Here is a 227,738-nt window from a genome sequence, read left to right as displayed (position 1 = left end):
AGCCTTTTTGGTTACTTTTGGGGCTCTTTTCCAAAAGTGACCCGCTGTAAAAGCGGAACCCATAGCAGCCGTTACCGCAGAAACGGATATGTACCCGGTCCAATCCAACATCCTGGTCGGCCCAGAGGCCGCCATCGGGAGCAAGCCCCCTCCCACAGGGGATCTGCGCTAACTGATCGGCATCAGGGCAAGCCCCCTCCCACATTTGGACCGAGGTGTACCAGGTGGATAACCGTCGATTCAGCTCTGTACCACCCCCGTCCCAAACCGCCGAATCGCCAGGCAGTACCCCACCAACGCCAGCGCCGCCAGCAACCCGCCCGCCGCGCCGATCCAGGCGAAGCCAAAGTGGCTGCCGACCCAACTGCCCATCAACGCACCACCGCCGATGCCGATGTTGTAGATACCGGAGAACATCGCCATGGCCACGTCGGTGGCGTCGGGTGCCAGCACCAGCACTTTGGACTGCATCGCCAGGCCGAAGCCCATGATCGCCATGCCCCAGAACACACTCAGGACCACCAGGTAGGACTCCGCGCCGCTCAACGGCAACATCAGCGCCAGGCAGGCCGCAAGCAGGAACACGCTGCTGATCACGAAGACGTGCGGGTTGAAGCGATGCACCAGGCTGAACAGCAGCGAGCCGATGATACCGGCACCGCCGAATACCAGCAGGATCAGGGTGACTGCGCTGCCACCCAAACCGGCGACGCCTTCGACGAAGGGTTCGATGTAGCTGTAGGCGGTGAACTGGGCGGTGACGGTCATTGCGGTCAGCACGTAGAGCGCCACCAAGGCCGGGCGCTTGAACAGCAGCGGCAGGCTGCGCAGGGAGCCGGAGTTCTGGCTCGGCAACGGCGGCAAGGTGCGCCCCAGCCAGAACACCAGCGCGGCGGCGAACGCGGCAATCACCAGGAAGGTGGTGCGCCAGCCCATGGCCTCGCCCAGCAGGCGGCCCAGCGGAATGCCCAGCACCATCGCCAGGGACGTGCCGGTGGCGAGCAGCCCCAGGGCCTGCACTTGCTTGCCCTGCGGCGCCAGGCGCACCGCCAGGGACGCGGTGATCGACCAGAACAGCGCATGGGCCAGGGCGATGCCGACTCGGCTGACCATCAGCAGGCCGAAGCTGGTGGCCACGCTGGACAGGATATGGCTGACGATAAACAGGCCGAACAGCACGATAAGCAATTTGCGCCGTTCGACGTTACGCGTGAGCAGCATCACCGGCAGCGACGTCAGCGACACGATCCACGCATAGATAGTGAGCATCAGGCCGACGCTGGCCACGGGCATGTCAAAGCTGGCGCCGATGGCGCTGAGCAGGCCGACCGGCACGAATTCGGTGGTGTTGAACACAAAGGCGGCCAGCGCCAGGGCGATGACCGGTTGCCAATTGGCTTGGGGAGTTGCGGCTGAAAGGCTCATTGAGGGGCGAGGTACTCTGACAGTGATCAAACGGCCGCGCAGGACACGCGGGGCCGTTGAGCATTCTATAGGTTTCTCGCGGCGCTGTTGGCCCTGATCCTGCCCGGTTATCGCGTGACGGGTCAGCGCGACTGCCTGAGCGCCGGGCGAAATCGGCCTGATCGGCCCCGGCTCACGGATCCACCTGCGTCATCAACTCGGGAATGCTTTCCGGGCGCCTGGCATAGCGCTGGGCCAAGGCCGCACACACCATCAACTGGATCTGATGAAACAGCATCAACGGCAGGATCAGCACGCCCATGGTCGCGCCGGCAAACAATACCTGGGCCATCGGCACACCGGTGGCCAGGCTTTTCTTCGAGCCGCAGAACACAATGGTGATGCGGTCTTCCAGGTTAAAGCCAAACGCCTTGCCCAGCAGCGCAGAGGCCACCAGCACCAGCGCCAGCAAGATGCAGCACGCCAGCACCAGACCGCCCAGTTCCCACAGCGGAATCTGGTGCCAGATGCCTTCGTTGACCGCCTCGCTGAAAGCGCCGTAGACCACCAGCAGGATCGAGCCCTGGTCGACGAATTTGAGCCAGGACTTGTTGCGCCCGACCCAGTCACCGATCCAGCGTCGGGCAATCTGGCCGGCGACGAACGGCAGCAGCAACTGCACGCTGATCTTCAGGATCGCGTCGATGGTGGAGCCGCCATCGCCGTGCACATTGAGCAGCAGGGTCACCAGCAAGGGCGTGAGGAAGATACCGAACAGGCTCGAGGCCGCCGCGCTGCAGATGGCCGCCGGAATATTGCCGCGCGCCAGGGAAGTGAAGGCAATCGCCGATTGCACGGTGGCCGGCAGCGCGCAGAGGTAGAGCATGCCCATGTACAGGTCGTTGCCGATCAGCGGCGACAGCACGGGCTTGAGCGCCAGGCCCAGCAGCGGGAACAGCACGAAGGTCAGGCTGAACACCAGCAGATGCAAACGCCAGTGCCCCGCCCCGGCGACGATGGCCTGGCGCGACAGCTTGGCGCCGTGCAGGAAAAACAGCAGCGCGATGGCAAGGTTGGTGACCCAGCCGAAGGCCACGGCGGTCTGGCCGCTGGCCGGCAGCAGGGAGGCGAGGATCACCGTGGCGATCAGGGTCAGGGTGAAGTTATCGGGCAGGAAACGCGGACGGGTCATAAGCAAGTCTTCCAGGGGTTGCCAAGCGCATGGGGCGACTCTAACGTAACGATCTGTTACCGACTAACGCCAATGAGCCAGTAAATGCCGCCTAAAGGACAGGATAAAACCGTCCGACGCACGGTGCCCGGGCTGTCCAGCCTGCCGCGACCGGTATATGGACGCACCGAATCGCTGCCCAATCGAGCACTGACGCGCCGACACAGCCATCCGTGGGTGCAGTTGTCCTATGCCATTTCCGGGGTGCTGGAGATCCAGACCAGTGCCGGCCGCTTCGTCGCGCCGCCCCAGCGTGCGGTGTGGATTCCGGCGGGCATGCCGCACCGGGTCTACAGCGCGCCCCACACCGAAATGCGCAGCCTCTACCTGGATTGCAGCGTCACTGCGTGGGCGGCCGGGCACTGTCACGTGCTGGAGGTGAGCAGCCTGTTGCGCGAGTTGATCCGCAGCTTCAGCGAACGGCCGGTGGAATATGCCGAGGATGGCCCCGATGGCCGCCTGGCCCAGGTGATACTGGACCAGCTCGCCGCCGCGCCCCCGGTAGACTTGATGCTGCCCCTGCCCCATGACGCCCGCTTGCGGCAGATCTACCGCAGCCTGAACCTGCATCCCGAGCAGCAGACCACGCTGGGGGATTGGAGCCGGAAGCTGGGGATCAGCGAAAAAACCCTCAGTCGCTTGTTTCTGAGTGACACCGGGCTGACCTTTCGCGCGTGGCGCCAGCGCCTGCGCCTGCTGAGCGCCCTGCCCGCCCTGGAGCAAGGCGAGCGGGTAACGGACGTGGCGCTGGGCTGTGGTTATGAATCGACGTCGGCGTTCATCAACGCGTTTCGCCAGCAATTCGACGCCACGCCGGGGGAATTTTTCCGTTGAGGATGGCCCGCCAACTGCAAAAAATCCCCAAACACGCGCTCGGCTGGTATTGTGCCGCGCTTTGGAACACCGCTACCGACTTGCGAGGAATGGACGTTGGACACTGACGAAAAAATGACTGGAGACCTGTTCGAGGTCGATAAGCGCCTGTCACTCAAACCCGTGGTGGACTTCAACACCTACCTGCGCGACGCGTTTGGCAACGGCCCGTGCACCTGCATACGCTGCACTGCCAGCGGTGGCGATGAAACCGGCTACGGGTTCCAGCACACGTTCAATGTCGACGGCAAACCCACGCACCGCCGCTTTGCCACCACGGCAGGCAGTGACGTGCTGATGGCGCTGAAAAAGGCCTGGCTGTCGTACATCAAGGCCGAGCTGCCGCTCAGCGGTGTATTGGCGCTGGAGACGGTGAAGGAGTTTGTCGAGCCGCAGTTGCACAAGCGCGTAGCGCCACTGCTGTTGGCCAGCGGGTTGGTCAAGGACGTGGATGGCCAATTGCACATTCAGCCGCAAGCCTTGACTTGAACGCACTTCAAATGTGGCAGGGGGCTTGCCCCCGATGGCGGTGAGCCAGCTAAGCATTGGTTGGCTGACACACCGCTATCGGGGGCAAGCCCCCTCCCACACTGGTTTTGTATCAGCAGGTTAAAAGCCTGGGACACCTTGCATCCGGAGCTCGGGAGACAGTTCTTCCAGCGGCTCGGTCAGCGGCCGTTCGCTCATCCCCGGCAGCAGAATCACTTTGCGGCACTCCTCCTCGCACTTGTCGAACATCTCATACCCGCGCGCCGCCTGTTCCAGCGACAGCCGGTGGGTGATGATCGCGTCCGGGTTCAGGTGGCCCAGTTCGATATGCTCCAACAGCTCCGGCAGATAGCGCTGCACGTGGGTCTGGCCCATCTTGAAGGTCAGGCCCTTGTCGAACGCATCGCCAAACATGAAGCCATGGATAAAGCCGGCATACACCCCAGCCACACTGACCACCCCGCCACGGCGCACGGCCGCGATGCACTGGCGCAGGGCCTTGCCGCTGCTGCCTTCGATCTTCAAGGTGGTGAGGATAGTTTCGGTGGTGCTGCCCTTGGCTTCAAAACCCACCGCATCCACCACGCCGTCGACGCCGCGCATGCCGGCGGTCTGGCGGATGATGGTGTCGGCCGGGTCATCGTCCTCTTCAAAGTTGATCGGGATCACGCCATACATCTTTTGTGCGTAGGCCAGGCGATAGGGATGATCGTCGACCATGAAAATCCGTTCGGCACCGAGCATCTGCGCGCACGCCGCGCTGAGCAAGCCCACTGGGCCGGCGCCATAGATCGCCACGCTGGAGCCTTTGCCGATACCGGCGTTGGTCACCGCCTGCCAGGCCGTGGGCAGGATGTCGGAGAGGAACAACACTTTTTCATCCGCCAGCAACCCAGGCACCTTGAACGGCCCGGCGTTGGCCTTGGGCACCCGCACCAGCTCCGCTTGACCACCGGGGATGCCGCCGTACAGGCGGCTGTAGCCGAACAACGCGGCACCCGGCGGGATCGCCTTTTTATTCAGGATTGCGCCACGCCCGTCGTTGGTGGTTTCGCAGGCGGCGTACTGCTGCAACTGACAAAAGAAACAATCGCCGCAGGCGATCACGAAGGGGATCACCACGCGGTCACCGCGCTGCACCGCCGTGACTGCCGGACCGGTTTCCTCGACGATGCCCATGAACTCATGCCCGAAGATATCGCCGTGCTCCACCGTGGGGATTTTGCCCCGGTACAGGTGCAGGTCCGAGCCACAGATCGCGGTGGCGGTGACGCGCAGAATGATGTCGTCGGGTTGCTCAATGATCGGGTCAGGTACGGTATCGACCTGGACTTTATGGGCGCCTTGGTAGGTCATCGCGCGCATGGGCTGCACTCCTGTGATGGGGACTTACTAGTTAAGGGCACGCCCAGCGCAGGGCGTTCCCTCACCTTGCGGCGGTAAGCGATAAATGGTCGTTCAGCGCAACCGCGTGACCGTAAGCGCCACCACGGCGATCCGCTCGACGCGTTCATACCCGGGCTTGTCGAGTTCTTCGCCGAAGACGTCCGGGTCCAGTTCACGGTAGGTCCAGCCATAGGCGTCACTGGCCAGCAACGGCTTGACCGCTTCCAGGAAGGGATCGCCGCCGGCCACCATCGCCACGCCGGTATACAGCAGCAGGCTACCGCCAACGGCCAGGCGTGCGAGGGATTCGCCGGCGATTCGCACCGACAACTGCTCGCCCAACGCACCACCGCCATGGCGATAGGCGCGTTGGCGGTCGTCATTCATGTACGGCGGGTTGGCGACGATCAGATCGAATTCGCCCTCGACGCTGGTCAGCACGTCACTCTGGTAAACGCTCACATTCGTCAGGCCCGCCAGCTCGGCATTCACCGCAGTCAGGCGCAGGGCGCGCGGGTTGATGTCCACCGCGAGCACCTCGGCGTCGTGCCGTGCATGGGCGACGACCAGCGCACCGACACCCGCTCCGCAGCCGATGTCTACCGCGCGTTTGAGCGGTTCGACGCGCTGCTGCAGATAGGCTTCGATCACCTGGGCGAATCGATAGCTGTCGGGGCCGAAAAACACCGCATCCGCCTCGACGGTGGGATAAGGCGAATGGGCAAACAGCAAGTCGCCCAGGCTCGACCAGCGCACGGTGCTGCGCCACAGCGCGTCATGTTTTTCAATCACTCCAGCTTGCTGCAGCTCTTCACGAAAGGCCTCTGGCAGCAGGTCGTTGTCGAACGGCATGGACCAGCCGAACACATCGCGCAGGTTCATCGCCAGCGGGGTCGACAGGCGTTGGTACATGCGCTCGTGGGTCAACGGGGTCGGGGTGATAAAACGGTAGCCGCTCTCCTTCAAGCCTCGGCCAAGATTCAGCAGGGCACGATCGGCCAGTTGTTGTGCAGACATGGACACATTTCCTTAGCGCAGACGCGCGCGCAGTTGGATAAAGCGGCGGGTGGCATACAACCCGGCGGGGCTGCAGTGGCGCCGCGCCGACATCCACGGAATCAGCGCGCCCAGTTGCTGCCCATCGGGCAGGCTCCACAGTGATTCGACGAGGGCCTGGGTATCCGGGTCAGCCGGACGGTGCTGCTCGCGGCTGAAACGGCTGCCGCGCCCAGGTCTTACCGGCGCCACGCGCTGGGTGCCGATCCAGTCACCGGCGATCCAGTCATGCAGCACCTGTTTTTCATAACCGCTGAACACACCGAACATCGCAGCGCCCGCGCCTTCGATCAACTGCCAGAAACGGCTCTCGGCGGGGTCCTGGTTGCGTTTGATCCAACCCTTTTCTTCCATCGCCCTGAGGAAATCACCCATCTGCCCCGGCTTGGCCAGCCACTGATTGACAGTCTTGCCTTCGAAGCGGCAGTAGTCCGAATGCATATGCTGGCCAAAGCTGCGCTTGCGTTCGAGCATGGCCATCACTTCATCCTGCAGATCAAAACCCTCGATAACCGCGGTGGTGCCTGGGCCGAGGTCGTTGAGGCGATACCCGGCGGCGACGCGACGGTAGAACTCTTGCCTGCCCTCACCCAGCGGCAGCAGGTTCAATACCGACTGCGCGGCTTTGCTGGCGTGGCCGCTGCTGGCGTTGTCGATGGTCACGTGAAGGGTGAAGTAATAGGGGTCGATGCCCAGCTCGCTCAGTTCGTAGGCAGTGATCAGCAGGTGCAGCGGCAACTGCTCGTAGCCCAGGTTGTAGCCGATGATTTCCGGCAGGAACTCTTCGGCGCACAGGCCCAGGGCCAGTTGCAACGCGCCTTGCAGATAGTGGCCGTCATCAAGCCCCGCCTCGCTATCGGCATCGTGCTCGCTGAGCAGCTTGCGATAGATCACCACATGGTTCTGAGCGGCTTCGCCGTCGCCCAACTCTTCGAGGTAGGTGGTCAGCAGGCCGTCGAAGCGCTGATCCTGCCAATAGCGCAGCAGGCCGTAGAGCCATGCGCCGTCGACCTGTTTGGTCGGGGCCACGCGTTGCAGCACATACAGCGCGTGCGCCTTGTTCTGGAAGTAGCGGCGCGGCCGGCCTTGCTGGCGTTGCTCCAGATATTCGGCGTAAGCCTGGGCCACGGCGGCGCAGCGCTGTTCCACCCAGGCCGGCAACTGCTCGGGCACATCCGGCAGGTCGCTGACGGTCTCCTCCACCTGCGCCAATTGATCCTGCAGGTAATCACGCGCCACTTGCGTGGCATCCGCAGATTCACCGTACAGCTGTTGGTAGACCCGTTGATGGCGGCCCTGGGCCGAGTCTGTGACAGAGGCCGGTTGGCCTGACAGCGCTGTGAGGAGTGTCATGGTGGCAGTTTCCGCAAAGTCCGTTACAACGGGCCATCCTGCAAGGCGGCCCCGCAAAAGCGCTTGAACCACGCGCTTACACAATGCAGAGCATCGGGAGGTGCGGAAAATTCAAATGAGGTTGTTAAAGGGGGGATAAGCGGTCGCTGGGCAAAATGAAAATGTGGGAGGGGGCTTGCTCCCGATAGCGGTGTGTCAGTGACGAATTCATTGACTGATCCACTGCTATCGGGGGCAAGCCCCCTCCCACATTTTTTACATCCTGGGTTGCTGCGTTGTTATTTACGCGCAGCCTCCCACTGCTTGAGCAGGTCGTTGTAGTTCACGGTCTCGCCTTTGGGCTTCTCGTTGGCCAGTTTCGGTTTCGGCGCGCCAGGCTGGTCGAACCAGTATTGCGCGTCACGCTCGGGGTTCATTCTCGGGCCGCACACCGGTTGCACCTTGGAGCGTTCCAGGCGCGTCATGATCGCGTCCTGCTCCTTGGCCAGGTTGTCCAGGGCCTGTTGCGGGGTTTTCTCGCCGCTGGCGGCGGCGGCGATGTTGCTCCACCACAGTTGTGCCAGGCGCGGGTAGTCCGGCACGTTGGTGCCGGTGGGCGACCATTCGGTGCGCGCCGGGCTGCGGTAGAACTCTACCAGGCCACCGAGTTTGGGCGCCATGTCGGTCATGGCCTGGGAGTTGATATCGGACTCACGAATCGGCGTAAGACCGACGATGGTCTTCTTCAAGGACACGGTTTTGGAAGTGACGAACTGCGCGTAGAGCCAGGCCGCGAGTTTCTGCTTCTCCGGCGTGGACTTGAGGAAGGTCCAGGAACCCACGTCCTGATAGCCCTTCTTCATGCCCTTCTCCCAATACGGCCCGACCGGCGACGGCGCCATGCGCCATTTCGGCGTACCGTCGGCGTTCACCACCGGCAGGCCCGGCTTGACCATGTCGGCGGTAAACGCGGTGTACCAGAAGATCTGCTGGGCGATATTGCCCTGGGACGGCACCGGGCCGGATTCGGAGAAGGTCATGCCCGCCGCTTCCGGTGGCGCGTAGGCCTTCATCCAGTCCACGTATTTCTGCGTGGCGAACACCGCCGCCGGGCCGTTGGTGTCGCCGCCACGGGTCACGCTGGAGCCCACCGGGTGGCAGTCCTCCACGCGAATGCCCCACTCGTCCACCGGCAGGCCGTTGGGCAAACCCTTGTCGCCGCCACCGGCCATGGAGAACCAGGCATCGGTGAAGCGCCAGCCCAGGGACGGGTCCTTCTTGCCGTAGTCCATGTGCCCATAGACGCGCTTGCCGTCGATTTCCTTGACGTCTTCGCTGAAGAATTTGGCGATGTCTTCATAGGCCGACCAGTTTACCGGTACGCCGAGCTCGTAACCGTACTTTTCCTTGAACTTGGCTTTCAGCTCCGGACGCTCGAACCAGTCGGCGCGGAACCAGTAAAGGTTGGCGAACTGCTGGTCGGGCAACTGGTAGATCTTGCCGTCCGGCGCAGTGGTGAAAGACAGGCCAATGAAGTCTTTGAGGTCCAGGGTTGGCGAGGTGAAGTCCTTGCCTTCGTTGGCCATCAGGTCGGTGATGGATTCGGTCTTGCCGTAGCGAAAGTGCGTACCGATCAGGTCCGAGTCGTTGACCCAGCCGTCATAGATATTCTTGTCCGATTGCATCTGGGTTTGCAGCTTCTCCACCACGTCGCCTTCCTGCAGCAGGTCGTGGGTCAGCTTGATGCCGGTGATTTCGCTGAAGGCCTTGGCCAGCACCTTGGATTCGTACTCGTGGGTGGTAAGGGTTTCCGACACCACGTTGATCTTCATCCCACGGAAGGGTTCGGCGGCCTTGATAAACCACTTCAACTCCTCAAGCTGTTGGGCTTCGGTGAGCGTGGACGGTTTGAACTCGCTGCCGATCCATTTTTTCGCGGCATCTTCATACGCATCAGCCCAGGCCGAAGCGCTCAAACCGCTGAGGGCCAGTACGGCGGCCAATGAAATGCTATGTCGCAGCTTATTGTTTTTATTCAACATAGAGACCTCCTGGTTAATTTCAGACGGGACTCGCAGACACCCCTTCTCTTGTAGGAGCGAGCTTGCTCGCGAAAAACTCAAGGACACCGCGGGCTACCAGGAGCACTGCGTTATCGTTGACGATTTTCGCGAGCAAGCTCGCTCCTACAGGGGTGTGCATACCTAGCCCCAACGCATCACACTCAACAGCCATACCAGGGAGAGCGCGGACGCCACCCAGATGCTCCAGTCGGTAACGCCGATGACCAGCAAATGCAGGTAGGCGCTACCGAGAAGACCGATAAACAAGCGATCACCCCGGGTGGTGCTGATCGGCAGAAAACCCCGCCGAGGGATACTCGGCGAGCGCAGCTCCCAGGTGGTCATGCCCGCCAGGATCAGCGCGATGCCGCCAAAGAACAGGGCTGTGGGGGTGGTCCAGGCCATCCATTCCATCATCGACTCCTCTAGACCCGGCCCAGGGCAAAGCCCTTGGCCACGTGGTTACGAACAAACCAGATCACCAGCATGCCCGGCAGGATGGTCAACACCCCCGCCGCCGCCAGCACGCCCCAATCGATACCCGAAGCCGATACCGTGCGGGTCATCACCGCCGCGATGGGTTTGGCATTGACCGAGGTCAGCGTACGCGCCAGCAACAGTTCGACCCAGGAAAACATGAAGCAGAAAAACGCCGTCACCCCGATGCCGGAGCCAATCAGCGGGATGAAGATCTTCACGAAGAACTTGGGAAATGAGTAGCCGTCGATGTAAGCGGTTTCGTCGATTTCCTTGGGCACGCCGGACATGAACCCTTCCAGAATCCACACCGCCAACGGCACGTTGAACAAACAGTGCGCCAGCGCCACTGCAATATGGGTATCGAACAGGCCGATGGACGAATACAGCTGGAAAAACGGCAGCAGAAACACCGCCGGCGGCGCCATGCGGTTGGTCAGCAGCCAGAAGAACAGGTGCTTGTCGCCCAGGAAACGGTAGCGCGAAAACGCGTAGGCTGCCGGCAACGCCACGCTCAGGGAGATCACCGTGTTCAGGCTCACGTAGTACAGCGAGTTGAGGTAGCCGGTGTACCAGCTGGGGTCGGTGAAGATCACCTTGTAGTTGGCCAGGGTAAAATCCTGCGGAAACAGGGTCAGCCCGCCGAGGATTTCGGTGTTGCTCTTGAAGGACATGTTCAGTAGCCAGTAGATCGGCACCAGCAGGAACAGGATGTAGATCAGCAGCGGAATAACCTTGCGCTTGCTCATGTCGGCGGCCTCAGCGGTTGGCGTCGGAGTGGGTCATGGCGGTGTAGAACAGCCAGGACACCAACAGGATGATCAGGAAGTACACCAGGGAAAACGCCGCCGCCGGGCCCAGGTCAAATTGACCCACGGCCATCTGGGTCAAGGTCTGACTCAAAAACGTGGTGGCATTACCCGGCCCGCCACCGGTGAGGACGAACGGCTCGGTGTAGATCATGAAGCTGTCCATGAAACGCAACATCACCGCAATCAACAGCACGCTTTTCATCTTCGGCAACTGGATATGTCGGAACACCGCCCAGGCCGAGGCACGATCGATCCGCGCCGCCTGGTAGTACACATCCGGAATCGCGCGCAGCCCCGAGTAGCACAGCAGCGCCACCAGGGATGTCCAGTGCCACACGTCCATCACCAGCACGGTGACCCAGGCATCCGCGGTGTTGGCCGCGTAGTTGTAGCTGATGCCCAGGGCGTTGAGGCTGTAACCGAGCAGGCCGATATCGGCGCGCCCGAAAATCTGCCAGATGGTGCCCACCACGTTCCACGGGATCAGCAAGGGGATCGCCAGCACGATCAGCACCAGCGACGACCAGCGCCCCTTGGTCGGCATGGTCAGGGCGATGGCGATGCCCAGGGGGATTTCGATCAGCAACACACAGGCCGAATAGATGAACTGGCGCAGCAGCGAGTCGTGCAGGCGTGGGTCGAGCAGCACCTGTTTGTACCAGTCGGCGCCGACGAAGTAGCGGCTGGACTGGTCAAAAATATCCTGCACCGAGTAGTTGACCACGGTCATCATCGGGATCACGGCACTGAACGCCACCAGCAGGAACACCGGCAGCACCAGCCACCAGGCCTTGTTGTTCTGCACCTTGTTCATGGCAGTACCTCCAGCAGGTAATCATCGGCGTAGAGCATCAGCCATTGCGCGGGGAAGCTGATGCAGGCGCGGCCTTCGGGCACCGGTTTGTCTTCGGCCAGGCGCACTTTGAGCGTGGCGCCGTCGAGGTTGAGGGTCATGATCTTGTAGGTGCCCAGGTCTTCCACGTGGGTGACGTCGGCCTGCAGGGCGTCAGGGTTGGGCTCGTCCCACACGTGGATGAACTCCGGACGAATACCCACCTGGAGCTTTTTGTAATCGGTGGCCTCGAGGCGTCGCTGCAACGCCTCGGACAATGGCAGGTGGGTGCCGGCAAACCGCACCCCGCCCGCCTCGGCCTGCACTTGGATCAGATTCATCCCGGGGCTGCCGATGAAATAACCGACAAAGGTGTGGCTCGGGCGCTCGAACAATTCGCGCGGCGTGCCGAACTGCACGATCTGCCCGCCGTACATCACCGCGATCTTGTCAGCGAAGGTGGAGGCCTCCAACTGGTCGTGGGTGACGTAGACCATGGTGATATTGAACTGCTCATGGATCTGCTTGAGCTTGCGCCGCAGTTTCCACTTCAGGTGCGGGTCGATCACCGTCAGCGGTTCGTCGAACAGGATCGCCGAGACGTCGTCGCGCACCAGGCCACGGCCCATGGAGACTTTCTGTTTTTCGTCAGCCGTCAGGTTGCGGGCTTTTTTGCTCAGCAGGTTCTGCAGGTCGAGGACTTCAGCGATTTCCTGCACCTTGCTGTGAATTTTCGCCTCGGCCATGCCTTGGTTGCGCAGGGGAAACGCCAGGTTGTCGAACACCGTCATGGTGTCGTACACCACCGGGAACTGAAACACCTGGGCGATGTTGCGCTTCTCCGGGGTGAGGTCGTTGACCACCTGGGTGTCGAACAACACCTGGCCCTCGGACGGGCTGAGCAGGCCGGAGATGATATTGAGCAAGGTCGACTTGCCGCAGCCCGACGGCCCGAGCAAGGCGTAGGCACCCCCCTGCTCCCACACGTGGTTCATTTCCCGAATGGCGTAGTCTTCCGGACCATTCGGCGTCGGACTGTAGCTGTGCGCCAGGTTGCGCAAATGGATCTCGGCCATCAGGCAACCCTCGCAACACGGCGCCCGGGGGCCTGGACCAAGCGGCCCTGACCATCGAACACAAACAGTTTATGGGTGGGGATATACACGCGGATCGGCGCATCGACGTCGTACTCATGCACCCCCGGCAAGTGCAGCACCAGCAGGAAATGTTCGCTGCGCACGTGCAGGAAGGTTTCCGAACCGCTGATTTCGGCCACCTCCACGGTCACCGCCAGTTCCAGGTCATCGTCGTTGCTCGGCACCAGGCTGATATGGCTGGGGCGCACGCCGAAACGGAACTCGCCTTCGCCGATGGGACGCAGGTCGACATTGAGGGGAAAGTGCACGAAGTTGGCGAAGCTGACTTCATTGCCACTGATGCGCCCCGGCATCAGGTTGATCGGCGGCTCGGAAAACAGCTCGGCCGCCAGCACCGTCTGCGGCTGGTGGTAGACCTCGGCGGCCTTGCCGCTCTGGATCACCCGGCCTTCGTGAAGAATGGTGGTGGTGCCACCCAGCGCCAGGGCTTCGTTCGGCTCAGTGGTGGCGTAAATGGCGATGGTGTGGCGCGCCTTGAACAGTTCGCGCATTTCCTGGCGCAGTTCTTCGCGCAACTTGTAGTCCAGGTTGACCAACGGCTCATCGAACAGAATCAACTCGGCGTCCTTGACCAACGCCCGGGCCATGGCCGTACGCTGCTGCTGGCCACCGGACAGTTCCAGCGGATGGCGTTGCAGGAATTTCTCGATGCGCAGCATCCGCGCCGTTTCCAGCACTTTGCTCTGGATCAGCTCATTGGACACACCGGCCTGGCGCAAGGGCGAGGCGATGTTCTCGAACACGGTCATGGTCGGGTAGTTGATGAACTGCTGATACACCATCGACACATTGCGCAAACGCACCGGTTTTTGCGTGACATCCACACCGTTCATCAGGATGCGGCCGCTGTCGGGTTTGTCCAGCCCGGCCATCAGGCGCATCAGGCTGGTCTTGCCGGACAGGGTGCGGCCGAGCAATACATTGAAGGAGCCGGGCTCGAAACGCAGGGTGGCGTCGTCGATCCAGGTTTGACCTTCGACAACGCGGGAGACATGTTCCAGGGTCAATGACATGACACGACCTTTTTATTATTGGAATGAATCTGGCCAGTTGTCAGAGCGAGTTTCGTGCCAAAGATGACAGGTGATTGATTCACAAGGGAATGGGCTCAGAGGCATGTTCAAGCTTGAATAAAATGAACAGTTCAGGCTGAACAATTGAACAGATTTGCAGTTGACAATGAACAGTTGTGAACAACACTTTATGGGCGATGAAGATCCAATGTGGGAGGGGGCTTGCCCCCGATGGCGGCACATCAGTAACAGCAATGCTGACTGACCCACCGCTATCGGGGGCAAGCCCCCTCCCACACTTGAACCCATTCCAATAGTTTGAATTGTGTAAGCCCAATAACAATAAAAAGAAGGTCACCCCATGGCCGAACCACTGGCTCACGACACCATCATCCAGGACTCCTGGCGCCGTTGCCGCGCGTTCGGGCTGGATCACCAAAGCGTCCCCAGCTTCGATCAATTGCCCGCCGAGGGCATTCGGCAGTTGCTGGAGAGCCAGCATTCACTGGTGCAGACCACCCATCAGGAAGTACTGCCCTACTACGAGAACATCCTGAGCAATTCCAACTGCCTGATCATGCTCGCCGACAACCAGGGCCAGGTCCTGACGTCGTGGGGCACCCAGCGCTTTATCGAGCCCGGGCTGGCCCGTGGTTTCAGCGCGGGCGCCAGCTGGATGGAACGCGCCAGCGGCACCAATGCCATCGGCACCGCCCTGGCCTGCGCCCAGGCGGTGCATATCGAACACGACGAACATTTCCTCAAGGCCAACCGCTTCATGACCGGTTCGGCGGCGCCGATTTTCGACGCCCAACGCGAGATCATTGCGGTACTGGATGTGTCCAGCGACAGCTACCTGCCGCCCTCTCACACCCTGGGCATGGTCAAGATGATGAGCCAGACCGTGGAGAATCGGCTGATCCTCAACCTGTTTCGCGGCGAGCATTTCCAGCTGACGTTCAACACCGGCCTGAGCAACCTCGACAGCCAGTGGGCGGGACTGCTGATCTTCGATGAAAGCGGCCAGGTGCTGTCGGCCAACCGCCGCGCAGACAACCTGCTGGGTATCAGTTTGTCGCGGGTGATGATCGACAGCTTGTTCAAGGTGTCGCTGCTGGAGTTGTTGAATCAGCCTGAGGGACTGCCGTTTTCCCTGCAAGCGCCGGGACGCAATCGCTTCCAGTGCCTGCTCAAGCGGCCCAGGCAGATGCCGGTACAGGCGCGGGTGTTCAATCAGCCTGCGCCGTCGAAGCCGACCGCGGTCAGTCTCGCCGCCCTGCATTTTGGCGATGCGCGCGTGGAGAAAGCCGTGCGCCAGGCCGAGCGCCTGCTGGAAAAGGACATTCCGTTGTTGATCCACGGTGAAACCGGCGTGGGCAAAGAGGTGTTCGTCAAAGCCCTGCACCAGGCCAGTTCCCGCAGCCGGCAGGCATTGATCGCGGTGAACTGTGCGGCCATTCCGGCTGAGCTGGTGGAATCGGAACTGTTTGGCTATGAAAAAGGCGCGTTCACCGGTGCCAATCAAAAAGGCAGCATCGGCCTGATCCGCAAAGCCGACAAGGGCACACTGTTTCTTGATGAAATCGGCGATATGCCTTTACCCACCCAGGCCCGCCTGCTGCGGGTGCTGCAGGAGCGGTGCGTCCAGCCGGTGGGCAGCAGTGAGGTGTTCCCGGTGGACTTGCGCATCATTTCGGCGACCAACCGAGCGCTACGGGAGCTGGTGCAAACCGGGCGCTTTCGTGAGGATTTGTATTACCGCATCGGCGGCCTGACCCTGGAGCTGCCGCCGTTGCGCGAACGCAGCGACAAGCAGGCGCTGTTCCAGCAACTGTGGCAGCAACACCGCGAGCCCACCCAGTGGGCCGGGCTGAGTGCCGAGGTGCTCAAGCTGTTCGACCAGCACCCGTGGCCGGGCAATGTGCGTCAGGTGAGCAGTGTGCTGCAGGTGGCGTTGGCGATGGCCGAAGAACAGCCGATCCGCCCGGAGCACCTGCCCGATGACTTTTTTACCGACTTGAAACAGGCGGCGTTGCTGTCCAGCCATGAACGTCTGGATGACCACCTTGACCTCAACCAACGCCTGGCAGCCGCGGGCGGGAACATTTCCCAACTGGCGCGGGAGCTGGGGGTGAGCCGAAATACCCTGTACAAGCGCCTGCGCCAGCACGAAGGTTGATTTAGCGCCAACGCCACGACACGCCGGTGTAGATACCACGCCCGTCGGCGGGTGTGGAACGGGCTGCGTCCATGCCTTTGTCGTCGTAACCCGGCGTAACGGTGTTGGCATAACGCCGGTTGGTCAGGTTGCGCAGATCGACCCAGGCTTGCCAGTCCTGCCTGGGCGCGTCATAGCCGAACGTGGCGCCAAGGGTGGTGTAGGCCGCGGCGTAATAGGAGTTGGCGTAGTCCACCGCCACCCGCGAGGCATGCTCGGTGTTGAGGCTGGTGTAGAAACCGCTCGGATGGCTGTAGCGCAGTTGCGCCTGATAATAGTGCTTGGGGATGCCGGGCAAGGTGTTGTCGCCGAAACGATCATCGTCGCGGTAGTGGAAGTCACTGAAGGTATAGGCCTGGCGCAGCGCAAGCCGGCCATTGCGGCCGCCGTCCCACAGTGGGCTGAGCAGGCTCAGTTCCACGCCTTGATGCACGGTGGGGCTGGCATTGGCTTCGGCGATGACGGCATTGGCGGTCGCGGTCTGGGCCTGGGTTTCCACGGTCAACAGTTCGTGGCGCACTTCGGAGCGATAGAGGGCCAGGTCCCACTGGCCGAGCCAGGCCTCGCCGCGCCCGCCGACCTCCAGGGTGGTTGCGGTCTGATTGCGCAACTTCACGCCTTCGCGCTGCAAGCCGGTGGCCGCACCGCTGCCGGCGCCGAAATATGTGTTGGAACCCCAGATCATCGACCAGGCGTGCGGCGGCTCGACCGAGCGGCTCAGGTTGCCGTACACCTGCAATTGCGGGGTGAAGTCATAGCGCAGGCCGATGCGTGGCGCGTAGTCCCAATCGTGCTGACGCGTCGGTGCCTGGCCATCCGGATAGGTGACCTGGGTTTCGCGGCGCGTATGAATCGCGGCCACGCCGGTGGTCAGCCACAGGTCGGGGACCAGCTCCAGCTCGTTGCCGATATGCAGCACCGTGTCGGACCCCAAGTAGGTGTAGTCACGGGTCTTGGTGCCGGGCGCGTAGTCCTTCGTGTTGCCGGCCGGGACGCGTACATACTCCGAGGCGCCATTGTTCGGCATCGCCTGGGTGGTGCGCAGGCCGAGGGTGGTGGTGCTGTCACGGCCGAACAGGCTGTCCTGGCGGATGTAATTGAGCGTGCCACTGATGTCGGTGTAGGCAACTTTCAGGCGATTGGTGCCTTCGCGCAGGTCCATCGGGTAGTCGTGATAGGCCAGCCCGACCTCGACGCGCGAAGCGTCATCCAACTGCAAGGTGGTCTTGTTGGCAAGCCAGGTGGAACCCGGTTGCAAGCGTTTGGAGTCGCGGGCGGCGTTGAGGCTGTTGGCGGCACGCGGGTCATGGCTGATCTGCTCGCGGGTGAGCTTGCCCGGCGTGTCATTGGTGGTTTCGCGGTAGCGCAGATAAAAGCGCGTCTCCAGGTTCGGGTTGAAGCGATAGCCGACGTTGGCCGCGATGCCCTTGCCCGTCCCGGCACTCTGGTGCTGGTAACCGTCGGACTGCGAATCGGTGAGGCTGATGTAGTAATCGGCATCACCGAGCACCTGGCCGGAACTGATTTCGCGCTGGGCGTAACCATGGCTGCCCGCCTCATAGCGCACTTGCAATGTGGGCGCATCATAACCGGTGCGGGTGACGTAGTTGACGGCGCCGCCCAGGGCCAGCGCGCCCTGATCGAAACCGTTGGCGCCGCGCAGCACTTCCACCCGGCTCTGCCATAACGGGTCCTTGAGTTCATAGGGCGTGCCGCCGGGGCCGGTCAGCGGCAGGCCGTCGAACATTTCATACAGCCCGGAGGCATGGGAACCCGGGCTGCGGTTCAAGCCCGAACCGCGAATGGACAACTTGACCCCTTCGTTATTCGCTGCCTTGGCGTACACCCCGGCCTGATACTTGAAGACATCCTCGTTGGTGCTCACCCGCCCCTGCTGCACGCTGTCCATGTCGATGAAGTTAGTGCCGCCGGGCACGCTGTTGAGCTGTGCCTGGGCGATCTCGCCGGCGCTGGCTTCAGACGTAGTGACTTCGACCGGCGCCAACTGCAGGTCTTCGGCCTGTACCAGCGAAGTGAGGGTCAGGGCGGCGAACAGCAGCGGTGGTTGGCGCAACAGCATGGACAGGTCCTTGAAATACGGGGGCATGCACGGCAATGCCGGCAGGCGAGCAGTCATGGGAAGGCTCCCACACCCGCCAGGTCACGCGCGATTCAAGTCACGGACTTCCCACAACCGTATCGGACCAAAATTATTTAAATGAAAACCCAGTGATCAATTGCTGCCCTGCTTGCCCGACCACTCCAGCGTCTGCATCAGATCGTCAGCATCGGAGCCGACGGGAAACCTGAAACCGTACATCTCCTCGGTGGCCAGGATGTCGGCAAGCGTATCGCATAGCTGCGCCTCCGTCGGCGCGTCGCGCAGCAGTTTGTGCGCGGGTATCAACACCTCCGAAGCGACCCCTTGGGCACTCGCGGCGTCGATGACGGCGAACAGGATAAACCGCAGGCGGATTTCGCGATCAGTAGGCCAAACCGTTTTTCGCTTACCCAAGGTAGGCACTCATGTTTAAGAAAAGTCCGAGGCTAGGGCTGACCGGGGGCGTGTTTCAAGCGGTCGAGGGCATCATAGGCAACTTCCTACAGAGGAAAGGGAAACACCGCACCGATTAGCCGTGCGCTGGAGCCAGCGTGTCACTGCACAGGCAAAAAATTCATCAGCAGCAGACTCTGCGCATAGTTGAGGCCGATGCGTCGGTAGCGCTCATCGAGTATCTGGGTCAGCAGGTCCAGGCGCGCGACAATCTTGCCGAACTCGACTGCAAAGCTCAGGTTACTGCCCTCCTCCGATATCTCATTGGAAAACAGCAACAACACACCATTGGCGTCCTGACGCTGGCCGAGCAGCCAGGTGGCTTTCTCGATATTACGGGCGGCATTGCTGACAAACTGCGGGTTGATGGAGTCAGTCACGTAAAACTGCGTGCGCCCACCGTGTGCGGTCACGAGCATGCTGCCGATCGCATAGATGAACGCCCCCACCCGATCACCGCGAAACTCCGGGCTCAAGGAATAACTCAGGGCCGCCAGGTCACGACGCTCCCCCAGCGCAGGCAATGGCTGACGATTTTCGATCGCCTGGCGAATAGTCCGCGCAGCAGTCACCGCATCCGGATAACCGGACTGGCGCCACTGGCTGGGGTTGCGCAGGTACAGCTTGCTCATCAGCAGATAAAGGCTCTGCAGGTTGTCGCGCATGCCCAGGGTGGCCATGCGATCGACGCTGGTTTGAAAAAACTCATCAGGCTTGCCTTCGCTGAACTGCCTGGCGACGTCACGCCCCTGTTGCTGGCTGCAGCCAGTGGTCCACAACGCTAACAGCGCAGCCAGCAACAGCGGCCAGCGGGTGATAAAAACAATTGACGTTCGATCCATCGGCACCGGGTCTGTGGCTGTTGGCCACCCGCAGGAATCGGGTGGCTGGGACAGAGGTAGATCAGGAGAATGGAAAAAAGTGCAGCCCCGCCGGTTCAGATAAGCAATGGACTACAGGGCGTTGCGACGATGGCTTTCACAACGCATCAATCGCCGCTGTAGAAAATTTGAATTAGCGAGTTGCCCTCTCGGTCAAGAATTATGAACGCAGTCAATCTGACGAGGTAAGCGAAATGACTATCCAGGCAGAAACACTCGTACAACTGACCCAAGCCCTGAAAGAGCGTGGCCTGAATCTGGTTTCCGATGTGCACTTCACCCGCGCGCCCTATCGGCACAATCACCGCTGGATCTGCACGGTAGAGTGATGACTCATGCCGTCAACTAATGTTCGTCGCGCGCAAAGCGCCTATGCGCGCGGATGTGTTTTTTCAGCCACGCAATCAAAAAAGCCCCCACGCCTATTGAAGATGTGGGGGCCCCTCTCTACAGATTGGTGCACTGCCCTGTAGTCTTGCTCCGCCAAGACTTACCGCCGGACAACTTGCAGTTATGTGCATCTTTATTGTTCAGGATCTTTCCAGAGCAATTCTTGGCGGACCAACATTGATTGCGGTCAACCTCAACCTCTTTTTGTTCCTGCTCTTGGGCCGTCTGTATCAGCGGTGGCTTGTCGTTGGAAAACAAGGTTTGAGTATTGGACTTCTGTGTATCAGCGAAGACCATGCCTTGACATACAAACGCAATACTCATCAGTAAGACGCTGGACATTTTCATTTCGATATTCCTGTTCAGGACATTTTTAATTGGGTATGTACGCGATAACTTTTGAAGAACTGCATCTGCGCCCATTCAGACACCGCTACCAGGCTGACCTTGCCCTTCTTGGTTCGCCGGTAAACGATAACCGCCGTGCTGAATACCCAAGGCACGATCAATACATCACTGTCGTCCGGCGCCTTGAACTCCTGCTCCACAATCGATTCGGTAACCGACTCCCGGCTCACCTCCAGCACGTCGGTTACACCGAACTCCATATCCAGTGTGGAGGCCACTTCAGAACCGGACACCGGTTCAACCGCCTTCTCCGAAAGTGATGTCTTGAGCGACCAACTGACGGTCAATACATTCTTTATTGCCGACGTGACTGTGATCTTCTCGCTGGTCTTGCGTGAAGAACCTGCCGGGATATTGATGAAGCTTCTGGGATCGGTCCCGACGCTGTAGATCGCAACAGCAAAATATTCGTCGAGGAACAAATCCTGAGCATAAGGTGTTGGATAGTCCACATCGCCAATGCCATCCCAGAGTTCCGGCTCGATGACTAGCGGCTCGGAACGGGCCAGCAGCCGCCGGCTCAGGGTCGGGCCGTCCGGGATATACTGTAATGGATTGAAATCATCTACCTGCGTCAGCTCTTTCTCAACCTGATCCCAATCGCGTACATCAGGGTTCCTTGCCGCAAACTCCAGTAAATAGTCACGGTATTCTTGCTCGACCGGATCAAGCGCTTCTTCTTCCAGTATCAGCTTCTTGTCTCGCCCTGCACGAATAGTGATTGAACGGTTGAAATCATGCCCACCCGACGGCAGGTTTTGCCAACCATAACATGTGAGAGCACCGCCACTGGTGAGGCTTGAATCATTAGAGCCAGAAAACGGAACATCAATCATCAAAGTGACTGCCCCGTAACCTTTCTCTCCCGGGGGCACCTGATCTTTCCACTGCGCGTGACACTCATAGCCCGTCCACGTTCCTCGCGCTGCGCGGATACCCAGTGCTTGAATGGTGGTATTTGGCGCAATACTGCACGGGCCGTTATCATCTTGAGAGTCACGGTACCAAGTGCCCCACTCGATTGACTTGCTAGTTACTTCCAGTGTTCGGTCCGTACCATTGGTAATTGTTAGATAGAAAGTCCATGACATTTTTTCATCTCCTTGTTGAACATCCTGCCAAGGAGAAATTAGACGCGAACCGGACAGCGTGCTGGCAATCTGACAGACGGTAAGGTTAAAAGGTGGTGCAGTTCAAAGTCCACCCTATCCAGGCACTTGCAAGACTCCACAAACACCCACACAAAGCCGGTTATTTACTTATATAAATCATCGACCTGGTTTAACCGCCCGGCCCTACTAGAACTGTCTTCGTGTTCGACTCGGAGACCGCTGCGTCGCTCTTCTCCATCTGCTTCATCCAGCCCGGTGACGCCGCAAGGCTGAGTCAATCGAACAGGTGGGTACCGAGAATGCCGGTGCGCAGTGTGTCCCAGGCGGCACTGGACTTCGGATTCTCCCACTTCTCCCATTTCAGCCATGCGTTGCGCAAGGCATTTTGTGTGGCGCCCTTGCGCTTGGATCAACCGCCCCTGCGTGCCCCGCCAACATACGCCGCGCAATTATTTAGCGCGCCTATTATCTCGATTCATTCTTTTGTATTCCTGAATGTACACCTGCCCCCCAAGCTGCGAGTGAGCGTCACTGCGCCGCGCGGACGGTTTGTCCGCGCTCCACAAACGGACGTGGAGAAGCCACGCCACTGAATCCCGGCCCCCGGAGGCCTTTATGAAATTAAGATCCTTGAATATCGCGCGCAGGGCCTTCGTCTGCTTTGGGCTGATCACACTGCTGCTGATCAGCCTGGCAGGTTTCTCCTATGTACAGATAGATCACCTGCGTAGCGCAGAGCAGGACATCGAGCAAAACTCACTGCCCAGTGTCCAGGTCATTGACGATATTCAAATCGCCCTGCTCCACGCTCGCCTTGAAAGCATCCGCATGCTTTCGAGTACGACCCGGGAGGTGCATGACAAATCGCAATCGTTGGTCGAAGACGCCATACAGGCACTTCAGTCGAAGACCGCGTTTTACCGTGAACACCTCATATCCGGCCAGCAGGATGAAATCCAGTTCGCGAAGACCAGCCAGGCGATGGATGTATACATCGACGGCCTCAAGCAAGTGCTTGCCCTCGATATTTCCGATCATGACCAGGCAGTCGTTTTTGCGAACACCGAGCAGGCGCAGCGAGCAAACGTCTATCAAGAGCAGCTCACCATTTTGCGTGAGCAGAATGCGCGTCAGGCGGTGGAGTCCGGCGAGGAGGCGACAGCGGTATACACCCATAGCGTGAGCGTCCTGATCTCGGTACTGGTCGTCGCATTCATCCTGACGATCGTCTTGGCAAGCTTGTTTACCAGAAGCATTGTCAGCCCCATCAACTCCTCGCTTGAGTTGGCGGAGAATATAGCGTCAGGCGACCTCACCCACGACCTTGAAGTGACAGGTTCGGATGAAGCCTCGCGCTTGATGCAGGCACTCAATCTGATGCAGAAAAACCTCAGGAGTACTATTTCAGAAATCTCGGGAGCGTCTGCTCAACTGAGTACCGCAGCCGTTGAAATGACCTCGATCACCGAGAGTGCCGATCGCACCCTGCAACAGCAGAACAGCGAAATAGAGCAAGCGGCCACCGCCGTCACCGAAATGAGCGCGGCGGTTGAAGAGGTCGCCAGGAATGCCAACTCCACCTCTGAAGCGGCCATGCAGTCCAGCCTCTCGGCTGATCTGGGCAATCAGAAAGTGACTGAAACGCTGACGGCAATGCGTGGACTGACGGAACTGGTAGAAGTCTCGTCAGGCCAGGTAAAAGAACTGGCAGGCCAGGCTCAAGACATCTCCAAAGTACTGAGCGTGATCAGGGCGATTGCCGAGCAAACGAACCTGTTGGCGTTGAATGCTGCCATTGAAGCGGCACGTGCAGGCGAGCAAGGTCGTGGCTTTGCGGTGGTCGCCGATGAGGTTCGGGCCCTGGCGCACCGCACCCAGACGTCGACCCAGGAAATCGAACAGATGATATCCACGATTCAGGCCGGTTCTTCAGCCGCAGTCGAGTTGATGCACAAGAGCACCTCTGAGGTCTACACCACCCGAGATACCGCAGAGCAAGCTGGCCACTCACTGCGCCAGATTATTGATTCCGTCCTGGAAATCAACGACCGCAATATCCAGATTGCGACCGCTTCCGAGGAGCAGGCTCACGTGGCGCGTGACGTGGATCGCAGCCTTATCAGCATTCGCGACCTGGCCATCCAGAGCACTGAGGGTACCCGCCAGACCTTGACGGCAAGCAACGAGTTATCACGCTTGGCCGTCAACTTGAACGACTTGGTGCTGCGGTTCAGGACTTGAAGTTGGATCAAACACCGATCACAGGCAAAAAAAATCCCGCAGAGCAGATGGCTCGCGGGATTTCTCTTGGATGTTTTGGCGTGCAACCCGGGATTTATTTGGCTTGGCGAAGCACAAGCTCCGACAGACGGGTCTTAACGCGGAAGCAGAACTCACGAATTTGAAATTGATAAGCAGGCATAACCATATAGTTCAAATCGGCACCCAGTGAATCTTTAACTTCCATGTATTTAGCGGTCTTACTGGCAATGGCCTGGTATTCGACCTCGTATTTGTCGTAAGACGCCTTGTTGTAAACCTTAAGAACATCCAGCTCTTTACGGCATTGCTCAGCGCGATTCTGGTTGAGTTTTGTCTCTGATTCTGGCTCTTGCTCTGGCTCTGCCGCCTGCGGTGAGTAAGGCACTGCAGCGTAAGCACTGGCGTTCGCAGGTGCAGCCTCATACCGCGCAGGCGATTGTGCGGGTGCCGGAGTTACGGCTTCAGGCGCTTCTTGCTGGACGACGGCAGGAGGTGGTGTCACTTCAGGTTTTTCTTGATTTTTTGTAGCGCATCCCGAGAGGGCAATCCCTAGCACTGCAACGATGCCACACATTTTATTCATCAGTTCCACCAAACAGGTCATTTCGGTTAGCTGAGTCGTTAGGTTCTGGGTAAAAGCCATGACTCATTCAATGATCGAGTATGAATTTCTACCAGACTCAAGGCGCTCAGCCGCTCTTCCTTGAGTACGCAGATTAACGATGGTAGTAAAAAAACAGCGAGGTGACGAGTAAAAGCTCGTCAGAAAGACCACGGATTTTATGGGGCAATGGCACTGGCCGTCGTGGCACTGCGCAATCGCGGGCAAAAAAAATCCCGCTGGGCGTTTAGCTCGCGGGACTTTCTTATGTGTTTGGCGGGAAACCAGGGATTCGAACCCTGGGAACGCTATTAACGTTCGCCGGTTTTCAAGACCGGTGCATTCAACCACTCTGCCAATTTCCCTTGTGCATCACGGGATTATAGTCGCTCATCCCGTCTCAGCGGGCGCCATAATACCCGAATGAAACACACTGTCAAACTCTCTGCATAGCTTGTTACAGAGCGTCTGTTATGATCTTTGCGACTGAACGTTTCAAAACTGAAGGAGTGTCGCCATGCGCGAACAGAATTACGCAGTGAATGGCAACGCGCAGGCTGAGCAGCTTGAAGTCAGCCGCGTGTTGCGCAATACGTACGGCCTGCTCGCCCTTACCCTCGCATTCAGCGGCGTGATGGCTTACGTGGCCCAGCAGATGCGCGTCGGCTATCCGAATATCTTTGTCGTGCTGATCGGCTTCTATGGTCTGTTCTTCCTGACCAACAAGCTGCGCGACTCGGCCTGGGGCCTGGTGTCGGCGTTCGCCTTGACCGGTTTCATGGGTTTTATCCTCGGCCCGATCCTTAACCGTTACCTCGGCATGGCCGGCGGTGCGGAGGTGGTCAGTTCGGCATTTGCCATGACCGCGCTGGTGTTTGGTGGCCTGTCGGCGTACGTGCTGATCAGCCGCAAGGACATGAGTTTCCTGGGTGGCTTCATCACCGCGGGCTTCTTCGTGTTGCTGGCGGCAGTGGTAGCCGGCATGTTCTTCCAGATCAGCGGTTTGCAACTGGCGATCAGCGCAGGTTTCGTGCTGTTCTCCTCGGTGTGCATCCTGTTCCAGACCAGCGCCATCATCCATGGCGGTGAGCGTAACTACATCATGGCGACCATCAGCCTGTATGTGTCGATCTACAACCTGTTTATCAGCCTGTTGCAGATCTTCGGCATCATGAGCCGTGACGACTGAGTGTCAGCGCTATAAAAAATGCCCCGTATCGTGAGATGCGGGGCATTTTCATTTGTGGGGCGGTGGACGCTCAGTACCTGTTAGGTTCCATCTCAAGCTCGACCCCGAAGCGCTCGGCAATGTCCTGCTGGATACGCAGCGCCAGGTTGGCAATATCCCGCCCGGTGGCTGAGCCATAGTTCACCAGCACCAGCGCTTGCATTTTATGCACGCCGGCATCGCCGTCACGAAAGCCCTTCCAACCCGCCTTGTCGATCAGCCAACCGGCGGCGAGCTTTACTTGCCCGTCGGCCTGAGGGTAAGCCACCAGGTCCGGATACTGGCTCTTCAGCTCGGCGGCCAGAGCCTGGTGCACCAACGGGTTTTTGAAAAAACTACCGGCATTGCCCAGCTCTGCCGGGTCCGGCAATTTTTCGCGGCGAATACTGCAGATCGCCTGGCTCACATCCTTCGGCGTGGCCTCGGTGATGCCCTGCGCAGCCAGGCGCTGCTGCACCGGGCCGTAGTCGAGTTTCAGGTGACTGGCGCGACTCAGGGCAAAGCGTACCCGCAGGATCAACCAACGCCCGACTTCATGCTTGAACAGGCTGTCGCGGTAAGCAAACTTGCATTCGTCCAGGCTGAAATCCCGCAGCTCGCCCGTCTGGCGATCCAGGGCCGTGAGGCCGGCAAACACGTCCTTGATCTCAACACCGTAGGCGCCGATGTTTTGCATCGGCGCCGCGCCGACCGTGCCGGGGATCAGGCTGAGGTTTTCCAGGCCGCAAAAACCCTGTTCCAGGGTCCACGATACAAAGGGGTGCCAGGCTTCGCCCGCCTCGCCTTCAACCACCACGTGCACGCCATCATCGTGCAGCACGCGAATACCCTGGGTCGCCATGCGCAACACCAGGGCAGGCACGTCCCGGGTCAGCAGCAGGTTGCTGCCGCCGCCGATCACCAGCAGCGGCACACTGTGCGCGTCGGCGTAGGTCAGGGCTTGATGCACATCGGCATCACTGTGAGCCTCGGCAAACAGCTGGGCGCGTACGTCGATGCCGAAGCTGTTGAAGGGCTTGAGCGATACCTGCGCACGTACTTGCAAAGTCATAGCCGGCCCTTCAATTCGATCACCAATGAATCACAGGCGCGCTCGATCAGGTCCAGCACCCGGTCAAAGCCTTGTTCGCCTTCGTAATACGGGTCTGGCACCTCGTCCACTTCGCCGTCGAAGCGGCGCAGGAACAAATCCAGCTGCGCCTTACCCTGCGCAGGCTGCATGGCTTTGAGGTTGCGCAGGTTGCTGTGGTCCATGGCCAGGATCAGGTCATAGCGCGCAAAATCGGCGCGACAGACCTGCTGGGCACGCTGGGCTGACAAGTCATAGCCCCGCGCCAGCGCCGCACGCTGGCTGCGCAGGTCCGGTGGGTTGCCGATATGCCACTCCCCCGTCCCCGCCGACGCCACCTCAACCTGATCGGCCAGGCCGGCTTCGCGCAACTTATGGCGCAAGACGCCTTCGGCGGTAGGCGAGCGGCAGATATTGCCCAGGCAGACAAACAGGACTTCCATCAAGCCCCCAGCAGGCGACGGACGCGCTCAAGGTCTTCCTGGGTATCGACGCCTGCAGGCGGTGCTTCCAGCGCATCGCCCACGTGGATACGCACGCCGTGCCACAGGGCCCGCAGTTGCTCCAGGGATTCGGTGTTTTCCAACCAGCACGGGCCCCAGCTGACGAAGTCATGCAGGAAACCGGCGCGATAGGCGTAGATGCCGATGTGGCGGCGGTACGGCACGCCTGGCGGCAGTACGCCGGGGTTGCTGGCGAAGGCATCCCGCGCCCAGGGCAGGGTCGAACGGCTGAACGTCAGGGCCAGGCCGTTGATATCGCTGACCACCTTCACCACGTTCGGGTTGAACAAGGTTTCACTGTCTTCGATCGGTTCGGCCAGGGTCGCCATGCGCGCTTCGCCATGGGCCGCCAGATTGGCGGCGACCTGGTCGATGACGCTCGGCGGGATCAACGGCTCGTCACCTTGCACGTTCACCACGATGGCGTCGGGCGCCAGGCCCAGTTGCGTAGCCACTTCGGCCAGGCGATCGGTACCGGAATTATGGTCTTCGCGGGTCAGCACCGCCTCGGCGCCAAAACCTTTGCAGGCTTCGATGATACGCGGATCGTCAGTCGCCACCACCACCCGCTCGGCGCTGCTTTTGCAGGCCTGTTCCCATACCAGCTGGATCATCGGCTTGGCGCCGATCATTTGCAGCGGCTTGCCCGGCAGACGGGTCGATGCATAACGCGAGGGAATCACCACGGTAAAGGCGGTAGTCATTTATCCAGGCGCTCATCGGTCGTCAAGGTGCGGGCTTCGCTCTCGAGCATTACCGGAATCCCGTCACGGATCGGGTAAGCCAGGCCGGCACCTTTGCTGATCAGCTCGGTTTTATCGGCGCTGAGCTTGAGCGGGCCTTTGCAGATCGGGCAAGCAAGGATGTCGAGCAATTTGGTGTCCATGAGTATTTCCTGGAAATAAACGGTTTAAGGCAAAAGACGGTTGGGCAGCAGGCGCATCAGTTGTGTGTCGAACCAGGCGACAAACGCCGGCGACGGCCGCGCATCCACCGCAAGGTACCACCAGTCGGACCGGGCGAAGGCGCGGCACTTCACCGCGTCCTTTTCAGTCATGACCAGCGGCCAATGCGGTGTGAAATCCAACACCTGGGCACTGTAGGGCGCGTGGTCGGCAAACGCATGGGGGATCGGCTGCCAGTGTAGCGTTTCAAGGGTATTGAAGAAACGTTGCGGGTTGCCGATACCGGCAACCGCATGTACTTGCTGGCCTGGCGGAAAATAGGTAACCGGCTGCCGCTCGCCGCTGTGCAGGTTGATCAGCGCCGCAGGCGCAAGGCCAAAGGCAAAGCCGTCTTCGCGGTCCTCGGCGGCACCGTTATAGAGCAGCGCATCCACGCTGTGCAGGCGCTCGACCGGCTCGCGCAACGGCCCGGCCGGCAGGCAACGGCGATTGCCCAGGCCGCGGGCGGCATCGATCAGTACCAGTTCGAGATCGCGGGCCAGACGATAGTGTTGAAGACCGTCGTCGGAAAGAATCAGGTCCAGGGTTTCGCTGGCCAACAGCGCTTTCACCGCGCGGCTGCGGTCCGGATCAATCATCAACGGGACACCGCAGCGCTGCACGATCAGCAAGGGTTCGTCGCCGGCCACATCGGCACTCTGATCGGCTTCGACTCGCCACGGCAACTGTGGCGGCTTGGCCCCATACCCGCGACTGACCACGCCCACGCGCAGGCCACTGCGGCGGCAGTGCTCGATCATCCACAGGATCAGCGGCGTCTTGCCCGTGCCCCCGACGGTGATATTCCCCACGACCACAACGGGCACCGGGGACCGATAGACAGCGCCCTCGCCCGCCAGGAAACGCGCGCGCTTGCGCTGCACGACCCGGCGATACAACGACTCCAGCGGCCGTAACAGCACGAGCGCCGGATGGCCCGCGTACCAGGCCTTGAGCAAACGATCGGACATGGTCATCAGGGTGGACTCGCCGCCTCGACGGTGGTCATGCGCAGATGACTGAAACCGAGCTTGCCGGCGGCGTCCATCGCGGTAATCACAGCCTGGTGCTGGGTCTTGCCGTCGGCACTGATCGACAGTGGCAGGCTGGTATCGCCGCCGGATTCCTTCTGCAAGGCGTCCATCAGGCTGGTCAGGTCGTTTTTCTCCAGCAACTGGTTGTTCACCGAAAACACGCCATCGGCGCTGATGGCAATGTCCAGTTGCTTGACCTGCTGATCTTCGGCCGGCGAGCCGCTGACGGCTTCGGGCAAGTCGACGCGCAGCTGGGTTTCCCGGGTAAACGTGGTGGTGACGACAAAGAACAGCAGCAGGATAAACACCACGTCAATCAGTGACGCGAGGTTGATATCGACATTTTCCCGTTGCTTGCGGCGAAATTTCACGCGTTGCCCTCGACCAGGTCCACATCACGGTCGCCCTGCACCACTTCCACCAGCTTGATGGCTTCCTGTTCCATGCCGACCACCAGCTCATCGATGCGCCGTTGCAGGAAGCGGTGGAAGAACACCGAAGGGATACCCACCATCAGGCCCGCGGCCGTGGTGATCAATGCTTTGGAAATACCACCGGCCAGCACCGCGGCGTTGGTGGTCATGCCCGAGCCCATGAACGAGCTGAAAATATCGATCATACCCAGCACCGTGCCCAGCAAACCGAGCAGCGGTGCCATGGCGGCGATGGTGCCGAGGGCGTTGATGTAGCGCTCCAGTTCATGGATCACCCGCGCGGCGGCTTCCTCGATGCACTCTTTCATGATCTCGCGACCATGCTTGGAGTTGGCCAGGCCAGCGGCAAGGATTTCACCCAACGGCGAATTGGCGCGCAGTTCCTTGAGCTTCTGCTTGTCGAGCTGTTTGTTCTTGATCCAGCCCCAGACTTGCCCCAGCAGGTGCTCGGGGGTGACGCGACTGGCGCGCAGGGTCCACAGGCGTTCGGCGACGATGCCGAGTGCGGCGATGGAACTCATGATGATCGGCAACATCATCCAGCCGCCGGATTTGACCAATTCCCACACAGTGAATGCCCCCTCGAAAAAGTGCGCCACTTTATCATATAGGTTCGGCAGCGGGGTTCGTTGGCCGCAGACCGGCCTGTCGCAGCCTTCGGTGTTTGGTAACGCCGGATTACGGCAACGGTTCGCGCCAGAACCGGCGTTGACTGCGCGCAACCATGGCGGGCTGGAAGGCACCCAACTGAAAGCGCACGGCCCCGTGTTCGGCGCTGTCGTATAGTCGGCTGCCCTGGGCCTGATAGCGCGCTACCACTTGCGCATGAGGATGACCGAAGGCGTTGCCCCGGCCTCGGGAAATCAGCACCGTCTTGGGGGCAAGCCGCTGCACAAAGGATCTGGAGGACGAGCTGCGGCTACCATGATGGGGCGCTTGCAGCCAATCGGTCGGCACCGCCAGTGGCGTGTCAAGCAAGGCGCGCTCCGCCGCGCTGTCGATATCGCCGGTGAGCAGCAGCCGTTCACCATTGGCCTGCACCTGCAACACGCAGGATTTTGGATTGCCACTCAGGGCGTCAGGCCACTGCCACAACGCGAAAGACACACCATCCCACTCCCACCGCTCGCCACTGATACAGGGTTCAGTCCCCAGAAAAGCCGGCAAGCCCTCGGTTTCGCCGCCTACCACGCGCCTGATCGGCAAACCACGGGCTACAGCTGCCGCGCCACCGGCGTGATCGGCGTCGGCATGGCTCAGCAGCAGCATGTCGAGCCGCGCTATCCCGAACGTTTTCAGCGCCGGCACGACCACACGCGCGCCCAGATCGACCGAACCGGAACGCGGTCCGGCATCGTAAAGCAACGCATGATTGCGGGTGCGCAGGATCAGCGCCTGCCCCTGGCCGACATCCAACTGCACCACCATCACCTGCCCGTGGGGCACCGACTCCCTGGGAGGAAACACCGCCAGCAACAGCATGGGCCAGCCCAGCAACCGAAACGGCACCCCCTTGGGCAGTAGCAGCAGCACCGCGCCCACCAGGCTGACCAGCCAATACGCCCACGGCACCTGGGCCGGCGTCCAGGCCGGCAACTGCCCGGCCAGCAGCGTCAGCACCTTGAACCACCCCTCCAACGCCCCGCCGGCCAACCAAAGCAGGCCGTCACCGATCGAGGGCACCCACAGCAGCACCGTACCGAGCAGCGCCAGAGGCAACACCACCAGACTGATCCAGGGCACGGCGAACAAATTGGCCACAGGCGCAGTGAGGCTGATGGGTAAACCCAGCACCAGCAAAAGTGGAAACAATCCGACGGCAATCAGCCACTGGGGACGCGTCCATGCCTGCCAGATGCTCCATGGCCCCAGCCGTCCACCGAACGTCAGGAGCAGCACCGCAACCGCCGCAAAGGACAACCAGAAGCCCGGCTGCAGACTGGCCAGCGGCTCTAGCAGCAGTACGCCGTTGAATGCCAGCAACAACGCCCACCACGCGCCCAGATGCCGAAAGCGCAGGCGCCATAGCAACACCAGACCGACCATCACGCAGGCCCGCTGCACCGGCACGCCAAACCCCGCCAGCAGGCCATAACCCAGCGCTGCGGCAAAGGCCAGGCCGCAGGCCCATGGCAGCCATGGCAGGTGGCGCGGCCAGCAACCGTAACGGGCCATCCCGGCCACCAGTGCGTAGATCAACCCGGCCAGCAAGCCGATGTGTTGACCGGAAATGACTAACAAGTGCACGGTGCCGGTGTCTTGCAACACCTGCCATTGCTCCGCGCTCAGCCCGGAACCGTCACCCAGCACCAACGCTGCCAGGGCGGCCTCATGGGTTTGCGCATCGGCGGCCTTCAGGCGTTGACGCAGGCTGTCGCGCAAGGCGTTGCGGGCCGGCGCCAAGCGCTCGCCGTGTTTCACCGAGCCCGTGGCCCCAATGCGTTGCGCCAGCAGCCAGGCCTCTTGGTCGAAGCCATGAAAATTGAGCAGGCCGGACGGCCGCTTGAGCGTGACAGCCAAGCGCCAGCGTTCCCCACTGCGCACCGGCGGCCCGCCGCGCCAGGACACACGGATGCGCTTGGGCAGCCGGGCTTTGCGCGACCGGCTGTCGGCCAGTTCAAAGCGCACGCCGGTGTCCGTCTGTTGCGGCAACCCGACCACACGCCCCTCCACCCAACGCGTCTCGCCGTCCAGCGCCGGGCGCAATCGATCATCCAGTGCCCACTGCGCGCTGATGCAAGCCCAGCTCAAGCCCAGCAGGAAAAACGCCAGCGGATAGGTGCGAAACGGCAGCAGCATCAAGGCCAACACCAGCATGGCCAACAGCCATCCGGTGGGCGGCAACGCCGGAAGAAAGCGCAGGGTCAGCAACCCCAGCGCGAGCGCGAACATCCCTGTCCTCATGAATCATTCCTTTCAATGATTCATTCAGTCTTAGCCGGAGTTCCCAGGGGCGCCTTTGATGTTTTGTCACAAAGTCTGAATTTTCTGTTTATAGAATACGCGCATACTTGCCCCTCGAACTGACCTGGACCCCATATGCCCCGGCGCTTATTCAAACGGTACATGCCCGACCCCAGCAGTATCAGGGAACACAAGTCATTACAGTTTCTTGGCACCCTGCTGCATGATCCGAACCTCTGGCACCTGAACCGACACTCGGTGGCCCGGGCAATGGCCGTGGGCTTGTTTGCCGCGTTCATCCCCATCCCGTTGCAGATGTTGCTGGCCGCGATCCTGGCGATCGTGGTGCGCGGCAACATGCCGATTGCCGTCAGCCTGGTGTGGCTGACCAACCCGGTGACGATGCCGGTGGTGTTTGTCTGCACCTACATGACCGGCGCCTGGTTGATGAACGTGCCGCCACGCAGCCTGCCCGATAACCTCACCTGGGAATGGATCAGCGGCGAGTTGAGCACGATGTGGCAACCCTTCCTGCTGGGCTCGGTGGTCTGCGGGTTGGTATTGGGAGCCCTGGCCTACTGCCTGACCATGGGATATTGGCGCTGGTGGGTCGCGCACCAGTGGAAGAAACGCAAACTGCGCCGCCGCTGAGGGCTAACGGGCAGGCAGGTGCAGATGTACGCGCAGCAGGCCCTGCCCGGAATTTGCGCCCAGATACGGCCACTCCGCCGCTGCACGGCGTTGCGCGCAATGCGCAAGCCCGGGCCGTGAACCGTCCAACCGGATAATGGGCGCGAAGATACGTTTCACCTCAGCCTCATCGATGCCTCCCCCCTGATCCTCCCGCCAGATATGCCAGTGATCGCCCTCTCGCACGCGGTCCAGTGCCGCCCATACAGGCAATCGCCGGCCGGCGCCGAATGACCCGAAGATTGCGACGTGTCATTAATTTACGAGATTCCCAAGGGCGCAAATGGCTACACTGCACACGTGGCGTGGGCCGGATGCCTGCGTGGATGATTGATATCAATGTGGTAGCAGGAGAGTGGCGTGCTTAGAAGAATGGGGATAAAAGGCCGCGTACTGTTGCTGACTTTATTGCCGACCAGCCTGATGGCCCTGCTGTTGGGAGGCTACTTCACCTGGATGCAGCTCTCCGAACTGCAGACTCAGTTGCTGCAACGCGGCGAAATGATCGCCGAGCAGTTGGCGCCGCTGGTCGCGCCCGCCCTGAGCAGCAGAAACACGGATCTGCTGGAACGCATCGCGACCCAATCCCTGGAACAACCGGACGTGCGTACGGTGTCGATCCTGGCGCCGGACCGCTCGTCCCTGGCCCATGCCGGTCCGACCATGCTCAATCAACCGCCCACCGGCAACAGTTCGCACCTGCTGCAGCGCAGCGGCAATGATGCCACCCGCTACCTCATGCCCGTGTTTGGCCGCCATCGCAACCTGGCGGGCGAGCTGATTCCGGATGAGTCCGACCGCCTGTTGGGCTGGGTCGAGGTGGAACTGTCCCACAACGGCATGCTGCTGCGCGGCTATCGCAGCCTGTTCGCCAGCCTGCTGCTGATCGCCATCGGCTTGATCTGCACCGCGGCGCTGGCCCTGCGTATCAGCCGCACCATCAATTCACCGATCGGCCAGATCAAGCAAGCCGTGGCCCAGCTCAAGGACGGCAACCTGGAAACCCGCCTGCCGCCGTTGGGCAGCCAGGAGCTGGATCAGTTGGCATCGGGCATCAACCGCATGGCCGAAACCCTGCAAAACGCCCAGGAGGAATTGCAACACAGCATCGACCAGGCCACCGAGGATGTGCGCCAGAACCTGGAGACCATCGAGATCCAGAACATCGAGCTGGACCTGGCCCGCAAGGAAGCCCTGGAAGCCAGCCGGATCAAATCGGAATTCCTGGCCAATATGAGCCATGAGATCCGCACCCCGCTCAACGGCATCCTGGGCTTCACCCACTTGCTGCAAAAAAGCGAATTGTCGCCACGTCAGCTGGATTACCTGGGCACCATCGAAAAATCCGCCGACAACCTGTTGGGCATCATCAACGAAATCCTCGACTTCTCGAAGATCGAAGCCGGCAAACTGGTGCTCGACAGCGTGCCCTTCAACCTGCGCGACCTGCTGCAGGACACCCTGACCATCCTCGCTCCCGCCGCCCACGCCAAACAGCTCGAACTGGTCAGCCTGGTCTACCGTGACACGCCGCTGTCACTGGTGGGCGACCCGCTACGCCTCAAGCAGATCCTGACCAACCTGATCAGCAACGCGATCAAGTTCACCCGCGAAGGCACCATTGTTGCCCGGGCGATGATCGAGGACGAACAGGAAGACAGCGTGCAACTGCGCATCAGCGTGCAGGACACCGGCATCGGCCTGTCCAACCAGGACGTGCGTGCGCTGTTCCAAGCCTTCAGCCAGGCGGACAATTCGCTGTCGCGCCAGCCGGGTGGCACCGGCCTGGGCCTGGTGATCTCCAAGCGCCTGATCGAACAGATGGGCGGCGAAATCGGCGTCGACAGCACACCGGGCGAAGGCTCGGAGTTCTGGATCAGCCTGAACCTGCCCAAGACCCGCGACGACGTCGAAGACTTGCCCAGCGCGCCGCTGCTCGGGCGCCGCGTGGCCGTGCTGGAGAACCACGAACTGGCGCGCCAGGCCCTGCAACATCAGTTGGAAGACTGCGGCCTGGAAGTGACCCCGTTCAATACCCTGGAAAGCCTGACCAACGGCATTACCAGCGCGCACCAGACCGATCAGGCGATTGACCTGGCGGTGCTCGGCGTCACCGCCAACGACATTCCGCCCGAGCGCCTCAACCAGCACTTGTGGGACCTCGAACACCTGGGCTGCAAGGTGCTGGTGCTGTGCCCGACGACCGAGCAGATGCTATTCAACCAATCGGTGCCCAACCCCAACAGCCAGTTGCAGGCCAAGCCCGCGTGTACGCGCAAGCTGCGCCGATCCCTGGCCGACCTGATCAGCCCGCGGCCCTCACGCAGCGAGCCGGGCGAGCCGTTGTCCAGCCGTGCGCCGCGTGTGCTGTGCGTGGACGATAACCCGGCGAACCTGTTGCTGGTGCAAACCCTGCTTGAAGACATGGGCGCCAAGGTGCAGGCCGTGGAAAGCGGCTACGCGGCGATTGACGCGGTGAAGCAGGAAACCTTCGATCTGGTGTTGATGGACGTGCAGATGCCCGGCATGGACGGGCGCCAGAGTACCGAAGCGATTCGCCAATGGGAAAGCGAACGCCATGGCACGCCGCTGCCGGTGGTCGCCCTCACCGCCCATGCGATGGCCAACGAAAAACGCGCCCTGCTGCAAAGCGGCATGGACGATTACCTGACCAAACCCATCAGCGAGCGGCAGTTGGCCCAGGTGGTGTTGAAATGGACCGGCCTGGCCCTGCGCAACCAAGGGCCGGAGCGCCTTCCCGAGGGCCTCGGCCCAGGCGTGCAATTGCTGGTGCTGGACCATGAAGAAGGCCTGCGCCTGGCCGCCAACAAGGCAGACCTGGCAGCCGACATGCTCGCCATGCTGCTGGCCTCCCTGGAAGCCGACCGCCTGGCGATCACGGTCGCGCGTGAAGCCAATGACAATCATGCCTTGATCGAACGCGTCCATCGCCTGCATGGCGCCACGCGCTACTGCGGCGTGCCGCAATTGCGCGCGGCCTGTCAACGCGCCGAAACCCTGCTCAAGCAGGACGACGCCAAGGCCATGGCCGCACTGGATGAACTGGACATGGCGATTGCGCGGTTGGCCAGTGAAGCGCGGGTCAGCGCCTGAGCCAATTTCCATGTGGGAGGGGGCAAGCCCCCTCCCACATTTGGTCAGCATTTCTCATTTGTAAATTGCAGGGAGCCTCTCTTCAATGCGCGTCATTCTTTTCAGCAGCCAAACCTACGACCGCGACAGTTTTAGCGCTGAGCCATGCCCCCAGGGCATCGAGCTGCAATTCCAGCCCGCCCGCCTCAACCTCGACACCGTGGCCCTGGCCGAACACCACGAGGTAGTCTGCGCCTTTATCAACGATGACCTCAGCGCCCCGGTGCTCGAGCATCTGGCCAGAGGCGGCACGCGCCTGATTGCGTTGCGCTCGGCCGGCTACAACCATGTCGACCTGCGCGCCGCCAAGCGCCTGGGCCTGAGCGTTGTGCGCGTACCGGCCTACTCGCCCCACGCCGTGGCCGAGCATGCCGTGGCGCTGGTCCTGGCCCTGAACCGTCGCCTGCACCGCGCCTACAACCGCACCCGCGATGGCGACTTCAGCCTGCATGGGCTCACCGGGTTCGACCTGGTCGGCAAAACCGTCGGCGTGGTCGGTACCGGACAGATCGGCGCCACCTTCGCCAGGATCATGAGCGGTTTCGGCTGCCGGCTGCTGGCCCACGACCCCTTCCCCAACCCTGAGGTCCAAGCCTTGGGCGCGCGCTACGTGAGCCTGCCCGAACTGCTCGCCGAGGCGCAGGTCATCAGCCTGCATTGCCCGCTGACGGCCGACAGCAGGCACCTGATCAACGCCGGCACCCTGGCCCACATGCAACCGGGCGCCATGCTGATCAATACCGGCCGCGGAGGCCTGGTCGACACGCCGGCGCTGGTGGAGGCGCTCAAGAACGGCCAACTCGGTTACCTGGGGCTGGATGTCTATGAAGAAGAGGCCCAGCTGTTTTTCGAGGACCGCTCGGACCTGCCCCTGCAAGACGACGTGCTCGCCCGCCTGCTGACCTTCCCCAATGTGATCATCACCGCCCACCAGGCCTTCCTGACCCGCGAGGCGCTGGCGGCGATTGCCGGCACTACACTGGCCAATATCGCGGCGTGGGCCGACGGTCGCGCGCAGAACCTCGTCGAGTGATGATCAGCGGTCACATACCGGGCTCATGATAGTCCGGCACCCGTGATAGGATGCCGCGCCTATTTGGAGGATCCATGGCCGAACACGATTTCCGCTTCAGCTTGCTGAGCCCGCAACACACCCTGATCGAATGCCGCGCCCTGGTGCCGGGCCGTTATCAAGTCACCGGCAACGGTGGTTCGATCAAGCATGGCGACGTGCTGATCGTTACCCTGCGCGGCAGCAAAACCCTGTCGATGCGCCTGACCGTGGAAGGTGACGCGCGCTACTCCATCCGCCCGGCGGGCCAATGGGTCGCCATGGCCCAGGGGCCGAAATTCGGCGAGTTGGAGATTCACACCTGGAAGGTCAATTGCGACAGCTGCGCCAGCGTGCTGGAGTTTGAATTCGCGGTGGAAACCAAGCTCACCCAAGAACCGCTGCAACCGGCCGCCAATGCCCGGATCAAAGAACTCGGCTGGGCCAGCGAAGGCGACAGGCACCGCTGCCCGAAATGCCAGCAGGCCGCACAATGAAGCGCCTGCTGCTGCTCGCCGCGATGGGTACGGCCCTGAGTGGCTGCGCCGGCGATGCGGTCAAGCTCAAGCAGGATCACAGCTATGTGGTGGAGTGGATCGGCGAGCGGCCGTTGATGGACTACGCGCACCTGACCGTAACCCTCGGTGCCGATGGTCGCGCCTATGGCAATGGCGGCTGCAACCACTGGTTTGCGCCGTACACCCTTGAAGGCGACAAGCTCAGCTTCGGCGCCATCGGCAGCACCCGCAAACTGTGCGCCGAGGCGCTGATGGAGCAGGAGCACCGCTTCTTCCAGGCCCTGCAAGGCGTCCAGCGCTGGGATATCTCGCCGATCGAGCAGACGCGGTTCTGGCCCGCCGAAGGCAAGCCGATTCGCTTGTGGCTTGAAGAAGGCTGACGCCGCCGATCTTGGGCCATGCGCGATCAAAATGTGGGAGGGGGCTTGCCCCCGATGGCGCTGTGTCAGCCAGCACATACAGTGACTGACACACTGCTATCGGGGGCAAGCCCCCTCCCACATTTGATTTGAGGTCTTGCTTTAACCGCGCAGCGCCTTGAGCTTGGCCAACACCCCTTGCGCCGTCTGCTCACCCATCAGTTGCTCGCGCACCTTGCCCTGGTCATCGATGATGTAGGTCACCGGCAGCGCCTCGCTGCGCGGAATATCAAAGATCCCCTCCGGGTTCTGCGCCAGCACGGTGAACTTGATGCCCAGCTTGTCACTGGCAGCCTTGAGCTCCTCACCCTGCACATTGTCGAAGTTGACCCCGAACACGCCCACGTTCTGCGCCTTGAGCTGCTCGGCCAGGGCATTGAGCTCGGGGATTTCGGTGCGGCACGGGCCACACCATTCGGCCCAGTAATTGACCACCAGCCACTGCTTGTCCAGGCGCTCGGCCGGCACCTTCTGGCCGTACTGATCAACGCCGTAATCGTTACCGCAGCCGCTGAGCAGCAGGGTTGTGATGATCGCCAATGCACCGATCAGTCGCCTTGTCATGGGGTAATCCTTCGCAAAAATGAACGTTGGCTGCGGCCTATCGCCTCTTACGGTTTAAGGACAGGCGCCAGCGCAGGTAGAATACCTGCCACCTTACGCAAGATGCGACCCGCACATGACCGATCTGACGCTTTATCACAACCCGCGCTGCTCGAAATCCCGCGGTGCGCTCGAACTGCTGCAAGACCGCGGCCTCACGCCAACCGTGGTGCGCTATCTGGAAACGCCGCTGAACGCGGCGCAATTAAAGGCCCTGCTGGCCAAACTTGGCCTCAGTGCCCGGCAATTGTTGCGCACCGGCGAAGATGAATATAAAAGCCTCAACCTGGCCGACGCCAGCCTCAGCGAAGCGCAACTGATCGCCGCCATCGCCGCACACCCCTCGTTGATGGAACGCCCGATCCTGGAAACCGCCGATAAAGCCATCATTGGCCGCCCGCCGGAAAACGTGCTGGAGATCCTGCCGTGACGACGCCTTATGTGCTGGTGTTGTATTACAGCCGCAATGGCTCGGTCAGCGAAATGGCCCGGCAGATTGCCAGGGGCATCGAGCAAGGCGGCATGGAAGCCCGGCTGCGCACCGTGCCGGCGATCTCCACCGAGTGCGAAGCCGTGGCACCGAGTATCCCGGACGAGGGCGCGCTGTATGCCAGCCTGGATGACCTGAAACACTGCTCGGCCCTGGCCCTGGGCAGCCCGACGCGTTTCGGCAACATGGCCGCGCCGCTCAAGTACTTCCTCGACGGTACCAGCAACCTGTGGCTCACCGGCGCCCTGGTCGGCAAGCCCGCCGGCGTCTTCACCTCCACCGCCAGCCTGCACGGCGGCCAGGAAACCACGCTGATGTCGATGCTGTTGCCATTGCTGCACCACGGCATGCTGATCACCGGCCTGCCCTATAGCGAACAGGCGCTGCTCGACACCCAGGGCGGTGGCACGCCCTATGGCGCCAGCCACCACGCCGGGCCTGACGGCAAGCGTCTGCTCGACCCGCATGAAATCGCCCTGTGCCGAGCCCTGGGCCTGCGCCTGGCCAAGACCGCCACACTGCTGGAGAACGGCGTTGGCCAGAAAGCCTAAGGTTCTACCGTCCCAGGCGTGGCTGGAACCACGGGTCAAGCTGGCGCGCGCCCTGAGTCTTCTGGCGTTTTTCGGCCTGGCGGGCTTGTTGTGCGCGTATTACCTGTTCGTCGCCGACCTGCACGGGGCACGCCCGTGGGTCATCCTGCTGATCGAACTGGTGCCGCTGCTGGTGCTGGCGCCAGGGATGATCACGGGCAGCGCGCGCGGGCATTCGTGGATGTGCTTTGTGGTGAACCTGTATTTCATCAAGGGCGCACTGGCGGCGTATGACCCGAACCGGCAAGGGTTCGGGGTGCTTGAGATGCTGGCGAGCCTGGCGGTGTTTTGCACAGCGCTGTTGTATGTGCGCTGGCGGCATCAGTTGAACCGCCGGATGGCGGCGGCCTGATGATCAATGGTTGACGGTGTACGCCAACATCATCGACAACTGACACATCGGCCGCCCACTTTGCGCATGCCACTGGTTAAAGGCACCCTGCACGGCCGCCAGGTCGCGCAGGCTGGTGGGTGCCTTGTCGACGATCTTCTGCGCATTCAACGCCGCCACCACGTCATAGCTCGGCACAAACGTATCCTTGCCCACCATGCGCAGGAAACGCGGGGCCGACAGCCCGCCCAACTGGTGACCGTGTTTGCTCAGGTATTTCCATAACCCGACGATATCGGTCACCGGCCACTCGGCGACAAACGCACCGAAGCTACCCTTTTCCTGCTCGATATCCAGGATCATCTGCGCATTGCGCGGCACACTCTTGAGTTTGCCCAGGTGGCGGATGATGCGCGTGTCCTGCATCAGGCGCTCCAGGTGCTCGGCGCCCATCAGCACGACTTTTTCCGGGTCGAAACCGAAAAACACTTGCTCGAATGCCGGCCACTTGGCATCGACCACACTGTGCTTCAAGCCCGCACGAAACACCCGCAGCGCCAAGGTCGACAGGTAACGGTCATCGGGGATCTTGCGCAGTTGCGCCGGGGTCTTGGGCACAGGCAGATGGGCTTCCAGCTTGGCCGCCGAACCGAAGCGATTCAGACAATATTCGTGCAGCCACTTGTAATCGCGCATGCCCTCTCCTGGCAGTTGAATGGAAAACGGCGCCCGCAAGCGCCGTGTACTAGAGCCTCGATAAGGCTCAGAGGTTCACTACATTGACGAAACGCGAAGCTGCCGTCTCATCGATTTTCAAGCTGGCGAAGTCGAACAGGTTGCGATCGGCCAATTGCGACGGAATCACATTCTGCAGGCTGCGGAAAATACTCTCGGTACGCCCAGGGGTCTTGCGCTCCCAGTCCACCAGCATTTCCTTGACCACCTGGCGTTGCAGGTTTTCCTGGGAGCCGCACAGGTTGCACGGGATGATCGGGAATTGCTTGAAGTCGGAATAAGCCTGGATGTCCTTCTCGTTGCAATACGCCAGCGGGCGGATCACCACGTTGCGTCCGTCATCGGCGCGCAGCTTGGGCGGCATGGCCTTGAGCGAACCGTTGAAGAACATATTCAGGAAGAAGGTTTCGACGATGTCGTCGCGATGATGCCCCAGGGCCATCTTGGTCGCGCCGATCTCATCGGCGAAGGTATAGAGCGTGCCACGCCGCAGGCGCGAACACAGCGAGCAGGTGGTCTTGCCTTCCGGGATCAGCTCCTTGACCACCGAGTAAGTGTCTTTCTCGACGATGTGGTACTCGACGCCCAATTCCTTCAGATAGGCCGGCAGCACATGCTCGGGAAAGCCCGGCTGCTTCTGGTCCATGTTGACGGCAACGATCTCGAACTTGATCGGCGCGACCTTTTGCAGGTGCAGCAGCACGTCGAGCAGGGTGTAGCTGTCTTTGCCGCCGGAGAGGCAGACCATGACCTTGTCGCCCTCCTCGATCATGTTGAAATCAGCGACCGCTTCACCGGCCAGGCGACGCAGGCGTTTTTGCAGTTTGTTCTGGTTGACCGTAAGAGTGCCCATGGCGCTTGGATCCGCTAGAGGTGTGTGACGAAAAGCCGGGCATTTTACCGGTATGGACGACCAAGTTCCAATGTGGGAGGGGGCTTGCCGCCGATTGCGGTGTATCAGTAGCAACTACCTCGACTGACACACTGCCATCGGGGGCAAGCCCCCTCCCACATTGGATCGAATTGCCATCCACAGACCCAGCGGCGATTACGCCCCGTGTTTACAGCGCGATTTACTCTAAAGGCCCTACAGTTTTACCGGACATCACTTCCTATACTGCGACGTGAGGTCGCACAACTATCCAGACCTTGCAGGCCAGTTGGCCGGTGGGCGCTCCGATGGGGGCGATAGTAATAACGACAGGAGTGACTGGCATGATCCATCACGTCGTGGGGCTGTTTACCCATCCCGATCAGGAATGGCGGGAAATTCGTGGCGATAAGGAAGAAAGCATCAGCCACATGTACCTCACTCACACGCTGGTTCTCGCAGCGATCCCCGCCGTAGCCGCATTTATCGGCACCACCCGGGTCGGTTGGGTCATCGGCAACCGTGCCCCGGTGATGCTCACCCAGGAAAGCGCGCTATGGATGACCCTGATGTCGTACGCCGCGATGCTGGGCGGTGTGGCGGTGATGGGCGCGTTCATTCACTGGATGGCCCGCACCTATGATGCCAACCCCAGCATGGCGCGTTGCGTGGCCTTTGCCACCTACACCGCGACGCCCCTGTTCATCGGCGGGTTGGCGGCACTCTATCCGCACATGTGGCTGGGTATGGTGGTGGGGACCGCAGCGATCTGCTACACGGTGTATCTGCTGTACGTAGGCTTGCCGACGTTCATGGGTATCGACCCGGATGAAGGCTTTCTGTTTTCCAGCTCGGTATTGGCTGTAGGCCTGGTGGTGCTGGTGGCAATCATGGCGTTTACCGTGATCGTCTGGGGCCTGGGCGTCGGGCCCATCTACACCAGTTGAGCCCCTGGAATGCAGACAAAGCCACCGAGAAGGTGGCTTTGTACGTTATGCACGACCATTCGGCGCCTGACAGATTCGAAAACACCCTGCTTTGCGGCATACTGGGCGTCTCTGGAGATATGTACAGCATGCCCGAGCAACTCAATACCCGCGTCGAAGATTGTTTCCTGCAAGCCGAATCCTTTTTCAAACGAAGCTTCAAACGCCCCACGGTCAGCCTCAAGCTGCGGGGCCAGAAAGCCGGTGTCGCGCATTTGCACGAAAACCTGCTGCGCTTCAACCCTCAGCTCTATCAAGAAAACAGCCAGCACTTCCTGAAACAGACCGTGGCCCACGAAGTGGCGCATCTGATTGCCCACCAACTGTTTGGCGAGCGCATCCAGCCCCATGGGGAGGAATGGCAGTTGATCATGCGTGGGGTTTACGAACTGCCGCCGGACCGTTGTCACACCTACGCAGTCAAGCGTCGCCAGGTGACTCGCTATATCTACCGGTGCCCGTGTGCCGACAGCGACTTTGCGTTTTCGGCCCAGCGTCATGGGCTGGTCGGCCAGGGGCGGCGGTACTTGTGTCGGCGGTGCCGACATACTCTTGTGTTCACTGGGGAGACTCGGGTGGAATGAGGGCCTTATCGGGGGCAAGCCCCCTCCCACCTTAACGCTGTGAACACGGGCGAATGTGGGAGGGGGCTTGCCCCCGATAGCGCCAGAGCAGTCACCCAATGACCTTGGCCTGCCGCAAATCCGCAATCCGCTGAGCACTCAACCCCAACTCCGCCAACACTTCATCACTGTGCGCGCCGACCTCAGCCCCGATATGCCGTGGCGCCGGCAAACCCTCGGAGAACTTCAGCGGGCAGGCCATCTGCGCCTGGGTCGAACCATCGCCCCTCGGCACCTGGCTGATCAACCCGCGCGCCTGCAACTGCGGATGCGCCAGCGCTTCGCTCAAGCTCAACACCGGTTCCACACACGCATCCACTTGCGCAAATAACGCGCACAGCTCGTCAAAACTGCGTTTTTCAAACTCCACCTGCAACGCCCGCTTGAGTGCCGGCTGCTGCTCGGGCTTCACGCCGTGCAGCGCCAGCTCCGGTCGCCCCAGGGTTTCACACAGCCGCTGCATGAACGCCGGTTCCAGGCTGCCCACCGACATCCAGCGTCCGTCCCGGGTGCGGTAGTAATCGTAAAAACTGCCGCCATTGAGCACATGGTTTTCCCGCTCCGGCTCTACCCCGCAGGCCAGGTAACCCGCGCCGGCCATGGCGTTCAGGCTGAACGAGCAGTCGGTCATGCTCACATCCAGGTATTGACCGACGCCGCTGTGCTGCCGTGCAACCACCGCCGCGAGCACGCCCACCACTGCATGCAGGGACCCGCCCCCCACATCCGCCAGTTGCACGCCCAGCGGCAACGGCCCACTGTCCCGTCGCCCGGTGTGGCTGGCTAAGCCTGCGACTGCGAGATAGTTGATGTCGTGACCGGCGCGATCCCTGTAGGGACCGGTCTGGCCGTAGCCGGTGATCGACACATAGATCAGCCTGGGGTTGATCGCCTGCAGTGCGGCGTACCCCAGGCCCAGACGGTCCATGACCCCGGGGCGGAACTGCTCGATGAGAATATCGGTGCCCTTGACCAGCTCAAGGACGATCTGTAGCGCCTCGGCCCGCTTGAGGTCCAGTGCCAGGCTGCGCTTGTTGCGATTGAGGTAGGCATGGCTCGCCGACGTGCCGTGATCATGGGGCGGCCACACGCGCAACAGGTCCGGCCGCGTCGGCGATTCGATGCGCAATACATCGGCGCCCATATCCGCCAGCATCAGCGAGGCGAACGGGCCGGGCAGCAGGGTGGAAAAATCCAGCACTTTGAGAGACGCCAAGGGACCTGACATACAAACTCCGTTTGCAATTGGACTGGCCACAGCGTAGTCAGCCTTCGGCGCTGACGGCAATCGTCAGAACAATCAACCGCAGTGACCGTTTTGATCACGGCGGGCTTTTTCGTCGCGGCGGCTTTATCATTGGCCCACGTTTGTTGGCAGAGTGTTCCATGAAGTTCGCGATTGCACTGTATAGCGCCGCCCACGCGCCCGCCTCGCGCCGCGCCCTGTTGTTCGCCCAGGCGGCCCTGGCCGGCGGGCATGAGATTGTGCGGCTGTTTTTTTATCAGGATGGCGTGTACAGCGCCTCCACTAACATCGTCGCGCCCCAGGACGAGCAGGACATCGCGCGCCAATGGCGCGAATTTGTCCGTACTCACCAACTGGACGGCGTCGTGTGCATCGCCGCCGCCTTGCGCCGCGGCGTGCTCAATGCCGAGGAAGCCACGCGCTATCAACGCAGCGCGGTGAACCTGGACGCGCCCTGGGCCTTGTCGGGCCTGGGGCAATTGCATGACGCGATCCAGGACGCCGACCGCCTGATCTGTTTTGGAGGCTCGTGATGGCCCAATCATTGCTGATCATCAGCCGCCAGGCGCCGTGGTCCGGCCCCAGTGCGCGCGAAGCGCTGGATATCGTGCTGGCCGGCGGCGCGTTCGACCTGCCCATCGGCCTGCTGTTTCTGGACGACGGTGTGTTCCAGCTGGCGCCGCACCAGGACGCCAAGGCCGTGCAACAAAAGGATTTGAGCGCCAACCTGCAGGCGCTGGGCCTGTTCGGCATCGATGACGTGTTCGCCTGCAGCCACAGCCTGTCCGCGCGCGGGCTGCCGCCACCGCACACTGCGCAGGCGCTGGACAGCCAAGCCATTACCCAGCTGATTGACCGTTACGACCAGGTGATTACCCTCTGATGTCGACTCTACATGTGGTGACCCACTCCCCCTTTACCGACAGCCGTCTGGACAGTTGCCTGCGTGTGTGCGGCAGCGCGGATGCCATCCTGCTGTGCGGCGACGGCGCCTACGGCCTGCACAACGCAGCGCTGCAAACCAAGGGGGTGAAAGTGTTTGTGCTGGCTGAAGACCTGCAGGCACGCAACCTGCCGCTCCCGGACTGGGCCGACAGCGTGGACTATCCGGGCTTCGTGCAGTTGTCGATCGACTATGACAAGGTCAATACTTGGCTATGAACACGCTGACCGTAGGCACGCGCACCCTCGAGCTGGACAAGGACGGCTACCTCGTCGACCTGGATGACTGGTCCGATGAGGTGGCGCACGCCCTGGCCACCGCCGAAGCCGTGGAGCTGACCCCGGACCACTGGGAAATCCTCCTGTTGCTGCGCCAGTTCTATGCCGAATTCCAGCTGTCCCCCGCCACGCGCCCGCTGATCAAGTACACCGCCTTGAAGCTCGGCCCGCAAAAGGGCAACAGCCTGCACCTCAACAAACTGTTCAACGGCACTCCCGCCAAACTCGCCGCCAAGCTGGCGGGCCTGCCCAGGCCGACGAATTGCTTATGACCGACTTTGCCCCCCTGACCCTCTCGACGCCTGAAGAACATCCGTTTGCGCCGTTCGTGCGCATCCTTGGCAAAGGCAAGCGCGGCGCACGCAACCTCACCCGTGAGGAAGCGCGGCAAGCCATGGGCATGCTGCTCGACGAAAAAGTCGAAGACACCCAACTGGGCGCCTTCCTGATGCTGCTGCGGCACAAGGAAGAAAGCCCGGAAGAGCTCGCCGGCTTCACCGAAGCGGTACGCGAGCGGTTGAACCCGCCCGCATTGAATGTCGATATCGACTGGCCGACCTATGCGGGCAAAAAGCGCCACTTGCCCTGGTTCCTGTTGGCGGCCAAATGCCTGGCGCAACAGGGCGTGCGCATCCTCATGCACGGCGGCGGCGCGCATACGGCGGGGCGCTTGTACACCGAGCAACTGCTGGAGCGCTTGCACATACCGCTGTGCCGCAATTGGCAACAGGTCGAGGCGGCGTATGCACACGGCAACCTGGCGTTTATCCCGCTGGGTGACTGGGCACCCCAGTTGCAGCGCATGATCGACCTGCGCAACACCCTGGGCCTGCGCTCGCCGATCCACTCCCTGGCACGCCTGCTCAACCCGCTGAATGCCCGTTGCGGCCTGCAAAGCATTTTCCACCCGGGTTACCAGGGCGTGCACCGCGATGCCAGTGGCCTGCTGGGCGACAACGTGATTGTGGTCAAGGGCGACGGCGGCGAGATCGAGATCAACCCCGACACCCTCAGCCACTTGTATGGCACCACCGGCGGCCAGAGCTGGGACGAAGAATGGCCTGCCCTCTCCGCCCAGCGCCACGTCAAACCGGCGAGCCTGGAGCCCGAGCACCTGAACGCCGTGTGGCGTGGCGACGTCGAAGACAGCTACCCGCAACTGGCATTGATCGCGACCATGGCCCTGGCCTTGCGCGGCCTTGGACGCACCCGCGAGCAAGCGTTCGAACTGGCCCGGCAGTACTGGGAGGCGCGAGACAAATCGATTTAATCGATCATTGAGCTCCGGTCTTTGCGCTTTTAGTTCGAACTCATCCCTTTAAACTGGGCTCCAACGCTTATTAGCCAAGGAGCCAGTCATGGGTTTGCTGATCGAAGGACACTGGAAAGACCAGTGGTACGAAAGTAGCGCAGATGGCGCTTTCCAGCGTGAACAGGCGCAACGCCGTCACTGGGTCACCGCCGACGGCCAGCCCGGCCCGAGCGGCGAAGGCAGCTTCAAGGCCGAGGCCGGGCGCTATCACCTCTACGTCTCCCTGGCCTGTCCCTGGGCCCACCGCACCCTGATCCTGCGCAAACTCAAGGGCCTGGAAAGCCTGATCGACGTCTCGATAGTCAGTTGGCTGATGCTGGAAAACGGCTGGACCTTCGACAAGGCCCACGGCTCAAGCGGCGATGCACTGGACGGTTTTGACTTCATGCACCAGCGTTACACCGCCGACACCGCTGACTACACCGGGCGCGTCACGGTGCCGGTGTTATGGGACAAGAAGCTCAAGCGCATCGTCAGCAACGAATCGGCGGAGATCATCCGCATGTTCAACAGCGCCTTCAATGAACTGACCGGCAATACCCTGGATTTCTACCCGCAGGCACTGCGTTCGACCATCGACACCCTGAACGAACGCATCTACCCCGCCGTAAACAACGGCGTATACCGCGCCGGGTTCGCTACCTCGCAGCAGGCTTATGAAAGCGCGTTTGATGATGTGTTTGCCGAGCTCGACCACCTGGAACGCCACCTGGGCGAGCACCGTTACCTGGCCGGCGAATACCTTACCGAAGCGGATGTTCGGCTGTTCACCACACTGATTCGTTTTGATGCGGTGTATTACAGCCACTTCAAGTGCAACCTGCGGCGGATTGCCGACTACACGAACCTGTCGAACTGGCTAAGGGAGATGTATCAGTGGCCGGGGGTGGCCGAGACGGTGGATTTCGAGCATATCAAGGGGCATTACTATGCCAGCCATCGGACGATCAATCCGACGGGGATTGTGCCGAAGGGGCCTGCCCAGCGCTTTGATGTTGGGCATGATCGGGAGCGGTTGAGTGGTAAGGGTGTCTTTGGCTGATCCGGATGATGGGTTGAAGCTGATGGCCTCATCGGGGGCAAGCCCCCTCCCGCACTTGGATCTGTGAATACAGTCAAAATGTGGGAGGGGGCTTGCCCCCGATGCTTTTGAGGCTTACACCTGAGACTGAGCGCCTTCAAACCACTTGAGTTTCTCGCGCAACACCACCACCTCGCCCACGATCACCAGCGTCGGCGCATGCACTTCATGCTCCGCCACCATGCGCGGCAAATCGGCCAGGGTGCCGGTGAACACGCGCTGGTTGGAGGTGGTGCCCTGCTGGATCAACGCTGCCGGCGTATCGGCGGCGCGGCCATGCAGGATCAACTGTTGGCAGATAATCGGCAAACCGATCAAGCCCATGTAGAACACCAGGGTCTGTGACGGCCCCACCAGATCCTGCCAGGGTAGATCCGACGTACCGTTTTTCAGGTGCCCGGTGATAAAGCGCACCGACTGCGCATAGTCACGGTGCGTCAGCGGAATGCCCGCATACGCCGCGCAACCACTGGCCGCCGTGATGCCCGGCACCACCTGGAACGGGATGCCATGGGCCGCCAGTTCCTCGATCTCTTCGCCGCCACGCCCGAAAATGAACGGATCGCCGCCCTTGAGACGCAGCACGCGCTTGCCTTGCTTGGCCAGGTCCACCAGTTGCTGGTTGATCTGGTCCTGCGGCACGGCATGCTCGGCGCGACGCTTGCCAACATACACGCGCTCGGCATCACGACGGCACAGCTCCAGAATCGCCGGGGCCACCAGACGGTCATACAACACCACGTCGGCTTGCTGCATCAGGCGCAAGGCGCGGAAGGTCAGCAGGTCCGGATCACCGGGGCCTGCGCCCACCAGGTACACCTCACCCGGTGCATAAGGCGGCGCGCCATTGACCTTTTCGATCAACAGGCGCTCGGCCTCATCGCCCTGCCCGGCCAATTGGCGGTCGGCAATCGGGCCCTGGAACACCTCTTCCCAGAACGCCCGGCGCTGCTGCACATCCGGGTACAAGCCTTTGACCTGGGCGCGAAAACGCGCCGCCAACCCGGCCAATTGGCCATAGGTGGACGGAATCCAGGTTTCCAGCTTGGCGCGGATCAGGCGCGCCAGCACCGGCGCATCGCCGCCACTGGACACCGCAATCACCAACGGCGAACGGTCGACGATCGCCGGGAAGATCACGCTGCACAAGGCTGGCGCGTCCACCACATTGACCGGAACACAGCGACGCTTGGCATCACTGGACACTTGCGCGTTCAGTGGCTCGTCGTCCGTGGCCGCGATGATCAGCACGCAACCGTCGAGGTCGGCCTCCTGATAACCGCGCAACATCAGTTCCCCGCCACTGCCCAGTACCAATTCACGCAACTGGTCTTCGATCTGGGGAGCAACCACCCGCAGCACTGCGCCGGCGTCAGCCAGCAGGCGGGATTTGCGCAAGGCGATCTCCCCCCCACCGACGACCAGCACACGACTGCCGCGCAGGTTATGAAACAGCGGCAGAAATTCCATTTAGCCGATGACCTCGACGCCGCCCATGTACGGCTTGAGCACCTCAGGCACGCGGATCGACCCGTCGGCCTGCTGGTAGTTTTCCAGTACGGCCACCAGCGTACGGCCTACGGCCAGGCCCGAACCGTTAAGGGTGTGTACCAACTCCGGCTTGCCGGTTTCCGGATTACGGAAACGCGCCTGCATGCGACGCGCCTGGAAATCACCGCAGTTGGAGCACGACGAAATCTCGCGGTATTTGTCCTGGCTCGGCACCCACACTTCAAGGTCGTAGGTCTTCACGGCGCTGAACCCCATGTCGCCGGTGCACAGCGCCAGGACGCGGTACGGCAGCTCCAGCAGTTGCAGCACGCGTTCGGCGTTGGCAGTCAGGCCCTCCAGCGCTTCCATCGACATCGAAGGCTCGACCACCTGCACCATCTCGACCTTGTCGAACTGGTGCTGGCGGATCATGCCGCGCGTATCGCGACCCGATGCACCGGCTTCACTGCGAAAGCACGGGCTGTGAGCCACGAACTTCAACGGCAGTTGCTTGGCATCGAGGATTTCGCCGGCAACGATATTGGTCAGCGACACTTCGGCGGTGGGGATCAGGTACAGGTCGGCTTCGCCGTCGCGGCTGATCTTGAACAGGTCTTCCTCGAATTTCGGCAGCTGGCTGGTACCCATCAACGCCGGCGCCTGCACCAGGTAAGGCGTGTAGGCTTCTTCGTAACCGTGCTCGGCGGTGTGCAGGTTGATCATGAACTGCGCCAGGGCGCGGTGCATGCGTGCGATCGGGCCACGCAACAACGCGAAACGCGCGCCGGACATTTTCGCGGCGGTTTCGAAATCCAGGCCGCCGGTCAACTCGCCGAGGGCCACGTGGTCCTTGATTTGGAAATCGAAGGCTTTCGGCGTGCCCCAGCGGCGCACTTCGACGTTGCCGTCTTCGTCTTCGCCAATCGGTACCGATTCATGGGGAATATTGGGGATACCCAGCAGGATCGAATCCAGTTCGGACTGGATCTTGTCCAGCTCGACTTTGCCGTCGGACAGCTCGGTGCCCATACGCTCGACGTCCGCCATCAACGGCGCGATGTCTTCGCCGCGCTGCTTGGCCTGACCGATGGATTTGGAACGCGCATTCCGCTCAGCCTGCAGTGCTTCGGTGCGGGTCTGGACGGTCTTGCGCTGTTCTTCCAGCGCTTCGATGCGCGCAACATCCAAGGCAAAGCCACGGGATGCCAGGCGGTCCGCTACGTCCTGAAGGTTGCTACGTAACAGTTTGGAATCGAGCATGTCGGTCTCTCGTTTATCAAAGTTTGGTCAGGGACAGGCCGGCCCAGGTGGCGAGCAGCCCGCCGAACACGCTGATACCCAGGTACCCGAAGGCGACCAGGGCCTGCCCGCTTTCCAGCAGGCGCAGTGTATCCAGTGAAAAGGATGAAAAGGTCGTCAGACCGCCTACAAAGCCGACAATCAAGCCGGCGCGAATTTCAATCGGCACTTCCGGGCGCAACAGGAACCAGCCGTACAACAGCCCGATGATCAAGCAGCCCACCAGATTGACCGCCAGGGTCGCCGCATAAAAATGCTTCGGCCAGTTGGCGCTGACCCAGGTGCTAGTGGCGAAACGCAATAATGTACCAGCGATGCCGGCTGCGGACACGGCAAGAATCGTCTTGAGCACTACTTTCTCCGCTGTTTTGGGCTGAGTCGATCGAGTTGGGCGAGGTGATTGAGCTTTTCACCGATCTTCAGCTCCAGGCCACGGGGCACCGGCTGATAGAACGGTTGTGGCTCAAGGTCGTCGGGGAAGTAATCTTCACCGGCAGCATAGGCGTCCGGTTCATCGTGGGCATAACGGTATTCATCGCCGTAACCCAGTTGTTTCATCAGCTTGGTCGGCGCGTTGCGCAGGTGCAGCGGCACTTCCAGGGAGCCGTGTTCGGCAGCGGCGCGCAGCGCGGACTTGAAGCCCATGTACACCGCGTTGCTTTTAGGTGCGCAGGCCAAATAGGTAATGGCCTGGGCCACTGCCAATTCGCCTTCCGGGCTGCCCAGGCGCTCCTGAACTTCCCACGCCGCCAGGCACAGGCTCAGCGCACGAGGGTCGGCGTTGCCGATGTCTTCGCTGGCCATGCGCACCACGCGGCGGGCAAGGTAAAGCGGGTCGCAGCCGCCGTCGATCATGCGCGCGAACCAGTACAGCGCGCCGTCCGGGTTGGAACCGCGTACGGATTTGTGCAGCGCCGATATCTGGTCGTAGAAGGCTTCGCCGCCCTTGTCAAAGCGCCGACGCGTATCGCCGAGCAGGCTTTGCAGGAGGTCGACGCCAATTTCATTGCCGTCTTCGGCGAGGTCCGAGGCGTTTTCCAGCAGGTTGAGAAAGCGGCGCCCGTCACCGTCGGCGGCGCTCATCAGTATCTTGAAGCCTTCATCGCTGAGACTCAGCTGGCGCTTGCCCAGGCCCTTGTCTTCGCTTAACGCACGCTGCAACAGCTTTCGCATCGCCGCTTCGTCCAGGCTTTTCAGCACATAGACGCGCGCCCGCGAAAGCAAGGCGTTGTTCAATTCAAAAGAAGGGTTCTCGGTGGTGGCACCGATAAAGATCAACGTGCCGTCTTCCACATAGGGCAGGAACGCATCCTGCTGCGACTTGTTGAAGCGATGCACTTCATCGACAAACAGGATGGTGCGCTTGCCGTATTGCCCGGCCTGCTGCTTGGCGACTTCCACCGCCTGGCGGATCTCCTTGACCCCGGCCAGCACGGCGGAGACCGTTTCGAAGTGCGCATCCGAGACCTTCGCCAGCAGCCGCGCCAGGGTGGTTTTACCCACCCCCGGCGGCCCCCAGAAAATCATCGAGTGCAGCGCACCCTGCTCCAGGGCTTCACGCAAGGGCTTGCCGCGAGCGAGCAGGTGTTCCTGACCGACGTACTCATCCAGGTTGGTCGAGCGCAGGCGCGCGGCCAGGGGCTGGGCAATCGGGTCACTTCGAAACAGATCCATGGGCAGCGTTTGAAACCTCTGGGGAGTTTATTCCTGGATCACGTCGGCACCCTTGGGGATGTCGAACTTGAACTTGGACGCGGGCACAGGCTGGTTGGCCTTGACCCCGGAGAACAGGATATCGGTGCGCTGGCCAACGCTGTCGACCAGGCGCATGTTGTTGATCACGCCGTTGCCGAACGACAACGACAGCGTGTCGAACAGTGTGTCCCTGGATTTGGGCTTGAGCGTAAATTCGATCACGTTGCTGGTTTGCTTGGAGGTGATATCAAAGCTGTCGTTGATCTTAGACACGTCCCCCGACAGCAACAGCGCCGGCGTCTGGTTCAGGCGCGGGTCGAGCTTCTTGATGGTCGCCTGTTCCAGGTCCGGGTCCCACAGCGTGACTTTCTGGCCGTCGGACACGATGGTCTGCTCGGCCTTGCCTTCGGTGTGCCAGTAGAACAGGCCGGGACGCTGCACGGCCATTTCGCCTGCGGTTTCCTGCAACTGGGTGCCACCGGCGTCCAGGGTCAGCTGGGAAAAGCGCGCGGTCAGGGTCTGGGATTTGTCCAGCAGGTTCTTCAGACTGGCCACGGAAGCCGGGTCAGCGTGGGCCGAAACGGCGGTCAGGGCCAGTGCCGGCAACAACAGCATGCGGATAATGCGCATGGGAGTCCTCATTGAGTAGTCAGGGCGCGCCGCGTGCTGCCACGCGGCGCGGAATCAGTCGCGCATCTGCCCGGGGGCGATGATTTCGCGCGAGCCGTTGGTGTTCATTGCGGTGACGACGCCGGCGTGCTCCATGGCTTCGATCATGCGGGCGGCGCGGTTATAGCCGATCTTCAGCTTGCGTTGCACGGCGGAGATCGAGGCTCGGCGGCTTTCCAGCACGAACGCCACGGCTTCGTCGTAGAGCGCGTCGGTTTCAGCGTCATCGTCGCCACCTCCACTGCCGCCGTCGAAGCCGCTGCCGGCCTCTTCCACGCCCGCGAGAATGTCGTCGTTGTATTCCGGTGCGCCACGCAGTTTCCAGGCTTCCACCACGCGATGCACTTCATCGTCGGAAACGAACGCACCGTGGACACGGATCGGCAGGCTGGTGCCGGGCGGCATATAGAGCATGTCACCGTGGCCCAGCAGTTGCTCGGCGCCGCCCTGGTCGATGATGGTCCGCGAGTCGATCTTGCTCGAAACCTGGAACGCCATACGCGTAGGAATGTTGGCCTTGATCAGGCCGGTGATCACATCCACCGACGGCCGCTGGGTGGCGAGGATCAGGTGGATCCCGGCCGCACGGGCCTTCTGGGCGATACGTGCGATCAGTTCTTCTACCTTCTTGCCGACGATCATCATCATGTCGGCGAATTCGTCGACCACCACCACGATGGTCGGCAGCTTGGTCAGCAGCGGCGCTTCGTCGTGAATGTTCTCGCGCTTGTACAGCGGGTCGGTCAGCGGCGTACCGGCGTCCTGGGCTTCCTTGACCTTGGCGTTGAAGCCGGACAGGTTACGCACGCCCATCTTCGCCATCAGCTTGTAGCGACGCTCCATCTCGGCGACGCTCCAGCGCAGGGCGTTGGCGGCGTCCTTCATGTCGGTCACTACCGGGCACAGCAGGTGCGGAATGCCTTCGTAGATCGACAGCTCAAGCATTTTCGGGTCGATCATGATCAGCTTGGCGTCGTCCGGGCCGGACTTGAACAGGATCGACAGGATCATCGCGTTCACACCCACCGACTTACCGGAACCGGTGGTACCGGCCACCAGCAGGTGCGGCATTTTCGCCAGGTCGGTGATGACCGGCTTGCCGCCGATATCATGGCCGAGGGCCAGGGTGACCGGCGATTTGAAGTTGTCGTATTCCGGAGTCGACAGCACTTCGGAGAAGCGCACGATCTGGCGGTCTTCGTTGGGAATCTCGATACCGACGGTGGTCTTGCCGGGAATCACTTCCACCACGCGCACGCTGGTCACGGCCAGGGAACGGGCCAGGTCCTTGGCCAGGTTGGAAATGCGGCTGACCTTGACGCCCGCGGCCGGCTGAATTTCGTAACGGGTAATCACAGGGCCAGGGTGAATCGAGTCCACCGACACTTCGACGCCGAACTCCTTGAGCTTGATTTCCAGCAAGTGGCCGACGGCCGCCAGGGATTCGGGCGAGTAGTTGAGCTGTTTCTTTTCCGCCGGGTCGAGAATCGAGATCGGCGGCAAGGTGCCTTCGACGGCGCTGTCGATGAACAGCGGCGCCTGTTTCTCTTTCTGCACGCGGTGGCTGGGCTCGGGCGCCTTGGGCGGCGCAGGGGCGATCACCGGCGGCACCTGCTTCTCGCGATCCGACATGTGCTTGCTCAGGGCCTGTTCGCGCTCGATCAGGCGTTCCTTGACCTTGGCCTGCTCGCGGCGGTCCGGCGTGCTTGGCGCCACCACTTCGTTGACGCGGGTGTCCACTTCGCGCAGTTGCGCAACCATCTGCTTACGCTCCACGCGGGCGGCCCACCAGCGGTTGGCGGCGCCCTGGAACAACTCGAACAGGTCAAGGGTGATCTTGCCGGTCACGTCCATCACCTTGAACCACGACAGGTCGGTGAACACCGTAAGACCGAAGAGAAACAGCGCGATGAACATCAGGGTGCTGCCCTGGATATTCAGGGTGCGGCGCGCCAGGTCGCCCAGGCTTTCGCCCAATGCCCCGCCCGCACCTGCCGGCAGACCGGTGGGCGCATGGAAATGGATATGCGCCAGAGCGGCGCCGGACAACACCAGGAAGACCAGCCCGATCAGGCGCCAGGAGAACAACCAGCCGCTCCACTGCCACGGCTCGTGACGCTGGCGGAAAATCTGCCAGGTCTTGATCGCCAGTAACAGCGGAAAGATGTACGCGAAATAACCGAGAATCATGAACAGGATATCGGCGCTGTAGGAACCCACCGGGCCACCGAAATTCTGCACGTCGTCGATTTTGCTGTTATGGCTCCAGCCGGGATCGTCCTTGCCATAGGTGAGCAAGGCCATCATCAGGAACAGGCACAGCGCGCCGATCGCGATCAGCGCACCTTCCTTGAGTCGATAATGCAGGTGCTGACGCCAGGCCGGCACGACTGCTGCTTTGGGTGTTGCGGCGGATTTCTTCAAAACGGGTCTTTTCCTGCGCCTGTTAGCGCGTCCATCTGTTGAATGACTGCACACGACTGCTCTATCCGAGCAGCTGAAAAATGACAAATGTTGCTGAATCTACTTTTTAACACTGCATAACCCATGGATGAAATGGCGATAACGCCATAATCGCCGCATTGTACGGGTTTGCGTGCGTGATGCCACGCACTTGCCCACCACCCGGCAGCCAGAGCCCTGCACGCATTGCAGCCTGTTCAATTTGAGCATGCATTGTCTTTGCTGACAAAGGCTTATGCGCTGTATTTACCAATCCAGGCAAGCTTGGCAAATGGCCTGCATTGGCCAGACCCGATTACGACCGCACCTTATGAGCAGAGTTGCAGAAACACCCTTTCACGCTAAACCAGCCCGAGCAGCCATTTGCGCTGGCCCCGAGGCGCTGTGTCGACAATAATCAGGTCCCGGGGCAGGCGCCCAACCTGCCACTCCCCTCCCCTTCCGTAAGCCTGGATACCATGCTGACCTGGTTACAACGCGACACCCTGACATTCCCGCCACTGGCCAAGGCCATGCGCGAACCCAACGGCCTGCTTGCCGCCGGCGGCGACCTGTCGGCCGAACGATTGATCCAGGCCTATCGCCACGGCTGCTTCCCATGGTTCTCCGAAGGCCAGCCGATTCTCTGGTGGTCACCCGACCCACGCACGGTGATATTCCCCGACGAGCTGCACGTCTCGCGCAGCCTTGGCAAATTATTGCGCCAACAGCGCTATAGCGTGACGTTCGACCAGGATTTCGCCGCGGTCATCCAGGCCTGCGCAGCGCCTCGGGCATATGCGGACGGCACATGGATCACCGAAAGCATCCAGAGCGCCTACCTGGAGCTGCATCAGCGTGGTTACGCGCACTCCGTGGAGGTCTGGGACCAGGGCGAATTGGTCGGCGGCCTGTACGGCCTGGCGATGGGCCAATTGTTTTTTGGCGAATCCATGTTCAGCCGCGCCGATAACGCCTCGAAATTCGGCTTCGCCACGCTGACCCGGCAATTGCAGGCCTGGGGTTTTGTGCTGATTGACTGCCAGATGCCCAATGATCACCTGCACAGCCTGGGCGCACGCGGCATACCGCGCAACGAGTTCGCCGGGTACCTGCGCGATTATCTGGACCAGCCCAACGCTGGGCCGTGGGTTTCTTAGGCGACATCCGCCTACCTGGCTTACACTTATTTCAAAGCTTATCCCGAGGGTTGATCATGACCGAGCTGGCACGCTTGAAGTTTTATGCCACTCAAGCCCACTCTTGCAGCTATCTGCCCGACGAGCAGGCCACCACGCTGTTCCTCGACCCCAGCCAGCCGATGGATGTGCACGTGTACGCCGACCTGTCCGAGATGGGCTTTCGGCGCAGCGGCGATCATCTGTACCGACCTCATTGCCAACACTGCAATGCCTGTGTCCCGGCGCGCATCCCGGTGGCGCAATTTTTACCGGATCGCAACCAGAAACGCATTCTCAAGCGCAATGCGGACCTGACGGTAGACGCGGTCAAGCCGCAGTACAGCGAAGAATATTTCGATCTCTATCAACGCTACATCGAACAACGTCATGCCGACGGCGATATGTTCCCGCCCAGCCGCGACCAATTTTCCACGTTCCTGGTACGTGACCTGCCTTTTTCACGCTTCTACGAATTTCGCCTCGACGGACGGTTGCTGGCGGTGGCGGTGACCGACCTGCTGCCCAATGGCTTGTCGGCGGTGTACACCTTCTATGAACCCGGCGAAGAACGCCGCAGCCTGGGGCGCTTTGCGATTCTCTGGCAAATAGGTGAAGCGCTGCGCCTGGAACTGGAGGCGGTGTACCTCGGCTACTGGATCAAAAACTGCAAAAAGATGAATTACAAGACCCAATATCGGCCCATTGAGCTACTGATTAATCAAAGATGGGTAACGCTTAACTAGAACCCCTTGGCTTGAACACCCTTTTTCGGGCACAATGCACGCCGCTTTTGCCTGGCGCAGTTGCACCGGGCCATTCACTGGATACCGAGGGCTTTACTGCATGTCGAAAGAAGACAGCTTCGAAATGGAAGGCACTGTCGTCGACACCCTGCCCAACACCATGTTTCGTGTGGAGTTGGAAAATGGGCACGTCGTAACCGCGCATATCTCCGGCAAGATGCGCAAGAACTACATTCGTATTCTTACCGGTGACAAAGTGCGCGTCGAGCTGACGCCCTATGACTTGAGCAAAGGGCGCATCACTTACCGCGCTCGCTAAGCAAGTCAATACAAGACGCCCGGTTATGCCGGGCGTTTTTGTGTGGGTGTGTTATTTACCTGACACCCAAAACCAATGTGGGAGGGGGCTTGCCCCCGATAGCGGTGGTTCAGTAGCAGATTAGTTGCCTGACACACTGCTATCGGGGGCAAGCCCCCTCCCACATTTGATCTGCATTATCTTGAAGAGTGTATTTCAGCCAGCAAAAAGGCGCCTTTCGGCGCCTTTTGTACTGCGGTAGAACGATCAGGCCATTTCCGCCGTGGTTTCGAACTCGAAGGTCAGCTCGCCGTCCTTCAGATCGATATGCACCACGCCACCATGGTCGGAAAGCTCGCCAAACAGGATCTCTTCGGCCAGCGGCCGCTTGATCTTGTCCTGGATCAGACGCGCCATCGGGCGTGCGCCCATTGCCGCGTCGTAGCCGCCTTCCGCAATCCAGCTGCGCGCCGCTTCCGACACCTCCAACTGCACGCGCTTGTCTTCCAACTGCGCCTGAAGCTCGGTGAGGAACTTGTCCACCACGCTCTTGATGACCTCATGGCTGAGGCGACCAAACTGGATAATGGTGTCCAGGCGGTTGCGGAACTCCGGCGTGAAGCTTTTCTTGATCACTTCCATCGCATCCGAGGAATGATCCTGATGCGTAAAGCCAATCGAGGCCCGCGCAGCGGTCTCGGCACCGGCGTTGGTGGTCATGATCACGATTACGTTGCGAAAATCCGCCTTGCGCCCGTTGTTGTCGGTCAAGGTGCCGTGGTCCATGACCTGCAGCAGCAGGTTGAAGACTTCCGGGTGAGCCTTTTCGATTTCATCGAGCAGCAACACGCAGTGCGGCTGCTTGGTAATGGCCTCGGTCAACAGGCCGCCCTGGTCGAAACCGACATAGCCCGGAGGGGCACCGATCAGGCGCGACACAGTGTGACGCTCCATATATTCGGACATGTCGAAGCGTACCAGTTCGATTCCCATGGCCTTGGCCAACTGGCGCGCCGCCTCGGTTTTGCCGACACCGGTCGGCCCGGCGAACAGGAACGAACCCACTGGCTTGTCCGGCGACTTGAGGCCCGCACGCGACAGCTTGATCGCGGTGGACAGCGCGTCGATCGCCGCATCCTGGCCGAAGACGGTCAATTTAAGGTCACGCTCCAGGTTACGCAGCAGCTCCTTATCGGAACTGTTGACGTGTTTTGGCGGAATCCGCGCGATTTTCGCCACGATGTCCTCGACCTGGGGCACGTCGATGCGTTTCACGCGCTTCTCGACCGGCTGCAGGCGCTGGTAGGCACCCGCCTCGTCGATCACATCGATCGCCTTGTCCGGCATATGCCGGTCGTTGATGTAGCGCGCCGCCAGCTCAGCGGCTGAACGCAACGCCTCATCAGTGTACTCGATGCCATGGTGCGCTTCGAAACGCCCCTTGAGCCCACGCAGAATACCGATGGTGTCCTCAACCGAAGGCTCGGACACATCGACTTTCTGGAAGCGGCGCGCCAGGGCACGGTCTTTTTCGAAAATCCCGCGAAATTCCTGGAACGTGGTCGAGCCAATGCAGCGAATATCACCCGATGACAGCAGCGGCTTGAGCAGGTTGGACGCATCCATCACCCCGCCAGACGCAGCCCCCGCACCAATAATGGTGTGGATCTCGTCGATGAACAGGATTGCCTGCGGGCGTTTTTTCAGTTCGCCGAGCAGCGCCTTGAAGCGCTTCTCGAAATCGCCACGGTACTTGGTCCCGGCGAGCAACGCGCCCAGGTCCAGGGAGTAGACGACACTGTTGGCCAGCAGATCCGGCACCTGGTTGTCGACGATACGCTTGGCCAGGCCCTCGGCAATCGCGGTTTTACCCACGCCCGCTTCACCGACCAGCAGCGGGTTGTTCTTGCGACGACGCGCGAGGATCTGCGCTACACGCTCAACCTCAAGCTCACGCCCCACCAGCGGATCGATCCGCCCCTGGCGCGCCAGCTCGTTGAGGTTGCTGGCATAGGCATCCAGCGGGTTGCTTGAAGAAGAAGACTCACCGCCCTCGTCGTCCTGCATATCCTGCTCACCCTCGGAATGATCGCCGTGCCCAGGCACCTTGGAGATACCGTGGGCGATGTAGTTGACGACATCGATACGGGCAACGCTCTGCTGCTTGAGCAGAAACACGGCCTGGCTTTCCTGTTCGCTGAAAATCGCCACCAGCACATTGGCGCCCGTGACCTCACGCTTACCGGAGCTCTGTACGTGGAACACAGCACGCTGCAATACCCGCTGGAAGCCCAGGGTTGGCTGGGTCTCACGGTCCTCGTCATGCACGGGGATCAGTGGCGTGGTGGAGTCGATAAACTCCTGCAGGTCATGCTTGAGTTTGTCGAGGTTGGCGCCGCACGCACGTAGAACGGTGGCGGCAGCTTCGTTATCCAAAAGTGCCAGCAGCAGGTGTTCGACGGTCATGAATTCATGACGCTTCGAACGAGCCTCCTTGAAGGCAAGATTGAGGGTGACTTCGAGCTCGCGGTTTAACATAGCTTCACCTCATACCCAAGTGGTCGGCGTTAACCGTCCTTCTCGATTTCACAGAGTAGCGGATGCTGGCTTTCCCTGGCGTACTGGTTGACCTGCATGGCCTTTGTCTCGGCGATGTCGCGGGTAAACACTCCACATACTGCCCGTCCTTCTGTGTGAACGGCCAGCATTACCTTGGTCGCCAACTCGCGGTTCAGGTTAAAAAACACCTCGAGCACTTCGACCACGAAATCCATCGGTGTGTAGTCATCATTGAACAAAACCACCTTGTACATCGGCGGCGCCTGTAAAGCAGGCTTGGCCTCCTGAACAGCAATGCCTGCAGAACCGTCGTCGTCATGTTCCTGATCCGGGCGATCCTGATTGAATGTTAGTCGAATCTGGCTATTTGCATGCATGGAAAGAAAGGTTCGTCAGTGGTTCAAATACAGTGGTGGGGGCGACCTGTCAGATTTTCAACTCCGACCCTTTGGTCGCCTTGACTATCGGCAAATCGGTGTTACAACCAATAGAGCCCACAGTGGGTAAAAAAGGTCCGCGCAGTCAACCTTATTTATTCGGGTTAGGACGGATAGACGGGATGATACTCCAGTGATGGAGTCTGGTGCAGAGGGATAAGGGAATGGCTAGCGGTAAGGTCAATTGGTTCAACAACGCCAAGGGGTTTGGGTTTCTTCGAGTGGAGGGCTACGAAGAGGACATTTTCGTGCATTACTCACAAATAGAAATGGAAGGGTATAAAACGCTGAAAGCGGGCCAGCTCGTGCAGTTCGAAAAAATTGTCGAAGGACCAAAAGGAAAACAAGCCGAAGGCGTTTCTGTGCCTACGAACCTTGCGACCGACACGCCTTTGGCACTGGCCGCTCACAACGAAAGGAAAGAAACAGCCTGATCCTGCGCAGGGCGAAAAGACCGGCCACCCCACTTATCGGATGGCCGGTTTTTCATGCAGCGGTTTTACATATGTGAAATCAACGCGTCACCAAAGCCCGACGACGACACCAATGTCGCCCCCTCCATCAGCCGCTCGAAGTCATACGTCACAGTCTTGGCCGAGATGGCGCCATTGGTGCCCTTGATGATCAGATCTGCCGCTTCGACCCAGCCCATGTGTCGCAGCATCATTTCTGCCGACAGAATCAATGAACCCGGGTTGACTTGATCCTTGCCCGCGTACTTCGGTGCCGTGCCGTGGGTGGCTTCGAACATGGCCACGGTGTCCGACAGGTTGGCACCCGGCGCGATACCGATGCCGCCTACTTCTGCAGCCAAGGCGTCAGACAGATAGTCGCCGTTGAGGTTGAGCGTCGCAATCACGTCATATTCAGCCGGGCGCAGCAGGATCTGCTGGAGCATCGCGTCGGCAATGGCGTCCTTGACCACCACATTCTTGCCAGTCCTGGGGTTCTTGAACTGCATCCACGGCCCGCCATCAAGCAGGGTCGCGCCGAATTCCTCGGCTGCCACTTCATAGGCCCACTCCTTGAAGGCACCCTCGGTGAACTTCATGATGTTGCCTTTGTGCACGATGGTCAGCGAGTCGCGGTCGTTATCCACCACATATTGCAGGGCCTTGCGCGCCAGGCGCTTGGTGCCCTCCTTCGACACCGGCTTGACGCCAATCCCGCAATCCTGGTCGAAACGGATCTTGGTAACCCCCATTTCCTCCTTGAGGAACTTGATCACCTTGATCGCCTCGGGCGAACCGGCCTTCCACTCGATGCCGGCGTAAATGTCCTCGGAGTTTTCGCGAAAGATGGTCATGTCCACGTCCCCGGGCTTCTTGACCGGGCTGGGTACGCCTTCGAACCAGCGCACCGGGCGCAGGCACACATACAGGTCGAGTTGCTGGCGCAGCGCCACGTTCAGGGAACGGATGCCGCCGCCGACCGGGGTGGTCAGCGGGCCCTTGATGGACACCACGTAATCCTTGACCGCGTCCAGGGTCTCCTGAGGCAGCCAGGTGTCCTGGTCGTAGACTTGAGTCGCCTTCTCGCCGGCATACACCTCCATCCACGAGATCTTGCGCTTGCCGCCGTAGGCCTTTTCAACAGCAGCGTCGACCACCTTGATCATCACCGGACTGATGTCGACGCCGATACCGTCACCTTCGATATACGGGATGATCGGTTGGTCAGGAACATTGAGAGAATGGTCTGCATTGACGGTGATTTTGTCGCCGACTGCCGGAACCTGAATCTTCTTGTATCCCATGCTGAACTCCATCTATGGATTGAACATCTGGCTGCGTTCGAGCCTACTCCAGATATATGGCGACCGAAACCTCACGCCATGGTCACTTGCGTCGAAAACAGCATAATTTGTCGCCTACAAGCCTGAAACCAAAGGGAAAACCGCCAATCTTGAGCACAACATGCGACGTTGGTCGCACCCGGCCCGCCTGCGACCTTTAGACCAATGGACGACACACCTTTTGTATGAAGGCTCAGCGTAAGCATAGCGACCTATGTATAATGCCGCCGCTGACCCAAGAGTCACGACGGTTGACCGCTCTAGACAGTAGCCTTCAGCCAGAAAGCAGGACTATTACAATAGTCCAAACGCTTGACGCTCGACTGATGCAACCCAACATCACCGCGAAGAACACTCGACATTTCGCTCATGGATGACTTTGAACGAACGCGCTCCACCCGGCGCATCTCGAGTTTCTGCGCACGCTTTCAGCAAAGAAGAGAGTTAATCCGAATATGCCCACCCGCTCGAAGATCATCTACACCTTCACCGACGAAGCCCCGGCCCTCGCCACCTATTCACTGCTGCCTATCGTAGAGGCCTTCACCGCTTCCGCTGATATTGCCGTGGAAACCCGCGACATCTCCCTCGCCGCGCGCATCCTCGCAAGCTTCCCCGAGCAACTGGGCGCCAAGGCTATCCCGGACCACCTCGCCGAACTGGGCGACCTGGCCGTTACGCCTGAAGCCAACATCATCAAGCTGCCTAACATCAGCGCCTCGACTCCGCAGCTGCAAGCCGCGATCAAGGAACTGCAGGCCCAGGGCTACGCCCTGCCGGACTACCCGGAAACCGTAACCACCGACGCGGAAAAAGAAACCCGTGCACGTTACGACAAGGTCAAGGGCAGCGCCGTGAACCCGGTACTGCGCGAAGGCAACTCCGACCGCCGCGCACCGCTGTCGGTCAAGAACTACGCACGCAAGCACCCGCACAAAATGGGCGCCTGGGCTGCAGACTCCAAGTCGCACATCGCTCACATGAGCAACGGCGACTTCTACGGCAGCGAAAAAGCCGTACAGATCGAAGCGGCTGATGCCGTGAAGATCGAGCTGATCGCTCAAGACGGCACCGCGACCGTTCTGAAAGAAAAGACCTCGGTACAGGCTGGCGAAATCATCGACACCGCCGTACTGAGCAAAAAAGCCCTGCGCAGCTTCATCGCCGCTGAAATCGAAGACGCCAAGAAACAAGGCGTGCTGCTGTCGGTTCACCTGAAAGCCACCATGATGAAGGTCTCCGACCCGATCATGTTCGGCCAGATCGTTGCCGAGTTCTATAAGGACGCCCTGGCCAAGCACGCCACCGTGCTCGAGCAGATCGGCTTCAACCTGAACAACGGCATCGGCGACCTGTATGCGCGCATCAAGGCGCTGCCGGCTGACCAGCAAGCGCAGATCGAAGCTGATATCCAGGCGGTCTACGCCGCTCGCCCATCGCTGGCGATGGTCAACTCCGACAAAGGCATCACCAACCTGCACGTGCCGAGCGACGTGATCGTCGACGCCTCGATGCCGGCCATGATCCGTGACTCCGGCAAGATGTGGGGCACCGACGGCCAGTTGCACGACACCAAGGCGGTGATCCCGGATCGCTGCTACGCCACCATCTACCAGGCGGTCATCGAAGACTGCAAGGCCAATGGCGCCTTCGACCCAACCACCATGGGCAGCGTTCCGAACGTCGGCCTGATGGCGAAGAAAGCCGAAGAGTACGGTTCTCACGACAAGACCTTCCAGATCAAGGCTGACGGCGTGGTCCGCGTCACCGACAGCCAGGGCAACCTGCTGATGGAACAGAACGTCGAAGCCGGCGACATCTTCCGCATGTGCCAGACCAAAGACGCGCCGATCCAGGACTGGGTCAAGCTCGCCGTCAACCGTGCCCGCGCCAGCAACACCCCGGCCATCTTCTGGCTGGACCCCAAGCGTGCCCACGATGGCGTAGTGGTCGAGAAAGTTCAGGCTTACCTGAAAGACCACAACACCGAAGGCCTGGACATCCGCATCATGGCCCCGGTCGACGCGATGAAGTTCACCCTGGAGCGCACCCGCAAGGGCCTGGACACCATCTCGGTGACCGGCAACGTACTGCGCGACTACCTGACCGACCTGTTCCCGATCATGGAACTGGGCACCAGCGCCAAGATGCTCTCGATCGTGCCGCTGATGAACGGCGGCGGCCTGTTCGAAACCGGTGCCGGCGGTTCGGCTCCGAAACACGTGCAGCAACTGGTCGAAGAGAACTTCCTGCGCTGGGACTCCCTGGGCGAGTTCCTGGCCCTGGCCGCCTCCCTTGAGCATTTGGGTGTGACGTACAACAACCCGAAAGCCTTGGTACTGTCCAAGACCCTGGACCAGGCCACCGGCCAGTTCCTCGACAACAACAAGTCGCCATCGCGCAAAGTCGGCAACATCGACAACCGCGGCAGCCACTTCTACCTGGCACTGTATTGGGCCCAGGCCCTGGCCGCCCAGACCGAAGACACTGCCCTGCAAGCGCAGTTCGGCGAACTGGCCCAGACCCTGGCCGCGAACGAAGCAACCATCGTTGCCGAGCTCAACGCCGTACAGGGCAAGCCAGTGGACATCGGCGGCTACTACGCGCCGAACCCTGAGCTGACCAGCCAGGCCATGCGTCCAAGCAACACCCTCAATGCGGCGATTGCCAAGTTGAAGTAAGGTTGTAACGATGCAGGGAAGCCCCGGCCGAGTGCCGGGGTTTCTATTTCCACTGTTCAACTGAAGAAACCGGATCAAATGTGGGAGGGGGCTTGCCCCCGATAGCAGTGGGTGAGCCCCGGATGTATGCACTGACACGCCCTCATCGGGGGCAAGCCCCCTCCCACATTGACTGTATTCGCGCTGCAAGACCGCACTGCGCCCTGAACCGAGGCATCCCATGACCTGGCTCCCCCACATCACCGTCGCCACCCTCGTCGAAGACAACGGCCGCTTCCTGATGGTCGAAGAACTCAAGGGTGGCCGTGCCGTGCTCAACCAGCCCGCCGGGCATCTGGACCCGAACGAAACCCTGACCGAAGCCGCCGTGCGCGAAACCCTCGAAGAAACCGGTTGGGACGTCGAAGCCACCGGCATCGTCGGCATCTACCTCTACACCGCACCGAGCAATGGCGTGACCTATCAACGGGTCTGCTTTATAGCCAAGGCGTTGAAACACCACCCGGACTATCAACTCGACGAAGGCATCCTCCGTGCCCGCTGGCTGACCCGGGACGAACTGATGGACCTGCGCGACGACTGGCGCAGCGAGCTGATCATCCGCTGTATCGATGATTATCTGGCCGGCCAGCGTCACAGCCTGGAATTGATCCGCCCTTCTCTTTAGCCTTGCGGGCCCAGGCCTGCTAGAATCGCGTCCTTTTTCAAGACACCCGTTGAAACCCTATGCGTGATCCAGCCCCTTCTGACACACAAAAGAAGCGCGTCATCGTCGGCATGTCCGGCGGCGTGGATTCTTCCGTTTCCGCCGTTCTGCTCATGGAGCAGGGTTATGAGGTGGAAGGCCTGTTCATGAAGAACTGGGAAGAAGACGATGGAACGGAATATTGCACCGCCATGGACGACCTGGCGGACGCCCAGGCCGTGTGCGACAAGATCGGTATCAAGCTGCACACCGCCAACTTCGCCGCCGAGTACTGGGACAATGTGTTCGAGCACTTCCTGGCCGAATACAAGGCCGGCCGCACGCCGAACCCGGACATCCTGTGCAACCGCGAGATCAAGTTCAAGGCGTTCCTCGACTACGCCATGATGCTTGGCGGCGACCTGATTGCCACTGGCCACTACGTACGCCGCCGCGATAGCGATGGCCGTACCGAACTGCTCAAGGGCCTGGACCCGAACAAGGACCAGAGCTACTTCCTGCACGCCGTCGGCGGTGAACAGATCGCCAAGACCCTGTTCCCGGTCGGTGAGCTGGAAAAGCCCGAAGTGCGCAGGATCGCCGAGAAACACGGCCTGGCCACCGCCAAGAAGAAGGACTCTACCGGCATCTGCTTTATCGGCGAGCGCCGCTTCAGCGACTTCCTCAAGCAGTACCTGCCGGCCCAACCGGGTGAGATCAAGACCACTGATGGCGAAGTGATCGGCCGCCACCACGGCCTGATGTACCACACCATCGGCCAGCGCCAGGGCCTGGGCATTGGCGGCTTGAAAGACGCCGGTGAAGAGCCGTGGTACGTGCTGGTCAAGGACCTGGAAAACAACGTGCTGATCGTCGGCCAGGGCAACGAACACCCGCTGCTGTTCTCTGGCGCGCTGCTTGCCTCGGAGATCTATTGGGTCAACCCGATCGACTTGAGCGCCCCTCGCCGCCTGACCGCCAAAGTGCGCTATCGCCAGAGCGACCAGCCGTGCACCCTGGAAAAAACCGCCACGGGTTACCGGACCACCTTCGATGACCCGCAACGCGCGGTCACCCCAGGCCAATCCGTGGTGTTCTATGACGGCGAAATCTGCCTGGGCGGTGGCGTGATCGAAGTTGCGCAAGCCTGGAGCAACCCGGCATGAGCCCGACCCAGGAGCAATTGACTGCGCTGGGCGGGGTATTTCTGGCCGCCGTGCTGGTGGACAAGATCGCCAAGACCGGCCAGGTCACCGAAGCGGGCTTGGCCTGCATGCTCGGCAGCCTGTTGATCCGCGACCCCAAGGACACCCTGGAAGTCTACGGCGGCGACGACCTGGCCTTGCGTGAAGGCTACCGGGCCTTGATCGGCGCCCTGGAACGCGACCCCAGCACCTTGCAGCGCGAACCCTTGCGCTATGCCCTGTCGATGCTGGGCCTGGAGCGTCAGCTGGCCAAGCGCGACGACCTGCTCGAAACCATCGGCAAGCGTCTGCCGCAGATCCAATCCCAGGTAGAACATTTTGGCCCGGCCCACGAAAACGTGATCGCCGCCTGTGGCGCGCTGTACCAGGACACCTTGAGCACCTTGCGCCAGCGCATCCAGGTGCACGGCGACATGCGCAACCTGCAGCAACCGAACAACGCCTCGAAAATCCGCGCCCTGCTCCTGGCGGGGATTCGTTCGGCACGATTGTGGCGCCAGTTGGGCGGTCATCGTTGGCAGTTGGTGATCAGCCGACGCAAATTGCTCAAAGAGCTTTACCCGTTGATGCGCAACGAATAAGTCGCACCAGCAGACCTTTTTCAAGTTGTTACGCGTAATACGCCGGTCAGTTGGCGACGGACCGGCGGATTTTTTCATGTATGATACGCGCCCCATTTCGTTGCCCGACTGTCCGAGAACACCCCATGCAGCTTTCTTCGCTCACTGCGGTTTCCCCTGTTGACGGCCGCTACGCCGGCAAAACCCAGGCCCTGCGCCCTATTTTCAGCGAATACGGTTTGATCCGTGCTCGTGTCCTGGTTGAAGTGCGCTGGCTCCAGCGCCTGGCCGCTCACCCCGCCATCAGCGAAGTGCCGGCGTTTTCCGCCGAGGCCAACGCTGTCTTGAACACCTTGGCGGAAAACTTCTCCCTGGAGCACGCCGAGCGTGTGAAAGAGATCGAGCGCACCACCAACCACGACGTCAAGGCCATCGAATACCTGCTCAAAGAGCAAGCGGCCAAGCTGCCGGAACTGGCCCAGGTCAGCGAATTCATCCACTTTGCCTGCACCAGCGAGGACATCAACAACCTGTCCCACGCCCTGATGCTGCGCGAAGGCCGTGATGACGTGATGCTGCCACTGATGCGCCAGACCGCCGAAGCGATCCGCGAACTGGCCATCCGCTTCGCCGCCGTACCGATGCTCTCGCGCACCCACGGCCAGCCGGCATCGCCGACCACCCTGGGCAAAGAACTGGCCAACGTGGTGTACCGCCTGGAGCGCCAGATCGCTCAGGTCGCCGCCGTGCCGCTGCTGGGCAAGATCAACGGCGCCGTGGGCAACTACAACGCCCACCTGTCGGCCTACCCCGAGATCGACTGGGAAGCCAACGCCCGCGCCTTCATCGAAGACGAGCTGGGCCTGGGCTTCAACCCGTACACCACGCAGATCGAACCGCACGACTACATTGCCGAGCTGTTCGACGCGATCGCACGCTTCAACACGATCCTGATCGACTTCGATCGCGATATCTGGGGCTACATCTCCCTGGGCTACTTCAAGCAGCGCACCATTGCCGGTGAAATCGGCTCCTCGACCATGCCGCACAAGGTCAACCCGATCGACTTCGAAAACTCCGAAGGCAACCTCGGCATCGCCAACGCCCTGTTCCAGCACCTGGCCAGCAAGTTGCCGATTTCGCGCTGGCAGCGTGACCTGACCGACTCCACCGTGCTGCGCAACCTCGGCGTGGGTTTTGCCCATAGCGTGATCGCGTACGAAGCCAGCCTCAAGGGCATCAGCAAGCTGGAGCTCAACGAGCAGAAAATCGCCGCCGACCTGGATGCCTGCTGGGAAGTCCTGGCTGAGCCGATCCAGACCGTGATGCGCCGCTACAACATCGAAAACCCTTACGAGAAGCTCAAAGAGTTGACGCGCGGCAAGGGCATCACCTCCGATGCGCTGCAAACTTTCATCGACGGCCTGGACATGCCAGCCGCCGCCAAGGCCGAGTTGAAACTGCTCACCCCGGCCAACTACATCGGTAACGCTGTAGAGCAAGCCAAGCGCATCTGATCATCGCACGACCCTTTGAGACGCCCGGCCGCGCCGGGCGTTTTTATTCCTGGCTTAAAAGTGCTTTTTTTCAATAGGTTACACATGAATCCTGATATCCCTCTTCAACTTCTGGGCGGCATCACGGCACGGGAATTCCTGCGCGACTACTGGCAGAAGAAACCGCTGCTGATCCGCCAGGCCATCCCCGACTTCGAAAGCCCGATCGACGCCGACGAACTGGCAGGCCTGGCCCTGGAAGAAGAAGTCGAGTCGCGCCTGGTGATCGAACACGGCGAACGTCCGTGGGAACTGCGTCGCGGCCCGTTCGCCGAAGACGCCTTCAGCACCCTGCCCGAGCGTGAATGGACCCTGCTGGTACAGGCAGTGGATCAGTTCGTGCCGGAAGTCGCCGAGCTGCTCGAGCACTTCCGCTTCCTGCCAAGCTGGCGCATCGATGATGTGATGATCAGCTTCGCCGCGCCGGGTGGCAGCGTCGGTCCGCACTTCGACAACTACGATGTGTTCCTGCTGCAAGCCCAGGGCAAGCGCAACTGGAAAATCGGCCAGATGTGCAATTCTGAAAGTGCGCTGCTGCAGCACGCCGACTTGCGCATCCTCGCCGAATTCGAAGAAAGCGCCGAATGGGTGCTTGAGCCGGGCGACATGCTGTACCTGCCGCCGCGCCTGGCGCACTTCGGCATTGCCGAAGACGACTGCATGACCTACTCGGTAGGCTTCCGCGCACCGAGCGCCGCCGAGGTGCTGACCCACTTCACCGACTTCCTCAGCCAGTACCTGACCGACGAAGAGCGCTACACCGACGCCGACGCCCAGCCGGTCAGCGACCCGCATCAGATTCAAAGCGATGCGCTGGATCGCCTCAAGAGCCTGCTGGCCGAGCACATGAGCGACGAGCGCATGCTGCTGACCTGGTTCGGCCAGTTCATGACCGAACCGCGCTACCCGGAGCTGGTGGCAGGCGAAGAGCTGGGCGAGGACGACTTCATCAGCAGCCTGCAAGACGGCGCAATCCTGGTACGCAACCCGAGTGCACGCCTGGCCTGGTCGGAAGTGGACGACGACGTGTTGCTGTTCGCCAGCGGCCAGAGCCGTTACCTGCCGGGCAAACTGCGCGAACTGTTGAAACTGGTGTGTTCGGCAGACGCCCTGCACAGCGAGAACCTCGGCGATTGGCTAGCGGACGAAGACGGCCGCGACCTGCTGTGCGAATTGGTCAAGCAAGGCAGCCTGGGGTTTGCGGATGAATAGGATTCACGTAAGTGTCGCGGACTGGCGAAAGGATATCGACGAGATTCGGCGCATTCGTGAAGCGGTATTCATCGCTGAACAATCGGTTCCACCCGAGCTGGAATGGGACGCGGACGACGCCGGTGCGATGCACTTTCTGGCGTTCGAAGGTGATTTCCCGATCGGCACCGCTCGGCTGCTGCCCAGCGGCGAAATCGGTCGCGTGTCGGTACTCAAGGACTGGCGCGGGCTGAAGGTCGGCGACAAGCTGATGGAGGCGGTGATCGGCGTGGCCGAGAAGCGCGGCCAGACCCGGCAATTCCTCAGTGCCCAGGTGTATGCGGCGCCGTTCTACGAGCGCCTGGGCTTCAGGATCGTCAGTGACGAATTCCTGGAAGTCGGGATTCCGCATGTGGATATGGTACGGGGGGACTGATCCGAGACCGCATCGCCGCTATCGGGGGCAAGCCCCCTCCCACACTTGACCGCATTCCGAGGAATTTACTTGGTCAAAATGTGGGAGGGGGCTTGCCCCCGATGACTATTTCAGCACCCCCCCAAAATGCCCTGCCTTGCCAGGGCATTTTGCTGTCTAGTATTCAACTTGCGACCCGCCGGGCCGACAAACTGGCACTATCCAGCCTTTGACTCGCAGAGATAACGGACATGTCCCTACGCACCCTGCTCACCGCCCTCCTCCTGGCTGCCAGCGTCTCGGCCGTGGCCGACACCGAAGTGGTCAACCTGAGCAACCGCACCAGCACCGACCTGCTGCCCGTGGCGCAGAACTTCATCGGCAAGGATGGCACCGTCAGTGCCTACGGCAACCAGCTTATCGTTAACGCCGACCCTGCGAAGATAGAGGGCTTGCGCACCCTGCTTTCTCAACTCGACACACCGGCCAAGCGCCTGCTGATCACCGTCGACACCAACGAAAACAACCAGCAGAACAGCGGCGACAGCCAGACCCGTATCATCAGCTACGGCACCACCAGCCGCGAGGGTGGCATTCAGCAGATCCAGGCCAGCGAAGGCGTGCCCGCGCTGATCCAGGTCGGCCAGAGCGTACCGCTGACCACCACGCAGCAGGACAGTTACGGGCGCCTGCAGAACCAGACCCAGTATCGCAACGTCACCCAGGGTTTCTACGTGACCGCCAGCGTCACCGGCGAGACCGTTCACCTGGCCATCAGTACCAACCGTGACCGCATGAGCCAGGAACGGCCTGATGTAGTGAACGTGCAAAGCACCGACACAAGCGTCAGTGGCCGCCTGGGCGAATGGATCTCCCTGGCTGGCATCAACCGTGAGACCCAGGCTGATAAATCCGCTACAACCCGCAGCTACTCTACTCAGGGCCGCGATGACCTGACGGTGCGGGTCAAGGTCGACACGCTGAACTGAAGCACCAAAAACTGACTGGCGAGTCGTATTAGACCAAAGATGTAGTGCTTTAAAAAAAGCACTACAAACCAATTGACGATCCAAAAAAGCATGGGCATGATGGCCTCGCTCCCGCTAATCAGGGGCCCTGGCAAGGGCCTTCGGATCGTCGCTCCAAGCTACCCACCTGAGCCGATTCGTGTCTGTACCGCCCACAAGGTGTGTTTGACGAGGTTGCGACTGGAACGAAGTTGTCCCGAGGGACGGAAGCCAACCAGGTAACCCGGCTACACACTGATGGATCGTACCAAGGCCCACGATGCCCGAAGACCGTTCGCAGTTTGCCCTTACCTGCTCAACTCCGCCTTGAGCCATCGTTCATCCCGTCGCCCTCCCCGCCGAACCCGGCTTGACCGCCTGAGCTTCTGGTCAGCGAGCAGCCATCACCACGTACTCATTACGCGGCTGGCAAATGGAATTTTCCACCTAGACCTATGCGACGAGGTTTTTCCCCATGGCACTGACACGCGAACAGCAAATTGCAGCCCTTGAAAAAGACTGGGCTGAAAACCCACGCTGGAAAGGCGTGACCCGCGCTTATTCCGCTGCTGACGTCGTCCGCCTGCGTGGCTCGGTCCAACCTGAGCACACCTTTGCAAAACTCGGCGCCGAGAAGCTGTGGAACCTGGTCACCCAAGGTGCCAAGCCGTCCTTCCGCCCCGACAAAGATTTCGTCAACTGCATGGGCGCCCTCACTGGCGGCCAGGCAGTGCAACAGGTGAAAGCCGGTATCCAGGCGATCTACCTGTCCGGCTGGCAAGTGGCAGCGGACAACAACTCCGCTGAATCCATGTACCCCGACCAATCGCTGTACCCGGTGGACTCCGTGCCGACCGTGGTCAAGCGCATCAACAACTCGTTCCGTCGTGCCGACCAGATCCAGTGGAAAGCCGGCAAAGGTCCGGGCGATGAAGGCTACATCGACTACTTCGCCCCTATCGTGGCCGACGCCGAAGCCGGTTTCGGCGGCGTGCTCAACGCCTACGAGCTGATGAAGAGCATGATCGAGGCGGGCGCTGCCGGCGTGCACTTCGAAGACCAGCTGGCTTCGGTGAAAAAATGCGGCCACATGGGCGGCAAAGTACTGGTTCCGACCCAGGAAGCCGTACAGAAACTCACCGCTGCCCGCTTGGCGGCCGACGTTGCCGGCACGCCAACCATCATCCTGGCGCGCACCGATGCCAACGCCGCTGACCTGCTGACATCGGACTGCGACCCGTACGACCAGCCATTCGTCACCGGCGAACGCACCCAGGAAGGTTTCTACAAAGTGCGCGCCGGTCTCGACCAGGCGATCGCCCGTGGCCTGGCCTACGCGCCGTACGCCGACCTGATCTGGTGCGAAACCGCCAAGCCGGACCTGGACGAAGCCCGCCGTTTCGCCGAAGCGATCAAGAAGGAATACCCGGACCAACTGCTGTCCTACAACTGCTCGCCTTCCTTCAACTGGAAGAAGAACCTGGACGACGCGACCATCGCCAAGTTCCAGCGCGAACTGTCCGCCATGGGCTACAAGCACCAGTTCATCACCCTGGCCGGCATTCACAACATGTGGCACAGCATGTTCAACCTGGCGCACGACTACGCCCGCAACGACATGACCGCCTACGTGAAGCTGCAAGAGCAAGAGTTTGCTGACGCATCGAAGGGTTACACCTTCGTGGCGCACCAGCAGGAAGTGGGCACCGGCTACTTCGACGACATGACCACCGTGATCCAGGGCGGCACCTCGTCCGTGACCGCGCTGACCGGTTCGACCGAGGAAGAGCAGTTCCACTGAGTGACCGAGTACACGGCCACTGCGGCCCCAGGGAAGACCTAACCGCAGTGCCGCACACCCATCACGCCCCGACTGGTTCGGGGCGTTTTTTTGCCTGCACACCATGTACTGACGCACCCCGAACCAATGTGGGAGGGGGCTTGCCCCCCGATGGCGGTGGATCAAGCAACAGATGTGCTGACTGACACTCGGCAATCGGGGGGGCAAGCCCCCGCTCACAGGGGATTGCATGCAATTTGACGATTGTGCGCAAAACATTGATCCAGAGCGGTATCTGCCCGGATCAAATCAGTTAAAAAATCCGCTCCATCAACTAAGCGACACTCAACCAAGTAACGGCAACTTCCCGCGCTACACGAGAAACATTCGCTTAAACCCCACGCAAACAATATTCATTATCATTTGGAATGAGAAAACTTCGTTACCGCTTAAACAAAACACATTTGATAAAAAGCCCGCTAATGCCCGCGCTGCAAGGGCTACAGCCCCATTAAGGTGCACTATGTGCTTATTCCACCGAATAATTTCGCCACAGGAATTTTACTTGCCCGGTGTTTAGCCATAAAATCACCGCGATTGATTGCAGTGCGACATATCGTCACTGCATCGTTACTTTTTCGAGCTCAGAGACCTTTGCTCTCTGTTAAGGATTTCCAGCATGACCGATGCGACAGGACTCATGGCCCACAACTGGGGCTTTGCCATTTTCCTCCTCGGTGTTGTGGGGCTTTGCGCCTTCATGCTCGGCGTCTCCAGCCTCCTCGGGTCAAAAGCCTGGGGCCGCAGCAAAAACGAACCGTTCGAGTCCGGCATGCTACCTACAGGTGGCGCCCGCTTGCGGCTCTCAGCCAAATTCTATCTGGTCGCGATGCTCTTCGTGATCTTCGATATCGAAGCCCTCTTTCTCTTTGCCTGGTCTGTGTCCGTCCGCGAAAGCGGCTGGACCGGATTCGTCGAAGCTCTCGTTTTCATAGCAATTCTGTTGGCAGGTCTTGTCTACCTGTTCCGAGTGGGCGCCCTTGACTGGGCTCCGGAAGCTCGTCGCAAGCGGCAAGCGAAGCTGAAACAATGAGGCTTTGGCGATGCAATACAATCTCACCAGGATCGACCCGGATGCTCCTAACGAGCAGTACCCCATCGGCGAGCGGGAAACCGTTTCCGATCCGTTAGAAGACCAAGTCCACAAGAACATCTACATGGGCAAGCTGGAAGACGTGCTGAGTGGCGCGGTCAACTGGGGGCGTAAGAACTCCCTGTGGCCGTACAACTTCGGCCTTTCGTGCTGCTACGTGGAAATGACCACCGCCTTCACGGCGCCCCACGACATCGCGCGCTTTGGCGCCGAAGTTATCCGGGCATCACCGCGCCAGGCGGATTTCATGGTTATCGCCGGTACCTGCTTTATCAAGATGGCGCCGATCATCCAGCGTCTCTATGAGCAAATGCTCGAACCGAAATGGGTGATCTCCATGGGTTCGTGCGCCAACTCCGGTGGCATGTACGACATCTACTCCGTCGTTCAAGGGGTGGACAAGTTCCTGCCCGTGGACGTCTACGTGCCTGGCTGCCCGCCCCGCCCCGAAGCATTCCTGCAAGGCTTGATGCTGTTGCAGGAATCGATTGGCAAGGAGCGTCGCCCGTTGTCCTGGGTCGTCGGTGATCAAGGCGTGTACCGCGCCGAGATGCCGTCCCAAAAGGAACAGCGCCGCGAACAGCGAATCGCAGTCACCAACCTGCGCAGCCCCGACGAAGTCTGATCCAGCCCGCTTCTTTTTATAGAACGAAAACCTGGCTTCATTCTTTACGTTGACCGAAAGCGATAAAAAACCATGACTACAGGCAGTGCTCTGTATATCCCGCCTTACAAGGCAGACGACCAGGATGTGGTTGTCGAACTCAATAACCGTTTTGGCCCTGATGCCTTCACCGCCCAGGCCACACGCACCGGTATGCCGGTGCTGTGGGTGGCGCGTGCCAGGTTCGTCGAAGTCCTGAGCTTCCTGCGCAATCTGCCCAAGCCGTACGTCATGCTCTATGACCTGCATGGCGTGGACGAGCGTCTGCGCACCAAGCGCCAGGGTTTGCCGAGCGGCGCCGATTTCACCGTGTTCTATCACTTGATGTCGCTGGAACGTAACAGCGACGTGATGATCAAGGTCGCGCTGAGCGAGAGCGACCTGAGCGTCCCGACCGTGACCGGTATCTGGCCGAACGCCAGCTGGTACGAGCGCGAAGTCTGGGACATGTTCGGTATCGATTTCCCAGGCCACCCGCACCTGACGCGCATCATGATGCCGCCGACCTGGGAAGGTCACCCGCTGCGCAAGGACTACCCTGCCCGCGCCACCGAATTCGACCCGTTCAGCCTGACCCTCGCCAAGCAGCAGCTTGAAGAAGAGGCCGCACGCTTCCGCCCGGAAGACTGGGGCATGAAGCGCTCCGGCACCAACGAGGACTACATGTTCCTCAACCTGGGCCCGAACCACCCTTCGGCCCACGGTGCCTTCCGTATCATCCTGCAACTGGACGGCGAAGAAATCGTCGACTGCGTGCCGGACATCGGCTACCACCACCGTGGTGCCGAGAAGATGGCCGAACGTCAGTCGTGGCACAGCTTCATTCCCTACACCGACCGTATCGACTACCTCGGCGGCGTGATGAACAACCTGCCGTACGTGCTCTCGGTCGAGAAGCTGGCCGGCATCAAGGTACCGGACCGCGTCGACACCATCCGCATCATGATGGCCGAGTTCTTCCGTATCACCAGCCACCTGCTGTTCCTGGGTACCTATATCCAGGACGTTGGCGCCATGACCCCGGTGTTCTTCACCTTCACCGACCGCCAGCGCGCCTACAAGGTCATCGAAGCCATCACCGGTTTCCGCCTGCATCCGGCCTGGTACCGCATTGGCGGTGTGGCCCACGACCTGCCGAACGGCTGGGAGCGCCTGGTCAAGGAATTCATCGACTGGATGCCCAAGCGTCTGGACGAGTACCAGAAGGCCGCCCTGGATAACAGCATCCTCAAGGGGCGTACCATCGGCGTCGCGCAATACAACACCAAAGAGGCCCTGGAATGGGGCGTCACCGGTGCCGGCCTGCGTTCGACCGGCTGCGATTTCGACCTGCGTAAAGCGCGCCCGTACTCCGGCTACGAGAACTTCGAATTCGAAGTCCCGCTGGCGGCCAATGGCGACGCCTACGACCGTTGCATCGTGCGCGTCGAAGAAATGCGCCAGAGCCTGAAGATCATCGAGCAGTGCATGCGCAACATGCCGGCCGGCCCGTACAAGGCGGATCACCCGCTGACCACGCCGCCGCCCAAAGAGCGCACGCTGCAGCACATCGAAACCCTGATCACGCACTTCCTGCAAGTCTCGTGGGGCCCGGTGATGCCGGCCAACGAGTCCTTCCAGATGATTGAAGCGACCAAGGGCATCAACAGTTATTACCTGACGAGCGATGGCGGCACCATGAGCTACCGCACCCGGATTCGCACCCCAAGCTTCCCGCACTTGCAACAGATCCCTTCGGTGATCAAAGGCGAGATGGTCGCGGACTTGATTGCGTACCTGGGTAGTATCGATTTCGTTATGGCCGACGTGGACCGCTAAGCATGAACAGCACGCTTATCCAGACAGACCGTTTCACCTTGAGTGAAACCGAGCGCTCCGCCATCGAGCACGAGCTGCATCACTACGAAGACCCGCGCGCGGCGTCGATCGAGGCCTTGAAGATCGTCCAGAAGGAACGTGGCTGGGTGCCGGACGGCGCCCTCTACGCCATCGGCGAGATCCTCGGCATCCCCGCCAGCGACGTTGAAGGCGTGGCGACGTTCTACAGCCAGATCTTCCGCCAGCCAGTGGGCCGCCACATCATCCGCGTGTGCGACAGCATGGTCTGCTACATCGGTGGCCACGAGTCCGTGGTCAGCGAGATCCAGGCCAAGCTGGGCATCGGCCTGGGCCAGACCACCGCCGACGGCCGCTTCACGCTGCTGCCGGTGTGCTGCCTGGGCAACTGCGACAAGGCGCCGGCGTTGATGATCGACGACGACACATTCGGTGACGTACAGCCTGCTGGCGTGACCCAATTGCTCGAGGGCTACCCATGACCCTGACTTCCTTCGGCCCGGCCAACCTGATCAAGCGTTCGGCCGAGACCCACCCGCTGACCTGGCGCCTGCGTGACGACGGTGAGCCGGTATGGCTCGACGAATACCAGGCCAAGAACGGCTACGCCGCCGCGCGCAAGGCGTTCGCCGACATGGCCCAGGACGATATCGTCCAGACCGTCAAGGACGCCGGCCTCAAAGGCCGCGGCGGTGCAGGCTTCCCCACGGGCGTGAAGTGGGGCCTGATGCCCAAAGACGAATCCATCAACATCCGCTACCTGCTATGCAACGCGGATGAAATGGAGCCCAACACCTGGAAAGACCGCATGCTGATGGAGCAACTGCCCCATCTGCTGATCGAAGGCATGCTGATCAGCGCACGCGCGCTGAAAACCTACCGGGGTTATATCTTCCTGCGTGGCGAATACACCACCGCCGCCAAGCACCTCAACCGTGCCGTGGCCGAAGCCAAGGCGGCGGGCCTGCTGGGCAAGAACATCCTGGGTTCGGGCTTCGACTTCGAGCTGTTTGTGCACACCGGCGCCGGGCGTTACATCTGCGGTGAAGAAACCGCACTGATCAACTCCCTCGAAGGCCGCCGCGCCAACCCGCGCTCCAAGCCGCCCTTCCCTGCCGCCGTCGGCGTGTGGGGCAAGCCGACCTGTGTGAACAACGTCGAGACCCTGTGCAACGTGCCGGCGATCATCGCCGACGGCGTGGACTGGTACAAATCGTTGGCCCGTGAAGGCAGTGAAGACATGGGCACCAAGCTCATGGGCTTCTCCGGCAAGGTCAAGAACCCGGGCCTGTGGGAACTGCCATTCGGCGTCACCGCGCGCGAGCTGTTCGAGGACTACGCCGGCGGCATGCGCGACGGCTACACCTTGAAAGCCTGGCAGCCAGGCGGCGCGGGCACCGGCTTCCTGCTGCCCGAGCACCTCGATGCACAAATGTATGCCGGCGGCATCGGCAAGGTGGGCACCCGGATGGGCACCGGCCTGGCGATGGCGGTCGACAACACGGTGAACATGGTCTCGTTGCTGCGCAACATGGAGCAATTCTTTGCCCGTGAATCCTGCGGTTTCTGCACCCCTTGCCGCGACGGCCTGCCGTGGAGCGTCAAGTTGCTGATGGCCCTGGAAAACGGCGAAGGCCGCGAGGGTGATATCGAAACCCTGCTCGGCCTGGTGGGTTTCCTCGGCCCAGGCAAGACCTTCTGTGCTCACGCACCGGGCGCCGTGGAGCCATTGGGCAGCGCAATCAAATACTTCCGCCCTGAATTCGAGGCCGGCATCGCGCCAACCCGCGCGGGCGAACTCACTCAGGTGGTATCACCGACCATGGTCGGTGCGTAGCGCTTAAAGAAGCGAAGGGTCCGTGCCCTTCGTTTTTCTCATGTGCAGACGCCTTGATGGCTGTGTTGATGCACATGAATAACAAGATTCCATTAGCCACGCCCGCTGACAACGGGCCAACGAAGAACTTTGAACCATGGCCACTATCCACGTAGACGGCAAAGCGCTCGAAGTCGATGGGGCGGACAACCTGTTACAGGCATGTCTGTCACTCGGCCTCGACATCCCGTATTTCTGCTGGCACCCCGCGCTTGGTAGCGTCGGTGCCTGTCGCCAGTGTGCGGTCAAGCAATACACCGACGAGAACGACACCCGTGGTCGTATCGTCATGTCGTGCATGACCCCAGCCACCGACAACACCTGGATCTCCATCGACGATGAAGAATCCAAGGCGTTCCGCGCCAGCGTGGTCGAATGGCTGATGACCAACCACCCCCACGACTGCCCGGTCTGTGAGGAAGGCGGTCACTGCCACCTGCAAGACATGACGGTGATGACCGGCCACAACGAGCGCCGTTATCGCTTCACCAAGCGTACCCACCAGAACCAGGACCTCGGCCCGTTCATTTCCCACGAGATGAACCGCTGCATCGCCTGCTACCGCTGCGTGCGCTTCTATAAAGACTATGCCGGCGGCACCGACCTCGGCGTATTTGGCGCCCACGACAACGTGTACTTCGGTCGCGTTGAAGACGGCGTGCTCGAGAGCGAATTCTCCGGCAACCTCACCGAGGTCTGCCCGACCGGTGTGTTCACCGACAAGACTCACTCCGAGCGCTACAACCGCAAGTGGGACATGCAATTCGCCCCGAGCATCTGCCATGGCTGCTCCAGCGGTTGCAACATCTCCCCGGGCGAGCGTTACGGTGAACTGCGCCGTATCGAAAACCGCTTCAACGGTTCGGTCAACCAGTACTTCCTGTGCGACCGCGGCCGTTTCGGCTATGGCTACGTCAACCGCGAAGACCGCCCACGCCAGCCGCTGCTGGCCGATGGCGCCAAACTGAGCCTGGACGCGGCGCTGGATAAAGCCGCCGACCTGTTGCGCGGCCGTAATATCGTCGGTATCGGTTCGCCCCGGGCCAGCCTCGAAAGCAACTTCGCGTTGCGCGAACTGGTCGGCGCCGAGCACTTTTACAGCGGCATCGAAGCCGGCGAGCTGGAGCGCATCCGCCTGGTCCTGCAAGTGCTCAACGACAGCCCGCTGCCAGTGCCGAACATGCGCGACATCGAAGATCACGATGCGATCTTCGTGCTCGGTGAAGACCTGACCCAGACCGCCGCACGTATCGCGTTGTCGCTGCGCCAATCGGTCAAAGGCAAGGCCGAAGAAATGGCCGACGCCATGCGCGTACAGCCGTGGCTTGACGCTGCGGTGAAAAACATCGGCCAGCACGCGCTGAACCCGCTGTTTATCGCGTCCCTGGCTGAAACCAAGCTCGACGACATCGCCGAAGAATGCGTCCACGCCGCACCGGACGACCTGGCCCGCCTCGGCTTCGCCGTGGCCCACGCCCTGGACGCCAGCGCACCGGCCGTCGAAGGCCTGGACACTGAAGCCGTGGAACTGGCCCAACGCATCGCCGACGCCCTGCTGGCGGCCAAGCGTCCATTGATCATTGCCGGGACCTCCCTGGGTTCCAAGGCGCTGATCGAAGCCGCCGCCAACATCGCCAAGGCCCTGAAGCTGCGCGACAAGAACGGCTCCATCAGCCTGGTCGTGCCGGAAGCCAACAGCCTCGGCCTGGCCATGCTCGGCGGCGAGTCCGTGGATGCCGCGCTGCAAGCGGTGATCGACGGCAATGCCGACGCCATCGTCGTGCTGGAAAACGACCTGTACACCCGCACCGCTGCGGCCAAGGTTGACGCTGCGCTCAACGCCGCCAAGGTGCTGATCGTTGCCGACCACCAGAAGACCGCCACCAGCGAGCGTGCGCACCTGGTATTGCCGGCTGCCAGCTTCGCCGAAGGCGACGGCACCCTGGTCAGCCAGGAAGGCCGCGCCCAGCGTTTCTTCCAGGTGTTCGATCCGAAGTACATGGACGCCAGCATCCTGGTGCATGAAGGCTGGCGCTGGCTGCATGCCCTGCGCGCCACCCTGCTGAACCAGCCGATCGACTGGACCCAGCTCGACCACGTCACCGCTGCTACCGCCGCGAGCGCGCCGCAACTGGCACGCATCGTCGATGCTGCACCGTCCGCCGCGTTCCGCATCAAGGGTCTGAAACTGGCGCGTGAACCGTTGCGTTATTCCGGTCGTACCGCCATGCGCGCCGACATCAGCGTGCATGAGCCACGTACCCCGCAAGACATCGACACCGCGTTCGCCTTCTCCATGGAAGGTTACTCGGGTTCGGCCGAACCGCGTCAGCAGGTGCCGTTCGCCTGGTCGCCGGGCTGGAACTCGCCGCAGGCCTGGAACAAGTTCCAGGACGAAGTCGGGGGTCACATCCGCGCTGGCGACCCGGGCACCCGCCTGATCGAAAGCACCGGTGACTCGCTGAACTGGTTTGCTGCGGTACCGCGTCCGTTCAACCCGGCGCCGGGCACCTGGCAGGTCGTGCCGTTCTTCCACCTGTTCGGCAGCGAAGAGACCTCTTCCAAGGCCGCGCCGGTTCAAGAACGCATTCCGGCCGCCTATGTGTCGCTGGCCAAGTCCGAAGCCGACCGCCTGGGCGTCAACGACGGTGCCCTGCTCAGCCTGAGCGTAGCCGGCCAGACCTTGCGTCTGCCGCTGCGCATCAACGATGAGCTGGGCGCCGGCCTGGTTGCACTGCCAAAAGGCCTCGCCGGTATTCCTCCCGCGATCTTTGGCCACACCGTTGACGGTCTGCAGGAGGCAGCGCAATGACTTGGTTCACTCCTGAAGTGATCGACGTGATCATCTCGGTGGTCAAGGCCATCGTGATCCTGTTGGCCGTGGTCGTGGCAGGCGCCCTGCTCAGCTTCGTCGAACGTCGCCTGCTGGGCTGGTGGCAGGACCGCTACGGTCCGAACCGCGTCGGTCCGTTCGGCATGTTCCAGATCGCGGCCGACATGCTGAAAATGTTCTTCAAGGAAGACTGGACTCCGCCGTTTGCCGACAAGGTGATCTTCACCCTGGCGCCGGTCGTGGCCATGAGCGCCTTGCTGATCGCTTTCGCGATCATCCCGATCACCCCGACCTGGGGCGTGGCGGACTTGAACATCGGCTTGCTGTTCTTCTTTGCCATGGCCGGCCTGTCGGTGTATGCGGTGCTGTTCGCCGGTTGGTCGAGCAACAACAAGTTTGCCCTGCTGGGCAGCTTGCGGGCCTCGGCGCAAACCGTGTCCTATGAAGTGTTCATGGGCTTGGCACTGATGGGCATCGTGGTGCAGGTTGGCTCGTTCAACATGCGCGATATCGTCGAGTACCAGGCACAGAACCTGTGGTTCATCATTCCGCAGTTCTTTGGCTTCTGTACCTTCTTCATCGCGGGCGTGGCCGTGACGCACCGTCACCCCTTCGACCAGCCGGAAGCGGAACAGGAACTGGCCGACGGTTACCACATTGAATATGCCGGCATGAAGTGGGGCATGTTCTTCGTCGGTGAGTACATCGGCATCATCTTGATCTCGGCCCTGCTGGTCACGCTATTCTTCGGCGGCTGGCATGGCCCGTTCGGCATCCTGCCGCAGTTGGCCTTCTTCTGGTTCTTCCTGAAGACCGCGTTCTTCATCATGCTGTTCATCCTGCTGCGCGCCTCGATTCCGCGCCCGCGCTATGACCAGGTGATGGATTTCAGCTGGAGATTCTGCCTGCCGCTGACCCTGATCAATTTGCTGGTGACGGCTGCCGTCGTGTTGTTGAACACGCCGGCTGCCGCGGTTCAGTGAGGATTTGACCCATGTTCAAATATATTGGCGACATCGTTAAGGGTACCGGTACCCAGTTGCGAAGCCTGGTGATGGTGTTCGGTCACGGCTTTCGCAAACGCGACACCCTGCAATACCCGGAAGAGGCGGTGTACCTGCCGCCGCGCTATCGCGGCCGCATCGTACTGACCCGCGACCCCGATGGCGAAGAGCGTTGCGTAGCCTGCAACCTGTGCGCCGTGGCGTGCCCGGTGGGTTGCATCTCCCTGCAGAAAGCTGAAACCGAAGACGGTCGCTGGTACCCGGACTTCTTCCGCATCAACTTCTCGCGCTGCATTTTCTGCGGCCTCTGCGAGGAAGCTTGCCCGACCACCGCGATCCAGCTCACGCCGGATTTCGAGATGGCCGAGTTCAAACGTCAGGACCTGGTGTACGAGAAAGAAGATCTGCTGATCTCTGGTCCCGGTAAAAACCCTGATTACAACTTCTATCGTGTTGCAGGTATGGCCGTTGCCGGTAAGCCCAAAGGCGCCGCACAAAACGAAGCCGAGCCGATCAACGTGAAGAGCTTGCTGCCTTAAGGAAGAAAGATGGAATTCGCTTTCTATTTCGCATCGGGTATTGCAGTGGTGTCCACGCTTCGCGTGATCACCAACACCAACCCCGTGCACGCCCTGCTCTACCTGATCATTTCGCTGATCGCCGTGGCCATGACCTTCTTTGCCCTCGGCGCACCGTTCGCCGGTGTACTGGAAGTGATCGCCTACGCCGGCGCCATCATGGTGCTGTTCGTGTTTGTGGTGATGATGCTCAACCTGGGGCCGGCCTCGGTCGCCCAGGAACGCGTCTGGCTCAAGCCCGGCATCTGGCTCGGCCCGGTGATTCTCGCAGCCTTGCTGCTGGGTGAACTGCTGTATGTGCTGTTCGCTCACCAGAGCGGCCAGGCCATCGGCCACACCACCGTGGACGCGAAAGCCGTCGGCGTCAGCCTGTTCGGCCCGTACCTGCTGGTGGTCGAACTGGCTTCGATGCTGCTGCTCGCCGCAGCCATCACCGCCTTCCACTTGGGCCGCAACGAAGCCAAGGAGCAATGACGATGCCTGCTATCCCTTTGGAGCATGGTCTGGCGGTCGCCGGCATCCTGTTCTGCCTTGGCCTGGTCGGCCTGATGGTTCGCCGTAACATTCTGTTCGTGTTGATGAGCCTGGAAATCATGATGAACGCTGCGGCACTGGCGTTTATCGTGGCGGGTGCACGTTGGGGCCAGCCGGATGGACAAGTCATGTTCATCCTGGTGATCAGCCTGGCAGCCGCCGAGGCCAGCATTGGCCTGGCGATCCTGCTGCAACTGTATCGTCGCTTCCACACGCTTGATATCGACGCTGCCAGTGAGATGCGCGGATGAACATGATCTTTCTGACTTTCGTATTTCCCCTGATCGGTTTCCTGCTGCTGTCGTTCTCTCGCGGACGCTGGTCGGAGAACCTCTCGGCCCTGATCGGCGTGGGCTCGATTGGCCTGTCGGCGATCGTGGCCGCCTACGTCATCTGGCAATTCAACGTCGCGCCCCCGGAAGGCGGTCATTACACGCTGGTGCTGTGGCAGTGGATGTCGGTGGAGGGCTTCAAGCCCAACTTCGCCCTCTATGTCGACGGCCTGTCGATCACCATGCTCGGCGTGGTGGTGGGTGTGGGCTTCCTGATCCACCTGTTCGCGTCCTGGTACATGCGCGGTGAAGCGGGCTACTCGCGCTTCTTCTCGTACACCAACCTGTTTATCGCCAGCATGCTGTTCCTGGTGCTGGGCGATAACCTGTTGTTCCTGTACTTCGGCTGGGAAGGCGTGGGCCTGTGCTCGTACCTGTTGATCGGTTTCTACTACAGCAACCGCAACAACGGTAACGCCGCGCTCAAGGCGTTTATCGTCACCCGTATCGGCGACGTGTTCATGGCCATTGGCCTGTTCATCCTGTTCCAACAGGTAGGCACGCTGAATATCCAGGAACTGCTGGTGCTGGCACCGCAAAAATTCCAGGTCGGCGACTTCTGGATCACCCTGGCGACCCTGATGCTGCTGGGCGGCGCTGTCGGTAAATCCGCGCAACTGCCGCTGCAAACCTGGCTGGCGGATGCAATGGCCGGTCCTACCCCGGTGTCGGCACTGATCCACGCCGCGACCATGGTGACTGCCGGTGTCTACCTGATTGCCCGAACCCACGGTCTGTTCACGCTGGCGCCGGATATCCTGCATCTTGTAGGCATCGTCGGTGGCGTGACCCTGGTGCTGGCCGGCTTCGCCGCACTGGTACAGACCGATATCAAGCGTATCCTCGCCTACTCGACCATGAGCCAGATCGGCTACATGTTCCTGGCCCTAGGCGTCGGCGCCTGGGACGCAGCGATCTTCCACCTGATGACCCACGCCTTCTTCAAGGCCCTGCTGTTCCTTGCTTCCGGTGCGGTGATCGTCGCCTGCCACCACGAGCAGAACATCTTCAAGATGGGTGGCCTGTGGAAGAAGCTGCCACTGGCCTACGCCAGCTTCATCGTCGGTGGTGCCGCGCTCGCAGCCCTGCCATTGGTAACCGCCGGTTTCTACTCGAAAGACGAAATCCTCTGGGAAGCCTTTGCCAGCGGCAACCAAAACCTGCTGTACGCAGGCCTGGTGGGCGCGTTCATGACCTCGCTGTACACCTTCCGCCTGATCTTCATCACCTTCCACGGTGAAGCCAAGACCGAAGCACACGCAGGCCACGGCATCTCGCATTGGTTGCCATTGTCGGTGCTGATCATCCTGTCGACCTTCATCGGCGCGCTGATCACTCCGCCACTGGCCGGTGTACTGCCGCAAAGCGTCGGCCATGCCGGCGGCGCAGACAAGCACAGCCTGGAAATCGCCTCGGGCGCCATCGCCATCGCTGGTATCCTGCTGGCGGCCCTGCTGTTCCTCGGCAAGCGTCGCTTCGTGACGGCCGTTGCCAACAGTGGCATTGGTCGTTTCCTGTCAGCCTGGTGGTTCGCTGCCTGGGGCTTCGATTGGCTCTACGACAAACTGTTCGTCAAGCCTTACCTCGCCATCAGCCATTTACTGCGTAAAGACCCGCTCGACCAGACCATCGGTCTGATCCCGCGTGCCGCCAAGGCCGGTCACACCGCCCTGAGCCGCAGCGAGACGGGCCAGTTGCGTTGGTATGCAGCGTCCATGGCAGTCGGTGCCGTGCTGGTGATCGGCGCCATCGTGGTGGTAGCCGTCTGACATGAACCTTTTGAACTTTGCAAACTTGCGAAAGGAAACGAGCCTGTCATGATTCTGCCCTGGCTAATCCTGATCCCCTTTATCGGCGGCCTGCTCTGCTGGATGGGTGAACGCTTCGGCGCCACCCTCCCCCGCTGGATTGCGTTGCTGACCATGTCCCTTGAACTCGCACTCGGCCTCTGGCTGTGGGCCCATGGCGACTATTCATTTGCTCCGGCACCGGGTGCCGATCCAACCTTCGCGCTTGAATTCAAGCACGTGTGGATCCAGCGCTTCGGCATCAACGTGCACCTGGCCCTCGACGGCCTGTCGCTGTTGATGATCCTGCTGACCGGCCTGTTGGGTATCCTCTCGGTACTCTGCTCCTGGAAAGAGATCCAGCGTCACGTGGGCTTCTTCCACCTGAACCTGATGTGGATCCTGGGCGGCGTTGTCGGCGTGTTCCTCGCGCTGGACCTGTTCATGTTCTTCTTCTTCTGGGAAATGATGCTGGTGCCGATGTACTTCCTCATCGCGCTCTGGGGTCACAGTTCTTCGGACGGCAAGAAAACCCGGATCTACGCGGCGACCAAGTTCTTCATCTTCACCCAGGCTTCCGGCCTGATCATGTTGGTGGCGATCCTGGGTCTGGTACTGGTCAACTTCAACAGCACGGGCGTGATTACGTTCAACTACGCCGACCTGTTGAAAACCAAGATGTCGCTGACCACCGAGTACGTGCTGATGCTGGGCTTCTTCATCGCGTTCGCGGTGAAGCTGCCGGTGGTGCCGTTCCACTCCTGGTTGCCTGACGCCCACGCCCAGGCGCCGACGGCCGGTTCTGTCGACTTGGCCGGTATCCTGCTGAAGACCGCTGCCTACGGCCTGTTGCGTTTCGCCCTGCCGCTGTTCCCGAATGCGTCGGCCGAGTTCGCGCCGATCGCCATGACCCTGGGTCTGATCGGGATTTTCTACGGTGCGTTCCTGGCCTTCGCACAGACCGACATCAAGCGTCTGATCGCCTTCTCGTCCGTTTCCCACATGGGCTTCGTGCTGATCGGCATCTACTCCGGCAGCCAGCTGGCGTTGCAAGGCGCCGTGATCCAGATGTTGGCCCACGGTGTTTCGGCCGCTGCACTGTTTATCCTGAGTGGTCAGCTGTACGAGCGCCTGCACACCCGTGACATGCGTGAAATGGGTGGCGTGTGGTCGCGCATCGCTTACCTGCCGGCAATCAGCCTGTTCTTCGCCGCCGCGTCGCTGGGCTTGCCGGGTACCGGTAACTTCATCGGCGAGTTCCTGATCCTGATGGGTGCCTTCGTGCAGACGCCGTGGATCAGTGCGATTGCTACCTCCGGCCTGGTGTTCGGTTCGGTCTACTCGCTGATCATGATCCACCGCGCCTACTTCGGCCCGGCCAAGTCCGACACTGTCCTGCAAGGGATGGATGCGCGCGAACTGATCATGGTGCTCGGCCTTGCGGTATTGCTGATCTACATCGGCGTTTACCCGCAGCCGTTCCTGGACACGTCTGCCGCCACGATGCATGGCGTGCAGCAGTGGTTCGGCACCGCCTTCTCTCAACTCGCTTCGGCCCGGTAAGAGCGCTATGGAATTCACGATCCAACACTTTATCGCGCTTGCGCCGCTGCTGATCACCAGCCTCACCATTGTGGTGGTGATGCTGGCGATCGCCTGGCGCCGCAATCATTCGCAAACGTTCCTGCTGTCCTGTGCCGGTTTGAACCTGGCACTGTTGTCGATCATCCCGGCCCTCAAGGTCGCGCCACTGGCGGTTACGCCGTTGATGATGGTCGATGACTTCGCCCTGCTGTACATCGCACTGATCCTGGTGGCGACCCTGGCCTGCGTCACCCTCGCCCACGCTTACCTGGGCGAAGGCGGCACTGGCTACCCGGGCAACAAGGAAGAGCTGTACCTGCTGATCCTGCTGGCTGCGGCCGGTGGCATCGTGCTGGTCAGCGCACAGCACCTGGCCGGCCTGTTCATCGGCCTGGAACTGCTGTCGATCCCGACCTACGGCCTGGTGGCGTATGCCTTCTTCAACAAGCGCTCCCTGGAAGCCGGCATCAAATACATGGTGCTGTCGGCCGCCGGTTCCGCGTTCCTGTTGTTCGGTATGGCCCTGCTCTACGCCGAAGCCGGCAGCCTGAGCTTCACCGGTATCGGCCACGCCCTGGCCGCCACCAACAGCCCTGCGCCAATCGCCCAGTTGGGCCTGGCGATGATGCTGATCGGCCTGGCGTTCAAGCTGTCGCTGGTACCCTTCCACCTGTGGACCCCGGACGTGTACGAAGGCGCCCCGGCGCCGGTGGCTGCGTTCCTGGCTACCGCGTCGAAAGTGGCTGTGTTTGCGGTGATGGTGCGTCTGTTCCAGATCTCGCCAGCGGCTAACACCGGCGTGCTGAGCGATGTGCTGACCGTGATCGCCATTGCGTCGATCCTGTTCGGCAACCTGCTGGCGCTGACCCAGAACAATCTCAAGCGTCTGCTGGGTTATTCGTCCATCGCCCACTTCGGCTACCTGCTGATCGCCCTGGTGGCGAGCAAAGGCCTGGCCGTGGAAGCCATCGGCGTGTACCTGGTCACCTACGTGATCACCAGCCTCGGCGCATTCGGTGTGATCACGCTGATGTCCTCGCCGTACAAGGGCCGTGATGCCGACGCCCTGTACGAATACCGCGGCCTGTTCTGGCGCCGTCCGTACCTGACCGCCGTGCTGACCGTGATGATGCTGTCCCTGGCGGGTATCCCGCTGACTGCCGGCTTTATCGGCAAGTTCTACATCGTCGCCACCGGCGTCGAGGCCCACGAGTGGTGGTTGGTGGCGTCCCTGGTACTGGGCAGCGCCATCGGCGTGTTCTATTACCTGCGCGTGATGGTCACCCTGTACCTGATCGAGCCGAACCTGCGCCGTGTGGATGCCGAGCTGCATTGGGAACAGAAAGCCGGTGGCGTGATGCTGCTGGCCATCGCCCTGCTCGCGTTCTTCCTGGGCGTGTACCCGCAACCGTTGCTCACCCTGGTGCAGCATGCGGTGCTGGGGGTTTGATCGCTTAGGTTGATGCAGTAAAAAGAACGGCGCCTTTGGGCGCCGTTTTTGCGTCTCAGAGGGAAACAATAGAGATGCAGTGCAACCACTATCGTCTTCGCGGGCAAGCCCACTCCCACAGGGGTATGCATTCCAAATGTGCGAGCGGGCTTGCCCGCGAAGGCGCCTGAACGGGCTGATACGGCTGGTAGCGCGTTTTCCCGAGACCGTGGCGCAACTTGCCGCTCTGGGCTGAGCTGCAAAAGCCCCAAAAAAAACGCCCCGAATGTTCGGGGCGTTTTTTACAGTGCAACGGCGTCAGAACGCGATACCAACCTTGAAACCATACTCATCACGCTTGAGCTTGGTGTTGTCGGCTACATAGGAGTCGTCATCGAGCTTGTATTCGGTACGGGTGTAGTACAAGCCCGCCATCACCGGCAAGTTGCCCTTCTGGTTCATCAGCAGGCTGACTTCGGCATAAGGGTTGGTGCGGTCCTTGAGGTCCACGCTGTCGCTGCCGACGCCGTCCACCTTGAGTTTGGCGCGGCCATCGATGGTATGACGGGCGCCGGCTTCAACGCGCAGGGTCATGTCATCGAACTGATGGTTGTAGCCCAGGGCAGCCTTGGCGAACGGTGACTTGTTGGTGAGCTTCAGGTCGTAGCCGTTGGTGTCCGGCTCATAACGCGTCCAGGTGTAGCCACCGCCGACGATCACGTCGACGAAGTTGCGCGCATCCAGCGCGGCGCGCCAGCCAAGATCGAGGTCGGCCTGGCCTTCCTTGAGCTTGTTATCGCTCTTTTCGCCGTACTTGGCTTCGATACCGGCCTGGTAGATGAAGCCGGATTCGGCGGTAAGCTTATTACCGAAGTTGTAGAACAGGCCCGCCTCGGGCATGTGGTCCTTGTCGCTCTCGCTACCGCCTTCGAGTTTGAAGTCGTTATAGCTGCCGAGGATCCCGAAAGTGGAAATCGGGTCGGTCGACGGTGCAGCGAACACCACGGTTGGCGACGCCACGAGGGCCAGCCACGAGGCGTTCTTGAGGAATTTTCCGAATAGTTTGGACATCGTTTACATCTCCATTTTTGAGTGGGCAAAGTATTCAGGAATCGGTTCGAACATTGGCGTCAGCAAAAAGTTCGAACGAATTTGCACCAAAATGGAGAAAAAACGGTTCAGCGAAGGCTCTAACTCAAGACTTTTCGCAATCGGCCCTGACCACCCCCTCATGCACCCTGCGCAATTGCGCATGATCCGGCAGCCGAATGGATGAGCACCGTCATGATGCGTTCCCTGGGCGCGGACTGAATGCGTCACTATGCCGCGCGTCCGTGCGAATTGTCATTTTGAATGAACCTTTACGCGTGGCTGCCTATCCATCTATAACAAGACAGGGAGGCAACATGAGTACCGCAAAAATCTACACCATCAACTACCAGCTGCACGGTAAACCCAAGTCTTTTGTAGTGCGCGCCGAGGTGATGAACAGCACCGAAGCCTGGCATTGGGCGGCCGTCGATGCCGATATTGCGCACGTCAGCCGCATCGGCCGCGTGGGGCACGAACAGGTGAAAAAAACCACCCGGCCCTGGGCGGAAAAATACGGCATCACCGATGTGAGCTGGAACCCTCCAAAATAAACAAAGCCCCGCACAGTGCGGGGCTTGGTTTACTTCTTCAAGTCGCCCAACGGATCGTAGGGCGGCTTTTTTTCCGGTTGCTTTTGCTTATCCAGCGGCGCAATGGCGGGGCCGATGGGATCGACCTGCGGGTCAGACACCTCCGGCGAATCGGGATCGAATCCCAGCTCATCTTTGCCAGTGGCGTGTTCGTCGGAGCGCGGGCCGTTCGGGGGATTGCTCATACAGACCTCCTTGCTTACAGCGGGCGGGCTTTGTCGTGGAGGTTTTCCAGGTCGTGTTCGACCTGCTCCACGTCGTCGTTGTCCTGGCGCTCGGCCGGGTCGTTGGGGCGCAGTGCATCGTTATCGCGCTCCTCTTCACCGGGCGTGCGATCAGGATTGGGCGTGCCAGGCGGCGGTTGCTTGTGTTCGGACATGATGGCTTACCTCATGGTGACTTCAATGGTTTAGAGGAAACACCGCTGGGCATCGTTCAACTTGATTGCTTCAAGCATGAGAAGATGCACGCCCGTGCTGGAGACCTGACCCGAATGTTCGAACTCAAACCCTGTGACCCCGTCCTTTATCGAAAACAAACCCGCCGCAGCACGCTGATCGTCGCCGTGGTATTCCTCGCCCTGGCCATGTTGTTGTCGAGCCTGGCGGTGATGCTGTTCGGTGAACCGGGGGGTGATAACGTGCGCTTCAATGTCGGCGGGGTGTTTGCCGGGGTGTTGATCACCCTCGCTCTGGTGCGCGGCCCCTTCTGGGGCCAGGCTTGGCTGGCACCGGCGGTATACGGCTGGCAGCTCAAGCGCAGCCTGATGAGCGTGACCAATGTGATGCACAAGGTCAGCGAACGGGTACAGGCCGATGACCCGAACGCTATCAAAGTGTTGCGTTTCTACCACTTGGCGCTGACGCAGATGCATGCCCTGGATGCCAACTCCAGCGCCCAGGCGCAACTGGTGGGTGAGGTCCAGGCACACAAGGCCAGGATGCACGCGTTGGGGATCGATACCGAACAAACCCGTCTCGATCCGGCTTGGCTGGAGAGCCTTAAAAACCGCTGAGCACTGCATGTGCGCCAGCCACACGCGCTAAGCCGTTTGTTTATAGGGCAATAAACGCAGGCCACTGGCGACAGCGCCGATCAGCGCGAACCCACAACCCAGCCACAATGCGCAGGCTGGGCCACTGTCCACGAACAGATGAAAACACAAGGCGACCAACGAGGCGCCCAGTGTCTGGCCCAGCAGCCGCGAGATCGCCACGATGCCACTGGCCCCGCCGCTGCGCGCCAAAGGTGCGCTGGTCATCAGCGCCTTGAGATTGGGCGACTGGAAAAAGCCGAAACCGGCGCCACACAAGGCCATGCGCCAGCCGATATCGAAGGCCGAGGCATCAGTGCTCAAGGTCGCCAGCGCTGCCATGCCGACACTGAGCATCAACAAGCCAATGCCGCACAGCAGGCCCAGTGACACGCGGTCAGCCAGGCGTCCCGCCACCAGGGCCATGACCGCCACCACGGCCGGCCACGGCGTCATCAGAAAGCCGGTCTCCACCTGGGTGTGGCCCAGCGCCGACTGCAACAGGAACGGCAATGCGACAAATGCCAGGCCCTGGGCACTGAAGGCACAGATCGCCGTCAGCGAAGACAACGCAAACACCGGGCGCTTGAACAAGTCCACCGCCAGCATTGGCGCCGGATGCCCGGCCTCGCGGCGCAGCAGTAAAGCGCCGAACACCAGCGCCAGCGCGATCAGTCCCAGGGTCAGTGCGCCCTGTGCGCCATGCACGGCGGCGCCCAAGCCCAGGACCAGCAAGGCGAACAACCCGGCACATAACAGCGCCGCCAACCGATCAAAAGCGTGCCCGGTGATCGGCAGCGTCGGTAACGAGCGCAGGCCCAGGCTCAAGGCCAGCAGCCCGAGTGGCACATTGATCAGGTACAGCCAATGCCAACTGGCCACTGAGAGAATCGCCGATGCGGCGGTGGGCCCCAGGGTGAACGCCAGCCCCACCACCAGCGAGTTATAGCCCAGCCCACGCCCGAGCATTTTCGCCGGGTAGATATGCCGCAGCAAGGCGGTGTTGACGCTCATCAGCGCGGCCGCCCCCAGGCCCTGCGCCACCCGCGCGGCGGTGAGGGTCAACAGCGAATCGGCGAGGCCGCACAATAAAGACGAGACAATGAACAGCAGCAACCCGCCGAGGTACACGCGGCGATGCCCCAGCACATCGCTCAGCGATGCAAACGGCAGCACTGTTGCGATTATCGCCAGCTGGTAGGCGTTGACCACCCAGATCACCGAAGCCGAGTCAGTACCGATGCCCTCTGCCAGCGTCGGCAAGGCGGTATTGACGATAGCAGTGTCCAGCGTCGCCATGCCGATCCCCAAGGACAGGGCAATCACGGCCGGTAAGCGTTTATCGAGGGGCAGCCCATCGGCAACAGGAGACATGAACAATCCGCACAGGTGGCAAGGGAGCCTAGATTACGGCCAGTGCGGATTTTTTTCAGCGTTCGTTCGCCTGGCTGTCATTGTTTTCATGTTGCCAAGGGCTGGCCAGGCCCGGCTCAATAGGTGATTTGAAGCGTGGTACTGGGCGGGTTCGTGCGGCAATTACAGGCTAACTGATCAGCCGCCATCTTCGGATTCCAGGGGCCGATCACGCCGTCGCGCTTGCCGTTGTCATCCACTGAATCCAGCGCTTTCAAGACGTTGTCACGCTTGAGCACTTCGCGGGCCAGTTGGGTTTCATTATCTTTGTGCGCGTCGCCGGTCAGCGAACGTCCCGCCACTTCACGGATTTTATCCGTGGTTGCATTCGGGGTCGTCGGGTGCTTGAACGCCTGGAAGTTGTCGCCAAATGCCTTGGCCAGACCCGAGTCCGACATTTTCGAGTAATCGTTGGGGGCCGGCTGTGGCGGTGAAACATTCACGGAAATGCGTGAGATCATCATGATTGGGTTCTCCTGGAAGTTTGCTGAGGTCGCTGTTAAGTGGCCAGCGGTCTCAGCTCAGTTCCAGGGTGCCCGTGGGGCGGGCAGGCACCGTCAGAGCGGCATTGCCGGTGTGATCGCGCTGAGGTCCAGATACCCTTCTTTCAAAGGCGGACACCAATAATAGCCACCGGTCAACGGTGTGCTGATGCGATATAAACCATCGACAATCCCGTCTTCCAGTCCACTCATACGGCGCAGTTGCGCTTCGAATGCGTCGAAGGAATGGCCGAAGGCGAGAAACATCAGCCCCGCCTGGCCGTTCTCGGCCCATGGCATCGAACGACGTACCACGAACGCCTGCGGGGTGAAGCTTTCCTGCGCGGTGCGCTTGGTATGGGCCGAGTCAGGGGCGTCGTCGAGCTCTTCGTTGTCGCCATGGCGGCGGCCGATGATGTGGTCGCGCTCCTCGGCCGGTAGCGCAGCGAAACCGTCGAGGTCGTGCTGCCACTGCTGGATGGCGGCGAAGCTGGCGCCGCTGTCTGTGAAGGCCGCTTCCACGGCCGCATCGTCGTGAGGGTTCTCGGTGCCGTCTTCATAGTCGGTCAAGTCGAAACCGGTCTTGTAGCGAAAGCCTTCGGTCATCTGTACCAGACGCAACGCCGGCGCCAGGGCTTTTTCGAACGCGCGGCTGCGCAACAGCAATTCACCACGGTCCACGCCATGCAACCATACCCACAGAGCCTGCTGAGTGGACGGGTTGTGCGCACCCGGGCCGCTGATGGCCGGGAAGCTGCGCAGCCCTTCGATGCCTGCGCCCAGCGCGCTTACCAGAGGCTTACCGAAACCGACCACCGCCGCCGAATCCGTCAACTGCACCAGCGCGTCCAGCGCAGCAGGCAAGGCATCCTGGGACTCGAGGGCAAAAAACAGATGGCGTGCCTGCAACGGCACTGGTGCGGCAAGAATGCCCGGCTGGTACTGACTCATGTGAACTCCTTCAAGAAAGCCGCGCAGTTTATCCCGAAGCACCCTGAATGCGCAGGAGAAAGCGCGCAAGCCTTGCCACAGAGCCCTTGTATGGGTGACTCTCTAGTCATGATTTGCAACTATTCCAGGGGTAGCGACATGACCACCAGCAACCTGCTCACCCAGCTGTTTCCCGCCTCCACCGCAGAGATTCCCGAACAATTTCGCTTGGCGGCGCCGATTGAACAGCGTGATTACCTGGTCGATGGCCAGTTGCGGGTGTGGAATGGCCCGCTGGCGCGCGTGCAAAGCCCTGTGCAACTGGGCGACGAACGCGTGCACATCGGCAGCACGCCGCTGCTGGACGCCGAGACCGCCCTCAGCGCCCTCGACGCCGCCGTGCGCGCCTATGACCGGGGCCAGGGAGAGTGGCCGACCCTGCGCGTGGCCGAGCGCATCCAACACGTGGAAGCCTTCCTGCGGCGCATGCGCGAACAGCGCGACGCGGTGGTCAAGCTGTTGATGTGGGAGATCGGCAAGAACCTCAAGGACTCACAGAAAGAGTTCGACCGCACCTGCGACTACATCACCGACACCATCAATGCCCTCAAGGAGCTCGACCGCCGCAGCAGCCGCTTCGAGCTGGAGCAGGACACCCTTGGGCAAATCCGCCGCGTGCCCCTGGGCGTGGCGCTGTGCATGGGACCTTACAACTACCCGCTGAACGAAACGTTCACCACGCTGATCCCGGCGCTGATCATGGGCAACACCGTGGTGTTCAAGCCGGCCAAGCTCGGCGTGCTGTTGATCCGCCCGTTGCTGGAGGCGTTCCGCGACAGTTTCCCGGCCGGGGTGATCAACGTGATCTATGGCAGCGGCCGCGAAACCGTGAGCGCGCTGATGGCCAGCGGCAAGATCGACATCTTTGCGTTCATCGGCACCAACAAGGCCGCCAGCGACCTGAAAAAACTGCATCCAAAACCCCACCGTCTGCGCGCCGCACTGGGCCTGGATGCGAAAAACCCGGGCATCGTGCTGCCCGAGGTCGATCTCGACAATGCGGTCAGCGAAGCGCTCACCGGCTCGCTGTCGTTCAACGGCCAGCGCTGCACTGCCCTGAAGATCCTGTTTGTGCATGAGGACGTGGTCGACAGCTTTATCGAAAAATTCAACGCCAGGCTGGCGACGCTCAAGCCCGGCATGCCCTGGGATGACGGCGTGGCGCTGACCCCGCTGCCGGAAGTGGGCAAGGTGGATTACCTCAATGACCTGGTGGCCGATGCCGCGCAGTACGGCGCCCGGGTGGTGAATGCCAACGGCGGTGCAAGCCGTGGGTCATTCTTCTATCCGGCAGTGCTGTACCCGGTGAACCCGCAGATGCGCGTGTACCACGAAGAACAATTCGGCCCCGTGGTGCCGATCGTGCCCTACCGTGACCTGGAGACGGTGATCGACTACGTACTGGACTCGGACTTCGGCCAGCAATTGAGCCTGTTCGGCACCAACGCGGTTGAGGTCGGTCGACTGGTGGATACCTTCGCCAACCAGGTCGGCCGGATCAACATCAACGCCCAGTGCCAGCGCGGGCCGGACACCTTCCCCTTCAACGGGCGCAAGAACTCGGCCGAGGGTACGTTGTCGGTACATGACGCGCTGCGCGTGTTCTCGATCCGCACCCTGGTGGCGACCAAGTTCCAGGAGAGCAACAAGGCGTTGCTCAGCGAGATCCTGCGCAACCGTGACTCGAGCTTCATCAGCACCGACTACATCTTCTAAGATCACCTCGGTCAAAATAGGTGGGAGGGGGCTTGCCCTGATGCCAGTCAGTTAAGGCTTGTTGTAGGAGCGAGGGGGGGCGCCTAGCTCTTGCTCGCGAAAAACGTCAACGATAACGCATGCTTTCTGAATGAACGCGGTGCCTGTGAGTTTCTCGCGAGCAAGCTCGCTCCTACAGACAGCGGTGTACGCTTGACTGACTGACATTAGGGCAAGCCCCCTCTCACATTGGATCGGTTTGCCCTGACTAATGAGGCCCCTTCAATACCGATGAACCTGCCCCTTTTCGCCCGGCGCCTGTTGCGCCCCCTGCTCGACCCGTACCGGCGCTATCGCCACGCCAAGCTGATCCACGCCGTGCGCGTGTCCATCGGCCTATTGGCGACGATCCTGCTGACCAGCGGCCTCAACCTGCCGCATGGCGAGTGGGCGTCGGTGACCATGCTGATCGTGATCGGCGGCCTGCAGCACCACGGCAATATCGGCAAGAAGGCCGTGGAGCGCGCGTACGGTACGCTGATCGGCGCCAGCGTCGGTTTGCTGCTGGTGGTGCAACAAGCCTACTTCGGCCAGCCATTCCTGACTTACCTGCTGATGTCAGCGGTGTGCGGGTTCTTTTCCTACCATGCCATCGGCAAGGGCGGCTATATCGCGCTGCTGTCGGCGATCACGGTGTTTATCGTCGCCGGGCACGGCGACAACCCGATCTCGGACGGCCTGTGGCGCACCGTCGATATCCTGATCGGCATCGCACTGGCGCTGGCGTTTTCCTTCGCCCTGCCGCTGTACGCGGTGTACTCGTGGCGCTACAACCTGGCCAGCGCCCTGCGCGATTGTGCGGCGATCTACAGCCGCATCATCAATGGCCAATCAGTCACCGACGATGAGCACTTCAAGCTGCTCAACCGCTTGAACGCGGCGATGCTGCAACTGCGCTCGCTGATGCCGTCGGTGTCCAAGGAAGTGCGCATTTCCATGACTGAACTGGACACCCTTCAGCGGCATTTGCGCCTGTGTATGAGCACCCTGGAGATTCTCGGCAATACCCGGCCGGACCCTCGGGATGAGCAGGCGACAGCGCGAATGCAACTGATGCTGAAGGCCGAGCACCGGCAAATTCGCGTGCAGTTGGTGGGGATGGCGCGGGCGTTGAAATCGGGAGTGACGGAGCGATTGGAGCGAGAGGCGCCACCCATGACAGGTGAAACCGAAATGCAGGCGTCGGTGTACAACGCATTGGACGGGTATCGGCTGCTGACATTGCAATTGGCAACCAACGTGGATGCGCTGCGCCAGCGGTTGGCCCAGTCATCCAAACGCTGGAACATCTAGGTGAGGAAGGACCGTCTGCGCAAACGCATGACGGCCTTCCCTTGACGGCACAGCCTTGGGTTTACCTGCGGATAACGCCGATGCCGAGTGGTTTGGTAAACACATTATCCTGCAGCACAGTCTGCGCGCCAGTGGCCAGGTTCATCCCGTAATACCAACTGAAGCCGTAGATGTCTTTGTGGGAGAGTGAAATCGACCAATAATCGGCATTCCCCATCGGCCAACGGTTGCCATAGGCAGCCCTGATTGCATACAGCTCGTCGATATAGACCGAGGTCAGGCCTCGACTCACGGCGCTTGAGCGGATGTCACTCAATGTCCCTCCTCCCAGGCCATAGACGTGCCAGACCTCGTAGCCACTGACCGTGCAATTCCTCGTCTGGGGCGGCGAAGCACTGTCAGAAACCGTTATCACGCATTCACCGTTGCCTCGCAATGAAACAAAGCCGCTCGAGTCAACGACCGCCACCGCACTATTGCTGCTTGAGTACCGATACGGCGGGGTCCCTCCTGAGGCATTGATTCGAACCGAATTGCCCGCATCGAAGTTCGGCAGGATGGTGGGATAGTCCGGCAGTATGTAGGTGGTTGCATCGAGATAAACGTACGTTTGGTCGATCACCAATGGCGAGGTGAGACTGATGGTGTACTCCGTGTCTGGAAAGCTCACCGCCGCAAACTCATCTTTGATGCCGGGCTGATAGTTGACCTTGGTGCTGACTGTGATTCGAGCGCCGTCCGGCAGGCTCTGCAGCCAATCACGGGATACCGGCACGTTCGCCAACCCGTTGGCTTGCTCTATCGCATTGATGGGATGGTTTTGCAGCAACACCAACGGCACGACCCCTGGGCTGTCGGTGGTGATTGTCGACCAGACGTGCTGGTTTTCCACACTCAGGCGCCATTTGGGCGAGCCGGCCAGCGCATCGCCGGTCAATGCGGGCGGATTGATGCTGGCGCCGTGAGGGATGTAATTGATCAGTACGCGCGGCAAATCGTCGGGCGCAAGGCTGCCAACCATGACCCTCTGCACTTCGGAAGAACCCTCGCCACCGCTTGCCAGTACGACGGAATATTGCAGGCTCACGATACTGTTGACGCTGCTGCCCAGGATCAGATTATTGATATTGAACGTGACCGTACCGCCGTCCAGCCCGTCTTGAGGGCCGAGGTAGAACTGCGTTCCGTCCGCATGGATCCAACGCAGGATCACACTGTCGGTACCGCCCTTATTCATACCGGGATAACTGACGTTGACTTGGCATTTGTTCTCAACCGTCAGCGGATCGATCGATACAACCGGCCCGGTGGCTGGTATGGAATCCTTGATGCCAGGGTGCGGGAAGATGTGCTGTTGCCGTTGAATCCTGTGGTGGCGGACATCAAACAGCACAGCGTCTTCAAATTTGCCGGTGCGATTGAAGGTCACCCAGAAGCTGATCGTCAGATCAGACCCCTCCTGCAAATTGCGCAAGGCCAGGACCGGTGTGTCACTGGCAATGCCGTTGAGAACCTCGTCGGCATTAACGTCGCGCCCTCGATAGACTTCGTTGAGATAGGGCGCGCCGTTGCTGCGCACACCTTCATAGTTAAACCACATACGCTGCCCCAGGAAGGCATACGGCCAGGCAGGCACGCGTGTTTCATCGAAGTCCTGAAGCAACGGAACCTCCAGGACCGCACTGTCACCAATGCTGTCGATTACCGGCCCAGCCAGATGACGCGGCGGCAACAGGCGCACCTCCAGGACCGGCGAGTCGGTTGCAAAACCGTTGCGGACCACCTCAAAGAACACCTTGATGGTGCGTCCCAAAGGGTGGAGGTTGAAACCGATCACCTGGGTTGGGACGGTGAAATCGATAAAGTCGCCGGCCTGGTTGTCTTTGGACTGCGAGTGAGTGCCTTCTTCGGGCAAGCCCTCACAATGCATCACAACCTTGTCCATGCGCTTGATCTGGTCGTACCGCACCCGCACCGTCGCACCGTTTGGCCAGCACCGCGCGGGATCAAGCTCGTCAGGGTCGGTGGTCGCCTCCAGAACCTGGGGCGCAAACAGCTCACCCAGGGCCGTGCCAATCGTCACCAGCAGGTCCTCGGAATACTGAACGGCGCCAAAACGATCACGCAGGTAACTGACCGTCAGCGTGCCGTCCAGGTTACCCAGAAACAACTGCAGGGGAATATCCAGCAACAACGGATTGGGCGGTGGCGCGCCCAGGGTGTATTGGAACTGTACTACGCCACTCGAGGAGCCCGTGTATTTGACGATGATGATATCGCCCTGTTTGAACTCGGTGCGTAACTCGAGAGTGCCGACACTGCCCACCGTAGCGGGGTCGACATTGCCGTTGACTGCCTCGTGGATGATCGGCGCAGGCAAATCAAGCGCAGCTCGCCCGATCTGCACGTACAGGCGCTCCGACTCGCGTACGTCGTTGGCGCCGGAAACCTCATAGTGCACATTCGTATTGCCCAGACCCTCGAACTTACTGTATTCGGCGTTGGCGAAATCGCGAGTGCGTACATGGGTGCCGGCAAGCCGCGTAGACGACACGCGTTCCACCGTACCGTCCATGCGTTGCCCCTCAATTTGGACTTTAAGGCCGTCGCCCGGATCGCCGGGTGGCTGGTAATCCGGCATCTGCGCGGTAATACGCGCATGGTCTGGCGCGATGAAGGGGCCAAAGGCCTCTCTGACGATGGGTTTGGGCAATTCGTAGCGACGGCCGATTACGTTGACGGTCAATTTCTTTGACCGCAACGGCGCCACGCCAGCTCTTACGCGCTCGTAATAGACGGTCAACGAGCTTTGAATGAGGGACCGCACCCGTTCGTTTCTAATGGGAAAGTCGTTGTACCCACGGATCATGTCCTGTTGAAGCGATTCAGTCATGAATTCGCCGCCGGGGGTGGTGCCTCGCACCGTCAAGCGAATGACATCACCGGTCTGGAAGTTCGGGTCATTGCGGGCAACGAATACCGAGGCCGTCGCCGGGCTTCGGCCCAGCGCATCGGCATCCAGTGTCAGGCTGGCGGCGTCGGCCTCGACAATTTCAGGTGGCGCAAGCGGCTCAATATCCTCCAGGTCGACTTGCACCAGCAGCGGCCTGGACTTGTGTTCCAGCGAACCGGAAATATTCTGCACTTCGTCCAGCACGTAGAACTGCACGACGTACTGGCCATTGTCGAGCGCGTTCAAAAACTGCGGGTCGATCCGAAACTGCACGTCACTTCCCACCTGGCTCTCGGTCACTGGCGCGAGGGGATAAAGATGCTCCCCGAAGAACAGCCGCACACTGTCGTTGACGCGCATGTTCTTCCAGGCCTTGATGGTGGCCGTCACATTGTCCACCACCGTGCTATCAATGGCGGTGTGCGAAAGCGTCAACACCAGCTCGGAATGCCAACCATCACCGGGCATTTCGTCTTCTGCGCCTGGACGTGTGTCCTTGATGAACACGACTTGCGGGACAGACGTCCGAGGCGTGGATGACCCGCGCTTGCGGACCTCGCCATATACGTTTGGGATAAAGCCCAACTGCAAGAACTGCCGGGGAATGGTCAGGTAAAACTGGTCGTTGTTGACGGTCGTGACGTCAACAGTATCTTCGGCCAATATGATGCCGTCCATTCTTATCGAGTAAACATCCGCGACCGAGACCTCACCCAGTACGGGATCATCCCAGCGACTGAAAATATAGTGCAAGCCATCTTCGATATGGCGTATGCCCAGCCCGTAAGCAGCGTTTTGCACCGGCACGACCTGTCGGGGCGAGGTGAAGGGTGGCTCCAGGTTTTCGAGGATCATGACCCCCGGCTGAGTGGGAGACTCTTTCGGCTGGGCCGGCGCTACCAATACAGGCAAGGGGCGTGGAACAAAGGGGGTGGCAGACATGAGAGGCCTCCAGATTGATCAGCGTGCAGCCAGCACACGCGCCTGGAAACAGGAGACACTTGCCCATATCGAACGTCTAGCTGTGAGAGTTGACAGTAGCGACCAATGGCATCGCCATGCCGGCTGCCATTTTTTAAAGGGTGCCAACGCACTTTCACACTTTCTCTTACATATTTTTCACGTTTTATTCACAAGCCGAGACGTAGTGTGAAGCCTCATCCGTTACAAACGTTGCATATCAAGCCCGCCGCCCCAGCGGGCTTTTTTTTGCCCTGGATTTGGCCTAGCGCGCAACCGTGGCGGCGGGGGCATTCGCCTGCTCGCGAATCGCCCGCTGGGTCTGCAGCACTTTAGCCAACGCTACCTCGGCCTCGGCGCTTTGTTGCGGTACCCGAATCGCCGCCGACACCAGGGTAATCAGCTTGGCCATCACCTCGGCGTCCGTGGCCGGGCGGCCCAGGCTCATGGAGTTCATCAGCAGGCGCAATTCGGTGCCGGCCATCACCCCGGAAATCGCCTTGAGGGCAAATTGCAGGCGCACACCCAATTCGTTGCGCGGCAGATCCGGCAGCGCCAGGGCAAACGCTTCGAAGAAACGTTGGAACACCGGCTGGTAATGGACCTTGAGGTATTCCTGGATGAAGGGCGAGGTGTCGCTATAGACCCGGCCCAGGAAGCGAATGAATGAACGCCCTTCCCCGCTGGCGGGATCGCTGCGCTCCATCCCCATGGCGGGGGCGAACAGCACACCCAGCAGCGTGTCGCAGTCGAGCGGGCCGTCGGCTTGGGCTTCACAACGCGCCAGCAACTCCAGGCGTTGCTCATTGAGCGGCTCGAGGCGCTGCATCAGCAGGGTTTTCATCAGGGAATCCTTGTCCCCGAAGTGATAGTTCACCGCGGCCAGGTTCACCTGGGCACGCTCGGTAATCTGCCGTAATAAAACAGCGTCATATCCGTACTTAATAAAGAGAGCCTCTGTCGCATCCAGCAGTCGAGTCTTGGTAATGTTTGGAGCGCTGAGTTTCTTCGCGGCCATAAGGGTTCCACGGGGGAAATATTGTTTTAAAAAATATTTTGATTTTTTTATACCGGGGCCTTCGTTCGAATGCAAGTAATGACACGGTGCCATGTGATCGAAAGCCTCTGCATACCGCGATGTCGAGGGTGGCCAACGGCTTTTCGCGCACCGAGTAATGCGTTTGAAAAGGTCACTGCGACGCCTCAAACCGCTCTAAATCCACCGCTGGCGAAGCGCAATGAACGCGGTTACTATTCAAAGAATTTTTTAAAAACAAGAAAATAATGAGTCTCTGACGGGCACTGTCAGCTCCCCAACTTGTTACAACGTTTTACGGGGTAGCACCGCACCATTGAGACGGCAGGCGTAGTCATGATCACAGAGCCCTCCGCGCACCCCAACCTGATTTCCTTGCAGGGCATCGGCAAAAGCTATCAGCTTGCCGGGCAACACCTGTCGATTCTGAATGACGTGTGCCTGTCCATCGCCAGCGGTGACAGCTGCGGCATCCTCGGCGCGTCCGGCTCCGGCAAAAGCACCCTGCTCAATATCCTCGGCCTGTTGGATCTGCCCAACTGCGGCCAGTATCGCTTCGCCGGTCACGATATTTTCAACAGCAGCCCCGATGAATTGGCGGCGATCCGCAACCAGCAGATCGGTTTCGTGTTCCAGAGCTTCAACCTGCTGCCGCGCCTCAGCGCTCTGGACAACGTCGCGCTGCCGCTCAGTTACCGCGGCGTATCCCGCCATGAATCGGTGGAACAGGCCTTGCGCATGCTTGAGCAAGTCGGCCTGGCCGAGCGCGCCCACCACCGCCCGGCAGACCTTTCCGGTGGTCAACGCCAGCGCGTCGCCATCGCGCGGGCGCTGGTCGGCAAACCCTCGGTAATCCTCGCCGACGAGCCCACCGGCAACCTCGACAGCAGCACCGCCCAGGACATCATGGACCTGCTTCTGGCGCTCAATCGCGAACAACAGGTGACGCTGATCATCGTCACCCATGATGCGCACATCGCCGAGCGGCTGGAGCGCAAGATCCTGGTGTGCAACGGCGTGGTGCACGAGGCCGAGCGCCTATGAGCCTGCGGGTCGAACAGAGTCTGAGCCAACTGCTGCATGAAGCGTTTATCAGCCTGCGCACCCTGGGCAAACGCTCGGTGCTGGCGCTGCTGGGTATCGTGATCGGCAGTTCGTCGGTGGTCGCGTTGATCAATATCGGCCATAACGCCGCAGTGGATGCCGCCATGATTTTCAAGGACATGGGCACCGACACCCTGATCGTCCAGTTCCCGCCCAAAGGCAGCGGCAACGTGCCGATGCGCACCCGGCTCGACCTGGGCGCGGTGCGCCAGGCCGTACCGGGCATTGCGCACATCGGCGCGCTCAGCTTGTTCAGCGGGCCCATCGTGTTCCATGGCCGCACCGCCAATGCCAACTTCGTCGGCAGCACCCCGGATGTGCAGGCGGCCATGCGCCTGGTGGTGCGTGAGGGGCGTTTTCTGTCGGCCTTCGATGCCAACCAGACCTATGCCGTGATCGGTGACCAGGTCGCCCAGGCCCTCGGCGCCCCCGGTGAACCACTCAAACCGGGTGACCGCGTGCGCATCAACGACTACCTGTTCCTGATCATCGGCATCCTGCGCAACCAGCCACGCGCGATGCTGATGCCGGTGCAAGCCAATGAATCGCTGTTCATTCCCGCCGAGGGCATGCGGCGCATCTTTGCCAACCCGCAGATCAACAACGTCATCATCCGAGCTCAGCCAGGGCAAGACATGGAACGTGTGGCACGGGACGCCGCCGCCGCGTTGCAACCACAACTGACCGAGCACAACGTCGACATCACAGTGCCCCAGCAAATGATCGATGGCATGACCCGCCAAAGCCGCACCTTCGCCTACCTGCTGCTGGCCCTCGGCGCGATTTCCCTGGTGGGCGGCGGTGTCGGGGTGATGAATGTGATGCTGATGAACGTGTCCGAGCGCCGTCGCGAGATCGGCATTCGCATGGCCCTGGGCGCTCGGCAACGGGATATCCGCAACCTGTTCCTGCTCGAAGCCATCACCTTGACTGCCGTCGGCGCAGTGTGCGGCGCAGTACTGGGCATGACCGCCGCCTGGCTCTACGCCTGGCTGTCGGGCTGGGCGTTTTCCCTGGCGGTGTCCGCCCTGCCCCTGGGCGTTGGCAGTACATTGCTGGTGGGCTTGTTCTTTGGCATCTACCCGGCGGTCTCGGCCTCACGCCTGCAGCCGGTGGAGGCCTTGCGCGATGAGTAGATGGTTACTGCTGCTGGCACTGATCAGCCTGCCCGCCATGGCCGCCGAGGTGGTGATCAAGCCCTCGGCGCCCAGCACTACCCGCAGCGGCTACGACCGGGGCGTATCGCTCAATGCCCAGGTGACCACCTTGACCCTGGGCGACGCGGTGTACCTGGGCCTGCGCAACAACCCGGCGATCCGCAGCGCCTACCTGCAGCGAGTCGCGCAGAAGTTCGACCTGCGGGTCGCCGAAGATGTGTTCAACCCCAAGCTCACCCTCAACAGCTACTACCGTGGCACACGCGGTTCCCAGGACAGCGCGCGCAACGCCAACCTGGCGCCGTCCACCAGCCTGCTCGGCGAATACGGTACGCGCCTGAGCATGGCCTGGACCCAGCAGTTGAACAACGCCGACCGTGCCGGCCGTTACCGCAGCGACGGCCTCGACCTGGCCATCATCCAGCCACTGATGCGTGGCGCCGGCTGGGACGCCACCACCGCGCCGCTGCGCCTGTCACGCCTGGCGGAACAGGCCAACCGTCTCAACCTCAAGGCCACCGTGGCACAAACCATCAGCCAGATTATCGCCACGTACCGCGAGTTGCTGCGGGCCCAGGAACAGCAGGTGATCGTGCAGGACGCGCTCAAGCGCTCCAACACCTTGCTGGAGGTGAACAAGGCGTTGATCAGCGCCGGGCGTATGGCCGAATTCGAGATCGTGCAGACCGAGGCCGACATCGCCACCCAGCAATTGGGTGTGGAGGAAGCGCAAAACCAGCTCGATACCAGTCGCCTGGCCCTGCTGCGCCTCTTGGCCCTGGACCTGTCCACACCGATTCGCGCCACCGAAGCGCTGGAGGCCCGGCCCATGGAAATCGACAAGCGCCAGGCGTTCAACCTCGCGCAAAACCAGCAACCGGAATACCTTGCCGCCCTGCTCGGCAGCCAGCGGGCCGACCTCAATCTGGTGATCGCCAAGGATTCGGGGCGCTGGCAAGTGGACCTGGTGGCAGGCGCGAACCAGGTGCGCGACGCAAACGACAGCGATAATGGCCGCACCCATAACCGCAACTGGGACAGCTACGCCGGCGTACAGGTGCAGATCCCCATCGGCGATATCAGCACGCGCCAGGCCGAAGTCAGGGCCCGGGTGGATGTCGAGGACCAGGAAATCCGTATCACCGACGCCCGCCAGGAACTCGAGCGCAGCGTCAACGATGTGGTGCGCGACCTCGGCACCCGCTGGCGCCAGTACGAGATCGCCCAGCGCGCCGTGGACCTGTCGCGGCGCAAGATCGAGATTGAACGGGAAAAACTCAGCGCCGGGCGCTCCACCAACTTCCAGGTGCTGAGCTTCGAAACTGACCTGCGCAACGCCGAGAACGCGCGGCTCAATGCGCTGATCGCCTATTTGAACGCTCAGACCCAGCTTGACTTGACGCTGGGCATGACCCTGGAAAGTTGGGAAATCGCCCTCAATGACTACTAATCGCAAACGCCTGCTGGGCGCTGTGTTGATCCTGCTGGTGGCAGGCGTCGGGCTGGTCCTGCACACCCCGGCCGAGAGCCCGGCCAGCGCCGGTGACGAACAATGGCTGGCGGTGAAGCCCGACCCGTTGGTGCATCAGATCGGCCTGGTGGGCAAGATCGAGCCCGACACCACCGTCACCCTCACCGCACCGTTCGACGGCAATGTACTGGCCAACCTGGTCGAGCAAGGCCAGCGCGTCGAGGCCGGCCAGGTACTGTTACGCATGGACCCGGCCACCGTCGAAGTGCAACTGCGCGACGCCCTCTCGGCTCAGCTCAAGGCGCGGCGCACCGTGCAGGAAATGCAGGACTGGGACAGCAGCGCCGCCGTCAGCCGCGCCCGGCGCAGCCTGCGCACCGCAGAAATGAACGCCGGCAATACCCGGCGCAAGCTCACCGAAAGCGAAAACCTGTTCAAGCGCGGCATCATCCCGCGTAACGAACTCGACGACCTCCAGCAACAAACCCAGCAGCAGCAACTGGACCTGGCAGCGGCACGCAGTGAACTGCAACAGGCGCTGGAACAAGGCAAGGGCGAATACCGACAAATCGCCGATATGGAGCTGACCAATGCCACGGTCAAATACGACGCCCTGCGCAAGCTGCTCGAAGGCAAGGAGGTCAAGGCGCCCTTCTCCGGCATCGTCGTGCCCGCACCCGGCAACAGCACTGCGTCCCAAAGCGGCGTCAGCAACAACGCACCGGTACAAGCCGGCAGCAAGGTCAGTCAAGGCCAGGTGTTGTTTGGCCTGGCCAATATCGAACATTTGAAAATCGTCGCCAAGGTCTCCGAACTGGACATCAATCAACTGCATCAGGGCCAGGCGGTGGAGGTGATGGGCGATGGTTTCGACGGTGAGCGGCTGACGGGTTCGGTGAGCGTGGTCAGCGGCCTGGCGATCGCCAATGACAGCCAGGGCAGCGCGCAGTTTCCGGTAACGTTGTCGATCCCCAGCCTCACGCCGCAGCAGGTGCAGCAGGTGCGGCTGGGGATGAGTGCGCGGTTGACCATTGTTACCTATAACAATGACCAGGCGATTGTGGTGCCAAGCGCGGCGATCGGGCCCGATATGACGGTTGAATATCGGGAGTCGATGGACCAGCCGGTGGAACGGGTGAAGGTGACGACCGGGCAATCGACGCCCCAGGGGGTTGAAGTGTTTGGCCTCAAGCCTGGACTGGTGAAAGTCTCAAAATAAATGGAGATCCAAATGTGGGAGGGGGGCAGACTGGCATCAGAGCCTGCCCCCCTCCCACATTTAAATTTGTGTGAGTCTGGCGGCCAGCGCCTTGGCCTGGATCGCCACATCCGTCACCGCCGTACTCTCCCACCACATCCCGCGCAATGGCGGGCCCATGGCGAACAGCCGCCCACTCACCTGGCCCTGGGCATCCAGCACCGCGCCAGAAGTGTCCGCCGCAATCCCCAGCGCCAACGGCCCAGGCTGGACCAACCCGCGCTTGAGCAATTGTTGCGGCAACGGCCTGGCCACGCGGCGCCAGTCGTACTCGATGCCGCTGGAGTTGATCAGCGCCGCGCCGGATACCTGGGTGAGGCTCTGCTCGCCGCGATGGCGCACGCCAATGGTCACGCCGCTGGCCGAAGGCAGCAGCCCCTTGAACGACGCGGCGTGAATCCGTAGCCGCCCCTGCGCGTGCAACCGTTCCACCAACTGCGCACTCAACGGCGGCGAACGGTGGTGATGACTTTCCCACCACGGCCGCACATGGCGCACGAACTGACGTTTCTCGCGTTCGCTCGCCTGGCTCCACAACCTTGCGACATGCACCCGGACCGTGTCCAGCGGCGCCTGCCAATCCACGCCCTGGGCGAGCGCAATACGGCATTGGCGGCGAACTTCACGCAGCAGCTGCCGAGGGCTGCGCAGCGTGTGATCAGCGCCGAGAAAGTCGTCCCAGCCCGGCGGCTGGCGGCGCACATGGGGCAACAGGCCATGGCGCGAGAACACCTCGATCGGCCCACGATGCCCGGCCTGCTCCAGGGAGACCACGGCATCCACCATGGTCAGCCCGGAGCCGATGATCAGCACGGTCGAATGCGGGTCGAGCCGGGTCATGGCCTGTACATCCCAGGGGTCTACTGCGGCCGCGTTCAAGCCGCTGGATTCGGTCTGCGGCGTACGCGCCGCCGGGAACATGCCGGTGGCCAATACCGCAAAGGCGCCCCGCAGGCGTTCGCCGTTATCCAGGGTCAACAGGGCGCCGGCCGCGTCGATTTGTACGTCGACCGCCTCTGCACGGATATGCTCGACGGTGGATGCGGACAGCGCTTTGGCCTGCGCCAAGCGCTGCTGCGCGTACAGACCAAAAATGCCCCGTGGCGGGAACAGTTCGCTGATGGGCACAGGCTGTTGCGCCGACTCCGGCCACCCGCCGGCGCCGATGTAGTCGGTGAGCCACTGGGTCAGGTCATCGGCATTGTCCGGGTCGACACTCATGCGCGCCGCATTGCCGTTCAGGGTGTGCCCCAGTTCGACCGCACTGTAGGCCTCGCCGCGCCCCAGTTGCGCACGCGGTTCGATCACCAGCAGGCGCCGCCTGCCCGGCAGGCGCAGCAGTTGCACCGCCAGCATCGTGCCGCTCAGGCCGCCGCCGATGATCAGTCCATCAGCGTTGCGGATCGATTCACTCATGCACCTTCGCCCTTAGTGTTTGCCCAGATAAATGTCATGCAAGTCACCCCGTCCCAACAGCTCGGCAGCACTGCCACTCAACACCACCCGCCCAGTATCCAGCACGTAGCCCCGGGACGCATAGGTGAGCGCGACATTGATATTCTGCTCGGCGATCAAAAAGCTTACCTGTTGCTCGCGGTTGAGCTGCGCGATGATCGCGAAAATCTCCTGCACGATCATCGGCGCCAACCCCATCGACGGCTCGTCAAGCAGCACCAGGGCCGGACGGGTCATCAACGCCCGGCCAATGGCGACCATTTGCTGCTCGCCACCGGAGGTCAGGCCGGCGCGGGTGTGGCGCTTGGTCTTGAGCCTGGGGAACCAGGTGTAGATGCGCTCCAGATCCTGAGCCAGTTCCCTGCGGCTCAGGCGCCGCACAAAGCCGCCGCTGCGCAGGTTGTCTTCCACTGTGAGCTGGCCGAACACATGCCGGCCTTCCAGCACATGCACCATGCCCTGGCGTACCCGTTGGCTGGGCTCTACGCCCGCCAGGTTCAGGCCTGCGTAGTCGATCCGGCCACGGCTGACTTCGGCGCGCTCGGCCCGCACCAGCCCGGAAATGGCCTTGAGGGTGGTGCTTTTGCCCGCGCCATTGGCGCCGAGCAACGCAACGATGGCGCCCCTGGGCACACTCAGCGACACCCCAGCCACCGCCAGGATCGCCCCGTCATAGACCACTTCGATATCGTCGACCGTCAGCAACGCCGAGCGCCCTGGCTCAGTGGCAGGCTGGCTCATGGTTTATTCATCCCCACTGCAGGTGCGCGGCGTCAGGTGCTTCTCTTTGGCGAACGCGGCGGATTTTTCATCGATCAACGGACGCAGCAACGCCCGGTCGGCGGCGATCCAGTCACTGATCAGTGTCCAGTTGGCACCGTCCCACTGCTGCACTCGCGCCGAACCGCCGCCTTCATGGTCGCGGCACGACAGCTTGAGGTTTTGCATCAGGCCCAGGTAGCCCATGTCGTTGAGGCGTGCATCGTCGATATCCAGGTGCTCGAGACCCCAGCGGCCCTCTTCGCCATTGAGCGGGCGCTTGCCAAATTTGGCCTGGGCCGTGCGGATCGCCTCCACGGCCACGGCGGCATTCACCAGGCCCGAGTTGTAGTAGACGCTGCCGAAGTTCTTCAGGTCCTTGAGGTCGCTGTGGCCCTTGTCGAGGATCGCCTGCTTGAGGCGCTTGTGGATCTCGAAGTCGCTGCCTGCCGGGTACGGCGTGAGCGCCAGATAACCTTTGGCGGCAGCACCGGCCGGCAGCACGTCTTCGCTGGAGCTGGCCCAGATATCGCCGATGATATGGTCAACCGGGAAGCCGAAGCGCGCCGCCGTCTTCACCGCCACCGGGGTGGACACGCCCCAGGTGCGCAGGAACACCCAGTCCGGATTGGCCTGGCGTACCTGGCGCCACTGCGCCGATTGCTCGTTGCCGGGGTCGGCCACCGGAATCTGGATATTCTCGAAGCCGTACTTGTCGGCGAGCAACTTCAACGGGCCGAGGGTTTCGCGACCGTAGGCCGAGTCGTGATAGACCGTGGCGATCTTCTTGCCCTTGAGTTTGTCGAAGCCGCCTTCGCGCGCGGCGATGTAGTTCACCAGCGTCGATGCCTCGCTATAGAAGGTCAGCATCACCGGGAAGTTGTACGGGAACACTGTACCGTCGGTGGCTTCGGTGCGGCCGTAGCCGAGGGTGATCAGCGGGATCTTGTCCACCTCGGCACGCTCGCTCAGCGCATAGGCTGCCGGTGCACCGTTAGGCTGGTACACCGCGACCGGCGCGCCATCCAGGCCATTCTTGAAGCGCTCGTAGCACTCGATGCCCTTCTCCGCCGTCCATTCGGTCTCGCATTCCTGCCACACCAGTTTCACACCGTTGATACCGCCTTCGACCTCGTTGATGTAACGCAGGTAGTCAATCATCCCGGCCCACACTTGCACGCCGCTGGAGGCATAGGCGCCAACGCGATAGGTGGCCAGGGGAATGAATTGCTGGTCCGGCGAGGCCATTGCCTGGGGTACAGCGCCGGCCAGGGAGGCCAGCGCGAAAGCGGCGCCGACCAGGGAACGTTTCAAGGATGCACGCATGGGAGTTCTCTTCGAGGAATGTCAGAAACGCAGCGGCCACTGCCGCACACGGTCACGCAGGTTGTGCAACAGGCGAATCAAGCCCTCGGGTTCCTTGATCAGGAACACGATGATCAACACGCCAAAGATGATTTTCTGCAGGTTCTGCAACTGCCCCGCATCCACCGAACCGCCGAACAGCGCCTGCCCGGCATGGCTGAGGAAGATCGGCAGCAAACTGATGAAGGCCGCGCCGACGAAGTTGCCGGCGATGCTGCCCATGCCGCCGATAATGATGATGAACAGGATCTGGAATGAGCGGTTGATATCGAAACTGCTGGCGCTGGCCGTGCCCAGGTAGGCAAAGGCCCACAGCGCGCCGGCGATGCCGAGATAGAACGAGCTGACCGCAAACGCCAGGCGCTTGTAGCGCACTACGGGAATGCCGACCACGGCGGCGGCGGTGTCCATGTCGCGGATCGCCATCCAGTTGCGCCCGACCTGGCTGCGTACCAGATTGATCGCGGTCCACGTCAACAACAGCACCGTGACCAGGGTCAGCAGGTAACGACCCAGCGGGGTGTTCAGGTCATGACCGAACAGCGCCAGCTTTGGCGCGGAGATAGTCCCGGACGAACCATAGTTGTAGAACCAAGGGAATTTGACGAACAGCCACTCCAGGAAGAACTGCGCAGCCAGGGTGGTGACCATCAGGTAGAAGCCTTTGATCCGCGAGCTGGGCAAACCGAACAGCAGGCCAACCAAAGCACTGATAACCCCACCGCCGAGCAAGGCCACCGGCAAGCCCAGCTCCGGCAGGCGCAGCAGGAACCCGTAGGTGGCGAACGCGCCGACGGCCATGAAACCGGCAGCGCCCACCGAGGTTTGCCCGGTGTAGCCGGTGAGCAGGTTCAGACCCAACCCGGCCAACGACAGCACCAGAAACGGGACCAGAATCGCATTCAGCCAATAATCATTGCCCCACAGCGGCACCACGATAAACGCCAGCGCCAACAGGCCAAGCAGGCCCCAGGGGATACGCCGCTGGATCAACAACAGCGGCGCGGTTTCTTGAGCAACGGGGATCGACATGGTTTCAGACTCGCTCAATGGCGCGCTCGCCGAACAGGCCGGCGGGACGGATATACAGGAAGGCCAGGGCCAATACGTAGGCGAACCAGGGCGTGATCCCGCCGCCGATCAGCGGGCCGATGTAGACCTCAGCGAGGTTCTCCGCCGCGCCGACAATCAGCCCGCCGACAATCGCCCCGCCAATCGAGGTAAAACCGCCAATGATCAACACCGGCAGGGCCTTGAGCACCACCAGCGACAGCGAAAACTGCACACCCTGGCGCGCGCCCCACAGCAGCCCGGCGATCAACCCGACAATCCCGGCCACGGCCCAGACGATCTGCCAGATACGGTTGAGGTTGATGCCGATGGACAGCGCCGCCGTGGTGTCATCCGCCACCGCACGCAGCGATACGCCGATGCGGGTCTTGTTGAACAACAAGGCGAGCACTGTCACCAGCACCACGGCGGCAGCAGCGGCGATCAGGTCGAACTGGCTGAGCATCAGCGGGCCAACGAACAGCGGCACGTCGTCGATACCCAGGTCCAGCGCGCGCACTTGCGAGCCCATCAAGCCTTGGGCCAGGCCTTCGATGATGAACGACAGGCCCAGCGTCGCCATGAACAGCGTGATCTGCGAACGGTTCACCAGTGGCCGCAGCACCAGGCGCTCGATCAGCAAGGCGCCGACGATCATCACGATCACCGTGAGCAGCAATGCCAGGGCAAACGGCACGCCTTGATCATGCAGGCTGACAAAGGTCAGCGCCGCAAACAGCAGCATCGAGCCCTGGGCGAAATTGAACACGCCGCTGGCTTTGTAGATCAGCACGAAGCCGATGGCGACCAGCGAATACAGGGTGCCGGCGAGCAGGCCGCCGAGCAGGGTTTCAAAGAAGAACGTCATCAGTGCACCGCTCCCAGGTAAGCCGCGATCACTTCGGGATTGGCCTGCACTTGTGCAGGCGTGCCGTCGCCGACCTTGCGCCCGTAGTCGAGCACCACCACATGGTCGGACAGGCCCATCACCACGCCCATGTCGTGCTCGATCAACACCACGGTGGTGCCCAGGTCGCGATTCACGTCGGCGACGAAGCGCGCCATGTCCTGTTTCTCTTGCGCGTTCATGCCGGCCATGGGTTCGTCGAGCAGCAACAGGCTGGGCCCGGCGATCAGCGCACGGCCCAGCTCGACGCGCTTTTGCAGGCCGTAGGACAGGTTGCCCACCTGCACATCGCGATGGGCTTGCAGCTCAAGAAACTCAAGGATGCCCTGCCCGCGCAGGGCAAACGCTTGGGCTTCACGCCGCGCACGGGGCAGGCCGAGGGCCTGTTCGATCAGGCTGGTGCGCATATGCCGCGACAGGCCGGTGAGGACGTTGTCGAGCACGCTCATTTTCTTGAACAGTGCATTGTTCTGGAACGTACGGCCGATGCCTCGGCGCGCGGCGTCCAGCGGGTCGATCCGGTGCAGGTGTTGCGCGTCGAACACAATCTCACCGGCGTCGAAACGGTACACACCGTTGAGCACATTGAGCAACGAGCTCTTGCCCGCGCCGTTGGGGCCGATCAGCGCGCAGATCTCGCCGCGCTGCACCTCGAACGACAGCGCATTGATCGCCTTGACGCCTTTGAACGACAGCGAAATATCGCGCACCTGCAAAATGGCCTGGCTCATGCAATGTCCCGTTTGAATTCGGCCAGCCAGGTTGGCTCGGCGGGGGCTTTAAGCGGCTGCCAGATATAGCCCAGGCGCTGGAAACCGAGGAGCTTGCGCACACGGTTTTTCAGCACCCGGCGCAGGCCGCTTTGTGGATGGGCGATGGCCCATTCACACACGCGTCGGCGCCAGGTGCCGTGGGCGGCGAGGCGGCTTTCGATCTCGTCGGCCAGGTGCTGCAAGCGCTCGGGTGACAGCAGCAGGCCAGTGGGGGCGGCTTCGCTGCGATCGCGTCGCGCCGAGGCCAGGGTTTCCGGAAACGCCAGGCCGTGGCCGCTATTGAGCCATTGCTCCAGCACCACGGCGAGACCGCCTTGCCAGTGGGTGCCCTCCTCGCTCCACAGCACGGTTTCAGCGCTGGGCTGCCACCAGCGTTGCAGGCGTTGCGACGGGGCGGCCGGGCCGAGCAGTTGAGCGAAGTCCACGCGCTGGGTAAATGCCCAATCGGGTTGGCGACCTTGCACGCAGGCGTGGCTGGGATGGAGACGCCAGAGCTGTTGCTCCAGGGCTGCCGGCTCCAGATCATCGGCCAGCGTCAGCACCTGCCCGCCCACGGATTGGGCTGCCAGCGCCAGCAACAGCAGGTTTGGCTCAAATGCGCCGCTGAGCGCCAGCTGCGACTGTTCGCTGAAGCCCTGCTGGCGCAAGCCGTCAGCCACGCGTTCGACGGCACGCAACACATCGATCCAGCGCCAGGCATGCCATTGGCCCTGGCGTTTGTGGCGCAGGGCCACCTGCAAGGGTGTGAGCTGTGCCCAGTGGTGCAGGCGTTCCAGGGCGGCTTGGGGTTCGGGCACGCTCATAGGGGTTTGCTCCTATTGGTGGATAAGCGTGCGGTGGTCCGCTGGCTGAAATAAGTCAAACGCTGAAGATCAAATGTGGGAGGGGGCTTGCCCCCGATGGCGGTGTGTCAGTCAGGACACTTTTGCCTGACCCACCGCTATCGGGGGCAAGCCCCCTCCCACAGGGGAGTTGTGTGAACCGGACAGGTCGCGGTAGCCGGCGCCGGGGTGATTGGCGCCCAACCTCGGCCCCTCGCCAAACAACTTCTCGCGCAACGTGCCTTGGGCGTATTCGGTCTTGTACACGCCGCGCTTTTGCAGCTCCGGCACCAGCCACTCCACGACGTCGACAAAGGTCTCATGGGTCAGCGCATAGGCCAGGTTGAAGCCGTCCACATCGGTCTCTTCCACCCATTCCTGCAGCAGGTCCGCCACCGTTTGCGGCCCGCCGACAAACAGCGGGCCGAAGCCACCGATGCCGACCCAGTTGGCCAGTTCATTCGGCGTCCAGACCTTGTTCGGATCCGCCGTGGAAAACGCTTCCACCGCCGACTGGATGGCGTTGGTATGCACATGTTTGAGCGGCTCGTCCGGTTTGAACTGGCTGAAATCGATGCCGGTCCAGCCGGAGATCAGCGCCATCGCGCCTTCGTAGCTGACATAAGACTTGTAGTCGTCGAACTTGGCCTTGGCCTGCGCATCGGTCTCGCCGACGATCACCGTCTGCAGGTTGAAGATCAGGATTTTGCGCGGATCACGCCCCGCCTCGGCCGCACGTCGGCGAATATCCGCGACGGTCTTTTTCAGCAGCAGCTTGGACGGCGCGGCCACGAACACGCACTCGGCCTGTTCGGCGGCAAACTGTTTGCCACGGCTGGAGGCGCCGGCCTGGTACAGCACGGGCGTGCGCTGCGGCGATGGCTCGCACAGGTGAATGCCGGGCACCTGGAAGTGTTTGCCGACGTGGCGGATCTCGTGGATTTTGCTCGGATCGCTGAAGATACGGCGCTCGCGGTCGCGTAATACAGCGCCCTCCTCCCAGCTGCCTTCCCAGAGCTTGTAGCAAACCTCCAGGTATTCCTCGGCGTAGTCGTAGCGCGCGTCGTGCTCGGTCTGGGCTTTCTGGCCGAGGTTCTTGGCGCCGCTTTCCAGGTAGGAGGTGACGATGTTCCAGCCGATCCGGCCTTTGGTCAGGTGGTCAAGGGTGGAGAGACGGCGAGCGAACGGGTACGGGTGTTCGAAGGACAGCGAGGCGGTCAGGCCAAACCCCAGATGCTCGGTCACCAGCGCCATCGGCGCGATCAGCGACAACGGGTCGTTGACCGGCACCTGGGTGGCCTGGCGAATCGCGGCGTCGCCATTGCCGTTGTACACGTCATAAATGCCCAACACGTCGGCGATGAACAGGCCGTCGAACTTGCCGCGCTCCAGGATCTTGGCGAGGTCGGTCCAGTATTCCAGGTCCTTGTACTGCCACGAACGATCACGCGGATGCGCCCACAGGCCGGGGGATTGGTGGCCGACGCAGTTCATGTCGAAGGCATTCAAGCGGATTTCACGGGCCATCAAAGCACTCCGTTAAGGTGGTAGTTGCCGACAACCTGATATTTGAGGCGCAACGGATCATCGAGTGTCGACGGCAGTGCGGTGCGTTGTCCGGTAAGTTCAAACTCGGCGTTGCTGGCGGCAATCAGGGCTTCGGCAGCGGCGATCTGCGCTTCGGTAGCGGCCACCGGGCTCGGGTGAGTGTCGGCACGCTCCAGCAACGCGGCGGCGACATCGACGCGGATCTGCAAATCGCCGAAGCGGCTGATCACGTAGGGGTCGTCGCTTGTCTCGACATGGCGGCGGGTACTGTCCAGCAGTTGGCGCGCAAGGCTTAGTGCGGTCATGGTTAAGCTCCTCAGTTCCAGGCATGGCGCGCGGGTTTCACGCCGTTGAGCACGAAGTTGCCGATCAGGTGGTATTTCCAGCGCGCCGGGTCGTGCAGGGTGTGGGTGCGTGCGTTGCGCCAGAAGCGGTCAAGGTTGTGCTTGCCGGTGACCGAGCGGGTACCGGCCAGTTCGAAGAGCTTGCTGCTGGTGAGCAAGGCGGTTTCGGCCGACAGCACTTTGGCCTGGGCGACCACCAGCGAGGCGTGGGCCACGCTGTCTTCGCTCGGTTCGGCGAGTGCTTGGTCGACCGCCTTGCCGGCCTTGGCGAGAATCGCTTCGGTGCCGTGAACACGCCATTCGAGGTCGCCGATGGCGGCGATGGTGAACGGGTCTTGCCAGCCGTGATCCTGCTGGCTGTCGATCCACGGGCGCGCCTGGCGCGCGAAAATCTTCGCTTGTTCAAGGGCGCCAAGGGCGATGCCGGTGTCGACGGCAGCCTGGATGATTTGTGAGATCGGGCCGTCCGCAGTGGGCCGGTCGAAGGCCAGGTGAGCGGGGACTACCGCACTCAACGGCACATTAACGCCGTCAAGGGTCACGCCGCCGCTGGCGGTGGTGCGCTGGCCAAAGCCGTCCCAGTTATCGATGACGGTCAGGCCTGGTGCATCGCGTTCGACAAAGCCAATGAACGCCTGGCCGTTTTCGTTATTGCCAACGGTGGGCACGATATGGGCGAACAACGCGCCAGTGCAGTAGAACTTCTCGCCGTTGATTTGCGCGGTGTCGCCGTGGAAGCGAATCTGGGTGTCGAAGGTGCCGGCGTTTTTGCTCTTGGCTTCGGAGAAGGCATTGCCGAAGCGGTAACCCGCCAGGACCTTGCCGAAGTAATGACGCTTTTGTTCCTCGGTCGCGGTTTGCAGCAGGATGTCCACTACGCCCAAGTGGTTTTGCGGGATCTGCCCAAGAGACGGGTCAGCGGCGGAGATCAACTTGATCACCTCGGCCACGGTCACATAGGACACTCCGGCGCCGCCGTAGGCTTTGGGAACGGTAATGCCCCACAAGCCGCTGGCGGAAAATTCGTCAAGCTCGGCTACCGGTAGGCGCCGCTCACGGTCGCGCTCGCTGGCGTCGACGGCAAAGAGTGCGGCCAGGCGCGTGGCAACCTCGATGGCTTCCGAGTCCGAGCGAATGATATGGGCAGGGTGTTGAGGGTGGGCAGACATGGGCCGACTCCAGGCTCCGATGGGATACTGGAGTGATTGCAGGAGTCGTGCCTGAATTTAATCGCCAATAAAATCAATTAGTTAATCAATAAGACAACCCGGCAGATAGTTGCTATTCGGCAAAATGTGGATTCACTGTTGCCAGGTAAACAGTGATTTGAAAGACAACCGCACACCCCTAGGAATGCGATATCCGTTATGGCGTACTTCGGATCAAAAATGCAGCGCCTTGATCAGGAATTGCTGAGCAAACCTGCCGCAAAGAACAGATGATCCACGCCATATTCCTGGACTAACCGTGAGGGCTACGGAACCACTGTATAGAATGTCGGGGGTGCTACAGCGACGTTTCCAGAAGGGCTGGTTATCCAGTAAAAAACTTGCGCGGGCCCTGGTGTGAAAGCGGTCGCTGGTACAAGAAACGCTATTGGAAACGTCGGGTTAGCTGGCAGTGTGTAGCTAGCGATGAATGCACCGGCGCTGGAGAAAAGCAAACTGTAATCACATCGCCCGCTCCCCCGCCCTGGAACTGGGAAACCAGCAATGTCCCACCCTGCGTCACATCTTTCTGATGAATCTTTTCTCCCACCGCCTCCGCGATTAGTGCGGGTGCAAGTACGGGCGATGAGGCTGAAACCTTTTGAAGGCTGATAGTCATATCCAAAACTTCCTGTCATTAAAAGACGGGCTTCGCGCAGTTCATTGTGATAAATCGCTGAAAGCGTCGAGCCCAGGCGAGTACACCTCACGAAAACATCACGGTCTACTGTCAGAAGTAACAGGTTTGTACGAGTTAAAGCCTGGACGGTTGCTAAGGTTTCAGATCACGACGTTACGGATAAACCGCACGGCCGCGCTGCCATCATTGCGATAGGCATGGGGCTGGTGGCTGGCAAACATGAAGAATTCGCCGGCATTGATGGTGTTTTCAACGTCCCCCACGACCAGGGTCAGGCTGCCCTCGAAAACAAACAGCTGCTCGCTCCAGCCTTCAAGGTCGGGGTCCGGGCAGCAGCGGTCACCGGGCTCGAGGCGCCACTCCCATAACTCCACTTCGCGCCGCGCGGTCGCTTTGGCCAGCAGCACCGCCTTGCTGCCGGTAATTTCACCGGCCCAAGCCAGCTCATTGATGCGGCTGTGGTCGCGCACATCCGGCGCCTGGATCAGGTCGCTGAACGCCACGTCCAACGCTTCGGCCACGCGGTCGAGGGTGGACAGGCTGACGTTCTTTTCCCCCGCCTCGATTGCCACCAGCATGCGCCGGCTGACTCCGGATTTTTCCGAAAGCGCGGTTTGGCTGAGGTCGGCGGCGTGGCGCAGGCGACGAACGTTCTGGCTGACGTGCTGCAGGACCGAGGCCCGTTGTGGATTTTCTTTGTGCACTATATTGCTCAATGGGTGGGTGTGCGCAGTATACTGCCCAGCGTGCGGCGCATTGTGCGTGCCGCGTTCTCACTGTGCAAGATCAGAGCCGCCATGACTACCTCGACCGCGTCCCCGCGTTTTAACCGCTTCAGTAAAGCCGAATGCATCCTGGTGGTGATCACCATGATCTGGGGCGGCACCTTTTTGCTGGTGCAGCACGCGATGACCGTCAGCGGGCCGATGTTTTTCGTCGGCCTGCGCTTCGCGGCGGCGGCGATCGTGGTGGGCTTCTTCTCTTTGCGTACCCTGCGTGACTTGACCTTGTTCGAATTGAAGGCCGGTGTGTTTATCGGTGTAGCGATCATGTTTGGCTACGGCCTGCAGACCATCGGTTTGCAGACCATCCTGAGCAGCCAGTCGGCGTTTATCACCGCGCTCTATGTGCCCTTCGTGCCACTGCTGCAATGGCTGGTGCTGGGCCGTCGTCCGGGGTTGATGCCGAGCATTGGCATCATGCTGGCGTTTGCCGGCTTGATGCTGCTGACGGGGCCGGCGGGGGCGTCGTTGAATTTCAGTCCTGGTGAAATCGCTACGCTGATCGGCGCCATCGCCATTGCGGCGGAAATCATCCTGATCAGCGCATTTGCGGGGCAAGTGGATGTGCGCCGGGTGACGGTTGTGCAACTGGCCACGGCTTCGCTGTTGTCGTTCCTGATGGTGGTGCCGATGGGCGAAGCGCTGCCAGGGTTTTCGTGGTTGTTGCTGTTCAGCGCGGTTGGCCTGGGCTTGACCAGTGCGGTGATCCAGGTCGCGATGAATTGGGCGCAGCAGAGTGTTTCGCCGACGCGGGCGACGTTGATTTACGCCGGTGAGCCGGTATGGGCAGGCGTGGTCGGGCGGATTGCCGGGGAACGCTTCCCGCCGATTGCGATGCTGGGAGCGGTATTGATTGTGGCGGCGGTGATTGTGAGCGAGATGAAGACCAAGAGGCAGAAGGCCCTTGAATTGCGAGATGCGCGGGAACAGGAACAGCAGGGGTAGAGCCGAACCCTGTGGTGACTGGGAAATCGCTATCGCGGGCAAGCCCGGCTCCCACATTTGATCTTCGTTGCTTTGAGGATTGCGTTCGCTTAACTGATGGCATTAGGGCAAGCCCGGCTCCCACAGGGGTCAGCACTTCCAAGCCGACGTCCTCGAAACAATGCGTTATGGGAGTTTTCGGCCTACTTTGTAGGATCCTTACACATCTTGCCGTTTGGTGATCGCGAAAGCGGCACGTATGATGCATCCCAAACTCCCGCAGATTAGAAGCCTATGTCCCTGATAGTTCTACTGCTTCTGCCATTCATTGGCAGCTGTCTGGCGGCCTTGCTGCCGCACAACGCACGTAATAGCGAATCCCTGCTGGCCGGCCTGGTGGCACTGGTCGGCACCGTTCAAGTCGCCCTGCTCTACCCCCAGATCGCCCACGGTGGCGTCATCCGTGAAGAATTCATGTGGTTGCCCAGCCTCGGCCTGAATTTCGTGCTGCGCCTGGATGGCTTCGCCTGGCTGTTCTCGATGCTGGTGCTGGGTATCGGTACGCTGGTGTCACTGTATGCGCGTTACTACATGTCGCCGGATGACCCGGTGCCGCGTTTCTTCGCGTTTTTCCTGGCCTTCATGGGCGCCATGCTCGGGCTGGTGATTTCCGGCAACCTGATCCAGATCGTGTTTTTCTGGGAACTGACCAGCCTGTTTTCCTTCCTGCTGATTGGTTACTGGCACCACCGCGCCGATGCCAGGCGTGGTGCGTATATGGCGCTGATGGTCACCGGCGCGGGTGGTTTGTGCCTGCTGGCCGGGGTGATGCTGTTGGGGCACATCGTCGGCAGCTATGACCTGGACCAGGTGCTGGCGGCGGGCGATCAGATTCGTGCGCACTCGCTGTACCCGGTCATGCTGGCCCTGGTGCTGATCGGCGCCTTGAGCAAAAGCGCGCAGTTCCCCTTCCACTTCTGGTTGCCCCACGCCATGGCCGCGCCGACGCCGGTGTCGGCATACCTGCATTCGGCGACGATGGTGAAAGCCGGCGTGTTCCTGCTGGCCCGCCTGTGGCCCTCGCTGTCCGGCAGCGAAGAGTGGTTCTGGATCGTCGGCGGTGCCGGCGCGCTCACCCTCCTCCTCGGCGCCTACTGCGCCATGTTTCAGAACGATCTCAAAGGCCTGCTGGCCTACTCCACCATCAGTCACCTCGGGCTGATCACCCTGCTGCTGGGCCTCAACAGCCCGCTGGCCGCCGTCGCGGCAGTGTTCCATATTCTCAACCACGCCACCTTCAAGGCCTCGCTGTTCATGGCGGCGGGCATTATCGACCACGAAAGCGGCACGCGGGATATCCGCAAGCTCAGTGGACTGGTGCGCCTGATCCCGTTCACCGCGACCCTGGCGATGGTGGCCAGTGCCTCGATGGCCGGCGTGCCGTTGCTCAATGGCTTCCTGTCCAAAGAGATGTTCTTCGCCGAAACCGTATTTATCTCGTCGACAAAATGGGTGGAAATCATGCTGCCCGTGATCGCGACCATCGCCGGCACCTTCAGCGTGGCCTATGCGTTGCGGTTCACCGTGGACGTGTTCTTCGGCCCACCGGCGACCGACCTGCCGCATACCCCCCACGAACCTCCACGCTGGATGCGCGCACCGGTTGAACTGCTGGTGTTCACCTGCCTGCTGGTGGGTATTTTCCCGGCGCAGATGGTCGGCTCGATCCTGGCCGCCGCCGCATTGCCTGTGGTCGGCGGCGTGCTGCCTGAATATAGCCTGGCGATCTGGCACGGCTGGAACGCGCCGATGATCATGAGCCTGGTGGCCATGTCCGGCGGTGTGGTGCTCTACCTGATGCTGCGCAAGCAACTCAAGCGCGGCCGTTTCACCTACCCGCCGCTGATCGGCTACTTCAACGGCAAGCGCGGCTTCGAGCGTTGCCTGGTGGTGATGATGCGCGGGGTGCGCAAGATCGAGAAACGCATCAGCACCAAGCGCCTGCAAACCCAATTGTTCCTGCTGGTGATCGTGGCGGTAATCGGCGCCCTGATCCCGATGCTCAACAGCGGCCTGACCTGGGGTGACCGGCCGAAGATCCCCGGCTCCATCGTGTTCGTGACCCTGTGGGTGCTGGCGATTGCCTGCGCGCTGGGCGCCGCCTGGCAGGCCAAGTATCACCGGCTGGCAGCCCTGACCATGGTCAGCGTGTGCGGCCTGATGACGTGCATTACCTTCGTGTGGTTCTCGGCGCCGGACCTGGCCCTGACGCAACTGGTGGTGGAAGTGGTCACCACCGTGTTGATCCTGCTCGGCCTGCGCTGGCTGCCACGGCGGATCGAAGAGGTGTGGCCACTGCCCAACACCCTGCGCAAGGCGCGGATCCGCCGGGTGCGCGACTTCCTGCTGTCCACCGTGGTGGGTGGCGGCATGGCGCTGTTGTCCTATGCGATGCTGACACGCCAGACCCCCAACGATATCTCCTCGTTCTACCTCAGTCGCGCCCTGCCCGAGGGTGGCGGCAGCAATGTGGTGAACGTGATGCTGGTGGACTTCCGCGGCTTCGATACCCTCGGCGAAATCACCGTGCTCGGCGCCGTGGCACTGACCGTGTACGCCCTGCTGCGGCGCTTCCGCCCGTCGAAAGAAAGCATGCAGTTGCCCGCGCAACAACGCCAACTCGCGCCGGACGTGGCCACCGACCTGGTCAACCCGCGCCAGGCCAGCGACACCGCCCTGGGCTTCATGATGGTACCGGCGGTGCTGGTGCGCCTGCTGTTGCCGATAGCGATGGTGGTGTCGTTCTACCTGTTCATGCGCGGCCATAACCAGCCGGGCGGCGGTTTTGTCGCGGGCTTGGTGATGTCGGTGGCGTTTATCCTGCAATACATGGTCGCCGGTACGCAGTGGGTCGAGGCACAGATGAGCCTGCGGCCGATGCGCTGGATGGGGTTCGGCCTGCTCGCAGCAACCCTCACCGGGCTCGGCGCATTGTTTGCCGGGTACCCGTTCCTCACCACGCACACCTGGCATTTCAGCCTGCCGGTGCTGGGCGATATTCATGTCGCCAGCGCGTTATTCTTCGATGTCGGTGTGTACGCCATGGTCGTCGGTTCGACGCTGCTGATGCTCACTGCCCTCGGTCACCAGTCGGTGCGAGCGCATAAACCGAGCAACCAGGCCAAAGTCGTTGCCACAACAGAAGGAGCCGCCTGATGGAAGAAGTCATCGCAATTGCCATTGGGGTCCTGGCGGCCTCTGGTGTCTGGCTGATCCTGCGGCCACGGACGTTTCAGGTGGTGATGGGCCTGTGCCTGCTGTCTTACGGGGTCAACCTGTTCATTTTCAGCATGGGCAGCCTGTTTATCGGCAAGGAGCCGATCATCAAGGACGGCGTGCCGCAAGACCTGCTCAACTACACCGACCCGCTGCCCCAGGCGCTGGTGCTCACGGCGATCGTAATCAGCTTCGCCATGACCGCGCTGTTTCTGGTGGTGCTGCTGGCCTCGCGGGGCCTGACCGGCACTGACCATGTGGACGGCCGGGAGCCCAAGGAATGAATTGGGTCAACCAACTGATCGTCGCGCCCATCCTGCTGCCATTACTCACCGCCGCACTGATGCTGATGCTTGGCGAAAAACGTCGCCCGCTGAAGGCGCAGATCAACCTGATCTCGAGCATCCTCGGCCTGGGCGTGGCCATTTTGCTGCTGTACTGGACGCAAAAAGGCGGCCCTGGCTCGATCGGCGTGTACCTGCCGGGCAACTGGCAAGTGCCGTTCGGCATTGTGCTGGTGGTGGACCAACTGTCGGCGCTGATGCTGGTACTCACCGGGATTATCGGCGTGAGCGCGCTGCTGTTCGCCATGGCCCGCTGGGACCGTGCGGGCACCAGTTTCCATGCGCTGTTCCAGATCCAGATGATGGGTCTGTACGGCGCCTTCCTCACCGCCGACCTGTTCAACCTGTTCGTGTTCTTCGAGGTGCTGCTGGCGGCGTCCTACGGCTTGATGCTGCACGGTTCCGGCCGTGCGCGGGTGTCGTCGGGACTGCATTACATCGCGATCAACCTGCTGGCGTCGTCGCTGTTCCTGATTGGCGCGGCGATGATCTACGGCGTCACCGGCACGCTGAACTTCGCTGATCTGGCGCTGAAAATCCCGCTGGTGCCGGAGGCTGATCGTGGCCTGTTACACGCCGGTGCGGCGATCCTCGCGACGGCGTTCCTGGCCAAGGCCGGCATGTGGCCGCTGAACTTCTGGCTCGCGCCTGCCTACTCCTCGGCCAGTGCACCGGTGGCGGCAATGTTTGCGATCATGACCAAAGTGGGCGTGTACACCGTGCTGCGCCTGTGGACCTTGCTGTTTTCCGGCCAGGCCGGCGCGTCGGCGTTGTTCGGCGGTGACTGGCTGGTATACGGCGGCATGGCGACCATTGTCTGCGCGGCACTGGCAATGCTCGCGGCGCAGCGCCTGGAACGCATGGCGAGCCTGAGCATTCTGGTGTCGGCCGGCATCCTGCTGTCGGCCGTGGGGTTTGCCCAGCCTAGCCTGACGGCCGGGGCGCTGTTCTATCTGGTCAGCTCCACCCTGGCGTTGAGCGCGCTGTTTTTGCTGGCGGAATTGATCGAACGCTCGCGCTCGGCCAATGACCTGCCGCTGGATGAAGAGATCGACGCCCTGCCCAAGGCCATGGAATCCCTGCATCCACGGCCCGGCGTCAACCTCGACGATGAACAGAAAGCCGTCATCGGCCAGGTGATCCCCTGGACCATGGCGTTCCTTGGCCTGAGCTTTATTGCCTGCGCGCTGCTGATCATCGGCATGCCGCCACTGTCCGGGTTTATCGGCAAGCTCAGTCTGCTGCATGCGCTGGTCAATCCGCTGGGCCTGGGCAACGCGGTGAATGAGCCCATCCGCCCGGCGGCCTGGGGCTTGGTGGCACTGTTGATCCTGTCGGGGCTGGCGTCGTTGATTGCCTTCGCCCGGCTCGGCATCCAGCGTTTCTGGACCCCGGAAGAACGTCCCTCGCCCCTGCTGCGCCGCTACGAATGTGTGCCGATCTTCCTGCTGCTGGGCCTGAGCATTGCGCTGACCTTCAAGGCCGAGCCACTGATGCGCTACACGCTGGCCACCGCCAAGAGCCTGAACAACCCGGAAAGCTACGTCATGGCGGTGATGGCGACGCGCCCGGTGCCAAGCCCCGAAGCCCAGGCAGCCGCCCTGGAGGTGCAACCATGAAGCGCCTGTTTCCCGCCCCGTGGTTGTCGCTGGCCTTGCTGGGGTTATGGCTGGTGCTGAACCTGTCGATGAGCCCCGGCAACCTGCTGCTCGGTGCACTGCTGGGCTTGCTTGCGCCGCTGATGATGGCGCCACTGCGTCCGCAACCGATCAGCCTGCGCCGTCCCGGCGTGATCCTGCGCCTGTTCCTGCTGGTGGGCCGCGACGTGATTGTCTCCAACCTGCAAGTGGCCTGGGGCGTCCTGACCTGCGGCTCACGCCCGCCGCGCGCGCGCTTCATCAAAATCCCCATCGACCTGCGCAGCCCCAACGGCCTCGCGGCGCTGTCAATGATCACGACGGTGATCCCCGGCACGATCTGGTCGGAACTGGCGCTGGACCGCAGCGTCCTGCTGCTGCATGTGTTCGATCTGGACGATGAGGCGCAGTTTATCGAGCACTTCAAATCCGCCTACGAACGGCCCCTGATGGAGATCTTCGAATGAGCGCCCTGCTCTCCAATGCGATCCTGTTGAGCCTGTTCCTGTTCTCGCTGGCGATGGTGCTGACATTGATCCGCCTGTTCAAAGGCCCGTCAGCCCAGGACCGGGTACTGGCGCTGGATTATCTGTACATCCTGGCAATGCTGATGATGCTGGTGCTGGGCATCCGTTATGCCAGCGACACCTACTTTGAAGCGGCGCTGCTGATTGCGCTGTTCGGCTTTGTCGGCTCGTTCGCCCTGGCCAAATTCCTGTTGCGTGGGGAGGTGATTGAATGATGCCGTTATGGATGGAAATCGTCGTCGGTGTGCTGCTGGTCCTGAGCAGCGTGTTTGCGCTGATAGGGGCGCTCGGGTTGTTGCGCATGAAGGATTTCTTCCAGCGCATGCACCCGCCGGCGCTGGCCTCGACACTCGGCGCGTGGTGCGTGGCGTTGGCCTCGATCATCTACTTCTCGGTACTCAAATCCGGGCCGGTGCTGCACGGCTGGCTGATTCCGATTCTGCTGTCGATCACCGTGCCGGTGACCACCCTGCTGCTGGCGCGCACGGCGCTGTTCCGCAAGCGCATGGCCGGTGACGATGTACCGGCCGAGGTCAGCAGCCGCCGCTGAGCGCTGAAGAGAACACAATCCAAATGTGGGAGGGGGCTTGCCCCCGATGGCGGTGGGTCAGTTACCGATGAACTGACTGATCCACTGCTATCGGGAGCAAGCCCCCTCCCACATTAGCTCAGCTGCTCACACAGGAATGCACTGCTGGCGATCCTGGACGTCGGATGGAAGGCCAGCACCCGCGTCGCCACCAGCAGATAGGCGACCTCTTCAGATGACATGAAAGCCATCCCCCCCATGAGTTCGAAAGCGCGCGTGCCAATACGGTTGAGCGCCTCCTGCACCGAGAAGCGTGTGGCCTGAGCACGCGCCAGGTCAGCGCGCAAGAAACGGTTTTCATCTATCGACGTCGCCAGCCCTTGCAACGCCATCGTCGCCCCTTGCAGATCGATCAGCAACAGCGCCCGATCCTCCTGCGAACCTTTACCCGCCGTCAGCGCTCGCGATGACAGTGCGCACGCCATGCCCAGGTACGACGCTGAAGCCAGCAACTGGAACCAGATCGCAAACAAATGGTTACCCGTACCCTGTTGATCCTCACCGAGCTGCTCATCCACGGTTTTGCTGAAATGCATCATGGACTCGGGAACCATCAGGTTGTTGAACCGGACCTCGTGACTGTCAGCCGCCTGCAAATGGGGAACAGACCAGAATTTTTCGCGCTCGATACAGGGATCGCCCGCCAGCGCGGCACCAATGCCAAGATGCACGTCACCTTGCGGATCAACATAGTTGACGCCAAAGGTAATCACGTCGAAATGATGGGTCATCGTGCAGGGTTTCTTGCTGCCATTGACGATATAGCCGTCGGCGGTTTTCTCCACGGCCATGGTCGACGCGAGGATATCCGAATGCGCGCGGCCTTCGGCGAATCCGGACGCAACCAACAAGTCGTTGCCTGCAACGATGCTCAGCAGCCCTTGAAGGTCAGGAAAAAAATGACTGGCCGCCATCATGCCCGCGATCGTGTGGTGGTGCATGGTCATCATCACAGCCAGTGAAGGGCAATGTGCGCCGACCCACGTATGCAACTGCGCCAACTTGCGCGCACTGACGCCCCTGCCACCCAGTGCCTCGGCAATGGCAAGCCCAGGCTGGCCCACTGTGCGAAACACATCAGCCAAGCGTTGAGACTTTCCTCGCTCAAGTTCCAACAGCGATGCGGACTCAAGAAAGGAGGCCAATTGTGGAACCAGCTCAAACGCGGTATTTCGTTCTTCTGTTAAAAACATACTCTTCACAACCTTCATTAGTTCGTACGATACCTACTCACTTGATGCAGTGCCGCGCGGTCACTTTAAATAGTGGCGCGCATAACGCTGGTCAAAATTCGACAACGGCAACCACATAAAGAAATCAGCCGTATTAAAAACAGCGTCCCAGGCCGGTGCCCCACACACCCAGGCGCCGCTACGTAATAAGCCTTTTAATATAGGTGGCAGGAGGGCAGGTTTTTCGCCTTTAACGTCATGAAGCGCAAATGCTGCATGTGGTGTGACACGATATTCAGACGGCGAAAACTGGTCCGGTGTAAACGCACGATAAATAGCTGATGCATGATGTCCGCCGTCCGCCAAACTGACGCTGGCGCACCCCATGACGTAATCACATCGTTCACGCTGTGTGTACATCCCCACGCCCGACCAGAGCAGCCTGGTCACGCTGCCGGCACGGTAGTCGGGATGCACGCAGGCGTGCCCCACCTCGATAATGCTTGCACGCAAATGATCCAACCGGCTCAGGTCGAATTCCTTTTCCGAATAGTAGTGCCCTATATGCCGGGCAGCGGTTGGACTCATGACACGGTACGTGCCGACCACACAGGCGGTGGTGACATCTCGCACGACTAGATGGTCGCAATAGTCGTCAAACTCGTCGACATTCAAACCCTGGATATTGCTAAGTGCCGGTGCCCGGAATGTTTCATTGAACACTTTATAACGAAGGGCTTGCACCTCTCGCAGTTGCGCTGGCGTACTGACGAGACTAACAACTAACTTACCGGCACGCAGCGACAAGCCTGAACCCACATCCTTGGTCTGTGTGAGCATTTGCATATATGTTCCCTTCTTATTACACCAAGTAACAAACATTACCTGCCCGTCTTGAAGGGGAACTGTAAGAGAACTCTGAAACCTCGCGCGAATTCGGCAAGACTAAAAACGGAGGGAATGTGCAGGCGGCTGAAAGGGGGTCAGTTGTGGGTGAAGAAAACACTAAGCCTCAATCACATGCAAACTCAGAGGTAGGTCTGAATCCGAAGACCGAGCAAAGTGAGCACGGTCAAAAAGTGGGAGGGGGCTTGCCCCCGATGAGGGAGTGTCAGTTGATACAGCTGTAACTGACACACCGCCATCGGGGGCAAGCCCCCTCCCACATTTGGATCGGGTTAACAGTCAGGCCTGATCAGCCAACCGCCAGGTCGTGCCACCCTTGCCGTCTTCCAGGACCACACCCATCGCAGTCAGTTGGTCGCGGATACGGTCGGATTCCGCCCAGTCTTTACCAGCCCGCGCAGCCAGACGCGCCTGGATCAATGCATCCACCTGCGCCGCATCCACACGCCCTTCAGCGCCGGCCTGCAGGAAGTCGTCGGCTTCCATCTGCAGCACGCCCAGCACGCTGGCCAGCTCTTTCAAGCGTGCCGCCAAACCTGCCGCTGCGTCGATATCTGTCTCGCGCAGGCGGTTGATTTCGCGCACCATTTCGAACAGCACTGCGCAGGCTTCGGGTGTGCCGAAGTCGTCGTTCATCACTTCGGTAAAGCGGGCCACGAAGGCTTCGCCGCCAGCCGGGGCAACGGCGGGCAGGCCCTTCAACGCATGGTAGAAGCGCTCCAGGGCGCCTTTGGCATCCTTGAGGTTGTCTTCCGAGTAGTTGATGGCGCTGCGGTAATGGCTGGACACCAGCAGGTAACGCACCACTTCCGGATGGTACTTTTCCAGCACGTCGCGGATGGTGAAGAAGTTGTTCAAGGACTTGGACATCTTCTCGCCATTGATGCGGATCATGCCGCAGTGCATCCAGGCGTTGGCGTAGGTCTTGCCGGTGGCGGCTTCGCTCTGGGCGATTTCGTTTTCGTGGTGCGGAAATTCCAGGTCGCTGCCGCCGCCATGAATGTCGAAGGTCTCGCCCAGGCAGCAGGTGGACATCACCGAGCATTCGATGTGCCAGCCCGGACGCCCCGCGCCCCACGGCGATTCCCAGCTGGGCTCGCCCGGCTTGGTGGCTTTCCACAGCACGAAGTCAAGCGGGTCCTGCTTGGCTTCGTCGACTTCGATGCGTGCGCCGATGCGCAGGTCTTCGATTTTCTTGCGCGACAGCTTGCCGTAGCCCATGAACTTGGCGACACGGTAGTACACGTCGCCATTGCCGGGGGCGTAGGCGTAACCCTTGTCGATCAGGGCCTGGATCATCGCGTGCATGCCAGGAATGTGGTCCGTGGCGCGCGGTTCCATGTCCGGCTTGAGGATGTTGAGGCGCGCCTCATCCTCGTGCATCGCGGCGATCATGCGCTCGGTCAGCGCGTCGAACGACTCGCCGTTTTCATTGGCGCGGTTGATGATCTTGTCGTCGATGTCGGTGATGTTGCGCACATAGGTCAAGTCATAGCCGCTGAAGCGCAACCAGCGGGTCACCAGGTCGAAGGCAACCATGCTGCGGCCGTGGCCGATGTGGCAGTAGTCGTACACGGTCATGCCGCACACGTACATGCGCACCTTGTTGCCATCCAGCGGCTTGAAGACTTCTTTGGTCTTGCTGAGTGTGTTGTAGATCGTTAGCACGACAGTTCCTTAAACAGAATCACTGGCCCCACGAATCACGCAAGGTCACGGTACGGTTGAATACCGGCGCGCCCGGTTTCGAGTCCTTGATATCCGCGCAGAAGTAACCTTCGCGCTCGAACTGGAAACGGTCTTCCGGCTGTGCGTCGCCAAGCGATGGCTCGGCACGACAACCGGTGAGTACTTGCAGGGAGTCAGGGTTGATGTTGTCGAGGAAACTGGCGCTGTCTTCGGCCTTTTCAGGATTCGGCGAGCGGAACAGACGATCGTACAAGCGCACTTCGCACTCGATGCTGGCAGCGGCCGGCACCCAGTGGACCACGCCCTTGACCTTGCGGCCTTCAGGGTTCTTGCCGAGGGTGTCCGGGTCGTACGAGCAGCGCAGTTCGACGATGTTGCCATCGGCGTCCTTGATCGCTTCATCGGCACGGATCACGTAGCTGCCACGCAGGCGCACTTCGCCGTTCGGCTCCAGGCGCTTGTAGCCTTTTGGCGGCTCTTCCATGAAGTCATCGCGGTCGATGTAGATTTCACGGGCGAACGGTAGCTTGCGCACGCCGAGTTCTTCTTTTTGCGGATGACGCGGCAGTTCGAGGTGCTCGACCTTGTCTTCCGGGTAGTTGGTGATCACAACCTTCAACGGACGCAGCACGCACATGGCGCGCGGGGCGTTCGCGTCGAGGTCCTGGCGGATGCTGAATTCGAGCATGCCGAAGTCGACCACGCCGTCGGAACGGTTGGTGCCGACCATGTCGCAGAAATTGCGGATCGAGGCCGGGGTGTAGCCGCGACGGCGGAAGCCCGACAGGGTCGACATGCGCGGGTCGTCCCAGCCATGCACGTGCTTTTCATCAACCAGTTGCTTGAGCTTGCGCTTGCTGGTGATGGTGTAGTTCAGGTTCAGACGGCTGAATTCGTACTGGCGCGGGTGCGCTGGTACCGGCAGGCTGTCGAGGAACCACTCGTACAGCGGGCGATGGCTTTCGAACTCCAGGGTGCAGATGGAGTGGGTGATGCCTTCGATGGCGTCCGACTGACCGTGGGTGAAGTCGTAGTTCGGGTAGATGCACCACTTGTCGCCGGTCTGGTGGTGATGGGCGTGGCGGATGCGGTACATGATCGGGTCGCGCAGGTTCATGTTCGGCGAGGCCATGTCGATCTTGGCGCGCAGTACGCGGGCGCCGTCCGGGAATTCACCGGCGCGCATGCGGGCGAACCAGTCGAGGTTCTCTTCCACCGAACGGTCGCGGAACGGGCTGTTCTTGCCTGGCTCGGTCAGCGTGCCACGGTATTCCTTGGCTTGTTCCGGGGTGAGGTCGTCGACGTAGGCCTTGCCGGCCTTGATCAGCTCGACGGCCCAGTCGAACAACTGGTCGAAATACTTGGACGCATAGCGCACTTCACCGGACCATTCGAAGCCCAGCCACTTGATGTCGCTTTCGATGGCGTCGATGTATTCCTGGTCTTCCTTGGCCGGGTTGGTGTCGTCGAAACGCAAGTGCGTGACGCCACCGAATTCCTGGGCCAGACCGAAGTTCACACAGATCGACTTGGCGTGACCGATGTGCAGGTAGCCGTTGGGCTCTGGCGGGAAACGGGTGACGATCTGCGTGTGCTTGCCCGAATCCAGGTCCGCCTGGATGATCGGGCGCAGGAAATTGACCGGGACGGCAGGTCCGGCCTTGGCATTCGGGGTAGGGTCGACAGTGGGCTTGCTCATAGGATCCTTGAACAGACAGGTTCGTGGCCAGGTGGGGCCAGATAAAACAAAGGGCTCATAATAGCCGATGCAGTCAAGACACTGACAGGCTGGGACCAAAAACTGCTGTTTAATTACTGCTTTTATGGCCGGGGCGTTAAAAAACCACCTCGAAATTCCTGCAGGGCACGCTAAACTGCGCGCCTTGGCCGTCGTTTAAGCCAGACAGGTAAGGTGCCCGAGGCACTCAAACCCACGAATTCCCTGAAAAGAGTAGTGAACATGACTCAAGTCAAACTGACCACCAACCACGGTGACATCGTCATCGAGTTGAACGCCGAGAAAGCGCCGATCACCGTTGCCAACTTTATCGAGTACGTCAACGCCGGCCACTACGAAAACACCGTTTTCCACCGTGTCATCGGCAACTTCATGATCCAGGGCGGCGGTTTCGAGCCAGGCATGAAAGAGAAGAAAGACAAGCGCCCGAGCATCCAGAACGAAGCGGACAACGGCCTCTCCAACGACAAGTACACCGTCGCCATGGCCCGTACCATGGAGCCGCATTCGGCCTCCGCGCAGTTCTTCATCAACGTGGCCGACAACGCCTTCCTCAACCACAGCGGCAAGAATGTGCAGGGCTGGGGTTACGCGGTGTTCGGTAAAGTCACCGAAGGCCAGGACGTTGTCGACAAGATCAAAGGCGTGTCCACCACGTCCAAGGCCGGTCACCAGGACGTTCCAGCCGAAGACGTGATCGTCGAGAAAGCCGAGATCGTTGGGTGATATTGCTGATTTCAGACTTGCATCTGGAAGAGGAGCGCCCGGACATCACCCGGGCGTTTCTGGATCTGCTCCACGGCCGCGCCCGTGGCGCCCAGGCGTTGTACATTCTGGGGGACTTCTTCGAAGCCTGGATTGGCGACGATGGGATGACACCGTTCCAGCGTTCTATCTGTGACGCGCTGCGCGAACTGAGCGACAGCGGCACTGCGATTTTCATCATGCACGGCAACCGCGACTTCCTGATCGGCAAGGCGTTCTGCAAAGCCGCAGGCGCCAGCCTGCTCAAGGACCCGAGCGTCGTGCACTTCTACGGCGAACCCGTGCTGCTGATGCACGGCGACAGCCTCTGCACCCGTGACCTCGGCTATATGAAGCTGCGGCGCATCCTGCGTAACCCGATTGTGCTGTTTATCCTGCGCAACCTGCCTCTGGGCACACGCTATAAGCTGGCGCGAAAGCTGCGCAGCGAGAGCCGTGCACAGACGCGCATGAAGGCCAACGACATTGTCGATGTCACCCCCGACGAAGTGCCGCGGGTGATGCAGCACTTCGGCGTGCGCACCCTGGTCCACGGCCATACGCACCGCCCCGCCATTCATAAGTTGCAGATTGGTGACCAGGCGGCCAAGCGTATTGTGTTGGGGGATTGGGACAAGCAAGGCTGGGCGTTGCAGGTGGATGAGCAAGGCTTTCAACTGGCGGCGTTTGACTTCGTCAATCCACAGTTGGCTTTGCCTGGCGCTTGATACCTGACAACACACATCAACTGTGGGAGGGGGCTTGCCCCCGATGAGGGAGTGTCAGTTGATGCATCTGTGCCTGACCCATCGCTATCGGGGGCAAGCCCCCTCCCACAGTTGATTGCATTTCAGCCCTGGGCAGTCAGTGCCCCGAAGCCGCAGGCCCTGCCTTCGCGGTAAACGGTGGCTTGGCCAGCCACACCAGCAGCATCAAGCCCATGAACATCCACCCCAGCAACGTGAAGTAGTCCACGGTGGACATCATGTAGGCCTGGCTGGTGAGGATCTGGTCCAGTTGCGCATACGCCTTGTGCCCTATGTGGGAGGGGGCTTGCCCCCGATGAGGGAGTGCCAGTTGATGCATCTGTGCCTGACCCATCGCTATCGGGGGCAAGCCCCCTCCCAAAGTTGATTGCATTTCAGCCCAAGGCAGTCAGTGCCCCGAAGCCGCAGGCCCCGCCTTCGCGGTAAACGGTGGCTTGGCCAGCCACACCAGCAGCATCAAGCCCATGAACATCCACCCCAGCAACGTGAAGTAGTCCACGGTGGACATCATGTAGGCCTGGCTGGTGAGGATCTGGTCCAGTTGCGCATACGCCTTGTGCCCTGCCCCTCCGAGCGCCTGCAAGGCGTCGCGGGTCGCCGAGTCGTAGGTGGTCATGTTCTCGCTCATGTAGGCATGGTGCTGGTCGGCCCGGCGGATCCAGATCCAGGTGGTCAGCGACGCCGCAAAGCTGCCACCCAAGGTGCGCAGGAAAGTCGCCAGGCCCGCGCCGTCGGCAATCTGCTGGGGCGGCAGGTCGGACATCAGGATGCTCAGGGTCGGCATGAAGAACAGCGCCACGCCGATGCCCATGAACAGTTGCACCAGGGCGATATGGGTAAAGTCCACTTCGTTGGTGAACCCCGCGCGCATGAAACAGCTCAAGCCAATCGCCAGGAACGCCAGGCCCGCCAGCAGGCGCAGGTCGAACTTGTTCGCGTACTTGCCCACGAACGGCGACATCAGCACCGGCAGGATACCGATCGGCGCCACCGCGAGTCCCGCCCAGGTCGCGGTGTAGCCCATCTGGGTCTGCAGCCATTGCGGCAGGATCAGGTTGATCCCGAAAAAGCCCGCGTACCCCAGGATCAGCACGATGGTGCCGATGCGGAAGTTGCGGTAGGCGAACAGGCGCAGATTCACTACCGGGTGCTTGTCGGTCATCTCCCAGATCACGAACACCGCCAGGGCAATCGCCGAGATCACCGCACCGATAATGATGAAGTTGGACTCGAACCAATCCAGGTCATTGCCCTTGTCGAGGATGATCTGCAAGGCGCCGACACCGACGATCAGGCTCAACAACCCCACATAGTCCATCGGCTGGTAGCTGGTGACCACCGGACGTTTCTTCAACTGCGCACGCACCACCATCACCGCAAAAATGCCGATAGGCACGTTGATGAAGAAGATCCACGGCCAGCTGTAGCTGTCGGTGATCCAGCCGCCGAGGATCGGTCCCGCAATCGGCGCCACCACCGTGACCATCGCCAGCAGCGCCAGGGCCATGCCGCGCCTGGCCGGTGGGTAGACCGCGATCAGCAGCGTCTGGGTCATCGGGTACAACGGCCCCGCCACAAGCCCCTGCAGCACGCGAAAGCCGATCAACTCGGGCATCGAGGTGGAAATACCGCACAGGAACGACGCCAGCACAAACAGCATGGTCGCCCACAGGAACAGCTTCACCTCGCCGAAGCGCCGGCTCAACCAACCGGTGAGCGGCAAGGCAATGGCGTTGCTCACCGCAAACGAAGTAATGACCCAGGTGCCCTGCTCCGAACTCACGCCCAGGTTGCCGGAAATGGTCGGCAACGCCACGTTGGCGATGGTGGTGTCGAGCACCTGCATGAAGGTCGCCAGCGACAGCCCGATAGTGGCCATCAACAGGCTGGGTGGCGTGAACGAGGCGTTATTGCTCATCAGCGTTGCGCAGCCTTGGGAGCGGCGACGCTGTTGTCATGGATCAACTGGTTGATCATGGCATCGGCCTCGGCGAGTTGGCGGTCATACACGTTGGTGGTGAACGAGGCCTTCTGCGGCGGCTGTTGCGCCAGGACCGGGCCGCTCTGGTCGTGCAGGTCTACATTGACCACGGTGCTCAAACCCACGCGCAGCGGGTGCTTGGCCAGTTCCTCGGCGTTGATGTGGATGCGCACCGGTACGCGCTGCACGATCTTGATCCAGTTGCCGGTGGCGTTCTGCGCGGGCAACAGGGCGAACGCGCTGCCGGTGCCGGCGCCGAGGCTGTCGACGGTGCCGCTGTACTTCACGTCGCTGCCGTAGATGTCCGACTCGATGTCCACCGGCTGGCCGATGCGCATATCACGCAGTTGGGTTTCCTTGAAATTGGCATCGATCCACAGCTGGTCCAGCGGAATCACCGCCATCAGCGCGGTACCCGGCTGGACGCGCTGGCCCAACTGCACGGTGCGCTTGGCCACATAGCCGGTGACGGGTGCAATCAAGGTGCTGCGCGCATTGGTCAGGTAAGCCTGGCGCAGTTGCGCGGCGGCGGCTTGCACATCCGGGTGGGACGAAATCACCGTGTCATCCACCAGGGCGTTGGTGGTCTTGAGTTGCTGCTCAAGGTTGGTCAAGGCGTTCCTGGCGGCGGTCAGGCTGTCACGGGCGTGGGACAGTTCTTCCAGGGAAATCGCGCCGCCCTGCGCCAGGGTCTTGCGTCGGTTGTAGTTGTCCTGGGCCGTCTGCACGTCGGCTTTCTGCGCGTTGACCTGGGCTTTCATACCATCGACGTTGCTGTACAAACCACGCACCTGGCGCACCGTGCGCGCCAGGTTGGCCTGGGCACTTTGCAGGCCGACGGCGGCGTCGTTGGGATCGAAGTTGACCAGCACCTGGCCTTCGTGGACCAGATCGCCATCGTCGGCGCCGATGCTGACCACGGTGCCGGTGACCAGCGGGGTGATTTCCACCACGTTGCCGTTCACATAGGCGTCGTCGGTGCTTTCGTTGAAGCGCCCGTAAAGCTCGTACCAGGCCCATACGCCGACGACACCGAGAATGACGATCAGCGCCAGGCCGATCAGCATGACTTTGCGTTTGCGCGGGTTGTTGTCTTTGGGTTGTTCAGTTGCGTTGTTGCTGTCGGCAGTGGCCATGACAAATACCTCAAATTATTCCGTGCGGGTGGCTGGGGTGGTCGCGGCCACGTTGTTGGCGTCGAACCCGCCACCCAGGGCCTGCATCAATTGAATCGACAGATCGATCTGCGCAGCATTCAAGGCCGCCAACTGACGCTGGGCCTGCAGCAATTGCTGCTCGATGCTGAGCACATCCAGGTAATTACCGATGCCGGAGCTGTAGCGCTGCACCCCGGTGTCGTAGGACTGCTGGGCGATGTCGGCGGCGTGTTGCTGGGCCTTGATCTGCCGCCCGGTGTCGCGCAATTGCGACAGGGTGGTACCGATATCACCCAGGGCCTGCACCAGGGTCTTGTTGTACTGGGCCACGGCCAGGTCGTAATCGGCGTCGCGGGCGTCGAGGTCGGCGCGCAGGCGGCCACCGTCGAAGATCGGCAGCGACACGGTCGGTGCAATGTTGAAGAAACGACTGGCCGAACCAAACATCGCGTCCCCCAGCAACGACTCGGCGCCGGCGCTCGCGCTCAGGTTGAGGTTGGGGTAGAAGCGGGTCTTGCTGGCGGCGATGTCCTTGCTCGCAGCCTCCACCCGCCAACGGGCGGCGACCAGGTCCGGCCGCCGGCCGAGCAACTCGGCGGGCAACACGGAAGGCACGGCGACGGCGGCGGGTTTGAGCACCGCCGGGCGGGCCAGCTCGTTGCCACGGTCGGGGCCTTTGCCGAGCAATACGGCGAGGGCGATCCTGGCGCTTTGCAGTTGTTTTTCCGCATCGATCAACTGCGACTGGGAGCTGGCTTCCAGGCTTTCGGTCTGCTGGTACTGGTACTCGCTGTCGATACCGGAGCTCAGCCGGCGCTGGCTCAGGTCGAGCATCTGTCGGGTGCGCTTGAGGTCATCCTCGGCCAGGTCACGCACGATGTGCGCCTGGCCCAGGTCGCTGTAGGCCTTGGCCACGTTGGCAGCCAGCGTCAGGCGGGCGGCCTGCTGATCGACTTCGGCGGCGCGGGCCTGACCCAGGGCGGCTTCCCAGGCAGCGCGTTGGCCGCCCCACAGGTCGAAGTTGTAATTGAAACTGGCGCCAATGTTGCGCACGGTCGAGTAGGCATCGCCCTCCCCGCGCGGGTCCTGGTCCCTGGCCAGCCGCGAACGGCTGACACCGGCACTGGCATCCACGGTGGGCAGGCGCGCGGCGTTGGCGGCATAGGCCGCAGCTTCGGCCTGATGGGCACGGGCGCTGGCGACTTGCATGTCGGGGCTGTTTTGCAGCGCTTCCTGGATCAGCCTGTCGAGCTGTGGGTCGCTAAGGCCTTTCCACCAGTCGGCGCTGGGCCAGGCGGCATCCGACAGCGTCACGCCGCTCAAGGATTTGCCGGTTTGCAGGGCGTTGGCGTCCAGGCGTCGGCCCTGGGTGTCGAGGCCGCTGTAGTTGGCACAACCGGCCAGCGTCATCGCCGCCAGCACCAGGCTGAGTGCGCGTGTGTTCATTGTTTACCTACCCGCTGGATCGTGATGGGGTCACCCGCAGCGATCAGAATTTTCTTGAGGATCCGTTCCAGGGTTTCCAGCTCGCCCGACTCAAGGACGCCGGCCAGTTGATTGAGGGCCTGGGCGCCGATGTGCGGCAACATGTCCGCCAGGCGCTGGCCATCGGCGGTCAGCACCAACTGCACCTGGCGGCGGTCCAGCTCGGAACGTTTGCGGCTGAGCAAGTCTTTCTGTTCCAGCCGGTCGAGCATGCGCGTCATCGAACCGCTGTCCAGGGACAAGTGGCGGCACAGCTCGGCCGGGGTGTCGACGCCGAACTGGGCCATGATGATCAACACCTTGAACTGCGCGGCGGTGATGCCGTGGGGTTCCATATGAGTGTCGATGATGCGGTCCTTGAGGATCGCAGCGCGGCCCAGCAACAGGCCGAGATGGCAGTTGTGAAAGTTGTCGGGGGTGAAGTGGGGCATCGAAAGTCACCTTATTACTGCCTAGGCAGTGAATGTGTGACGCGATATTACTGCTTAGGCAGCGAATGTCAAATGGAACAGTTAGGTTGCTTGGTAACTGACCAAAAGCTTGAGTGAAATAAAGAACCAATGTGGGAGGGGGCTTGCCCCCGATAGCAGTGGGTCAGCTACAGATTAGCTGACTGAAGAACCGCTATCGGGGGCAAGCCCCCTCCCACATTTGACCCAGTTGGGCTTAGAAGTCGCGCTTGTAGAAGATATCCAGGGAGCTCGCCACGCCTGTGGCCACCTCCAGGTACACCTTCTTGCTCAACAGATAGCGCAAGGCAATGGTATTGGCCGGTTCGAACACCCCTACGCCGTAACGCAGGCTGAGTTTGTCGTTGATCTTGCCGCTGGCCACCACCGCAGTGCTGTTGCCGGTGCCTTGGGTATCCAGGTCGAAATCCTGGATGCCCAATTTATTGGCGATGTCCGAGGTCACCCCAGCGCTGCCCATCAGGCCCAGGCCCAGGGCGGCTTCGGCAAGCATGTTGTTGTCTTCACCGTTGTTGGTGCGCGAACGTCCCAGCACCAGATAGGACAGCGCGTCCTCCTGAGCCATGGCGGGCTCTGAGAAAATCTGCGTGGTCGGTTGTTCGGCGCTGCCGCTCAGGCGAATACCGGCGGTCACGGTTCGGGACGATTCGACCACTACACGGACAGCTTCGATGTCCAGGAACGGCTGGTCCAACGGCCCGGCAAACAACAGCCGTGCACGGCGCACGTTGAGGCGCTGGCCGTAGGCGCGGTAGCGGCCGTCGTTGAGCCACAGTTCGCCGCGGGTGTCCATGTTGTCGCCGATATGCACGTGGCCCTGCACTTTGGCGGTGAGGCCGAAGCCGGCGAAGTTGAGTTGGTCTTCACCCACTTCCACATCGATATCCATAGCCATGGCCATCGGCGGTTTGCCTTCTTCGGTCTGGCTGCCGACGATCACCGTGTCATCGGAGACCTTGACCGTCGAGGGCGGCAGCTCGCGCACGGTGATATCGCCGCGCGGGATGTGCACCTTGCCGGCGATCGCCAGCTTGTCGTCCTTGAGGCTGATCTTGAGGTCGGGGGCCACTTCCAGCTTGGCATAGGGTTCCACGCTGACCGGCAGTTGCGAGCCCTTGAGGCTGAGGTCGACCACCAGGGCGCGGCCCCAGTCGATCTGGCCCTTGAGGCTGCCCTGCCCGGCCTTGCCGCTGTGCCAGCCGCCGTTCAACTGCACGCTTTCGCCGGCGATCTGCGCCTGTAGGTTCAGGCCCTCGAGGCTGATGGGCAGTTCAGGCCCTGAGACTTCACCGTCCACCAGGTTCACGTTGCCGTTGACCAGGGGCGCGAGCAACCCGCCGGAGATGCGGCCATTGCCGTTGAGCTTGCCGTTGAGCTTTTCAACCATCGGCACAAAGGGTCGCGCCACGGCGAGGTCCAGGCCGGTGAGGCTGAAATTGCCGGTGATCGGCTTGCTGGCCGGCAACGGGTTGATCTGCGCCTGCAACAACAACTCGCCCAACTTGCCGCCACGGAAATTCAGTTGGGTGTCGATGCGCTTGGGGTTCAGGGTGGTTTCCAGCTTGAGGGTATCGTAGGGGAAATCCAGCCACTGGCCCTTGTCCCTGACACGCAGGTTGCCGCCCCCGGCGTCCACCGAGACCACGCCCTTCGGGCCGCTGGCCGGCAGGTCGAGTTGTACGTCGGCATTGAGCCTGCCCTGCCAGGCGAAGTCTTTGGGCAGGAACGCCGCAAGACTGTCGATTGGGAATTGCTTGAGGTGGTAGCGCAGCTTCGGCTCAGGCATCAGGCGCTGGTCTTCGCCACACAGGCTGGCACCACCAGACACCCAGCAGTGCGCGGCGAAGGTCAGCCTGCCGTCGGCCAGGCGCTCGATTTTCGCCGGGGCCTGCAGCCGCCAGTCCTGGCCACCGGCTTGTACGTCACCGCTGGCCAGGCGCCCACGCCAGTTGCCTGCGTCGAGGTTGCCATCCAGCGCCAGGGCCAGTTTGAGCAACGGTCCGGCCAGCTCCACCTGAACCTTCTGGTTCTTGATATCGCCCTGGGCGCTGGCGGTGAGTGTGCCGACCTGGGTCTCGCCGCTTTGGATGCCGCTGCCCTTGAGGTGGATGCTGGCGCGCTGGGCGCTGTCCAGTGTCGCGTCGAGGTTGAGACTTTGCAGGCGGTTATCGGCCAATGCCAGTTGCTGGCCTTTGAGGTCGAGCGCGCCTTGGGGCGCCTTCAAGGTACCGGCAACATCGAGGCGGCCATTGACCTGCCCGCGCAATTGCGGCCAGAGCTGGGCCAGGCGCGCCAGCTTGATGTCGATCTGCCCGGCCAGGCGTTGCTGCAGGCTGCCGCTGCCGTTGATGCGGTTGTCGCCCAGGCGGATGTCCAGGTTGGCGAGGGTCCATTGCTGCCCCGCGCCTTCGGCCTTGGCCGCAAACACGGCGGTCTGCCCGCGCAGGCGGCCTTTGAGGTCGAGGTCGGCGTTGAGCTTGAGTTGCTCGTTCTTGAATTCGCCTGTGCTGCGCAGCGGCCCGGCCAGGGTGCCGGGCAATTCGGCGACCCAGTACGCCGGGTTCAATGCCGACAGGTCCAGCGCGGTGTCCCAGGCGATACCGTCGGCAAACTGTACGTTCAGATGGCCCTCGGCCTTACCTTGACCTGCGCTCAGTTTCAGTTCGGGCAGGAAGATCTGCTTGAGGTCGCCGCTGAAGGGCGTGACCACTGTGAATGCGCCCGCCGGGCCGTCGAGGTCGGCCTTGAGGTTGCCCAGGTAGTTGCCGTCCTTGTAGGAAACCTCACCATTGAAGGTGCGCAAGGCCACCTGCGGTTCGTCGATCAGCGGATAGAGGCGGTGCCAGGGAAAGTCCAGCCAGTCGATTCTGGCGTCGGCGCGCAAGCCTTGTTGCCAATCCAGGTTGGCGCTGAGCGTGAGGCTTTGCTTGTCGCCGGCGTTCAGGTCGAGGCCGGCGATCTGCGCGCCCTTGGCGTCGACCTTGCCTTGCAGCAGTAAATCCACCGGGCCTTTTTCCGCCGGTAATACCGCCTTGCCCAGCAACTGATAACCCTCTTTAAGGTCACCCTTGGCGCTCAGGTCCAATTGGTTGAGTTGCAAGGTGTCGGGCAGATCGGCGCTGGGCTTGAACGCCTCGGAGGTGATGCGCAACTGCGCCGGCAGGTTTTCCGCCAACGGTTGCAGCTCGCCGCTGAGCTTGGCTGGCAGGTAACCGCTGCTGTCGGCGTCGAGCTTGAGGGTTTTGAGCAGGTCTCCGTCGATCTTCAGCGCGACGGTCCAGGGTGCGCCGCCCGGCGCGTAGGGCAAGCTGAGCGTGCCGGTGGCATTGAGCGGCCAATCGCCGGTGGGTTGCAGCAGGCCGGCGAGGTCCAGCACCAGGTCGTCGCGCTGCAAATGAACAGCGTCGATCTGCAGGCCGGCGGCGGTCCAGTGCGCCGCCAGTTGCAGGCCCTTGAGTTCTTCGCTGCCGTTGAACAGCAGGCTGGCGATGCGAACATCGCCCAGTTGGATGGCAACCGGCAGCTTCAGTTCGGGCAGTTGGATCGGCCCGCTGCTGCTTTCTTCGGTGCTGGGTGCGAACGCCAGGCTGACCTGGTCCACATCCAACTGGTCGATGCACAAGGTCATGCGCAACAGGCAACCCGGCGACCAGTCAAGCGTCGGCGCCTTGAGTTCGACGCGGCTGCCGTCCTGTTGCCACAGCACGTGGTCGGCGCTCCATCGCCCGCCCAGGCGTCCGTGAAAATTCTCCACGCTCAGGCCCGGCACCTGGCCCAGAACCCAGCGACTGCCTGCCTGGGTACCGAGCAGCGTCCACAGCGTCAACAGCAACAGCGCGAGGACGGCAATCAATGCCAGCCCCGCTATTTTCAAACCGCGCATCACAGCTCAGGCCCCATGGAAAAGTGCAATCGAATGCCGCCCGGATCTTCCAGGGCATGGGCCAAATCGAGGCGGATCGGGCCCACGGGCGAGACCCAGCGCACACCCACCCCCACGCCGGTTTTCAGACTGGGCATATCCAGGGTGTTGAACGAGTTGCCCTGGTCGATAAAGGTCGCGACCCGCCATTTCTCGGTGATGGAATACTGGTATTCGGCGCTCAGCGCCACCATGTAGCGGCCGCCGATGCGGTCGCCACGGTCGTTTTCCGGCGACAGGGTCTGGTATTCATAACCGCGCACGCTCTGGTCGCCACCGGCAAAGAAGCGCAGCGACGGCGGCACCGACTTGTAGCCATTGGTGGCACTGCCGCCCACTTGCGCGCGGCCCAGGAACCGGTGGTTATCCCACAAGGTGGTCAAGCCCTTGATCGTGGCGGTGCCATACAGCAGGTTGGTGTCGGAACCGAGCCCTTCCTTGGCGACTTTGCTGTCGAACATCAGGCGATAGCCGTTATGCGGATCGATGCGGTTGTCGCTGCGCAGGTAGGAGTAGCTGATGCCCGGCATCACCAGGTTACTCAGGCCCGAGTCATTGCCCAGGCGATACTCTTCACGCTGGTATTTGAGCGAGATGACCCGGGTCCAGCCGCTAGGCAACTTGCTGTGCCATTCGGGGCCGAGGGTGAGCAGCTTGCTCAAGGTGTCGGTGTTGGCGATCTCTTCATTCTGATAGCCACCGGCGAAGCGCAATTTGTCGGTGAGCGGAGGGTCGAGCGGAATGTCGTACCACAGGCCGACGTTCTGTCGCGGCGCCGACAACTCGGCTTCCCAGCCATAACTGTGGCCCTGGGGATTGACCCAGTGGCGCGTCCAGTTGGCCTTGCCCCGCGGGCCGACGTCCGTCGAGAACCCCAGGCCCAGGCCCATGGTGCGTGGCTTGCGCGTGTCCAGTTGCACGGCCACCGGAATCACGTCATTGGTCGAGGCAGTGGGGCTGGCGTCCACCCGCACGCTTTCGAAGAAGCCACTGGCTTGCAGGTTCTGGTTCAGTTCGGCGATCAGTTCGGAGTCGTAAGGAGTGCCACTGTCAAAGGGCACCATGCGTTGCAGCAGTTCTTCATCGAACGGCGTGTCGCCGGTGAAGCTGACCTTGCCCATGCTGTAGCGTGGGCCGCTGTCGTAAACCAGTTCGATATCGGCGACACCCGCCTGGGGGTCGACGGAGAGTGTCTGGCGGGTGAAACGCCCACTGAAAAAGCCGTAGCGCGACGCCTGGTTCTGGATCAGGCGCTTGGCGTCATCGTAATGGCCGTGATTGAGCACCGCGCCGGGCTTGAGATCGTCACTGGCGGGCACGCGAAATGCCTTGAGGCTCGCCGCCGGGCCATCGACCCGCAGGGTAACGTTGCGCAGATGCACCGGCTCGCCGGGGTCGATGGTCAGGATCAGGCGCGGGTTCTTGCCGCCCTTCACATCGCTGGCGATCAGTGGCTGATAGAAGCCCAGCGCCTGGGCCGCTTTGCGCGCCTGCTCTTCGGCACCGCGGCTGAAGCGCAGCAGGGCTTCTTCGTCACGATCGCCAACCCCGCCGATGTAGCCTTCGATGTTGGCTTTCAGCGCGTCATTTGAGGGTTTGATCCGCACGTCCAGTTCGCTTTGCGCCAATGCGCCGCAGCTTGTGAACAGCAGAACCAAGCCGCTGGTAAATCTTCCTGGAAACTTCATAGGCGCGGATGCTACACGAGCGAGAGAGGAACTTTGAACCCGGATTTATCTGAATAATTCTGTCTCAAGTCGTTGCAGCAGTTAACGCCTGGGGATTGGGATGAAAAAACACATGCTCCAGGACAGGTCCTACGGCAATTTCACCGATTTCCTCATAGCCCTGGCGCTTATAGAAATCCAGGTAACGGGAATTGCCCGTGTCGAGCACCACGCCCGATGAGTGCGGGTCTTCGGCGCACCAGTTGTGAACCGCTTCGAGCAATTGTTCGCCATAGTGGTGACCTTGCAACTGCGGGTGAATGCCCAGCAACGGCAACACGTGCACCGACTCACCGGGCAGGCACGCCAGCACGGCCTGATGGTACTCCAGATAACGCCGCGTACCGCGCACACCGGTGCTCAACCACATGCGGATCTGCCAGGCCCAGCTCTCGGTGATGCCCAGGCGCCGCTGCGGCGGCGCGATGAGGGCGACGCCGATCAAACGATCGTTGACGAACAGGCCAATGGCTGGAAGTTTCTGGAAAAAATGCTGCTTGACCAGTTCCCGCACCGTAGCGCGTACCCGCTGTTCATAACCTGGCCGCTCGGCTTCGAAGATGTAGGCGAAGGTCGGTTCGTGACGGTAGGCCTGGTACAACAGGGAACGCGCTTCGCGGGAATAACCGCTGTTGAGCACGCGAATCTCGGCAGCGGCCGTCGAGGTGTCAGGCATAACAATCAATCTCCTGGACGCCATTCAAAAAGATGGCGCTCTTATGGGTACGAACCTGCGCAGCGCCAGTCGTTCCCAGACATTAGCAGCGCACGCGTCCTACTGCCACGCTGGCCCCCGTCCGACTTGTCGGCTAGCATCGCCCTTTTGCCAGACTGGACCGCCGACCATGAAAATCGTCTCCTTCAATATCAACGGGCTGCGTGCCCGCCCCCATCAGCTGGCGGCGCTGATTGAAAAACACCAGCCGGATGTGATTGGCCTGCAGGAAACCAAGGTCCACGACGACCAGTTCCCGCTGGCCGAAGTCCAGGCGCTGGGCTACCACGTGTATTACCACGGCCAGAAAGGCCACTACGGCGTGGCCCTGCTCTCGCGCAAAGAAGCGTTGAGTGTGCACAAGGGTTTTGCCACCGATGAAGAAGACGCCCAGCGCCGGTTTATCTGGGGCACCTTCGCCGACGAGAGCGGCAACCCGGTCATCATCATGAACGGCTACTTCCCCCAGGGCGAAAGCCGCGACCACCCCACCAAGTTCCCGGCCAAACAGCGCTTCTATGAAGACCTGCAGCAGCTGCTGGAAAGCCGCTTCAGCAATGAGCAGGCACTGGTGGTGATGGGCGACGTGAATATCTCCCCGCAAGACTGCGACATCGGCATCGGTGCCGACAACGCCAAACGCTGGCTGAAAACCGGCAAGTGCAGTTTCCTGCCGGAAGAACGCGAATGGATGGCCCGCCTGAAAAACTGGGGCCTGGTGGACAGCTTCCGGCACTTGAACCCTGAGGTGACCGACCGTTTCAGCTGGTTCGATTACCGTAGCCGTGGCTTTGAGGACGAGCCCAAGCGCGGCCTGCGCATCGACGTGATCATGGCGTCCAATGGCTTGCTCCCACGGGTCAAGGATGCCGGCGTCGATTATGATTTGCGGGCATTGGAAAAGCCGTCGGACCATGCGCCGATCTGGTTGGAATTGAGTTAATTCCCTGACACTACTCGGTCAACTGTGGGAGGGGGCTTGCTCGCGAAAAACGTCAACGATAACGCGTGCTTTCTGAATGAACCGGGTGCCTGTGATTTTTTCGCGAGCGAGCTCGCTCCTACAGAGGGCCAGGGCAAGCCGCCGCCTCCCACCGTTTGATCTGTGGTGTATCGGTCATATGTTTGCAATCCAACTGACTTAATCTCGCAGCACTTCCTTTGGCGCAAAAAGGTGCCGGCATGAGGCTGCGCGTTCTGTTAATGCTGACGCTTTTCCCGTTTTTCGCTGTGTCGGCCCCTCTTCCGCTTCCCGATCAAGGCCCGGCATTGCGCCTCCAGGGTTCCAACACTATCGGCGCGGGGTTGGGCCCGGCCCTGGTCAAGGGGTTGATGGAGCGCCAGGGTTTGCAAGGCGTGTACATTGAACCCGCCGAGGGCGCCAATGAACAGCACGTGATCGGCAAGACCCGTCAGGGTAAAACCGTGAGCATCGACGTAGCCGCCCACGGTTCCAGTACAGGATTTGCCGCGCTGAAAAACCACAGTGCCGACCTTGCCGCATCGTCGCGCCCGATCAAAGACACCGAACGGGTCGACCTGCAAACCCTGGGCGACCTGAAAAGCCCGGAAGCCGAACAGGTGATCGCCATCGATGGCGTGGCAATCATCCTCAACCCCCGCAACCCGCTCAATACGCTGGACACCGAGCAACTGGCGCAGATCTTCAATGGCCAGATCAGCACCTGGGAAGCACTGGGCGGCATTGGCGGCGCCATTCAGGTGTACGCCCGCGACGACCGGTCCGGCACCTATGACACCTTCAAGGAACTGGTGCTGAACCGCCGCGACAAACCGCTGGTCGCCTCGGCCCGGCGTTTCGAGTCCAGTGAAGCGCTGTCCGATGCGGTCAGCCAGGACCCTCAAGGCATCGGTTTTATCGGGCTGCCCTACGTGCGCCAAGCCAAGGCAGTGGCCATTGTCGATGGCGACTCGCAACCGATGCTGCCACTGAACAGCCTGATCGCCACCGAGGATTACCCGCTGTCCCGGCGCCTGTACTTTTACCTGCCGCCGGCGACGCATAACCCCTGGGCCAAGGCATTGGTGGATTTTGCCCAAAGCAGCCAGGGCCAGGCAATCGTCGCGGCCAACGGCTTTATCGCTCAGCACGTGCAGGCGATCGGCGTGACGCCACGCGCCTCGATGCCCGCGGATTATCAGGCAATCGTGCGCAACGCCCAGCGCCTGACGGTGAATTTTCGTTTCGAGGAAGGCAGCGCCAGCCTGGACAACAAGGCGCGCCAGGATGTACAGCGGGTGGTGGCCTACCTGAAAAGCCACGGCAAACTGCACAAGCAAGTGACGTTGGTGGGGTTTGGCGATGCCAAGAATGATCCGCAGCGGGCGGCCTTGCTGTCCAAGTTGCGGGCCATGGCGGTGCGCCGGGAGTTGGTGAAAAGCGGCGTGATATTGCGCGATATTCGCGGGTTCGGCGCGCAGATGCCGGTGGCGGCGAATACGGCAGATGAAGGGCGGATCAAGAATCGGCGGGTGGAGGTTTGGGTGTACTGAGGCTGGTTTTTTTGGGTTGTTCGATCCGGCCTCATCGGGGGCAAGCCCCCTCCCACATTTTGACTGTATTCACACATCCAAGTGTGGGAGGTGGCTTGCCGCCGATAGCGGGCGACGCGGTCTCACTGCCCGCCGCGCATCAGCTCCCTGGGCACATACTTGCCAATCTCGAACTTGCCGATCGCCGCACGGTGCACTTCATCCGGGCCGTCGGCCAGGCGCAGGGTGCGCTGCATGGCGTACATATAGGCCAGCGGGAAGTCATTGGACACACCGGCACCGCCATGAATCTGGATGGCGCGGTCGATCACTTTCAGTGCCACGTTGGGCGCAACCACCTTGATCTGGGCGATTTCGCTTTTGGCGACTTTATTGCCGACCGTGTCCATCATGTACGCCGCTTTCAGGGTCAGCAGCCGCGCCATGTCGATTTCCATGCGCGAGTCGGCGATCTTGTCGATATTGCCCCCCAGGCGGGCCAGCGGCTTGCCGAAGGCGCTGCGACTGACCGAGCGTTTGCACATCAATTCCAGCGCGCGCTCGGCCATGCCGATGGAGCGCATGCAGTGGTGGATACGGCCCGGGCCAAGCCGGCCCTGGGCAATCTCAAACCCGCGCCCCTCACCCAACAGCACGTTTTCGTAAGGCACGCGTACGTTGTCGAACAGCACTTCGGCGTGGCCGTGTGGCGCATCGTCGTAGCCGAACACCGGCAGCGGGCGCAGGATTTTGACGCCGGGCGCATCCACCGGCACCAGGATCATCGAGTGCTGCTGGTGGCGTGGCGCATCCGGGTTGCTCAGGCCCATGAAGATCAGGATCTTGCAACGCGGATCGCAGGCGCCGGAGGTCCACCACTTCTTGCCGTTGATCACCCACTCATCGCCTTGGCGTTCGGCGCGGGCGGCCATGTTGGTGGCGTCCGAGGAGGCCACATCCGGTTCGGTCATGGCGAAGGCTGAACGAATCTCGCCGCGCAACAGCGGCTCGAGCCAGCGCTGTTTCTGCTCTTCATTGGCGTAACGCACCAGCACTTCCATATTGCCGGTGTCGGGGGCGGAGCAGTTGAACGGTTCCGGGCCCAGCAATGAGCGGCCCATGATTTCGGCCAGTGGCGCGTATTCGAGATTAGTCAGGCCGGCGCCCAGCTCGGATTGCGGCAGAAACAGGTTCCACAACCCCTCGGCTTTAGCCTTGGCTTTGAGCTCGTCCATGATGGCAGTGGGCTGCCAGCGGTCACCTTCGCTGACCTGGCGCTCGAACACCGGCTCGGCCGGGTAGACGTAAGCGTCCATGAATGCGGTGACGCGTTCACGCAGTTCCTGAACCTTGGGCGAATAGGCGAAATCCATGAGCGGCTCCCTTCTCTGAGAGGTTGTTTAGGTCATGCAATCGATGCTAGAACAGCGTTGATAATTTACCTAGCCTATTCTCGGCGTGTATTAACATTCATCACCGATATATGATTGGCGTCGGAAGACATAAAAAATCGCCCCCTGATAATAAGAGCGCAATCCACATGAATCTGAGCAAGGTCGACCTCAACCTCTTTATCGTCTTCGACGCAATCTACACCGAAGCCAACCTCACCCGTGCCGGGCAGATTGTCGGTATCACCCAGCCGGCAGTGTCCAACGCTCTGGCACGCCTGCGCGAGACGTTCAACGACCCGCTGTTCGTGCGCACCGCCCAGGGCATGGTGCCCACGCCGATGGCGCAGAACATCATCGGCCCGGTGCGCAACGCGTTGTCGTTGCTGCGGGTTTCCGTACAGGAGAGCCGGATTTTCAACCCGCAACAGGCGGCCAAGACCTATCGCATCAGCATGACCGACCTGACCGAAGCGGTGATTTTACCGCTGCTGTTCCAACGCCTGCGCCGACTGGCGCCGACGGTGGTCATCGAGAGCTTCCTGTCCAAACGCCGCGAAACCACCAAGGAACTGGCCGCCGGGCGCCTGGATTTCGCCGTGGATGCGCCGCTCAACACCGACCCGCAAGTGCGCCACGTCAAGCTGATGGAAGACCGCTACGTGTGCGCCATGCGCAAGGGCCACCCGATGGCGGGCAAGGACAAATTCACCCTGGATGACTACCTGTCGCTGACCCATATCCATATTTCCAGTCGCCGCAACGGCCTGGGGCATGTCGACCTGGCCCTGGGCAAGATGGGCATCCAGCGCAAGATCGCCCTGCGCTCCCAGCACTATCTGATGGCTTCGCAAGTATTGCAGCAGACCGACATGGTCATGACCGTGCCCGAACGCTTCGCCCGTCGCCATGAGCTGCACTGGTTCAACCTGCCGGTCAATGATGTGCCGCCGGTGGAAACCCATTTGTACTGGCATGAAAGCACCGACCAGGACCCGGCGAACCGCTGGATGCGCGAACAGATGATCGAGTTGTGCCAGCAAGTTACTGCCCACGAGAAGAAGCTGGATAAGCAACAGGCCTGAGGTTGCAGGAGGCCCCAGTGTAGGGGGCTTGCCCCCGATGACCATAACGCTATAGCGCCCACCGCTAACCACGATGCGAAGCGAGCCGCTCTTGATCTTGATCTTGATCTGCTTTTGATCCTGGGCGCCCCGTTAAACCACGCTGGCCGAACGCAGGCTTGAATCCGTGGGCAACCCGGCAGGACGCCGGGTTAGCCGCCCCGCGCCATGGATGGCGCGTGGCGGCGGCCCACGGATTCAAGCCTGCGTTCGGGCACACCGAGCCTAAGCGAGGTGCCGAGTGGTGGGGCAAGAGCCTTTTTGGTTACTTTTGGGGCTCTTTTCCAAAAGTAACCCGCTGTAAAAGCGGAACCGATAGCAGCCATGACCGCAGAAACGGATATGTACTCGGTCCAATCCAACATCCTGGTCGGCTCTGAGGCCGCCATCGGGGGCAAGCCCCCTCCCACATTTGCACCGGGATCGACACAACAGCCCGGTCGGCCCAGAGGCCGCCATCGGGGGCAAGCCCCCTCCCACATTTGGACCGGGATCGACACAAAAGCCCGGTCGGCCCAGAGGCCGCCATCGAGGGCAAGTCGAATCGTCGCACCGCCCCTCCCACATTGGATAATGGAGCACCAGCAAGGGAGCCCTTGACGTTCACGTCAACCTGCCATTAGCTTAGCCCCAGGACTTTCTCGAGCACCGCCATGAGCACCACCTACAGCATCTCCGACCTCGCCCGCGAGCTCGATATCACCACCCGCGCCATTCGCTTCTATGAGGAGCAAGGCCTGCTGGCCCCCGAGCGCCGGGGCCAGGAGCGCATCTACTCGGCGCGGGACAAGGTCAGCCTCAAGCTGATTCTGCGCGGCAAGCGCATCGGCTTTTCCCTGGCCGAATGCCGCGAGTTGATCGAGCTCTATGACCCCACCAGCGGCAACCACATTCAACTCAACAGCATGCTGGCAAAGATCGCCGAGCGCCGTGAGCAGCTTGAGCAACAGTTGCTGGATATCGAACAAATGAAGCTGGAACTGGACACCGCCGAAGAGCGCTGCACCCAGGCCCTGGCACACACCATGCGCCAGGCCGGCCATTGACCAGAAGGTAACCGCCATGACCCTCCCCTCACACGTACGCCTGGTGGAAGTCGGCCCACGCGACGGTTTGCAGAACGAAGCCCGACCGATCAGCGTCGCCGACAAGGTGCGCTTGGTGGACGCCTTGAGCGCCGCCGGCCTGGGCTATATCGAGGTGGGCAGTTTCGTGTCGCCCAAGTGGGTACCGCAGATGGCCGGCTCCGCCGAGGTGTTCGCGCAGATCCAGCGCAAGCCTGGCGTGACCTATGGCGCGCTGGCGCCGAACCTGCGCGGCTTTGAGGATGCACTGGCGGCCGGGGTCAAGGAAGTCGCGGTATTTGCAGCGGCGTCTGAAGCGTTTTCCCAGCGCAATATCAATTGCTCCATCAGTGAGAGCCTGGAGCGGTTTGCGCCGATCATGGCGGCGGCCCGGCAGCACGGCATCAGCGTGCGCGGGTATGTGTCATGTGTGCTGGGTTGCCCCTACGAAGGGGATATTGCTGCGCAACAGGTGGCGGCTGTCGCCCGCGAGCTGTATGCCATGGGCTGCTATGAGGTGTCCCTGGGCGACACGATCGGCACCGGCACAGCGGGCGCGACACGCCGACTGTTCGAGGTGGTCGGCGCACAAGTGCCGCGCGACAAGCTCGCAGGGCATTTCCATGACACCTACGGCCAGGCGATCGCCAACATCTACGCCAGCCTGCTGGAAGGCATCCAGGTATTCGACAGCTCTATCGCGGGCCTCGGCGGCTGCCCTTATGCCAAGGGCGCGAGCGGTAACGTCGCCACCGAGGATGTGGTGTACCTGCTCAATGGGCTGGGGATCGACACGGGTATAGACCTGGAGCGCCTGATTGGCGCGGGCCAGCAGATCAGCCAGGTGCTGGGACGGGCAAGTGGATCGCGTGTGGCGAAGGCGCGTAACCTCGGTTGAGTAGCACACCTGTGACAATGTGTTACCGCAGACCGGCATAACGGGTAACGCGGGAACATAATCCGTTGCCAATCCAGAGAAATATAACCTGATAAAAAATCAAACCATTGATTTTAAAGGACTTTAAAAAGTTGGCACGGCTTCTGCTATCTCTATGGCATAACAAGAATAAAAAGCACCAAACCTAATAAAAATAAGACGAAACGACTCTGACATAACAAAAACAACACGGCAGAGACGCAGCTAACAGATTTTTTTGGAGAAGATGTGCTTTGCAGGGTACGGCGTGCCGAAACCCGCAACCGGTTAGAGAAAAATAAAACTACCTCAGGTAGCTACCCACTGGTTGGATCGTTTACGAAGAAGCAGATCAGCGCTCAAAAAAATACGTTTGCTCTTGACCCCGGATGGGGGTCGCCAAAACAGCGGTACGGGTCACGGCTACCAAAAACAACAACAGGCCGCCCCTCAATAATAAAAAAGAGCACGCAACGACATATTAAAGGGGACCTTCGGGTCCCCTTTGTGCTTTCTGTGAGTTATTGCGAGCGTGTTCGCAGCTCTTCGATTGAGATCTCGCGCATCCGGAATTTCTGGATCTTGCCCGTCACCGTCATCGGAAACGCGTCCACGAACTTGAAGTGCCTGGGCCTCTTGAAGTGGGCGATGCGGCCATTGCACCAGGTTTGCAGTTCCAGCTCGCTCGCCACCTGGCCCGGGTGGAACTTGATCCAGGCGACGATTTCCTCACCATAACGTTCATCGGGAACACCGATAACTTGCACATCAGCCACGGCCGGATGGGTGAAGAAAAACTCCTCCAGCTCCCGTGGATATACGTTCTCGCCACCGCGAATGATCATGTCCTTGTTGCGCCCGACGATGCACACGTAACCGTGTTCGTCCATGGTCGCCAGGTCGCCGGTGTGCATCCAGCCCTGCTCGTCGATGGCATCGCGAGTGCCTTCGGGGTTGTTCCAATAGCCGAGCATCACACTGTAACCGCGCGTGCACAGTTCGCCTATTTCACCGCGTGGTAGTGTGTTGCCGTCACCGTCGATGATCCTGTTTTCCAGCTGCGGCTGGGTGCGGCCTACGGTGGTCACACGGCGCTCCAGATCGTCATCGGCGCCGGTCTGCAAGGACACCGGGCTGGTTTCGGTCATGCCATAGGCAATCTGCACTTCGCCCATGTGCAGTTCGCCGATGACGCGGCGCATCACCTCGATCGGGCAGGTCGAGCCGGCCATGATTCCGGTACGCAGGCTGGACAAGTCGAACTCGCCCAGGCGTGGGTGATCGAGCAGCGCGATAAACATGGTTGGCACGCCGTACAGGCCGGTGGCGCGCTCTTGAGCAACGGCGGTCAGCGTCAGCAACGGGTCGAAGCCGTCATTGGGATAGATCATGGTGGTGCCGTGGGTGATGCACCCCAGGTTACCCATGACCATGCCGAAACAGTGGTACAGCGGCACAGGAATCACCAAACGGTCCTGCGCGGCAAGCCCCAGGCTTTCACCGACCATATAGCCGTTGTTGAGAATGTTGTGGTGACTGAGGGTGGCGCCTTTGGGAAAGCCGGTGGTGCCGGAGGTGTACTGGATATTCACCGGCTGATCGAAATGCAGGCTGGCCTGGCGGGCATGCAGTTGCTGCGCAGGGACGCTCGCCCCCAGCGCCGACAATTGCGCCCAAGGCATGAATGGCGCAGGTGGATTGGGGTCCAGGCTGATGATGCCGCGCAGGTCGGGCTTGAGTTCCTGCAGCATCGCGTGGTAATCGGACGTCTTGAACGCGCTGGCGCACACCAGCCACTGGCAACCGGACTGCTGGAGCACGTAGTCCAGCTCACTGGTGCGATACGCCGGGTTGATATTGACCAGAATCACACCGAGTTTCGCGCTCGCCACCTGGCAGACCAGCCACTCGGCGCAATTGGGTGCCCAGATGCCCAGGCGGTCGCCGGTTTGCATGCCCAGGGCGAGGAACGCCCGCGCATGCAGATCAACCGTCTCGGCCAGCTCCCGCCAGGTGTAGCGCCGTTGTTGGTGGCGGACCACCAAGGCTTCCCCATCAGGATACTGCGCAGCGGTACGATCGAACGCCTCGCCAATGGTCATGGCCAGCAAGGCCTTGTCCTGGGAGCCACGGCTGTAGCTCGGATTCGGTTGATCCATAACGACCCCTGTTGTCTTTTTTGTAGGTTGACGTAAACGTAAACTACGATTGACAGCGCCGCAACGCAAGCTTACGTTAACGTAAAGGTGAGCGCCCTCCCCCGCGCCTTGCCTACACAACAACAAAAGCTCACATTAAGGTGCCTGTCCATGAGTTACCCGTCCCTGAACTTCGCCCTCGGCGAAACCATCGACATGCTGCGCGACCAGGTGCAGTCCTTCGTGGCCAAGGAAATCGCGCCCCGCGCAGCGCAGATCGATATCGACAACCTGTTTCCCGCCGACCTGTGGCGCAAGTTCGGCGACATGGGCCTGCTGGGTATTACCGTGCCGGAGGAGTACGGCGGCGCGGGCCTGGGTTACCTGGCGCATGTGGTGAGCATGGAAGAAATCAGCCGTGGCTCGGCCTCGGTGGCGTTGTCCTACGGCGCCCACTCCAACCTGTGCGTCAACCAGATCAACCGCAATGGCAGCCACGCACAGAAACTCAAGTACCTGCCCAAGCTGATCAGCGGCGAGCACATCGGCGCCCTGGCCATGAGCGAGCCGAATGCCGGTTCCGACGTGGTGTCGATGAGACTGCGCGCCGACAAGCGCGGTGACGTCTACGTGCTCAACGGCAGCAAGACCTGGATCACCAACGGCCCCGACGCCAATACCTACGTGATCTACGCCAAGACCGACATGGAAAAGGGCGCCCACGGCATCACCGCGTTCATCGTCGAGCGCGACTGGGCAGGCTTCAGTCGCAGCAACAAGTTCGACAAGCTGGGCATGCGCGGCTCCAACACCTGCGAGCTGTTTTTCGATGACGTGCACGTCCCCGAAGAAAACATCCTCGGCGTGCTCAACGGCGGCGTCAAAGTGCTGATGAGCGGCCTCGATTACGAACGCGTGGTGCTCTCCGGCGGCCCCACCGGAATCATGCAGGCCTGCATGGACCTGATCGTGCCCTACATCCACGACCGCAAGCAGTTCGGCCATAGCATCGGCGAGTTCCAGCTGATCCAGGGCAAGGTCGCCGATATGTACACCCAGCTCAATGCCAGTCGCGCCTACCTTTACGCGGTGGCCCAGGCTTGCGAGCGCGGCGAGACCACGCGCAAGGACGCCGCTGGCGTGATCCTGTACAGCGCCGAACGCGCTACGCAAATGGCCCTTGATGCGATCCAGATCCTGGGCGGCAACGGCTACATCAATGAATTCCCCGCCGGGCGCCTGCTGCGTGATGCCAAGCTGTACGAAATCGGCGCCGGCACCAGTGAGATTCGGCGGATGTTGATCGGTCGCGAACTGTTTAATGAGACGAAATGAATTTCGTCAGCGGCAAGTGACAAGCTTCAAGCGGCAAGAGGACGGTGCTCTTGCTTCTAACTTGTAGCTTGTAGCTCGAAACTTAAAGCTGCTACGGAGTAGCCCATGCTTCTACACACCCAGCTCAACCCGCGCTCGGCGGAATTCGTCGCCAACAGCGCGGCGATGCGCCGCCAGGTCGACGCGCTGCACACCCTCCTCGCCCAGGTGCAACAAGGCGGCGGCGCCAAGGCCCAGGAGCGGCATACCTCACGCGGCAAACTGCTGCCACGCGAGCGCATCAATCGTTTGCTCGACCCGGGCTCGCCCTTCCTCGAATTGAGCCAGTTGGCCGCCCATCAGGTGTACGGCGAAGACGTACCGGCTGCCGGCGTGATTGCCGGCATCGGCCGCGTGGAAGGCGTCGAATGCATGATCGTCGCCAATGATGCCACCGTGAAAGGCGGCTCCTACTACCCGTTGACGGTCAAGAAACACTTGCGCGCCCAGACCATCGCCGAGCAGAACCGCCTGCCGTGCATTTACCTGGTGGACTCCGGCGGCGCCAACCTGCCGCGCCAGGATGAAGTGTTCCCGGACCGCGAGCATTTCGGGCGGATCTTCTTCAACCAGGCCAATATGAGTGCCCAGGGCATCCCGCAGATTGCCGTGGTGATGGGCTCGTGCACCGCCGGTGGAGCCTATGTGCCGGCCATGGCCGACGAAGCGATCATGGTGCGCCACCAGGCGACTATTTTCCTCGCGGGCCCGCCGCTGGTGAAAGCCGCCACCGGCGAAGTGGTCAGCGCCGAAGACCTCGGCGGTGCCGATGTGCACTGCAGGATTTCCGGCGTGGCCGATCACTATGCCGACAACGATGAACACGCCCTGGCCCTGGCCCGCCGCAGCGTGGCCAACCTCAATTGGCGCAAGCAGGGTGAGTTGCGCCAACGCACGCCCGTCGCGCCGTTGTACAGCGGCGAAGAGCTCTATGGCGTGATTCCGGCCGATGCCAAGCAGCCGTTCGATGTGCGCGAAGTGATCGCACGGCTGGTGGACGGTTCGGTGTTCGATGAGTTCAAGGCGCTGTTCGGCACCACCCTGGTGTGCGGCTTTGCACATCTGCACGGTTACCCGGTGGCGATCCTGGCCAACAACGGGATTCTGTTCGCTGAAGCCGCGCAAAAAGGCGCGCACTTTATCGAGCTGGCCTGCCAGCGCGGGATTCCGCTGCTGTTTCTGCAGAACATCACCGGCTTCATGGTCGGCCAGAAGTACGAAGCCGGCGGCATCGCCAAGCACGGCGCCAAACTGGTGACGGCGGTGGCCTGCGCCAAGGTGCCGAAGTTCACGGTGATCATCGGCGGCAGTTTCGGTGCCGGTAACTACGGCATGTGCGGTCGCGCCTATGACCCGCGCTTTTTGTGGATGTGGCCCAATGCGCGCATCGGCGTGATGGGCGCCGAACAGGCGGCGGGCGTGCTGGTGCAGGTCAAGCGCGAGCAGGCCGAGCGCGCCGGCAACGCGTTCAGTGCCGAGGAAGAAGCGGCGATCAAGCAGCCGATCCTCGACCAATACGAAACCCAGGGCCATCCGTACTATTCCAGCGCACGCCTGTGGGATGACGGCGTCATCGACCCGCTGCAGACCCGCGACGTGCTGGCCCTGGCACTGTCCGCCGCCCTCAACGCCCCTATCGAGCCGAGCCGCTTCGGCGTGTTCCGCATGTGACCTGCAGGAGCGAGCTCGCTGGCGAAAAACGTCCAGTCAACGCGTACATCCTGGATACCCGCGTTATCGTTGACGACCTTCGCGAGCAAGCTTGCTCCTACAGGAGGCCTCTCATTTTCACGGAGCTTCTTGCATGAGCGATTTCAACACCCTCGAACTGATCACCGACAGCCGTGGCTTTGCCACGCTGTGGCTCAGTCGTGAAGCCAAGAACAACGCGTTCAACGCCCAGATGATCCGCGAACTGATCATCGCTCTCGACCACGTACAGGGCGACCCGTCCCTGCGCTTTCTGGTGTTGCGCGGGCGCGGCAAGCACTTCAGCGCCGGCGCCGACCTGGCCTGGATGCAGCAATCGGCCGAGCTGGATTACCACACCAACCTGGACGACGCCCGTGAACTGGCCGAGTTGATGTACAACCTGGCCAAGCTGAAAATCCCCACCCTGGCGGTGGTACAAGGCGCCGCTTACGGCGGCGCGCTGGGCTTGATCAGTTGCTGCGACATGGCGATCGGCACCGACGACGCGCAGTTCTGTCTGTCTGAAGTGCGTATCGGCCTGGCACCGGCGGTGATCAGCCCATTCGTGGTGCAGGCCATCGGTGAACGCGCGGCCCGTCGCTATGCCTTGACGGCCGAGCGGTTTGGCGGCCAGCGTGCGCGAGAGATCGGCCTGTTGGCGGAAAGCTACCCGGTCGAGACGTTGGAGCAACGGGTGGATGAGTGGATCGCCAACCTGCTGCACAACAGCCCGGCGGCAATGCGTTCGAGCAAAGACTTATTGCGTGAGGTGGGCAACGGTGCCCTTACCCCGGCGCTGCGGCGTTACTGTGAAAACGCCATCGCGCGAATTCGGGTCAGTGCCGAGGGTCAGGAAGGCTTGCGCGCCTTTCTGCAAAAACGCGCACCCAGCTGGCAATCCAAGGAGCCGCACCCATGAGCACATTGACTAGCGTGCTGGTGGCCAACCGTGGCGAAATCGCCTGCCGAATCATGCGCACCGCCAAGGCGATGGGGCTGACCACCGTGGCCGTGCACAGTGCGATCGACCGTGATGCGCGGCACAGCCGCGAAGCGGATATTCGTGTCGACCTGGGCGGCAGCAAGGCCACTGACAGTTACCTGCAGATCGATAAACTGATCGCCGCCGCCCACGCCAGCGGCGCCCAGGCGATTCATCCGGGCTACGGTTTTCTTTCGGAAAACGCCGGGTTCGCTCGGGCCGTCGAGGCAGCGGGCTTGATCTTCCTCGGCCCGCCCGCCTCGGCAATCGACGCCATGGGCAGCAAGTCGGCGGCCAAGGCGCTGATGGACACCGCCGGCGTGCCGCTGGTGCCGGGTTATCACGGCGAGGCCCAGGACCTGGAGACCTTCCGGGAGGCCTGCGCGCGTATCGGTTACCCGGTGTTGCTCAAGGCCACGGCTGGCGGCGGCGGCAAGGGTATGAAGGTGGTCGAGGACGTCAGCCAGCTGGCAGAAGCCCTGGCCTCCGCCCAGCGTGAGGCGCTGTCGTCATTTGGCAACGGGCAGATGCTGGTGGAGAAATACCTGCTCAAACCGCGCCATGTGGAAATCCAGGTGTTCGCCGATCAACACGGCAACTGCCTATACCTCAATGAGCGTGATTGCTCGATCCAGCGGCGTCATCAAAAGGTCGTGGAAGAAGCCCCCGCGCCGGGATTCAGTGCCGAGCAACGCAAGGCCATGGGCGAAGCGGCGGTTCGCGCGGCGCAGGCCATTGGCTATGTGGGCGCGGGCACAGTGGAGTTCCTGCTGGATGCCCGCGGCGAGTTTTTCTTCATGGAGATGAACACCCGCCTGCAAGTCGAGCATCCGGTCACCGAGGCGATCACCGGCCTCGACCTGGTGGCTTGGCAGATCCGTGTGGCCCAGGGCGAAGTGCTGCCGATCACCCAGGCCCAGGTGCCGCTGCGGGGGCATGCGATTGAGGTCAGGCTGTATGCCGAAGACCCGGCCACTGATTTCCTGCCCGCCACCGGACGGTTGGCGCTGTACCGCGAGTCCAGGCCAGGCCCGGGGCGGCGCGTGGACAGCGGCGTCGAACAAGGGGACAGCGTTTCGCCGTTCTACGACCCGATGCTCGGCAAGTTGATTGCCTGGGGCGAGGACCGTGAACAGGCGCGGCTGCGATTGCTGAGTATGCTCGACGAATATGCGGTGGGCGGGCTCAAGACCAACCTGGGCTTCCTGCGGCGCATCATTGGCCATCCGGCCTTTACTGCGGCCGAGCTGGATACCGGGTTTATTCCGCGCTATCAGGCTGAGCTGCTGCCGGTGGCCGCAGCGTTGAGCGATGAGTTCTGGCAGGCGGCAGGTTCGGCTTTTATGCAAACCTTGCCGACCGGTGACGGACCGTGGGCAGCGACCCACGGTTTTCGCGCGGGGCTGCCGGCCCAGGTTTCACTGCATTTGAGCTGCAATGGCCAGGACCGACTGGTCACGCTGGCCGGGCCACCGTCGCCACTCATGGACGAGCACCTGGTCATCGAACACCAGGGTATACATCGCTCCCATCTGGCGGTGCGCAATGAAGGCACGGTGTATCTGCGCTGGGATGGCGAAATGCAGGCGGTCAGCCTGTTCGACCCGATTGCGGCGGCCGAGGCCGGTCACACCTCTCAAGGCGGCCTTACCGCCCCCATGAACGGCAGCATCGTGCGCGTACTGGTGGACATCGGCCAACGCGTCGAAGCCGGTGCGCAACTGGTGGTACTTGAAGCGATGAAGATGGAACACAGCATCCGCGCGCCTGAGGCGGGCGTGGTCAAGGCACTGTTTTGCCAGGAGGGCGAGATGGTCGCCGAAGGCAGTGCACTGGTGGAACTAGAGCCAGCGCACTAGAACTTCGCCATGGCTTGCACGACCACGCCCAGGATGCGGCAATCGTCGGTGAACAGCAGTTTGGGGTAAGTGGGATTGAGCGGCGCCAGGTAAAGCTGGCCGCTGTCTGCCTGCAGCTGGCGAAAGGTGGCCTGGGGGCTGTCCAGCCATTGCGCAACCACCAGTTTGCCGGGCTGCACCTCGATAGCCGGATCGACCAGGATCAGCATGCCTGCGCTGATGCTCAGACCCGTGGGCGCGGTCATGGCGTCGCCGATCACCGGCAGCCAGAAGGCGTCGCCATGGGCATGGTAATCGGTCAATTCAAAGCGTTCCGGCCCATAATGGGCACGTGTTTCACGCAGTTCGCACACACCGCCCCAGTCGTTGACCGGGTAGCGAAAATACGGGTTGTAGTGGTGCTCCAGTGCCGCCCGTGCATCCGTCCTGTCGCGAATCTCCAGCGCCACTTCAAGGTAGCCCAGCCCCAGTTCCGCCAGTACCCGGTTCATGTCCGCCAGGCTCGGAACGCGGCGCTTGTTGAGCCAATGGCCCACGCCGCCCTGGGACATGCCCAGGCGCTCCGCCAGTTCATCCTGCGTGACCTTGCGGTCTTTCATGTTGGCTCGCACCAACGCTATCCAGTTATCCATGGCGCTGACAATACGGTGCGTATTTTCCACGGCAATAAACAGTTTGTAGTAATCCATAAAACGACATAAATACGATACGTACTATCATCGATATAAGGTTTTCGACACCCACCCAGAGTACCGCCCCTCATGACGACGAGCCCGTATCACCTGCCTGAACTACCTGAAAACACTGAGCTGCACGACATGCACTGCAGCGGCGCCGCACAGCGCGCGCTGGACTATTACTTGAAAGAAGATATGTCTGCGCCAGCCTCGGGCACAGCCTTTTTCACCATCAACTCAAGCATCAGCCAGGAGGAAGCGCTGGTGCACGCCTCCGACCTGCTGCGCAGTGCGGCGGCAACCGCCTACGAGTCGGCGAGCAGCCATCAGGGCAATCAGCGTGACCTGGCATTTTCGGTGGTGTACTTGATTGATATGGCTAAGGCGATGGTGGAGCGGTCGTTGCGAGCGCCGGACGCTCAGGCAAGCGGATGACGGGCACACGGGAAAAATATTTCTATCGGACGGATAAAAACATTTGACTTGCAAATGATAATGATTATTATTGGACCTAGCTGATCGCGAGATCAGTCGATAGACCAAGAGACCTTAGGTCGGGCTCTTGGAATATCTCCTCATCAGGCTAATCACGGTTTTTGACCCGGCTCTTTGGCCGGGTCTTTTTTTTGCCAGTTTTTCTGGCATGGCTTCAGGCTAATGAAGACTGTGTGTTGCTTGATGGCGCGGATGGTAGCAAAAGACCATTGCGAAAAGAAAGGCGCAGCAAGGCCCCAGTCCAAATCTTCCCGATTTAGCGCTTGAGAATCAATCTCATAGACCCTAAGCTGGCGCAGCGTCACGGATGATGCCCCCTCCCCCCGTGCAACAATTTTGCTTCCAGACATTGCCTGCTGCCTGTGTAAGATAGCCGCCACATCCTCATATTCAGGCAACCAGACTATGACCGTGGCCTTGACGTCCATCAAAATCAGCACCGACTTCGACAGCGGCAATATCCAGGTCCTGGATGCCAGCGATGCCTACCAATTGTTGCTGGCAATCAAACCCGACACCCGCAGCCAGCATTATCAGTGGTTTCACTTCAAGGCCGAAGGCATGCATGTGGGTCACACCCATACTTTTCGCCTGAGCAACGCGGGCGGTTCGTCCTACAAGCACGCCTGGACCGGCTATAACGCCGTGGCATCCTACGACCACGTCAATTGGTTCCGCGTGCCGTCACGCTTTGATGGCGAAATCCTGCATATCAGCCTCCAGACCCGGGAAAAACACGCGTGGTTCGCCTACTTCGAACCCTATAGCCGTGAACGCCACGACTGGTTGATCGAGCAGGCGCTGAAGTATGCCGGCGTCAAGCTGCTGGCCACCGGCAAAAGTGTCGAGGGCCGCGATATCCAGCTGCTGCGCCGTGGCAAAGGGGGCGAAGGCCGCCGCAAGGTCTGGATCATCGCCCAGCAGCATCCCGGTGAACACATGGCCGAATGGTTTATGGAGGGCGTGATAGAACGCCTGCAACAGAGCGGTGGCAGCGAGTTGAAGAAGCTCCTGGCCGTCGCCGACCTGTACCTGGTGCCGAACATGAACCCCGACGGCGCATTTCATGGCCACCTGCGTACCAATGCCATGGGCCAGGACCTCAACCGCGCCTGGCAGAGCGCCAGCCAGGAACTCAGCCCGGAAGTCCTGTTCGTGCAACAGCAGATGGAAAAATATGGCGTCGACCTGTTCCTCGATATCCATGGCGACGAAGAAATCCCCTACGTGTTCACCGCAGGCTGCGAAGGCAACCCCGGCTACAGCCCGCGGATCGAAGCCCTGGAAAAACACTTCCGCAGCCACCTGAGCCAATTGACTCGTGACTTTCAGACCACCTACGGCTACACCCGCGATCTGCCGGGCGAAGCCAATATGACCCTGGCTTGCAATGCGGTCGGTGAGAAGTACGACTGCCTGTCACTGACCCTGGAGATGCCCTTCAAGGACAACGACGATGCGCCCAACGCGAAAACCGGCTGGTCCGGCGATCGCTCCCGGCAGTTGGGCAAGGATGTCCTGAGCAGCGTGGCCGATATCATCGGCCACCTGCGTTGACGATCAGTCAAAGACTGATCAGTGGCGGGTGCCGGTCATACTTTGCAGTACGCCGTCGCGGCGGATCAACCCGTGGAACAGTGCGGCCGCCAGATGCACCAGCACCGTCAGAAACAGCAGGTAGGCGAGATAACCGTGGGCCTTGCGCAACAGCGCAAACAACGGCGCATTCGCCGAGACCAATGCCGGCAGCTGCACGGAGCTGCTGAGCATCACCGGGTCACCGGCGGCCGAAATCATTGCCCAGCCCAACAACGGCAACACCAGCATCAACCCATACAGCACCGCGTGTGAGGCCTTGGCCGCGAGCACTTGCCACAGCGGCAAGTCAGCCGGCAGCGGCGGTTGGCGCGTGGAAAAACGCACCACCAGGCGCACGATGACCAGCGCCAGAATGGCGATCCCCAATGGCTTGTGCAGGTGAATCAGCCACTCGTGGCGCTCAGACACTGACGCCGCCAGGCCCGCGCCGATAAACAGCATGGCGATGATCATCAACGCCATCACCCAGTGCAGCAAACGCGCCAGCGGGGCAAAAAATCGTGGTTCAACCTTCATGGCTTCGACTCCTGGGGGACACTGTGCAACGGGCTGACTTCACCGGCACGGCGCAGGTATGAGCTGGCATAGGCCGCCGAGCGAGCCGCCAGCAGCGGGTCATTGGACGCCTCGATACCACTGGGCAGAATCAGCGGGTCGAAGTTGATATCGCGGCAATCGCCGTCGGCTTGTGGCTGGCTGCTCTGCAGCACCAGGGTGCCGGCGGTGACTACCTTGTGCGCGCCGGTCCAGGTCTTGCTGGCGTCATCGAGCGGGTCGCCTGGGTTGGCCAGCGTCATGTTCAACTGCCAATGCAGCGGCCCCGCAGCCAGGCGCTGCACCAGGTCTTTTTCCAGGAAGTCGCCACCCTCAGGCGCGGTATCGCCCGCTGCATCCTGGCTCTGTGGCACCACGGTCCAGCGCACGGCCTGGCGTTTGCCGTCGGCGCTCACCAGGTAAAACGCGTTGATGCCGTTATAGGTTTCGGTCGCGTAACTGGCCGATGGCCTGGCGGTTTTGACCCAGGCCAGAAACGGTGCTGTCTCCGGGTGGGCGGCAAAAAACGCCGGCATGCTCGCCGGGTTCGGCTTGCCGGTGGCCGGGTCCGGCGCGCCGGCCTTGAGCAACTGGTAGAACGCCTCGGGCGTGCCCACCGGGAACACCGGCATGCTGTTCATCCCGGTGCGCCACTGCTGGCCGTTGGCCTGGCTGAACTGCACGGCAAAACTGCGGATCGGCACACTGCTGTCCGGCGCATAAGGGTTGCCGCTGGGCAAGGCGAACCGCCCGATCACCGGGGTTTTCGCCTCGTTGAACACCTGGGCGCTGGAGTAGGCACGCACTTCGGGACTGCTCTCGAAGTACCCGGCCACGCACACGCCTTTGGCATGGTTACGCCGAAACCCCGGGTGCACGCCGTTATTGGTTTCCAGGGCATTGACCAGGGTTTTTGGCCGCAGACGCTGTGGGTCGAGCGTGCCGTTGACGTAGGCAAATGCCCCGGCAACAACGGCAACCACGGCGCCGATACCCGCGAGTCGCGCGATCAGGCTCGCAGTGCTTAACGGAGGACGGGGCGGTGGTGAGTGATCTACCATGAATGAACTCCAGGGCCTGAGGCCTCAGGGGGTGAAACATAAGGTCGGAGCATTGAGACGCACGCCGATACACTCTATTCCCTGGCCGCATTTTATTTTTCGGCCCATGGAATAACCTTCGGCGCCGAACGTCTCTCCAGTCACAGCTAGTCACAGCAGCGTAGCAACCAGCCGGACACCCATGCACGAACTCGACGAACAGTTACGTGAAGTCATCCCCAGGCTGCGGCGCTTTGCCGTGTCCCTGACCCGTAACGCCAGCGGCGCCGACGACCTGGTGCAGTCAACCCTGGAACGGGCGATCATCGCCTGGGCCGACAAGCGCATCGAAGGCGACCTGCGTGCGTGGCTGTTTTCGATCCTGTACCGACAATTCCTCGATGCCCATCGGCGCAACCGGCGCTACGCGCGCATGCTCGAATTCTTCACCGGCCGCGACGATGCTCAGCCCTCGGTGGAGCGTACGGTAATGGCCCAATCCACCCTGCAAGCCTTCGACCAACTCACTGCCGAGCAGCGCGCCCTGCTGCTGTGGGTGTCGGTCGAAGGCTTGAGCTACAAGGAAGTCGCCGAAATACTCGACGTGCCCATCGGTACGGTGATGTCGCGTCTCTCACGCGCCCGCCAGGCCTTGCGTCAACTCAGCGATGGCGAAATTGCCAGCCCTTCCCTGCGGATACTCAAATGATCAGCCTGCCTCCCAGTGAACGTGACTTACACGCTTACGTCGATCATCAGTTGCCGGACACTGATCGCCGTGTCCTTGAAACCTGGCTGGCGAGCCACCCCGACGTGGCCGCCCAGGTGCATGCCTGGCAACAGGATGCCCAGTTGCTGCGCGCGTCTTTGAGCGGTGCCCTGCAGCAACCGGGTAACCCGGCATTGGACCCGGCGCTGATTCGCCAGCGCGTCAAGCATCGGTCCCGCCGCCATCTCGCCACCGCCGCGCTGCTGCTGATCGCTGTCAGCCTCGGCGGACTGGGCGGCTGGCACGCCCGCGAGGCCACCCAGCCTGCACTGTTGCCGATGGCCGATGCGATGCAGGCATACCGTTTGTTTGCCCAGGACGGCATCATGCCCGCCGACTACAACGCTCAGGACCGCAACACGATGCAGGCCTGGCTCGATCGCTACTTCAACCAGGCCCATCGCTTGCCCGACTTGAGCCAGGCGGGGTTCAAGCCGGTCAGCGGGCGCCTGCTCACCACCGAACAAGGCGCAGCGGCCATGGTGCTGTACGAAGATGCGCGGGGTCGGCGCATCAGTTTCTACATTCGCCCACCGGGTCCGAACAACGGCTTCCTGCCGCGCGGCAGTCGCAGCGCCGACGGATTGCAGGCCGACTATTGGTCGGGCGGCGGGTACAACTACGCGATGGTCAGTCCAGTGGATCAGGCCAGCGCCGGGCAAATGAAGTTCTAGAAGCCCACGTCCAGCACTACGTTGTCCAGATAGGTACCGGCCGGTGGCGTGGGCTGGTCGGGGTAGATCCTGGCGTTATAGTTGTAGACCTGGCTGCCCGTGCCCAAGCCATTGCCGGGGTTGACCTCGGCCGTGGAACTGGCGCGCCGCGCCGCGCCAACGCTGCCCCAACGCGTGGTGCCGGCACTCTTGAAGATATCGTAGGCCAAGTAGTTGCCGCCGGAAATCATGCGCCGCCGGCCACCGACGCTGACCGCGTTCTGGCCGTCGCTCAAGCCCACGGTGTAGGCGCTGCCCTTGGTACAGGCAATGCTGATGGTCTGCCCGGTCACGGCAGTGAATCCGCTGACCACCGGCGCGCTGCCGAAGCTGATAGTGGGGGCGCTAATCTGGCAGTCATTGGTCACGTTCATGCTCACGGTCAGTGATGCCGTGCCGCTGCCAATGTCACGCCCCAGGCAGATGCCGCCAAGACCGATCCCCGAGCAGTAGTTCCAGTTCCAGGCGATGTTCAACGTCTCGGTATACAAGCCGGCGGCGACATTGCTGCCGGTGATGCTGCCCAGGTACAGCGGCACGGTTTTCGCACCCGGCCCCGCGATCAGGCCGATGATCTGGGCGATACCGCCGGCGCCGCCAAAATCGAACTGCGCCCCACGGGTGATCGGATAACTGGTGCTGTTATTGCCATAAATCGTGTAGCCGATCACATCCCCGGTCGGCCCGCGCATGCCGCCCTGAGTCGACGTAATCGTGGCGTAGAAATGGTCGGTCGACGCCAGCAGCGACACCAGGGCCGAGGTGCAGCTCAAGCCGGCGTTGGTGGTAGAGCTGGTTTGCGCAGCGGTACGCACGGTCATCGAACTGATCGAGCCGAAACTGGCCGGGACCGTGGACACCACCGAGCACACGGCCAACGCCTTGCCCGAACACAACAGCCCTACCCCAAACAGCCATCCCTTGCCCCTCACCCGAACACTCCCTGTTCATTCCTTCATTGGCAGACCAACGGACCGATCAACGGCACGTCCTGTTGGTGCGCATCGATATCGAATCTCGCCTGGCAGGTGCGACCTTCTCCGAGCGTGACCTGCAGCGTGTTGTGGGCGCTGAGGTTTTCCAGATAGACCAGGCCGTCCCAGCCCACCACCGCCTGGGTGTTGCTCTGTTCATGCACCACCAGGCTGCCCAGCGGCAACTCCTGGTGCTGACCGTCGACCAGCGTGATGCTCGCGGCGATCACCCGGCGCAACGGAAACTCCAACAGGTAGCCGCTGCCACGGCGCACCGACACGCGCTGCTCCACATTCGGGCTCTGCACATTCGGTGGCAGGTTCAGCGGGTCGATTTCATATTTGGCGCGGTAATACGCACTGCTCCAGGGCACCAGTAAGTGGCCCTTGTTGTCGGTCTCGCCGACCAACTGGTTTTCATAGCGCACCGGAATGCCGGCGAACCCTTGGGTGCTCACCACCACAAAGGCATCGTTGATCCGGTTGGCGGCGAAGGTGTTACCGCCCATCCACACCAGCGAGCCGCTGGCATCCGCCCAGCGTGTCTGGGCATCGCTGCTGCCGTACACACCGGCCTGCAACTGCACCGACTGCAGGCGCCAGGTCAGGTCGGCCTGGCGATAAGTGGGGGTATCGCCCTGGGCGTAGCCGAGGTTATAGCCCACCCCGCCTTCGCTGGGCACCGCGCGGCTGTAGTTGATGCGTTGGCGGCTGGCACCGTCCTTGCCGCGCTCGGTGCTCAGGGACAGGCTGGCGTTGAGGTCGAACGGAATCACCAGTTGCGCCTGCATCGCCCAGTTGCTGTCGCCGATTTCGCGGTTGGCCGACAGATACACGCTGGAGTTGCGCCACAGCGGTTTGCTCCAGCTCAGGTTGAGCAGGCGTGTGCGCGAATCGTCCGCCGCCTGCACGTCGAAATAACCCAGGCCGAGGCTGCCGAACCGCTCGAGGTTGAGGCTCAGGGTGACTTGCTCGCTGCGCTTGCTGAGGCGGGCGTAGGGCGTGTCGACCAGGGTCAGGTCGGCATACCCGTCGCGCCGTTCGACACGTTGGTACATCAGGCTGTAGCGCGTGCCGTTGTACTGATAGCCGAGGCTCAATTGCCGACCGCTGTGGCTGTCGAACCGGCTCTGGCTGACGGCCGTATTGAGCACGCCGACATTGCCCAGGCGCAGGTTGCCGCCGAGCCCGCCGAGGGTCAGGTCGCTGGACGCCTCGGCGTGGCTTTCCAGGGTCAGGTTGTCGGAATAGCCGTAGCGGAACGTGCCGCTGGCCACGCCCGGTCCGTAGCCGAAGTCGCGCAAGGTGTAGTCACGGCGCAAGGTCCCTGCGGCCACGGAAAAATCCGTCAGGCCGTGTTGCAGCAAGGTGCTGGTGACATAAAAGGGTACGGTGGTCGACACCTGACGACCGAGGGCGTCGGTGGTGACGACCACAGCCTCGCCGGCGCCATTGATGAACGGAATGTTGGTCAGCGTATAAGGCCCGGGTTGCAACTGCGCGCTGTCGGTCTTGTAGCCATTGATGAACAGGTCGACCGACGAGGGCACCGCCGCCTCACCGGCAAATTGCGGCAAGGGGTACGTCACCAGGTCCGGACGCACGGCAAAATCGCGCGACAATTGTACCCCGCCCAGACGCACCGAGCTGCTCCAGGGCAACGCAGCGCTGATCACATCGCCGGCCTCGTAAGTGAGCAGGCGCTCATCATCGGAAAAGCGCCAGGTGGTGTCGTAGCGGCGGTAACCGTTGTTGAGCGTGCTGTTGCCGATGCCGTTGGACAGGGTCTGGCGCAGCTGCCCGGTGTTGGACAAGGTGCCCCAGTTATCGAACAGACGCACCTCGTTCCAGGCCGCAAGGTAGCTGCCGCCTTCGTCGGTGTCGTTGAAATACACGTCATAGTTGAGCAAGGCGCCGAAGCTGCTCATGGCTTGGGTGCGCGGGTAGGTGTTGCGGTTGCCGATGAACTGCTCCTGCAACCAGGACGGTGGTACATCCAGCAGCAGGCGCTGGCCATTGCTGTCGTAATCGCTGTGCAGGCCAGGCACCGTGTCCAGGGCCACGCTCCCGTCGGGGTCACCCGGCAGCTTCATGCCCACGTCCTGCAAGGCGCTGGCCGGCACGAACAGCCGCCCGGCGCGTTGGTCGACCGCGATGACGCGGCCGGTGTCCATCTGGTTGACCACCAATTGCAGAAACAGCTGTGCGTCGGCAACCGCCTCCATGCTGCTCGGCGGCGGCGGTAGATCGCCCGCTACCGCAGCGCCCCACAGCCCGCTTACCACTGCCACCGACGGCCATATACCACGAGCCCAACCACGACTCACTGTGGCACCGCGTCCTTCCATGGACATCTCCATCCTGTTAAAACCCGGGCGTGCACCCGTCCCGCGACACACTGTTTACCGTGTCGGCGCAAGGCTCTCCACTTGCGTCGCGCCGTTGATCCTGACCTGCAACGGCTGGTCGCCCGGCACATCGCCCGGCATCGGCCAGCGCATGGTCGCCCCCGGCAATACGTAGCCGAGCAGCCCTTCCACCAGCGGCCGGGTCTGGCCGCCCTGTTTGAACGAGGCATCGGTCAACCGCGCATGCACGGCGCCCTGGTTACGCACCTCGATATAGCTGCGCCCGGCCACGTTGACCTTCTTCCAGCTCAATTGCGGCTGGCCGGCGCCCTTGGGGTCGCGCTGGCGGGTGGCGTCGTCCTTGCTCCACAGGCCGGCGCCGTAGGCAAACAACGGCACCGAATAGCGCATCTGGAAACGAATCGCCGCCGCCGTATTCTTGCCCTCCGGTGGCGCGGGCACCTGCAGCGCCGAGGGTATTTCATCGATGATGATGCGATAGGCCAACTCCCGGCCTGGCGGTACTTCACGGGTGCGGGTCAGGCGCACCAGTTGCTTCTGACCGGGTTCGATCCTGGCCACCGGCGGGCTGCCGATCACGTCGCGCTGGTTCTGGTACTGCTCGTCGAAGCCGTTCTGGCTCCAGGCAAACACGCGCACCTGCAGGTTGGCGGCCTCGCTGCCACGGTTCTCCAGCCACAGCGCACTGGCCTGTTGGTCGGCCTCCAGCACCGGGTCGATGGGCCAGATCAACACCGAGCTGGCCGCCTGCACAAGCCCGCTCGTGCACAGGGCACTCAAGACAACACCCGCGGCGCACAACCGCCGGGAAGCTAAACGCATAAAACCACTCCTTATTCCCATAGTCCTACCACGACAGTTGCACCTGCAACGTGTCGCTGTACGTCCCCCCCGGCTGATTGCCCGGCAGTACCACCCGCCCGTAGATCGGCAGGCGGATGGTGTTGGCATCGCTGTAACTCACGCTGACGCTCTGGCTGATCCCCAGGCTCTGGCTGAACGCCGCATCGCGAAACAATTGATAAGGCACCCGCGCGCTGCCGCTGTTGAGCTGCAAATTGCGCCCACTGCCGCTGTGCAACCCGCCGTCGACGCTCATGCTCAGCGCTACCCCCGGCGTACATTGCAGGGTCACGCCGCCGGTAAGGGCGGCGGTTACCGTGCTGGTGGCCAGGGCCGAATAGCTGCCATAGGTCAGCGCGCCGTAGTTGCTGCCACCGCCCACGATCAGGCACCCCGGCGTGACGGTTGCGCTGACCTGGAAGCTCTGGCTGGTCACCGCCGACAACGGCAGTGGCAACACCAACCCACAGGCCAACCACACTCTGAGCCACATCGTCAGAACGTCAGTTCCACGGCCACGGTGTCGGTGTAGACGCCCGCCGGCAGGCCCGGCTTGCCCACTGCGCGTCCATACAGGCCTACGGTTTGCGCCACACCGGTACTGGCGGCGAGGGTAATCACGCCATCGATCGCCAGCAGCGAGGAGAAACCGCTGTCGGTGTAGAAGTCATAGGGCACGAAATTGCCCGCGCCATCGGCCAATGCGCGAGTACCGCCCGGCGAGGCACCGTCATGGGCACCGGCGCGCACTTTGACAGCGGGCGTAGTGCCGGCCGAGCACACGATCGACAACGCACCACCGGTGCCGGTGCCCCCCAGCAACTGGGCGTCAGCGTTGGTAAACAAGCTATTGGTGGTACCGAAGTTGAGGCTACCGAAGTTCAACCCGGTCGCCGCACCGGAGCCGTTGACCTGGCAACTTGCAATCAAGGTCAGGCTGGAGCTGATCTGCCCGGTCACGGTGGTCGCCGCGTTGAGGCTGGAAGCCATCGTCAGGCCCAGGGCACAGGCGCCTAATCGAGATACGAGTACATGCATGATCGTCATCCTCATGGTTTACCAATCCAGAGTCACCGTCAGGGTGTCTGTGTAAATGCCGGCCGGTAAGGCCCTGGTATTCGCCACCACGGAGCCGAATACCGGGATCGGTACCTGGGTGTCGTGGGTCATGGCGAAGTTTCGTTGCTCGCCGATGCTGTAGGCGCTGCGACCCAGAGGGTCGGCCCACAGCTGATAGGGAATGGACTGGCGACCATTGCTCAGGCGCCGCGTGATGCCGTCGCCATTGGTGCCACCGTCGATGGTCACCGTGAAGCTGCTGGCCACAGACGGGCTGCAGGACACCGACAGCGGAGTTTTGTCACCGGCGGAAACGGCCGCGCCCAGGGTGTCGTTCCAGGTCGGTCCCTGGCTGCCGAAATCCAGCATCGCGGTACCGCCCTCGGGCGTCACGGGCGCCGTTTCGACGCTCTTGTTGACCTCGCAGCTGGCGGTGATCACCAGCCGCGCCTGAATCTGCCCGCTGGCGGCGGCCGCCTGCGCGTCTTCGGCCAGCAACAGCAGGCTGCCCAGCGCGATCACGGCCAGAAAACGACTTACCATGTGACCGTAACCTTGAGCAGGTCGGAATAACGGCCGACGGCGGGAATGTCTTTGAGCGGCTCGATACGGCCGAACAGCGGCAGGTCGACGGAGCCGCTGTCCGGCACGCGACCGCTGACCGGCACATCCACCGGCAACGGGATCAACCGCGCGGCGTCGGCATAGATGCGATAGGGGATGGGTTTGCTCGCCGGCGCGCCATTGGCCAGATAGCGCACTTCACCGACGCCGCCATGCAGGCCACCGTCGACGCGCACTTGATAGGGTGTATCGGGATTGCATTCCAGGCGTGGCTGGCGCTGGCTGATCAGCACGGCACTCAACGTCCCGGCCGGGTCATCCAGACGCGGTCCGCTGCCAAAATCCAACACGCCAAGCTGTTCGATGCCCGCAGTGCGCGTGGTACCCACCAACTGGCAACCGCGCTGCACATCGATGCGCACCACCACTTGCAGCTGCGCCGCGAACACCGTGTTGCAGAGCATCGTGCCCATGACTGCCAGTACTGTCCGTTCCTTCACTGCCCCAAAATCCTTATACAGGGGTGGCTCCTGCGTATAAGGGTAGCCACTTGGCGCAAATCTGCCAGTCTGGTCAGGAATACCCCGCGTCTGGCTGTTCCGGGGGGGCTGGCTGCCGCCTGGGTGTTGGTCAAATCGTGGCGAGCGTCCTAAAGTGAGCGACCACCGAAACAAGAGTGACGCGCCTTGACCGTGCTTTCCCTGATCCGCCGCCTGCTGGGCACTCCCCCCCAACAGGCGGGCGCATCGCCCATCACTGCATTTTTCCGGCACAAGGCTGAGCAGCAGGGCTATACCCTCAGCGCCGGACAGACCCGCGCCATTGCCGCGCTGGCCCGCGAAACCGAACACCTGCTCGGCGGCCGGCCCGCCCGCAGCCTGTACCTGCACGGCCCGGTCGGACGCGGCAAGAGCTGGCTGCTCGATGGTTTTTTCCAGGCGCTGCCGATTACCCAGAAACAGCGCGTGCACTTTCACGACTTTTTCGCCGACCTGCACCGGGGCATGTTCGAACATCGCGTGCAGGACGACGCGTTGGCCGTCGCCCTGGACGAACGGCTGGCGGGCTGCCGCGTACTGTGTTTCGACGAATTCCACGTGCACGATATCGGCGATGCGATGCTCATCAGCCGTCTGTTCAAGGCCTTGTTCCAACGCGGTGTGCTGGTGCTGGTGACGTCCAACTATGCGCCCGAGGGCCTGCTGCCCAACCCGTTGTATCACCAGCGCTTCAAGCCGGTGATCGACTTGATCGCGGCGCGCATGGACGTGCTGGAAGTCAGTGCCCCCGAGGACTTTCGCCGCCTGCCCCAGGCCCATGCCGAGCAGCGCTTCAGCACCGGCAGGTACATCTGGCCAGGCAGCGTGGCGCAACGTGAGGCGCTCGGGCTGCCGGCTGCGGATTGCCCGGCGCTGCCCTTGACCGTGGGCAACCGGCCGTTGCAGTGCCGCCGCCGTGAAGCGCGCAGCATCGCCTTTACGTTCAACGATCTGTGCGAACAGCTCACCGCCGTGATGGATTATCTGCTGCTGTGCCAGGACTTCGACCACTGGATCATCGACGGCCTGCCTCACCTCGCCGACTGCCCGATTGCCGTGCAACAACGTTTTATCAACCTGGTGGACGTGCTTTACGACCGCGACAAACAGCTGATCCTGATCGGCGCGCAGCCACTGGAGCACGCCTTGGGCGGCAAGGCCATCGACCTTGCGCGTACCGCCAGCCGCCTGGGGCAATTACGCCAGTGCGGCACGCAAGTTGCGCGCGACCCGGTATCATGAGCGCCTTTTCACGCCCCCTTGCCGAGTGACCGCGCCGTTGATCAATACCCTCGCCCAACTCAAGGCCGGCCAATTGGCCGGCGCCACCCGCCTGGACCTGGCCTGCGGGCTGACCGAATTCCCCCGGGAAATCTTCGAACTGGCCGACTCGCTGGAAATCCTCAACCTCACGGGCAACGCCTTGAGCAGCCTGCCGGACGACCTGCACCGCCTGCGGCACCTGCGCGTGCTGTTCTGCTCGGACAATGCCTTCACCGAACTGCCCGAATGCCTGGGCCGCTGCGCCCAGCTGAGCATGATCGGCTTCAAGGCCAACCGGATCGACACTGTGCCGGCGGCCGCTCTGCCGCCCCAGTTGCGCTGGCTGATCCTCACCGACAACTGCATCAGCCGGTTGCCCGACGAACTCGGCCAGCGCCCGCTGCTGCAAAAGCTGATGCTGGCCGGCAACCAACTGACGCAGCTGCCGCCCAGCCTGGCCCAGTGCGAAAACCTTGAATTGATCCGCATCGCTTCCAACCGCCTGACCCACCTGCCGCAGTGGCTGCTGAGCATGCCCAGCCTGACGTGGCTGGCGTATGCCGGCAATCCGGTGGAAATGGCCGTGACGGTGACTGCTGATGCCACGCCGGACATTCCCTGGACCGACCTGCAACTGGGCGAGGTGCTGGGCGAAGGCGCTTCGGGGATTATTCGCAAGGCGCTATGGAAACCTCGGGCGTTGCCGGTCGCGGTCAAGCTGTACAAAGGCACCATCACCAGCGACGGTTCACCGCTGCATGAAATGCAGGCCTGCATCGCCGCCGGGCTGCATCCCAACCTGATCAAGGTCCAAGGCCGCGTCAGCGGTCACCCCGATCACCAGGCTGCATTGGTGATGGACCTGATCGACCCGAGTTATCGCAACCTCGCGGCGCTGCCGAGCCTGGCGTCGTGCACGCGGGATGTCTACTCACCCGGCACCCGTTTCAGCCTGGACGTGGCACTGCGCATGGCGCGCGGTATCGCCTCGGTCGCCGCGCACCTGCACCGGCACGGCATTACCCACGGCGACCTGTATGGCCACAATATTTTGTGGAATGCGGCGGGTGATTGTTTGCTGGGGGATTTTGGCGCGGCGTCATTCCATGCCACGGCGGACACCTTGGAAACCAAGGCGCTGCAGCGCATTGAAGTGCGCGCGTTCGGCGTGCTGCTGGGGGAGTTGCTGGCGCGGGTCGAGGGGGCAGTGGCAGACGAGCTGGTTGAACTGCAACTCGGCTGCTGTCAGCCACAGGTGCTGGCGCGACCAAGTTTCGACGAGATCGAAAGCTTGCTGAGCGCGCTCTGACACCACTGGAACAAATGTGGGAGGGGGCTTGCCCCCGATGGCGGTGGATCAGCCACATTGTCTATGCCTGACCCAATGCTATCGGGGGCAAGCCCCCTCCCACATTTGAGCTCATTTAGTCAGTGATGATCAGCCAGCCAGGCCGACAAACATATCCTGCACATCATCATGGTTGTCCAGGCCTTCCAGGAACGCCTCGACTTCGGCCATCTGCTCGTCGGTCAACCCACTGACCGGGTTCTTCGAGAGGTAGCCCAGCTTGGCCGACAGCACGGTGAAGCCCTGTTCCGGCAAGGCTTTCTGCACCGCGTCCAGGTCGGTGGTTTCGGTGATGAACAAGGTGGTGCCTGCTTCTTCGCCGTCTTCAAAGTCCTGGGCGCCGGCTTCGATGGCGGCCATTTCCGGATCAGCGTCCGGGGTGTCCGGCGATGCCTCGATCAGGCCGACGTGGTTGAAGTCCCAGGCCACCGAGCCGGAAGCCCCCAGTTGGCCCTTACGGAACGCCACGCGGATTTCCGCCACGGTGCGGTTGATGTTGTCGGTGACGCACTCGACGATCAACGGCACCTGGTGCGGCGCGAAACCTTCGTAGGTGACGCGGTGGTACTGCACGGTCTCACCGAGCAGACCGGCACCCTTCTTGATCGCGCGGTCCAGGGTTTCCTTGGGCATCGAGGCCTTTTTGGCCTGCTCCACCACCAGACGCAAGTGAGCGTTGGTCGAGGTGTCTGCACCATTGCGGGCGGCGATGGTGATTTCTTTCACCAGCTTGCCGAAAATCTTGCCCTTGGCATTGGCTGCCGCTTCTTTATGTTTGACTTTCCACTGTGCGCCCATGACTCACTCTCTACTATCCATGGCGCCGAAACGTCTACTGGCCGGCGCTTTGGGGGCAGAGTTTATAGCGCAGCAACGCATCGTTCCACCAAAAAACCCTCAAGGCGCCAACTCGAAAAAGGCCTGGATCAAGCGCAACGACCGGCGCCGCTCCAGGCAGCCGAGCCAATGCCGGTTCAGCAGGCCATCGCCCCGGATCGGCACAGCGCGTACACGCGGGTCCGGGCTGACCTCCATCGACGACACCACCCCGACGCCCAACTCGGCCGCAACGGCCTCGGTCACCGCCTCCCGACTGTCCAGTTCCAGCAGCAGCCTGGGCCGCACATTGGCAGCCCTGCAGGCGTCGTCAAAGGTACGCCGGGTGATGGAACCGGGCTCGCGCAGCACCATGATCTCTTCGTTCAACGCTGACAGTGCAATGCCCTCGGCCTGCCCCGCCCACGCATGCATGGCCGGCACCAGCGCGCAAATACGTGACTCGCCCAAGGGGTGCAGGTGCAGGCCATTGCGCGGCTCCACTTCGGTCAACACCGCCACATCTGCATGCTCGGACAACAACGCCGCCAGGGTTTCCTGGGCATTGCCCAGGCGCAGATTCACGGTGACGCCCGGATAAAGGACGCGCAGCCGCGCGATCATCGGCATCACCAGATGCGGTCCGTCCGCCGCCACTTCCAGGCGCCCGGTGAGCAATTGGCGGTTGGCTTCGAGCATGGCCTGCGCCTCATCCACCAGGCCGAAGATCGCCCGGGTGATCGCCGCCAGGCGTGCGCCCTCCTCGGTCAACTCGACCCGCCGCGCAGTGCGGCGCAGCAACGGGATCTGGTAGTGCTCTTCCAGGGCCTTGATGTGTCCGGTCACCGCCGGCTGGCTGATGAACAGCCGGGCGGCTGCACGGGTAAAACTGCCCTCGCGGGCCACCGCATCGAATGCGCGCAGTTGAAACAGGTTCATGGCTATCGGCCTCACTGATAGCTCGCATAACAACAAACAATTTGATTGATGACAAGCCAAACTGCAATTTAGGCGCCGTAGAGTCGACCCGTTGTTTTACGAGGACCCGAGATGACCCCTGCTGCGCCGCTCCTGCTGACCCCAGGCCCCCTGAGCACTTCCGACCGCACGCGCCAGGCGATGATGGTGGACTGGGGTTCATGGGATGAGCCTTTCAACCACCTCACCGCCCGTGTGTGCGAGCACTTGCTGGCGATCATCCATGGCGCTGACAGTCACCATTGCGTGCCGTTGCAGGGCAGCGGCACCTTCGCCGTCGAAGCCGCCATCGGCACCCTCGTGCCGCGTGACGGCAAGGTGCTGGTGCTGATCAACGGCGCCTACGGCAAACGTCTGGCGAAGATCTGTGAAGTCATTGGCCGCGCGTACAGCAGCTTCGAAACCCCGGAAGACGAGCCCACCACCGCCGCCGATGTGGACCGCCTGCTGCGCGCCGACGCCGCGATCACCCATGTCGCGCTGATCCACTGTGAAACCAGCACCGGCATCCTCAACCCGCTGGCGCAGATCGCCGAGGTGGTCAAACGCCACGGCAAGCGCTTGATCATCGACGCCATGAGTTCCTTCGGCGCACTGCCGATCGATGCGCGGCAAGTGCCCTTCGACGCGTTGATCGCCGCGTCCGGCAAATGCCTGGAGGGCGTGCCGGGCATGGGCTTCGTCTTCGCCGAAAAGACCGCGCTGGCTGCGGCCGGAGGCAACTCTCATTCCCTGGCGATGGACCTGTTCGACCAGCACAGCTACATGGCCCGCACCGGCCAGTGGCGCTTCACCCCGCCCACCCACGTGGTCGCCGCGCTGCACGAAGCGCTTGTGCAATACCATGAAGAAGGCGGCCTGCCCGCCCGCCAACAACGTTACGCCGATAACTGCCGCACGCTCCTGGACGGCATGGCCGAACTGCGCCTGCGCAGCTTCCTGCCGGCGGCGATCCAGGCACCGATCATCGTCACCTTCCACGCACCGAAAGACCCGCGCTACCAGTTCACGGACTTTTACGAACGGGTCAAGGCCAAGGGTTTCATCCTCTATCCGGGCAAATTGACCCAGGTGGACACCTTCCGCGTGGGCTGCATCGGCCATGTCGACGCGATCGGCATGCAGGCGGCGGTCAACGCCATCGCCGAGGCGCTGCAGGAAATGGATGTGCTGGACATTTGATTGCCCCCTTACACAGGACCCGCACCATGAACTATCAAAACCCCACCTCCCTCCAGGCCGTCATCCTCGACTGGGCCGGCACCGTGGTCGACTTCGGCTCCTTTGCCCCCACGCAGATTTTTGTCGAAGCTTTCGCCGAATTCGGCGTGCAGGTGTCCATCGAAGAAGCCCGTGGCCCGATGGGCATGGGCAAGTGGGACCATATCCGCACCCTCTGCGACCAGCCGCAGGTCGCGGAACGTTATCGCAAGGCCTTCGGCCGCACGCCCACCGACGCAGACGTGACTGCCCTCTACCAACGCTTCATGCCACTGCAGATCGAGAAAATCGCCGAACACTCGGCCCTGATCCCCGGAGCCCTGGACACCCTTGCCGGCGTGCGCGCCCAGGGCATCAAGATCGGCTCCTGTTCCGGCTATCCCAAACAAGTGATGGACAAGGTGGTCGCCCTGGCCGCCAGCAACGGCTACGTGGCCGACCATGTGGTCGCCACCGACGAGGTGCCCAATGGCCGCCCATGGCCGGCCCAGGCGCTGGCTAACGTGATCGCGCTGGGCATTGACGATGTGGCGGCGTGCGTGAAAGTCGACGACACCGTGCCGGGTATCCTCGAAGGCCGACGCGCCGGGATGTGGACCGTGGCCCTGACCTGTTCCGGCAACGCCCTGGGCTTGACTTATGAGCAGTTCCGGGCGCTGGACAGCGCCACACTGGCCAGCGAGCGCCAGCGTATCGAAGCGATGTTCGAAGGCTCGCGCCCGCACTATCTCGTGGACACCATTACCGATCTGCCGCAGGTTATCGTCGATATCAACGCACGCCTGGCTCGTGGGGAAATGCCGCAAAGCAACTGACGAAGGTCAATGCACCGGCATTCACAACAGGCGAAGCGCTTCAAACAGGCATACAGTTAACCCACTCCGTCAAAGAACGGAGGTATGCCCTGATGAGTGAGGACCCAACGATGCCGTGGAAAAATTCCGATACGCGCTACAGCACCATGTCGATTGCATTGCACTGGTTGATGGTGGTGCTCCTGGCGGTGGTCTACGCCTGCATTGAGTTACGCGGCCAGTTCCCCAAAGGCAGCGGTGCGCGCACGCTGATCGTCGAAATGCACTTTATGTTCGGTCTCACCGTGTTTGTGCTGGTGTGGCTGCGCCTGTTCGCCCGCAGCCTGGGCGTGGCGCCGCAGATCGTGCCGGCGCCGCCGCCCTGGCAGCGCCTGTTGGCGACGCTGACCCACGTCGCGCTGTATGCGTTGATGATCGGCATGCCGATTGCCGGCTGGCTGATCGTCAGTGCCGAGGGGCATTCGGTGATGTTCTACGGGATGGAGTTGCCGCCGCTGATCGCTGAAAACAAGGCACTGGCCAAGGAGATCGAAGGCTGGCATGTGCTGTTCGGCCAGATCGGTTACTGGCTGATCGGGCTGCATGCGCTGGCGGGAATCTTTCATCACTACGTGCTGCGCGACAATACGGCGTTGCGAATGATGCCGGGTGGGAGGGGGCTTGCTTCCGATCGCGTTGAGTCAGCCAACACATCCATCGACTGATACACCTCAGCGAGGGCAAGCCCTGATGCCAGTCAGTTAGCGCAGACCCCCTGTGGGAGGGGGCTTGCCCCCGATAGCGGTGGGTCAACCGACACCAGTGTTTGCTGGGCCGACGTCTTTGCGGGCAAGCCCCCTCCCACAACGGGACCGCTCTATACGTTGAAACCTCGGCGGCCTTGCAGGCCGCCGGTGTGGATGAAGATCAGGCGCGTACCGGGGGCGAAGCGTCCGGCCTCGATCTGTTGCTTCAACGCCAGCAGCGCCTTGCCGGTGTAGAGCGGCTCCAACGGCACACCGCTGGCCTGTTCGGTGCGTGCGATAAAATCGAGCAGCAGCGGATCGACCTTGGCAAAGCCGCCTCGGCTGGCGTCGATCAGTGCGTAACCGTTGTGCACCATGGCACTTACGTTCTGCGCTACACCGTGATCGTCCGGCACTGCCAATGCGCCGTAGACCGTACGCCTGCCGGCCTCGGCCAAGACCAACCCGGCCAACGTCGTACCGGTGCCCGCTGCCAGCCACCAGCCGTCGTAATCCGCCCAACCGAGCTGGCTCAACTGCGCCTGCGCCTGCTCGACCAGCACCCCGCAGCCCAGCGCTCCGGCCAGCCCGCCGCCGCCCTCCGGTACCGGATGAAGATGCGGATACTGTTCGCGCCAGGGCAACCAGAAGCCCGGCTCATGGCGTGCGCGATAGCCGCCGTAACCTAGCCAATGCAATTGCATGCCAAACGCCCTGAGGTCGAGCACGGTGGGTGTGTCTTGAGGATGGCCGCGCAACAGGCCGACCGTGGGAAAGCCAAAGCGCTTGCCGGCCGCCGCCAGTGCGTGCAGATGGTTGGAGTACGCCCCGCCGAGGCTGATGATGCCGTCAGCCCCCGCGTCGCGGGCCTGGTTCAGGTGCTCGGTGAGCTTGAACCACTTGTTGCCGCTGATCAGCGGGTCGATACGGTCCAGGCGCAGCACCGCCAACTCGACCCCGTTCAGCCAGTCGAGCTGCACAGGTTCAAGGGGCGCGTGAGGCAGCCAGTCGAAAGGGCCCATCGGGAAGTTATCTGCATGAAAAGGAGCGGCAGTCTACCACCGCCCCCTTTCGTCGACTTACAGCTCGGCGGCCAGGCGCGAGCCCTGGTTGATGGCGCGCTTGGCGTCCAGCTCTGCCGCCACATCGGCACCGCCGATCAGGTGCACGTTCTGCCCGGCGGCGACCAGGCCGTCGTGCAGTTCGCGCAGCGGGTCCTGGCCGGCGCAGATGACGATATTGTCCACCGCCAGCAGCTGGGGCTCACCCTCGGCGCCGATGCGGATATGCAGGCCTTCGTCATCGATCTTCAGGTATTCGACGCTGTTAAGCATCTGCACCTGTTTGTTTTTCAGGCCGGTACGGTGGATCCAGCCGGTGGTCTTGCCCAGGCCGTCGCCGACCTTGGAGGTCTTGCGTTGCAGCAGGAACACGTCACGCGCCGGTGCATGGCGCTCGGGCTTGATCCCGGCCACGCCGCCACGGGCCTCAAGTTGAGTGTCGATGCCCCACTCTTTCCAGAACGCTTCGCGGTCCAGACTGGTGGACACGCCCTGGTGCACCAGGAATTCCGACACGTCAAAACCGATACCGCCCGCGCCAATCACCGCCACGCGCTTGCCGACCGGTTTGCGCTCCAGGATCACGTCCAGGTAATTGAGCACCTTGGCGTTCTCCACACCCGGGATCGCCGGCGTACGCGGTGCGATACCGGTGGCCAGGATCACGTCGTCATAACCGCCCGCCACCAGTTGCGCCACATCAACACGGGTGTTGAGGCACAGCTCGACGTGGGTGGTCTGCACTTTGCGTTTGAAGTAGCGCAGGGTTTCGAAAAACTCTTCCTTGCCCGGTATGCGCTTGGCGATGTTGAACTGACCGCCGATTTCGCTGGCCGAATCGAACAAGGTCACCTGGTGCCCGCGCTCGGCAGCCACGGTAGCAGCAGCCAGCCCGGCAGGACCTGCACCGACGACCGCAATTTTCTTGATCTGCTGCACGGGCAGGTAGTTGAGCTCGGTCTCATAGCACGCCCGCGGGTTGACCAGGCAGGTCGTCAGCTTGCCGCCGAAGGTGTGGTCCAGGCACGCCTGATTGCAGCCGATGCAAGTATTGATCTCCTCGGCGCGCCCGGCCGCGGCCTTGTTGACGAACTCCGGATCGGCGAGAAACGGCCGCGCCATCGAGACCATATCGGCATCGCCCTCGGCGAGAATCTGCTCGGCGATTTCCGGGGTGTTGATGCGGTTGGTGGTGATCAGCGGAATCTGCACCGCGCCCCGCAACTTGGCGGTGACCTTGCTGAACGCGGCGCGCGGCACTTTGGTGGCAATGGTCGGGATACGCGCTTCGTGCCAGCCGATACCGGTATTGATAAGGGTCGCGCCGGCCTGCTCGATGGCCTTGGCCAACTGCACGACTTCTCCCCAGACGCTGCCGCCCTCGACCAGGTCGAGCATCGACAGGCGGAAAATGATGATGAAATTCGGGCCGACCGCTTCACGCACCCGGCGCACGATTTCCACGGCCAGGCGCATACGGTTTTCAAAGCTGCCGCCCCAGCGGTCGGTGCGATGGTTGGTGTGGGCGGCCAGGAACTGGTTGATGAAGTAACCTTCGGAACCCATGATTTCCACGCCGTCGTACTCGGCGACCTGGGCCAGCAGCGAGCAGGTGACGAAATCCTGAATCTGCTTCTCGATGCCCTCCTCGTCCAGTTCCCTGGGCTTGAACGGGTTGATCGGTGCCTGGATCGCACTCGGCGCCACCTGCTTGGGACTGTAGGCATAACGCCCGGCATGCAGGATCTGCATGCAGATCTTGCCACCGGCGTCGTGGACGGCCCGGGTGACAATCCGGTGCTTTTGCGCCTCTTCGTCGGTGGTCAGCTTGGCCGCACCGGCATACACGCCGCCTTCATCGTTCGGGCCTATGCCACCGGTCACCATCAGGCCGACGCCGCCACGGGCACGCTCGGCGAAATAAGCCGCCATGCGCTCGAAACCGCCGGGCTTTTCTTCCAGGCCAGTGTGCATCGAACCCATCAGGGTACGGTTGCGCAGGGTGGTAAAACCCAGGTCCAACGGGGCCAGCAGGTGCGGGTAGGCAGCAGCGGTCATGGTACAGCTCCACAACGGATCATCACGGGACGTGGAGGGCTCGAATGGCACCCCATCGGTTTATGTCCCACAGACTAAGAGGCGATCACCTACCGCTCAATGACTGAAACTCACAACTTATTGATCCAAATGCACAGCAACCCTTGGCAAGCCGGGCCAGGGGACCTACCCTAGTCGCGAACCCTGCCCCCGGTCTGTTGTCTGTTGCCCCATGCGCAAATTACTCATATTCACCGTCACCATGGCCCTGGTTGCCGCCCTCGCCGCGTATCTGGTCTGGACCCAGGAGCGCCCTGTGGCGCATTACCTGTCGGACCTGCGCATCACCCTCGCGGTCAATGAAGGCCAGCCGGCCGAGCGTGGCAACCTGCTGGGCATCCAGCCGGAGCTGTTCCCCGCCGATTACCAGAGCCTGGAGCGCCTGCACCTGAAGCTCTCGGCCTACCTGCAAAAGGCCCGCGAACAGGGTTTGATCAACGACAAGACCGTCGTCGTGCTGCCGGAACATGTCGGCACCTGGCTGATGCTGGCCGGCGAGAAAAACGAGCTGTACCAGGCCACTCACCTCAAGGACGCGATGAACTGGCTGTCGATCAGCAACCCGTTGCCGTTCCTGCGCGCCTGGATCAGCGCCACCGGCGACAACCGCATGGATGATGCGTACCTGCGCATGAAAGCCCCCGGCATGGCGCGCGATTACCAAGTGCTGTTCGGCGGCCTGGCCAAGGAATTCGGCGTGACCCTGGTGGCCGGTTCCATCGCCCTGCCCAACCCCAGTGTGACCCTGGGGCAACTGCAGGTCGGCCATGGCGCGCTGTACAACGTCAGCGTGGTATTTGCCGCCGATGGTTTGCCCCTGGGCCAGCCGCAGCGTCAGCTTTATCCGATCTACGACGAGCGCGGCTTCATCGAACCCGGCGATGAAAACATCGTCAGCGTGGTCGACACCCCGGCCGGGCGCCTGGGGGTGCTGATCGGCAGCGACAGCTGGTACCCGGATAACTACCGCAAGCTCAATGAACAAGGCGCCCAACTGATTGCCGTGCCGGCCTATGTGACCGGACGTGACACCTGGGACCGCCCGTGGCGCGGCTTCAAGAGCGTATCGACCCCCTCGGAAGTCAGCCTCAAGCCCGAAGAAACCAGCGAGGGCGAAGCCTGGCGCCGCCTGACCCTGATCAGCCAACCACCGATCAGCCAGGCCACAGCGGGCATGAGCGTGTTTTTGCGTGGCCAGTTCTGGGACCTGGGCAGCGCCGGGCAGAGCTTTCTGAGCCGCAACGGGCAACTGTTCGCCGACGGCGAAGCCCGTGGCGCGCGCCTGCTCAATATCTGGCTGTAACCGCGTGAAGCCGGTGCGCCTGGGGGATCTGTCGGTGGGCTTCGTGCACACCCTGGCCGATGCCATCCAGAGCCACGGCCTTGACCCGCAACCTTTGTTGCTGCAATACGGCCTGGACCCGGCACGCCTGGCGGAAGCGGGTGCGCGCTTGTCGATCCCGCGCTATATGCGCCTGGGGCATGCGGCCATCCAACTGACCGGTGATCCGGGGCTGGGCCTGCGCATGGGTCAGCTCAGTCGCCTGAGCCAGGCCGGGCTCGCCGGGGTGACCGCCGCCCAGGCTCCGACCGTACGCGAGGCCGCGCGCACGCTGACCCGCTTCGAACCGCTGTATGGCTCCAACTACCGTGGGCAATCGAGCTTTCATGAGGACGCCGAAGGCGCCTGGCTGCGGTTCTATTCCATCAGCCCCTACAATGCCTATAACCGCTTTGTGGTGGACTCGATCATCGCCGGCTGGCTGCATCAACTGTCGAGCCTGGCGCAACAGCCGGTGCAGGCGCAGCGTATCGAAATCGAGTTCCAGGTCCCCGAATACAGCTCGTTGTATGGCGTGCTGGGAGACAGTCCGGTGCAGTTCGGCGCCGACAGCAATCAACTACGCCTTAACCAGGCCACCCTGGCCCTGCGCAACCCACAGCACTGCCCGAGTACCTGGCACCTGTTGTTACAGCTGTGTGAAAGGGAACTGGAGCAACTGACCCGCACCCGCAGCCTGCGCGAGCGCATTACTCGGCTGCTGGGGCCGATGCTCAATGGTGGCCGGGAACCCGACCTGGAAGAAGTGGCGGCACGCCTGAAGCTGCCCACCTGGACGCTGCGCCGTAAACTGGCCGACGAAGGCACGCAGTTTCGCGCGATTCTCAACGATACCCGCCGCGATCTGGCCATGACCTACATTCGCGACACGGAACTGGCCTTTGGCGAGATCGCCTACTTGCTCGGTTTTGCCTCAGCCCAAGCCTTCCAACGCGCCTTCAGGCGCTGGAACAACCAGACCCCAGGGGAATTTCGCCGCAGTCAGCGGCATTCCGCCTGAAGTCGGGCTTACAGCTCGGTGGCATCGTCGACCGGATCCAGTGGGTCGAGTTCGAATGCCTGGTACTCCAGCAGTTCTTCCTGGTAATCGTCCATGGTGGACTCCTTGTTGAGATAAAAGCGCCAGCGCAATTAATGACCTGCACGACCAGACTAAAGTGCCGTCATGACGAAAAAATGTCTGCGCCTTTATGTTCCCGCACGTGAAGATTAAACGCGGCAGCGGCGGACTGATTTAGCCGGAAGACCGAGGCACTATTGCAATCATTGCAATTGCAATCAACTGACCAATTCCATTAGGGTAGGCACCTCTGTCGCCAGGAGCCACGCCCCATGCCCGCCTCTACCGCACTCGCTGCGCAGCTGTGCATCGACGCACTTGACACGCGCGCCTACTCGCGCAGCTCACCGCTGTACACGGTCCTGAGCATGGCCGGCGCGCTGGAATCCAGCCGCCAGGCCTGGGTGATTCGCGGCCAGTCGCGCAGTCGGCGCCCGGGTAACTGGCCCACCTGGTTTGCGTGCAATACCGGAGAAAAACCGATGCTCTACCTGCACAGCGCCACGTCGTCTGCACAGCTGTGTGCACTGTCACACCAGACCGCCCAGCGCGGCATTTTGTGCAATGACAGTGAAACCCAGCCATCCCCGTGGCCGAAGGGCGCGCAACCGTCGCTGCCATTGTGGCTGGCGAGCCATCCACGCTGTACGCCCTATGACCCGGCCTCGGGCGAAGAGGCACGGGCCATCGTGCTGGGCGGGTTACGTACGCTGTACGTGGATGGCCAGCCAGGGTTTTATTACCTGGCGCTGCATGATCAGCACAGCACCCTCGCACCGCAGACGCTGGACCGCGAAGGTGCGATCAAGGGCATGTACCCCGTCCGGCGCACTGCCGGCGTGGAGCACGTGCGTTTGCTGGGTGCCGGTCGAGCCTTGGAAGAGGTCCTGCACGCCGCGCTATTGCTGGAGCAGCAATGGGGTATCACGGCGCACGTATGGAGTTGCCCCAGCTACACCCGACTGGCCCGCGAGGCGGCGGCGGCTGAGCGCTGGAACCGCCTGCATCCATGCGCGCCCAGACGCAGCAGCCATCTGCGCGACTGCCTGGCGGGGAGCCGAACACCGGTGATTGCCGTCACTGGCTACCCGCAGGCGGTCGTCGACCCGTTGGCCGCGCATGTGGACACACGCTTCGTAGCGCTGGGCGCAGGCTCGGTGCAGGCAGGCGCGCCGAACCGCTACTGGATTGCAGTGCTGGCCTTGAAGGCGTTGGCCGATGAAGGGCATGTCGATACACAAACAGTGGAAGAAGCCCTGCAACGGTATGACCTGAAATGACCCGGCCACGTTTGATCACATTCATGCCTTGCGCCGGCTACGGGTTTGCACGCCGGCCTCCATCGCCAACCCCGCCGTACGCTGCAGTGCATCGGCAAACGCCTGGCGATGCTCAGGCTCGATTTGCGACAAAAACAGCTCATCCACGGTGCTTTCGTAGATTTTCCACATCTTTTTGCGCAGCGTACGACCCGCCTCGGTGATCGAGGCAAACGCCGCGCGGCCATCACCGTCGGAACGCGAACGCACCACCAGGCCGTCCTTTTCAAGGCGGTCGACCAGGCGCGTGAGGTTGTAACGCTCAATGGCCAGCACATCGGCCAATTCATGCATGCGGCGGGTGCCTTCAGGACCGCTTTCCAAGCCCCACAGCGCGTCGTACCAGGCATACGGCGGCAGTTGCGCTTCACCCAGACGGCGCTCGATCTCACGGATGACCGTCCTGTGGGCCCTGACAAAACGGAACCATACATCAGGCTCTTTCGACGACATGCAACACCATCCGGGAAATTTCAAGAAGGTTGCAATAGTAGCTCATCCCGGGCTAAATTCCGGCATATCGTTGCAATTGCAACTACATCGCAGCACGCCCACAAGGTGTTCGCCGCCCGGAATCCGCCTACCCTGGAGTCTCATATGAATCCCAATAACGCAGCATCCCTGGACAACGATCCGCAGGAAACCCGCGAGTGGCTGGACTCCATCGAATCGGTGCTGTCTGCCGAAGGCCGCCCTCGCGCCCATTACCTGATCGACCAACTGCTGGATTTCGACGTCGCGCGCCATGGCGACTTCTACGGGCGCGTGACCACCCCTTACGTCAATACCATTGCTGTCGAGCGCCAACTGCCCTACCCCGGCGACCTGGACATTGAACGGCGGACCAATGCGTTTATCCGCTGGAATGCCATGGCGATGGTATTGCGTGCCGGCAAACACTCAGGCGTGGGTGGGCATATTGCGACCTATGCGTCAGCCGCAGTGCTGTACGACGTAGGCTTTGACCATTTCTTTCGTGGCCGAACCGACACCTTTGACGGCGACCTCGTGTACATCCAGGGCCACTCCTCCCCTGGCATCTACGGCCGCGCGTATCTGGAAGGCCGCCTCAACGAGGCCCAACTGGATAACTTTCGCCGCGAGGCCGGTGGCGAAGGGCTGTCTTCCTACCCTCACCCACGGCTGATGCCGGACTTCTGGCAATTCCCTACAGTGTCCATGGGCCTGGGGCCGATCACTGCGGCTTATCAGGCGCGCTTCATGCGTTACCTGGAGTTTCGCGACCTCAAGCAACACCAGGGTCGCAAGGTATGGGCGTTCCTCGGTGACGGCGAGATGGACCAGCCGGAATCGCTGGCCGCCATTTCCCTGGCCGGTCGCGAAAAACTCGACAACCTGATCTTCGTCGTCAACTGCAACCTGCAGCGCCTGGACGGCCCGGTGCGCGGTAATGCCAAGGTGATTCAGGAGTTCGAGAGTGTATACCGCGCCGCCGGCTGGAATGTGATCAAGGTCATCTGGGGCGGTGGCTGGGATGCGCTGCTGGAAAAGGACCGCAGCGGCTTGCTGCGCCAGCGCATGATGGAATGCGTGGACGGCGATTACCAGAATTACAAATCCCAGAATGGCGCCTACGTGCGCGAGCATTTCTTCGGCAAATACCCGGAGTTGCTCGCACTGGTTGCGGACATGTCCGATATCTGGAAACTCTCACGGGGCGGCCATGACCCGCTCAAAGTCTACAACGCCTACGCCGCCGCAGTGCGCCACAAGGGCCAGCCCACGGTGATCCTGGCCAAGACCGTCAAGGGCTTCGGCATGGGCGAAGCTGGCGAAGGCCAGAACATCAATCATCAATTGAAGAAGATGGGTGCCGACGCGGTAAAAGCCTTCCGCGACCGCTTCGGGCTGGACGTGGCCGATGACCAGCTCGACGAAATCCCTTACCTCAAGCCGGCTGCCGACAGCGCAGAAGCCCGCTACTTCAATGCCCGGCGCCAGGCGCTGGGCGGGTATGTGCCCGCCCGGCACACTGATGTGGCCCCGTTGACTATTCCACCCCTGTCCGTATTCGCCACTCAACTCAAGGACACCGGCGAGCGCGCTATTTCCACCACCATGGCGTTTGTCCGCATTCTCGGCACGCTGCTCAAAGACCCGCATCTGGGCAAGCTGATCGTCCCCATCGTGCCGGACGAGTCGCGCACCTTCGGCATGGAAAGCCTGTTCCGGCAGATCGGCATCCACTCCGCCGTCGGCCAGCTTTACACCCCGCAGGACGCCGGGCAACTGAGCTACTACAAAGAGAGCAAGGACGGACAGATCATGCAGGAAGGCCTGAATGAATCAGGTGCCATTTCTTCCTGGATCGCGGCGAGTACGTCCTACAGCAACCATGGACTGATGACGCTACCGTTCTATATTTTCTATTCGATGTTCGGCTTCCAGCGCGTCGGCGACCTGGCCTGGGCAGCGGGCGACGCACGAGCCCGCGGCTTTCTGCTGGGTGCCACGGCCGGGCGCACTACCTTGATGGGCGAAGGGTTGCAGCATGACGACGGGCACAGCCATATCCTGGCCTCGGTAGTGCCTTGCTGCGTGGCCTACGATCCGACCTTTGCCTACGAGCTGGCGGTGATTATTCGCGAGGGCATGCGGCGCATGTATGTCGAACAGGAAGACATTTACTACTACATCACCCTGCTCAACGAAAACTACCCGCACCCGGCAATGCCCGAAGGCGTGGAAGATGGGATTCTCAAAGGGATGTATCCGCTGAGCACACACCCGGATGCGCGGGTGCAACTCATGGGAAGCGGTTCGATCCTGCGCGAAGTCATCGCTGCAGCGGCACTGCTCGAGGAAGACTTCGGTCTATACAGCGATGTCTGGAGCGTCACCAGCCTGACCGAGCTGCGCCGTAACGGGCACTCCGTAGAGCGCTGGAACCTGCTGCATCCGGAAAGTGAACCGCGTCTGAGCTACGTGGAGCAGTGCCTTGTCGGCAAAGCCGGGCCGGTGGTGGCAGCGACGGACTACATGAAATTATTCGCCGATCAGATTCGCCCCTTCGTACACGGCCGCCGCTTTGTGGCGCTGGGAACCGACGGTTTCGGGCAGTCGGATACCCGGGAAGCCTTGCGCGAGTTTTTTGAAGTGGACCGCCACTTCATCGTGCTGGCGACGTTGAAGGCACTGGCGGATGACGGTGTGATCGGTCGTGACAAAATCGCGGAGGCAATCAACCGCTACGGGATCAACGTCGACAAGACTGACCCCGTAACGGTCTGAGTCATTGCGCTGGCGTTGGCAGGGCTGGAATCGCCTCTGTCGGCGCCGGCAGGCTGGGGTTGGTCGGCGCGGGCGCGGACTCTATGGCTGGGGTCTCTGGTGCCGTCTGCGGCATTGGCTCTACGCTCGGCGCGATGGGTTCGGCCTCCGGTGGCGGTGCCAGTGGCTGCGCACCGGCAGGGGTTGCGGGCGCTTCTTGAGGTGTTTCAAGCTTCTCGGTGGCCGGCGCGGCTTTCGGTTCAGGCATGCCAAGCTCATCCTTGGGCTTCTCGGGTATATGCTCAGCCTGCTTCACTTCCTGGGGCAGGAACACATCCACCAAGGCAAAGTAACGCTCATAGAACTTGGGCGCCGAGACGGTCTCGCTCGCCACCTTGACCATCGAGTCATCGGTGGAGCCGATCGGCATCGACACCGAACCCAGCACCCCAACCCCAAGACTTGCGGAGTTGTTGACCTTCTTCAGCGCATAGCGGTCCTGCAAGGCGTTGGCAAACATCGTCGAATGGTTGCTGCCTTTGCCATCGGCGGCACACACCACGTTGAAGCTGATCTGCAGGTGGGTCTCGCCGGTCTGCTGGAAACTCTTGTTGCCGGCCACCAGCTTCGGATCGCTGCTGGTGATGATATAGCCCTGGCTCAGCAGGGCACGGCGCGCCGCTTCACAGGCCGCTATATCGCTCACCGGGTAATCGCGGGAAAACGTACCGGAGTCGTCGAAATTCTCATGCTCGTAAATAGCGGTCTTGGGTGACGAGCAACCCGCCGCGCCCGCCAGCACCAGCGCCAACCCGAGGTTTCGCAAGTGAAATGATGTCGACATCGAAAATCCTGAGAAAAACAGTCCGGGCGGTATTGTGCAACAGAACGAGGGGTTGGCGCGCGCATTCCTGTCGGTAAAACGTCACAGGTTTTTTGAACGGCGCCAATGATTATGACAAGTTTGTTTACAACTTATTCCCCAACTTCCTATTATCGTCCTGGGTGCGTTGCTGCATAGGGCACAGCGCAGGTTAAACGTTAAGCGTTGGTCGGGCCGCCAATGGAGCTTTGTCGTGCCTGATAAACACCCCGCTATCCCCCGCCCCCAGCGTTTGACCGAGGGCGCGCTGTCTGCCCTCGAGCGCTATTCACATATTGAGGCCGTCAGCGGCATCGTCCTGCTATTGGCCGCCATCGTGGCCTTGATCTGGGCCAACAGTGCAGCGGCCGACACCTATGAGCACTTCTGGAACACGCCGGTCACCCTTGGGCTGGGCGACTACAGCGTGTCGCGCTCCCTGCATTTCCTGGTCAATGACGGCCTGATGACCATCTTCTTCCTGGTGGTGGGCGCCGAGATTCGTCAGGAAATCAAGGACGGCGCGCTCGCCAACCTGAAGCTGGCCACCTTGCCATTGGGTGCCGCGCTGGGCGGCGTACTGATGCCGGCGATCATTTACACCCTGCTCAACCACGGCACCGCCGCCGCCAGTGGCTGGGCCGTGCCCACCGCGACAGACATCGCCTTTGCTGTCGGCGTGCTGGCACTGTTGGGCAAGTCGATTCCCAGTGGCGTGCGTGTTTTGCTGCTGGCCCTGGCAATCATCGATGACATCGTGGCGATCCTGATCATCGCCGTTTTCTTCACCGCCAGCCTCGACTACATGGGGCTGGTGATTGCCGCCGCCGGGCTTGCGCTGGTGGTGGTTTTCCAGCGCATGGGCATCGGCAAAGCCGCTATCTACCTGCTGCCCGGAGCAATTGTGTGGTTCGGCCTGCTCAAGACCGGCGTTCACCCGACGCTCGCCGGCGTGATCCTGGGACTGATGACCCCGGTCAACTCCAAGCCCACCACCGAGCGTCCGCTGGACACCATCGGCCGTACGTTCGCCGAATTGATGGAGCGCTTCTCGCAGTCGCCGGAAGGCCCCGGACAGGTTGCCCAGCCACTCAAGCAATTGCGCCACGCACAGCGCGAGCTGTTACCGCCCGTGCAGCGGGTGCAATCGGCGTTGCACCCGTGGGTGGCGTTCGGCGTGATGCCGCTGTTCGCGCTGGCCAACGCCGGCGTCAGCCTGAGCGGCTTCAACCTGGACGATCCCCTGCCCCACGGCGTGTTCATGGGCGTAATCTTCGCCCTGGTGCTCGGCAAACCCCTGGGCGTGATGCTGGCCAGTGTCACCCTGGTCAAGCTCAACCTCTGCAGGCTGCCGGACGGCGTCAGCTGGGCAGGTGTCGGCCTGGTCGGCCTGCTGGCGGGGATCGGTTTCACCATGTCGATCTTCATCTCGTCCCTGGCGTTCTCCGACCCGGCCTTGCTCTCGGCGGCCAAGCTGAGCGTATTGACGGCCTCGACCCTGGCCGCAGTCATCGGGCTGACCTGGGGCAAACTCAGGTTCTCGGGCAAGAAGACGTGAGAAGCATAAGTCGCAGGCTTTAACGCACGCAAAAAAAGACCCCGGCCTTTTCAGGACGGGGTCTTTTTTGTCAAGCCAACATCAGAACTTCTTGATGTCTGCCTGGGTTTCCAGCTGCTTGCGGTACGCCGCGAAGTCCTGCTGGCCGATACGGGAAGCGAGGAAGCGGCGGTATTGCGCTTTTTCTTCGTCCGTAGGGGCTGCCGCTTCGTTGACACCGTTCAAGCGCACGATCACCAGGCTGCCGTCGCGCAGAGTGACGGTGGTGAAGGTCGGCTTGTCCTTGGCCGCTGGCTTGGGCATGCGGAACAGCGCTTGCAGCACAGCAGGGTCGACGCCTTCCTGGCCACGGGTCGCCGCTTCAGTCACCTTCCAGGCCTGGCCGTCAATCGGCTGGTCCAGCGCAGTCTTGCCATCACGCAGGCTGGCGATCAACTCGTCGGCATGGGTTTTGGCGGCAGCGCTCGCACGCTCCTTGGTCATCTGCGTGCGGATCGCCGCCTCAACCTTTTCCAGCGGCAGCTGGGCAGGCTTGAGGTGCTCTTTGGCGCGCAGCACGATGATGGTTTCCGGGTCCAGCTCGATGGCGCTGCTGTTGGCACCCTCATCCAGCACTTCCGGACTGAACGCAGCGGTGACCACGGCACGGTTGGCCGCGACGCCTTCGCCACCTTCACGGCCGAACGGCGCCGACGTGTGTACGGTCAATTTCAGATCGGACGCCGGCTGGGCCAGGTCGGAAGCCTCGAATGCCGCATCTTCCAACTGCTTGGTCGCTTCGACAAAGCGCTGTTCAACCTGCTGGGTCTTGAGCTCGCGGGTCAGCTTGTCTTTCAGGCTGGCGAACGTCGGCACTTCTGGCGCTTCAACGCCCAGCAGCTTGATCAAGTGCCAACCGAAGGCGCTGCGCACCGGCGCGGACACCTGGTCTTGCTTGAGGCCGTACAGCGCCGTCTCGAAGTCCGGATCGTAGACACCGGGACCGGCAAAGCCGAGATCGCCGCCATTGTTGGCCGAACCCGGGTCCTGAGAGAACTCTTTGGCCAGGGCGTCAAACTGTTCGCCCTTGGCCAGGCGCGCCTGGATGTCTTCGATCTTGGCCTTGGCTTGCGCCTCGGTGACCTTGTCGTTGACCTCGATCAGAATGTGCGCGGCACGACGCTGTTCAGCGAGGTTGGCGGTTTCTTTCTCATAGGCGGCCTGCAGCTCATCGTCCTTGACGGTGACCTGGTCGAAGAAGGACGACTTCTTCAGCTCCAGGTAGTCGATGACGACCTGATCCGGGGTCATGAACTCCTTGGCATGCTGGTCGTAGTACGCCTTGACTTCGTCGTCGGTGAGTTTCACCGCTGCCGGGTCAGCCTTGATGTTGACGGTGGCAAAATCGCGCGTCTGTTTTTCCAAACGGGCGAATGCCAGCACCTCGGTATCGGTCACGAAACCACTGCCGGCGATGCCTGCGCGAACCTGACCGATCAGCATTTCCTGGGTCATCATCTGACGGAATTGCAGGCGGCTATAGCCCAGTTGACGAATCACCTGGTCAAAGCGCTCGGCGTTGAACTGGCCATCCACCTGGAACTCCGGCGTCTGCAGGATCACCTGGTCCAAAGCCGCTTCCGAGAAGCCGAACTTGGAATCCGCAGCGCCTTGCAGCAGCAGCTTGCGATCGATCAGGCCCTTGAGGGCCGCGTCGCGCAGCAGTTTCTCGTCCAACAGGGAAGCATCGAAATCCTTGCCCAGTTGTTGCATCAGCTGGCGCCGTTGCATATCAACGGCCTGGCTCAGTTCGGTCTGGGTGATTTCCTCACCGTTGACCTTGGCCACGTCCTGCTTGTTATTACCCGAAGCCTGGAAAATAGCCTCGATACCGGTGAACGCCATCAATGCGACGATGATCCCGATAATGGTCTTGGCAATCCAGCCTTGTGAATTGTCCCTGATATTTTGCAGCATGCGTCCCCCAGAAACGGTTGAACATCAAAATAGGCAACCGTGGAGCGTGGGTAGAATCCGGATAGAAGAAAGGCGCATCCGAGGATGCGCCTTCTCGTAACTGGCGGAGCGGACGGGAGTTTTAACGCTGACCCCCGGCGTGGCGACCCGATGGATACTCGGGCCGGCTACCGCTCCGCTGCCAGGCCAGACCTGCGTCCGACCCGGGTAAGCAAAGGCTTGATCGAAGCTTAGTTAACGGCTTCTTTCAGGGCTTTACCGGCTTTGAAACCTGGTTTCTTGGCAGCAGCGATTTGCAGTGCTTTGCCGGTCTGTGGGTTACGGCCAGTGCGAGCTGGGCGGTCAGTCACAGAGAAAGTACCGAAGCCTACCAGTACCACGGAGTCGCCGGCCTTCAGAGCGCCAGTGACGGATTCGATTACTGCGTCCAGCGCACGGCCGGCAGCAGCTTTCGGGATATCAGCGGATGCAGCGATAGCATCAATCAGTTCCGACTTGTTCACTCTAAGTCCCCTTATATATCTATGAGTATGATTCTAAGTTTTTTGGTAAAAAGCAAAAACCAGTGCTGGATGGCCAACAGACACTTAAGAGCCGCTTTATAACAAGGGCTCTAAAAAGCTGTCAAGGAAGCCCCCCAGGCTCCAGCACTTTAATGCGTGCTAATTCTTTCCTTGGAATCCGACTCGCGTTTTTCGTCCTTCGCGACAATCTCCGGAGCCACATCCGGCAAGGGCTCCGGCGCGTATTGCAGCGCAATTTGCAGGACTTCGTCAATCCATTTAACCGGTTTGATCTGAAGATCCTGTTTAATATTGTCTGGAATTTCCTTCAGGTCGCGGACATTCTCTTCGGGAATGATCACGGTCTTGATTCCACCCCGGTGCGCGGCGAGCAATTTCTCTTTCAGACCGCCGATGGCCAATACCTGGCCGCGCAGGGTAATTTCACCGGTCATTGCCACATCGGCACGCACCGGAATGCCCGTCAATGCCGACACCAGGGCCGTGCACATGCCTACACCCGCGCTGGGGCCATCCTTCGGGGTCGCCCCTTCCGGCATGTGGATATGGGTGTCGTGCTTCTGGTGGAAGTCCAGGGGGATACCCAGGCTCTTGGCACGGCTGCGCACCACGGTCTGCGCGGCGGTGATCGATTCGACCATCACATCGCCGAGGGAGCCGGTCTTGATCAACTGGCCCTTGCCCGGGATCACGGCAGCTTCGATCGTCAGCAACTCGCCGCCCACCTGAGTCCACGCCAGGCCCGTCACCTGCCCTACCTGATCCTGCTGCTCGGCCAGGCCGTAGCGGAATTTACGCACACCGAGGAAATGTTCCAGCGCATCGGCCGTCACCTTCACCGAGAAGCGTTTTTCCAGTGCATGTTCCTTGACTGCTTTGCGGCAAACCTTCGCGATCTGGCGCTCAAGGCCCCGTACACCGGCCTCGCGGGTGTAATAGCGCACGATGTCTCGGATCGCTTCGACGTCAAACTCGATCTCGCCTTTCTTCAGGCCGTTGGCCGACGTCTGCTTGGGCGCCAGGTATTTGATCGCGATGTTGATCTTCTCGTCTTCGGTGTAACCCGGTAGACGAATCACCTCCATCCGGTCCAGCAACGCCGGCGGAATGTTCATGGAGTTGGAGGTGCACAGGAACATCACGTCGGAGAGGTCGTAATCGACTTCCAGATAATGGTCGTTGAAGTTGTGGTTCTGCTCGGGATCGAGCACCTCAAGCAGCGCCGACGCCGGATCGCCACGCATATCGCTGCCCATCTTGTCGATTTCATCGAGCAGGAACAGCGGGTTGCGCACGCCCACTTTGGTCATTTTTTGAATCAATCTTCCTGGCATCGAACCGATATACGTCCGGCGATGGCCGCGGATTTCCGCCTCGTCACGCACGCCACCCAGGGCCATGCGCACAAATTTGCGGTTGGTCGCGCTGGCGATGGACTCCGCCAGAGAGGTTTTACCCACCCCGGGAGGCCCGACCAGGCATAACACCGGGCCACGAATTTTCTTCACGCGCTTTTGCACGGCGAGGTATTCGAGGATGCGTTCCTTGACCTCTTCAAGGCCGTAGTGATCGGCATCGAGGATTTCTTCGGCGCGGGCCAGGTCCAGGCGGACCTTGGTCTGGGCCTTCCACGGCACTTGCACCAGCCAGTCGATGTAGGAGCGAACCACGGTGGCTTCGGCCGACATCGGCGACATTTGCTTGAGCTTGTTCAGCTCGGCCGTGGCCTTGGTCAGCGCGTCCTTCGGCAGGCCGGCGGCATCGATACGCTTTTTCAGCTCTTCGATCTCGTTGTGGCCTTCCTCGCCGTCGCCGAGTTCTTTTTGAATGGCCTTCATCTGCTCATTCAAGTAGTACTCGCGCTGGCTACGCTCCATTTGCTTCTTCACGCGGCCACGAATGCGCTTCTCGACCTGCAGCAGGTCGATTTCACCGTCCAGCAGTGCCAGCACATGCTCGACACGGGCCGACAGGTCGATGATTTCGAGGATGTCCTGTTTCTGCTCGATTTTCAGCGCCATGTGCGCAGCCATGGTGTCGACCAGGCGGCTCGGCTCATCGATGCTGTTGAGGGACGACAGGACTTCCGCCGGGACTTTCTTGCCCAGCTGCACATACTGTTCGAACTGCGAAAGCAGGCTGCGCACGAAGACTTCGGATTCACGCTCAGGGGCTTCGACTTCGTCGATCAGCGCCACTTCGGCGCGCAGGTGGCCGTCCACCTCCATGAAACGCTCGACCGCGCCGCGCTGCTCGCCCTCCACCAGCACCTTGACGGTACCGTCGGGCAGCTTGAGCAATTGCAGGACAGTGGCAACGGTGCCGACGCGATACAGGGCGTCTTCGCCCGGATCATCATCAGCAGGATTCTTCTGGGCCAGCAGCAGGATCTGCTTGTCGCCCGTCATCGCAGCCTCGAGGGCTTCGATAGACTTCTCGCGCCCCACGAACAGCGGGATAACCATGTGCGGATAGACGACGACATCACGCAACGGCAGGAGAGGCAATTCGATGGTTGTCTTCATGATTTCGCCTCTATGACAGTTGAAAAATAAGCTTGAAACCAAGATGGGGGTTGCATGCAAAAAAAACAAGCTCAATGCCAGCACTTAAACGCATGAATAAACGCGATTTAATCAGCCGTCCTGCAAAAATACCCCAAAAAAACAAGGGGCCCCAAAAAGGCCCCTTGCTTGTACCGCCACTGCAAAGACGCTTACGCGTCAGGTGCAGCCTTGGCAGCCGGCTCACTGTTTTCATAGATATACAGTGGCTTGGACTTGCCTTCGATAACGCTTTCGTCGATCACCACTTTACTCACCTCGGACTGCGAGGGGATTTCGTACATGGTGTCGAGCAACACGCCTTCGAGGATCGAGCGCAGACCACGTGCACCGGTCTTGCGCTCCAGTGCGCGCTTGGCCACTGATTTGAGCGCATCGGTACGGAACTCGAGGTCCACACCTTCCATCTCGAACAGCTTGGCGTACTGCTTGGTCAGGGCGTTTTTCGGCTCGGTGAGGATCTGAATCAACGCAGCCTCATCCAGCTCGTCCAGCGTCGCCAGGACCGGCAAACGACCGACGAATTCCGGGATCAGACCGAACTTGACCAAATCGTCAGGTTCGACTTCACGCAGGGACTCGCCCACCTTCTTGCCTTCTTCCTTGCTGCGCACTTCAGCGCCGAAACCGATACCGCCACGGGTGGAACGCTGCTGGATGACCTTTTCAAGCCCGGAGAACGCACCGCCACAGATAAACAGGATGTTGCGCGTATCGACCTGCAGGAATTCCTGCTGCGGGTGCTTGCGGCCACCTTGGGGCGGTACCGAAGCGACCGTGCCTTCGATCAGCTTCAACAGGGCCTGCTGTACGCCTTCACCGGAAACATCCCGAGTGATCGACGGATTGTCCGACTTGCGCGAAATCTTGTCGATCTCGTCGATGTAGACAATACCCATCTGGGCCTTCTCTACGTCGTAGTCGCACTTCTGCAGCAGTTTCTGAATGATGTTCTCGACATCTTCGCCCACATAACCCGCCTCAGTGAGGGTGGTGGCGTCGGCGATGGTGAACGGAACGTTCAGCAGGCGAGCGAGGGTTTCCGCAAGCAGGGTCTTACCCGAGCCTGTTGGGCCGATCAGCAGGATATTACTCTTGCCGAGTTCGACTTCGTCGCCTTTCTTGTCACGCTGGTTCAAGCGCTTGTAGTGGTTGTACACCGCTACGGCCAGAACCTTCTTTGCACGCTCCTGACCAATGACGTACTGGTCAAGGATGCCGCTGATTTCTTTAGGCGATGGGAGTTTGTGCGCACTGCTCTCGGCCTGGGCTTCCTGCACCTCCTCGCGGATGATGTCATTGCACAGGTCGACGCATTCGTCGCAGATAAACACCGAGGGGCCGGCAATCAATTTGCGCACTTCATGCTGGCTTTTGCCACAGAAGGAGCAATAAAGCAGCTTGCCGTTGTCCTCGCCGTTGCGGGTGTCAGTCATTCGTTCGATCCAAATCCGATAGGCTTGCAACACAAGATGAAGGCTTATGCGGGCTTTTTCAAGCCCGCCAGTGGTCGGACATGCCGACCAGCCCTATTTTGAGCGGCTTATATTAAGCGGGGCGCTTTTCGATCACGGCGTCGATCAACCCGTATTCACGGGCCGCTTCAGCACTCATGAAATTATCACGGTTGGTATCACGCTCGATTTCTTCAAGTGTGTGCCCGCTGTGCTTGGCCATCAGTGTGTTGAGGCGCTCACGAATGAAGAGGATTTCCTTGGCATGGATTTCGATGTCCGATGCCTGGCCCTGGAACCCGCCCAGTGGCTGGTGAATCATCACACGTGAGTTCGGCAGGCAGTAACGCTTGCCCTCGGCACCGGCGGTCAGCAGGAAGGCACCCATGCTGCAGGCCTGGCCAATGCAGGTAGTCGATACGTTTGGCTTGATGAACTGCATGGTGTCGTAGATCGACATCCCCGCCGTCACCGAACCGCCCGGCGAGTTGATGTAGAGATGGATGTCCTTGTCCGGGTTTTCCGCTTCAAGGAACAGCAGCTGCGCACAGATCAGGTTAGCCATGTAGTCCTCTACCGGGCCGACCAGAAAGATCACTCGCTCCTTGAGCAGGCGCGAGTAGATGTCGTAGGCGCGTTCGCCACGAGCGGACTGCTCGACAACCATCGGGACCAGGCCGCCTGCGGCCTGGATATCAGAGTTCTGCTGAATATAGGAATTACGGAACATGCTCTGCAGTTACTCCCAAATAGTCATGTCTTGAAAACGCATAAGCCAGCGCGAGGCTGGCTTATGGTTGAATTTCCAACGAGTTGGACAATCAGTCGGCTTGTGCTGCTTCTGCCGGTTTGACTGCTTCTTCGTAAGAGACCGCTTTATCGGTCACCTTAGCCTTCTGCAGAACAGTATCCACAACTTGTTCTTCCAGCACAACCGAACGTACTTCGTTCAGTTGCTGGTCGTTCTTGTAGTACCAAGCCACGACCTGCTCAGGTTCCTGGTAGGCCGACGCCATTTCCTGGATCATTTCGCGAACACGGTCTTCGTCCGGCTTGAGGTCGAACTGCTTGACCACTTCAGCCACGATCAGGCCCAGCACGACACGGCGCTTGGCTTGCTCTTCGAACAGCTCGGCCGGCAGTTGGTCAGGCTTGATGTTGCCACCAAACTGCTGAACAGCTTGTACGCGCAGGCGATCCACTTCATTGGACAGCAGGGCCTTGGGCACTTCGATCGGGTTGGCGGCCAGCAGACCGTCCATGACCTGGTTCTTGACCTTGGACTTGATGGCCTGGCGCAGCTCGCGCTCCATGTTCTTGCGCACTTCGGTGCGGAAACCTTCGATGCCGGTTTCCTTGATGCCGAATTGAGCGAAGAACTCTTCGTTCAGCTCTGGCAGCTTAGGCTCGGAAACGCTGTTGACGGTCACGGTGAACTCGGCGGCTTTGCCGGCCAGGTCCAGGTTCTGGTAGTCAGCAGGGAATTCCAGGTTCAGAACGCGTTCTTCACCGGCCTTGGCGCCAACCAGGCCGTCTTCGAAGCCCGGGATCATGCGGTTGGAACCCAGCACCAGCTGAGTACCCTTGGCGGAGCCACCAGCGAATACTTCGCCGTCAACCTTGCCAACGAAATCGATGTTCAGCTGGTCTTCGTTCTGGGCGGCACGGTCGGCCACTTCGAAACGAGTGTTCTGCTTGCGCAGGATTTCCAGCATGTTGTCCAGGTCCGAATCAGCGACGTCGGCGCTCAGGCGCTCGATTTCGATGCCTTCAAAACCGGCCACTTCAAACTCGGGGAACACTTCGAAAGTAGCAACGTATTCCAGGTCCTTGCCAGCTTCCAGGGACTTGGGTTCGATCGAAGGCGAGCCAGCCGGGTTCAGCTTCTGCTCGACAACGGCTTCGTAGAAGGAAGCCTGGATCACGTCACCTACAGCTTCCTGGCGCGCATCGGCACCAAAACGACGCTTGATTTCGCTCATCGGCACCTTGCCTGGACGGAAACCAGCGATCTTGGCCTTCTGGGCAGTCTGCTGCAGACGCTTGTTGACCGCAGTCTCAATACGCTCTGCCGGCACGGTGATGCTCAGGCGGCGCTCGAGAGCAGTAGTATTTTCAACAGAAACTTGCATGGATATTCCTCGTTGCACAGACATTAGCCGGCCATTTCCGACCCCAATCAAGGGCATGCATTCTAGTGGGTCAAACTCAAGAAGTCACCCTACTCAAAATACACCTGAAAACAGCCGGCAATTTATCGGTACGAAGGCACTGAAGTACCTCGCCCCGGTGACAAATACAGCCAATTGCGCCAGGGCTCTGCGCCGCCCTTCTATATATAGAACGAGCAACCACTCATCTCCCTGACGGCCCGCCCCGCGAACGGCGCGAGCAGGCAACACGGCATCATCGAGACACACAAACACGACGAAACGCGCTGCCGATGGGGCCCACTACCTGCGACCGCCGAAATATCGAACCGCCAAAACCAAAAAAGGCGCCAGACTGTTAAATCTGGCGCCTTTCGAATATGGGGTGGACGAAGGGGATCGAACCCTCGACAACGGGAGTCACAATCCCGTGCTCTACCAACTGAGCTACGCCCACCATATTGCGTTAACAAAGAAACCAAACTACTTCTTTGTTGAACCCTGCCCAGCCTGACAGCCGAGCAACGTTTTATTTGGTGCGGATGAAGAGACTCGAACTCTTACGCCTCGCGGCGCTGGAACCTAAATCCAGTGTGTCTACCAATTCCACCACATCCGCGCTTGAAGCTCTTAAAGCAAAGGCGCCAGACGGTTAATCTGGCGCCTTTCAAAATATGGGGTGGACGAAGGGGATCGAACCCTCGACAACGGGAGTCACAATCCCGTGCTCTACCAACTGAGCTACGCCCACCATATAGCGCTACTTGTGCCAAAGCTGCCTAATGGCGCACCCGGCAGGACTCGAACCTGCGACCATCCGCTTAGAAGGCGGATGCTCTATCCAGCTGAGCTACGGGCGCCTGATTAATCTGTACTCTTGGAGGATTACAAACTAAGTGTTTCCAGCCTTGCAGTACAACAATTCTGCTCGACCTTCTAACCAGTGCTAGGCTGTGCCCGACAAGTGCGACGAATAGTATAGAGCAGCCTGAAACCCGTCAAATCTTTTTTGAAAAAAACTGATTTTATTTAAGGGGTTAGGCCAATTTGCAGACCAAGCGCCTTTGCCCTCGCGCCTTGGCGTGCGAGAATGCGCGCACTTTTCTTCCCCCTCTCGATGGTTAATCACGCGTAATGACTGCACAACTTATCGACGGCAAATCAATCGCCGCCAGCCTGCGCCAGCAGATCGCCAAACGCGTCACCGAGCGTCGCCAGCAAGGCCTGCGCACGCCTGGCCTCGCGGTGATCCTGGTCGGCAGCGATCCTGCCTCTCAGGTTTACGTCTCGCACAAGCGTAAAGACTGTGAAGAGGTGGGCTTTATCTCCAAAGCCTACGACTTGCCTTCGGACACCACTCAACAGGCCCTGACCGACCTGATTGACAGCCTCAACGATGACCCGGACATGGACGGCATCCTGCTCCAGTTGCCGCTGCCCGAGCACCTGGACGCCTCCCAACTGCTGGAACGCATCCGCCCGGACAAAGACGTCGATGGTTTCCACCCTTATAACGTTGGCCGACTGGCCCAGCGTATCCCGCTGCTGCGCCCGTGCACGCCCAAAGGGATCATGACGTTGCTGGAAAGCACCGGGGTCGATCTGTACGGTCTCGATGCAGTCGTGGTGGGCGCGTCGAATATCGTCGGTCGCCCGATGGCCATGGAACTGTTGCTGGCCGGCTGCACCGTGACCGTCACCCACCGCTTCACCAAGGACCTGGCCGGCCACGTTGGCCGCGCCGACCTGGTCGTGGTCGCCGCCGGCAAGCCGGGCCTGGTCAAAGGTGAATGGATCAAGGAAGGCGCCATCGTCATTGACGTGGGCATCAACCGCCAGGACGACGGCAAGCTGGTGGGTGATGTGGTTTACGACACCGCCCTGCCCCGCGCCGGCTGGATCACGCCGGTTCCAGGCGGTGTAGGCCCGATGACCCGGGCGTGCCTGCTGGAGAACACGCTGTATGCGGCGGAAACGTTGCACAGCTAATAACCAGGCGTACTGAAAAAGCCCTGCCTTATCGCAGGGCTTTTTATTGCCCGAAAAAAAACTGTTTTTTCTTAGTTTTTAAGCACTTTCGTCTGGTTCTGGAAGAACATTCGACAGCTTCTGATCCATACTCCTAAAATGTAACGTCATTTTTCATAAAACCCGTTTCCAAACGGTATTTCCTTACTTTTTAGCGAGTTCATCCGCGTGAAAATTCGTCTTTCTCTTGTCAGCCTGTTTTTCGCTTTCACAGGCACGTTCGCCCACGCCGCCGAATCCACCCTGGCCCCGCGTGACGCCTCCAAACTGCAAATTGCCTCCGGCAGCGCCATGCTGGTGGATTTGCAGACCAACAAAGTTATCTATGCCAGCAACCCCGACGTGGTAGTACCCATCGCGTCCGTGAGCAAGCTGATGACCGGCCTGATCGTGCTGGAAGCCAAGCAGAACATGGATGAATACATCGACATCAACATCACCGACACGCCGGAGATGAAAGGGGTGTTCTCGCGCGTGAAGATCGGCAGCCAGATGCCGCGCAAGGAGATGCTGCTGATCGCACTGATGTCCTCGGAAAACCGCGCCGCCGCGAGCCTGGCCCACCATTATCCGGGCGGCTACGCGGCGTTTATTGCGGCAATGAACGCCAAGGCCAAGGCGCTGGGCATGACCAGCACCCATTACGTGGAGCCTACAGGCCTGTCGATCCATAACGTGTCGACCGCCCGCGACCTGAGCAAGTTGCTGGCCTATGCGCGCAAGTTCCCGATGTTGAGCCAGTTGAGCACCACCAAGGAAAAGACCGTGGCATTCCGCAAGCCCAACTACACCCTGGGTTTCTCCAACACCGATCACCTGATCAATCGTGCCAACTGGGACATCAAGCTGACCAAGACCGGCTTTACCAACCAGGCCGGGCATTGCCTGGTGCTGGTCACGAGCATGGGTAACCGCCCGGTGTCGCTGGTGATCCTGGATGCCTTCGGCAAGTTCACCCATTTTGCCGATGCGAGCCGTATTCGCAGCTGGGTCGAGACCGGCAAGGGCGGCGCGGTGCCGGATGTGGCGTTGCGCTACAAGGCTGACAAGAACCTGAAGAACCGCGCGGGAGTGGCAGAAGTACGTCGCTGACTCACTCACAACGCAAATTAAATGTGGGAGGGGGCTTGCTCCCGATAGCGGTGGGTCAGTTACAGATACTTCTACTGACACACCCTCATCGGGGGCAAGCCCCCTCCCACATTTGTTACTTGCGTTCCGCCAGGACTTTGAGCGCCTGGGCCGCCGCCCCTTCCTGCCCGGCCTGAGCCGTGGCATTCGCCGCCTCTCGCCAACGCTGCGCGTCCACATTCGCCGGCAACTGGCTCGGACGCTGGGTCAGGATCGCCCAATGACCCGCGCTCTTCCACGCCGACTCAAAGTCACTGAAACCCATCATCAATCGCCGTTCCATGCCGGAACGCAAGAGCACCGTGCTTTTCTGCTGATTGAACCCCACCACCACGACGTAACGCGGGCCGGACCAGAAACTGGAGTTGATGCGCGCCATCACCGGATAACCGGCCGCCACCTGCGCCAGCACCGCGGTCAGCCTTTCATCCAGCGGATACACCATCAACCCGTACTCACGCGCCAGCTTTTGCATGTTGCGTTCAAGGTCCGCCTCGGCGCCCGGCAGGTGCAGTGGCTTATCGAGCAGCCCCGGTGTCATGACAATGCCTTGTTGCGACAGCATGCTGGCCAGTGCCGCAGGAGCGCTCTGATAAGCCTCGCTGCGAAAGGTGGGGACGCCATTGAGTTCAACCCGCTCCGGCAGGCCGGGAAGTTTCGACGGCGGGCTGGAACAGGCCATCAGCCCCAGGGCACAGGCCAGCAGGATGGATGTTCTGAGGTTCGACCGTAAGCGCAATGTTTGACTCTCTTGATCAACTGCCGGTGAGGGTCCCGATCATAGGACGCTCTTGGGCAAGGGTATAGCCTCAAGTGTCGATAAAGCGCTCGCCATAGAGCAAACACGTTGGACGGACACGACCATTGGTCAATAGCAGGCAACCGCCAGGTGGCTAGACTGTCCATTGAGAAGACTGTGTGTACCCCGGACGGGGTGAAGGGAGGCCTGAATGAGCCTTGCAACGACGATTTTCCTGTTGATCTGCGGTTGGCTGGCGGTGGCCGGCGCCATGCTGTGGGGGGTCATGCGCGTGACTCGCCGGCATCATCCCCCCCATGTCAAACCCCCTGCGCCCGCCGAGCCGCGCAAGGCGACGGCGCACCATGCCTAGCCCGGCATGCAATTGAAGTCCTGGGTGGCGGCGACTTCCTTGCCGTGCCCATCCTTGAGCGCTGCGCGCACAGTAGTCCCCAGGCTCGACTCCTCCAGGGTGTAATGCTCACCCGCCTTGAAATGTTTGTACTCGACCCGGCCCTGGCAGTCCTGCTGGTTATCGTCGCCGGGCTCTTCCTCGAACAACGTCACGTCCAGGCGATGGTCCCCGGGGCTCACTTCAAAGTAGCGCCCGTCATCCACGCGCTTGCCGTCGAGGCGCTCGGCCAACAGGTCATTCGGTGCTTCTTCTTTCAAGCCGATCCAGGCCTGGCTCGGGTCGGCCTTGGGTATCGGGCCGGCACACGCCGACAACAATACAACAGCCGCAAAAGTGGGAATCAACAACAGTGTTTTCGGTGACATGGCAGGGCTCCAAAGCGCATCAGTAAAAAGCGTGTCCGATGGCTGACAAGCTTGAAGAGCCGCCGTTTGTAGAACAAATGAATACAAATGAAACGATCTTCAGCCGTTACCTAAATCTTCCTTCACCTGGCTGAAAGGTGCGTGTTAGGTGGGTCGGGCAAGACTGCCGGGGTTTGCAATCCTGCTTTTCTCGGAGACTCACGCATGCTCGGGCTGGTAAAGACCGCACTGCACAAGCCGTACACGTTTATCGTGCTGGCCATATTCATCTGCATCATCGGGCCCATGGCGGCCCTGCGTACGCCCACGGACGTGTTCCCCGATATCGGTATCCCGGTGGTTGCCGTGGTCTGGCAATACAACGGCCTGTCGCCGGACGCCATGGCCGGGCGGGTGATCTACACCTACGAACGCTCCCTGAGCACCACCGTCAACGACATCGAACATATCGAATCGCAATCCCTGCCGGGCATGGGCATCGTCAAGATCTTCTTCCAGCCCGGCGTGGATATCCGCACCGCCAACGCCCAGGTCACCGCGGTGTCACAGACGGTGCTCAAGCAGATGCCACCGGGTATCACTCCACCGCTGATCCTCAACTACAGCGCGTCCACGGTGCCGATCCTGCAAATGGCGTTTTCCAGCCCGAGCCTGTCGGAGGCGAAAATCCGCGACCTGGTGCAGAACAATATCCGCCTGCCGCTGAGCGCCCTGCCCGGCCTGGCGATGCCCACGCCGATGGGCGGCAAGCAGCGCCAGATCACCCTGGACCTCGATCCCCAGGCCCTGGCGGCCAAGGGTTTGTCGGCACAGGACGTGGGCAACGCCCTGGCGCTGCAGAATCAGATCATCCCGGTGGGCACCGCCAAGCTCGGCCCCAACGAATACACGATCCTGCTGAACAACAGTCCCAAGGCCATCGATGAACTCAACGACTTGCCGATCAAGAGCGTCGACGGCGCGATCATCACCATCGGCCAAGTGGCCCACGTGCGGGACGGCTCCCCCCCGCAGACCAATATCGTGCGCGTCGACGGCCATCGCGCCGTACTGATGCCGGCCTTGAAGAACGGCAGTATCTCTACGCTCTCGATCATCGACGGCATCCGCCAGATGCTGCCGCGCATCAACGAAACCCTGCCACCCTCGCTCAAGACCTCACTGCTGGGCGACGCCTCGGTGTTCGTCAAGCAGTCGGTGGGCAGCGTGGCCCAGGAAGGCATCATCGCCGCCCTGTTGACCAGTGCGATGATCCTGCTGTTTCTCGGCAGTTGGCGCTCGACCCTGATCATCGCCGCGTCGATCCCCCTGGCGGTGCTGTCGGCCATTGCGCTGCTGGCGGTCAGCGGGCAAACCCTCAATGTGATGACCCTGGGCGGCCTGGCCCTGGCGGTGGGCATTCTGGTGGACGACGCCACGGTGACCATCGAAAACATCAACTGGCACCTGGAACAAGGCAAGGCGGTGAAGACGGCAATTCTCGACGGTGCCGCACAAATTGTCGGCCCGGCGTTCGTCTCGCTGCTGTGCATCTGCATCGTGTTCGTGCCGATGTTCCTGCTGCAAGGCATCGCCGGGTATCTGTTCCGGCCGATGGCGCTGGCGGTGATCTTTGCCATGGCCAGTTCGTTCATTCTCTCGCGCACCCTGGTGCCGACCCTGGCGATGTTTCTGCTCAAGCCCCACGTACCGGAGCAAGGCCCGGGGCATCATCCGGAAGATCCATTCATCAACCATCACGACGGTGAGCAGCACCGCAAGCCGCGCCATGCCGCGCTGCAAGCGGTGCTGAATTTCCAGCAAGGGTTCGAGCGACATTTCTCGAATATCCGCGACACCTACCACGGCCTGCTGATGCTCGCACTCGGCGCGCGCAAGCGCTTTATCCTGGGTTTTCTCGCCTGCGTGCTGGCCTCGTTCGTGTTGCTGCCGAGCCTGGGCCAGGATTTTTTCCCGGAGACCGATGCCGGCGCACTGGCGCTGCATGTGCGCCTGCCGCTGGGGACGCGTATCGAGGAGAGCGCCGCCGCGTTCGACCGCATCGAAGCGCGGATTCGCGAGGTGATCCCGACGCAGGAGCTGGACACGATCGTCGACAACATCGGCATCCCGCTCAGCGGCATCGACATGGCCTACAGCAGCAGCGGCACCATCGGCCCGCAGGACGGCGATATCCAGGTCACGCTGAAAAAGGACCACGCGCCCACCGCCGATTACGTGAAAAAGCTGCGTGAAGCCCTGCCGCACAGCTTCCCCGGCAGCCACTTTGCGTTCCTGCCGGCAGACATCAGCAGCCAGATCCTCAACTTCGGCGCGCCAGCACCGCTGGACGTCAAGATTTCCGGGCGCAACGACGCAGAAAACCGTGCCTATGCCGTGGAGCTTGAACGGCGCCTGCAACACGTCCCCGGCATCGCCGACCTGCGTATCCAGCAGTCCACCGGTTACCCGTCGCTGCAGGTGAATGTGGACCGCCTGCGCGCCAATGGCCTGGGTATCACCGAAAAAGACGTGACCAACAGCATGGTCGCCTCCCTCGCCGGCAGCTCCCAGGTGGCGCCCACGTTCTGGCTGAATCCGGCCAATGGCGTGTCCTATTCGATCGTGGCTGCGACGCCGCAATACCGCCTCGACAGCCTGCCGTCGCTGGAGGCCCTGCCGGTGACCGGTGCCGATGGCCAGTCCCAGATCCTCGGCGGCGTGGCGACTATTTCGCGGGTACACAGCCCGGCGGTGGTGACGCACTACAACATCGAACCCACCCTGGACCTGTATGCCAACGTGCAGGGCCGCGACCTCGGTGGCGTCGCCCGTGATGTGCAAAAAGTCCTGGATGACACCGCGTCCATGCGTCCCAAAGGCGCGACGATCAGCCTGCACGGGCAGATCGATGCGCTGCACGAGGCGTTCAGCGGGTTGAGCTTCGGCCTGCTCGGCGCCGTGGTGCTGATCTACCTGCTGATCGTGGTCAACTTCCAATCCTGGGCCGACCCCTTTGTGATCATCACCGCGCTGCCCGCAGCATTGGCGGGGATCGTGTGGATGCTGTTCCTCAGCGGCACTTCGTTATCGGTGCCGGCCCTGACCGGCGCGATTCTGTGCATGGGCGTGGCCACCGCCAACTCGATCCTGGTGGTGAGCTTCTGCCGTGAACGCCTGGCCGAACATGGCGATGCCTTGAAAGCTGCGATGGAAGCCGGTTACACGCGCTTTCGCCCGGTGTGCATGACCGCCCTGGCGATGATCATCGGCATGCTGCCCCTGGCGCTGTCCGAGGAACAAAACGCGCCGCTGGGCCGCGCCGTGATCGGTGGGTTGATCTTCGCCACTATCGCCACTTTGTTGTTTGTTCCCGTGGTCTTCAGCCTGGTCCACGGTCGTCACCCTACTCGCGCAATTGCTGGAGAAACGTCCCATGTCGTCTGATCAAAAACCCTCGCGCAAGCGTCTGATGCTCATGGGTGTCGGCGGCCTGACCCTGGCCGCCCTGTTGGTCGCCAACGGCTTGCACGCGCGCACGCTGCATGAGCAATCAGTGACCGCCTGGACTGAAACCGCGGCCATCCCCCAGGTGAGGGTGTTCCAGCCCGAACAGAATGCCAGCGGCGACACCCTGCGCTTGCCGGCGCACCTGGAGGCCTGGAGCAAGGCGCCGATCCATGCCCGGGTCAGCGGCTATTTGAAGGACTGGAAAGTCGATATCGGCAGCCAGGTCAAGGCCGGGCAAATCCTCGCGCAAATCGACAGCCCGGACCTTGACCAGCAACTGGCGCAAACCCACGCCCACCTGGTTCAGGAACAGGCCAACGCGCGCCTGGCCGCCACCACCGCAACGCGCTGGCAAAACCTGCTGGCCAGCCACTCCGTGTCACGCCAGGAGGCCGATGAGAAAACCTCGGATGCCGCCGCCGCCAAAGCCAATGCCCAGGCGGCCGCCGCCGACTACGCGCGGCTGTGCGCACTGGAAAGCTACAAGACCCTGCGCGCGCCCTTCGCCGGCACGATCACCGCGCGCAACACCGACATCGGCCAGTTGATCAAGGCCGACACCGACAGCGATCCGGAACTGTTCAGCCTTGCCGACACCCACCAGTTGCGCCTGTACGTGCCGGTGCCACAGAACTACGCGGCGGTAATCCACCCAGGTCTGGAAGCCGAGCTGACGGTGCCCGAACATCCGGGCGAACACTTCAAGGCGCGTCTGATCGGCGACTCCACGGCCATCGACCGACGCTCCGGCACCCTGCTCGCGCAGTTCGTCGCCGACAATCCGAACGGTGAACTGCTGCCCGGCGACTACGCCGAAGCGACCTTGCCGATTCCGGCGGACACCCATGGCGTGAGCATCCCGGCCAGCGCGTTGATCTTCCGTGCCCAGGGCACCCAGGTCGCGCTGCTGGACCGGCAGAACCATGTGCACCTGCAAGCTATTCATATCGGCCTGGACCTGGGCGAACGCCTGGTGATCGACCACGGCCTGAAACCTGCCGACCGCATCATCGACAACCCGCCCGATGCCCTGCGCGAAGGCGACGCGGTACAACTGGCCGACGCCACCGGGGGTGTCCATGCGCCCAAGGCTTAACCCGCTTGCGGCAGTGATGCTGCTGGCCTTGCAAGGCTGCTCTATGGCGCCCACCTACCAGGTGCCGTCGGTTGACCTGCCGGCGGGCTATCGCGAACAGACCAGCGACGGCCCGTGGCACAGCGCGCAGCCGTCCGACCTATTGGCGCCTCAGTGGTGGAAGCTGTACAACGACCCAACGCTCGATGAGCTGCAACAGCAACTGCTCACGGCCAACCCGGACCTGGCCGCAGCGCTGGCGCATTTCGATGCGTCCCAGGCATACGCCGGTCAACTGCATGCGGGGCTGTTCCCACAGCTCACCGCCAGCGCCCAGCCGCTGCGCCAGCGCCAATCGGATTCGAGGCCGTTGCGCGGCACCACGCAACCGTCGGTGTACAACAGCGACACCGCCGGATTCTCGTTGAGTTACGAGCTGGACCTGTGGGGCAAGATCCGCAACCAGGTCGCGGCCGGCGACGCCCAGGCCCAAGCATCCGGGGATGATTTGGCCGTGGCGCGCCTGAGCCTGCAACGCCAGTTGGCAACGCTGTATGTGCAACTCAATGGGCTGGATGCGCAGAGCCGCATTCTCACCCACTCGCTGGAGGATTTCAGCCAGGCGCTGCAACTCACCCGTAGCCGTTATGAGGGGCAGATCGCATCGGAACTGGACCTCACCCGTGCGCAAAATCAACTGGCCGAGGCCAGGGCGCAGCTGGATGACGTGCGCGGGCAGCGCAACCTGACCGAGCATGCCATCGGCGAATTGGTCGGCGTCGCGGCCAGCCACTTTTCATTGCCACCCAGCCCGCAGTTAATGGCCTTGCCAGGGATTCCAGCGCAACTGCCCAGCCACCTGCTGCAACGTCGCCCGGATATTGCTGCGGCGGAACGGCGAGTGTTTGCAGCCAATGCAACCATCGGCGTGGCCAAGGCGGCGTGGTATCCGGACTTCAGTTTGACCGGGTTGATTGGCGGCCAGACGCAGGGCATGGGCAATCTGCTTTCAGCGGGCAATCGCTATTGGGCGCTGGGGCCGTTGATGAACCTGCCCATCCTTGATGGTGGACGCTTGAGTGCCAACGAACGCCAGGCCAGGGCCGAATTTGAGGAAGCGTCGGCGCAGTACCGCAGCCAGGTCTTGAAAGCCGTGCGCGAGGTGGAAGATAACCTCGCACAACTGCGCGACCTGCAGCAGCAGGCCGAGGATGAACAGGCGGCGGCGGATGCGGCGCAGCACACCCAGGCGCTGGCGATGAACAGCTATCAGGCCGGAGCCGTGAGTTACCTGGATGTGGTCACCGCGCAGACGGCGGCCTTGCAGGCGCAGCGAACCTTGCAGGCGGTGCAGACGCGGCAGTTGCAGGCGAGCGTGGGATTGGTGACGGCGTTGGGGGGTGGGTGGCAAGCTGGAAGCGAGGGGCAGACGCACTGACGGCGGCGCCTGTTACGGCCTCATCGGGAGCAAGCCCCCTCCCACACTGGTTCCGCGCCAGACACACAATGTATGAACACTGCCAGACCCATGTGGGAGGGGGCTTGCTCCCGATAGCGCCCTTCCAGACACATATTGCCAAAAGCCTGCACATCACAGTCAGCCCACCCCTCCTAGCCTCTCAGAGTCCACCTAGCAGAGAGGCCAGGGAATGCCTGATCTACCCGCTTCACATCGCCTGCGCATCGGCCGATTCAGCGAACCGAATCGCATCTACTTGATCACCACCAATACCCATGAACGCATTCGCCTGTTCAGTGACTTTCATCTGGGGCGCCTGGTGGTCCGGCAATTTCGGATCGCTCAGCACCAAGGGCTGGCGAACTCCCTGGCATGGGTGATCATGCCCGACCATTTCCACTGGATCATCGAGTTGAAAAAAGGCTCACTGGCAGACCTGATGTGTCAGGTAAAATCCAGAAGCACACGAACCGTCAACGGCGCCACCGGACGCAAGGGCCGGCTATGGCAGGAAAGCTTCCACGACCGCGCGCTGCGCAAAGAAGATGACCTGGTGAAAATGGCCCGCTATGTGGTGGCCAATCCATTGCGCGCGGGGTTGGTCGAGCGGATTGGCGATTACCCCTTGTGGGATGCCATATGGATCTGACGTCAAACACAGTTCAAATGTGGGAGGGGGCTTGCTCCCGATGGCGGTGTATCAGTCACCAGCTTTATTGACTGACCCACCGCCATCGGGGGCAAGCCCCCTCCCACATTTTTTACCACATTTCAGGCGGCGAGCTTGCCGCTGGCGATGGCTGCCGAAGCCGCCACCATGGCACGCAACAACACCGCACACCCCGCCGCCAGGTCATCCGGCGCAGCATTCTCGATTTCGTTATGGCTGATGCCACCCTCGCACGGCACAAAAATCATTCCCGCAGGGCCCAGCTCGGCGACGAAAATCGCGTCGTGCCCGGCCCCGCTGACAATGTCCATGTGCGACAACCCCAGGCCATTGGCCGCGTTGCGCACGGCGTCCACGCAGCCTTGGTCGAAGTACAGCGGCGGAAAGTCGGCGGTGGGTTGCAGTTCAAAGCTCAAGCCATGTTTGTCGCAGGTTGCATCGATCACCTTGCGCACCTGGGCAATCATCGAATCCAGGCGTGCCGGCTCCAAGTGACGAAAATCCAGAGTCATGCGCACCTCGCCGGGAATCACATTGCGCGAACCGGGATACGCCTGCAGGCAACCCACGGTCCCGCAGGCATGCGGCTGGTGCTCCAATGCTGCGGCGTTGACGGCGGCCACCACCGCTGCCGCGCCTACCAGAGCATCCTTGCGCAGGTGCATCGGCGTCGGTCCCGCGTGTGCTTCAACGCCCCGCAACTTCAGGTCGAACCACTTCTGCCCGAGGGCTCCGAGTACCACGCCGATGGTTTTTTTCTCATCCTCAAGAATCGGCCCTTGTTCGATATGCGCCTCGAAATAAGCACCAACTGTGTGCCCGCTCTCAGCACGCGTCCCCGCATAGCCGATGGCGTTCAGCGCTTCGCCAACCGAGACGCCATCCACATCCACCTTGGCCAGGGTATCGGCCAGGCTGAACTTCTCGGCGAACACCCCGGAGCCCATCATGCACGGTGGAAAGCGCGAGCCTTCTTCGTTGGTCCACACCACCACCTCCAGCGGCGCTTCGGTTTCGAGCTTGAGGTCGTTGAGGGTACGCAGCACTTCCACACCGGCCAACACACCGAAGCAACCGTCAAACTTGCCGCCGGTGGGCTGGGTGTCGATATGGCTGCCGGTCATCACCGGCGGCAGGTCGGGGTTGCGCCCCGGGCGCCGGGCGAAAATATTGCCGATGCCGTCGACGGTCACGGTACAGCCGGCCTCCTCGCACCACTGCACAAACAGGTCGCGGGCCTTGCGGTCGAGGTCAGTGAGGGCCAGGCGGCACACCCCGCCCTTGGGGGTGGCGCCGAGCTTGGCCAGGTCCATCAGCGACTGCCACAAACGGTCGCGATTGATGTGCTGATGGGTCGATTGCAGAACGTCGAGGGCAGCGTTCATGGGGGATCTCCTCAGGCTACAGGTTCTTATGAATTGACACGATTCCAACAGTCAAAAAAGTGGCCAAATGTGGGAGGGAGCTTGCCCCCGATAGCGGTGTATCAGTCACACAGATATAAACTGGACCACTGCAATCGGGGGCAAGCCCCCTCCCACATTGTTGACCGTGTTCACAAAGATGATTTGGCTGCGACCGGGGTGATCGCGCGCCTGGCGTTCAACGCGTAATACAACACCCCGCCCAACGCCGAACCGGTAAACCAGCCATAGCTGTAGAACCAGCTGAATGCATCACTGCCCAGGGACAGCAAGGTCAGCACCACCGGCACACCGAACGCGATAAACCCGCTCCAGTTCCAGGCCGGATACACGTCATCGCGGTAGAGTCCGGCCAGGTCAAGCTGCTGTCTGCGGGTGATGAAGTAGTCCACCACCATGATCCCGGCGATCGGCCCCAGCAGGCTGGAGTAACCGAGCAACCAGTTGGAATACACCGTCTCCAGGCTGACATCGGAAACGATCAGTCCGAGTTTTTTCAGTAGCTCATGGGCCATCAGCACCAACCCCACCAGACCGGTCAGAATCACCGCGGTGGTGCGGTTGATCAGCTTGGGCGCGATGTTCTGAAAGTCGTTGGTTGGCGAAACGATGTTCGCCGCCGTGTTGGTCGACAAGGTGGCGATGATGATCAGCGCCATGGCGATGGCGACCCACACCGGGCTCTGGATATGCCCGATCAGGGTGACCGGGTCGGACACGCTGACCCCCACCAGCTTTACCGAGGCAGCGGTCATGATCACGCCCAGGGCGGCGAACAGGAACATGGTCAGCGGCAGGCCGAAAATCTGCCCGAGGATCTGATCCTTCTGACTTTTGGCGTAGCGGCTGAAGTCAGGGATATTCAGCGACAACGTGGCCCAGAAACCCACCATTGCGGTGAGGCCTGCCATGAAGTAACCGGTGAGGCTCGCACCTTCGGGACGCTTGGGCGGGATCGCCATCAGTTCGCTGATCGATACATTCGGCATCGCCCACACCAGCAAGCCAATACCCACGGCGACCAGCAACGGCGCCGACAGGGTTTCCAGGCGCTTGATCGACTCGGCGCCACGCAACACCACCCACAAATTCAGGCACCAGAACATCATGAAACCGATCACCTCGCCGGTGCCGCCGAGGGACTTCCAGCCCTCGAAAATCGAGCCGAGAAATAGATGGATCGCCAGCCCGCCGAACATCGTCTGGATGCCAAACCAGCCGCATGCCACCAGCGCGCGGATCAGGCACGGCACATTGGAACCCAGGATGCCGAACGATGAGCGCAACAGTACCGGAAAGGGAATGCCGTACTTCGTTCCAGGAAATGCGTTAAGCGTCAGGGGGATGAGAACCACCATATTGGCCAGCAAAATCGCCATCAGCGCTTCGCCCACCGACAACCCGAAGTACGCAGTGAGCACGCCGCCCAGGGTGTAGGTGGGCACACAGATCGACATACCGACCCACAGCGCCGTGATATGCCACGTGTTCCAGGTGCGTTCGTGCACCTTGGTCGGTGCCATGTCGTGGTTGTAGCGAGGGCTGTCGAGGACGTCGGGGCCAGCGTCGAGTTCGTACAGGCCGTTGCGTTCAATGACTTGCGATCTGTTCTGTTGCATGGCCGCTCCACGGTTTTTTTAAAATTATTGTTGCTCACCTGCACGGTTGAGGCAGGTGGCCGGAGTACCTCGTAGACAACATGACATCTCAGGCCCGGCCAGCCGTCACTGCACTCAATTACCGTGCCGACAACCGCGTCGCAACCCACACTGCCTATATAACTGGCTGATGTTTATCAGCTTTATCCAATTGCCCGAGGGTGTCTTAACAACGTGCCGTGCGACTCAGGCGCGCTAGCACCAAAGTTATCCGAACCTTCAGGACTCAATCTGGTGCATCACAATTATTTTTATTTCCCGGCCTCGTCAAGCGCCGTCTCTCAAGCGGCTGATTTGCAATAAGAAATGTTGTTCAAATGAGCAACCTGTCAAGTGCGTCAAAAGGGCATGCCGCTGCTTCATTTTGGTGAATTAATATTTTTATCCTTAAAAATCATTATGTTAAAACAACAAAAAGGCTAATAAAAATATTCTTGCCCAATCGAAAAACTCGGGCTAGTTTCTATTCCTGTCACCGATGACAGGAATTAACCCGCCATCGGCGAGCGGTATTACAACACTTAGAACTGGCACAAGCCGGTCAAGCCTGTGAGGAACTCGACATGTCGCTGTTGATCCGTGGCGCCACCGTTATTACCCATGATGAAAGTTACCGCGCCGATGTATTTTGCGCAGGCGGTCTGATACGTGCGATCGGCACGGACCTGGATATTCCCGCCGGCACTGAAACACTCGATGGCAGCGGTCGATACTTGATGCCCGGCGGCATCGATCCCCATACCCATATGCAACTGCCGTTCATGGGCACGGTGGCCAGTGAAGACTTTTTCAGTGGTACGGCGGCGGGCCTGGCGGGCGGTACCACCTCGATCATCGACTTCGTGATACCCAACCCGCAGCAGTCCTTGATGGAGGCGTTCCACCAATGGCGCGGCTGGGCCGGGAAGTCGGCGTCCGACTACGGCTTTCATGTGGCGATCACCTGGTGGAGCGAGCAGGTACGCGAGGAAATGGCCGAACTGGTCAGCCACCACGGCATCAACAGCTTCAAGCATTTCATGGCCTACAAGAACGCGATCATGGCCGCGGATGACACCCTGGTGGCCAGTTTCGAGCGCTGCCTCGAATTGGGCGCGGTACCCACGGTCCATGCGGAAAATGGCGAGCTGGTCTACCACCTGCAACGCAAATTGATGGCCCAGGGCATCACAGGGCCGGAAGCGCATCCGCTGTCGCGCCCTTCCCAAGTGGAAGGCGAAGCGGCCAGCCGGGCGATCCGCATCGCCGAGACCCTCGGCACGCCGTTGTACCTGGTGCACGTCTCCACCCAGGAAGCACTGGACGAAATCACCTATGCCCGGGGCAAGGGCCAGGCGGTCTACGGCGAAGTGCTCGCCGGCCATTTGTTGCTGGACGACAGCGTCTATCAACACCCGGACTGGCACACTGCCGCGGGCTACGTGATGAGCCCGCCGTTCCGTCCGCGCGGGCATCAGGAGGCACTCTGGCGCGGCTTGCAATCGGGCAACCTGCACACCACCGCCACCGACCACTGCTGCTTCTGCGCCGAGCAGAAGGCTGTCGGGCGTGACGACTTCAGCAAGATCCCCAACGGCACCGCCGGCATCGAAGACCGCATGGCGCTGCTGTGGCACGAAGGCGTCAACACCGGGCGCCTGTCGATGCAGGAATTCGTTGCGCTGACCTCCACCAACACCGCGAAGATCTTCAACCTCTACCCGCGTAAAGGCGCGATTCGCGTGGGCGCCGATGCCGACCTGGTGCTGTGGGACCCGCAGGGTACGCGCACCATTTCCGCCAAGACCCATCATCAGCAAGTCGACTTCAACATCTTCGAAGGCAAGACCGTGCGCGGCGTGCCGAGCCACACCATCAGCCAGGGCAAGCTGGTCTGGGCCGATGGCGACCTGCGCGCCGAGCGGGGTGCCGGGCGGTATGTGGAACGGCCGGCGTACCCGTCGGTGTTTGAACAGTTGAGCAAGCGGGCGGAGCATTCCAGGCCTGTGGCTGTGAAACGCTGACACCGCTATCGGGGGCAAGCCCCCTCCCACACTTGGAATGCATTTCAATGTGGGAGGGGCGGTTCGACGATTCGACTTGCCCCCGATGAGGCCAGTGAAGGCGACAAAAATGCCCACTTAGAGGCAACCCAAAAAAACCGTGAGGCCACTACCGTGATCCAGACCCTGACCCACCTCCCCCACCCCCGCGAAGACGGGGCCACCCTCGCCAACCATTTCAGCGATCTGGCGCCGCCCCTCAACGCCCGCCAGGCCCGACTGGAAGCCTCGCGCTGCCTGTATTGCTACGACGCGCCCTGCGTGAACGCGTGCCCCAGCGACATTGATATCCCATCGTTCATCCGCCATATCCACACCGAGAACGTGCAAGGCGCCGCGCAGAAAATCCTCTCGGCCAACATCCTCGGCGGCAGTTGCGCGCGCGTCTGCCCCACGGAGATCCTCTGCCAGCAAGCCTGCGTGCGCAATAACGCCGAAGAATGCGCCCCGGTGCTGATCGGCCTGCTGCAACGCTACGCGGTAGACAACGCCCATTTCAGCGAACACCCTTTCCAACGCGCCGCGCCCACCGGTAAACGCATCGCCGTAGTCGGCGCAGGGCCCGCCGGTCTGGCCTGCGCCCACCGCGCCGCCTTGCATGGCCATGACGTGGTGATCTTCGAAGCCCGGGAAAAAGCCGGCGGCCTGAATGAGTACGGAATCGCCAAATACAAGCTGGTGGACGACTTCGCTCAGAAGGAATTGGATTTCCTCCTGCAAATCGGCGGCATCGAGCTCCGTCACGGCCAGCGCCTGGGTGACAACCTCACCCTGAGCGAGCTGCACACGCAATTCGATTCGGTGTTCCTCGGCCTCGGCCTGGCGGCCAGCAAACACCTCGGCCTGCCCCACGAGGACGCCCCCGGCCTGCTCGCCGCCACCGACTACATCCGCGAACTGCGCCAAGCCGATGACCTCACCCAATTGCCGTTGGCCGACCGCTGCATCGTGCTCGGCGCCGGCAACACCGCCATCGACATGGCCGTGCAAATGGCGCGCCTCGGTGCCCGCGACGTCAACCTCGTGTACCGCCGTGGTGTGGCCGACATGGGCGCGACCCAGCATGAACAGGACATCGCCAAGGCCAATCAGGTACGCCTGTTGACCTGGGCCCAGCCCGAAGAAGTCTTGCTTGACGACAAGGGCTGTGTACGCGGCATGCGTTTTGCCCGCACACACCTGGAAAACGGTCGCCTGCAGCCCACCGGCGAAACCTTCGAGCTGGCCGCCGACGCCATCTTCAAGGCCATCGGCCAGGGTTTTGACAATGCAGCGCTGCACGACCCACTGGCCCAGCAGTTGCACCGCGTGGGCGAACGCATCTTTGTCGACGAACACTTGCGCACCAGCATTCCCGGGGTCTATGCCGGCGGTGATTGCGTCAGCCTCGGCCAGGACCTCACCGTGCAGGCGGTGCAACACGGCAAGCTGGCCGCCGAGGCCATGCATGCCCAACTCATGCTCAATGTGGAGGCCGCGTAATGGCCGATCTGTCGATTGTGTTCGCCGGTATCAAAGCCCCCAACCCGTTCTGGCTGGCCTCCGCTCCCCCCACCGACAAAGCCTACAACGTGGTGCGCGCGTTCGAGGCCGGCTGGGGCGGCGTGGTGTGGAAAACCCTGGGTGAAGACCCGGCGGCAGTCAATGTGTCGTCGCGCTACTCGGCCCACTTCGGGGCGAATCGCGAAGTGCTGGGTATCAACAATATCGAGCTGATCACCGACCGCTCCCTTGAGATCAACCTGCGCGAAATCACCCAGGTGAAAAAGGACTGGCCGGACCGCGCACTGATCGTGTCGCTGATGGTGCCTTGTGTCGAGGAGTCCTGGAAAAACATCCTGCCGCTGGTAGAAGCCACCGGCTGCGACGGCATCGAGCTGAATTTCGGCTGCCCCCATGGCATGCCCGAACGCGGCATGGGCGCGGCGGTCGGCCAGGTGCCGGAGTATGTGGAACAGGTGACGCGCTGGTGCAAGACCTATTGCTCACTGCCGGTGATCGTCAAGCTCACGCCCAACATCACCGACATCCGCGTGGCCGCGCGCGCGGCGTATCGTGGCGGCGCCGATGCAGTGTCGCTGATCAACACCCTCAACTCCATCACCAGCGTCGACCTGGAACGCATGGTCGCCCTGCCCGTGGTCGGCACACAAAGTACCCATGGCGGCTACTGCGGCTCGGCGGTCAAACCGATTGCCTTGAACATGGTCGCCGAAATCGCCCGTGACCCGCAGACCCAGGGCCTGCCGATCTGCGGTATCGGCGGCATCGGCAACTGGCGTGACGCCGCCGAATTCGTCGCCTTGGGCTGCGGCGCGGTGCAGGTGTGCACGGCGGCGATGCTGCATGGGTTTCGCATCGTTGAAGAAATGAAGGATGGCTTGTCGCGGTGGATGGACAGTCAGGGTTACGCCAGCTTGCAGGCGTTTTCCGGGCGCGCGGTGGGCAACACCACCGATTGGAAATACCTGGATATCAACTACCAGGTGATTGCGAAGATTGACCAGCACGCCTGCATTGGCTGCGGGCGTTGCCACATCGCCTGCGAGGACACCTCGCACCAGGCCATCGCCAGTTTGAAACAGGCCGATGGCACGCATAAATATGAGGTGATCGATGACGAGTGTGTGGGCTGCAATCTGTGCCAGATCACCTGCCCGGTGGCCGACTGCATCGAGATGGTGCCGATCGACACGGGCAAGCCGTTTTTGAACTGGACCCAGGACCCGCGCAATCCTTATCGGGAGGCGGTGTAGGCCTTCGGACCGCTATCGGGGGCAAGCCCCCTCCCACATTTTGATTTGGAATACATTCAAGTGTGGGAGGGGGCTTGCCCCCGATGAGGCCCTCAGCCTCCCTCCAAGACTCAAGGCTCTAACCCGATCCCGCGCAATATCACCCCGGTCACCGTCTGAATCGCCCGCTCAAACTGCATATCCGACAACGGCTGGTGATCATTCAAGATATTCACCTGGTGATCGAAGTCCGCATAGTGCTGGGTCGACGCCCAGATCATATACAGCAGGCTCGACGGCTCCAGCGGCAGGATGCGTTTGTCCTGCACCCACTGGCGAATTTTCGCTTCCTTCATCTTGGCCCAGTCGTACAGGCTTTCATCCAGCGCCTCACCGAGGGTCGGCGCGCCGTGGATGATTTCGTTGGCCCAGACTTTCGAGCCATACGGCCGTGTGCGCGAGCGCTGCATCTTGGCGCGAATGTAACTGCTGAGCACCACGCGCGGGTCATCGAAGGTTTCGAAACTCAGGGCGTCCTGTTTCCACACCTCCAGCAGGTCGAACAGCACCGCGCTGTACAGCTCGCTCTTGGTGGTGAAGTAGTAATGCAGATTCGAGCGCGGCAGTTGCGCCTCTTTGGCGATGTCGGCCATGGCGGTGCTGCCATAGCCTTTTTCAGCGAAGACCTTCTCCGCCGCCAGCAGGATTTTCTCGACGTTGATCCGTCGGATGCCGATCTTGTGATTGCCCATAAGGGCTCCCTGACAACAACACGACCTAGAGACTACCATCGGCTCTAGATCGGGGCGACACGCCGAACCGAAACTTCGTACACTGGCGCCTTCTATCCTCTGATTGGTATTGAACAATGTTGATCAAGAATTCCCTGACAACCCTCGCCCTGCTCGCCTCACTGCTGGGCGCGTCCGCGGCATTTGCCCATGCGCACCTTGAAAGCGCCACGCCAGCCAAAGACAGCAGTGTGGCTGCGCCAAAAGATCTGCGCCTGACGTTCAGCGAAGGCGTCGAAGCAACCTTCACCAAGGTGTCCCTGAGCAAGGACGGTACGGAAATCGCGATCAAGGGCCTGGAAACCCCGGACACCGACAAGAAAACCCTGGTGGTCACCCCTGCCGCACCGCTGGCGGCCGGCACCTACAAAGTCGAATGGCACGCGGTGTCCGTCGATACCCACAAAAGCGAAGGCGAATACAGCTTCAAGGTTGGCCAATAAGCCATGGCAACCCTGCTGGTGCTGTGCCGCTTCCTGCATTTCATCGTCGTGCTGCTGATGTTCGGGACCTGTGTGTTCAGGCCCCTGCTGCTCGGCGCGGCCGTGCTCCCGGCACTTGACCGGCAATTGTTACGCATCACCCGTGGCCTGGCCTGGGTGGGGCTAGGTTCCGGGATTGCGTGGCTGTTGTTGATCACCGCCAGCATGGCCGGCGGTTGGGACGCGGCGCTGCAACCGGCGACCGTCCAGCGGGTGTTGGGCAAGACCTTCTTCGGCCAGGTGTGGACCTGGCACCTGCTGCTGAACCTGCTGCTGGTGATCGCGCTGATCAAGCCCTGGCCGGCGCTGCGCCTGCCGCTGACAGTGCTGATGCTGGTGACCCTGGCACCAGTGGGCCATGGCGCCATGCTCAATGGGCTGAGTGGGCAATTATTGATCCTTAATCAGGTGGTGCATCTAGTGTGCGTAGGCGCCTGGCTGGGTGGTTTGCTGTTGTTGGTGCTGACCCTCGGGCGTACGCAGGACTACCGGCTGGAGCCTGTGCTGCGACGCTTCAGCAGCGTCGGTTATGGCTTGGTCGCCGGCTTGCTGTTAACCGGCTTGATCAACGTGCGCGTGCTCACCGGGCAGTTGTGGCCCACGCCGTTGTTCAGTGGTTTTGCCCTGATCCTGTTGATCAAGGTGATGCTGGTGCTGGGCATGTTGGCGCTGGCGCTGCTGAACCGGCTGCGCCTCGAGAGCTGCGAACAGCGGCTGGGCAGCTTGAAGGCCAGCGTGATGGTGGAATGGCTGCTGGGAGTCTGCGCAGTAGCCGCCGTTTCACTTCTTGGCACCCTGCCTCCGATGGTCCTGGCGGGATAAAAAAACCAAGTCGAACTCGGTCAACGGTGGGAGGGGGCTTGCCCCCTCCCACCGTTGACCCTGCCCACTTTTTATTCAGGCACGGCACGTCATCGTATAACTTCTGCTTGACACACCCCGAAAACCCCGCAAATATCGCGTCCAATGTTGTACGACAACGTATAACAAATAATAAAAACAACAAAAGAAAGGGAGCCTCACTGTGAGTCAATTCGCCCGCAATTCCTCCTGTCGCCTCGGTCTCATCAGCCTCGCCAGCCTCGCGTTCACCCTGCCCCTCACCGCCCACGCCGAAGGGTTTGTCGAAGACGCCAAAGCCACGCTCAACCTGCGCAATGCCTACTTCAACCGCAACTTCACCAACCCCGCCAATCCCCAGGGCAAGGCCGAAGAGTGGACGCAGAACTTCATTCTGGATGCCAAGTCCGGCTACACCCGTGGCACCCTGGGTTTGGGCATTGACGTGCTGGGCCTGTACTCGCAAAAGCTCGATGGCGGCAAAGGCACCGCCGGCACCCAACTGCTGCCGGTGCACGATGATGGCCGCCCGGCCGATAACTTCGGACGCCTGGGCGTGGCGCTGAAAACCAAGTTATCGAAGACTGAACTGAAGGTCGGCGAATGGATGCCGGTGCTGCCGATCCTGCGCTCCGATGACGGCCGCTCCCTGCCCCAGACCTTCCGCGGCGGCCAGGTGACGTCCAACGAGATTGCCGGCCTGACCCTCTACGGTGGCCAGTTCCGCGGCAACAGCCCGCGCAACGACGCGAGCATGGAAGACATGTTCATGAACGGCAGAGCCGCGTTCACGTCCGACCGCTTCAACTTCGGCGGCGGCGAATACACGTTCAACGACAAGCGCACCCAGGTCGGCCTGTGGTACGCCGAACTGACCGATATCTACCAGCAACAGTACCTCAACCTCACCCACAGCCAGCCGGTGGGCGACTGGACCCTGGGCGCCAACCTCGGTTTCTTCAATGGCAAGGAAGATGGCAGCGCGCTGGCCGGCGACCTCGATAACAAGACCGCCTTCGCCCTGCTTTCGGCCAGATACGGCGGCAGCACCTTCTATGTCGGCCTGCAAAAACTCACCGGCGACAGTGCGTGGATGCGCATCAACGGCACCAGCGGCGGCACCCTGGCCAACGACAGCTACAACGCCAGTTATGACAACGCCAGGGAGAAATCCTGGCAACTGCGCCACGACTTCAACTTTGTGGTGCTCGGCATTCCCGGACTGACCATGATGAACCGCTACATCAGCGGCAGTAACGTACACACCGGGGCGATCACCGACGGCAAGGAATGGGGCCGCGAGTCCGAGCTGGCCTACACCGTGCAGAGCGGTGCGTTGAAGAATCTGAACGTGCGCTGGAGGAACTCGACCATGCGTCGGGATTTCAGCAACAACGAATTCGATGAGAACCGGATCTTTGTGAGCTATCCGATATCACTGCTGTAAGGCAGCAGGCCGTCTGTCAGCCATCGCAAAAAACTGTGCTGTAGGAGCGAGCTTGCTCGCGAAAAATGTCAACGATAACGCGTGCTTCCTGAATGAACGCGGTGCCTGTGAGTTTTTCGCGAGCAAGCTCGCTCCTACGAAAGCCAGCGGTGGCTCGGTGAAAGATGTATTGGCAGACAGTCCCTCATCGGGGGCAAGTCGAATCGTCGCACCGCCCCTCCCACATTTGCTCTCACTGGCTGGAAGGGCGTTGACAACACGGGGAATCCCTAACACTATTTCGGCATAGTCATACGACAACCTACAACAAAAATTGGAATGCCCATGACCACCACCAGCCCTGCTCCCTTCAACCGCATCCTGCTCACTGGCGCCGCCGGTGGCCTGGGTAAAGTCTTGCGCGAACGCATGCGCCCCTACGCCAACGTGCTGCGCCTGTCAGACATCGCCGACATGGCCCCCGCCGCCGCCCATGAAGAAGTACAACCCTGCGATCTTTCCGACAAACAAGCGGTGCACCATCTGGTGGAAGGCGTCGACGCGATCCTGCATTTTGGCGGCGTGTCGGTGGAGCGTCCCTTTGAAGAGGTGCTCGGCGCCAATATCAGTGGCGTCTTCCACATCTACGAAGCCGCGCGGCGTCATGGGGTCAAGCGTGTGATCTTCGCCAGCTCCAACCATGTGATCGGCTTCTACAAGCAGGGCGAACAACTCGATGCCCATTCACCGCGCCGCCCGGACAGTTACTACGGCCTGTCCAAGTCCTACGGCGAAGACATGGCGAGTTTCTACTTTGATCGCTACGGCATCCAGACCGTGAGCATTCGTATCGGCTCGTCGTTCCCGCAGCCGCAGAACCGCCGGATGATGCACACCTGGTTGAGCTTTGACGACCTGACCCAACTGCTCGAACGCGCGCTGTACACGCCAAATGTCGGGCACACCGTGGTCTACGGCATGTCGGACAACCTCGACACCTGGTGGGACAACCGCTACGCCGCGCACCTGGGCTTCGCCCCCAAGGACAGCTCCGAAGTGTTCCGCGCCCAGGTCGAGGCCCAGCCGCCGGTGGCTGACAATGACCCGGCCAGAATCTATCAGGGCGGCGCGTTCTGCGCGGCAGGCCCGTTTGGTGACTGAGTTCACGGCAACCCAAGGGAATGAGTGGCTATGAGTGCAGAATTGATTGTCGACGCCCGCAACGCCGTGGGCGAATGCCCGGTGTGGGTACCCGAGGAAAATACCCTGTACTGGGTGGATATCCCCAACGGTCGGCTGCAGCGCTGGAACGCCGCCACGGGCCAGGTTGCAACGTGGCAAGCCCCGCAGATGCTCGCCTGTATTGCCCGTACTGATTCAGGCAACTGGGTCGCCGGCATGGAGTGCGGATTTTTCCAGCTGACCCCGCACAGCGATGGCAGCCTCGACACCCTATGCCTGGCCGAGGTCGAGCACCCACGCGCGGGCATGCGCCTCAACGACGGCCGCTGTGATCGCCAGGGTCGCTTCTGGGCCGGCAGCATGGTGATGGACATGGGCTTGAACGCCGCCGAGGGCACCCTTTATCGCTACGCCTCAGGCAGCGCGCCCCATGCACAATTGGGCGGCTTCATCACCCTCAACGGCCTGGCCTTCAGCCCCGATGGTCGCACGATGTACGCCTCGGACTCACACCCCCTGGTGCAGCAGATCTGGGCCTTCGACTACGACATTGACACCGGCACGCCGTCCAACCGCCGCGTATTTGTCGACATGCATCGACACCTCGGTCGGCCCGACGGTGCAGCGGTGGACGCGGACGGCTGCTACTGGATCTGCGCCAACGATGCCGGTTTGGTGCACCGCTTCACCCCGGACGGTCGCCTCGACCAGTCGCATCACGTACCGGTAAAAAAACCCACCATGTGCGCCTTCGGCGGCAGTCGCCTGGACACCCTGTACGTCACCTCGATCCGTGACGACCCGAGTGAGCAGTCAATGTCCGGCGGCGTGTTCGCCCTCAACCCCGGCGTCCAGGGACTGCCCGAACCGCGCTTTATCCTCTAGCTGCATCGCTGTGCCTTGAATACAACAATAACAAGACAGGAATGACTTCCCATGGACTTCAAACGCACCTTGCTCGCCGCCACACTCGTCGCCCTCAGCAGCGCTGCCCACGCGCTGGAAATCAAATTTGCCGACATCCACCCCGCCGGCTACCCCACGGTCGTCGCCGAAGAAAACATGGGCAAAGCCCTGACCCAAGAAAGTAACGGCGAACTGACCTTCAAGTACTTCCCGGGCGGCGTGCTGGGCTCTGAAAAGGAAGTGGTCGAACAGGCCCAGGTCGGCGCCGTGCAGATGACTCGCGTCAGCCTCGGCATCGTCGGCCCGGTGGTGCCCGACGTCAACGTGTTCAACCTGCCCTTCGTGTTCCGTGACCAGGCGCACATGCGCAAGGTCATCGATGGCGAAATTGGCGACGAGATCCTCGCCAAGATCACCAATTCCGAGTTCGGCCTGGTGGCCCTGGCCTGGATGGACGGCGGCACGCGCAACCTCTACACCAAGAAACCGGTGCGCAAGCTCGAAGACCTCAAGGGCATGAAGATTCGCGTACAGGGCAACCCGCTGTTCATCGATGCGTTCAACGCGATGGGCGCCAACGGCATCGCCATGGACACCGGCGAGATTTTCAGCGCCTTGCAGACCGGTGTGATCGACGGCGCGGAAAACAACCCGCCGACGCTGCTCGAGCACAACCACTACCAGAACGCCAAGTACTACACCCTCACCGAGCACCTGATCCTGCCCGAACCCATCGTGATGTCGAAAATCACCTGGAACAAGCTCACCCCCGCGCAACAGGACATGGTCAAGAAGGCCGCCAAGGCCGCCCAGGCCGACGAGCGCGTGTTGTGGGACGCCAAGTCCGCCAGCAGTGAAGAGAAACTCAAGAAGGCCGGGGTCGAGTTCATCACTGTCGACAAAAAACCCTTCTATGACGCCACCGCGCAGGTTCGCGCCAAGTACGGCGCGCCTTACGCCGACATCATCAAGCGTATCGACGCCGTTCAGTAACGCCCTCCTCCCAGACAAGGCCCGGCGCGGTCCGCTGCTTCAGCGAGCCGCGCCCGGTTACGGTGAACGCCATGAAGAATCTACTGCTGCGCATCAATGACCGCATTTACATGACCTGCATCTGGGTCGCCGGTCTCTCGGTACTCGGGGTCGCACTGATCATTCCCTGGGGCATTTTCGCCCGCTACATCCTCGGCACCGGCTCAAGCTGGCCGGAGCCCACCGCCATCCTGCTGATGCTGGTGTTCACCTTCATCGGCGCCGCCGCCAGCTACCGCGCCGGTGCACATATGTCGGTGGCCATGGTCACCGACCGCCTGCCTGCCGCCCAACGCCGCGTCGTCAGTATTGTTTCGCAATTGTTGATGGGCACCATCTGTCTGTTCATGACGATCTGGGGCACCAAGCTGTGCCTGTCCACCTGGAACCAGTTCATGAGCG

At 61.4% G+C, this 227,738-nt stretch carries 204 protein-coding genes, 5 tRNA genes and 3 pseudogenes (1 of these 212 cut by a window edge); 106 read left to right on the top strand and 106 right to left on the bottom strand.

The features are described from left to right. Window positions 1-240: 240 nt before the first annotated feature. Together PspCFBP13528_RS11880 and PspCFBP13528_RS11875 are read right to left on the bottom strand one after the other, a co-directional pair. Window positions 241-1,425: a sugar transporter gene (locus PspCFBP13528_RS11880; RefSeq protein ID WP_065953187.1), complete on the bottom strand. Its 1,185-nt coding sequence runs from the start codon at window positions 1,423-1,425 to the stop codon at window positions 241-243. 172 nt (window positions 1,426-1,597) lie between these two features. Next, window positions 1,598-2,596 carry a bile acid:sodium symporter family protein gene (locus tag PspCFBP13528_RS11875; RefSeq protein ID WP_137200273.1) on the bottom strand — a complete coding sequence of 333 codons (999 nt, stop codon included), beginning with the start codon at window positions 2,594-2,596 and terminating at the stop codon, window positions 1,598-1,600. A gap of 84 nt (window positions 2,597-2,680) precedes the next feature. On the opposite strand from PspCFBP13528_RS11875, the gene PspCFBP13528_RS11870 reads away from it, so the two are divergent. Beyond that, on the top strand, window positions 2,681-3,469 hold the full coding sequence (locus PspCFBP13528_RS11870) for a helix-turn-helix transcriptional regulator (protein ID WP_101220151.1): 789 nt from the start codon (window positions 2,681-2,683) through the stop codon (window positions 3,467-3,469). 96 nt (window positions 3,470-3,565) lie between these two features. Further along, window positions 3,566-3,997 carry a hypothetical protein gene (locus PspCFBP13528_RS11865; protein ID WP_137200272.1) on the top strand — a complete coding sequence of 144 codons (432 nt, stop codon included), beginning with the start codon at window positions 3,566-3,568 and terminating at the stop codon, window positions 3,995-3,997. 120 nt (window positions 3,998-4,117) lie between these two features. On the opposite strand, the gene PspCFBP13528_RS11860 is transcribed toward PspCFBP13528_RS11865, so the two are convergent. From PspCFBP13528_RS11860 to PspCFBP13528_RS11820, 9 genes are all read right to left on the bottom strand, one after another. Further along, complete coding sequence (locus tag PspCFBP13528_RS11860) at window positions 4,118-5,362, bottom strand: zinc-dependent alcohol dehydrogenase (protein ID WP_101220149.1); 1,245 nt, start codon at window positions 5,360-5,362, stop codon at window positions 4,118-4,120. Between the two features lie 93 nt (window positions 5,363-5,455). Further along, window positions 5,456-6,400, bottom strand: a complete 945-nt coding sequence (locus PspCFBP13528_RS11855; protein ID WP_137200271.1) for a class I SAM-dependent methyltransferase — start codon at window positions 6,398-6,400, stop codon at window positions 5,456-5,458. Between the two features lie 12 nt (window positions 6,401-6,412). Next, window positions 6,413-7,792 carry an iron-containing redox enzyme family protein gene (locus PspCFBP13528_RS11850; protein ID WP_065953181.1) on the bottom strand — a complete coding sequence of 460 codons (1,380 nt, stop codon included), beginning with the start codon at window positions 7,790-7,792 and terminating at the stop codon, window positions 6,413-6,415. Between the two features lie 278 nt (window positions 7,793-8,070). Further along, window positions 8,071-9,813: an ABC transporter substrate-binding protein gene (locus PspCFBP13528_RS11845; protein WP_137200270.1), complete on the bottom strand. Its 1,743-nt coding sequence runs from the start codon at window positions 9,811-9,813 to the stop codon at window positions 8,071-8,073. 162 nt (window positions 9,814-9,975) lie between these two features. Beyond that, a complete protein-coding gene (locus PspCFBP13528_RS11840; protein ID WP_003232363.1) occupies window positions 9,976-10,248 on the bottom strand; it encodes a DUF2160 domain-containing protein in 273 nt (90 codons plus the stop codon). A gap of 11 nt (window positions 10,249-10,259) precedes the next feature. Then, entirely contained in the window at window positions 10,260-11,060 is an 801-nt protein-coding gene (locus PspCFBP13528_RS11835) for a carbohydrate ABC transporter permease (RefSeq protein WP_003174634.1), read from the bottom strand. Between the two features lie 10 nt (window positions 11,061-11,070). Further along, on the bottom strand, window positions 11,071-11,937 hold the full coding sequence (locus PspCFBP13528_RS11830) for a sugar ABC transporter permease (RefSeq protein WP_003174635.1): 867 nt from the start codon (window positions 11,935-11,937) through the stop codon (window positions 11,071-11,073). Next, window positions 11,934-13,031: an ABC transporter ATP-binding protein gene (locus PspCFBP13528_RS11825; protein WP_065892828.1), complete on the bottom strand. Its 1,098-nt coding sequence runs from the start codon at window positions 13,029-13,031 to the stop codon at window positions 11,934-11,936. Before PspCFBP13528_RS11825 ends, PspCFBP13528_RS11830 begins: the two co-directional genes overlap by 4 nt. Continuing rightward, on the bottom strand, window positions 13,031-14,125 hold the full coding sequence (locus tag PspCFBP13528_RS11820) for an ABC transporter ATP-binding protein (RefSeq protein WP_065953179.1): 1,095 nt from the start codon (window positions 14,123-14,125) through the stop codon (window positions 13,031-13,033). The genes PspCFBP13528_RS11825 and PspCFBP13528_RS11820 overlap by 1 nt, the downstream gene beginning before the upstream one ends. A gap of 361 nt (window positions 14,126-14,486) precedes the next feature. Here PspCFBP13528_RS11820 and PspCFBP13528_RS11815 point away from each other — a divergent pair, with 361 nt between their 5' ends. Continuing rightward, window positions 14,487-16,304, top strand: a complete 1,818-nt coding sequence (locus tag PspCFBP13528_RS11815; protein ID WP_137200269.1) for a sigma-54-dependent Fis family transcriptional regulator — start codon at window positions 14,487-14,489, stop codon at window positions 16,302-16,304. Between the two features lies 1 nt (window position 16,305). Here PspCFBP13528_RS11815 and PspCFBP13528_RS11810 read toward each other — a convergent pair whose 3' ends face one another. The 3 genes from PspCFBP13528_RS11810 to PspCFBP13528_RS11800 form a co-directional block, all read right to left on the bottom strand. Then, on the bottom strand, window positions 16,306-18,423 hold the full coding sequence (locus PspCFBP13528_RS11810) for a TonB-dependent receptor (RefSeq protein ID WP_065953215.1): 2,118 nt from the start codon (window positions 18,421-18,423) through the stop codon (window positions 16,306-16,308). Between the two features lie 153 nt (window positions 18,424-18,576). Then, complete coding sequence (locus PspCFBP13528_RS11805; RefSeq protein WP_065953177.1) at window positions 18,577-18,858, bottom strand: hypothetical protein; 282 nt, start codon at window positions 18,856-18,858, stop codon at window positions 18,577-18,579. 140 nt (window positions 18,859-18,998) lie between these two features. Then, window positions 18,999-19,739, bottom strand: coding sequence for a hypothetical protein (locus tag PspCFBP13528_RS11800; RefSeq protein WP_137200268.1), 741 nt, complete (start codon window positions 19,737-19,739; stop codon window positions 18,999-19,001). 233 nt (window positions 19,740-19,972) lie between these two features. Here PspCFBP13528_RS11800 and PspCFBP13528_RS28055 point away from each other — a divergent pair, with 233 nt between their 5' ends. Beyond that, a complete protein-coding gene (locus PspCFBP13528_RS28055) occupies window positions 19,973-20,107 on the top strand; it encodes a hypothetical protein (RefSeq protein WP_256095189.1) in 135 nt (44 codons plus the stop codon). A 118-nt stretch (window positions 20,108-20,225) separates the two neighbouring features. Here the strand turns inward: PspCFBP13528_RS28055 and PspCFBP13528_RS11795 are convergent, their stop codons facing one another. Beyond that, window positions 20,226-20,516, bottom strand: a complete 291-nt coding sequence (locus PspCFBP13528_RS11795) for a hypothetical protein (RefSeq protein ID WP_137200267.1) — start codon at window positions 20,514-20,516, stop codon at window positions 20,226-20,228. A 14-nt stretch (window positions 20,517-20,530) separates the two neighbouring features. Continuing rightward, entirely contained in the window at window positions 20,531-21,667 is a 1,137-nt protein-coding gene (locus PspCFBP13528_RS11790; protein ID WP_065953173.1) for a hypothetical protein, read from the bottom strand. Window positions 21,668-21,993: 326 nt separating this feature from the next. Between PspCFBP13528_RS11790 and PspCFBP13528_RS27815 the strand changes: the two are divergent. Then, window positions 21,994-22,086, top strand: a pseudogene (locus tag PspCFBP13528_RS27815) (AraC family transcriptional regulator); the annotation flags it as partial. A gap of 217 nt (window positions 22,087-22,303) precedes the next feature. Continuing rightward, window positions 22,304-23,929: a methyl-accepting chemotaxis protein gene (locus PspCFBP13528_RS11780; protein WP_101220142.1), complete on the top strand. Its 1,626-nt coding sequence runs from the start codon at window positions 22,304-22,306 to the stop codon at window positions 23,927-23,929. A 94-nt stretch (window positions 23,930-24,023) separates the two neighbouring features. Here the strand turns inward: PspCFBP13528_RS11780 and PspCFBP13528_RS27810 are convergent, their stop codons facing one another. Continuing rightward, complete coding sequence (locus PspCFBP13528_RS27810) at window positions 24,024-24,593, bottom strand: hypothetical protein (RefSeq protein ID WP_241669082.1); 570 nt, start codon at window positions 24,591-24,593, stop codon at window positions 24,024-24,026. Window positions 24,594-24,825: 232 nt separating this feature from the next. Then, a tRNA-Ser gene (locus PspCFBP13528_RS11770) sits at window positions 24,826-24,916 on the bottom strand. A 152-nt stretch (window positions 24,917-25,068) separates the two neighbouring features. On the opposite strand from PspCFBP13528_RS11770, the gene PspCFBP13528_RS11765 reads away from it, so the two are divergent. Continuing rightward, window positions 25,069-25,740, top strand: coding sequence for a Bax inhibitor-1/YccA family protein (locus tag PspCFBP13528_RS11765; protein WP_053256786.1), 672 nt, complete (start codon window positions 25,069-25,071; stop codon window positions 25,738-25,740). A 70-nt stretch (window positions 25,741-25,810) separates the two neighbouring features. Here the strand turns inward: PspCFBP13528_RS11765 and murB are convergent, their stop codons facing one another. The 8 genes from murB to PspCFBP13528_RS11725 form a co-directional block, all read right to left on the bottom strand. Beyond that, a complete protein-coding gene (gene murB / locus PspCFBP13528_RS11760) occupies window positions 25,811-26,830 on the bottom strand; it encodes a UDP-N-acetylmuramate dehydrogenase (RefSeq protein WP_137200266.1) in 1,020 nt (339 codons plus the stop codon). After that, complete coding sequence (locus PspCFBP13528_RS11755; protein WP_065953170.1) at window positions 26,827-27,291, bottom strand: low molecular weight protein-tyrosine-phosphatase; 465 nt, start codon at window positions 27,289-27,291, stop codon at window positions 26,827-26,829. Before PspCFBP13528_RS11755 ends, murB begins: the two co-directional genes overlap by 4 nt. Further along, window positions 27,291-28,055: a 3-deoxy-manno-octulosonate cytidylyltransferase gene (gene kdsB, locus PspCFBP13528_RS11750; protein WP_065933892.1), complete on the bottom strand. Its 765-nt coding sequence runs from the start codon at window positions 28,053-28,055 to the stop codon at window positions 27,291-27,293. The genes PspCFBP13528_RS11755 and kdsB overlap by 1 nt, the downstream gene beginning before the upstream one ends. Further along, complete coding sequence (locus PspCFBP13528_RS11745) at window positions 28,052-28,237, bottom strand: Trm112 family protein (protein ID WP_003174668.1); 186 nt, start codon at window positions 28,235-28,237, stop codon at window positions 28,052-28,054. Before PspCFBP13528_RS11745 ends, kdsB begins: the two co-directional genes overlap by 4 nt. Window positions 28,238-28,261: 24 nt before the next feature. Continuing rightward, the gene (lpxK, locus tag PspCFBP13528_RS11740) at window positions 28,262-29,272 is read right to left on the bottom strand and encodes a tetraacyldisaccharide 4'-kinase (protein ID WP_137200265.1); all 1,011 of its coding nucleotides are present in this window, start codon (window positions 29,270-29,272) and stop codon (window positions 28,262-28,264) included. Next, window positions 29,272-29,700, bottom strand: coding sequence for a biopolymer transporter ExbD (locus PspCFBP13528_RS11735; RefSeq protein WP_065953168.1), 429 nt, complete (start codon window positions 29,698-29,700; stop codon window positions 29,272-29,274). Before PspCFBP13528_RS11735 ends, lpxK begins: the two co-directional genes overlap by 1 nt. Continuing rightward, window positions 29,697-30,332 carry a MotA/TolQ/ExbB proton channel family protein gene (locus PspCFBP13528_RS11730; RefSeq protein WP_065953214.1) on the bottom strand — a complete coding sequence of 212 codons (636 nt, stop codon included), beginning with the start codon at window positions 30,330-30,332 and terminating at the stop codon, window positions 29,697-29,699. Before PspCFBP13528_RS11730 ends, PspCFBP13528_RS11735 begins: the two co-directional genes overlap by 4 nt. Before the next feature lie 109 nt (window positions 30,333-30,441). Next, entirely contained in the window at window positions 30,442-32,667 is a 2,226-nt protein-coding gene (locus PspCFBP13528_RS11725; protein ID WP_137200264.1) for a DNA internalization-related competence protein ComEC/Rec2, read from the bottom strand. A 135-nt stretch (window positions 32,668-32,802) separates the two neighbouring features. Here PspCFBP13528_RS11725 and PspCFBP13528_RS11720 point away from each other — a divergent pair, with 135 nt between their 5' ends. After that, on the top strand, window positions 32,803-33,318 hold the full coding sequence (locus PspCFBP13528_RS11720) for a DUF2062 domain-containing protein (protein WP_065953166.1): 516 nt from the start codon (window positions 32,803-32,805) through the stop codon (window positions 33,316-33,318). Between the two features lie 3 nt (window positions 33,319-33,321). On the opposite strand, the pseudogene PspCFBP13528_RS27805 reads toward PspCFBP13528_RS11720, so the two are convergent. Continuing rightward, a pseudogene (locus PspCFBP13528_RS27805) lies at window positions 33,322-33,552 on the bottom strand (ATP-binding protein); the annotation flags it as partial. A gap of 165 nt (window positions 33,553-33,717) precedes the next feature. Between PspCFBP13528_RS27805 and PspCFBP13528_RS11710 the strand changes: the two are divergent. The 4 genes from PspCFBP13528_RS11710 (at window position 33,718) to PspCFBP13528_RS11695 (ending at window position 38,459) form a co-directional block, all read left to right on the top strand. Beyond that, the gene (locus PspCFBP13528_RS11710; protein WP_065953165.1) at window positions 33,718-36,471 is read left to right on the top strand and encodes a response regulator; all 2,754 of its coding nucleotides are present in this window, start codon (window positions 33,718-33,720) and stop codon (window positions 36,469-36,471) included. An 85-nt stretch (window positions 36,472-36,556) separates the two neighbouring features. Beyond that, window positions 36,557-37,543, top strand: coding sequence for a 2-hydroxyacid dehydrogenase (locus PspCFBP13528_RS11705; protein WP_137200263.1), 987 nt, complete (start codon window positions 36,557-36,559; stop codon window positions 37,541-37,543). Between the two features lie 74 nt (window positions 37,544-37,617). After that, window positions 37,618-38,058 carry a hypothetical protein gene (locus PspCFBP13528_RS11700; RefSeq protein WP_137200262.1) on the top strand — a complete coding sequence of 147 codons (441 nt, stop codon included), beginning with the start codon at window positions 37,618-37,620 and terminating at the stop codon, window positions 38,056-38,058. Beyond that, window positions 38,055-38,459, top strand: a complete 405-nt coding sequence (locus PspCFBP13528_RS11695) for an META domain-containing protein (RefSeq protein WP_065953162.1) — start codon at window positions 38,055-38,057, stop codon at window positions 38,457-38,459. The genes PspCFBP13528_RS11700 and PspCFBP13528_RS11695 overlap by 4 nt, the downstream gene beginning before the upstream one ends. A gap of 141 nt (window positions 38,460-38,600) precedes the next feature. On the opposite strand, the gene PspCFBP13528_RS11690 is transcribed toward PspCFBP13528_RS11695, so the two are convergent. Continuing rightward, window positions 38,601-39,062, bottom strand: a complete 462-nt coding sequence (locus PspCFBP13528_RS11690) for a TlpA disulfide reductase family protein (RefSeq protein WP_065953161.1) — start codon at window positions 39,060-39,062, stop codon at window positions 38,601-38,603. 115 nt (window positions 39,063-39,177) lie between these two features. On the opposite strand from PspCFBP13528_RS11690, the gene arsC reads away from it, so the two are divergent. The 3 genes from arsC to PspCFBP13528_RS11675 are packed head-to-tail and all read left to right on the top strand — an operon-like array spanning window position 39,178 to window position 40,533. Then, on the top strand, window positions 39,178-39,531 hold the full coding sequence (gene arsC / locus PspCFBP13528_RS11685; protein WP_065953160.1) for an arsenate reductase (glutaredoxin): 354 nt from the start codon (window positions 39,178-39,180) through the stop codon (window positions 39,529-39,531). Continuing rightward, entirely contained in the window at window positions 39,528-40,142 is a 615-nt protein-coding gene (gene wrbA / locus PspCFBP13528_RS11680; protein ID WP_065953159.1) for an NAD(P)H:quinone oxidoreductase, read from the top strand. The genes arsC and wrbA overlap by 4 nt, the downstream gene beginning before the upstream one ends. Further along, on the top strand, window positions 40,126-40,533 hold the full coding sequence (locus PspCFBP13528_RS11675) for a DUF2069 domain-containing protein (RefSeq protein ID WP_137200261.1): 408 nt from the start codon (window positions 40,126-40,128) through the stop codon (window positions 40,531-40,533). The genes wrbA and PspCFBP13528_RS11675 overlap by 17 nt, the downstream gene beginning before the upstream one ends. Window positions 40,534-40,536: 3 nt before the next feature. Here the strand turns inward: PspCFBP13528_RS11675 and PspCFBP13528_RS11670 are convergent, their stop codons facing one another. After that, window positions 40,537-41,208 (bottom strand): DNA-3-methyladenine glycosylase I, encoded by a 672-nt coding sequence (locus PspCFBP13528_RS11670; protein ID WP_137200260.1) that lies wholly within the window; start codon window positions 41,206-41,208, stop codon window positions 40,537-40,539. Window positions 41,209-41,275: 67 nt separating this feature from the next. Further along, window positions 41,276-42,100: a tRNA 2-thiocytidine(32) synthetase TtcA gene (gene ttcA / locus PspCFBP13528_RS11665; protein ID WP_065953156.1), complete on the bottom strand. Its 825-nt coding sequence runs from the start codon at window positions 42,098-42,100 to the stop codon at window positions 41,276-41,278. 362 nt (window positions 42,101-42,462) lie between these two features. On the opposite strand from ttcA, the gene PspCFBP13528_RS11660 reads away from it, so the two are divergent. After that, a complete protein-coding gene (locus PspCFBP13528_RS11660; RefSeq protein WP_137200259.1) occupies window positions 42,463-43,065 on the top strand; it encodes a Yip1 family protein in 603 nt (200 codons plus the stop codon). Between the two features lie 128 nt (window positions 43,066-43,193). Then, window positions 43,194-43,688, top strand: a complete 495-nt coding sequence (locus tag PspCFBP13528_RS11655) for a SprT family zinc-dependent metalloprotease (RefSeq protein WP_065953213.1) — start codon at window positions 43,194-43,196, stop codon at window positions 43,686-43,688. A 91-nt stretch (window positions 43,689-43,779) separates the two neighbouring features. Here PspCFBP13528_RS11655 and PspCFBP13528_RS11650 read toward each other — a convergent pair whose 3' ends face one another. Next, window positions 43,780-44,955 carry a CaiB/BaiF CoA-transferase family protein gene (locus PspCFBP13528_RS11650; RefSeq protein ID WP_137200258.1) on the bottom strand — a complete coding sequence of 392 codons (1,176 nt, stop codon included), beginning with the start codon at window positions 44,953-44,955 and terminating at the stop codon, window positions 43,780-43,782. A 158-nt stretch (window positions 44,956-45,113) separates the two neighbouring features. On the opposite strand from PspCFBP13528_RS11650, the gene tusD reads away from it, so the two are divergent. The 6 genes from tusD to PspCFBP13528_RS11620 all read left to right on the top strand — a co-directional run bounded on the left by tusD (window position 45,114) and on the right by PspCFBP13528_RS11620 (window position 48,548). After that, the gene (tusD, locus tag PspCFBP13528_RS11645) at window positions 45,114-45,506 is read left to right on the top strand and encodes a sulfurtransferase complex subunit TusD (RefSeq protein ID WP_065953153.1); all 393 of its coding nucleotides are present in this window, start codon (window positions 45,114-45,116) and stop codon (window positions 45,504-45,506) included. Next, the gene (gene tusC, locus PspCFBP13528_RS11640; RefSeq protein WP_065953152.1) at window positions 45,506-45,856 is read left to right on the top strand and encodes a sulfurtransferase complex subunit TusC; all 351 of its coding nucleotides are present in this window, start codon (window positions 45,506-45,508) and stop codon (window positions 45,854-45,856) included. Before tusD ends, tusC begins: the two co-directional genes overlap by 1 nt. After that, on the top strand, window positions 45,856-46,134 hold the full coding sequence (gene tusB / locus PspCFBP13528_RS11635) for a sulfurtransferase complex subunit TusB (RefSeq protein WP_137200257.1): 279 nt from the start codon (window positions 45,856-45,858) through the stop codon (window positions 46,132-46,134). The genes tusC and tusB overlap by 1 nt, the downstream gene beginning before the upstream one ends. Then, entirely contained in the window at window positions 46,131-46,466 is a 336-nt protein-coding gene (locus PspCFBP13528_RS11630) for a TusE/DsrC/DsvC family sulfur relay protein (RefSeq protein ID WP_065953150.1), read from the top strand. The genes tusB and PspCFBP13528_RS11630 overlap by 4 nt, the downstream gene beginning before the upstream one ends. Further along, window positions 46,463-47,464, top strand: a complete 1,002-nt coding sequence (locus tag PspCFBP13528_RS11625) for a glycosyl transferase family protein (protein ID WP_137200256.1) — start codon at window positions 46,463-46,465, stop codon at window positions 47,462-47,464. Before PspCFBP13528_RS11630 ends, PspCFBP13528_RS11625 begins: the two co-directional genes overlap by 4 nt. An 88-nt stretch (window positions 47,465-47,552) precedes the next feature. Next, window positions 47,553-48,548, top strand: a complete 996-nt coding sequence (locus tag PspCFBP13528_RS11620) for a glutathione S-transferase family protein (protein WP_137200255.1) — start codon at window positions 47,553-47,555, stop codon at window positions 48,546-48,548. Between the two features lie 114 nt (window positions 48,549-48,662). On the opposite strand, the gene cysG is transcribed toward PspCFBP13528_RS11620, so the two are convergent. From cysG to PspCFBP13528_RS11590, 6 genes are read right to left on the bottom strand one after another with little or no spacing between them, the layout of a single operon-like run. After that, the gene (gene cysG / locus PspCFBP13528_RS11615; RefSeq protein ID WP_137200254.1) at window positions 48,663-50,057 is read right to left on the bottom strand and encodes a siroheme synthase CysG; all 1,395 of its coding nucleotides are present in this window, start codon (window positions 50,055-50,057) and stop codon (window positions 48,663-48,665) included. Beyond that, complete coding sequence (gene serS, locus PspCFBP13528_RS11610; RefSeq protein WP_137200253.1) at window positions 50,058-51,338, bottom strand: serine--tRNA ligase; 1,281 nt, start codon at window positions 51,336-51,338, stop codon at window positions 50,058-50,060. A 16-nt stretch (window positions 51,339-51,354) separates the two neighbouring features. Beyond that, a complete protein-coding gene (gene crcB, locus PspCFBP13528_RS11605) occupies window positions 51,355-51,729 on the bottom strand; it encodes a fluoride efflux transporter CrcB (protein WP_065872076.1) in 375 nt (124 codons plus the stop codon). Beyond that, window positions 51,729-53,051: a replication-associated recombination protein A gene (locus tag PspCFBP13528_RS11600; protein WP_049712683.1), complete on the bottom strand. Its 1,323-nt coding sequence runs from the start codon at window positions 53,049-53,051 to the stop codon at window positions 51,729-51,731. Before PspCFBP13528_RS11600 ends, crcB begins: the two co-directional genes overlap by 1 nt. Before the next feature lie 27 nt (window positions 53,052-53,078). Further along, a complete protein-coding gene (gene lolA, locus PspCFBP13528_RS11595) occupies window positions 53,079-53,702 on the bottom strand; it encodes an outer membrane lipoprotein chaperone LolA (RefSeq protein ID WP_065884968.1) in 624 nt (207 codons plus the stop codon). A 54-nt stretch (window positions 53,703-53,756) separates the two neighbouring features. Beyond that, the gene (locus tag PspCFBP13528_RS11590) at window positions 53,757-56,165 is read right to left on the bottom strand and encodes a DNA translocase FtsK (protein WP_065884967.1); all 2,409 of its coding nucleotides are present in this window, start codon (window positions 56,163-56,165) and stop codon (window positions 53,757-53,759) included. A 497-nt stretch (window positions 56,166-56,662) separates the two neighbouring features. Here PspCFBP13528_RS11590 and aat point away from each other — a divergent pair, with 497 nt between their 5' ends. From aat to infA, 3 genes are all read left to right on the top strand, one after another. Further along, entirely contained in the window at window positions 56,663-57,343 is a 681-nt protein-coding gene (aat, locus tag PspCFBP13528_RS11585) for a leucyl/phenylalanyl-tRNA--protein transferase (protein ID WP_101220127.1), read from the top strand. Between the two features lie 56 nt (window positions 57,344-57,399). After that, window positions 57,400-58,107, top strand: a complete 708-nt coding sequence (locus PspCFBP13528_RS11580; RefSeq protein WP_137200252.1) for an arginyltransferase — start codon at window positions 57,400-57,402, stop codon at window positions 58,105-58,107. Window positions 58,108-58,207: 100 nt separating this feature from the next. Then, window positions 58,208-58,426 (top strand): translation initiation factor IF-1, encoded by a 219-nt coding sequence (infA, locus tag PspCFBP13528_RS11575; protein WP_002553999.1) that lies wholly within the window; start codon window positions 58,208-58,210, stop codon window positions 58,424-58,426. Between the two features lie 246 nt (window positions 58,427-58,672). On the opposite strand, the gene clpA is transcribed toward infA, so the two are convergent. Next, window positions 58,673-60,943, bottom strand: coding sequence for an ATP-dependent Clp protease ATP-binding subunit ClpA (clpA, locus tag PspCFBP13528_RS11570; protein WP_101220125.1), 2,271 nt, complete (start codon window positions 60,941-60,943; stop codon window positions 58,673-58,675). A gap of 29 nt (window positions 60,944-60,972) precedes the next feature. Then, window positions 60,973-61,341, bottom strand: coding sequence for an ATP-dependent Clp protease adapter ClpS (gene clpS, locus PspCFBP13528_RS11565; RefSeq protein ID WP_005789091.1), 369 nt, complete (start codon window positions 61,339-61,341; stop codon window positions 60,973-60,975). A 224-nt stretch (window positions 61,342-61,565) separates the two neighbouring features. Here clpS and PspCFBP13528_RS11560 point away from each other — a divergent pair, with 224 nt between their 5' ends. After that, on the top strand, window positions 61,566-61,835 hold the full coding sequence (locus PspCFBP13528_RS11560) for a cold shock domain-containing protein (RefSeq protein WP_065953212.1): 270 nt from the start codon (window positions 61,566-61,568) through the stop codon (window positions 61,833-61,835). A 65-nt stretch (window positions 61,836-61,900) separates the two neighbouring features. On the opposite strand, the gene icd is transcribed toward PspCFBP13528_RS11560, so the two are convergent. Further along, window positions 61,901-63,157 carry an NADP-dependent isocitrate dehydrogenase gene (gene icd, locus PspCFBP13528_RS11555; RefSeq protein ID WP_065885048.1) on the bottom strand — a complete coding sequence of 419 codons (1,257 nt, stop codon included), beginning with the start codon at window positions 63,155-63,157 and terminating at the stop codon, window positions 61,901-61,903. 494 nt (window positions 63,158-63,651) lie between these two features. On the opposite strand from icd, the gene PspCFBP13528_RS11550 reads away from it, so the two are divergent. The 22 genes from PspCFBP13528_RS11550 to nuoN all read left to right on the top strand — a co-directional run bounded on the left by PspCFBP13528_RS11550 (window position 63,652) and on the right by nuoN (window position 89,907). After that, window positions 63,652-65,877, top strand: coding sequence for an NADP-dependent isocitrate dehydrogenase (locus tag PspCFBP13528_RS11550; RefSeq protein ID WP_137200251.1), 2,226 nt, complete (start codon window positions 63,652-63,654; stop codon window positions 65,875-65,877). 220 nt (window positions 65,878-66,097) lie between these two features. Next, a complete protein-coding gene (locus tag PspCFBP13528_RS11545) occupies window positions 66,098-66,544 on the top strand; it encodes an NUDIX hydrolase (protein ID WP_101220123.1) in 447 nt (148 codons plus the stop codon). A 59-nt stretch (window positions 66,545-66,603) separates the two neighbouring features. Then, window positions 66,604-67,728, top strand: coding sequence for a tRNA 2-thiouridine(34) synthase MnmA (mnmA, locus tag PspCFBP13528_RS11540; RefSeq protein WP_137200250.1), 1,125 nt, complete (start codon window positions 66,604-66,606; stop codon window positions 67,726-67,728). After that, a complete protein-coding gene (hflD, locus tag PspCFBP13528_RS11535; RefSeq protein ID WP_065953139.1) occupies window positions 67,725-68,348 on the top strand; it encodes a high frequency lysogenization protein HflD in 624 nt (207 codons plus the stop codon). The genes mnmA and hflD overlap by 4 nt, the downstream gene beginning before the upstream one ends. A gap of 125 nt (window positions 68,349-68,473) precedes the next feature. Continuing rightward, on the top strand, window positions 68,474-69,844 hold the full coding sequence (purB, locus tag PspCFBP13528_RS11530) for an adenylosuccinate lyase (RefSeq protein ID WP_065884957.1): 1,371 nt from the start codon (window positions 68,474-68,476) through the stop codon (window positions 69,842-69,844). Window positions 69,845-69,928: 84 nt separating this feature from the next. Beyond that, a complete protein-coding gene (locus PspCFBP13528_RS11525; RefSeq protein ID WP_065953138.1) occupies window positions 69,929-71,095 on the top strand; it encodes a cupin domain-containing protein in 1,167 nt (388 codons plus the stop codon). Then, window positions 71,088-71,510, top strand: coding sequence for a GNAT family N-acetyltransferase (locus PspCFBP13528_RS11520; protein ID WP_065953137.1), 423 nt, complete (start codon window positions 71,088-71,090; stop codon window positions 71,508-71,510). The genes PspCFBP13528_RS11525 and PspCFBP13528_RS11520 overlap by 8 nt, the downstream gene beginning before the upstream one ends. Before the next feature lie 230 nt (window positions 71,511-71,740). After that, complete coding sequence (locus PspCFBP13528_RS11515) at window positions 71,741-72,478, top strand: secretin N-terminal domain-containing protein (protein WP_065953136.1); 738 nt, start codon at window positions 71,741-71,743, stop codon at window positions 72,476-72,478. Between the two features lie 493 nt (window positions 72,479-72,971). Further along, window positions 72,972-74,297 (top strand): isocitrate lyase, encoded by a 1,326-nt coding sequence (gene aceA, locus PspCFBP13528_RS11510; protein WP_010458877.1) that lies wholly within the window; start codon window positions 72,972-72,974, stop codon window positions 74,295-74,297. A gap of 658 nt (window positions 74,298-74,955) precedes the next feature. After that, complete coding sequence (locus PspCFBP13528_RS11505) at window positions 74,956-75,369, top strand: NADH-quinone oxidoreductase subunit A (protein ID WP_003192109.1); 414 nt, start codon at window positions 74,956-74,958, stop codon at window positions 75,367-75,369. A gap of 10 nt (window positions 75,370-75,379) precedes the next feature. Then, window positions 75,380-76,054: an NADH-quinone oxidoreductase subunit B gene (locus PspCFBP13528_RS11500; RefSeq protein WP_003174719.1), complete on the top strand. Its 675-nt coding sequence runs from the start codon at window positions 75,380-75,382 to the stop codon at window positions 76,052-76,054. Between the two features lie 72 nt (window positions 76,055-76,126). Then, window positions 76,127-77,911: an NADH-quinone oxidoreductase subunit C/D gene (gene nuoC / locus PspCFBP13528_RS11495; protein WP_137200249.1), complete on the top strand. Its 1,785-nt coding sequence runs from the start codon at window positions 76,127-76,129 to the stop codon at window positions 77,909-77,911. A 2-nt stretch (window positions 77,912-77,913) separates the two neighbouring features. After that, window positions 77,914-78,411 (top strand): NADH-quinone oxidoreductase subunit NuoE, encoded by a 498-nt coding sequence (nuoE, locus tag PspCFBP13528_RS11490; protein ID WP_003232080.1) that lies wholly within the window; start codon window positions 77,914-77,916, stop codon window positions 78,409-78,411. Then, complete coding sequence (gene nuoF, locus PspCFBP13528_RS11485; RefSeq protein ID WP_057024316.1) at window positions 78,408-79,766, top strand: NADH-quinone oxidoreductase subunit NuoF; 1,359 nt, start codon at window positions 78,408-78,410, stop codon at window positions 79,764-79,766. Before nuoE ends, nuoF begins: the two co-directional genes overlap by 4 nt. Before the next feature lie 136 nt (window positions 79,767-79,902). Beyond that, the gene (gene nuoG, locus PspCFBP13528_RS11480; protein WP_065953134.1) at window positions 79,903-82,617 is read left to right on the top strand and encodes an NADH-quinone oxidoreductase subunit NuoG; all 2,715 of its coding nucleotides are present in this window, start codon (window positions 79,903-79,905) and stop codon (window positions 82,615-82,617) included. Then, a complete protein-coding gene (gene nuoH / locus PspCFBP13528_RS11475) occupies window positions 82,614-83,621 on the top strand; it encodes an NADH-quinone oxidoreductase subunit NuoH (protein ID WP_003174724.1) in 1,008 nt (335 codons plus the stop codon). Before nuoG ends, nuoH begins: the two co-directional genes overlap by 4 nt. An 11-nt stretch (window positions 83,622-83,632) precedes the next feature. Then, a complete protein-coding gene (gene nuoI, locus PspCFBP13528_RS11470; protein WP_003174725.1) occupies window positions 83,633-84,181 on the top strand; it encodes an NADH-quinone oxidoreductase subunit NuoI in 549 nt (182 codons plus the stop codon). A 9-nt stretch (window positions 84,182-84,190) separates the two neighbouring features. Next, entirely contained in the window at window positions 84,191-84,694 is a 504-nt protein-coding gene (gene nuoJ / locus PspCFBP13528_RS11465; RefSeq protein ID WP_065894936.1) for an NADH-quinone oxidoreductase subunit J, read from the top strand. A 2-nt stretch (window positions 84,695-84,696) separates the two neighbouring features. Further along, window positions 84,697-85,005: an NADH-quinone oxidoreductase subunit NuoK gene (gene nuoK, locus PspCFBP13528_RS11460; RefSeq protein WP_003174727.1), complete on the top strand. Its 309-nt coding sequence runs from the start codon at window positions 84,697-84,699 to the stop codon at window positions 85,003-85,005. After that, on the top strand, window positions 85,002-86,855 hold the full coding sequence (gene nuoL / locus PspCFBP13528_RS11455; protein WP_137200248.1) for an NADH-quinone oxidoreductase subunit L: 1,854 nt from the start codon (window positions 85,002-85,004) through the stop codon (window positions 86,853-86,855). Before nuoK ends, nuoL begins: the two co-directional genes overlap by 4 nt. Window positions 86,856-86,903: 48 nt before the next feature. Then, window positions 86,904-88,436 carry an NADH-quinone oxidoreductase subunit M gene (gene nuoM / locus PspCFBP13528_RS11450; protein ID WP_101220119.1) on the top strand — a complete coding sequence of 511 codons (1,533 nt, stop codon included), beginning with the start codon at window positions 86,904-86,906 and terminating at the stop codon, window positions 88,434-88,436. Window positions 88,437-88,443: 7 nt separating this feature from the next. After that, window positions 88,444-89,907, top strand: a complete 1,464-nt coding sequence (nuoN, locus tag PspCFBP13528_RS11445; RefSeq protein ID WP_137200247.1) for an NADH-quinone oxidoreductase subunit NuoN — start codon at window positions 88,444-88,446, stop codon at window positions 89,905-89,907. A 297-nt stretch (window positions 89,908-90,204) separates the two neighbouring features. Here nuoN and PspCFBP13528_RS11440 read toward each other — a convergent pair whose 3' ends face one another. Next, window positions 90,205-90,957, bottom strand: a complete 753-nt coding sequence (locus PspCFBP13528_RS11440) for an outer membrane beta-barrel protein (RefSeq protein ID WP_137200246.1) — start codon at window positions 90,955-90,957, stop codon at window positions 90,205-90,207. A gap of 335 nt (window positions 90,958-91,292) precedes the next feature. Between PspCFBP13528_RS11440 and PspCFBP13528_RS11435 the strand changes: the two genes are divergently transcribed. Then, window positions 91,293-91,529: a DUF6555 family protein gene (locus tag PspCFBP13528_RS11435; RefSeq protein WP_065884944.1), complete on the top strand. Its 237-nt coding sequence runs from the start codon at window positions 91,293-91,295 to the stop codon at window positions 91,527-91,529. A 29-nt stretch (window positions 91,530-91,558) separates the two neighbouring features. Here PspCFBP13528_RS11435 and PspCFBP13528_RS11430 read toward each other — a convergent pair whose 3' ends face one another. Both PspCFBP13528_RS11430 and PspCFBP13528_RS11425 read right to left on the bottom strand, forming a co-directional pair. Further along, window positions 91,559-91,753 carry a DUF6021 family protein gene (locus tag PspCFBP13528_RS11430; protein WP_065953129.1) on the bottom strand — a complete coding sequence of 65 codons (195 nt, stop codon included), beginning with the start codon at window positions 91,751-91,753 and terminating at the stop codon, window positions 91,559-91,561. A 14-nt stretch (window positions 91,754-91,767) separates the two neighbouring features. Further along, complete coding sequence (locus tag PspCFBP13528_RS11425) at window positions 91,768-91,947, bottom strand: hypothetical protein (RefSeq protein WP_065953128.1); 180 nt, start codon at window positions 91,945-91,947, stop codon at window positions 91,768-91,770. Between the two features lie 114 nt (window positions 91,948-92,061). Between PspCFBP13528_RS11425 and PspCFBP13528_RS11420 the strand changes: the two genes are divergently transcribed. Further along, window positions 92,062-92,583, top strand: a complete 522-nt coding sequence (locus tag PspCFBP13528_RS11420) for a DUF3087 family protein (RefSeq protein WP_101220116.1) — start codon at window positions 92,062-92,064, stop codon at window positions 92,581-92,583. 27 nt (window positions 92,584-92,610) lie between these two features. Here the strand turns inward: PspCFBP13528_RS11420 and PspCFBP13528_RS11415 are convergent, their stop codons facing one another. From PspCFBP13528_RS11415 to PspCFBP13528_RS11405, 3 genes are all read right to left on the bottom strand, one after another. After that, window positions 92,611-93,975, bottom strand: a complete 1,365-nt coding sequence (locus PspCFBP13528_RS11415; protein WP_137200245.1) for an MFS transporter — start codon at window positions 93,973-93,975, stop codon at window positions 92,611-92,613. Between the two features lie 116 nt (window positions 93,976-94,091). Beyond that, window positions 94,092-94,478, bottom strand: a complete 387-nt coding sequence (locus tag PspCFBP13528_RS11410) for a hypothetical protein (protein WP_065953125.1) — start codon at window positions 94,476-94,478, stop codon at window positions 94,092-94,094. Window positions 94,479-94,571: 93 nt separating this feature from the next. Beyond that, a complete protein-coding gene (locus PspCFBP13528_RS11405; RefSeq protein ID WP_137200244.1) occupies window positions 94,572-95,447 on the bottom strand; it encodes a Dyp-type peroxidase in 876 nt (291 codons plus the stop codon). A gap of 138 nt (window positions 95,448-95,585) precedes the next feature. Between PspCFBP13528_RS11405 and PspCFBP13528_RS11400 the strand changes: the two genes are divergently transcribed. Together PspCFBP13528_RS11400 and PspCFBP13528_RS11395 are read left to right on the top strand one after the other, a co-directional pair. Continuing rightward, window positions 95,586-97,202, top strand: coding sequence for an NADP-dependent glyceraldehyde-3-phosphate dehydrogenase (locus tag PspCFBP13528_RS11400; protein WP_137200243.1), 1,617 nt, complete (start codon window positions 95,586-95,588; stop codon window positions 97,200-97,202). 270 nt (window positions 97,203-97,472) lie between these two features. After that, complete coding sequence (locus PspCFBP13528_RS11395; protein WP_137200242.1) at window positions 97,473-98,534, top strand: FUSC family protein; 1,062 nt, start codon at window positions 97,473-97,475, stop codon at window positions 98,532-98,534. Between the two features lie 61 nt (window positions 98,535-98,595). On the opposite strand, the gene PspCFBP13528_RS11390 is transcribed toward PspCFBP13528_RS11395, so the two are convergent. Next, window positions 98,596-102,429 carry a hypothetical protein gene (locus PspCFBP13528_RS11390; protein WP_241669081.1) on the bottom strand — a complete coding sequence of 1,278 codons (3,834 nt, stop codon included), beginning with the start codon at window positions 102,427-102,429 and terminating at the stop codon, window positions 98,596-98,598. Between the two features lie 283 nt (window positions 102,430-102,712). Next, window positions 102,713-103,465 carry a TetR/AcrR family transcriptional regulator gene (locus PspCFBP13528_RS11385; RefSeq protein ID WP_137200241.1) on the bottom strand — a complete coding sequence of 251 codons (753 nt, stop codon included), beginning with the start codon at window positions 103,463-103,465 and terminating at the stop codon, window positions 102,713-102,715. 354 nt (window positions 103,466-103,819) lie between these two features. Here PspCFBP13528_RS11385 and PspCFBP13528_RS11380 point away from each other — a divergent pair, with 354 nt between their 5' ends. Genes PspCFBP13528_RS11380 through PspCFBP13528_RS11365 form a run of 4 tightly spaced genes read left to right on the top strand, consistent with a single transcriptional unit; the run spans window position 103,820 to window position 108,434 of the window. Next, complete coding sequence (locus PspCFBP13528_RS11380) at window positions 103,820-104,527, top strand: ABC transporter ATP-binding protein (protein WP_065953119.1); 708 nt, start codon at window positions 103,820-103,822, stop codon at window positions 104,525-104,527. Further along, a complete protein-coding gene (locus tag PspCFBP13528_RS11375; RefSeq protein WP_101220110.1) occupies window positions 104,524-105,723 on the top strand; it encodes an ABC transporter permease in 1,200 nt (399 codons plus the stop codon). The genes PspCFBP13528_RS11380 and PspCFBP13528_RS11375 overlap by 4 nt, the downstream gene beginning before the upstream one ends. After that, window positions 105,716-107,194 (top strand): TolC family protein, encoded by a 1,479-nt coding sequence (locus PspCFBP13528_RS11370; protein ID WP_137200240.1) that lies wholly within the window; start codon window positions 105,716-105,718, stop codon window positions 107,192-107,194. The genes PspCFBP13528_RS11375 and PspCFBP13528_RS11370 overlap by 8 nt, the downstream gene beginning before the upstream one ends. Continuing rightward, window positions 107,184-108,434 (top strand): HlyD family efflux transporter periplasmic adaptor subunit, encoded by a 1,251-nt coding sequence (locus PspCFBP13528_RS11365; RefSeq protein WP_101220108.1) that lies wholly within the window; start codon window positions 107,184-107,186, stop codon window positions 108,432-108,434. Before PspCFBP13528_RS11370 ends, PspCFBP13528_RS11365 begins: the two co-directional genes overlap by 11 nt. Window positions 108,435-108,494: 60 nt before the next feature. On the opposite strand, the gene PspCFBP13528_RS11360 is transcribed toward PspCFBP13528_RS11365, so the two are convergent. From PspCFBP13528_RS11360 to PspCFBP13528_RS11310, 11 genes are all read right to left on the bottom strand, one after another. Continuing rightward, the gene (locus PspCFBP13528_RS11360; protein WP_137200239.1) at window positions 108,495-109,889 is read right to left on the bottom strand and encodes an FAD/NAD(P)-binding protein; all 1,395 of its coding nucleotides are present in this window, start codon (window positions 109,887-109,889) and stop codon (window positions 108,495-108,497) included. A gap of 12 nt (window positions 109,890-109,901) precedes the next feature. Beyond that, a complete protein-coding gene (locus PspCFBP13528_RS11355) occupies window positions 109,902-110,669 on the bottom strand; it encodes an ABC transporter ATP-binding protein (protein WP_101220106.1) in 768 nt (255 codons plus the stop codon). Window positions 110,670-110,672: 3 nt separating this feature from the next. Beyond that, a complete protein-coding gene (locus PspCFBP13528_RS11350) occupies window positions 110,673-112,013 on the bottom strand; it encodes an ABC transporter substrate-binding protein (RefSeq protein ID WP_137200238.1) in 1,341 nt (446 codons plus the stop codon). 21 nt (window positions 112,014-112,034) lie between these two features. Then, window positions 112,035-113,084 (bottom strand): branched-chain amino acid ABC transporter permease, encoded by a 1,050-nt coding sequence (locus PspCFBP13528_RS11345; RefSeq protein WP_065953112.1) that lies wholly within the window; start codon window positions 113,082-113,084, stop codon window positions 112,035-112,037. A 4-nt stretch (window positions 113,085-113,088) separates the two neighbouring features. After that, window positions 113,089-113,970: a branched-chain amino acid ABC transporter permease gene (locus PspCFBP13528_RS11340; protein WP_137200237.1), complete on the bottom strand. Its 882-nt coding sequence runs from the start codon at window positions 113,968-113,970 to the stop codon at window positions 113,089-113,091. Further along, the gene (locus PspCFBP13528_RS11335; protein ID WP_137200236.1) at window positions 113,970-114,740 is read right to left on the bottom strand and encodes an ABC transporter ATP-binding protein; all 771 of its coding nucleotides are present in this window, start codon (window positions 114,738-114,740) and stop codon (window positions 113,970-113,972) included. Before PspCFBP13528_RS11335 ends, PspCFBP13528_RS11340 begins: the two co-directional genes overlap by 1 nt. Then, entirely contained in the window at window positions 114,737-115,585 is an 849-nt protein-coding gene (locus tag PspCFBP13528_RS11330) for an AMP-binding protein (protein WP_137200235.1), read from the bottom strand. Before PspCFBP13528_RS11330 ends, PspCFBP13528_RS11335 begins: the two co-directional genes overlap by 4 nt. 111 nt (window positions 115,586-115,696) lie before the next feature. Further along, window positions 115,697-117,130 carry an LLM class flavin-dependent oxidoreductase gene (locus PspCFBP13528_RS11325; RefSeq protein WP_137200234.1) on the bottom strand — a complete coding sequence of 478 codons (1,434 nt, stop codon included), beginning with the start codon at window positions 117,128-117,130 and terminating at the stop codon, window positions 115,697-115,699. Continuing rightward, window positions 117,130-117,456 carry an acyl-CoA dehydrogenase gene (locus tag PspCFBP13528_RS11320; RefSeq protein WP_137200233.1) on the bottom strand — a complete coding sequence of 109 codons (327 nt, stop codon included), beginning with the start codon at window positions 117,454-117,456 and terminating at the stop codon, window positions 117,130-117,132. Before PspCFBP13528_RS11320 ends, PspCFBP13528_RS11325 begins: the two co-directional genes overlap by 1 nt. A gap of 11 nt (window positions 117,457-117,467) precedes the next feature. After that, on the bottom strand, window positions 117,468-118,664 hold the full coding sequence (locus PspCFBP13528_RS11315) for an SfnB family sulfur acquisition oxidoreductase (RefSeq protein WP_137200232.1): 1,197 nt from the start codon (window positions 118,662-118,664) through the stop codon (window positions 117,468-117,470). Window positions 118,665-119,483: 819 nt separating this feature from the next. Beyond that, a complete protein-coding gene (locus PspCFBP13528_RS11310) occupies window positions 119,484-120,047 on the bottom strand; it encodes an XRE family transcriptional regulator (protein WP_137200231.1) in 564 nt (187 codons plus the stop codon). A 93-nt stretch (window positions 120,048-120,140) separates the two neighbouring features. Between PspCFBP13528_RS11310 and PspCFBP13528_RS11305 the strand changes: the two genes are divergently transcribed. From PspCFBP13528_RS11305 to PspCFBP13528_RS11275, 7 genes are all read left to right on the top strand, one after another. Next, complete coding sequence (locus PspCFBP13528_RS11305) at window positions 120,141-121,070, top strand: DMT family transporter (RefSeq protein ID WP_137200230.1); 930 nt, start codon at window positions 120,141-120,143, stop codon at window positions 121,068-121,070. Window positions 121,071-121,343: 273 nt separating this feature from the next. Next, complete coding sequence (locus PspCFBP13528_RS11300; protein WP_137200229.1) at window positions 121,344-124,265, top strand: monovalent cation/H+ antiporter subunit A; 2,922 nt, start codon at window positions 121,344-121,346, stop codon at window positions 124,263-124,265. Beyond that, on the top strand, window positions 124,265-124,609 hold the full coding sequence (locus PspCFBP13528_RS11295; protein WP_003192163.1) for a Na+/H+ antiporter subunit C: 345 nt from the start codon (window positions 124,265-124,267) through the stop codon (window positions 124,607-124,609). Before PspCFBP13528_RS11300 ends, PspCFBP13528_RS11295 begins: the two co-directional genes overlap by 1 nt. Next, window positions 124,606-126,288, top strand: coding sequence for a monovalent cation/H+ antiporter subunit D (locus PspCFBP13528_RS11290; protein ID WP_137200228.1), 1,683 nt, complete (start codon window positions 124,606-124,608; stop codon window positions 126,286-126,288). The genes PspCFBP13528_RS11295 and PspCFBP13528_RS11290 overlap by 4 nt, the downstream gene beginning before the upstream one ends. Further along, entirely contained in the window at window positions 126,285-126,773 is a 489-nt protein-coding gene (locus PspCFBP13528_RS11285; protein WP_101220097.1) for a Na+/H+ antiporter subunit E, read from the top strand. The genes PspCFBP13528_RS11290 and PspCFBP13528_RS11285 overlap by 4 nt, the downstream gene beginning before the upstream one ends. Then, window positions 126,770-127,048: a K+/H+ antiporter subunit F gene (locus PspCFBP13528_RS11280; RefSeq protein WP_010209507.1), complete on the top strand. Its 279-nt coding sequence runs from the start codon at window positions 126,770-126,772 to the stop codon at window positions 127,046-127,048. The genes PspCFBP13528_RS11285 and PspCFBP13528_RS11280 overlap by 4 nt, the downstream gene beginning before the upstream one ends. Continuing rightward, window positions 127,045-127,383, top strand: coding sequence for a Na+/H+ antiporter subunit G (locus PspCFBP13528_RS11275; RefSeq protein WP_057721746.1), 339 nt, complete (start codon window positions 127,045-127,047; stop codon window positions 127,381-127,383). The genes PspCFBP13528_RS11280 and PspCFBP13528_RS11275 overlap by 4 nt, the downstream gene beginning before the upstream one ends. A gap of 113 nt (window positions 127,384-127,496) precedes the next feature. Here PspCFBP13528_RS11275 and PspCFBP13528_RS11270 read toward each other — a convergent pair whose 3' ends face one another. From PspCFBP13528_RS11270 to PspCFBP13528_RS11255, 4 genes are all read right to left on the bottom strand, one after another. Further along, entirely contained in the window at window positions 127,497-128,615 is a 1,119-nt protein-coding gene (locus PspCFBP13528_RS11270; RefSeq protein ID WP_137200227.1) for an acyl-CoA dehydrogenase family protein, read from the bottom strand. Window positions 128,616-128,675: 60 nt separating this feature from the next. Beyond that, the gene (locus tag PspCFBP13528_RS11265; RefSeq protein ID WP_101220095.1) at window positions 128,676-129,440 is read right to left on the bottom strand and encodes a GNAT family N-acyltransferase; all 765 of its coding nucleotides are present in this window, start codon (window positions 129,438-129,440) and stop codon (window positions 128,676-128,678) included. A gap of 339 nt (window positions 129,441-129,779) precedes the next feature. Further along, window positions 129,780-131,168: a cysteine--tRNA ligase gene (gene cysS, locus PspCFBP13528_RS11260; RefSeq protein WP_137200226.1), complete on the bottom strand. Its 1,389-nt coding sequence runs from the start codon at window positions 131,166-131,168 to the stop codon at window positions 129,780-129,782. A 19-nt stretch (window positions 131,169-131,187) separates the two neighbouring features. After that, window positions 131,188-132,888 (bottom strand): glutamine--tRNA ligase/YqeY domain fusion protein, encoded by a 1,701-nt coding sequence (locus PspCFBP13528_RS11255; RefSeq protein ID WP_137200225.1) that lies wholly within the window; start codon window positions 132,886-132,888, stop codon window positions 131,188-131,190. Window positions 132,889-133,149: 261 nt separating this feature from the next. On the opposite strand from PspCFBP13528_RS11255, the gene PspCFBP13528_RS11250 reads away from it, so the two are divergent. Next, window positions 133,150-133,653 carry a peptidylprolyl isomerase gene (locus PspCFBP13528_RS11250; RefSeq protein ID WP_057721741.1) on the top strand — a complete coding sequence of 168 codons (504 nt, stop codon included), beginning with the start codon at window positions 133,150-133,152 and terminating at the stop codon, window positions 133,651-133,653. Beyond that, window positions 133,650-134,399 (top strand): UDP-2,3-diacylglucosamine diphosphatase, encoded by a 750-nt coding sequence (gene lpxH, locus PspCFBP13528_RS11245; RefSeq protein WP_137200224.1) that lies wholly within the window; start codon window positions 133,650-133,652, stop codon window positions 134,397-134,399. Before PspCFBP13528_RS11250 ends, lpxH begins: the two co-directional genes overlap by 4 nt. 136 nt (window positions 134,400-134,535) lie before the next feature. Here lpxH and PspCFBP13528_RS11240 read toward each other — a convergent pair. From PspCFBP13528_RS11240 to PspCFBP13528_RS11205, 8 genes and pseudogenes are all read right to left on the bottom strand, one after another. Then, a pseudogene (locus PspCFBP13528_RS11240) lies at window positions 134,536-134,703 on the bottom strand (MFS transporter); the annotation flags it as partial. 123 nt (window positions 134,704-134,826) lie between these two features. After that, window positions 134,827-136,356, bottom strand: coding sequence for a DHA2 family efflux MFS transporter permease subunit (locus tag PspCFBP13528_RS11235; protein WP_065953094.1), 1,530 nt, complete (start codon window positions 136,354-136,356; stop codon window positions 134,827-134,829). Next, on the bottom strand, window positions 136,356-137,555 hold the full coding sequence (locus PspCFBP13528_RS11230; RefSeq protein ID WP_101220091.1) for an efflux RND transporter periplasmic adaptor subunit: 1,200 nt from the start codon (window positions 137,553-137,555) through the stop codon (window positions 136,356-136,358). Before PspCFBP13528_RS11230 ends, PspCFBP13528_RS11235 begins: the two co-directional genes overlap by 1 nt. Before the next feature lie 15 nt (window positions 137,556-137,570). Further along, window positions 137,571-139,022 (bottom strand): efflux transporter outer membrane subunit, encoded by a 1,452-nt coding sequence (locus PspCFBP13528_RS11225; protein WP_137200223.1) that lies wholly within the window; start codon window positions 139,020-139,022, stop codon window positions 137,571-137,573. Then, window positions 139,019-139,492 (bottom strand): MarR family transcriptional regulator, encoded by a 474-nt coding sequence (locus tag PspCFBP13528_RS11220; protein ID WP_065953091.1) that lies wholly within the window; start codon window positions 139,490-139,492, stop codon window positions 139,019-139,021. Before PspCFBP13528_RS11220 ends, PspCFBP13528_RS11225 begins: the two co-directional genes overlap by 4 nt. A 235-nt stretch (window positions 139,493-139,727) precedes the next feature. Next, the gene (locus PspCFBP13528_RS11215; protein WP_178084429.1) at window positions 139,728-143,414 is read right to left on the bottom strand and encodes a translocation/assembly module TamB domain-containing protein; all 3,687 of its coding nucleotides are present in this window, start codon (window positions 143,412-143,414) and stop codon (window positions 139,728-139,730) included. Continuing rightward, a complete protein-coding gene (locus PspCFBP13528_RS11210; protein WP_065953089.1) occupies window positions 143,414-145,141 on the bottom strand; it encodes an autotransporter assembly complex family protein in 1,728 nt (575 codons plus the stop codon). Before PspCFBP13528_RS11210 ends, PspCFBP13528_RS11215 begins: the two co-directional genes overlap by 1 nt. Before the next feature lie 64 nt (window positions 145,142-145,205). Further along, on the bottom strand, window positions 145,206-145,856 hold the full coding sequence (locus PspCFBP13528_RS11205) for a GNAT family N-acetyltransferase (RefSeq protein WP_065953088.1): 651 nt from the start codon (window positions 145,854-145,856) through the stop codon (window positions 145,206-145,208). A gap of 169 nt (window positions 145,857-146,025) precedes the next feature. Between PspCFBP13528_RS11205 and xthA the strand changes: the two genes are divergently transcribed. Then, window positions 146,026-146,838: an exodeoxyribonuclease III gene (xthA, locus tag PspCFBP13528_RS11200; RefSeq protein WP_065953087.1), complete on the top strand. Its 813-nt coding sequence runs from the start codon at window positions 146,026-146,028 to the stop codon at window positions 146,836-146,838. A 239-nt stretch (window positions 146,839-147,077) separates the two neighbouring features. Then, entirely contained in the window at window positions 147,078-148,409 is a 1,332-nt protein-coding gene (locus tag PspCFBP13528_RS11195; protein ID WP_137200221.1) for a phosphate ABC transporter substrate-binding/OmpA family protein, read from the top strand. 122 nt (window positions 148,410-148,531) lie between these two features. Here the strand turns inward: PspCFBP13528_RS11195 and PspCFBP13528_RS11190 are convergent, their stop codons facing one another. After that, a complete protein-coding gene (locus PspCFBP13528_RS11190; RefSeq protein WP_065953085.1) occupies window positions 148,532-149,761 on the bottom strand; it encodes an acyl-CoA dehydrogenase in 1,230 nt (409 codons plus the stop codon). 167 nt (window positions 149,762-149,928) lie between these two features. Between PspCFBP13528_RS11190 and PspCFBP13528_RS11185 the strand changes: the two genes are divergently transcribed. The 3 genes from PspCFBP13528_RS11185 to PspCFBP13528_RS11165 all read left to right on the top strand — a co-directional run bounded on the left by PspCFBP13528_RS11185 (window position 149,929) and on the right by PspCFBP13528_RS11165 (window position 152,865). Further along, window positions 149,929-150,864 carry a LysR family transcriptional regulator gene (locus PspCFBP13528_RS11185; protein ID WP_027606275.1) on the top strand — a complete coding sequence of 312 codons (936 nt, stop codon included), beginning with the start codon at window positions 149,929-149,931 and terminating at the stop codon, window positions 150,862-150,864. 692 nt (window positions 150,865-151,556) lie between these two features. Then, a complete protein-coding gene (locus PspCFBP13528_RS11170) occupies window positions 151,557-151,949 on the top strand; it encodes a MerR family DNA-binding transcriptional regulator (RefSeq protein ID WP_057721728.1) in 393 nt (130 codons plus the stop codon). Between the two features lie 16 nt (window positions 151,950-151,965). Further along, window positions 151,966-152,865 (top strand): hydroxymethylglutaryl-CoA lyase, encoded by a 900-nt coding sequence (locus PspCFBP13528_RS11165; protein WP_137200220.1) that lies wholly within the window; start codon window positions 151,966-151,968, stop codon window positions 152,863-152,865. A gap of 539 nt (window positions 152,866-153,404) precedes the next feature. Here the strand turns inward: PspCFBP13528_RS11165 and PspCFBP13528_RS11160 are convergent. Beyond that, window positions 153,405-155,042 (bottom strand): AMP-binding protein, encoded by a 1,638-nt coding sequence (locus PspCFBP13528_RS11160; protein ID WP_137200219.1) that lies wholly within the window; start codon window positions 155,040-155,042, stop codon window positions 153,405-153,407. 150 nt (window positions 155,043-155,192) lie between these two features. On the opposite strand from PspCFBP13528_RS11160, the gene PspCFBP13528_RS11155 reads away from it, so the two are divergent. The 4 genes from PspCFBP13528_RS11155 to PspCFBP13528_RS11140 all read left to right on the top strand — a co-directional run bounded on the left by PspCFBP13528_RS11155 (window position 155,193) and on the right by PspCFBP13528_RS11140 (window position 160,928). Next, window positions 155,193-156,356 carry an isovaleryl-CoA dehydrogenase gene (locus PspCFBP13528_RS11155; RefSeq protein WP_137200218.1) on the top strand — a complete coding sequence of 388 codons (1,164 nt, stop codon included), beginning with the start codon at window positions 155,193-155,195 and terminating at the stop codon, window positions 156,354-156,356. A gap of 105 nt (window positions 156,357-156,461) precedes the next feature. Then, window positions 156,462-158,066: a carboxyl transferase domain-containing protein gene (locus PspCFBP13528_RS11150; protein WP_137200217.1), complete on the top strand. Its 1,605-nt coding sequence runs from the start codon at window positions 156,462-156,464 to the stop codon at window positions 158,064-158,066. A gap of 133 nt (window positions 158,067-158,199) precedes the next feature. Then, the gene (locus tag PspCFBP13528_RS11145) at window positions 158,200-159,006 is read left to right on the top strand and encodes a gamma-carboxygeranoyl-CoA hydratase (RefSeq protein WP_065953080.1); all 807 of its coding nucleotides are present in this window, start codon (window positions 158,200-158,202) and stop codon (window positions 159,004-159,006) included. Beyond that, window positions 159,003-160,928, top strand: a complete 1,926-nt coding sequence (locus tag PspCFBP13528_RS11140; protein ID WP_137200216.1) for an acetyl/propionyl/methylcrotonyl-CoA carboxylase subunit alpha — start codon at window positions 159,003-159,005, stop codon at window positions 160,926-160,928. The genes PspCFBP13528_RS11145 and PspCFBP13528_RS11140 overlap by 4 nt, the downstream gene beginning before the upstream one ends. Here the strand turns inward: PspCFBP13528_RS11140 and PspCFBP13528_RS11135 are convergent. Continuing rightward, window positions 160,925-161,560, bottom strand: coding sequence for a S24 family peptidase (locus tag PspCFBP13528_RS11135; RefSeq protein WP_137200283.1), 636 nt, complete (start codon window positions 161,558-161,560; stop codon window positions 160,925-160,927). The genes PspCFBP13528_RS11140 and PspCFBP13528_RS11135 overlap by 4 nt on opposite strands. 129 nt (window positions 161,561-161,689) lie before the next feature. On the opposite strand from PspCFBP13528_RS11135, the gene PspCFBP13528_RS11130 reads away from it, so the two are divergent. Next, window positions 161,690-162,040 (top strand): DUF3077 domain-containing protein, encoded by a 351-nt coding sequence (locus PspCFBP13528_RS11130; RefSeq protein ID WP_101220077.1) that lies wholly within the window; start codon window positions 161,690-161,692, stop codon window positions 162,038-162,040. A gap of 152 nt (window positions 162,041-162,192) precedes the next feature. On the opposite strand, the gene PspCFBP13528_RS27800 is transcribed toward PspCFBP13528_RS11130, so the two are convergent. Next, a complete protein-coding gene (locus tag PspCFBP13528_RS27800) occupies window positions 162,193-162,528 on the bottom strand; it encodes a hypothetical protein (protein WP_137200215.1) in 336 nt (111 codons plus the stop codon). Here PspCFBP13528_RS27800 and PspCFBP13528_RS11120 point away from each other — a divergent pair. After that, window positions 162,506-163,657: a M14-type cytosolic carboxypeptidase gene (locus PspCFBP13528_RS11120; RefSeq protein WP_101220076.1), complete on the top strand. Its 1,152-nt coding sequence runs from the start codon at window positions 162,506-162,508 to the stop codon at window positions 163,655-163,657. The genes PspCFBP13528_RS27800 and PspCFBP13528_RS11120 overlap by 23 nt on opposite strands. Before the next feature lie 18 nt (window positions 163,658-163,675). Here the strand turns inward: PspCFBP13528_RS11120 and PspCFBP13528_RS11115 are convergent, their stop codons facing one another. Both PspCFBP13528_RS11115 and PspCFBP13528_RS11110 read right to left on the bottom strand, forming a co-directional pair. Next, on the bottom strand, window positions 163,676-164,215 hold the full coding sequence (locus PspCFBP13528_RS11115; RefSeq protein WP_065953075.1) for a cytochrome b: 540 nt from the start codon (window positions 164,213-164,215) through the stop codon (window positions 163,676-163,678). Further along, window positions 164,212-165,294: a catalase family peroxidase gene (locus tag PspCFBP13528_RS11110; protein WP_137200214.1), complete on the bottom strand. Its 1,083-nt coding sequence runs from the start codon at window positions 165,292-165,294 to the stop codon at window positions 164,212-164,214. The genes PspCFBP13528_RS11115 and PspCFBP13528_RS11110 overlap by 4 nt, the downstream gene beginning before the upstream one ends. 181 nt (window positions 165,295-165,475) lie before the next feature. Here PspCFBP13528_RS11110 and PspCFBP13528_RS11105 point away from each other — a divergent pair, with 181 nt between their 5' ends. Beyond that, window positions 165,476-165,982 (top strand): sigma-70 family RNA polymerase sigma factor, encoded by a 507-nt coding sequence (locus PspCFBP13528_RS11105; RefSeq protein ID WP_137200213.1) that lies wholly within the window; start codon window positions 165,476-165,478, stop codon window positions 165,980-165,982. After that, entirely contained in the window at window positions 165,979-166,716 is a 738-nt protein-coding gene (locus PspCFBP13528_RS11100; protein WP_137200212.1) for an anti-sigma factor, read from the top strand. Before PspCFBP13528_RS11105 ends, PspCFBP13528_RS11100 begins: the two co-directional genes overlap by 4 nt. Here PspCFBP13528_RS11100 and PspCFBP13528_RS11095 read toward each other — a convergent pair. From PspCFBP13528_RS11095 to PspCFBP13528_RS11065, 7 genes are read right to left on the bottom strand one after another with little or no spacing between them, the layout of a single operon-like run. Continuing rightward, window positions 166,713-167,687, bottom strand: coding sequence for a spore coat U domain-containing protein (locus PspCFBP13528_RS11095; protein WP_178084428.1), 975 nt, complete (start codon window positions 167,685-167,687; stop codon window positions 166,713-166,715). The two genes, PspCFBP13528_RS11100 and PspCFBP13528_RS11095, sit on opposite strands and share 4 nt — an antisense overlap. Before the next feature lie 23 nt (window positions 167,688-167,710). Further along, a complete protein-coding gene (locus tag PspCFBP13528_RS11090) occupies window positions 167,711-170,089 on the bottom strand; it encodes a fimbria/pilus outer membrane usher protein (RefSeq protein WP_137200211.1) in 2,379 nt (792 codons plus the stop codon). Window positions 170,090-170,131: 42 nt separating this feature from the next. Then, window positions 170,132-170,920, bottom strand: coding sequence for a molecular chaperone (locus tag PspCFBP13528_RS11085; RefSeq protein ID WP_065953069.1), 789 nt, complete (start codon window positions 170,918-170,920; stop codon window positions 170,132-170,134). Between the two features lie 25 nt (window positions 170,921-170,945). Continuing rightward, window positions 170,946-171,434: a spore coat U domain-containing protein gene (locus PspCFBP13528_RS11080; protein ID WP_137200210.1), complete on the bottom strand. Its 489-nt coding sequence runs from the start codon at window positions 171,432-171,434 to the stop codon at window positions 170,946-170,948. Window positions 171,435-171,436: 2 nt separating this feature from the next. After that, entirely contained in the window at window positions 171,437-171,979 is a 543-nt protein-coding gene (locus PspCFBP13528_RS11075; RefSeq protein ID WP_065953067.1) for a spore coat protein U domain-containing protein, read from the bottom strand. A gap of 18 nt (window positions 171,980-171,997) precedes the next feature. Beyond that, window positions 171,998-172,543 carry a spore coat protein U domain-containing protein gene (locus tag PspCFBP13528_RS11070; RefSeq protein ID WP_065953066.1) on the bottom strand — a complete coding sequence of 182 codons (546 nt, stop codon included), beginning with the start codon at window positions 172,541-172,543 and terminating at the stop codon, window positions 171,998-172,000. Then, the gene (locus PspCFBP13528_RS11065) at window positions 172,537-173,028 is read right to left on the bottom strand and encodes a spore coat U domain-containing protein (RefSeq protein WP_137200281.1); all 492 of its coding nucleotides are present in this window, start codon (window positions 173,026-173,028) and stop codon (window positions 172,537-172,539) included. Before PspCFBP13528_RS11065 ends, PspCFBP13528_RS11070 begins: the two co-directional genes overlap by 7 nt. A gap of 222 nt (window positions 173,029-173,250) precedes the next feature. On the opposite strand from PspCFBP13528_RS11065, the gene zapE reads away from it, so the two are divergent. Beyond that, window positions 173,251-174,345 carry a cell division protein ZapE gene (gene zapE, locus PspCFBP13528_RS11060; protein ID WP_137200209.1) on the top strand — a complete coding sequence of 365 codons (1,095 nt, stop codon included), beginning with the start codon at window positions 173,251-173,253 and terminating at the stop codon, window positions 174,343-174,345. A gap of 40 nt (window positions 174,346-174,385) precedes the next feature. After that, a complete protein-coding gene (locus tag PspCFBP13528_RS11055; protein WP_137200280.1) occupies window positions 174,386-175,675 on the top strand; it encodes a protein kinase in 1,290 nt (429 codons plus the stop codon). A 129-nt stretch (window positions 175,676-175,804) separates the two neighbouring features. Here PspCFBP13528_RS11055 and PspCFBP13528_RS11050 read toward each other — a convergent pair whose 3' ends face one another. Continuing rightward, complete coding sequence (locus tag PspCFBP13528_RS11050) at window positions 175,805-176,512, bottom strand: YebC/PmpR family DNA-binding transcriptional regulator (protein ID WP_065884874.1); 708 nt, start codon at window positions 176,510-176,512, stop codon at window positions 175,805-175,807. A 99-nt stretch (window positions 176,513-176,611) separates the two neighbouring features. Beyond that, window positions 176,612-177,469, bottom strand: coding sequence for a LysR substrate-binding domain-containing protein (locus tag PspCFBP13528_RS11045; RefSeq protein ID WP_137200208.1), 858 nt, complete (start codon window positions 177,467-177,469; stop codon window positions 176,612-176,614). 111 nt (window positions 177,470-177,580) lie between these two features. Between PspCFBP13528_RS11045 and PspCFBP13528_RS11040 the strand changes: the two genes are divergently transcribed. From PspCFBP13528_RS11040 to PspCFBP13528_RS11030, 3 genes are all read left to right on the top strand, one after another. After that, window positions 177,581-178,690 (top strand): 2-aminoethylphosphonate--pyruvate transaminase, encoded by a 1,110-nt coding sequence (locus tag PspCFBP13528_RS11040; RefSeq protein WP_137200207.1) that lies wholly within the window; start codon window positions 177,581-177,583, stop codon window positions 178,688-178,690. A gap of 26 nt (window positions 178,691-178,716) precedes the next feature. Next, window positions 178,717-179,544, top strand: coding sequence for a phosphonoacetaldehyde hydrolase (phnX, locus tag PspCFBP13528_RS11035; RefSeq protein ID WP_101220067.1), 828 nt, complete (start codon window positions 178,717-178,719; stop codon window positions 179,542-179,544). Window positions 179,545-179,654: 110 nt separating this feature from the next. Continuing rightward, window positions 179,655-180,248: a cytochrome b gene (locus tag PspCFBP13528_RS11030; RefSeq protein WP_065953060.1), complete on the top strand. Its 594-nt coding sequence runs from the start codon at window positions 179,655-179,657 to the stop codon at window positions 180,246-180,248. A 152-nt stretch (window positions 180,249-180,400) separates the two neighbouring features. Here PspCFBP13528_RS11030 and PspCFBP13528_RS11025 read toward each other — a convergent pair whose 3' ends face one another. Continuing rightward, window positions 180,401-181,291, bottom strand: a complete 891-nt coding sequence (locus PspCFBP13528_RS11025) for a pyridoxal-phosphate dependent enzyme (RefSeq protein WP_137200206.1) — start codon at window positions 181,289-181,291, stop codon at window positions 180,401-180,403. A gap of 57 nt (window positions 181,292-181,348) precedes the next feature. Further along, window positions 181,349-183,388, bottom strand: coding sequence for an NADPH-dependent 2,4-dienoyl-CoA reductase (locus PspCFBP13528_RS11020; protein WP_137200205.1), 2,040 nt, complete (start codon window positions 183,386-183,388; stop codon window positions 181,349-181,351). 211 nt (window positions 183,389-183,599) lie between these two features. On the opposite strand from PspCFBP13528_RS11020, the gene PspCFBP13528_RS11015 reads away from it, so the two are divergent. Together PspCFBP13528_RS11015 and PspCFBP13528_RS11010 are read left to right on the top strand one after the other, a co-directional pair. Then, window positions 183,600-184,730: a carbon-nitrogen hydrolase family protein gene (locus PspCFBP13528_RS11015; protein ID WP_065953057.1), complete on the top strand. Its 1,131-nt coding sequence runs from the start codon at window positions 183,600-183,602 to the stop codon at window positions 184,728-184,730. 4 nt (window positions 184,731-184,734) lie between these two features. Beyond that, window positions 184,735-185,769: an AraC family transcriptional regulator gene (locus tag PspCFBP13528_RS11010; protein ID WP_137200204.1), complete on the top strand. Its 1,035-nt coding sequence runs from the start codon at window positions 184,735-184,737 to the stop codon at window positions 185,767-185,769. Window positions 185,770-185,777: 8 nt separating this feature from the next. On the opposite strand, the gene PspCFBP13528_RS28050 is transcribed toward PspCFBP13528_RS11010, so the two are convergent. Then, window positions 185,778-185,900 carry a hypothetical protein gene (locus tag PspCFBP13528_RS28050; protein WP_256544619.1) on the bottom strand — a complete coding sequence of 41 codons (123 nt, stop codon included), beginning with the start codon at window positions 185,898-185,900 and terminating at the stop codon, window positions 185,778-185,780. Between the two features lie 201 nt (window positions 185,901-186,101). Here PspCFBP13528_RS28050 and PspCFBP13528_RS11005 point away from each other — a divergent pair, with 201 nt between their 5' ends. Beyond that, window positions 186,102-187,109 (top strand): pyruvate dehydrogenase, encoded by a 1,008-nt coding sequence (locus tag PspCFBP13528_RS11005; protein WP_101220062.1) that lies wholly within the window; start codon window positions 186,102-186,104, stop codon window positions 187,107-187,109. A gap of 21 nt (window positions 187,110-187,130) precedes the next feature. Here the strand turns inward: PspCFBP13528_RS11005 and PspCFBP13528_RS11000 are convergent, their stop codons facing one another. Further along, window positions 187,131-187,601 (bottom strand): MarR family transcriptional regulator, encoded by a 471-nt coding sequence (locus PspCFBP13528_RS11000; RefSeq protein WP_065953054.1) that lies wholly within the window; start codon window positions 187,599-187,601, stop codon window positions 187,131-187,133. Between the two features lie 144 nt (window positions 187,602-187,745). Between PspCFBP13528_RS11000 and aceE the strand changes: the two genes are divergently transcribed. After that, window positions 187,746-190,400 carry a pyruvate dehydrogenase (acetyl-transferring), homodimeric type gene (gene aceE / locus PspCFBP13528_RS10995; protein WP_137200203.1) on the top strand — a complete coding sequence of 885 codons (2,655 nt, stop codon included), beginning with the start codon at window positions 187,746-187,748 and terminating at the stop codon, window positions 190,398-190,400. A 1-nt stretch (window position 190,401) separates the two neighbouring features. Here aceE and PspCFBP13528_RS10990 read toward each other — a convergent pair whose 3' ends face one another. Further along, the gene (locus tag PspCFBP13528_RS10990) at window positions 190,402-191,223 is read right to left on the bottom strand and encodes a DUF2242 domain-containing protein (protein WP_137200202.1); all 822 of its coding nucleotides are present in this window, start codon (window positions 191,221-191,223) and stop codon (window positions 190,402-190,404) included. Between the two features lie 232 nt (window positions 191,224-191,455). Here PspCFBP13528_RS10990 and nhaA point away from each other — a divergent pair, with 232 nt between their 5' ends. Then, on the top strand, window positions 191,456-192,799 hold the full coding sequence (gene nhaA, locus PspCFBP13528_RS10985; RefSeq protein WP_137200201.1) for a Na+/H+ antiporter NhaA: 1,344 nt from the start codon (window positions 191,456-191,458) through the stop codon (window positions 192,797-192,799). 81 nt (window positions 192,800-192,880) lie between these two features. On the opposite strand, the gene PspCFBP13528_RS10980 is transcribed toward nhaA, so the two are convergent. From PspCFBP13528_RS10980 to PspCFBP13528_RS10935, 10 genes are all read right to left on the bottom strand, one after another. Further along, entirely contained in the window at window positions 192,881-194,755 is a 1,875-nt protein-coding gene (locus tag PspCFBP13528_RS10980; protein WP_137200200.1) for a SurA N-terminal domain-containing protein, read from the bottom strand. A gap of 230 nt (window positions 194,756-194,985) precedes the next feature. Next, the gene (locus PspCFBP13528_RS10975; RefSeq protein WP_003174819.1) at window positions 194,986-195,258 is read right to left on the bottom strand and encodes an HU family DNA-binding protein; all 273 of its coding nucleotides are present in this window, start codon (window positions 195,256-195,258) and stop codon (window positions 194,986-194,988) included. Between the two features lie 149 nt (window positions 195,259-195,407). Continuing rightward, window positions 195,408-197,804 carry an endopeptidase La gene (lon, locus tag PspCFBP13528_RS10970; RefSeq protein ID WP_137200199.1) on the bottom strand — a complete coding sequence of 799 codons (2,397 nt, stop codon included), beginning with the start codon at window positions 197,802-197,804 and terminating at the stop codon, window positions 195,408-195,410. A gap of 191 nt (window positions 197,805-197,995) precedes the next feature. Next, a complete protein-coding gene (clpX, locus tag PspCFBP13528_RS10965; protein ID WP_017136464.1) occupies window positions 197,996-199,279 on the bottom strand; it encodes an ATP-dependent Clp protease ATP-binding subunit ClpX in 1,284 nt (427 codons plus the stop codon). A gap of 112 nt (window positions 199,280-199,391) precedes the next feature. Continuing rightward, complete coding sequence (gene clpP, locus PspCFBP13528_RS10960) at window positions 199,392-200,027, bottom strand: ATP-dependent Clp endopeptidase proteolytic subunit ClpP (protein WP_003174822.1); 636 nt, start codon at window positions 200,025-200,027, stop codon at window positions 199,392-199,394. 91 nt (window positions 200,028-200,118) lie between these two features. Beyond that, entirely contained in the window at window positions 200,119-201,429 is a 1,311-nt protein-coding gene (tig, locus tag PspCFBP13528_RS10955) for a trigger factor (RefSeq protein WP_065953048.1), read from the bottom strand. A gap of 399 nt (window positions 201,430-201,828) precedes the next feature. Beyond that, window positions 201,829-201,904, bottom strand: a tRNA-His gene (locus PspCFBP13528_RS10950). 77 nt (window positions 201,905-201,981) lie between these two features. Then, window positions 201,982-202,066 (bottom strand) — tRNA-Leu (locus PspCFBP13528_RS10945). Between the two features lie 56 nt (window positions 202,067-202,122). Then, a tRNA-His gene (locus tag PspCFBP13528_RS10940) sits at window positions 202,123-202,198 on the bottom strand. Between the two features lie 32 nt (window positions 202,199-202,230). Further along, window positions 202,231-202,307: transfer RNA gene (locus tag PspCFBP13528_RS10935), tRNA-Arg, on the bottom strand. A gap of 274 nt (window positions 202,308-202,581) precedes the next feature. Between PspCFBP13528_RS10935 and folD the strand changes: the two genes are divergently transcribed. Together folD and pbpG are read left to right on the top strand one after the other, a co-directional pair. After that, on the top strand, window positions 202,582-203,436 hold the full coding sequence (folD, locus tag PspCFBP13528_RS10930) for a bifunctional methylenetetrahydrofolate dehydrogenase/methenyltetrahydrofolate cyclohydrolase FolD (protein WP_124358987.1): 855 nt from the start codon (window positions 202,582-202,584) through the stop codon (window positions 203,434-203,436). A gap of 207 nt (window positions 203,437-203,643) precedes the next feature. Further along, a complete protein-coding gene (gene pbpG, locus PspCFBP13528_RS10925; protein ID WP_065953046.1) occupies window positions 203,644-204,567 on the top strand; it encodes a D-alanyl-D-alanine endopeptidase in 924 nt (307 codons plus the stop codon). A 115-nt stretch (window positions 204,568-204,682) separates the two neighbouring features. Here the strand turns inward: pbpG and PspCFBP13528_RS10920 are convergent, their stop codons facing one another. Beyond that, window positions 204,683-205,345, bottom strand: coding sequence for a peptidase C39 family protein (locus PspCFBP13528_RS10920; RefSeq protein WP_137200198.1), 663 nt, complete (start codon window positions 205,343-205,345; stop codon window positions 204,683-204,685). A gap of 211 nt (window positions 205,346-205,556) precedes the next feature. Here PspCFBP13528_RS10920 and PspCFBP13528_RS27585 point away from each other — a divergent pair, with 211 nt between their 5' ends. Beyond that, a complete protein-coding gene (locus tag PspCFBP13528_RS27585; protein ID WP_178084427.1) occupies window positions 205,557-205,718 on the top strand; it encodes a hypothetical protein in 162 nt (53 codons plus the stop codon). Here the strand turns inward: PspCFBP13528_RS27585 and PspCFBP13528_RS10915 are convergent. Further along, window positions 205,715-206,125: a hypothetical protein gene (locus PspCFBP13528_RS10915; RefSeq protein WP_101220057.1), complete on the bottom strand. Its 411-nt coding sequence runs from the start codon at window positions 206,123-206,125 to the stop codon at window positions 205,715-205,717. The two genes, PspCFBP13528_RS27585 and PspCFBP13528_RS10915, sit on opposite strands and share 4 nt — an antisense overlap. Window positions 206,126-206,329: 204 nt before the next feature. Here PspCFBP13528_RS10915 and PspCFBP13528_RS10910 point away from each other — a divergent pair, with 204 nt between their 5' ends. The 4 genes from PspCFBP13528_RS10910 (at window position 206,330) to PspCFBP13528_RS10895 (ending at window position 212,797) form a co-directional block, all read left to right on the top strand. Continuing rightward, window positions 206,330-209,551, top strand: coding sequence for an efflux RND transporter permease subunit (locus tag PspCFBP13528_RS10910; protein WP_137200197.1), 3,222 nt, complete (start codon window positions 206,330-206,332; stop codon window positions 209,549-209,551). Further along, window positions 209,541-210,710, top strand: coding sequence for an efflux RND transporter periplasmic adaptor subunit (locus tag PspCFBP13528_RS10905; RefSeq protein ID WP_101220055.1), 1,170 nt, complete (start codon window positions 209,541-209,543; stop codon window positions 210,708-210,710). The genes PspCFBP13528_RS10910 and PspCFBP13528_RS10905 overlap by 11 nt, the downstream gene beginning before the upstream one ends. After that, window positions 210,694-212,127 carry an efflux transporter outer membrane subunit gene (locus tag PspCFBP13528_RS10900; RefSeq protein WP_137200196.1) on the top strand — a complete coding sequence of 478 codons (1,434 nt, stop codon included), beginning with the start codon at window positions 210,694-210,696 and terminating at the stop codon, window positions 212,125-212,127. The genes PspCFBP13528_RS10905 and PspCFBP13528_RS10900 overlap by 17 nt, the downstream gene beginning before the upstream one ends. A 211-nt stretch (window positions 212,128-212,338) precedes the next feature. Beyond that, window positions 212,339-212,797 carry a transposase gene (locus PspCFBP13528_RS10895; protein ID WP_137200195.1) on the top strand — a complete coding sequence of 153 codons (459 nt, stop codon included), beginning with the start codon at window positions 212,339-212,341 and terminating at the stop codon, window positions 212,795-212,797. A gap of 122 nt (window positions 212,798-212,919) precedes the next feature. On the opposite strand, the gene PspCFBP13528_RS10890 is transcribed toward PspCFBP13528_RS10895, so the two are convergent. Both PspCFBP13528_RS10890 and PspCFBP13528_RS10885 read right to left on the bottom strand, forming a co-directional pair. Then, complete coding sequence (locus PspCFBP13528_RS10890; RefSeq protein WP_101220052.1) at window positions 212,920-214,203, bottom strand: Zn-dependent hydrolase; 1,284 nt, start codon at window positions 214,201-214,203, stop codon at window positions 212,920-212,922. Window positions 214,204-214,373: 170 nt separating this feature from the next. Further along, on the bottom strand, window positions 214,374-215,861 hold the full coding sequence (locus tag PspCFBP13528_RS10885; protein ID WP_065953039.1) for an NCS1 family nucleobase:cation symporter-1: 1,488 nt from the start codon (window positions 215,859-215,861) through the stop codon (window positions 214,374-214,376). 602 nt (window positions 215,862-216,463) lie between these two features. Here PspCFBP13528_RS10885 and hydA point away from each other — a divergent pair. From hydA to preA, 3 genes are all read left to right on the top strand, one after another. Beyond that, the gene (hydA, locus tag PspCFBP13528_RS10880; protein WP_137200194.1) at window positions 216,464-217,903 is read left to right on the top strand and encodes a dihydropyrimidinase; all 1,440 of its coding nucleotides are present in this window, start codon (window positions 216,464-216,466) and stop codon (window positions 217,901-217,903) included. Between the two features lie 153 nt (window positions 217,904-218,056). After that, window positions 218,057-219,424, top strand: coding sequence for an NAD(P)-dependent oxidoreductase (locus tag PspCFBP13528_RS10875; RefSeq protein WP_101220050.1), 1,368 nt, complete (start codon window positions 218,057-218,059; stop codon window positions 219,422-219,424). Continuing rightward, complete coding sequence (preA, locus tag PspCFBP13528_RS10870; protein WP_065953036.1) at window positions 219,424-220,698, top strand: NAD-dependent dihydropyrimidine dehydrogenase subunit PreA; 1,275 nt, start codon at window positions 219,424-219,426, stop codon at window positions 220,696-220,698. Before PspCFBP13528_RS10875 ends, preA begins: the two co-directional genes overlap by 1 nt. Window positions 220,699-220,808: 110 nt before the next feature. Here preA and PspCFBP13528_RS10865 read toward each other — a convergent pair whose 3' ends face one another. Beyond that, window positions 220,809-221,429: a TetR/AcrR family transcriptional regulator gene (locus PspCFBP13528_RS10865; protein WP_065953035.1), complete on the bottom strand. Its 621-nt coding sequence runs from the start codon at window positions 221,427-221,429 to the stop codon at window positions 220,809-220,811. A 116-nt stretch (window positions 221,430-221,545) separates the two neighbouring features. Between PspCFBP13528_RS10865 and copC the strand changes: the two genes are divergently transcribed. The 7 genes from copC to PspCFBP13528_RS10825 form a co-directional block, all read left to right on the top strand. After that, entirely contained in the window at window positions 221,546-221,911 is a 366-nt protein-coding gene (gene copC, locus PspCFBP13528_RS10860) for a copper homeostasis periplasmic binding protein CopC (RefSeq protein ID WP_065953034.1), read from the top strand. A gap of 3 nt (window positions 221,912-221,914) precedes the next feature. Further along, a complete protein-coding gene (copD, locus tag PspCFBP13528_RS10855; RefSeq protein WP_137200193.1) occupies window positions 221,915-222,772 on the top strand; it encodes a copper homeostasis membrane protein CopD in 858 nt (285 codons plus the stop codon). A 202-nt stretch (window positions 222,773-222,974) separates the two neighbouring features. Beyond that, window positions 222,975-224,237 carry an OprD family porin gene (locus PspCFBP13528_RS10850; RefSeq protein WP_137200192.1) on the top strand — a complete coding sequence of 421 codons (1,263 nt, stop codon included), beginning with the start codon at window positions 222,975-222,977 and terminating at the stop codon, window positions 224,235-224,237. 324 nt (window positions 224,238-224,561) lie between these two features. Further along, entirely contained in the window at window positions 224,562-225,377 is an 816-nt protein-coding gene (locus PspCFBP13528_RS10840; RefSeq protein ID WP_065953031.1) for an NAD(P)-dependent oxidoreductase, read from the top strand. A gap of 30 nt (window positions 225,378-225,407) precedes the next feature. Next, window positions 225,408-226,283: an SMP-30/gluconolactonase/LRE family protein gene (locus PspCFBP13528_RS10835; protein ID WP_137200190.1), complete on the top strand. Its 876-nt coding sequence runs from the start codon at window positions 225,408-225,410 to the stop codon at window positions 226,281-226,283. 51 nt (window positions 226,284-226,334) lie between these two features. Then, on the top strand, window positions 226,335-227,297 hold the full coding sequence (locus tag PspCFBP13528_RS10830) for a TRAP transporter substrate-binding protein (protein ID WP_137200189.1): 963 nt from the start codon (window positions 226,335-226,337) through the stop codon (window positions 227,295-227,297). A 71-nt stretch (window positions 227,298-227,368) separates the two neighbouring features. Continuing rightward, window positions 227,369-227,738, top strand: the 5' portion of a protein-coding gene (locus tag PspCFBP13528_RS10825) for a TRAP transporter small permease (RefSeq protein WP_137200188.1). It continues 158 nt past the right edge of the window; the window shows 370 of its 528 coding nt (coding positions 1-370); it begins with the start codon at window positions 227,369-227,371; its stop codon lies off the right edge, out of view.

Source organism: Pseudomonas sp. CFBP13528 (genome assembly GCF_005233615.1).
GTDB lineage: Bacteria > Pseudomonadota > Gammaproteobacteria > Pseudomonadales > Pseudomonadaceae > Aquipseudomonas > Aquipseudomonas fluorescens_AM.
The sequence above is the reverse complement of the archived record's forward strand: the minus strand, read 5'-3'. Positions and strand labels throughout refer to the sequence as shown.

Coding starts and splice junctions, on each gene's coding strand:
- PspCFBP13528_RS11755 (WP_065953170.1), bottom strand. CDS start 27,291: ATGGAAGTCCTGTTTGTCTGCCTGGGCAATATCTGCCGCTCGCCTACC.
- PspCFBP13528_RS10865 (WP_065953035.1), bottom strand. CDS start 221,429: ATGGGCAATCACAAGATCGGCATCCGACGGATCAACGTCGAGAAAATC.
- PspCFBP13528_RS11440 (WP_137200246.1), bottom strand. CDS start 90,957: ATGTCCAAACTATTCGGAAAATTCCTCAAGAACGCCTCGTGGCTGGCC.
- PspCFBP13528_RS11130 (WP_101220077.1), top strand. CDS start 161,690: ATGACGACGAGCCCGTATCACCTGCCTGAACTACCTGAAAACACTGAG.
- PspCFBP13528_RS11405 (WP_137200244.1), bottom strand. CDS start 95,447: ATGAGTCAGTACCAGCCGGGCATTCTTGCCGCACCAGTGCCGTTGCAG.
- PspCFBP13528_RS11120 (WP_101220076.1), top strand. CDS start 162,506: ATGACCGTGGCCTTGACGTCCATCAAAATCAGCACCGACTTCGACAGC.
- infA (WP_002553999.1), top strand. CDS start 58,208: ATGTCGAAAGAAGACAGCTTCGAAATGGAAGGCACTGTCGTCGACACC.
- clpP (WP_003174822.1), bottom strand. CDS start 200,027: ATGTTCCGTAATTCCTATATTCAGCAGAACTCTGATATCCAGGCCGCA.
- PspCFBP13528_RS11795 (WP_137200267.1), bottom strand. CDS start 20,516: ATGAAAATGTCCAGCGTCTTACTGATGAGTATTGCGTTTGTATGTCAA.
- PspCFBP13528_RS11235 (WP_065953094.1), bottom strand. CDS start 136,356: ATGAGCAATAACGCCTCGTTCACGCCACCCAGCCTGTTGATGGCCACT.
- PspCFBP13528_RS11655 (WP_065953213.1), top strand. CDS start 43,194: ATGCCCGAGCAACTCAATACCCGCGTCGAAGATTGTTTCCTGCAAGCC.
- PspCFBP13528_RS10835 (WP_137200190.1), top strand. CDS start 225,408: ATGAGTGCAGAATTGATTGTCGACGCCCGCAACGCCGTGGGCGAATGC.
- kdsB (WP_065933892.1), bottom strand. CDS start 28,055: ATGACTACCGCCTTTACCGTGGTGATTCCCTCGCGTTATGCATCGACC.
- nuoM (WP_101220119.1), top strand. CDS start 86,904: ATGATTCTGCCCTGGCTAATCCTGATCCCCTTTATCGGCGGCCTGCTC.
- PspCFBP13528_RS11305 (WP_137200230.1), top strand. CDS start 120,141: ATGACTACCTCGACCGCGTCCCCGCGTTTTAACCGCTTCAGTAAAGCC.
- clpS (WP_005789091.1), bottom strand. CDS start 61,341: ATGCATGCAAATAGCCAGATTCGACTAACATTCAATCAGGATCGCCCG.
- PspCFBP13528_RS11075 (WP_065953067.1), bottom strand. CDS start 171,979: ATGCATGTACTCGTATCTCGATTAGGCGCCTGTGCCCTGGGCCTGACG.
- PspCFBP13528_RS11050 (WP_065884874.1), bottom strand. CDS start 176,512: ATGGGCGCACAGTGGAAAGTCAAACATAAAGAAGCGGCAGCCAATGCC.
- PspCFBP13528_RS11350 (WP_137200238.1), bottom strand. CDS start 112,013: ATGCGTGCATCCTTGAAACGTTCCCTGGTCGGCGCCGCTTTCGCGCTG.
- PspCFBP13528_RS11325 (WP_137200234.1), bottom strand. CDS start 117,130: ATGGCCCGTGAAATCCGCTTGAATGCCTTCGACATGAACTGCGTCGGC.
- PspCFBP13528_RS11435 (WP_065884944.1), top strand. CDS start 91,293: ATGAGTACCGCAAAAATCTACACCATCAACTACCAGCTGCACGGTAAA.
- PspCFBP13528_RS11205 (WP_065953088.1), bottom strand. CDS start 145,856: ATGCCTGACACCTCGACGGCCGCTGCCGAGATTCGCGTGCTCAACAGC.
- PspCFBP13528_RS11395 (WP_137200242.1), top strand. CDS start 97,473: ATGAACCTGCCCCTTTTCGCCCGGCGCCTGTTGCGCCCCCTGCTCGAC.
- PspCFBP13528_RS27585 (WP_178084427.1), top strand. CDS start 205,557: ATGAGCCTTGCAACGACGATTTTCCTGTTGATCTGCGGTTGGCTGGCG.
- lpxK (WP_137200265.1), bottom strand. CDS start 29,272: ATGACCATGTCCGATCGTTTGCTCAAGGCCTGGTACGCGGGCCATCCG.
- PspCFBP13528_RS11625 (WP_137200256.1), top strand. CDS start 46,463: ATGACCGACTTTGCCCCCCTGACCCTCTCGACGCCTGAAGAACATCCG.
- PspCFBP13528_RS11765 (WP_053256786.1), top strand. CDS start 25,069: ATGCGCGAACAGAATTACGCAGTGAATGGCAACGCGCAGGCTGAGCAG.
- PspCFBP13528_RS11420 (WP_101220116.1), top strand. CDS start 92,062: ATGTTCGAACTCAAACCCTGTGACCCCGTCCTTTATCGAAAACAAACC.
- arsC (WP_065953160.1), top strand. CDS start 39,178: ATGACCGATCTGACGCTTTATCACAACCCGCGCTGCTCGAAATCCCGC.
- PspCFBP13528_RS11030 (WP_065953060.1), top strand. CDS start 179,655: ATGCCGTGGAAAAATTCCGATACGCGCTACAGCACCATGTCGATTGCA.
- PspCFBP13528_RS11670 (WP_137200260.1), bottom strand. CDS start 41,208: ATGCGCGATTACAAGTGGCTGCACGAATATTGTCTGAATCGCTTCGGT.
- nuoJ (WP_065894936.1), top strand. CDS start 84,191: ATGGAATTCGCTTTCTATTTCGCATCGGGTATTGCAGTGGTGTCCACG.
- PspCFBP13528_RS11650 (WP_137200258.1), bottom strand. CDS start 44,955: ATGTCAGGTCCCTTGGCGTCTCTCAAAGTGCTGGATTTTTCCACCCTG.
- PspCFBP13528_RS11500 (WP_003174719.1), top strand. CDS start 75,380: ATGCAATACAATCTCACCAGGATCGACCCGGATGCTCCTAACGAGCAG.
- PspCFBP13528_RS11255 (WP_137200225.1), bottom strand. CDS start 132,888: ATGAGCAAGCCCACTGTCGACCCTACCCCGAATGCCAAGGCCGGACCT.
- PspCFBP13528_RS10910 (WP_137200197.1), top strand. CDS start 206,330: ATGCTCGGGCTGGTAAAGACCGCACTGCACAAGCCGTACACGTTTATC.
- PspCFBP13528_RS11170 (WP_057721728.1), top strand. CDS start 151,557: ATGAGCACCACCTACAGCATCTCCGACCTCGCCCGCGAGCTCGATATC.
- PspCFBP13528_RS10895 (WP_137200195.1), top strand. CDS start 212,339: ATGCCTGATCTACCCGCTTCACATCGCCTGCGCATCGGCCGATTCAGC.
- PspCFBP13528_RS11000 (WP_065953054.1), bottom strand. CDS start 187,601: ATGTCGTCGAAAGAGCCTGATGTATGGTTCCGTTTTGTCAGGGCCCAC.
- tusC (WP_065953152.1), top strand. CDS start 45,506: ATGGCCCAATCATTGCTGATCATCAGCCGCCAGGCGCCGTGGTCCGGC.
- PspCFBP13528_RS11780 (WP_101220142.1), top strand. CDS start 22,304: ATGAAATTAAGATCCTTGAATATCGCGCGCAGGGCCTTCGTCTGCTTT.
- PspCFBP13528_RS10890 (WP_101220052.1), bottom strand. CDS start 214,203: ATGAACGCTGCCCTCGACGTTCTGCAATCGACCCATCAGCACATCAAT.
- murB (WP_137200266.1), bottom strand. CDS start 26,830: ATGACTTTGCAAGTACGTGCGCAGGTATCGCTCAAGCCCTTCAACAGC.
- lon (WP_137200199.1), bottom strand. CDS start 197,804: ATGAAGACAACCATCGAATTGCCTCTCCTGCCGTTGCGTGATGTCGTC.
- PspCFBP13528_RS10915 (WP_101220057.1), bottom strand. CDS start 206,125: ATGTCACCGAAAACACTGTTGTTGATTCCCACTTTTGCGGCTGTTGTA.
- PspCFBP13528_RS11270 (WP_137200227.1), bottom strand. CDS start 128,615: ATGTTTTTAACAGAAGAACGAAATACCGCGTTTGAGCTGGTTCCACAA.
- PspCFBP13528_RS11335 (WP_137200236.1), bottom strand. CDS start 114,740: ATGAGCCAGGCCATTTTGCAGGTGCGCGATATTTCGCTGTCGTTCAAA.
- PspCFBP13528_RS11845 (WP_137200270.1), bottom strand. CDS start 9,813: ATGTTGAATAAAAACAATAAGCTGCGACATAGCATTTCATTGGCCGCC.
- icd (WP_065885048.1), bottom strand. CDS start 63,157: ATGGGATACAAGAAGATTCAGGTTCCGGCAGTCGGCGACAAAATCACC.
- PspCFBP13528_RS11855 (WP_137200271.1), bottom strand. CDS start 6,400: ATGTCTGCACAACAACTGGCCGATCGTGCCCTGCTGAATCTTGGCCGA.
- PspCFBP13528_RS10830 (WP_137200189.1), top strand. CDS start 226,335: ATGGACTTCAAACGCACCTTGCTCGCCGCCACACTCGTCGCCCTCAGC.
- PspCFBP13528_RS10900 (WP_137200196.1), top strand. CDS start 210,694: ATGCGCCCAAGGCTTAACCCGCTTGCGGCAGTGATGCTGCTGGCCTTG.
- tusB (WP_137200257.1), top strand. CDS start 45,856: ATGTCGACTCTACATGTGGTGACCCACTCCCCCTTTACCGACAGCCGT.
- PspCFBP13528_RS11620 (WP_137200255.1), top strand. CDS start 47,553: ATGGGTTTGCTGATCGAAGGACACTGGAAAGACCAGTGGTACGAAAGT.
- PspCFBP13528_RS11230 (WP_101220091.1), bottom strand. CDS start 137,555: ATGGCCACTGCCGACAGCAACAACGCAACTGAACAACCCAAAGACAAC.
- PspCFBP13528_RS11330 (WP_137200235.1), bottom strand. CDS start 115,585: ATGAGCGTGCCCGAACCCCAAGCCGCCCTGGAACGCCTGCACCACTGG.
- PspCFBP13528_RS11080 (WP_137200210.1), bottom strand. CDS start 171,434: ATGTGGCTCAGAGTGTGGTTGGCCTGTGGGTTGGTGTTGCCACTGCCG.
- PspCFBP13528_RS11850 (WP_065953181.1), bottom strand. CDS start 7,792: ATGACACTCCTCACAGCGCTGTCAGGCCAACCGGCCTCTGTCACAGAC.
- preA (WP_065953036.1), top strand. CDS start 219,424: ATGGCCGATCTGTCGATTGTGTTCGCCGGTATCAAAGCCCCCAACCCG.
- purB (WP_065884957.1), top strand. CDS start 68,474: ATGCAGCTTTCTTCGCTCACTGCGGTTTCCCCTGTTGACGGCCGCTAC.
- PspCFBP13528_RS11725 (WP_137200264.1), bottom strand. CDS start 32,667: ATGAGGACAGGGATGTTCGCGCTCGCGCTGGGGTTGCTGACCCTGCGC.
- PspCFBP13528_RS11040 (WP_137200207.1), top strand. CDS start 177,581: ATGACCCCTGCTGCGCCGCTCCTGCTGACCCCAGGCCCCCTGAGCACT.
- ttcA (WP_065953156.1), bottom strand. CDS start 42,100: ATGGGCACTCTTACGGTCAACCAGAACAAACTGCAAAAACGCCTGCGT.
- phnX (WP_101220067.1), top strand. CDS start 178,717: ATGAACTATCAAAACCCCACCTCCCTCCAGGCCGTCATCCTCGACTGG.
- PspCFBP13528_RS11195 (WP_137200221.1), top strand. CDS start 147,078: ATGAGGCTGCGCGTTCTGTTAATGCTGACGCTTTTCCCGTTTTTCGCT.
- clpA (WP_101220125.1), bottom strand. CDS start 60,943: ATGTTAAACCGCGAGCTCGAAGTCACCCTCAATCTTGCCTTCAAGGAG.
- PspCFBP13528_RS11385 (WP_137200241.1), bottom strand. CDS start 103,465: ATGGCCGCGAAGAAACTCAGCGCTCCAAACATTACCAAGACTCGACTG.
- PspCFBP13528_RS11520 (WP_065953137.1), top strand. CDS start 71,088: ATGAATAGGATTCACGTAAGTGTCGCGGACTGGCGAAAGGATATCGAC.
- PspCFBP13528_RS11415 (WP_137200245.1), bottom strand. CDS start 93,975: ATGTCTCCTGTTGCCGATGGGCTGCCCCTCGATAAACGCTTACCGGCC.
- nuoC (WP_137200249.1), top strand. CDS start 76,127: ATGACTACAGGCAGTGCTCTGTATATCCCGCCTTACAAGGCAGACGAC.
- PspCFBP13528_RS11400 (WP_137200243.1), top strand. CDS start 95,586: ATGACCACCAGCAACCTGCTCACCCAGCTGTTTCCCGCCTCCACCGCA.
- PspCFBP13528_RS11020 (WP_137200205.1), bottom strand. CDS start 183,388: ATGACCGCTGCTGCCTACCCGCACCTGCTGGCCCCGTTGGACCTGGGT.
- PspCFBP13528_RS11660 (WP_137200259.1), top strand. CDS start 42,463: ATGATCCATCACGTCGTGGGGCTGTTTACCCATCCCGATCAGGAATGG.
- PspCFBP13528_RS11695 (WP_065953162.1), top strand. CDS start 38,055: ATGAAGCGCCTGCTGCTGCTCGCCGCGATGGGTACGGCCCTGAGTGGC.
- PspCFBP13528_RS11360 (WP_137200239.1), bottom strand. CDS start 109,889: ATGAGTGAATCGATCCGCAACGCTGATGGACTGATCATCGGCGGCGGC.
- xthA (WP_065953087.1), top strand. CDS start 146,026: ATGAAAATCGTCTCCTTCAATATCAACGGGCTGCGTGCCCGCCCCCAT.
- PspCFBP13528_RS11630 (WP_065953150.1), top strand. CDS start 46,131: ATGAACACGCTGACCGTAGGCACGCGCACCCTCGAGCTGGACAAGGAC.
- PspCFBP13528_RS11690 (WP_065953161.1), bottom strand. CDS start 39,062: ATGACAAGGCGACTGATCGGTGCATTGGCGATCATCACAACCCTGCTG.
- PspCFBP13528_RS11370 (WP_137200240.1), top strand. CDS start 105,716: ATGAGTAGATGGTTACTGCTGCTGGCACTGATCAGCCTGCCCGCCATG.
- PspCFBP13528_RS11430 (WP_065953129.1), bottom strand. CDS start 91,753: ATGAGCAATCCCCCGAACGGCCCGCGCTCCGACGAACACGCCACTGGC.
- PspCFBP13528_RS11045 (WP_137200208.1), bottom strand. CDS start 177,469: ATGAACCTGTTTCAACTGCGCGCATTCGATGCGGTGGCCCGCGAGGGC.
- hydA (WP_137200194.1), top strand. CDS start 216,464: ATGTCGCTGTTGATCCGTGGCGCCACCGTTATTACCCATGATGAAAGT.
- PspCFBP13528_RS11090 (WP_137200211.1), bottom strand. CDS start 170,089: ATGGAGATGTCCATGGAAGGACGCGGTGCCACAGTGAGTCGTGGTTGG.
- PspCFBP13528_RS11250 (WP_057721741.1), top strand. CDS start 133,150: ATGACTCAAGTCAAACTGACCACCAACCACGGTGACATCGTCATCGAG.
- nuoE (WP_003232080.1), top strand. CDS start 77,914: ATGAACAGCACGCTTATCCAGACAGACCGTTTCACCTTGAGTGAAACC.
- cysG (WP_137200254.1), bottom strand. CDS start 50,057: ATGGAATTTCTGCCGCTGTTTCATAACCTGCGCGGCAGTCGTGTGCTG.
- PspCFBP13528_RS11600 (WP_049712683.1), bottom strand. CDS start 53,051: ATGGATCTGTTTCGAAGTGACCCGATTGCCCAGCCCCTGGCCGCGCGC.
- folD (WP_124358987.1), top strand. CDS start 202,582: ATGACTGCACAACTTATCGACGGCAAATCAATCGCCGCCAGCCTGCGC.
- PspCFBP13528_RS11105 (WP_137200213.1), top strand. CDS start 165,476: ATGCACGAACTCGACGAACAGTTACGTGAAGTCATCCCCAGGCTGCGG.
- PspCFBP13528_RS11355 (WP_101220106.1), bottom strand. CDS start 110,669: ATGAGCCAGCCTGCCACTGAGCCAGGGCGCTCGGCGTTGCTGACGGTC.
- PspCFBP13528_RS11295 (WP_003192163.1), top strand. CDS start 124,265: ATGGAAGAAGTCATCGCAATTGCCATTGGGGTCCTGGCGGCCTCTGGT.
- aceA (WP_010458877.1), top strand. CDS start 72,972: ATGGCACTGACACGCGAACAGCAAATTGCAGCCCTTGAAAAAGACTGG.
- PspCFBP13528_RS11410 (WP_065953125.1), bottom strand. CDS start 94,478: ATGATGATCTCACGCATTTCCGTGAATGTTTCACCGCCACAGCCGGCC.
- PspCFBP13528_RS11390 (WP_241669081.1), bottom strand. CDS start 102,429: ATGTCTGCCACCCCCTTTGTTCCACGCCCCTTGCCTGTATTGGTAGCG.
- PspCFBP13528_RS11550 (WP_137200251.1), top strand. CDS start 63,652: ATGCCCACCCGCTCGAAGATCATCTACACCTTCACCGACGAAGCCCCG.
- PspCFBP13528_RS11280 (WP_010209507.1), top strand. CDS start 126,770: ATGAGCGCCCTGCTCTCCAATGCGATCCTGTTGAGCCTGTTCCTGTTC.
- PspCFBP13528_RS11315 (WP_137200232.1), bottom strand. CDS start 118,664: ATGTCTGCCCACCCTCAACACCCTGCCCATATCATTCGCTCGGACTCG.
- PspCFBP13528_RS11880 (WP_065953187.1), bottom strand. CDS start 1,425: ATGAGCCTTTCAGCCGCAACTCCCCAAGCCAATTGGCAACCGGTCATC.
- copC (WP_065953034.1), top strand. CDS start 221,546: ATGTTGATCAAGAATTCCCTGACAACCCTCGCCCTGCTCGCCTCACTG.
- PspCFBP13528_RS11720 (WP_065953166.1), top strand. CDS start 32,803: ATGCCCCGGCGCTTATTCAAACGGTACATGCCCGACCCCAGCAGTATC.
- PspCFBP13528_RS11875 (WP_137200273.1), bottom strand. CDS start 2,596: ATGACCCGTCCGCGTTTCCTGCCCGATAACTTCACCCTGACCCTGATC.
- PspCFBP13528_RS11705 (WP_137200263.1), top strand. CDS start 36,557: ATGCGCGTCATTCTTTTCAGCAGCCAAACCTACGACCGCGACAGTTTT.
- PspCFBP13528_RS11100 (WP_137200212.1), top strand. CDS start 165,979: ATGATCAGCCTGCCTCCCAGTGAACGTGACTTACACGCTTACGTCGAT.
- PspCFBP13528_RS11820 (WP_065953179.1), bottom strand. CDS start 14,125: ATGTCATTGACCCTGGAACATGTCTCCCGCGTTGTCGAAGGTCAAACC.
- PspCFBP13528_RS11275 (WP_057721746.1), top strand. CDS start 127,045: ATGATGCCGTTATGGATGGAAATCGTCGTCGGTGTGCTGCTGGTCCTG.
- PspCFBP13528_RS11150 (WP_137200217.1), top strand. CDS start 156,462: ATGCTTCTACACACCCAGCTCAACCCGCGCTCGGCGGAATTCGTCGCC.
- nuoG (WP_065953134.1), top strand. CDS start 79,903: ATGGCCACTATCCACGTAGACGGCAAAGCGCTCGAAGTCGATGGGGCG.
- tusD (WP_065953153.1), top strand. CDS start 45,114: ATGAAGTTCGCGATTGCACTGTATAGCGCCGCCCACGCGCCCGCCTCG.
- PspCFBP13528_RS11300 (WP_137200229.1), top strand. CDS start 121,344: ATGTCCCTGATAGTTCTACTGCTTCTGCCATTCATTGGCAGCTGTCTG.
- PspCFBP13528_RS10905 (WP_101220055.1), top strand. CDS start 209,541: ATGTCGTCTGATCAAAAACCCTCGCGCAAGCGTCTGATGCTCATGGGT.
- PspCFBP13528_RS11700 (WP_137200262.1), top strand. CDS start 37,618: ATGGCCGAACACGATTTCCGCTTCAGCTTGCTGAGCCCGCAACACACC.
- aat (WP_101220127.1), top strand. CDS start 56,663: ATGCTGACCTGGTTACAACGCGACACCCTGACATTCCCGCCACTGGCC.
- PspCFBP13528_RS11215 (WP_178084429.1), bottom strand. CDS start 143,414: ATGCGCGGTTTGAAAATAGCGGGGCTGGCATTGATTGCCGTCCTCGCG.
- copD (WP_137200193.1), top strand. CDS start 221,915: ATGGCAACCCTGCTGGTGCTGTGCCGCTTCCTGCATTTCATCGTCGTG.
- hflD (WP_065953139.1), top strand. CDS start 67,725: ATGAGCCCGACCCAGGAGCAATTGACTGCGCTGGGCGGGGTATTTCTG.
- PspCFBP13528_RS11190 (WP_065953085.1), bottom strand. CDS start 149,761: ATGGATTTCGCCTATTCGCCCAAGGTTCAGGAACTGCGTGAACGCGTC.
- PspCFBP13528_RS11580 (WP_137200252.1), top strand. CDS start 57,400: ATGACCGAGCTGGCACGCTTGAAGTTTTATGCCACTCAAGCCCACTCT.
- mnmA (WP_137200250.1), top strand. CDS start 66,604: ATGCGTGATCCAGCCCCTTCTGACACACAAAAGAAGCGCGTCATCGTC.
- PspCFBP13528_RS27810 (WP_241669082.1), bottom strand. CDS start 24,593: ATGGCTTTTACCCAGAACCTAACGACTCAGCTAACCGAAATGACCTGT.
- PspCFBP13528_RS11140 (WP_137200216.1), top strand. CDS start 159,003: ATGAGCACATTGACTAGCGTGCTGGTGGCCAACCGTGGCGAAATCGCC.
- serS (WP_137200253.1), bottom strand. CDS start 51,338: ATGCTCGATTCCAAACTGTTACGTAGCAACCTTCAGGACGTAGCGGAC.
- PspCFBP13528_RS11220 (WP_065953091.1), bottom strand. CDS start 139,492: ATGCCCCACTTCACCCCCGACAACTTTCACAACTGCCATCTCGGCCTG.
- PspCFBP13528_RS11380 (WP_065953119.1), top strand. CDS start 103,820: ATGATCACAGAGCCCTCCGCGCACCCCAACCTGATTTCCTTGCAGGGC.
- nuoI (WP_003174725.1), top strand. CDS start 83,633: ATGTTCAAATATATTGGCGACATCGTTAAGGGTACCGGTACCCAGTTG.
- PspCFBP13528_RS11165 (WP_137200220.1), top strand. CDS start 151,966: ATGACCCTCCCCTCACACGTACGCCTGGTGGAAGTCGGCCCACGCGAC.
- PspCFBP13528_RS11225 (WP_137200223.1), bottom strand. CDS start 139,022: ATGAACACACGCGCACTCAGCCTGGTGCTGGCGGCGATGACGCTGGCC.
- aceE (WP_137200203.1), top strand. CDS start 187,746: ATGAATCCCAATAACGCAGCATCCCTGGACAACGATCCGCAGGAAACC.
- PspCFBP13528_RS11265 (WP_101220095.1), bottom strand. CDS start 129,440: ATGCAAATGCTCACACAGACCAAGGATGTGGGTTCAGGCTTGTCGCTG.
- PspCFBP13528_RS11145 (WP_065953080.1), top strand. CDS start 158,200: ATGAGCGATTTCAACACCCTCGAACTGATCACCGACAGCCGTGGCTTT.
- PspCFBP13528_RS11375 (WP_101220110.1), top strand. CDS start 104,524: ATGAGCCTGCGGGTCGAACAGAGTCTGAGCCAACTGCTGCATGAAGCG.
- PspCFBP13528_RS11135 (WP_137200283.1), bottom strand. CDS start 161,560: ATGGATAACTGGATAGCGTTGGTGCGAGCCAACATGAAAGACCGCAAG.
- PspCFBP13528_RS11815 (WP_137200269.1), top strand. CDS start 14,487: ATGGCCGAACCACTGGCTCACGACACCATCATCCAGGACTCCTGGCGC.
- PspCFBP13528_RS11365 (WP_101220108.1), top strand. CDS start 107,184: ATGACTACTAATCGCAAACGCCTGCTGGGCGCTGTGTTGATCCTGCTG.
- PspCFBP13528_RS11340 (WP_137200237.1), bottom strand. CDS start 113,970: ATGACGTTCTTCTTTGAAACCCTGCTCGGCGGCCTGCTCGCCGGCACC.
- PspCFBP13528_RS11860 (WP_101220149.1), bottom strand. CDS start 5,362: ATGCGCGCGATGACCTACCAAGGCGCCCATAAAGTCCAGGTCGATACC.
- PspCFBP13528_RS11290 (WP_137200228.1), top strand. CDS start 124,606: ATGAATTGGGTCAACCAACTGATCGTCGCGCCCATCCTGCTGCCATTA.
- PspCFBP13528_RS11810 (WP_065953215.1), bottom strand. CDS start 18,423: ATGCTGTTGCGCCAACCACCGCTGCTGTTCGCCGCCCTGACCCTCACT.
- PspCFBP13528_RS11825 (WP_065892828.1), bottom strand. CDS start 13,031: ATGGCCGAGATCCATTTGCGCAACCTGGCGCACAGCTACAGTCCGACG.
- PspCFBP13528_RS11835 (WP_003174634.1), bottom strand. CDS start 11,060: ATGAGCAAGCGCAAGGTTATTCCGCTGCTGATCTACATCCTGTTCCTG.
- nuoK (WP_003174727.1), top strand. CDS start 84,697: ATGCCTGCTATCCCTTTGGAGCATGGTCTGGCGGTCGCCGGCATCCTG.
- PspCFBP13528_RS11545 (WP_101220123.1), top strand. CDS start 66,098: ATGACCTGGCTCCCCCACATCACCGTCGCCACCCTCGTCGAAGACAAC.
- nuoN (WP_137200247.1), top strand. CDS start 88,444: ATGGAATTCACGATCCAACACTTTATCGCGCTTGCGCCGCTGCTGATC.
- PspCFBP13528_RS11840 (WP_003232363.1), bottom strand. CDS start 10,248: ATGGAATGGATGGCCTGGACCACCCCCACAGCCCTGTTCTTTGGCGGC.
- PspCFBP13528_RS11525 (WP_065953138.1), top strand. CDS start 69,929: ATGAATCCTGATATCCCTCTTCAACTTCTGGGCGGCATCACGGCACGG.
- PspCFBP13528_RS11065 (WP_137200281.1), bottom strand. CDS start 173,028: ATGCTCTGCAACACGGTGTTCGCGGCGCAGCTGCAAGTGGTGGTGCGC.
- PspCFBP13528_RS11320 (WP_137200233.1), bottom strand. CDS start 117,456: ATGACCGCACTAAGCCTTGCGCGCCAACTGCTGGACAGTACCCGCCGC.
- lolA (WP_065884968.1), bottom strand. CDS start 53,702: ATGCGCATTATCCGCATGCTGTTGTTGCCGGCACTGGCCCTGACCGCC.
- nuoL (WP_137200248.1), top strand. CDS start 85,002: ATGAACATGATCTTTCTGACTTTCGTATTTCCCCTGATCGGTTTCCTG.
- PspCFBP13528_RS11745 (WP_003174668.1), bottom strand. CDS start 28,237: ATGGACACCAAATTGCTCGACATCCTTGCTTGCCCGATCTGCAAAGGC.
- PspCFBP13528_RS11790 (WP_065953173.1), bottom strand. CDS start 21,667: ATGTCATGGACTTTCTATCTAACAATTACCAATGGTACGGACCGAACA.
- PspCFBP13528_RS10980 (WP_137200200.1), bottom strand. CDS start 194,755: ATGCTGCAAAATATCAGGGACAATTCACAAGGCTGGATTGCCAAGACC.
- PspCFBP13528_RS11025 (WP_137200206.1), bottom strand. CDS start 181,291: ATGGGCCCTTTCGACTGGCTGCCTCACGCGCCCCTTGAACCTGTGCAG.
- PspCFBP13528_RS11515 (WP_065953136.1), top strand. CDS start 71,741: ATGTCCCTACGCACCCTGCTCACCGCCCTCCTCCTGGCTGCCAGCGTC.
- PspCFBP13528_RS28055 (WP_256095189.1), top strand. CDS start 19,973: ATGACTATCCAGGCAGAAACACTCGTACAACTGACCCAAGCCCTGAAA.
- PspCFBP13528_RS11110 (WP_137200214.1), bottom strand. CDS start 165,294: ATGGTAGATCACTCACCACCGCCCCGTCCTCCGTTAAGCACTGCGAGC.
- PspCFBP13528_RS11005 (WP_101220062.1), top strand. CDS start 186,102: ATGCCCGCCTCTACCGCACTCGCTGCGCAGCTGTGCATCGACGCACTT.
- PspCFBP13528_RS11285 (WP_101220097.1), top strand. CDS start 126,285: ATGAAGCGCCTGTTTCCCGCCCCGTGGTTGTCGCTGGCCTTGCTGGGG.
- PspCFBP13528_RS11870 (WP_101220151.1), top strand. CDS start 2,681: ATGCCGCCTAAAGGACAGGATAAAACCGTCCGACGCACGGTGCCCGGG.
- PspCFBP13528_RS11115 (WP_065953075.1), bottom strand. CDS start 164,215: ATGAAGGTTGAACCACGATTTTTTGCCCCGCTGGCGCGTTTGCTGCAC.
- PspCFBP13528_RS11185 (WP_027606275.1), top strand. CDS start 149,929: ATGAATCTGAGCAAGGTCGACCTCAACCTCTTTATCGTCTTCGACGCA.
- PspCFBP13528_RS11505 (WP_003192109.1), top strand. CDS start 74,956: ATGACCGATGCGACAGGACTCATGGCCCACAACTGGGGCTTTGCCATT.
- PspCFBP13528_RS11345 (WP_065953112.1), bottom strand. CDS start 113,084: ATGTCGATCCCCGTTGCTCAAGAAACCGCGCCGCTGTTGTTGATCCAG.
- PspCFBP13528_RS11070 (WP_065953066.1), bottom strand. CDS start 172,543: ATGGTAAGTCGTTTTCTGGCCGTGATCGCGCTGGGCAGCCTGCTGTTG.
- PspCFBP13528_RS11160 (WP_137200219.1), bottom strand. CDS start 155,042: ATGGATCAACCGAATCCGAGCTACAGCCGTGGCTCCCAGGACAAGGCC.
- nuoH (WP_003174724.1), top strand. CDS start 82,614: ATGACTTGGTTCACTCCTGAAGTGATCGACGTGATCATCTCGGTGGTC.
- PspCFBP13528_RS11085 (WP_065953069.1), bottom strand. CDS start 170,920: ATGCGTTTAGCTTCCCGGCGGTTGTGCGCCGCGGGTGTTGTCTTGAGT.
- PspCFBP13528_RS11800 (WP_137200268.1), bottom strand. CDS start 19,739: ATGGATCGAACGTCAATTGTTTTTATCACCCGCTGGCCGCTGTTGCTG.
- PspCFBP13528_RS11425 (WP_065953128.1), bottom strand. CDS start 91,947: ATGTCCGAACACAAGCAACCGCCGCCTGGCACGCCCAATCCTGATCGC.
- clpX (WP_017136464.1), bottom strand. CDS start 199,279: ATGACTGACACCCGCAACGGCGAGGACAACGGCAAGCTGCTTTATTGC.
- PspCFBP13528_RS10990 (WP_137200202.1), bottom strand. CDS start 191,223: ATGTCGACATCATTTCACTTGCGAAACCTCGGGTTGGCGCTGGTGCTG.
- PspCFBP13528_RS11560 (WP_065953212.1), top strand. CDS start 61,566: ATGGCTAGCGGTAAGGTCAATTGGTTCAACAACGCCAAGGGGTTTGGG.
- PspCFBP13528_RS11210 (WP_065953089.1), bottom strand. CDS start 145,141: ATGAAGTTTCCAGGAAGATTTACCAGCGGCTTGGTTCTGCTGTTCACA.
- PspCFBP13528_RS11830 (WP_003174635.1), bottom strand. CDS start 11,937: ATGAACAAGGTGCAGAACAACAAGGCCTGGTGGCTGGTGCTGCCGGTG.
- PspCFBP13528_RS27800 (WP_137200215.1), bottom strand. CDS start 162,528: ATGGACGTCAAGGCCACGGTCATAGTCTGGTTGCCTGAATATGAGGAT.
- PspCFBP13528_RS11155 (WP_137200218.1), top strand. CDS start 155,193: ATGAGTTACCCGTCCCTGAACTTCGCCCTCGGCGAAACCATCGACATG.
- PspCFBP13528_RS10840 (WP_065953031.1), top strand. CDS start 224,562: ATGACCACCACCAGCCCTGCTCCCTTCAACCGCATCCTGCTCACTGGC.
- tig (WP_065953048.1), bottom strand. CDS start 201,429: ATGCAAGTTTCTGTTGAAAATACTACTGCTCTCGAGCGCCGCCTGAGC.
- PspCFBP13528_RS10885 (WP_065953039.1), bottom strand. CDS start 215,861: ATGCAACAGAACAGATCGCAAGTCATTGAACGCAACGGCCTGTACGAA.
- PspCFBP13528_RS11015 (WP_065953057.1), top strand. CDS start 183,600: ATGCGCAAATTACTCATATTCACCGTCACCATGGCCCTGGTTGCCGCC.
- nuoF (WP_057024316.1), top strand. CDS start 78,408: ATGACCCTGACTTCCTTCGGCCCGGCCAACCTGATCAAGCGTTCGGCC.